Annotated in this window: 194 protein-coding genes, 1 tRNA gene, 2 pseudogenes and 1 riboswitch (1 of these 198 only partly in view); of the genes and pseudogenes, 101 read left to right on the top strand and 96 right to left on the bottom strand. The window is 72.0% G+C overall.

Annotated elements, in window-relative coordinates; translation table 11 throughout:
• The 9 genes from HQN59_RS01245 to HQN59_RS26480 all read right to left on the bottom strand — a co-directional run.
• A protein-coding gene (locus HQN59_RS01245) for a serine/threonine-protein kinase (protein ID WP_176065291.1) crosses the window boundary here: on the bottom strand, positions 1-1,796 show its 5' portion. Its footprint begins 94 nt before the window's first position; only the first 1,796 of its 1,890 coding nucleotides appear in the window; it begins with the start codon at positions 1,794-1,796; the stop codon falls past the left edge of the window.
• Between the two features lie 254 nt (positions 1,797-2,050).
• The gene (locus HQN59_RS01240) at positions 2,051-2,665 is read right to left on the bottom strand and encodes a MaoC/PaaZ C-terminal domain-containing protein (RefSeq protein ID WP_176065289.1); all 615 of its coding nucleotides are present in this window, start codon (positions 2,663-2,665) and stop codon (positions 2,051-2,053) included.
• An 85-nt stretch (positions 2,666-2,750) separates the two neighbouring features.
• A complete protein-coding gene (locus HQN59_RS01235) occupies positions 2,751-3,014 on the bottom strand; it encodes a hypothetical protein (protein WP_176065287.1) in 264 nt (87 codons plus the stop codon).
• A gap of 142 nt (positions 3,015-3,156) precedes the next feature.
• On the bottom strand, positions 3,157-3,666 hold the full coding sequence (locus HQN59_RS01230) for a pyridoxamine 5'-phosphate oxidase family protein (RefSeq protein WP_176065285.1): 510 nt from the start codon (positions 3,664-3,666) through the stop codon (positions 3,157-3,159).
• 111 nt (positions 3,667-3,777) lie between these two features.
• The gene (locus tag HQN59_RS01225) at positions 3,778-5,385 is read right to left on the bottom strand and encodes a UdgX family uracil-DNA binding protein (protein ID WP_176065283.1); all 1,608 of its coding nucleotides are present in this window, start codon (positions 5,383-5,385) and stop codon (positions 3,778-3,780) included.
• Positions 5,386-5,425: 40 nt separating this feature from the next.
• The gene (locus tag HQN59_RS01220) at positions 5,426-6,694 is read right to left on the bottom strand and encodes a putative DNA modification/repair radical SAM protein (RefSeq protein WP_176065282.1); all 1,269 of its coding nucleotides are present in this window, start codon (positions 6,692-6,694) and stop codon (positions 5,426-5,428) included.
• A 78-nt stretch (positions 6,695-6,772) separates the two neighbouring features.
• Positions 6,773-7,297 (bottom strand): hypothetical protein, encoded by a 525-nt coding sequence (locus HQN59_RS01215; protein ID WP_176065280.1) that lies wholly within the window; start codon positions 7,295-7,297, stop codon positions 6,773-6,775.
• Between the two features lie 111 nt (positions 7,298-7,408).
• On the bottom strand, positions 7,409-8,602 hold the full coding sequence (gene pncB, locus HQN59_RS01210; RefSeq protein ID WP_176065279.1) for a nicotinate phosphoribosyltransferase: 1,194 nt from the start codon (positions 8,600-8,602) through the stop codon (positions 7,409-7,411).
• 80 nt (positions 8,603-8,682) lie between these two features.
• Positions 8,683-9,081 (bottom strand): GFA family protein, encoded by a 399-nt coding sequence (locus HQN59_RS26480; protein WP_217703798.1) that lies wholly within the window; start codon positions 9,079-9,081, stop codon positions 8,683-8,685.
• Positions 9,082-9,194: 113 nt separating this feature from the next.
• Between HQN59_RS26480 and HQN59_RS01200 the strand changes: the two genes are divergently transcribed.
• Complete coding sequence (locus HQN59_RS01200; RefSeq protein WP_176065277.1) at positions 9,195-10,064, top strand: EamA family transporter; 870 nt, start codon at positions 9,195-9,197, stop codon at positions 10,062-10,064.
• Positions 10,065-10,101: 37 nt separating this feature from the next.
• Here the strand turns inward: HQN59_RS01200 and pcaG are convergent, their stop codons facing one another.
• From pcaG to HQN59_RS01165, 7 genes and pseudogenes are all read right to left on the bottom strand, one after another.
• Positions 10,102-10,737 carry a protocatechuate 3,4-dioxygenase subunit alpha gene (gene pcaG / locus HQN59_RS01195; RefSeq protein WP_176065275.1) on the bottom strand — a complete coding sequence of 212 codons (636 nt, stop codon included), beginning with the start codon at positions 10,735-10,737 and terminating at the stop codon, positions 10,102-10,104.
• A 101-nt stretch (positions 10,738-10,838) separates the two neighbouring features.
• Positions 10,839-11,564: pseudogene (gene pcaH / locus HQN59_RS01190) on the bottom strand (protocatechuate 3,4-dioxygenase subunit beta); the annotation flags it as partial.
• A 43-nt stretch (positions 11,565-11,607) separates the two neighbouring features.
• Complete coding sequence (locus HQN59_RS01185; RefSeq protein ID WP_176065270.1) at positions 11,608-14,715, bottom strand: efflux RND transporter permease subunit; 3,108 nt, start codon at positions 14,713-14,715, stop codon at positions 11,608-11,610.
• A 10-nt stretch (positions 14,716-14,725) separates the two neighbouring features.
• Positions 14,726-15,898 carry an efflux RND transporter periplasmic adaptor subunit gene (locus tag HQN59_RS01180; protein WP_176065268.1) on the bottom strand — a complete coding sequence of 391 codons (1,173 nt, stop codon included), beginning with the start codon at positions 15,896-15,898 and terminating at the stop codon, positions 14,726-14,728.
• Positions 15,895-17,499: an efflux transporter outer membrane subunit gene (locus HQN59_RS01175; RefSeq protein WP_176065266.1), complete on the bottom strand. Its 1,605-nt coding sequence runs from the start codon at positions 17,497-17,499 to the stop codon at positions 15,895-15,897. Before HQN59_RS01175 ends, HQN59_RS01180 begins: the two co-directional genes overlap by 4 nt.
• A 166-nt stretch (positions 17,500-17,665) precedes the next feature.
• Positions 17,666-18,778, bottom strand: a complete 1,113-nt coding sequence (locus tag HQN59_RS01170; protein ID WP_246294620.1) for an extracellular catalytic domain type 1 short-chain-length polyhydroxyalkanoate depolymerase — start codon at positions 18,776-18,778, stop codon at positions 17,666-17,668.
• Positions 18,779-18,863: 85 nt separating this feature from the next.
• Entirely contained in the window at positions 18,864-19,295 is a 432-nt protein-coding gene (locus HQN59_RS01165; protein ID WP_217703797.1) for a CopG family transcriptional regulator, read from the bottom strand.
• A 105-nt stretch (positions 19,296-19,400) separates the two neighbouring features.
• On the opposite strand from HQN59_RS01165, the gene HQN59_RS01160 reads away from it, so the two are divergent.
• On the top strand, positions 19,401-19,682 hold the full coding sequence (locus HQN59_RS01160; RefSeq protein ID WP_176065262.1) for a DUF427 domain-containing protein: 282 nt from the start codon (positions 19,401-19,403) through the stop codon (positions 19,680-19,682).
• A 63-nt stretch (positions 19,683-19,745) separates the two neighbouring features.
• On the opposite strand, the gene HQN59_RS01155 is transcribed toward HQN59_RS01160, so the two are convergent.
• Positions 19,746-20,876 carry a polyamine ABC transporter substrate-binding protein gene (locus tag HQN59_RS01155; protein WP_176065260.1) on the bottom strand — a complete coding sequence of 377 codons (1,131 nt, stop codon included), beginning with the start codon at positions 20,874-20,876 and terminating at the stop codon, positions 19,746-19,748.
• 144 nt (positions 20,877-21,020) lie between these two features.
• Between HQN59_RS01155 and HQN59_RS01150 the strand changes: the two genes are divergently transcribed.
• Positions 21,021-21,734, top strand: coding sequence for a hypothetical protein (locus HQN59_RS01150; RefSeq protein WP_342451087.1), 714 nt, complete (start codon positions 21,021-21,023; stop codon positions 21,732-21,734).
• Positions 21,735-21,760: 26 nt separating this feature from the next.
• Here HQN59_RS01150 and HQN59_RS01145 read toward each other — a convergent pair whose 3' ends face one another.
• Both HQN59_RS01145 and gstA read right to left on the bottom strand, forming a co-directional pair.
• Complete coding sequence (locus HQN59_RS01145) at positions 21,761-22,180, bottom strand: hypothetical protein (RefSeq protein WP_176065256.1); 420 nt, start codon at positions 22,178-22,180, stop codon at positions 21,761-21,763.
• A gap of 10 nt (positions 22,181-22,190) precedes the next feature.
• Positions 22,191-22,799 (bottom strand): glutathione transferase GstA, encoded by a 609-nt coding sequence (gene gstA, locus HQN59_RS01140; RefSeq protein ID WP_176065254.1) that lies wholly within the window; start codon positions 22,797-22,799, stop codon positions 22,191-22,193.
• A 139-nt stretch (positions 22,800-22,938) separates the two neighbouring features.
• On the opposite strand from gstA, the gene HQN59_RS01135 reads away from it, so the two are divergent.
• From HQN59_RS01135 to HQN59_RS01100, 8 genes are all read left to right on the top strand, one after another.
• On the top strand, positions 22,939-23,829 hold the full coding sequence (locus HQN59_RS01135) for a pirin family protein (RefSeq protein WP_176065252.1): 891 nt from the start codon (positions 22,939-22,941) through the stop codon (positions 23,827-23,829).
• Between the two features lie 127 nt (positions 23,830-23,956).
• Positions 23,957-24,325, top strand: coding sequence for a glutaredoxin (locus HQN59_RS01130; RefSeq protein ID WP_176065250.1), 369 nt, complete (start codon positions 23,957-23,959; stop codon positions 24,323-24,325).
• Between the two features lie 4 nt (positions 24,326-24,329).
• Positions 24,330-25,832: an alpha/beta fold hydrolase gene (locus HQN59_RS01125; RefSeq protein ID WP_342451086.1), complete on the top strand. Its 1,503-nt coding sequence runs from the start codon at positions 24,330-24,332 to the stop codon at positions 25,830-25,832.
• Complete coding sequence (locus HQN59_RS01120) at positions 25,829-26,599, top strand: ABC transporter ATP-binding protein (RefSeq protein WP_176065248.1); 771 nt, start codon at positions 25,829-25,831, stop codon at positions 26,597-26,599. Before HQN59_RS01125 ends, HQN59_RS01120 begins: the two co-directional genes overlap by 4 nt.
• Positions 26,586-27,806, top strand: coding sequence for an ABC transporter permease (locus HQN59_RS01115; protein WP_176065246.1), 1,221 nt, complete (start codon positions 26,586-26,588; stop codon positions 27,804-27,806). Before HQN59_RS01120 ends, HQN59_RS01115 begins: the two co-directional genes overlap by 14 nt.
• Before the next feature lie 153 nt (positions 27,807-27,959).
• Positions 27,960-29,918 (top strand): tRNA uridine-5-carboxymethylaminomethyl(34) synthesis enzyme MnmG, encoded by a 1,959-nt coding sequence (gene mnmG, locus HQN59_RS01110; RefSeq protein WP_176065245.1) that lies wholly within the window; start codon positions 27,960-27,962, stop codon positions 29,916-29,918.
• Positions 29,915-30,583: a 16S rRNA (guanine(527)-N(7))-methyltransferase RsmG gene (gene rsmG / locus HQN59_RS01105; RefSeq protein WP_176065243.1), complete on the top strand. Its 669-nt coding sequence runs from the start codon at positions 29,915-29,917 to the stop codon at positions 30,581-30,583. Before mnmG ends, rsmG begins: the two co-directional genes overlap by 4 nt.
• A 29-nt stretch (positions 30,584-30,612) precedes the next feature.
• The gene (locus HQN59_RS01100; RefSeq protein WP_176065241.1) at positions 30,613-31,404 is read left to right on the top strand and encodes a ParA family protein; all 792 of its coding nucleotides are present in this window, start codon (positions 30,613-30,615) and stop codon (positions 31,402-31,404) included.
• Between the two features lie 69 nt (positions 31,405-31,473).
• On the opposite strand, the gene argC is transcribed toward HQN59_RS01100, so the two are convergent.
• Positions 31,474-32,421, bottom strand: coding sequence for an N-acetyl-gamma-glutamyl-phosphate reductase (gene argC, locus HQN59_RS01095; protein ID WP_176065239.1), 948 nt, complete (start codon positions 32,419-32,421; stop codon positions 31,474-31,476).
• A gap of 113 nt (positions 32,422-32,534) precedes the next feature.
• On the opposite strand from argC, the gene HQN59_RS01090 reads away from it, so the two are divergent.
• The 5 genes from HQN59_RS01090 to HQN59_RS01070 all read left to right on the top strand — a co-directional run bounded on the left by HQN59_RS01090 (position 32,535) and on the right by HQN59_RS01070 (position 39,310).
• On the top strand, positions 32,535-33,449 hold the full coding sequence (locus tag HQN59_RS01090) for a ParB/RepB/Spo0J family partition protein (protein ID WP_176065238.1): 915 nt from the start codon (positions 32,535-32,537) through the stop codon (positions 33,447-33,449).
• 328 nt (positions 33,450-33,777) lie between these two features.
• Entirely contained in the window at positions 33,778-35,700 is a 1,923-nt protein-coding gene (locus tag HQN59_RS01085; RefSeq protein ID WP_176065236.1) for a PrkA family serine protein kinase, read from the top strand.
• Between the two features lie 85 nt (positions 35,701-35,785).
• Positions 35,786-37,066 carry a YeaH/YhbH family protein gene (locus HQN59_RS01080; RefSeq protein ID WP_217703796.1) on the top strand — a complete coding sequence of 427 codons (1,281 nt, stop codon included), beginning with the start codon at positions 35,786-35,788 and terminating at the stop codon, positions 37,064-37,066.
• Entirely contained in the window at positions 37,063-38,700 is a 1,638-nt protein-coding gene (locus tag HQN59_RS01075; protein ID WP_176065233.1) for a SpoVR family protein, read from the top strand. The genes HQN59_RS01080 and HQN59_RS01075 overlap by 4 nt, the downstream gene beginning before the upstream one ends.
• A gap of 34 nt (positions 38,701-38,734) precedes the next feature.
• Positions 38,735-39,310 carry a cob(I)yrinic acid a,c-diamide adenosyltransferase gene (locus tag HQN59_RS01070; RefSeq protein WP_176065231.1) on the top strand — a complete coding sequence of 192 codons (576 nt, stop codon included), beginning with the start codon at positions 38,735-38,737 and terminating at the stop codon, positions 39,308-39,310.
• A 60-nt stretch (positions 39,311-39,370) separates the two neighbouring features.
• On the opposite strand, the gene HQN59_RS01065 is transcribed toward HQN59_RS01070, so the two are convergent.
• Both HQN59_RS01065 and HQN59_RS01060 read right to left on the bottom strand, forming a co-directional pair.
• Complete coding sequence (locus HQN59_RS01065) at positions 39,371-40,066, bottom strand: dioxygenase family protein (protein WP_176065229.1); 696 nt, start codon at positions 40,064-40,066, stop codon at positions 39,371-39,373.
• Between the two features lie 78 nt (positions 40,067-40,144).
• A complete protein-coding gene (locus HQN59_RS01060; protein WP_176065227.1) occupies positions 40,145-41,260 on the bottom strand; it encodes a 3-deoxy-7-phosphoheptulonate synthase in 1,116 nt (371 codons plus the stop codon).
• A gap of 318 nt (positions 41,261-41,578) precedes the next feature.
• Between HQN59_RS01060 and HQN59_RS01055 the strand changes: the two genes are divergently transcribed.
• Complete coding sequence (locus HQN59_RS01055; protein ID WP_176065225.1) at positions 41,579-43,288, top strand: cation:proton antiporter domain-containing protein; 1,710 nt, start codon at positions 41,579-41,581, stop codon at positions 43,286-43,288.
• An 11-nt stretch (positions 43,289-43,299) separates the two neighbouring features.
• Here HQN59_RS01055 and tldD read toward each other — a convergent pair whose 3' ends face one another.
• Positions 43,300-44,775 carry a metalloprotease TldD gene (gene tldD, locus HQN59_RS01050; protein WP_176065223.1) on the bottom strand — a complete coding sequence of 492 codons (1,476 nt, stop codon included), beginning with the start codon at positions 44,773-44,775 and terminating at the stop codon, positions 43,300-43,302.
• A 189-nt stretch (positions 44,776-44,964) separates the two neighbouring features.
• On the opposite strand from tldD, the gene HQN59_RS01045 reads away from it, so the two are divergent.
• A complete protein-coding gene (locus HQN59_RS01045; RefSeq protein ID WP_176065221.1) occupies positions 44,965-45,279 on the top strand; it encodes a hypothetical protein in 315 nt (104 codons plus the stop codon).
• A gap of 13 nt (positions 45,280-45,292) precedes the next feature.
• On the opposite strand, the gene rsmI is transcribed toward HQN59_RS01045, so the two are convergent.
• Positions 45,293-46,219 carry a 16S rRNA (cytidine(1402)-2'-O)-methyltransferase gene (gene rsmI / locus HQN59_RS01040; RefSeq protein WP_176065219.1) on the bottom strand — a complete coding sequence of 309 codons (927 nt, stop codon included), beginning with the start codon at positions 46,217-46,219 and terminating at the stop codon, positions 45,293-45,295.
• A gap of 4 nt (positions 46,220-46,223) precedes the next feature.
• On the opposite strand from rsmI, the gene HQN59_RS01035 reads away from it, so the two are divergent.
• The 4 genes from HQN59_RS01035 (at position 46,224) to HQN59_RS01020 (ending at position 48,727) form a co-directional block, all read left to right on the top strand.
• Positions 46,224-46,598 carry a YraN family protein gene (locus HQN59_RS01035; protein WP_176065217.1) on the top strand — a complete coding sequence of 125 codons (375 nt, stop codon included), beginning with the start codon at positions 46,224-46,226 and terminating at the stop codon, positions 46,596-46,598.
• 79 nt (positions 46,599-46,677) lie between these two features.
• Entirely contained in the window at positions 46,678-47,274 is a 597-nt protein-coding gene (locus HQN59_RS01030; RefSeq protein ID WP_176065215.1) for a phosphoheptose isomerase, read from the top strand.
• A complete protein-coding gene (locus HQN59_RS01025) occupies positions 47,274-47,906 on the top strand; it encodes a BON domain-containing protein (protein WP_176065213.1) in 633 nt (210 codons plus the stop codon). The genes HQN59_RS01030 and HQN59_RS01025 overlap by 1 nt, the downstream gene beginning before the upstream one ends.
• 161 nt (positions 47,907-48,067) lie before the next feature.
• Positions 48,068-48,727: an Npun_F0296 family exosortase-dependent surface protein gene (locus tag HQN59_RS01020; protein ID WP_176065211.1), complete on the top strand. Its 660-nt coding sequence runs from the start codon at positions 48,068-48,070 to the stop codon at positions 48,725-48,727.
• Between the two features lie 63 nt (positions 48,728-48,790).
• Here the strand turns inward: HQN59_RS01020 and HQN59_RS01015 are convergent, their stop codons facing one another.
• From HQN59_RS01015 to HQN59_RS01005, 3 genes are all read right to left on the bottom strand, one after another.
• Entirely contained in the window at positions 48,791-49,690 is a 900-nt protein-coding gene (locus tag HQN59_RS01015; RefSeq protein WP_176065209.1) for an NAD(P)-dependent oxidoreductase, read from the bottom strand.
• Between the two features lie 64 nt (positions 49,691-49,754).
• Entirely contained in the window at positions 49,755-50,891 is a 1,137-nt protein-coding gene (locus tag HQN59_RS01010) for a PilT/PilU family type 4a pilus ATPase (RefSeq protein ID WP_176065207.1), read from the bottom strand.
• Between the two features lie 103 nt (positions 50,892-50,994).
• Complete coding sequence (locus HQN59_RS01005) at positions 50,995-52,038, bottom strand: type IV pilus twitching motility protein PilT (RefSeq protein ID WP_176065205.1); 1,044 nt, start codon at positions 52,036-52,038, stop codon at positions 50,995-50,997.
• 173 nt (positions 52,039-52,211) lie between these two features.
• Between HQN59_RS01005 and HQN59_RS01000 the strand changes: the two genes are divergently transcribed.
• The 3 genes from HQN59_RS01000 (at position 52,212) to HQN59_RS00990 (ending at position 55,254) form a co-directional block, all read left to right on the top strand.
• Positions 52,212-52,898, top strand: a complete 687-nt coding sequence (locus tag HQN59_RS01000) for a YggS family pyridoxal phosphate-dependent enzyme (RefSeq protein WP_176065203.1) — start codon at positions 52,212-52,214, stop codon at positions 52,896-52,898.
• 149 nt (positions 52,899-53,047) lie between these two features.
• Positions 53,048-53,857, top strand: coding sequence for a pyrroline-5-carboxylate reductase (gene proC / locus HQN59_RS00995; RefSeq protein WP_176065201.1), 810 nt, complete (start codon positions 53,048-53,050; stop codon positions 53,855-53,857).
• Between the two features lie 125 nt (positions 53,858-53,982).
• Positions 53,983-55,254 (top strand): Glu/Leu/Phe/Val family dehydrogenase, encoded by a 1,272-nt coding sequence (locus tag HQN59_RS00990; protein WP_176065199.1) that lies wholly within the window; start codon positions 53,983-53,985, stop codon positions 55,252-55,254.
• 81 nt (positions 55,255-55,335) lie between these two features.
• Here HQN59_RS00990 and ubiA read toward each other — a convergent pair whose 3' ends face one another.
• The 8 genes from ubiA to recG all read right to left on the bottom strand — a co-directional run bounded on the left by ubiA (position 55,336) and on the right by recG (position 67,152).
• Positions 55,336-56,202 (bottom strand): 4-hydroxybenzoate octaprenyltransferase, encoded by an 867-nt coding sequence (ubiA, locus tag HQN59_RS00985; RefSeq protein WP_176065197.1) that lies wholly within the window; start codon positions 56,200-56,202, stop codon positions 55,336-55,338.
• Positions 56,203-56,390: 188 nt separating this feature from the next.
• Complete coding sequence (locus tag HQN59_RS00980) at positions 56,391-58,103, bottom strand: amidohydrolase (RefSeq protein WP_176065195.1); 1,713 nt, start codon at positions 58,101-58,103, stop codon at positions 56,391-56,393.
• Positions 58,104-58,419: 316 nt separating this feature from the next.
• Complete coding sequence (locus HQN59_RS00975; RefSeq protein ID WP_176065193.1) at positions 58,420-60,060, bottom strand: peptide chain release factor 3; 1,641 nt, start codon at positions 60,058-60,060, stop codon at positions 58,420-58,422.
• Between the two features lie 67 nt (positions 60,061-60,127).
• Positions 60,128-61,237 (bottom strand): phospholipase A, encoded by a 1,110-nt coding sequence (locus HQN59_RS00970; RefSeq protein ID WP_176065191.1) that lies wholly within the window; start codon positions 61,235-61,237, stop codon positions 60,128-60,130.
• Positions 61,238-61,349: 112 nt separating this feature from the next.
• Entirely contained in the window at positions 61,350-62,273 is a 924-nt protein-coding gene (locus tag HQN59_RS00965; protein WP_176065189.1) for a hydrogen peroxide-inducible genes activator, read from the bottom strand.
• A 170-nt stretch (positions 62,274-62,443) separates the two neighbouring features.
• Positions 62,444-63,340 carry an amino acid ABC transporter substrate-binding protein gene (locus HQN59_RS00960; RefSeq protein ID WP_176065187.1) on the bottom strand — a complete coding sequence of 299 codons (897 nt, stop codon included), beginning with the start codon at positions 63,338-63,340 and terminating at the stop codon, positions 62,444-62,446.
• Positions 63,341-63,474: 134 nt separating this feature from the next.
• Positions 63,475-64,815, bottom strand: coding sequence for a Yip1 family protein (locus tag HQN59_RS00955; RefSeq protein ID WP_176065185.1), 1,341 nt, complete (start codon positions 64,813-64,815; stop codon positions 63,475-63,477).
• A 117-nt stretch (positions 64,816-64,932) separates the two neighbouring features.
• Positions 64,933-67,152 (bottom strand): ATP-dependent DNA helicase RecG, encoded by a 2,220-nt coding sequence (gene recG, locus HQN59_RS00950; RefSeq protein ID WP_176065183.1) that lies wholly within the window; start codon positions 67,150-67,152, stop codon positions 64,933-64,935.
• A gap of 16 nt (positions 67,153-67,168) precedes the next feature.
• Between recG and queA the strand changes: the two genes are divergently transcribed.
• The 5 genes from queA (at position 67,169) to HQN59_RS00925 (ending at position 72,558) form a co-directional block, all read left to right on the top strand.
• The gene (queA, locus tag HQN59_RS00945; protein WP_176065181.1) at positions 67,169-68,230 is read left to right on the top strand and encodes a tRNA preQ1(34) S-adenosylmethionine ribosyltransferase-isomerase QueA; all 1,062 of its coding nucleotides are present in this window, start codon (positions 67,169-67,171) and stop codon (positions 68,228-68,230) included.
• Positions 68,231-68,420: 190 nt separating this feature from the next.
• A complete protein-coding gene (locus tag HQN59_RS00940; protein ID WP_342451085.1) occupies positions 68,421-69,641 on the top strand; it encodes a PQQ-dependent sugar dehydrogenase in 1,221 nt (406 codons plus the stop codon).
• Between the two features lie 211 nt (positions 69,642-69,852).
• Complete coding sequence (gene tgt / locus HQN59_RS00935) at positions 69,853-70,980, top strand: tRNA guanosine(34) transglycosylase Tgt (RefSeq protein WP_176065179.1); 1,128 nt, start codon at positions 69,853-69,855, stop codon at positions 70,978-70,980.
• A gap of 192 nt (positions 70,981-71,172) precedes the next feature.
• Positions 71,173-71,589 carry a CBS domain-containing protein gene (locus tag HQN59_RS00930; protein WP_176065177.1) on the top strand — a complete coding sequence of 139 codons (417 nt, stop codon included), beginning with the start codon at positions 71,173-71,175 and terminating at the stop codon, positions 71,587-71,589.
• Positions 71,590-71,613: 24 nt separating this feature from the next.
• Positions 71,614-72,558: a YihY/virulence factor BrkB family protein gene (locus HQN59_RS00925; RefSeq protein WP_176065175.1), complete on the top strand. Its 945-nt coding sequence runs from the start codon at positions 71,614-71,616 to the stop codon at positions 72,556-72,558.
• Positions 72,559-72,629: 71 nt separating this feature from the next.
• Here HQN59_RS00925 and HQN59_RS00920 read toward each other — a convergent pair whose 3' ends face one another.
• The 3 genes from HQN59_RS00920 to HQN59_RS00910 are packed head-to-tail and all read right to left on the bottom strand — an operon-like array spanning position 72,630 to position 75,877.
• Complete coding sequence (locus HQN59_RS00920) at positions 72,630-74,537, bottom strand: MFS transporter (protein WP_176065173.1); 1,908 nt, start codon at positions 74,535-74,537, stop codon at positions 72,630-72,632.
• Positions 74,538-74,579: 42 nt separating this feature from the next.
• On the bottom strand, positions 74,580-75,425 hold the full coding sequence (locus tag HQN59_RS00915; protein ID WP_425342676.1) for a DUF2145 domain-containing protein: 846 nt from the start codon (positions 75,423-75,425) through the stop codon (positions 74,580-74,582).
• Positions 75,422-75,877, bottom strand: coding sequence for a hypothetical protein (locus HQN59_RS00910; protein ID WP_176065171.1), 456 nt, complete (start codon positions 75,875-75,877; stop codon positions 75,422-75,424). The genes HQN59_RS00915 and HQN59_RS00910 overlap by 4 nt, the downstream gene beginning before the upstream one ends.
• A 144-nt stretch (positions 75,878-76,021) precedes the next feature.
• On the opposite strand from HQN59_RS00910, the gene HQN59_RS00905 reads away from it, so the two are divergent.
• The gene (locus tag HQN59_RS00905) at positions 76,022-76,828 is read left to right on the top strand and encodes a helix-turn-helix domain-containing protein (RefSeq protein ID WP_176065169.1); all 807 of its coding nucleotides are present in this window, start codon (positions 76,022-76,024) and stop codon (positions 76,826-76,828) included.
• Between the two features lie 70 nt (positions 76,829-76,898).
• Here the strand turns inward: HQN59_RS00905 and HQN59_RS00900 are convergent, their stop codons facing one another.
• Together HQN59_RS00900 and HQN59_RS00895 are read right to left on the bottom strand one after the other, a co-directional pair.
• The gene (locus HQN59_RS00900; protein WP_176065167.1) at positions 76,899-77,744 is read right to left on the bottom strand and encodes a 23S rRNA (adenine(2030)-N(6))-methyltransferase RlmJ; all 846 of its coding nucleotides are present in this window, start codon (positions 77,742-77,744) and stop codon (positions 76,899-76,901) included.
• 2 nt (positions 77,745-77,746) lie between these two features.
• Positions 77,747-78,307, bottom strand: coding sequence for an MOSC domain-containing protein (locus tag HQN59_RS00895; RefSeq protein WP_176065165.1), 561 nt, complete (start codon positions 78,305-78,307; stop codon positions 77,747-77,749).
• Positions 78,308-78,607: 300 nt separating this feature from the next.
• On the opposite strand from HQN59_RS00895, the gene HQN59_RS00890 reads away from it, so the two are divergent.
• From HQN59_RS00890 to HQN59_RS00880, 3 genes are all read left to right on the top strand, one after another.
• A complete protein-coding gene (locus tag HQN59_RS00890) occupies positions 78,608-80,506 on the top strand; it encodes a phosphoenolpyruvate carboxykinase (GTP) (RefSeq protein ID WP_176065163.1) in 1,899 nt (632 codons plus the stop codon).
• 168 nt (positions 80,507-80,674) lie between these two features.
• A complete protein-coding gene (locus tag HQN59_RS00885; RefSeq protein WP_176065161.1) occupies positions 80,675-81,472 on the top strand; it encodes a UPF0149 family protein in 798 nt (265 codons plus the stop codon).
• A gap of 16 nt (positions 81,473-81,488) precedes the next feature.
• Positions 81,489-82,256, top strand: coding sequence for a metallophosphoesterase (locus tag HQN59_RS00880; protein WP_176065159.1), 768 nt, complete (start codon positions 81,489-81,491; stop codon positions 82,254-82,256).
• A 41-nt stretch (positions 82,257-82,297) separates the two neighbouring features.
• Here the strand turns inward: HQN59_RS00880 and HQN59_RS00875 are convergent, their stop codons facing one another.
• Positions 82,298-82,504: a hypothetical protein gene (locus HQN59_RS00875; protein ID WP_176065157.1), complete on the bottom strand. Its 207-nt coding sequence runs from the start codon at positions 82,502-82,504 to the stop codon at positions 82,298-82,300.
• Positions 82,505-82,733: 229 nt separating this feature from the next.
• Between HQN59_RS00875 and HQN59_RS00870 the strand changes: the two genes are divergently transcribed.
• Positions 82,734-84,062: an Hsp70 family protein gene (locus tag HQN59_RS00870; protein ID WP_176065155.1), complete on the top strand. Its 1,329-nt coding sequence runs from the start codon at positions 82,734-82,736 to the stop codon at positions 84,060-84,062.
• Positions 84,063-84,123: 61 nt separating this feature from the next.
• Here HQN59_RS00870 and HQN59_RS00865 read toward each other — a convergent pair whose 3' ends face one another.
• The 4 genes from HQN59_RS00865 to lplT are packed head-to-tail and all read right to left on the bottom strand — an operon-like array spanning position 84,124 to position 88,120.
• Positions 84,124-85,335, bottom strand: a complete 1,212-nt coding sequence (locus HQN59_RS00865; protein WP_176065153.1) for an amino acid aminotransferase — start codon at positions 85,333-85,335, stop codon at positions 84,124-84,126.
• Positions 85,336-85,348: 13 nt separating this feature from the next.
• The gene (locus HQN59_RS00860) at positions 85,349-85,846 is read right to left on the bottom strand and encodes a glutathione peroxidase (RefSeq protein WP_176065151.1); all 498 of its coding nucleotides are present in this window, start codon (positions 85,844-85,846) and stop codon (positions 85,349-85,351) included.
• A gap of 40 nt (positions 85,847-85,886) precedes the next feature.
• Complete coding sequence (locus HQN59_RS00855; protein WP_217703795.1) at positions 85,887-86,846, bottom strand: EamA family transporter; 960 nt, start codon at positions 86,844-86,846, stop codon at positions 85,887-85,889.
• On the bottom strand, positions 86,843-88,120 hold the full coding sequence (gene lplT / locus HQN59_RS00850; protein WP_176065149.1) for a lysophospholipid transporter LplT: 1,278 nt from the start codon (positions 88,118-88,120) through the stop codon (positions 86,843-86,845). The genes HQN59_RS00855 and lplT overlap by 4 nt, the downstream gene beginning before the upstream one ends.
• A gap of 172 nt (positions 88,121-88,292) precedes the next feature.
• Between lplT and alr the strand changes: the two genes are divergently transcribed.
• The 11 genes from alr (at position 88,293) to HQN59_RS00795 (ending at position 97,821) form a co-directional block, all read left to right on the top strand.
• The gene (gene alr, locus HQN59_RS00845) at positions 88,293-89,453 is read left to right on the top strand and encodes an alanine racemase (RefSeq protein ID WP_176065147.1); all 1,161 of its coding nucleotides are present in this window, start codon (positions 88,293-88,295) and stop codon (positions 89,451-89,453) included.
• Positions 89,454-89,463: 10 nt separating this feature from the next.
• Positions 89,464-89,877 (top strand): alternative ribosome rescue aminoacyl-tRNA hydrolase ArfB, encoded by a 414-nt coding sequence (arfB, locus tag HQN59_RS00840; RefSeq protein ID WP_176065145.1) that lies wholly within the window; start codon positions 89,464-89,466, stop codon positions 89,875-89,877.
• A 146-nt stretch (positions 89,878-90,023) separates the two neighbouring features.
• Positions 90,024-90,461, top strand: coding sequence for a DUF2141 domain-containing protein (locus tag HQN59_RS00835; protein ID WP_176065143.1), 438 nt, complete (start codon positions 90,024-90,026; stop codon positions 90,459-90,461).
• 12 nt (positions 90,462-90,473) lie between these two features.
• Positions 90,474-92,006: a carotenoid oxygenase family protein gene (locus HQN59_RS00830; protein ID WP_176065141.1), complete on the top strand. Its 1,533-nt coding sequence runs from the start codon at positions 90,474-90,476 to the stop codon at positions 92,004-92,006.
• Positions 92,007-92,125: 119 nt separating this feature from the next.
• Entirely contained in the window at positions 92,126-93,505 is a 1,380-nt protein-coding gene (gene radA / locus HQN59_RS00825; RefSeq protein WP_176065139.1) for a DNA repair protein RadA, read from the top strand.
• Between the two features lie 19 nt (positions 93,506-93,524).
• A complete protein-coding gene (locus tag HQN59_RS00820; RefSeq protein ID WP_176065137.1) occupies positions 93,525-93,914 on the top strand; it encodes a hypothetical protein in 390 nt (129 codons plus the stop codon).
• A 62-nt stretch (positions 93,915-93,976) separates the two neighbouring features.
• Entirely contained in the window at positions 93,977-94,900 is a 924-nt protein-coding gene (locus HQN59_RS00815; protein WP_176065135.1) for a branched-chain amino acid transaminase, read from the top strand.
• Between the two features lie 8 nt (positions 94,901-94,908).
• On the top strand, positions 94,909-95,112 hold the full coding sequence (locus HQN59_RS00810; protein ID WP_176065133.1) for a zinc-finger domain-containing protein: 204 nt from the start codon (positions 94,909-94,911) through the stop codon (positions 95,110-95,112).
• A gap of 104 nt (positions 95,113-95,216) precedes the next feature.
• Complete coding sequence (gene waaF, locus HQN59_RS00805; protein WP_176065130.1) at positions 95,217-96,257, top strand: lipopolysaccharide heptosyltransferase II; 1,041 nt, start codon at positions 95,217-95,219, stop codon at positions 96,255-96,257.
• Positions 96,250-97,236 (top strand): YheT family hydrolase, encoded by a 987-nt coding sequence (locus HQN59_RS00800; protein ID WP_176065128.1) that lies wholly within the window; start codon positions 96,250-96,252, stop codon positions 97,234-97,236. Before waaF ends, HQN59_RS00800 begins: the two co-directional genes overlap by 8 nt.
• A gap of 12 nt (positions 97,237-97,248) precedes the next feature.
• Positions 97,249-97,821, top strand: coding sequence for a DUF2946 family protein (locus tag HQN59_RS00795; protein ID WP_176065126.1), 573 nt, complete (start codon positions 97,249-97,251; stop codon positions 97,819-97,821).
• Positions 97,822-97,891: 70 nt separating this feature from the next.
• Here HQN59_RS00795 and HQN59_RS00790 read toward each other — a convergent pair whose 3' ends face one another.
• A complete protein-coding gene (locus HQN59_RS00790; protein WP_176065125.1) occupies positions 97,892-98,857 on the bottom strand; it encodes a c-type cytochrome in 966 nt (321 codons plus the stop codon).
• Positions 98,858-99,121: 264 nt separating this feature from the next.
• Here HQN59_RS00790 and HQN59_RS00785 point away from each other — a divergent pair.
• Positions 99,122-99,197 (top strand) — tRNA-Arg (locus HQN59_RS00785).
• A 128-nt stretch (positions 99,198-99,325) separates the two neighbouring features.
• Here the strand turns inward: HQN59_RS00785 and HQN59_RS00780 are convergent.
• Positions 99,326-100,030 carry a class I SAM-dependent methyltransferase gene (locus HQN59_RS00780; RefSeq protein ID WP_176065123.1) on the bottom strand — a complete coding sequence of 235 codons (705 nt, stop codon included), beginning with the start codon at positions 100,028-100,030 and terminating at the stop codon, positions 99,326-99,328.
• A 162-nt stretch (positions 100,031-100,192) separates the two neighbouring features.
• Here HQN59_RS00780 and HQN59_RS00775 point away from each other — a divergent pair, with 162 nt between their 5' ends.
• Positions 100,193-101,713: a CoA-acylating methylmalonate-semialdehyde dehydrogenase gene (locus HQN59_RS00775; protein ID WP_280926621.1), complete on the top strand. Its 1,521-nt coding sequence runs from the start codon at positions 100,193-100,195 to the stop codon at positions 101,711-101,713.
• Positions 101,714-101,783: 70 nt separating this feature from the next.
• Here the strand turns inward: HQN59_RS00775 and HQN59_RS00770 are convergent, their stop codons facing one another.
• The 4 genes from HQN59_RS00770 to HQN59_RS00755 form a co-directional block, all read right to left on the bottom strand.
• Positions 101,784-102,230 (bottom strand): hypothetical protein, encoded by a 447-nt coding sequence (locus tag HQN59_RS00770; protein WP_176065121.1) that lies wholly within the window; start codon positions 102,228-102,230, stop codon positions 101,784-101,786.
• 152 nt (positions 102,231-102,382) lie between these two features.
• On the bottom strand, positions 102,383-103,216 hold the full coding sequence (locus HQN59_RS00765) for an ABC transporter permease (protein WP_176065119.1): 834 nt from the start codon (positions 103,214-103,216) through the stop codon (positions 102,383-102,385).
• 98 nt (positions 103,217-103,314) lie between these two features.
• Positions 103,315-104,118, bottom strand: a complete 804-nt coding sequence (locus HQN59_RS00760) for an ABC transporter ATP-binding protein (RefSeq protein WP_176065117.1) — start codon at positions 104,116-104,118, stop codon at positions 103,315-103,317.
• 175 nt (positions 104,119-104,293) lie between these two features.
• Positions 104,294-105,331: an ABC transporter substrate-binding protein gene (locus HQN59_RS00755; protein ID WP_176065115.1), complete on the bottom strand. Its 1,038-nt coding sequence runs from the start codon at positions 105,329-105,331 to the stop codon at positions 104,294-104,296.
• Positions 105,332-105,576: 245 nt separating this feature from the next.
• On the opposite strand from HQN59_RS00755, the gene HQN59_RS00750 reads away from it, so the two are divergent.
• The 3 genes from HQN59_RS00750 to HQN59_RS00740 are packed head-to-tail and all read left to right on the top strand — an operon-like array spanning position 105,577 to position 108,984.
• The gene (locus HQN59_RS00750) at positions 105,577-107,076 is read left to right on the top strand and encodes a S1C family serine protease (protein WP_176065113.1); all 1,500 of its coding nucleotides are present in this window, start codon (positions 105,577-105,579) and stop codon (positions 107,074-107,076) included.
• Positions 107,064-108,185, top strand: a complete 1,122-nt coding sequence (locus HQN59_RS00745) for an FHA domain-containing protein (protein WP_176065111.1) — start codon at positions 107,064-107,066, stop codon at positions 108,183-108,185. Before HQN59_RS00750 ends, HQN59_RS00745 begins: the two co-directional genes overlap by 13 nt.
• Positions 108,178-108,984 (top strand): SDR family oxidoreductase, encoded by an 807-nt coding sequence (locus HQN59_RS00740; RefSeq protein ID WP_176065109.1) that lies wholly within the window; start codon positions 108,178-108,180, stop codon positions 108,982-108,984. Before HQN59_RS00745 ends, HQN59_RS00740 begins: the two co-directional genes overlap by 8 nt.
• A 6-nt stretch (positions 108,985-108,990) precedes the next feature.
• Here the strand turns inward: HQN59_RS00740 and HQN59_RS00735 are convergent, their stop codons facing one another.
• The 5 genes from HQN59_RS00735 to HQN59_RS00715 all read right to left on the bottom strand — a co-directional run bounded on the left by HQN59_RS00735 (position 108,991) and on the right by HQN59_RS00715 (position 119,078).
• Positions 108,991-114,594 carry a DUF7379 domain-containing protein gene (locus HQN59_RS00735; RefSeq protein WP_176065107.1) on the bottom strand — a complete coding sequence of 1,868 codons (5,604 nt, stop codon included), beginning with the start codon at positions 114,592-114,594 and terminating at the stop codon, positions 108,991-108,993.
• Positions 114,595-114,631: 37 nt separating this feature from the next.
• Positions 114,632-115,543 carry a caspase family protein gene (locus tag HQN59_RS00730; RefSeq protein ID WP_176065105.1) on the bottom strand — a complete coding sequence of 304 codons (912 nt, stop codon included), beginning with the start codon at positions 115,541-115,543 and terminating at the stop codon, positions 114,632-114,634.
• Positions 115,544-115,953: 410 nt separating this feature from the next.
• Positions 115,954-116,883 carry an SDR family oxidoreductase gene (locus tag HQN59_RS00725; RefSeq protein WP_176065103.1) on the bottom strand — a complete coding sequence of 310 codons (930 nt, stop codon included), beginning with the start codon at positions 116,881-116,883 and terminating at the stop codon, positions 115,954-115,956.
• Positions 116,884-117,113: 230 nt separating this feature from the next.
• A complete protein-coding gene (locus tag HQN59_RS00720) occupies positions 117,114-117,725 on the bottom strand; it encodes a hypothetical protein (protein WP_176065102.1) in 612 nt (203 codons plus the stop codon).
• 3 nt (positions 117,726-117,728) lie between these two features.
• The gene (locus HQN59_RS00715; protein WP_176065100.1) at positions 117,729-119,078 is read right to left on the bottom strand and encodes a septal ring lytic transglycosylase RlpA family protein; all 1,350 of its coding nucleotides are present in this window, start codon (positions 119,076-119,078) and stop codon (positions 117,729-117,731) included.
• A gap of 508 nt (positions 119,079-119,586) precedes the next feature.
• On the opposite strand from HQN59_RS00715, the gene HQN59_RS00710 reads away from it, so the two are divergent.
• From HQN59_RS00710 to HQN59_RS00695, 4 genes are all read left to right on the top strand, one after another.
• Positions 119,587-120,792 (top strand): glycosyltransferase, encoded by a 1,206-nt coding sequence (locus tag HQN59_RS00710; protein WP_176065099.1) that lies wholly within the window; start codon positions 119,587-119,589, stop codon positions 120,790-120,792.
• 227 nt (positions 120,793-121,019) lie between these two features.
• Positions 121,020-121,316, top strand: coding sequence for a hypothetical protein (locus tag HQN59_RS00705; protein WP_176065097.1), 297 nt, complete (start codon positions 121,020-121,022; stop codon positions 121,314-121,316).
• 120 nt (positions 121,317-121,436) lie between these two features.
• On the top strand, positions 121,437-121,775 hold the full coding sequence (locus HQN59_RS00700; RefSeq protein ID WP_176065095.1) for a hypothetical protein: 339 nt from the start codon (positions 121,437-121,439) through the stop codon (positions 121,773-121,775).
• A 135-nt stretch (positions 121,776-121,910) separates the two neighbouring features.
• Positions 121,911-122,102 (top strand): CsbD family protein, encoded by a 192-nt coding sequence (locus HQN59_RS00695; protein WP_176065093.1) that lies wholly within the window; start codon positions 121,911-121,913, stop codon positions 122,100-122,102.
• A 102-nt stretch (positions 122,103-122,204) separates the two neighbouring features.
• Here the strand turns inward: HQN59_RS00695 and HQN59_RS00690 are convergent, their stop codons facing one another.
• The 3 genes from HQN59_RS00690 to HQN59_RS00680 form a co-directional block, all read right to left on the bottom strand.
• Entirely contained in the window at positions 122,205-124,295 is a 2,091-nt protein-coding gene (locus HQN59_RS00690; RefSeq protein ID WP_176065091.1) for a UvrD-helicase domain-containing protein, read from the bottom strand.
• Positions 124,296-124,455: 160 nt separating this feature from the next.
• Positions 124,456-124,839, bottom strand: coding sequence for a hypothetical protein (locus HQN59_RS00685; RefSeq protein ID WP_176065089.1), 384 nt, complete (start codon positions 124,837-124,839; stop codon positions 124,456-124,458).
• 88 nt (positions 124,840-124,927) lie between these two features.
• Entirely contained in the window at positions 124,928-125,287 is a 360-nt protein-coding gene (locus HQN59_RS00680; protein ID WP_176065087.1) for a DUF1304 domain-containing protein, read from the bottom strand.
• 220 nt (positions 125,288-125,507) lie between these two features.
• Here HQN59_RS00680 and HQN59_RS00675 point away from each other — a divergent pair, with 220 nt between their 5' ends.
• Positions 125,508-126,011 carry a CreA family protein gene (locus tag HQN59_RS00675; RefSeq protein WP_176065085.1) on the top strand — a complete coding sequence of 168 codons (504 nt, stop codon included), beginning with the start codon at positions 125,508-125,510 and terminating at the stop codon, positions 126,009-126,011.
• Between the two features lie 39 nt (positions 126,012-126,050).
• Here HQN59_RS00675 and HQN59_RS00670 read toward each other — a convergent pair whose 3' ends face one another.
• Complete coding sequence (locus tag HQN59_RS00670) at positions 126,051-127,520, bottom strand: YbfB/YjiJ family MFS transporter (RefSeq protein ID WP_176066207.1); 1,470 nt, start codon at positions 127,518-127,520, stop codon at positions 126,051-126,053.
• 317 nt (positions 127,521-127,837) lie between these two features.
• Between HQN59_RS00670 and icmF the strand changes: the two genes are divergently transcribed.
• Complete coding sequence (icmF, locus tag HQN59_RS00665) at positions 127,838-131,122, top strand: fused isobutyryl-CoA mutase/GTPase IcmF (RefSeq protein WP_176065083.1); 3,285 nt, start codon at positions 127,838-127,840, stop codon at positions 131,120-131,122.
• Between the two features lie 151 nt (positions 131,123-131,273).
• Here icmF and HQN59_RS00660 read toward each other — a convergent pair whose 3' ends face one another.
• Together HQN59_RS00660 and HQN59_RS00655 are read right to left on the bottom strand one after the other, a co-directional pair.
• Positions 131,274-132,920, bottom strand: a complete 1,647-nt coding sequence (locus tag HQN59_RS00660) for an acyl-CoA dehydrogenase family protein (protein WP_176065081.1) — start codon at positions 132,918-132,920, stop codon at positions 131,274-131,276.
• Between the two features lie 109 nt (positions 132,921-133,029).
• On the bottom strand, positions 133,030-133,419 hold the full coding sequence (locus HQN59_RS00655) for a response regulator (RefSeq protein WP_176065079.1): 390 nt from the start codon (positions 133,417-133,419) through the stop codon (positions 133,030-133,032).
• A gap of 189 nt (positions 133,420-133,608) precedes the next feature.
• Between HQN59_RS00655 and HQN59_RS00650 the strand changes: the two genes are divergently transcribed.
• Positions 133,609-134,022: a PaaI family thioesterase gene (locus HQN59_RS00650; RefSeq protein ID WP_176065077.1), complete on the top strand. Its 414-nt coding sequence runs from the start codon at positions 133,609-133,611 to the stop codon at positions 134,020-134,022.
• 33 nt (positions 134,023-134,055) lie between these two features.
• Here HQN59_RS00650 and HQN59_RS00645 read toward each other — a convergent pair whose 3' ends face one another.
• Together HQN59_RS00645 and HQN59_RS00640 are read right to left on the bottom strand one after the other, a co-directional pair.
• Positions 134,056-136,302, bottom strand: a complete 2,247-nt coding sequence (locus tag HQN59_RS00645; RefSeq protein WP_176065075.1) for an EAL domain-containing protein — start codon at positions 136,300-136,302, stop codon at positions 134,056-134,058.
• A 95-nt stretch (positions 136,303-136,397) separates the two neighbouring features.
• Positions 136,398-136,862 carry a hypothetical protein gene (locus HQN59_RS00640; protein WP_176065073.1) on the bottom strand — a complete coding sequence of 155 codons (465 nt, stop codon included), beginning with the start codon at positions 136,860-136,862 and terminating at the stop codon, positions 136,398-136,400.
• 201 nt (positions 136,863-137,063) lie between these two features.
• On the opposite strand from HQN59_RS00640, the gene HQN59_RS00635 reads away from it, so the two are divergent.
• The gene (locus HQN59_RS00635) at positions 137,064-138,029 is read left to right on the top strand and encodes a tripartite tricarboxylate transporter substrate-binding protein (protein WP_176065071.1); all 966 of its coding nucleotides are present in this window, start codon (positions 137,064-137,066) and stop codon (positions 138,027-138,029) included.
• A 130-nt stretch (positions 138,030-138,159) separates the two neighbouring features.
• On the opposite strand, the gene HQN59_RS00630 is transcribed toward HQN59_RS00635, so the two are convergent.
• Positions 138,160-138,609 carry a hypothetical protein gene (locus HQN59_RS00630; protein ID WP_176065069.1) on the bottom strand — a complete coding sequence of 150 codons (450 nt, stop codon included), beginning with the start codon at positions 138,607-138,609 and terminating at the stop codon, positions 138,160-138,162.
• Positions 138,610-138,767: 158 nt separating this feature from the next.
• Between HQN59_RS00630 and pnuC the strand changes: the two genes are divergently transcribed.
• Positions 138,768-139,355: a nicotinamide riboside transporter PnuC gene (pnuC, locus tag HQN59_RS00625; protein WP_176065067.1), complete on the top strand. Its 588-nt coding sequence runs from the start codon at positions 138,768-138,770 to the stop codon at positions 139,353-139,355.
• Positions 139,356-139,379: 24 nt separating this feature from the next.
• Here the strand turns inward: pnuC and HQN59_RS00620 are convergent, their stop codons facing one another.
• Positions 139,380-141,554, bottom strand: a complete 2,175-nt coding sequence (locus HQN59_RS00620) for a primosomal protein N' (protein ID WP_176065065.1) — start codon at positions 141,552-141,554, stop codon at positions 139,380-139,382.
• Between the two features lie 226 nt (positions 141,555-141,780).
• Positions 141,781-142,875, bottom strand: coding sequence for a uroporphyrinogen decarboxylase (gene hemE / locus HQN59_RS00615; RefSeq protein WP_176065064.1), 1,095 nt, complete (start codon positions 142,873-142,875; stop codon positions 141,781-141,783).
• 68 nt (positions 142,876-142,943) lie between these two features.
• Between hemE and cysK the strand changes: the two genes are divergently transcribed.
• The 4 genes from cysK to creC all read left to right on the top strand — a co-directional run bounded on the left by cysK (position 142,944) and on the right by creC (position 146,435).
• Complete coding sequence (gene cysK / locus HQN59_RS00610; RefSeq protein ID WP_176065062.1) at positions 142,944-143,861, top strand: cysteine synthase A; 918 nt, start codon at positions 142,944-142,946, stop codon at positions 143,859-143,861.
• A 77-nt stretch (positions 143,862-143,938) separates the two neighbouring features.
• Positions 143,939-144,232: a hypothetical protein gene (locus HQN59_RS00605; protein ID WP_176065060.1), complete on the top strand. Its 294-nt coding sequence runs from the start codon at positions 143,939-143,941 to the stop codon at positions 144,230-144,232.
• On the top strand, positions 144,229-144,981 hold the full coding sequence (gene creB, locus HQN59_RS00600) for a two-component system response regulator CreB (RefSeq protein WP_176065058.1): 753 nt from the start codon (positions 144,229-144,231) through the stop codon (positions 144,979-144,981). Before HQN59_RS00605 ends, creB begins: the two co-directional genes overlap by 4 nt.
• The gene (gene creC / locus HQN59_RS00595; protein WP_176065056.1) at positions 144,978-146,435 is read left to right on the top strand and encodes a two-component system sensor histidine kinase CreC; all 1,458 of its coding nucleotides are present in this window, start codon (positions 144,978-144,980) and stop codon (positions 146,433-146,435) included. Before creB ends, creC begins: the two co-directional genes overlap by 4 nt.
• Positions 146,436-146,525: 90 nt before the next feature.
• Here creC and HQN59_RS00590 read toward each other — a convergent pair whose 3' ends face one another.
• Positions 146,526-146,939 carry a GreA/GreB family elongation factor gene (locus HQN59_RS00590; RefSeq protein ID WP_176065054.1) on the bottom strand — a complete coding sequence of 138 codons (414 nt, stop codon included), beginning with the start codon at positions 146,937-146,939 and terminating at the stop codon, positions 146,526-146,528.
• 617 nt (positions 146,940-147,556) lie between these two features.
• Between HQN59_RS00590 and HQN59_RS00585 the strand changes: the two genes are divergently transcribed.
• From HQN59_RS00585 to HQN59_RS00575, 3 genes are all read left to right on the top strand, one after another.
• Complete coding sequence (locus tag HQN59_RS00585) at positions 147,557-148,357, top strand: beta/gamma-crystallin (RefSeq protein WP_176065052.1); 801 nt, start codon at positions 147,557-147,559, stop codon at positions 148,355-148,357.
• A 78-nt stretch (positions 148,358-148,435) separates the two neighbouring features.
• A complete protein-coding gene (locus HQN59_RS00580) occupies positions 148,436-149,194 on the top strand; it encodes a hypothetical protein (RefSeq protein ID WP_176065050.1) in 759 nt (252 codons plus the stop codon).
• Between the two features lie 67 nt (positions 149,195-149,261).
• The gene (locus HQN59_RS00575; protein WP_176065048.1) at positions 149,262-150,236 is read left to right on the top strand and encodes an alpha/beta hydrolase; all 975 of its coding nucleotides are present in this window, start codon (positions 149,262-149,264) and stop codon (positions 150,234-150,236) included.
• 15 nt (positions 150,237-150,251) lie between these two features.
• Here HQN59_RS00575 and HQN59_RS00570 read toward each other — a convergent pair whose 3' ends face one another.
• The gene (locus HQN59_RS00570; RefSeq protein WP_176065046.1) at positions 150,252-151,571 is read right to left on the bottom strand and encodes a tetratricopeptide repeat protein; all 1,320 of its coding nucleotides are present in this window, start codon (positions 151,569-151,571) and stop codon (positions 150,252-150,254) included.
• A 142-nt stretch (positions 151,572-151,713) separates the two neighbouring features.
• On the opposite strand from HQN59_RS00570, the gene HQN59_RS00565 reads away from it, so the two are divergent.
• From HQN59_RS00565 to HQN59_RS00555, 3 genes are all read left to right on the top strand, one after another.
• Positions 151,714-152,475 (top strand): SAM-dependent methyltransferase, encoded by a 762-nt coding sequence (locus HQN59_RS00565; protein WP_176065044.1) that lies wholly within the window; start codon positions 151,714-151,716, stop codon positions 152,473-152,475.
• A 202-nt stretch (positions 152,476-152,677) separates the two neighbouring features.
• A complete protein-coding gene (locus tag HQN59_RS00560) occupies positions 152,678-155,833 on the top strand; it encodes an amidohydrolase family protein (RefSeq protein ID WP_176065042.1) in 3,156 nt (1,051 codons plus the stop codon).
• Positions 155,834-156,048: 215 nt separating this feature from the next.
• Positions 156,049-156,885, top strand: a complete 837-nt coding sequence (locus tag HQN59_RS00555; RefSeq protein WP_176065040.1) for a M90 family metallopeptidase — start codon at positions 156,049-156,051, stop codon at positions 156,883-156,885.
• Here the strand turns inward: HQN59_RS00555 and HQN59_RS00550 are convergent.
• The gene (locus HQN59_RS00550; RefSeq protein ID WP_176065038.1) at positions 156,858-157,784 is read right to left on the bottom strand and encodes an ROK family protein; all 927 of its coding nucleotides are present in this window, start codon (positions 157,782-157,784) and stop codon (positions 156,858-156,860) included. The genes HQN59_RS00555 and HQN59_RS00550 overlap by 28 nt on opposite strands.
• A gap of 233 nt (positions 157,785-158,017) precedes the next feature.
• Here HQN59_RS00550 and HQN59_RS00545 point away from each other — a divergent pair, with 233 nt between their 5' ends.
• Together HQN59_RS00545 and HQN59_RS00540 are read left to right on the top strand one after the other, a co-directional pair.
• Complete coding sequence (locus HQN59_RS00545) at positions 158,018-159,445, top strand: flagellin N-terminal helical domain-containing protein (RefSeq protein ID WP_176065036.1); 1,428 nt, start codon at positions 158,018-158,020, stop codon at positions 159,443-159,445.
• Positions 159,446-159,587: 142 nt separating this feature from the next.
• Complete coding sequence (locus HQN59_RS00540; RefSeq protein WP_176065034.1) at positions 159,588-160,565, top strand: Bug family tripartite tricarboxylate transporter substrate binding protein; 978 nt, start codon at positions 159,588-159,590, stop codon at positions 160,563-160,565.
• Positions 160,566-160,734: 169 nt separating this feature from the next.
• On the opposite strand, the gene HQN59_RS00535 is transcribed toward HQN59_RS00540, so the two are convergent.
• The gene (locus HQN59_RS00535; protein WP_176065032.1) at positions 160,735-161,712 is read right to left on the bottom strand and encodes a Bug family tripartite tricarboxylate transporter substrate binding protein; all 978 of its coding nucleotides are present in this window, start codon (positions 161,710-161,712) and stop codon (positions 160,735-160,737) included.
• A 314-nt stretch (positions 161,713-162,026) separates the two neighbouring features.
• On the opposite strand from HQN59_RS00535, the gene HQN59_RS00530 reads away from it, so the two are divergent.
• Positions 162,027-164,615, top strand: coding sequence for a PQQ-dependent sugar dehydrogenase (locus HQN59_RS00530; RefSeq protein ID WP_176065030.1), 2,589 nt, complete (start codon positions 162,027-162,029; stop codon positions 164,613-164,615).
• A gap of 13 nt (positions 164,616-164,628) precedes the next feature.
• Here HQN59_RS00530 and HQN59_RS00525 read toward each other — a convergent pair whose 3' ends face one another.
• The 3 genes from HQN59_RS00525 to HQN59_RS00515 form a co-directional block, all read right to left on the bottom strand.
• Positions 164,629-165,603, bottom strand: coding sequence for a tripartite tricarboxylate transporter substrate binding protein (locus HQN59_RS00525; protein WP_176065028.1), 975 nt, complete (start codon positions 165,601-165,603; stop codon positions 164,629-164,631).
• Between the two features lie 30 nt (positions 165,604-165,633).
• A complete protein-coding gene (locus HQN59_RS00520; RefSeq protein ID WP_176065026.1) occupies positions 165,634-166,491 on the bottom strand; it encodes a fumarylacetoacetate hydrolase family protein in 858 nt (285 codons plus the stop codon).
• 95 nt (positions 166,492-166,586) lie between these two features.
• Entirely contained in the window at positions 166,587-167,459 is an 873-nt protein-coding gene (locus HQN59_RS00515) for an N-formylglutamate amidohydrolase (protein ID WP_176065024.1), read from the bottom strand.
• 143 nt (positions 167,460-167,602) lie between these two features.
• Between HQN59_RS00515 and HQN59_RS00510 the strand changes: the two genes are divergently transcribed.
• The 6 genes from HQN59_RS00510 (at position 167,603) to HQN59_RS00480 (ending at position 174,973) form a co-directional block, all read left to right on the top strand.
• A complete protein-coding gene (locus tag HQN59_RS00510; protein WP_176065022.1) occupies positions 167,603-169,666 on the top strand; it encodes a VIT and vWA domain-containing protein in 2,064 nt (687 codons plus the stop codon).
• Positions 169,667-169,676: 10 nt separating this feature from the next.
• Positions 169,677-171,281, top strand: a complete 1,605-nt coding sequence (xrtQ, locus tag HQN59_RS25885; RefSeq protein ID WP_246294619.1) for an exosortase Q — start codon at positions 169,677-169,679, stop codon at positions 171,279-171,281.
• Positions 171,278-172,696 (top strand): transglycosylase domain-containing protein, encoded by a 1,419-nt coding sequence (locus tag HQN59_RS26715; protein WP_176065021.1) that lies wholly within the window; start codon positions 171,278-171,280, stop codon positions 172,694-172,696. The genes xrtQ and HQN59_RS26715 overlap by 4 nt, the downstream gene beginning before the upstream one ends.
• Before the next feature lie 106 nt (positions 172,697-172,802).
• Positions 172,803-173,435: a LemA family protein gene (locus tag HQN59_RS00490; RefSeq protein ID WP_176065019.1), complete on the top strand. Its 633-nt coding sequence runs from the start codon at positions 172,803-172,805 to the stop codon at positions 173,433-173,435.
• A 42-nt stretch (positions 173,436-173,477) separates the two neighbouring features.
• Positions 173,478-174,470 (top strand): TPM domain-containing protein, encoded by a 993-nt coding sequence (locus tag HQN59_RS00485; RefSeq protein WP_342451083.1) that lies wholly within the window; start codon positions 173,478-173,480, stop codon positions 174,468-174,470.
• Positions 174,470-174,973, top strand: a complete 504-nt coding sequence (locus HQN59_RS00480) for a TPM domain-containing protein (protein WP_176065015.1) — start codon at positions 174,470-174,472, stop codon at positions 174,971-174,973. The genes HQN59_RS00485 and HQN59_RS00480 overlap by 1 nt, the downstream gene beginning before the upstream one ends.
• 173 nt (positions 174,974-175,146) lie before the next feature.
• Here the strand turns inward: HQN59_RS00480 and glpD are convergent, their stop codons facing one another.
• On the bottom strand, positions 175,147-176,877 hold the full coding sequence (gene glpD, locus HQN59_RS00475) for a glycerol-3-phosphate dehydrogenase (protein ID WP_246294618.1): 1,731 nt from the start codon (positions 176,875-176,877) through the stop codon (positions 175,147-175,149).
• 125 nt (positions 176,878-177,002) lie between these two features.
• Between glpD and glpK the strand changes: the two genes are divergently transcribed.
• Positions 177,003-178,529, top strand: coding sequence for a glycerol kinase GlpK (gene glpK / locus HQN59_RS00470; RefSeq protein ID WP_176065013.1), 1,527 nt, complete (start codon positions 177,003-177,005; stop codon positions 178,527-178,529).
• Between the two features lie 181 nt (positions 178,530-178,710).
• Positions 178,711-179,127 carry a BLUF domain-containing protein gene (locus HQN59_RS00465; protein ID WP_176065011.1) on the top strand — a complete coding sequence of 139 codons (417 nt, stop codon included), beginning with the start codon at positions 178,711-178,713 and terminating at the stop codon, positions 179,125-179,127.
• On the opposite strand, the gene HQN59_RS26710 is transcribed toward HQN59_RS00465, so the two are convergent.
• Positions 179,121-179,939: a phosphatase PAP2 family protein gene (locus HQN59_RS26710; RefSeq protein ID WP_176065009.1), complete on the bottom strand. Its 819-nt coding sequence runs from the start codon at positions 179,937-179,939 to the stop codon at positions 179,121-179,123. The genes HQN59_RS00465 and HQN59_RS26710 overlap by 7 nt on opposite strands.
• 85 nt (positions 179,940-180,024) lie before the next feature.
• Positions 180,025-180,999: a diacylglycerol/lipid kinase family protein gene (locus tag HQN59_RS00455; protein WP_176065007.1), complete on the bottom strand. Its 975-nt coding sequence runs from the start codon at positions 180,997-180,999 to the stop codon at positions 180,025-180,027.
• A 325-nt stretch (positions 181,000-181,324) separates the two neighbouring features.
• On the opposite strand from HQN59_RS00455, the gene HQN59_RS00450 reads away from it, so the two are divergent.
• Together HQN59_RS00450 and HQN59_RS00445 are read left to right on the top strand one after the other, a co-directional pair.
• Positions 181,325-181,615: a YkvA family protein gene (locus HQN59_RS00450; protein WP_176065005.1), complete on the top strand. Its 291-nt coding sequence runs from the start codon at positions 181,325-181,327 to the stop codon at positions 181,613-181,615.
• A 148-nt stretch (positions 181,616-181,763) separates the two neighbouring features.
• Positions 181,764-182,123 (top strand): hypothetical protein, encoded by a 360-nt coding sequence (locus tag HQN59_RS00445; RefSeq protein ID WP_176065003.1) that lies wholly within the window; start codon positions 181,764-181,766, stop codon positions 182,121-182,123.
• Between the two features lie 90 nt (positions 182,124-182,213).
• Here the strand turns inward: HQN59_RS00445 and HQN59_RS00440 are convergent, their stop codons facing one another.
• Positions 182,214-183,173, bottom strand: a complete 960-nt coding sequence (locus tag HQN59_RS00440; RefSeq protein WP_176065001.1) for a DUF808 domain-containing protein — start codon at positions 183,171-183,173, stop codon at positions 182,214-182,216.
• Positions 183,174-183,342: 169 nt separating this feature from the next.
• Positions 183,343-184,254, bottom strand: coding sequence for an FkbM family methyltransferase (locus tag HQN59_RS00435; RefSeq protein ID WP_217703794.1), 912 nt, complete (start codon positions 184,252-184,254; stop codon positions 183,343-183,345).
• 163 nt (positions 184,255-184,417) lie between these two features.
• Between HQN59_RS00435 and HQN59_RS00430 the strand changes: the two genes are divergently transcribed.
• Complete coding sequence (locus HQN59_RS00430) at positions 184,418-185,563, top strand: NAD(P)/FAD-dependent oxidoreductase (RefSeq protein WP_217703793.1); 1,146 nt, start codon at positions 184,418-184,420, stop codon at positions 185,561-185,563.
• A 106-nt stretch (positions 185,564-185,669) separates the two neighbouring features.
• Here the strand turns inward: HQN59_RS00430 and HQN59_RS00425 are convergent, their stop codons facing one another.
• Complete coding sequence (locus tag HQN59_RS00425; RefSeq protein WP_176064995.1) at positions 185,670-187,454, bottom strand: ABC transporter ATP-binding protein; 1,785 nt, start codon at positions 187,452-187,454, stop codon at positions 185,670-185,672.
• Between the two features lie 80 nt (positions 187,455-187,534).
• Complete coding sequence (locus tag HQN59_RS00420; protein WP_176064994.1) at positions 187,535-187,753, bottom strand: hypothetical protein; 219 nt, start codon at positions 187,751-187,753, stop codon at positions 187,535-187,537.
• A 231-nt stretch (positions 187,754-187,984) separates the two neighbouring features.
• On the opposite strand from HQN59_RS00420, the gene ku reads away from it, so the two are divergent.
• From ku to HQN59_RS00395, 5 genes are all read left to right on the top strand, one after another.
• Positions 187,985-189,193, top strand: a complete 1,209-nt coding sequence (gene ku, locus HQN59_RS00415; protein WP_176064992.1) for a non-homologous end joining protein Ku — start codon at positions 187,985-187,987, stop codon at positions 189,191-189,193.
• A gap of 414 nt (positions 189,194-189,607) precedes the next feature.
• Positions 189,608-191,566, top strand: a complete 1,959-nt coding sequence (locus HQN59_RS00410; RefSeq protein WP_176064990.1) for a putative bifunctional diguanylate cyclase/phosphodiesterase — start codon at positions 189,608-189,610, stop codon at positions 191,564-191,566.
• Positions 191,563-192,204 carry a glutathione S-transferase family protein gene (locus HQN59_RS00405; RefSeq protein ID WP_176064988.1) on the top strand — a complete coding sequence of 214 codons (642 nt, stop codon included), beginning with the start codon at positions 191,563-191,565 and terminating at the stop codon, positions 192,202-192,204. The genes HQN59_RS00410 and HQN59_RS00405 overlap by 4 nt, the downstream gene beginning before the upstream one ends.
• Before the next feature lie 80 nt (positions 192,205-192,284).
• Positions 192,285-193,505 carry a helix-turn-helix domain-containing protein gene (locus HQN59_RS00400; RefSeq protein ID WP_176064987.1) on the top strand — a complete coding sequence of 407 codons (1,221 nt, stop codon included), beginning with the start codon at positions 192,285-192,287 and terminating at the stop codon, positions 193,503-193,505.
• A 45-nt stretch (positions 193,506-193,550) separates the two neighbouring features.
• Positions 193,551-194,243, top strand: a complete 693-nt coding sequence (locus HQN59_RS00395; protein WP_176064985.1) for a Vgb family protein — start codon at positions 193,551-193,553, stop codon at positions 194,241-194,243.
• A gap of 66 nt (positions 194,244-194,309) precedes the next feature.
• On the opposite strand, the gene HQN59_RS00390 is transcribed toward HQN59_RS00395, so the two are convergent.
• From HQN59_RS00390 to HQN59_RS00365, 6 genes and pseudogenes are all read right to left on the bottom strand, one after another.
• A complete protein-coding gene (locus tag HQN59_RS00390; protein WP_176064983.1) occupies positions 194,310-195,728 on the bottom strand; it encodes an amidase in 1,419 nt (472 codons plus the stop codon).
• Between the two features lie 13 nt (positions 195,729-195,741).
• Positions 195,742-197,250 (bottom strand): ABC transporter substrate-binding protein, encoded by a 1,509-nt coding sequence (locus tag HQN59_RS00385; protein WP_176064981.1) that lies wholly within the window; start codon positions 197,248-197,250, stop codon positions 195,742-195,744.
• Between the two features lie 44 nt (positions 197,251-197,294).
• Entirely contained in the window at positions 197,295-198,383 is a 1,089-nt protein-coding gene (locus HQN59_RS00380) for an oligopeptide/dipeptide ABC transporter ATP-binding protein (protein WP_217703817.1), read from the bottom strand.
• A gap of 116 nt (positions 198,384-198,499) precedes the next feature.
• A complete protein-coding gene (locus HQN59_RS00375; protein WP_176064978.1) occupies positions 198,500-199,639 on the bottom strand; it encodes an oligopeptide/dipeptide ABC transporter ATP-binding protein in 1,140 nt (379 codons plus the stop codon).
• Positions 199,636-200,493, bottom strand: a pseudogene (locus tag HQN59_RS00370) (ABC transporter permease); the annotation flags it as partial. The gene HQN59_RS00375 and the pseudogene HQN59_RS00370, both read right to left, overlap by 4 nt.
• A gap of 6 nt (positions 200,494-200,499) precedes the next feature.
• Complete coding sequence (locus HQN59_RS00365; RefSeq protein ID WP_176066203.1) at positions 200,500-201,462, bottom strand: ABC transporter permease subunit; 963 nt, start codon at positions 201,460-201,462, stop codon at positions 200,500-200,502.
• 122 nt (positions 201,463-201,584) lie between these two features.
• Between HQN59_RS00365 and HQN59_RS00360 the strand changes: the two genes are divergently transcribed.
• Complete coding sequence (locus tag HQN59_RS00360) at positions 201,585-203,081, top strand: aldehyde dehydrogenase family protein (protein ID WP_176064974.1); 1,497 nt, start codon at positions 201,585-201,587, stop codon at positions 203,079-203,081.
• A gap of 317 nt (positions 203,082-203,398) precedes the next feature.
• A complete protein-coding gene (locus HQN59_RS00355; protein ID WP_176064972.1) occupies positions 203,399-204,217 on the top strand; it encodes a helix-turn-helix domain-containing protein in 819 nt (272 codons plus the stop codon).
• Here the strand turns inward: HQN59_RS00355 and HQN59_RS00350 are convergent.
• Positions 204,214-204,579: a nuclear transport factor 2 family protein gene (locus HQN59_RS00350; RefSeq protein ID WP_176064970.1), complete on the bottom strand. Its 366-nt coding sequence runs from the start codon at positions 204,577-204,579 to the stop codon at positions 204,214-204,216. The two genes, HQN59_RS00355 and HQN59_RS00350, sit on opposite strands and share 4 nt — an antisense overlap.
• Before the next feature lie 148 nt (positions 204,580-204,727).
• On the opposite strand from HQN59_RS00350, the gene HQN59_RS00345 reads away from it, so the two are divergent.
• Both HQN59_RS00345 and HQN59_RS00340 read left to right on the top strand, forming a co-directional pair.
• Entirely contained in the window at positions 204,728-205,489 is a 762-nt protein-coding gene (locus HQN59_RS00345) for a glucose 1-dehydrogenase (RefSeq protein ID WP_176064968.1), read from the top strand.
• A gap of 59 nt (positions 205,490-205,548) precedes the next feature.
• Positions 205,549-206,283 carry a hypothetical protein gene (locus HQN59_RS00340; RefSeq protein WP_176064967.1) on the top strand — a complete coding sequence of 245 codons (735 nt, stop codon included), beginning with the start codon at positions 205,549-205,551 and terminating at the stop codon, positions 206,281-206,283.
• Between the two features lie 119 nt (positions 206,284-206,402).
• Here the strand turns inward: HQN59_RS00340 and glcF are convergent, their stop codons facing one another.
• The 7 genes from glcF to HQN59_RS00305 form a co-directional block, all read right to left on the bottom strand.
• Positions 206,403-207,659, bottom strand: coding sequence for a glycolate oxidase subunit GlcF (glcF, locus tag HQN59_RS00335; RefSeq protein ID WP_176064965.1), 1,257 nt, complete (start codon positions 207,657-207,659; stop codon positions 206,403-206,405).
• A 3-nt stretch (positions 207,660-207,662) separates the two neighbouring features.
• Positions 207,663-208,811: a glycolate oxidase subunit GlcE gene (gene glcE / locus HQN59_RS00330; protein ID WP_176064963.1), complete on the bottom strand. Its 1,149-nt coding sequence runs from the start codon at positions 208,809-208,811 to the stop codon at positions 207,663-207,665.
• A gap of 11 nt (positions 208,812-208,822) precedes the next feature.
• Entirely contained in the window at positions 208,823-210,310 is a 1,488-nt protein-coding gene (locus tag HQN59_RS00325) for an FAD-linked oxidase C-terminal domain-containing protein (RefSeq protein WP_176064961.1), read from the bottom strand.
• A 309-nt stretch (positions 210,311-210,619) separates the two neighbouring features.
• Positions 210,620-211,363: a PhaM family polyhydroxyalkanoate granule multifunctional regulatory protein gene (locus HQN59_RS00320; protein ID WP_176064959.1), complete on the bottom strand. Its 744-nt coding sequence runs from the start codon at positions 211,361-211,363 to the stop codon at positions 210,620-210,622.
• Positions 211,364-211,383: 20 nt separating this feature from the next.
• Entirely contained in the window at positions 211,384-212,370 is a 987-nt protein-coding gene (locus HQN59_RS00315) for a TraB/GumN family protein (protein ID WP_176064957.1), read from the bottom strand.
• 200 nt (positions 212,371-212,570) lie between these two features.
• Positions 212,571-213,062 carry a retropepsin-like aspartic protease family protein gene (locus HQN59_RS00310; protein ID WP_176064955.1) on the bottom strand — a complete coding sequence of 164 codons (492 nt, stop codon included), beginning with the start codon at positions 213,060-213,062 and terminating at the stop codon, positions 212,571-212,573.
• Positions 213,059-214,045 carry a fumarylacetoacetate hydrolase gene (locus HQN59_RS00305; protein ID WP_176064953.1) on the bottom strand — a complete coding sequence of 329 codons (987 nt, stop codon included), beginning with the start codon at positions 214,043-214,045 and terminating at the stop codon, positions 213,059-213,061. Before HQN59_RS00305 ends, HQN59_RS00310 begins: the two co-directional genes overlap by 4 nt.
• Positions 214,046-214,085: 40 nt before the next feature.
• On the opposite strand from HQN59_RS00305, the gene HQN59_RS00300 reads away from it, so the two are divergent.
• The 4 genes from HQN59_RS00300 (at position 214,086) to metH (ending at position 219,995) form a co-directional block, all read left to right on the top strand.
• Positions 214,086-215,369 carry a DUF3108 domain-containing protein gene (locus HQN59_RS00300; RefSeq protein WP_176064951.1) on the top strand — a complete coding sequence of 428 codons (1,284 nt, stop codon included), beginning with the start codon at positions 214,086-214,088 and terminating at the stop codon, positions 215,367-215,369.
• A 190-nt stretch (positions 215,370-215,559) separates the two neighbouring features.
• Positions 215,560-215,829 (top strand): BTH_I0359 family protein, encoded by a 270-nt coding sequence (locus HQN59_RS00295; RefSeq protein ID WP_176064950.1) that lies wholly within the window; start codon positions 215,560-215,562, stop codon positions 215,827-215,829.
• Positions 215,830-215,885: 56 nt separating this feature from the next.
• On the top strand, positions 215,886-216,959 hold the full coding sequence (locus tag HQN59_RS00290) for a homocysteine S-methyltransferase family protein (protein WP_176064947.1): 1,074 nt from the start codon (positions 215,886-215,888) through the stop codon (positions 216,957-216,959).
• Positions 216,960-217,067: 108 nt separating this feature from the next.
• Positions 217,068-217,175: riboswitch (S-adenosyl-L-homocysteine riboswitch) on the top strand.
• Positions 217,176-217,229: 54 nt separating this feature from the next.
• Positions 217,230-219,995, top strand: a complete 2,766-nt coding sequence (metH, locus tag HQN59_RS00285) for a methionine synthase (RefSeq protein ID WP_176064945.1) — start codon at positions 217,230-217,232, stop codon at positions 219,993-219,995.
• 35 nt (positions 219,996-220,030) lie between these two features.
• On the opposite strand, the gene HQN59_RS00280 is transcribed toward metH, so the two are convergent.
• Positions 220,031-221,554, bottom strand: coding sequence for a YifB family Mg chelatase-like AAA ATPase (locus HQN59_RS00280; protein ID WP_176064937.1), 1,524 nt, complete (start codon positions 221,552-221,554; stop codon positions 220,031-220,033).
• A 240-nt stretch (positions 221,555-221,794) separates the two neighbouring features.
• Between HQN59_RS00280 and HQN59_RS00275 the strand changes: the two genes are divergently transcribed.
• The 4 genes from HQN59_RS00275 (at position 221,795) to gshA (ending at position 226,095) form a co-directional block, all read left to right on the top strand.
• Positions 221,795-222,565 carry a TorF family putative porin gene (locus HQN59_RS00275; protein ID WP_176064935.1) on the top strand — a complete coding sequence of 257 codons (771 nt, stop codon included), beginning with the start codon at positions 221,795-221,797 and terminating at the stop codon, positions 222,563-222,565.
• 22 nt (positions 222,566-222,587) lie between these two features.
• Positions 222,588-222,926 (top strand): P-II family nitrogen regulator, encoded by a 339-nt coding sequence (locus HQN59_RS00270; protein ID WP_176064927.1) that lies wholly within the window; start codon positions 222,588-222,590, stop codon positions 222,924-222,926.
• Positions 222,927-222,946: 20 nt separating this feature from the next.
• Entirely contained in the window at positions 222,947-224,533 is a 1,587-nt protein-coding gene (locus HQN59_RS00265; RefSeq protein ID WP_176064926.1) for an ammonium transporter, read from the top strand.
• A gap of 266 nt (positions 224,534-224,799) precedes the next feature.
• On the top strand, positions 224,800-226,095 hold the full coding sequence (gshA, locus tag HQN59_RS00260; protein WP_176064924.1) for a glutamate--cysteine ligase: 1,296 nt from the start codon (positions 224,800-224,802) through the stop codon (positions 226,093-226,095).
• Positions 226,096-226,132 lie beyond the last annotated feature (37 nt).

Here is a 226,132-nt window from a genome sequence, read left to right as displayed (position 1 = left end):
CCGCTGGCGCCGAGCGTGGGAGCGGCGCCCGGGTCGGGTGCGGCGGCGTTGGCGACTGGCGGCGTCGCGTCGGTGGGCGCTGGCGTCAGGGGTGACGGCGCCGCGGCGGCAGGATTCGCGGCTGGCCCCGTGGGCGTGCCGGCCGTGCGGAGGTCGACCGCTGGTGCGGTGGCCGGGCGCGCCGGCTCGGCGCCGAGGCGCGCGGACGGATCGGCAATCGCCCTCGCCGTCGATGGCGTGCCGTTGCCGCCCTGCGGATCGGCGGCCGGCGTCGTGGCAGGAGCGCCGGGGAGCAGCACCGGTGCGGCGGTCGGCGCGTTCGCCGGGTCCGTCGACGTTGCCGGCGGCGCGACGCCCGCGCTACCCGGCAACGCCGACACGGCGGCGGCGCTGCTGGCTGCCGGCGCCGGCCTGCCGACCGCGACCATGCTCGCCGATGGGCCGGCCTGGGGCGCCGCGAGCGCCGGGGTGGTCGCGCCGATGCTCTGGGCGCGAGCGGCGTTCGGCGGCGGCTCGCCGGTCGCCAGGGCCGGCGGGCGGACCAGCACGACCGAGCCGACCACGATCAGCGCGGCGCCGATCGCGATCGCCGCGACCTTGGCGCGCGGCGGCGGGGCTTCCGGCGGGGTGACGGACTCCGGGGGAGCCGCCTCGACGGGGTCGAGCTCGGCCGGCCGGGTCGGCTTGGCCGGCGTCGGTGCGCCCGCGGGCGCCGAGCGCGTGGCGCCATGCGACGCGCCCGCCCGGCGCTCGACGGCCGCGGCGAGCGCCGCGCGGGCGGGGTCGAACGGCTCCAGCATCAGGTCGGCCGGCGCCGCCGCTTCGGGTGCGTGCAGCCCCCGGATCGCCTCGAGCCAGTCGACGGCGCGCTGCGGGCGCGCGTGCGGGTCGAGCGCGAGTGCGGCGTCGACCGCGCGCAGGAACGGCTCAGCGTATAGGCCCGCCGCGACGGCGGCGAGCGGCAGCAGAGTGTCGCGCTGCAGCCGCTCGGCGGCAGGTGGCGGCGGCGTGCCGGCGATCGCCAGATAGACGAGCGCGGCGACCGCGTACAGGTCGGCCGCGGCGCCGACCGCCTCGCGACCGCCGGTGCCGACCTGCTCGGGCGCGGCCCAGCGCGTGCCGGTCGCGTCGAGGGGCTGGCCCAGCGCGCTCTCGAGCGCCCGCGTCGCTGCCGCGAAGCCGCCGAGCACCGGGCCGGCCGGGCCGATTCGCACCGACTGCGGCTCGATCGCGTGATGGAAGCGCCCGGCCTCGTGCAGCACGGCCAGGCCGTCGAGCAGCGGCCGCAGCCAGCCCAGCAGCGCCGCTTCGGACGGCACCTCGCCGGCTTCGGCGAGCACGTCGCCGAGCGAAGGCACGGCGCTCGCCGGCAGCAACGCGTAGGCGCTGCCATGCTCGTCCCAGACACCGATGATGCGTTCGAGCGCGGGGTGGACGATGCGCGACAGCGCGCGCATCTCGCCGATGTAGGTATGCAGGCCGGCGTCGTAAGCCGCCTGCCGCTCGTCGGGCTCGGGTACCAGCGTCAGGCCGTCGTCGAGGCGACGCGCCAGGCCCGCCGGCGCGTATTCGGCGATGCGGAAGGCGCGGCCGGCGTCGTCGTCGACCCGGTAGACGATGCTCGACGCGTGGCGGGCGGCGACGCCGCGCACCGTGTGGCCGCGCAGCCGGGTGCCGGCCGGGAGCGCGAGATCGCCGGCCGCGGCGGCGGCCGGGCGGACCGGCGCGCCCACGCCGCTGCCGCCGCCGAGGGTGTCGGCCGCGGGCGCGGGAACGGCGGAGTCGGGTCGCGGCATCGGGCGTCCTGAAGGAGCGACGGCGGGCCAGCCGGCCGTTGCGACAGCAGAGCGGCGCGATTGTCGAATGCGCCCGTCGCTCCGTGGGGCCGCGGCGTTGCGTCTCGGACGCACGATTTCACGCGCCGTGCCGCTGCGTGATGCAGCCGGCGGGTCGTCGGTCACCCTTCGGCGGCCCTTCGCCGCCGGAGTGTCGGCATGGCGGCCACGGGTGCGCCGGCGGTGAGCCGCGCCCGCGCCGACGCGAGTCGGGTTCAGGTGCCGGTGCTGCCAGCGCGGGTGTCGGCGTCCGTCGTGCTCGCCGGGACGGCGCTGCCGGCCGATGCGTCGCCGCCCGATGCATCCGGTGCCTGACCGTCAGCGGAGGTCGTCGCATCGCCCAGCCGCGCCCGGCGCCGAAAGATGCCCCAGCCTTCCATCGTCAGCACCACGTCGCGGTGCTGGTTGAGCGCCTGCGTGGTCGAGCGCACGAGGCCGAGCTCGGGCTTGCTCGCCATCGGCCGCGCCTCCATCACCTCGACGCGGACGCTCAGCGTGTCGCCGGGGTAGACCGGCTTGACCCAGCGCAGCTTGTCGATGCCGGGCGATCCGAGGCTCGCCGAATCGAGCAGGTAGCCGTCGCAGAGGATGCGCATCGTCATCGCGCAGGTGTGCCAGCCGCTCGCCGCGAGACGGCCGAACAGCGAAGCGGCGGCGGCATCGTCGTCGAGGTGGAACGGCTGCGGATCGAAGTCGGCGGCGAACGCGAGCACCGCCTCGCGCGTGACCTCGAGCGAGCCGTACTCGCGCACCTGGCCGGGCGGGAAGTCCTCGAAGTAGTAGCGCGGCTCTCGGGCGGCCTTGGCAGCCGCGGCAGGTCGGTCGTTCATCGCCTCGTGCGGGTGGCGCGCCTGCAGCAGGCGCGGGTGTCCGCCGAGGATAGCCAACGCCGCGCGGGCGCGTGGCCGATGCCCGCTAGAGGCCCAGGAAGTGGCGCAGCAGACCGGGTGCGGCGATGTCGCGCGGCGTCACCGTGCGGCGCGTCGGCGCCGAACCGGCGGTCGCGAGGCGGTCCAGATCGAGATCGAGCTCGACCGCGTGCGGCGCACGCCCGAGCGGAGCGGCGTCGGCATGCAGAACGGGAGCCGCGACGCGGCCGATGCCGATGCGGGCCAGCGATCCGGCCAGCGAGGGGAGTTCTTCCCACTCGATCGCACCGGCGTCGGCGCGGGGCTGCACGCGCGCAGGGACGAGAGGAGACGGAGCGTGACGCATGGCAGGACGAGGGGCACCAACGATGCCGCCATGATCCGCCTCGCCGTCACGTCGCGAGGCGCCGAAAAGCGCGCCCTTGGCAGCGCAGTTCGTGCGCGCCCGCCGGTCAGCGCATCCGGATCTCGCCGTGCTCGCCCATGTTCGTCGGCGGATCGCCGGTGACCACGGCCTTGGCCATGTGCAGGAGCTGGACGAGCTTGCTTTCCTTCACGTCCCAGTAGTTGGCGTGGATGATCTCGACCTCGACCAGCGCGACGTCGGGATCGTCCGGACCGTTCGGGAACCACGCCTCGGTCATCTTGTTCCAGAGCTCGTGCTTCTTGGCGGCGTCCTCGCGCACGCGGGCGGTGCCCGAGACCGAGACGTAGCTGTCGGCACCCGGGTCGGCATAGATCACCGCGACCGTGGGATCGGCCTCGATGTCGTCGACCGGCCCGTTGCTGCGCGACATGAAGAACCACAGGCTCGCGTTCTCGTCGAGCGCCTTGTTCTGCGTCGTCATCGGGCGCGCATGCAGGTGACCGTTCGAGTGGCGCGTCGTGAACATCGCGAAGCGCATGTCCTTGATCAGCTTCCACAGCAGTTCTCGGGATTCGGGGCTGTTCACTTCCTGCATGGCGGCGGTCCTCGTTTGCGTTGACGGTCGGCCGGCTTCCCGGCTCTGCCGCCATTGCAGCAGCGCGGCCGGCGCGCCGCAGTCGGGGTGCGACGCCTTCGCCTGTAGGAGTCAGCCGGCCTCGGGCTCGAACAGCGGCCCGGCCTTGCGCAGGTCGTCGAGCCAGGCCGCGTACGCGGCCTCCTTGTCGGCCGGGTCCATGCGCAGCAGCGCCGACGGGTGCAGGGTGATCAGCACACGGCGGCCGTCGGCGCGCTCGAGCCACTGGCCGCGCAGACGCGTCACCGACACGGCCGCGCCCATGAGCTGGCGCGCCGCGGTGGCGCCGAGCGCGACGATGCCTTCGGGCTGCACGAGATCGATCTCGCTCTCGAGCCAGTGCAGGCAGGCGGCGGCCTCCTGCTGCGCCGGCGTCTTGTGGATGCGGCGCTTGCCGCGGAGCTCGAACTTGAAGTGCTTGACGGCGTTGGTCACGTAGACCGCGTCGCGCGAGAAGCCGAGTTCCGTGAGCGCGCGGCTCAGCAGCTGGCCCGCCGGACCGACGAACGGGCGTCCCTGCAGGTCTTCCTGGTCGCCCGGCTGCTCGCCGACGAACATCAGGCGTGCCCGTTGCGGCCCTTCGCCGGGCACCGATTGCGTCGCCAGGTCGCCGATCGGGCACTCGCGACAGCGGTTGGTGAGCGTGCGGATCGCCTCGAGGTTGGTCGGTGCCTCGCCGCCCGGCACCGGTTCGCGGCCGGGTGCCGGGTGCGGGGTGGTATCGCCGACCGCCGGGCGGCGCCGGGGCGCCGTGGGTTCGCTCTCGATCATCGTCATGCTCCGTTCGGCGGCGTGCGCCACCAGCGGCTCGATCAGCCGCGCTTCCGGCAGGTTGTGCCAGTAGCGCTTGGGCATTTCGCGCTGCATCTGCTCGACCTTGAGGCGCGCGGGGTTGAAGATGCTTCGGTAGTAGGTGAGCCAGAGCGCCTCGCCGGCATCGGCCGGGGGCGCGTCGCTGCGCTCGGCGCCCGGCTCGACGCGCAGCTGCGAACCGTCCCATGCGATGCAGCGCTCGGGCGTGAGAATGGCCCAGCGCATGTTCGCGAAGCGGCGCACGAAGAACGGCGCGATCGCCTCGACGATGTGGTGCTCGGGCTCGAACCAGGCGACGTGCAGCGGGGCGGCGCCCGCGCCGGCGGCGTTGCCGCTGCCGGCCTCGCGTCCTGCCGCGGCGGCCGGCGTGTCCGGCTCCGCCGCGTCGACCGCATCGATCGTCCGGAAGCGAACGAACGCCTTCATCTTGTGCAGGTCGCGCTGCACCGCGTGCGCCATCTGTTCGGCAGCGATCCAGTCGGCGTCGATCGGGTCGTCGCGCAGGCGCGGATCGGTCTGCAGACGCCAGAGCAGCCGGTACAGCAGACCGAAGCGACCCGCGTCGCGATGCAGCACCACGTGCTCGGCGAGGCTCATGAAGCGCGGCGGCACGAACACCGGGGGCGCGTCGCCGGCGCCCGGCGCGTCCGCGGGCGCCGCCTCGCCGCCCTCGAACAGCCCGGCCGAAGCCGCGTCGGCGGTATGCCATTCGACCTGCTCGGGCGGCACCTGCGCGGCCCAGAGCGCCCGGCAGGCGCGCCGGAAGCCGTCGAAATCGGTCGCCTGCGCGAGCGTGATCGAGCGGCGAGTGCCGGCTCCAGGCTGCTGCGCCGTCGCGTGCTCGCTCGACCCGGGCCCGGGGCTCATGCGCGCGAGCTTACGTCGATGGCGCCGACGGGGCGCACGCTCAGGCGTCGGCGAACAGCGACGCCTGCTGGGGCGGCGGCGCGATGCGCGCGGCAAGCCGCGCGTCGTCGAGCTCGCGGCCAGGTCGATGGTCGGCGACGACGACGAACGGCAGCACCTTCTTGAGCGGCACGTGCAGCCGCTCGAGGTCGGCGGCGCGCAGCGCGCGCACGCGGCGCGCACGCAGCAGGCGCTCGACCGCCTTGACGCCCAGCCCCGGCACCCGCAGCAGCAGCTCCTTCGGGGCTTGGTTCAGGTCGACCGGGAAACGCTCGCGGTGCGCGAGCGCCCAGGCGAGCTTGGGGTCGACCTCGAGCGCGAGCATGCCCGCTTCGCCCGGAACGATCTCCTCGTGGTCGAAACCGTAGAACCGCATCAGCCAGTCGGCCTGATAGAGCCGGTGCTCGCGCACCAGCGGCGGCGCCTTCAGCGGCAGCGCCCGCGACGCGTCGGGGATCGGGCTGAACGCCGAGTAGTAGACGCGGCGCAGGCGATACGAGCCGTAGAGCGTGGCGCTGGTGCCGAGGATGTCGCGATCGCTCGCCGCGTCGGCACCGACGATCATCTGCGTGCTCTGGCCCGCCGGCGCGAAGCGCGGCGGCCGCGCCCGCCTGGGCGGCATTGCGATCTGAGAGACCACCGGCTGCGGCCTGGCGGCGTCCTTGGCGGCGTCGATGTTGAGCCGCAGGTTGGCCATCGAGCGGCGGATCGAGCCGAAGTCCTTTTCGGGCGCCAGCGTCTCGAGCCCCTGCACCGTTGGAAGCTCGATGTTGATGCTCAGGCGATCGGCGTAGCGGCCGGCCCGCGCCAGCAGGTCGGGCGACGCTTCGGGAATCGTCTTCAGGTGGATGTAGCCGCGGAAGTCGTGCTCCTCGCGCAGCACGCGGGCGACCTCGACCACCTGCTCCATCGTGTAGTCGGCGCTCTGGATGATCCCCGAGCTGAGGAACAGGCCCTCGATGCAGTTGCGCCGGTAGAAATCGAGCGTGAGCGCGACCACCTCGTCGACCGTGAAGCGCGCGCGCGGCACGTTGCTCGTGACGCGGTTGACGCAGTACAGGCAGTCGTAGAGGCAGAAGTTGGTGAGCAGGATCTTCAGCAGCGAAATGCAGCGCCCATCGGGCGCGTAGCTGTGACAGATCCCCGAGCCTTCGGTCGAACCGATGCCTGCGCCGCCGACCGAGTCGCGCTTCGTGGTGCCGCTCGATGCGCACGAGGCGTCGTACTTGGCGGCGTCGGCGAGGATGGCGAGCTTGCGGTCGAGTTCCATGGCGGGCGGGTGGCTGTACGAATATACAGGTGACCACCCGCCGCGGGCGGCGTGGGGTTGCTCGGCCGTGACGCGGTGTCAGGACCGCTCGAAGGTCAGCGAGACGTCGTCGCTTCCCGGTGTCGCGGGAGCGTCGTTGCGGGTCGGCGGGCGCGCCTGGACCTCGTCGGGATCCATGTTGCCGCTGTTGTCGGTCGCTCCGGCCGTCCCGATCGAGCCGCTTCGGCCGGTGGCAGCGCCGTCGAGACCTGCCCCGCCGGGCGTGCTTGCGGCCACGGTCGCTCCGCCGACGGTGCTGCTGCCCGGCGTCTGGCCGGCGGCGGCGTTGCCGCCCTGCGTGCTGCCTGCGATCGTGCCGGGCGCGCTGGTGCCGGCGCGCTCGACGCCGACCGATGCGTGGCTGTCGTTGCCGCCGCTCAGCGTCGACCGACCGGCGTCGGCGCCCGACGAGCCGGACGGCAGGGCCGCGTCGTCGCCGAGGTGCTGTGCGTTCTCGCCGTAGCCGGCGCCGTAGTGGCCGGGTGCCTGGGTGGGCGAAAGCGTCGTCGGCTCGGCCGAGCTGGGCGACGTGGCCGCCGGGGTGCGGGTCGGATCCTGGTTCATGGGGCCTCCTGAGGGATGTGCCAGCGATGAACCCCAGGCTAGGCCGCGCGCATTGCCGTTGATGTCAGCGTGTGGCCCGCGCGCGTGTCGGAGGCGCGGCGGCGCGCGCTCCTACGTCGGAACGTTGAACACCTGGCGCAGGTACGCGAGGAAGGTCTCGTCGTCGCAGAGCAGCTTGCCGGGGCTGTCGGACAGCTTGGCCACCGGCTGGCGGTTCGCGTGCGTCAGCTTCATGACGATGTGCAGCGTCTTGAGCCCGGTGTCGTTGGTGAGGTTGGTGCCGATGCCGAAGCCGACCATCGTGCGGTCGGCGAAATGGCGGTAGAGGTCGAACGACTTCTCGAGGTCGAGGCCGTCCGAGAACGTGAGGCGCTTGGTCTTGGGGTCGACGCGCAGCCGCTCGTAGTGGGCGATCGCCTTCTCGCCCCACCAGAGCGGATCGCCCGAGTCGTGGCGCAGGCCGTCGAAAAGCTTGGCGAAGTAGAGGTCGAAGTCGGCGAGGAAGGCGTCCATGCCGACCACGTCGGTGAGGGCGACGCCGAGGTCGCCGCGGTACTCCTGCACCCAGTCCTCGAGCGCGGCGCGCTGGAAGTCGCGCAGCCTGACGCCGAGCGTCTGATAGGTCTGCAGGTACTCGTGCGCCATCGTGCCGATCGGCACCAGACCGAGGTCGCGCGCGTAGAGCACGTCCGAGGAGCCCTTGAAGAACTGCGGCACCTCGCGCTTCAAGGTCTCGAGCACCTCGCGGTGCCAGGCCTTCGAGAAGCGCCGGCGCACGCCGAAGTCGAAGAACTCGAACGGGTTCAGGCGTTTCGGCTCGCGCTCGAACTCGCGCAGCCGCTCGATCTTGGCGGCCAGGCGCCGGCGACCTTCGGCCCAGGCGGCGTCTTCGTCGAAGCGCCGGAAGTAGAGCTCGTTGACGATCGCGAGCACGTAGATCTCGAACGCCATCACGTGCACCTGCGGCCCGCTGGCGACGATCTCGAGGCCCTTGCCGTCGGGCGCGACGCGCGCCTGGATGAACTCGCGCTGGAACTGGAAGATGCGCAGGAAGTCGACGAAGTCCGAGCGGATGAAGCGCAGGCTGCCGATGTAGGCGAGCTCGTCGGGCCTGTAGCGCAGCGAGCACAAGTGGTCGAGCTCGCGGTCGACCTCGCTCACCAGCTCGGCGAGCGGGTACGCCGGCTGGTTGCGGCAGACGAAGGTGTACTCGGCCTGCGTCTGCGGGTGCCGATGCAGCATGGTCTGCCACATCGTGAACTTGTAGAGGTCCGTGTCGAGCAGACTGGTGATGACGGGTTGCATCGGCGCTTCGCTTGAAGTGGACCGCACGATAGCAGTCCGGCTCGCGCCGACCTCAACGCACGCGCGACCGGCGGGGTCGCTCAGCCGGGCGGCGCTTCGGGGTAGTGGGGGAGGCCGTCCGCGAGCTGCAGCCACGCCGGCTTGCTCGAGGTCCAGATGTGCTCGGTCGGCGTGAAGCGCTCGGGTTCGTCGAGGCTGGCGAGCGTGATGCCGATCCAGCCGCGCACGGCACGCTCGGAGAACAGCGTGCTGCCGCACAGCGTGCAGAAGCCGCGTGCCAGCTCCGGCGACGAGCGAGCCCATCCGATCGGCCCGCCGAGCTCGACCGCAGCGCGCGGCATCAGCACCCGGGCGTTGAAGGTCGCGCCGAGCGCCTTCTGGCAGGAGCGGCAGTGGCATACGCGCACGTTGATCGGCTCGCCGTGGGCGGTATAGCGGCACGCGCCGCACAGACACCCACCCGAGAAAGATGCAGTCACTGAGTCCTCCGTTCGCGTTCGTCGTGGCGAGAATCGCCGGCCGTCGTGTGGCGCCGGCTCGTCCCGGCACTCGCGACCCGACGTCCTTCGCATCTTCAGCCACACGATCGCACATGACACACCGCGCGCCGGTTCACTGGCTGCTGCCGCCGCTCGCGACGATCGCCGCGATGGCGTCGTTCCAGGTCGGCGCGGCGCTCGCCAAGATCCTGTTCCCGGTGGTCGGGCCGCAGGGCTCGGCGACGCTGCGGCTCGGCCTCGGTGCGCTCACGTTGCTGCTGCTGACGCGGCCCTGGCGCCGCTGGCCGAGAGGTGCGCCGCTGCTGCCGCTGGTGGGCCTCGGTTGCTCGATGGCGGGCGTCATCGTGATGTTCTATCTGGCGCTCGAACGTCTGCCGCTCGCGGTCGCGATGGCGCTGCAGTTCCTCGGCCCGCTCACGATCCCGGTCGCCGGTTCGCGCCGCTTCGGCGATCTCGTCTGGGCCGCGCTCGCGGCGGCCGGCGTCTGGCTGCTGGTGCGCGTCGACGCGAGCGCCGCGCGCGGCCTCGATCCGGTGGGCATCGCGTGGGCGCTCGGCGCGGCGGTGGCGTGGGGCAGCTACGTCCTGCTCGGACGCCGGGCCAGCGTCGCGTTCGGCCGCTCGACCGCGGCGCTCTCGCTCAGCGTGGCGGCGTTGCTCGTGCTGCCCGCCGGCGTCTATACCGCAGGATCCGCGCTGCTCGCGCCGGCCCTGCTGCCGCTCGCGCTGCTGATGGCGCTCTTCTCGTCGGCGATCCCGTTCTCGCTCGATTTCTGGGCCCTGCCGCGCATGCCCCCGCGCACCTTCGCCGTGCTGATGAGCCTCGAACCGGCGTTCGGCGTGCTCGCGGGCCTGGTGATCCTCGGCGAGGCGTTGAGCCTGGCGCAGCTCGGCGGCGTCGCCCTCGTCGTGTGCGCTGCCGCGGGCGCGGCGTGGTCGGCAGCGGGCGAACGACCCGGCTGACGCCACCCGCGTGGGTGCGCGGCCGCCGGGGCCGCCCTCAGACGTCGAAGAACACCGTTTCGCGTTCGCCCTGCAGGCGGATGTCGAAACGGTAGACCGCGGGCCCCTCACCGGGCTGGCGCTCGGCGACCAGCGTCGCGCGGCGCTCGACCCACTCGATGACGTTGAGCACCGCGTCCTTGCCGTTGGCCTCGGCCTCGTCGCTGAAGTAGAGCCGCGTGTTGAGGCCGATGTTGATGCCGCGCGCGACCACCCAGACGTTGATGTGCGGCGCCATGAAGCGGCCGTTGCGGCCCTCGACGATGCCCGGCTTGATGGTCTCGAACGTGTAGACGCCGCTCTCGAAGTCGGTGCAGGCGCGGCCCCAGCCGCGGAAGTGCGGGTCGATCTCCTTGCCCGGCTGGCGGTCGCCCGGGTGCGCGTACCTGCCCGCGGCATTGGCCTGCCAGATCTCGATCAGCGCGTCCTTGACGACGCTGCCGATGCCGTCGAACACGCGGCCCTCGATGCGGATGCGCTCGCCGAGCGTCTGCTCGTCGACCAGCACGTTGCCGAAGTTGTTCTCGAAGATGTCGAACCCGGCCTGCGAGGGCGCCAGGCCGATGTGGACGTAGGGCCCGGCGGTCTGCGACGCCGTCTCGCGGCGCACGTGGCTGTCGTGGGCGAGCTTCATCGGGCACCTCCCCGGGTCTCGGTCTGTGCCTTGGCGGCCTTGAGCACCGCGGCGCGCGCGTCGGCGACGGCGGCGAGCCGCTCGTCGGCCGGCGTCTGCTGCACCGCGTTCTCGAACAGCGTCGCGCGCTGCCCGCGCAGCACGATGTCGAAGCGGTAGGCGCGGCTGTCGAGCTGCACGAACGCACCGGTGTCCTGCAGCGCGATGAGGCTGCGCAACTGCTCCTCGCTCGGCGTGCCGCCGAGGATCGGACAGGTGGCGATCAGCGGGTCGCCCTCGAAGTACATCTGCGTGATGAGGCGCTGCACCCAGCCGTCGCCCGAGATCGCGTAGTGGATGTGCGCCGGGCGCCAGTCGTTGACGCGGTTGCGCCACGGGTACGGCCCCGGCTTGATCGTGCGATACGCGTAATAGCCGTTCTCGTCGGTCAGCATGCGCCCGCAGCCGCCGAAGTTGGGGTCGAGCGCGCCGATGTACATGTCCTTCTTGTGGCGGTAGCGCCCGCTCGCGTTGGCCTGCCAGACCTCGACGAGGGCGTTCCTGACCGGCTTGCCGAGCTGGTCGAGCACGTAGCCGTGCACGACGATGCGCTCGCCGACGGGCAGGCCGTCCTTGGCGGCGTTCATGATCAGGTCGTTGTCGAGCGGGCCGAGCTCCTCGGGACGGAACACCGGCGCCGTCACCTCCGAGAGCGACTGCTGGAGCGAGATCAGCGCGAGGCGAGGGCTGCGCATCACGCTGGTCTTGTAGTTCGGGGTGTACGCCGGCGGATGCGACGTGGTGTCGCGCATCAGGAATTCGGCGTCGGGGTAGGGGCTGCGGCCCATGCGGTCTCCTTGGGAGCGCCCCCGGCTGGGGACGCGGGCCATTCTAGGGATGCGCGCCTTCTGCCGCGGGGCCCGTCGGCGGCGCGGGCTTGCGCCGCAGCACCACCCGGCGCAGCCACTGCACCGCATCGTCGACGAAGGTGAAGATCACCGGGATGACCAGCAGGCTGAGGAAGGTCGACGTGACGAGGCCGCCGATCACGACGATCGCCATCGGCGCGCGAAAGCTCGGGTCGACCCCGATGCCGAGCGCGATCGGCAGCATGCCGGCACCCATCGCGATCGTGGTCATGATGATCGGCCGCGCGCGCTTGTGGCAGGCGTCGAGCAGCGCGTCGAAGCGCGCGAGGCCGTGGTCGCGGCGCGCCATGATCGCGTACTCGACCAGCAGGATCGAGTTCTTGGTCGCGATGCCCATCAGCATGATCAGACCGATCATCGACGGCATCGAGAGCGACTCGCCGGTGAGGAACAGCGCCAGGACCGCGCCCGGAACCGCGAGCAGCAGCGCGCCGAGGATGGTGACCGGCTGCACCCACGCGTGGAACAGCAGCACCAGCACGATGTAGATGCACGCCACGCCGGTGAGGATCGCGAGGCCGAAGCTCTCGGCGAGCTCGCGGAACGCCTCGGCGTCGCCGACCTCCTGCCGGATCACGCCCGGCGGCAGCTGCTGCAGGCTCGGCACCGCCTTGGCGGCCTTGCTGACGTCGCCCAGCGGCTGCCCGTTGAGCTCGATCTCGAAATTGACGTTGCGCAGGCGGTCGTAGCGGTCGATCTGCGCCGGGCCGCTCTCGATCGCGAGCGAGGCGACGTTGCCGAGCGGCACCGGGCCGCGCGCGCCCGGCACCGGCAGGCGGCTCAGCAGGTCGAGGTCGGTGCGCGCGTCGGCGGGCAGCCGCACGACGACCGGCACCTGGCGCTGGCTGAGGTTGAGCTTGGCGAGCGCCTGGTCGTAGTCGCCGGCGGTGGCGATGCGCAGCGTGTCGGCGATCGCCGCCGCCGTGACGCCGAGGTCGGCGGCGCGCGCCGAGTCGGGCCGCACGATCAGCTCGGGGCGCACCAGGCTCGCGGTCGAGGTGACGTTGCCGATGCCAGGGATCGTGCGCAGCTCGCGCTCGACTCGCGTCGCATGTGACGCCAGCACGTTGCCGTCCTCGCCCGCGAGCACCAGCACGTACTTCTCGTTCGACCCGCCGAAGCCGACCTTGACGCGCACGCCCGGGAGGTCGGCGAGCGCCTGCCGCAGGTCGGCCTCGATCGCCTGCTTGCTGACGCCGTGGCGCTCCTTGCGGTGCGTGAGGTTGAGCGTGAGCGTCGCCTGCCGCACTTCGGGCAGCCCCGCGCCCGAGAACGGGTCGGCGCCGGTGTTGCCGCCGCCGACCGCGGTGTAGATCAGCTTGACGTGCGGGTTCTTCTCGAGGATGGCGCGCGCCTGCTCGGCCGCCGCCAGGGTCTGCCGGAACGTGCTGCCGGGGGGCAGCGAAAGGCTCACCTGGGTCTGCGAGAGGTCGTCGGGCGGGATGAACGCGGCCGGGACCTTGCCCAGGATCACCGGCAACAGCGCGAGCACCGAGAACGCGAGCGTCACCAGCAGCGTGACCGCGCGATGCGTGAGGCACCAGCGCGCGAGCGCCATGTAGCGCGGCATCCAGCTCGGGTCGGCGTGCGCCTTCTTCGGCGGCTTGAGGATGTAGGCGGCCATCATCGGCGTCAGCATCCGCGCGACGACGAGCGAGAAGAACACCGCGATCGCCGCGGTCCAGCCGAACTGCACGAAGAAGCGGCCGGGAATGCCCGACATGAACGCGGTCGGCAGGAACACCGCGATCAGGGTGAACGAGGTCGCGATCACCGCCAGGCCGATCTCGTCGGCGGCCTCGCGAGCGGCGTCGAGCGGAGACTTCCCCATGCCGAGGTGCCGCATGATGTTCTCGATCTCGACGATCGCGTCGTCGACCAGGATGCCGACCACCAGCGAGAGCGACAGCAGCGTCACGACGTTGACCGAGAACCCCATCAGGTCCATGACCCAGAACGCCGGAATGATCGAGAGCGGCAGCGCGGTCGCGGCGACCAGCGTCGCGCGCCAGTCGCGCAGGAACAGCCACACCACCAGCACCGCGAGCACCGCACCTTCGTACAGCAGCGTCATCGAGCCGTCGTAGTTCTCCTGCACCGGGTCGACGAAGTTGAACGCCTCGGTGACGCTGATGTCGGGGTGCTCGGCCTTGAGCGTCTCGAGGCGCGCGCGCACGCCCGCCGCGACCTCGGTCTCGCCGGCGCCGCGCGAGCGCACGATCTCGAAGCCGACCACGGGCCTGCCGTTCAGCAGCGCGGCGCTGCGCTGCTCGGCGACGGTGTCGGTGACGGTCGCGACCTGATCGAGCCGGACGCGCCGGCCGTCGCTGAGGGCGACCTCCATGCGGCCGAGCTCGTCGGCCGTCTGCACGGTCGCGATGGTGCGCACCGACTGCTCGCTGCCGCCGACGTCGGCCCGTCCGCCCGACGCCTCCTGCTGCACGCTCCTCAGCTGGCGCGAGATGTCGGCAGCGGTCGCGTTGAGGGCGAGCAGCTTGGCGGGGTCGAGTTCGACCCGCACCTCTCGCGTCGCCCCGCCGACCCGTGCGACGGCGCCGACGCCGCGCACCGACAGCATCGCCTTGGTCACCTGGTTGTCGACGAACCACGAGAGCGCCTCGTCGTCCATGCGGCTCGACGCCACCGTGTAGGTGAGGATCGGCGAGCCGGCGAGCTCCTTCTTGGTGATCACCGGGTCGCGCAGGTCGCCCGGCAGGTCGGAGCGCACCCGCTGCACCGCGTCGCGCACGTCGTCGAGCGCTTCCTGCACGGGCTTTTCGAGCACGAACTCGGTCGTGATCGTCGCGGCGCCGTCCTGCACCTTGGTGTAGATGTGCTTGACGCCCTGCAGCGTCGCGATCGAGTTCTCGATCTTGCGGGCGACCTCGGTCTCGAGCTGCGCCGGCGCGGCCCCCGGCAGCAGCGCCGAGACCGTGACCATCGGCAGGTCGATATCGGGGAAGTTCTGGATCTTCATCGCCCGGAAGCTGAAGAGGCCGAGCACCGTCAGCATCACGAACAGCAGCATCGACGGCACCGGGTACCGGATCGACCACGCGGAAACGTTCATCGCGATGTCCTCAGCGGGTGCCAGCCGCGTTCGCGGGCGCGACGGTGCCGGGGCGTGGCGCGGCGCGCGGGGTGGCGGCGCCGGAGGCTGCGGCGGCCGGCCGATCGACCACGCGGACCAGGTCGCCGTCGCCCAGGAACCCGACGCCCGACTCGACGACGCGCACGTTCGGGTCGAGCCCGATCACCTCGATGCGGTCGCCCGCCCGCCGGCCGACCTCGACCTTGGTCTGGCGCACCTTCGATTCGGCGTCGACGCGCCAGACGTAGCTGAAGCCCTCGCGCATCTGCACCGCGCTCTGCGGCAGCGTGAGTGCGTTCGAGCTGCCGACCTCGAACTCGCCGCGCGCGAACATGCCGGCGCGCGCGCTGCCCGGGGCCGGCAGGTCGACGTAGACGAGGCCGTTGCGGGTCTGCGGATCGACCGTGGGCGCGACCACGCGCACGGTGCCCGGGATCGGCGTGCCGCCGGCTGGCGTGATGCTGGCGCGGGTGCCCGGCCTCAGCGTCGCGAGGTCGCTCGCCGGCACCTCGGCGCGCCACTCGAGGCGGCCCTTGCGGATCAGGCGGAACAGCTCCTGGCCGGCCGGCAGCACCGCGCCGACGGTCGCGCTGCGCGCCGAGATGACGCCGTTGTCCGGCGCCAGGACGCGGGTCTGGCCGAGCCGCAGCTGCTGCGCGCGCGCGGCCGCGCGCTGCGCCTCGAGGCGCGCCTTGGCGGTGCGCTCGGCCGTGAGGTACTGGTTGATCACCGACTCGCTGAGCGCGCCGGTCGACTGCAGGCCGCGTGCGCGCTCGGCGTTGGCGGCGGCGTCGGCCGCGGTCGCTTCGGCCTCCACGACGGCGGCGCGGATCTGCGCCACCTGCGCCAGCGTGGTGTCGGCGGCGAAGGTCGCGAGCACCTGCCCCTTCTTGACGACGTCGCCGACGTTGACGTGCACTTCCGCGAGGCGCAGGCCGTTGGCCTCGGTGCCGACGCTGGCCTCCTGCCAGGCCGCGATGTTGCCGTTGGCGGGGATGCGGCGCGCCAGCACGGTGGGCTGCGGCTGGATCAGCGTCACGCTGAGAGCGGGCCGCGGCGCGGCCGCCCGCTTCGGCTCGGCGGCCTGGTTCACCAGCGGCAGCAGCGCGGCGGTGCCGGTCAGCAGCAGCGCGGCGATGCCCGCGCGTCGGCGATCGATCATGGTTGCTCCGGAGAGACGGCAGGGCGCGCGAGCGGCGTCGCGGCGTCGCGGGCGGCGGCATGCGCGGCGGCGTCGCCGAGCCGCGGCGCCTCGGCCGTCCAGCCGCCGCCGAGCGCGCGGTAGAGGGTGATCCAGGCGGCCACGCGCTCGCGGTCGAGCTCGATCAGCGCGTTCTGCGCGGTGAGCGCATTGCGGCGCGCGTCCTCCAGCTCGAAGAGCGAGCCGAAGCCGCTGCGGTAGCGCGCCTCGACCGCGCGAAACGATGCGGCGAAGCCCTCGACCGCGGCGGCCGCCGCAGTGCGCCGCTCGGCGCTCGCCTGCAGCGTGACGAGTGCCGTCTCGGCCTCGCGGATCGCGCGCCGCAGCGTCGCGGCGTAGCTGGCGGTCGCCTCCGCGTAGCGGGCGCGCGCGTCCTCGACGTTGGCGCGCCGGACGCCGGCGTCGAACACCGGGACGCTGACCGACACCGGGCCGAGGGTCCAGGTCGTGCCCGTCACCTCGATGCCGGCGCCGCGCAGCTGGCTCGCGCCGATGCTGCCGGCAAGGCCGAAGCGCGGGTAGCGCAGCGCGTCGGCGCGTCCCACGTCTGCAGCCGCCGCGACCACGTTCTGCGCCGCAGCGAAGACGTCCGGGCGCTGCGCGAGCGCGGTTGCCGGCACGCTCGGCACGTCGAGCGCGGCGGGCGCCGGCAGGCGCGCGGTCGCGCCGGCGAGCTGGTCGCGCAGCTGGGGCTCGGGCAGCGCGGTGAGTTCGACCAGTGCCTTCACGAGCGAATCGCAGCGCTGGCGTTGCTGCGTCGCGTTGCTGCTCGCCTGCGCGGCACCGGCGCGCGCGAGCGCCTCGTTCGCACGCGACTCGAAGCCGGCGTCGGTGCTGAGGCGCGTCAGGCGCGCCGTCTCTGCGCGCGACTGCGCGTCGATGCGGGTCTGCTCGAGCTGGGCCTCGCAGGCGCGCAGCGAAACGTAGGTGTTGGCGGTCTCGGCGGCGACCGCGACCCGGGCGTCGTGCCAGGCCGCTTCTGACGCGGCCAGACGCGCGTCGGCGGCGCTGCGGCCGGCGCGCCCGGCACCGAACACGTCGAGTTCCCAACTCGCCTGCAGGCCGACGGTCGCGCTGGTGCCGAGCGGCAGCGTCAGATCCTGGCGGCCGCGCAGCAGGCTGGCGGTCGCGTCGGCGCTCGGCAGCAGCGCCGCGCCGGCGGCGACCCGGGCTGCGCGTGCCTGCGCGATGCGTGCCTCGGCCGTGGCGAGGCTTGGGCTCGCGCGGTCGGCGGCGCCGAGCAGCGCCGACAGCGCCGGGTCGTCGAACTGCTGCCACCAGCGCGCGAGCGCGCCGACATCGCCGCCGTGCGGCAGCGCGGTCTGCCAGCTCCCGGCGATCGACGCACGGGAAGCCGCGGCGAGGTCCGCCTGCGGCTCCGGCGCGCTGGCGCAGGCGGCGAGCGCGAGCGCGCCCGCCGCGGCGAGCGTGGTGCCGAGCGGTGTTCGACGCCGGCGGTGCGTGCCGGCGCGCGATGGGCCGCTGGCCGGCCGCTCGGGCGGGCGCGCCTTGGCGGCCGCGGCGCTCGAGGCGGCGCCGAGTCGGGGAAGGGACGAGGTCATGGGGTGGCCGTGCGGGAGCGACGTCTCGCGTGCGCGGCAGTTCATCGAAAGTCTACGAGGCGGCGCCCGCCCTTTCGTGACAGGCGCCTGGCGCTGCGCCGACACCGTGGTCGCGCAGCGCCCGGCGTCGGGCCCGACCGAGGAGGTGCGCCCGCGGCCCGGGCTTTCAAGCCGTGAGGCGGCGCCGATGCTCGTCGAAGAAGCGGAAGAACTCGCGCGATGCATCGGGGCCGCGCGGGTCGGTGAACGAGCCGTCGGCGCTGCCGCCCGCCCACGCGTGGCCGGCGCCATGCACCACCCACAGCTCGGCGCGCGAAGCCGTCTCGCCGGCGCGCCGGTACACCGTCCGGGTGAAGCGGCGGCGGGCTCCCGGGCCTGCCGAACCGGCTTCGCTGCGTGCCGCGACGCCGTCGCGAGCGGCGACCGGGCCGAGCAGTGCATCGATCACGCGGTCGGCGTTCACCGGGTGCACCGTGCGGTCGCGGTCGCCGTGGAAAACGATCAGCGGGGCGGCGCCGCCTTCGGCTGCCGCACGCATGGCTCCGCCTTCAGGGGCGCCTTGGCTCATCGCGGCGAACGCCGACGCGACGTCGTGCGCGGCGCCGGGCGGCAGGCCCGAATGGACGCCGGCCGCCGCGAAGACGTCGGGGTACTCGCGGGCGAGGATCGCCGCCATGGCGCCGCCGGCCGACAGCCCGGCGACGTAGACGCGCGACGGGTCGACCGGTTCGGCGCCGATCACCTGATGCGTCATGCCGGCGAGCAGGTCGGGCTCGCCGCGGCCGCGCTGCTGGTCGCCCGGAGCGAACCAGTTCCAGCACTTCGACGCGTTCGAGCGCGGCGCCTGCTCCGGGTAGAGCACGAGAAAGCCGCGCTCGGCGGCGAGCGCGTTCATGCGCGTGCCGGCGGCGAAGTCGTCCGGGTCCTGCTTGCAGCCGTGCAGCATGACGACGAGCGGCGCCGGCCCGACGAGGCCGGCCGGCCGGAACAGCTTGTAGCTGCGCGTGCCGCTGCGGCCTGCGTACGAGCCTCGTTCGAAGGTGCCGGCCGGCGCGCTCGCCGGCTCCGGGGTGACCGTCGGCGGCGCCTCGTGAATGCCCGGGAAGCCGTGCGCGGCGGCGCGCGCGCGCACGTCGGGCGAAGCAGCGGTCCTGCGGCGCCCGCTGTCGCGGTGCGCCGCGCTGCCGAGCGCGTCCTGGATCGTGCGCACCGCGTCGGCGAGGTGGGCACCCCGGGTGAGGCGCGTCGCGCCCAGCATCTTCTTGAGCAAGTGGTTCAAGCGGTCTTTCGGAGTGACGGGGTGGGCTCGGTGCAAGGGGCTAGGGTAAACCCTTGTTGTGACGGCTGCAGCGGACGGCTGCGCGTCAGCGCATGCGGTCCGCGAGCGCGGCGCGCACGGCAGCACTCGCCTGCAGCGACCCCAGCACCGCGATCGACGCGATGGTCGCGCGCGCGAGTTCAGGGCTCACGTCGTCGGCGATGCTGGCGAGGCCGAGCACGCGCACGTCGAGGTGCTCGCCGGCGCGTTGCAGCGCCTCGAGGTCGGCGCGCGTGAAGCGCTGGATGCCGAGCGTGAGCGTCTGCCGAGCCACGGTCTGCCGCACGGCCTCGCCGTGGTGCTGCAGCTGCTGGCGGATCGCGGTGCGGATGAAGTCGGTGCGGTTGGCGTAGAAGCCTTCGCGCACCAAGAGGTCGATCTGGCCGAGGTCGACGAAGCCGAGATTGATCGTGATCTTCTCGCTGTCGGGCGCGGGTGTCGGCTTGATCTCGACGGCATGGCGGGCTGGGCGGGGCATGGCTGCATCGTACTGCACCATCCACTTGGATGGTAAATAACCCTCCCGACAAGTCGACGAGGCCTCGCTAGCATCGGCCGATCTCAACTGTTCCCCGGAGGCCCGATGAAGGCGATCTGGAATGGCACCGTGGTCGCCGAGAGCGACGACACGGTGGTCGTCGAAGGCAATCACTACTTTCCCGACGCGAGCCTGCGGCGCGAGTACGTGACGTTCAGCAACCACCGCTCGAGCTGCCCGTGGAAGGGCCAGGCCCACTACTACAGTCTCATGGTCGACGGCGACCTCAACCAGAACGCCGTCTGGTACTACCCGGAGCCGAGCGAAGCGGCCAAGGAGATCAAGGGCCGCGTCGCGTTCTGGAAGGGCGTGCAGGTCACCGAATGACGAAGGGCCGCGTGACGCGGCCCTTGCTTGGCGGCGAATGCCGGGTGCAGGCCCGGCGCTGGCCTACTTTCCGGCCTTGAAGTTCGTGAAGATGCGGGTCTGCACCCGGCGGATCGCCTGCGGCACGGCGTCCGGCGGCGTCATGCGCGCCTTGTCCTCGGCCGACAGGAAGATCGTCTTGTTCTGCGCCACGTCCTTGCTGACGAACTTCAGCGAGGCGGCGTTCGGGTTGGCATAGAAGACCTTGTTGGTCAGCGACGCCGCGACCTCGGGACGCAGGATGTAGTTGATGAAGAGGTGCGCGTTCTCGACATTCTTGGCGTCCTTCGGAATCGCCATGGTGTCGAAGAACAGCGTCGCACCGCCCTTCGGGATCAGCGCCTCGATGGCCGCCGGCTGCTTCGGCGCGGCCTGCAGCGCGCGCGCGCGGGCGATGTTGATGTCGCCCGAAAAGCCCATCACCGCGCAGAGCTGGCCCCCGGCAAGGTCGTTGATGTAGCCCGACGACGAGAAGCGCGTCACGTAGGGGCGCACCTGCTGCAGCATCTTCGCGGCGGCGTCGTAGTCGCCCGCGTTCTGGCTGTACGGGGGCTTGCCGACGTACATCATCGCGACCGGCAGCACCTCGGATGCCGAGTCGAGGAAGTTGACGCCGCAGGTCTTGAGCCGGCTCGCGTATTTCGGGTCGAAGATCAGGCTCCACGCGTTGTCGGGCATCGGCAGCGCGGGCGCCGCGGCGAGCGCGGCCTTCACCTTCGGCACGTTGATGCCGACCGTCACGTAGCCCCACATCCAGTCGACGAGGTACTGGTTGCCCGGATCCACGGTCGCCAGCTGCTTGAGCAGCGTCGGGTCGAGGTTGCCCCAGTTGGTGAGCTTGGAGCGGTCGAGCTTCTGCAGGAGGCCCGCCTCGATCTGCTGCTTGGCGAAGTGCGCACCGGGAACGACGATGTCGTAGCCGGTCTGCCCCGCGACCAGCTTGGCGTGCAGGATCTCGTTGGTGTCGTAGTTGTCGTAGTTGACCTTGACGCCGGTTTCCTTCTCGAAATTCCGGATCGTGTCTTCGGCGATGTAGTCGGACCAGTTGTAGACGTTCAGCACCTTCGGCTCGGCCGCGCTCGCGGCGCCCGTGGCGAGCGCGGCAGCAACGACGGCGGCAGAGGCGACCACGACGGTCCTGAGGATCGAAGGCATCTCGGCGGTCTCCAGGCAGGCAAAGCCGGCTATCGTAGCGGCGCGTTCGCAGCGACCGGCCGCCGCGGGATTTCGCTGCGACGCATGCCGGTGCGGCGTTCCGCCACGTGGCGCAACCCTCTCGTTCCAAGTCCCATGCACGCCGTGCAGATCACCGTCGTCCACCGGCGCCGCCTTCGCGAGGTGTACCGCTCGGCGGGCTGGCCGAGCCAGGACGGCGTCGAGATCGAGCTGCTCGCCGCGGGCCTGCTGGCGCGCGAGCGCGGGCCGCTCGGCCACGAGACGCTGCGCGTCACCGACGCCGGCATCGCGGTGCTCGCCGAGACGCTGCAGAAGAACCGTGCCGCGCGCAGCCCGCACGAGGATCTCGTCGAGGCGGTCGCCGAGGCGATGACGCGCGCCGGCCGGCTCGCGTGGCGGGGCCTCGCGGTGCGCGCCAAGGTCGCGACCGGCTGGGCGATGGCGATGCCCGACGTCTTTTCGATCCGCCACACCAGCGTCGAGGCGTACGTCGAACCCGTCGTCCACGAGATCAAGGTGCAGCGCGGCGACCTGCTCGCCGACCTGCGACGGCCGACCAAGCGCGAGGCCTATCTGCAGATCGGCGGCGAGTGCTGGTACGTGATCCGCCGCGGCATCGCGGAGCCCGACGAGGTGCCGCCGGAGTGCGGCGTGATGGTTGCCGACGTGGCCGGACACGACGCGCTGCCGGTGCGGCTCGAGGTCGCGCGCGCCGCGCCGAAGCGGCCGATGCGCGTCGCGTTCCCGACCTGGATGGCGCTGGCTCGTGCGACGCCGATCGCCGGCTGGCGGCTCGACGATGCGCAGCCGGGGCTGGCGCCCATCGACACTTCCTGACGCGGAGCGCAGCCCGCCGACCGGCCTCAGCGCCCGCGGCGCCGCGCCCCCAGCCGCACCTCGTATCGCACGCCCTTCTCGAGGTCGGCGAACCCGAGCGTCGTGCCGTCCCACCGGTAGGGCGCGCTGAACGCGTCGACCTGCGTCATGCCCTGGGTCAGCGTGAGGTCGAGCTCGTCGGGGGCGAACTGGATGCGGTAGACGAAGTCGTACACCTCGACTCGCACCCGCCCGGCGTCGACCTCGACCGCGGCGTCGCTGCATTGCAGCGCGTCGCCGCGCGCCGGGGCCGGCCCGGCGCTGCAGAAGCGCGCGGCGTAGGCGCCGTCGGCAGGCATATTGGTCCGACCTTTCGCCACGGTGTCGGCAGCGCCGCCGCTGCTCGCGGCGTGTCCCACGGCGCTGCCGAGCAGCGCGGCGAGCGCGATCGCGGAGCGGAGGCGCACGACGCGCGGCTTACTTGAGGAAGCCTTCGGTGGTGAGCGCCGCCTTCACCGACGGGCGCTCGGCAACGCGATCGCGGAACGCGCGCAGGTTGGCGAAGCCGCTGATGTCGATGTTCTTGGCCACCGCCCAGCCGGAGACGACGAAGAGGTACGCGTCGGCGACGCTGAAGCGTTCGGCTAGCAGGTAGAGGCGCCCTTCGAGCTCGCGGTCGACGTAGCCCAGGCGCTTGAGAAGGCGCTCCTGTGCGGTCGCCTTGGTGGCCTCGGGCGTGGCCGGGTTGAAGAGCGGCGAGAAGGTCTTGTGCAGCTCGCTCGACACGAAGCTGAGCCACTGCTGCAGCCGATAGCGCTCGAACTCGCCGTTCGGCGGCGCCAGTCGACGGTCGGGTACCTGGTCGGCGATGTACTGCATGATCGCCGCCACTTCGGTGAGCTTGCGGCCGTCGTCGAGCTCGAGCAGCGGCACGTAGCCGTTCGGGTTGATCGTGTAGTAGTCGGTGCCGTCGGCGAGCTGGTGCGTCTTGGTGCTGGCCAGCACCGGCTCGAACGGAAGGCCCGCCTCGTGCAGGACGATGTGCACGGACTGCGAGCACGCGCCGGGGCTGTAGTAGAGCTTCATCGGATCTCCTCGGGTGAATGGATCCCGTGATTAGAACGCGCCGGCCGGCGCGGCCGGTGCGCGGCGCCGCCGGCACCCGCCAAGGCGGCGGCTTGGGATCGACGCCGCGGCCCCCATCTTCGCGCGAAGGAGTCCTGCCATGCCCGATGCCACCCTCGCCCCTGTCACCCGCTCGCGCCGTGTCGAGCAGCTCGTCCGCGGGCAGCCGACGTCCGACGGCGCCGGCGTCAAGCTGACGCGCGTGCTGACGCAACCGCTGCAGCGTCGCCTCGACCCGTTCCTGATGCTCGACGCGTTCGGCAGCGATGCCGCAACCGACTACATCGGCGGCTTTCCGGATCACCCGCATCGCGGCTTCGAAACCGTGACGATCATGCTCGAGGGCCGCATGCGGCATCACGACAGCGTCGGCAATGTCGGCCTGCTCGAGCCGGGCAGCGTGCAGTGGATGACCGCGGGCCGCGGCATCGTCCACTCGGAGATGCCCGAGCAGGAGTCCGGCCGCATGGCGGGCTTCCAGCTGTGGGTCAACCTCGCCGCGCGCGACAAGATGACGGCGCCGCAGTACCGCGACGTGCCGCCTGCGGGCGTGCCGAAGGTCGAGCTCGACGGCGGCATCGAGGTGCGCGTGATTGCCGGCCGCTTCGGCGGCGTCGCCGGCGCGGTCGAGCGGCCGACGACCGAGCCGCTCGTCCTTGACGTCACGCTGCCGGCGGGTCAGGCGCTCGACGTGCCGCTGCCGGCCGGCCACAACGCGTTCGCGTACGTGTTCGGCGCGGCGGTCGACATCGGCCGCGATGCGGCGCCGACACGGGTGGAGCGCGAGCGGATGGCGATCCTCGCCAACGACGGCGCCGACGGCGTGCGGCTGCGCGCGGCCGCCGGCGACGAGCCGGGCCGCGTACTGCTGGTCGCCGGCAAGCCGCTCGGTGAGCCGATCGCCCAGCTCGGCCCGTTCGTGATGAACACGCAGGCCGAACTGCGCCAGGCGGTGCACGACTTCCAGAGCGGCGTCCTGGCGACGTCCTGAGCGTGCCCGGAGGGCGGTGCGGCGTCCGCACCCCGCACGCCCTTCTCGTGCTGGCGAGCGCCGCGGCTGCTGGTGTATGGTCGCTGCGGCTGTCCGACCCTGGACGCGGCCCATAACCGGAGCTCAGATGCCGCGCACGATCCTCGACGAAAGCCGCCTGCACCCGGCGATCCGCGACAGCGTCGCCAACCACCACGCCGACATAGTGCACAACGTGCAGGCGGCGGCCGCGTCGAACCCGGTGCTGGTCGTCGGCATGGCGCAGAACCCGGTGGTCAAGAAGGCGCGCCGCATCCTCGACGGTGCGGGCGTGTCGTACCAGTACCTCGAGTTCGGCAGCTACCTCGGCCAGTGGCGGCGCCGCAATGCGCTGAAGATGTGGACCGGCTGGCCTACCTTCCCGATGGTGTTCGTGAAGGGCGTGCTGATCGGCGGCGCGGCCGAGCTCGACGCGCTGGTACAGAGCGGCGAGCTCAACCGCACGCTCGGCGAATAGCCGGGTGCGACGCGGCGTGGCGCGGCACGGCACGATGCTGCGGCGCAGCCTGGTCGCCGCGCTGCTCGTCGCGGGTTTGGCACCTTCGCTTGCCATCGAGTCGGAGGGCGCCCTGCAGCCCTGCCGCGTCGGGGGTGTCGTTCACGAGCTGCGTTGCGGCACGCTGACGCGGCCGCTCGACCCGGCGAATCTGAGCGGCGCCACGATCGAGATCGGTTACGTGGTCGCGCCCGCGGTTGCGCGCCAGAAGCTCGCCGACCCGGTGTTCGTGCTGGCCGGCGGCCCCGGGCAGAGCGCGGTGTCGGTCGCACCGACCATGCTCGCGCTGCTCTCGCGCACCCGCAACCGGCGCGACATCGTGTTCGTCGACCAGCGCGGCACCGGCCGCTCGGCGCCGCTCGACTGCGAGGATCCGACGCAGGAAACGCTCGCCGAGCAGTCGGAGCCCGACCGCCAGCTGCAGCAGGTGCTCGCCTGCAAGGCGCGGCTGCTGAAGCGCCGGTACCTGCCGAACGAGGCGGCACTCGGCTTCTTCACCACCGCGGTTGCCGTGCAGGACCTCGACGCCGTGCGCCAGGCGCTCGGCGCGCCGCGCGTCAACCTGGTCGGCGCGTCGTATGGAACGCGGGTCGCGCTCGAGTACGCACGCCAGTTCCCGACGAGCTTGCGCCGCGCGGTGCTCGACGGCGTCGCGCCGCCCGACATGGCGCTGCCGGCGAGCTACTCGACCGACGGGCAGGCGGCGTTCGACGCCCTCCTCGCTGCGTGTGCCGACGAGCCGACTTGCGCCACGGCCTACCCCACGCTGCGCGCCGACTGGCGCACCCTGCTCGGCAGCCTGCCCAGGAAGGTCAGCGCCGCGCACCCGCTTACCGGCGCGGTCGAAACGTTCACGCTCACGCGCGCGATGGTGCTGGCAGCGGTGCGCGCACCGCTCTACGTGCCGTCGCTCGCAGCCGGCTTGCCGGCGGCCATCGCCGACGCCGCGCAGGGCCGCTACGAGGGCCTGTTCGGGCTGCAGGCGATGCTGCAGGCGCGCCCGGCCAACCGTGTCGCGCTCGGCATGCATCTCTCGGTGGTCTGCGCCGAGGACCTGCCGCGCCTCACGCAGTCGAGCGACCGCCCGGGTGCCGAGTTCGGCCGCGACGACGCGCGCCTCTATGCCCGCCTGTGCTCGGTGTGGCCTCGTGGTGCGGTGCCGAAAGGCTTCGATGCGATCTCCCGCACCCGCGCGCCGATGCTGCTGCTGAGCGGCGGGCTCGACCCGGCGACGCCGCCGCGCCACGGTGCGCGTGTCGCGGCGCTGCTCGGTGGCAAGGCGCGCCACGTGGTGGTCCCGAATGCCGGCCACGGGGTGATGGCGGTCGGCTGCATGCGCGACGTCGTGCAGCGGTTCATCGACGCCGTCGACGACGCGGCGGCGCTCGCGGTCGACGCCGACTGCGCGGCGGCCATCCCGCGCCCGCCGGCGTTCCGTCCGCTGCGCAGCGGAGCGGCTCCGGGATGATCGAGGTCCAGCGGCTCGCCAAGTCGTTCGCCGCGAGCGGGCGCTGGTGGCAGCCTGCGGCCCGGCCGGTGCGCGCCGTCGCCGACATCGGCTTCACCGCGCATGCCGGACAGATCACCGGTCTGCTCGGCGCGAATGGCGCCGGCAAGACGACGACCGTTCGCATCCTCGCCGGCCTCGTGACGCCCGACTCGGGCCGCCTGCTCGTCGACGGCATCGACGTGGTCGCCGACCCGCGCGCCGTGCTGGCGCGCGTCGGCGTGCTCTCCGACTCGCGCGGGCTCTACCCGCGCCTGACGGCGCGCGAGAACATCGTCTATCACGCGCACCTGCACGGCATGAGACGCGACGCGGCGAACGCGCGCGCCGAGCTGCTCGCGGACCGCTTCGAGCTGACGCGGGTGCTCGACCGCGCGACGGCGGGCTTCAGCCAGGGCGAGCGGATGAAGACCGCGCTCGCCCGCGCGTTGGTTCACGACCCGCCGAACCTCGTGCTCGACGAGCCGACCAACGGCCTCGACGTGCTCGCGACACGAAGCTTGCGCGAGACGCTGCGCTGGTTGCGCAGCCCGGACGGGGGCGCCAAGTGCATCGTGGTGTCGACGCACATCATGCAGGAGGTCGAGCGGCTCTGCGATCAGGTGGTGGTGGTCGCGGCCGGCTGCACCGTCGCCTCCGGGAGCGTCGACGAGCTGCTGCGTCGCGCCGGCCAGACCGACTTCGAGGAGGCTTTCGTGAAGCTCGCGTTCCCCCATGCCCGCCGCTGATCCGGCGTCGAACTCCATCGAAGCGGTGCCCCGCGTCGGCCGTTGGCGGACCGCGTGGGTGGTGTTCGCAAAGGAGATCGTCGACGCCCTGCGCGACCGCCGCACCTTGCTGACGGTGCTGCTCTCGACGGTGCTGATGGGGCCGCTGGTGCTGCTCGCGACGTCCGCGTTGGTCAGCTCCCTCGAAGGCGCGGCCGAGCGGCGCGAGGTCTTCGTCGCCGGCATCGAGCACGCGCCGACGCTGCGCAACTACCTCGAACGCCAGACCTACGCCGTGAAGCCGCCCCCTGCCGACTACGAGCGCCAGCTGCGCGACGCCAGCTTCGGCGCGCCGGTGGTCGTGGTGCCCGAAGGCTTCGAGGCGGCACTCGCCCGCGGCGAGGCGCCGGTGGTCGAGGTCGTCTCCGACAGCTCGAACCGGCGCTCGAGCGCGGCGAGCGGCCGCGTCGAAGCCCTGCTTGCCGGCTTCGCGCGCGAGCGTGCGTCGATCGCCGTCGCCCTGCGCGGCGTCGCCCTGCAGCTGCTCGAGCCGGTGCGCGTCGAGCCACACGACCTCGCGAGCGCGTCGAGCCGCGGCGCACAGTTCACGATGCTGCTGCCCTTCTTCGTGATCGTCGCGGTGCTCTACGGCGCGATGACCGCGGCGATCGACACCACCGCCGGCGAGCGCGAGCGCGGCTCGCTCGAGCCGCTGCTGACCAACCCCGGCGCGCGCGGTGCGCTCGTCGTCGGCAAGTGGGCCGCGGTCGCCACGGTCAGCCTGTTGATCGCGGTGCTCAGCTGCCTCAGCTTCGTGCCCGGGCAGGCGCTGTTGCGCAGCGAGACGCTCGCCGCGCTGTTCCGCTACGACTGGCGCGAGGCGCTGGCTTTCGTCGGCATCCTGCTGCCGCTGATCGGCGCGCTGTCGGCGCTGCTGATGGCGGTCGCCATCCGCTGTCGCACGGTGAAGGAAGCACAGGCCAGCGCGACCGTGGTGCTGCTCGTCGTGCAGCTGCTGCCGCTGGTCAGCGTGTTCGAGCTCGGCGCCGACGAGCCGTGGCACCTCGCGGTGCCCGCGCTCGCCCAAAGCGTTCTGATGAACCGGGTGCTGCGCGGCGAGGCGATCGACCCGATGCAGCTCGCGCTGCCGGTCGGCGTCGCCGTCGTGGTCGGCGCGGCGTCGATCGCGTACGTCGCCCGGGCCTTGCGGCGGGCCGCGCTCGACTGAGCGTTCGTGCGCGGCGGCGAGTCCGCTGCCCGGGTGGGGGCGGCGTGGCGTCGCCCTCGTGCGGAGCGCACGCACGGTGCGGCGCCCAAGCCCTTGTGCGCCTCCGGCAGCGCCCTGCTCCCTACAATCGCCTGCTCAAAAAAGAGGCGCCGCATGTTGTTCCCCAAGCGTTTTCAAGTGATCGTCGTCGGCGGCGGGCATGCCGGCACGGAGGCGGCGCTCGCCGCCGCGCGCATGGGCGTGTCGACCCTTTTGCTCACCCACAACTTCGAGACGCTCGGCCAGATGAGCTGCAACCCGTCGATCGGCGGGATCGGCAAGGGCCATCTGGTCAAGGAGATCGACGCGCTCGGCGGCGCGATGGCGCAGGCCGCCGACGAGGCCGGCATCCACTTCCGGATCCTCAACCGCTCGAAGGGGCCGGCGGTGCGCGCGACGCGTGCCCAGGCCGACCGCATCCTCTACAAGGCGGCGATCCGGCGCCGCCTCGAGAATCAGCCCAACCTGCTGCTGTTCCAGGGCGCGTGCGACGACCTCATGGTCAACGGCGACCGCGTCACCGGCGTCGTGACACAGATGGGCATCCGCTTCGAGGCCGACGCGGTGGTGCTGACTGCCGGCACCTTCCTCGACGGCAGGATTCACGTGGGACTCGATAGCCACGCCGGCGGCCGTGCCGGAGACCCGCCCGCCGCGATGCTGTCGGCCCGCCTCAAGGAGCTGAAGCTCCCGCAGGGACGCCTGAAGACCGGCACGCCGCCGCGCATCGACGGCCGGACGATCGACTGGAGCCGGCTCGTCGAGCAGCCGGGCGACGGCGTCGGCCCGGAAGCGATAGGCCCGGTGCCGGTGTTCAGTTTCCTCGGCCGCGCGGGCGATCACCCGCGCCAGATCTCGTGCTGGATCACCGAAACCAACGAGCGCACCCACGAGATCATCCGCTCAGGATTCGACCGCAGCCCGATGTTCACCGGGCGAATCGACGGCGTGGGGCCGCGCTACTGCCCGAGCATCGAGGACAAGGTCAACCGATTTGCCGACAAGACCTCGCACCAGATCTTTCTCGAGCCGGAGGGCTTGTCGACACACGAGGTCTATCCGAACGGCATCTCGACGTCGCTGCCTTTCGACGTTCAGCTCGCGGCGGTGCATTCGATCGCCGGGCTCGAGAACGCTCACGTGTTGCGACCCGGTTACGCCATCGAGTACGACTACTTCGACCCGCGCGGGCTGCGGGCCAGCTTCGAGACGCGCGCGATCGAGGGGCTCTTCTTCGCCGGCCAGATCAACGGCACGACCGGCTACGAAGAGGCGGCGGCGCAGGGGCTCTTTGCCGGGATCAACGCCGCCCGCAAGGTCCGAGGCTGCGACGCCTGGGTGCCACGCCGCGACGAGGCGTACCTCGGCGTGCTGGTCGATGACCTGGTGTCGAAGGGGGTGAGCGAGCCGTACCGGATGTTCACGAGTCGCGCCGAGCACCGGCTGCAGCTGCGCGAGGACAACGCCGATGCACGGCTGACGGCGATCGGGCGCGAGCTCGGTCTGGTCGACGACCGTCGTTGGGAGCAGTTCATCCGCAAGGCCGACGCTGTTTCACGTGAAACAGCGCGCGCACTGACGACGCGGGTACGTCTCGCCGAGGCGGATTCGTCGCAGACGCACACAATTGCCGAGTTGATTCGCCGACCTGAGTTCGATTTCGATCGTGCCGTGGCTGCCGGTGTGCCGCTCACGGGCCAGTCGCCTGTTTCACGTGAAACGTTGCGCGGCGAGTTCGGGGTCGAGCTTGCCGACGCGGTGATCGAGCAGGTGGAAACCAGCCTGACTTACGCCGGGTATATCGAGAAGCAGGCCGAGGAGATTGCACGCGCCGCGCGGGCGGAAGACACGCTGCTGCCCGAATCGCTCGACTATGGCGCTGTCCGTGCGCTCTCCTTCGAGGTGCGGCAGATCCTGTCCCGGACGCGGCCGCGTACGCTCGGCCAGGCAGCACGGCTGTCGGGCATCACGCCAGCAGCGTTGTCGCTGCTGCGCGTCCACCTCAAGAAGCTGGCACGCGCCCGCGGCGCTGCCGCTGACGCCGAAGCCGACGCACCCGAGAGCACTGCTTGAGCGCGCACGCCGCGCTTGCAGCGCAGCTGGCGCAGGGCTGCCGTGAGCTCGAGCTCGACGTTTCCGCGGCCGATCAGGGGCGGCTGCTCGGCTACTTGGACCTGCTGGCCCGCTGGAACGCGACGTACAACCTGACGGCGGTTCGCGAGCCCGCCGCCATGCTGGCCCAGCACCTGCTCGACTGCCTGGCCGTGATCGCCCCGTTGCGGCGCTGGCGCAGTGAGCATCTCGTCACGCGACTGCTCGACGTCGGAAGCGGCGCTGGGTTGCCGGGTTGCGTCATCGCGCTGCTCGAACCCGATGTCGAGGTGACCTGCGTCGACAGTGTCGGCAAAAAGGCGGCATTCATTCGCCACGCCGCAGGGCACCTGCAGCTGCACAACCTGCGCGCCGAGCACGCGCGTGTCGAGACGCTGCGCGGAGGCTGGGACGTGATCGCCTCGCGCGCATTCGCCGATCTCGCCCTCTCCGTGTCGCTCACTCGTTCGCTCCTGAACTCTGGCGGCGCCTGGCTGGCGATGAAGGCCAAGTTGCCGAACGACGAGCTCACCCAGCTACCGGCGTGGGCTGACGCGTTTCACGTGGAACAATTGCGCGTTCCTCAGCTTGCTGCCGAGCGTTGCTTGGTATGGCTACGGGACATCGAGCGGCCAAGCCGCGGCTAAGCAGACACACACAGCACCAACCGAGCCGCATGGGATCGATCTTCTGTGTCGCCAACCAGAAAGGCGGCGTGGGCAAGACCACCACCACCGTGAACCTGGCGGCCGGATTGGCAAAGGTCGGCAAGCGAGTGCTGCTCGTCGACCTCGATCCGCAAGGCAACGCGACCATGGGATCGGGCGTCGACAAACGGACCCTCGAGACGACCGTCTACGACGTGCTGCTCGAATCGGCGACGGTCGTCGAAGCACGTACGCACAGCCCGCAGGGCGGGTACGACGTCGTTGGCGCGAACCGTGAGCTCGCCGGGGCCGAGGTCGAGCTGGTGCAGCTCGAACGGCGAGACAAGCGGCTGCGGACCGCGCTCCACGCCGTCCGCGCCGACTACGATTTCGTTCTCGTCGACTGCCCGCCGAGCCTCAGCCTGCTGACCCTGAACGGGCTTGCCGGCGCGCATGGCGTCGTGGTGCCGATGCAGTGCGAGTACTTCGCGCTCGAGGGTCTGAGCGACCTCGTCAACACCATCAAGCAGGTGCACGCGAACCTCAACCCCGATCTGCTGATCATCGGCATCTTGCGGGTGATGTTCGATGCGCGCATCACGCTGCAGCAGCAGGTGAGCGAGCAGCTCAAGGCGCACTTCGGCGACAAGGTTTTCGACACCGTGATCCCGCGCAACGTGCGCCTGGCGGAGGCGCCGAGCTACGGCGTCCCGGGGGTGGTGTTCGACCCGGCGTCGAAGGGTGCGCAGGCGTTCGTCGAGTTCGCGCGCGAGATGGTCGAGCGGCTCGACCGCATGCCGGCCAGGGCGCGCGCCGCCTGAGGCGCACCGCCCCCACAAAGCCGCAGGGGCGGTGTTTCGTGGCGGCCGGTCAGCCGGCGCGTGCGACGATCAGACCAGCCCGGCGGTTTCCTCGAGACCCAGGTGCACGTTCATCGACTGCACGGCGGCACCGCTCGCGCCCTTGCCGAGGTTGTCGAGCCGTGACATCAGCAGCGCCTGCGTCTCGGTCGCGAACACGAACAGGTCCGCGCGGTTGGTGTCGTTGGCCGCCTGCACATTGAAGTGGCCCTGCGCCAGCGTCGCGGCGTCGCGCAGCGGCATCACGCGGATGAACGGCTCGCCGGCGTAGCGCTCGTCCAGCGCCCGCTGCAGGTCGTTGGCGCTCGCGCCGCGCCCGCTGTTCAGCTGCGACAGGTGCAGCGGCACCGTGACCGAGAGGCCTTTCAGGAACGGCCCGACGATCGGCAGGAACACCGGATCGAGCGCCATCCGCGTGTGCGCCTTCATCTCGGGCAGATGCTTGTGCGAGAGCCCGAGCCCGTACGGGCGTGGCGCCAGCAGAGCCGGGTCGCCGCTCTCGTACTGCTCGATCATCTTCTTGCCGCCGCCCGAGTAGCCGGTGATCGATGTCGCCGAGATCGGCATGTCCGGGGCGATCAGCCCGGCGTCGACCAGCGGCCGCACCAGCAGGATGAACGCGGTCGAGTGGCAGCCCGGGTTCGAGATGCGCTTGGAGCGGCGAATCTTCTCGCGCTGCTCGGGGGCGAGCTCGGGCAGGCCGAACACCCAGTCGCTCGACGTGCGGTGCGCCGTGCTCGCGTCGATCAGGCAGGTGTTCGGGTTGGTGACCAGCGCCGCCGCCTCGCGTGCCGCGACGTCCGGCAGGCACAGGAACGCCACGTCGGCGGCGTTCAGCAGGCGCGCGCGTTCGGCGTTGTCCTTGCGGCGCTCGGGATCGATGCGCAGCACCTCGACGTCGTTGCGACGCGCAAGGTACTCGTTGATCCGCAAGCCGGTAGTGCCTTCCTGGCCGTCGACGTAGACGTGATAGGTCATGCTGTCCTCGCTGAGCCGCACAGCATACGGCAGCGCGCACGAGGCGTGCGGCGTGGCTGGATCCGGCCTCACCGTCGGGTCGCGTTGGGTGGCCGATCCCGCACAATGAAACGATGGTGACGAAGAAACAGAAGGGGCTCGGCCTCGGCCTCGAGGCGCTGCTCGGCCCCCGCGTGAAGGAAGCTGCCGAGGCTGCTCCTTCCGACGGTGAGCCGCACACGCTGGCGCTCGACCAGCTGCAGCCCGGCAAGTACCAGCCGCGCACGCGCATGGACGAGGGCGCGCTCTACGAGCTCGCGGAGAGCATCAAGGCGCAGGGTGTGATGCAGCCGGTGCTCGTGCGGCCGGTCGGTGGCGGTGCCGGCAGCACCCGGTACGAGATCATCGCGGGCGAGCGGCGCGTACGCGCTGCCCGGCTCGCCGGACTCGACCAGGTGCCGGTGCTGGTCCGCCAGGTTCCCGACGAGGCCGCCGCCGCGATGGCGCTGATCGAGAACATCCAGCGCGAGGGGCTCAACCCGCTCGAGGAGGCGCAAGGCCTCAAGCGCCTGACCGAGGAGTTCGGCATGACGCACGAGTCGGCCGCGCAGGCGGTCGGCCGCTCGCGTAGTGCCGCCAGCAACCTGCTGCGCCTGCTGAACCTCGTCGAGCCGGTGCAGCAGATGCTGATGGCAGGCGACCTCGAGATGGGGCACGCGCGCGCGCTGCTGCCGCTTCAAGGCGCCGAGCAGATCCAGGCCGCCAACGAGATCGTCGCCAAGAAGCTGAGCGTGCGCGATGCCGAGCGGCTGGTCGCACGCCACGGCGTGCCGAGCGGGCGGCAGGCGCCGCTGCTGCGCCAGCGCCGCGACAAGGGCCGCGAGCTGCTGCGCATCGAGCAGCAGCTGTCGGACACGCTCGCCGCGGCGGTCGACATCCGCATCAAGAAGCGCGGTGCGCGCGGCGAGAACGGCGAGGTGGCGATCGCGTTCGGCTCGCTCGACGAACTGAACGGGCTGCTCAGCCGACTCGGGCTACCCCCGGGTTGACGCCCGCGGCACTGCGTGAAGGATTGCAAACGCCTCGGCCCGGCAGGAACTTTCTCACGCGTGTCGCGCTCTGTGAAAGTGCGGGCGCCGGTCGGTTGTTGCGGCACGGAGCTTGCTAAATCATGATGTGTCCAGCGAAGGGCCGCTCCCGACATCCAGGCGGTCTTGCTTTCGCGGCATCGAACAGGATCATGTGAACGACGTTTCGATCGAACAGCGCTGATCCCAGGAAAGCTCTGATGGCGCCCGCCGGGCTCCATCAGAACTTCCCCGGAATTGGACGCGGCAGCTGCCGCGGCCAAGCCTCCTCGACGCACAGGAGATCAGCATGGATGTCATCAGCAATTTCGCCGCTCGCTTCGAGCGAAGCCGCGAAGAAGAGCTGTCGATCGAAGACTACCTGGCCGAGTGCAAGCGCAACCCGCTCGCCTATGCCACCGCCGCCGAACGCATGCTCAAGGCGATCGGCGAGCCGACGATGGTCGACACGCGCAACGACCCGCGCATGTCGCGGCTGTTCGCGAACAAGGTCATCAAGATCTACCCCGCGTTCGCCGAGTTCTACGGCATGGAAGACGCGATCGAGCAGGTCGTCAGCTACTTCCGCCACGCCGCCCAGGGGCTTGAGGAGAAGAAGCAGATCCTGTATCTGCTCGGGCCCGTGGGTGGCGGCAAGAGCTCGATCGCCGAGCGCCTGAAGCAGCTGATGGAGCAGGTGCCGTTCTACGCGATCAAGGGCTCGCCCGTGAACGAGTCGCCGCTCGGCCTCTTCGACCCCGCCGAGGACGGCCCGCTGCTCGAGAGCGAGTACGGCATCCCGCGGCGCTACCTGAACCGCATCCTCAGCCCCTGGGCCGTGAAGCGTCTCGACGAGTTCGGCGGCGACATCCGCAAGTTCAAGATCGTCAAGCGGCACCCCAGCGTGCTCAAGCAGATCGGTGTGGCCAAGACCGAGCCGGGCGACGAGAACAACCAGGACATCTCGGCGCTCGTCGGCAAGGTCGACATCAGGAAGCTCGAGACCTACGCGCAGGACGACCCCGACGCGTACAGCTTCTCCGGGGGCCTGTGCCTCGCGAACCAGGGCCTCCTGGAGTTCGTCGAGATGTTCAAGGCGCCGATCAAGGTGCTGCACCCGCTGCTGACCGCGACCCAGGAAGGCAACTTCAAGGGCACCGAGGGCTTCGGCGCGATCCCGTTCGACGGCATCGTGCTGGCGCACTCGAACGAGAGCGAGTGGAAGAGCTTTCGCAACAACAAGAACAACGAGGCATTCCTCGACCGCATCTACATCGTGAAGGTGCCGTACTGCCTGCGTGTCTCGGAAGAGATCAAGATCTACGAGAAGCTGCTGCGCAACTCGTCGCTGGCCGAGGCACCGTGCGCGCCCGGCACGCTGAAGATGATGAGCCAGTTCGCGATGCTCACGCGCCTGAAGGAGCCCGAGAACAGCTCGCTCTACTCGAAGATGCTGATCTACGACGGCGAGAACCTCAAGGACACCGACCCGCGCGCGAAGAGCTACCAGGAATATCGCGACTACGCCGGCGTCGACGAGGGCATGAGCGGGATCTCGACGCGCTTCGCGTTCAAGATCCTCTCGAAGGTCTTCAACTTCGACCCGGCCGAAGTCGCCGCCAACCCGGTGCACCTGATGTACGTGCTCGAGCAGCAGATCGAGCGCGAGCAGTTTCCGAGCGAGCTCGAGCAGAAGTACCTCGGCTTCATCAAGGAGCATCTGTCGGCGCGCTACGCCGAGTTCATCGGCAAGGAGATCCAGACCGCCTATCTCGAGAGCTACAGCGAGTACGGGCAGAACATCTTCGATCGCTACGTCACGTATGCGGACTACTGGATCCAGGACCAGGAGTACCGCGACACCGACACCGGCGAGGTGTTCGACCGCGCCCAGCTCAATGCCGAGCTCGAGAAGATCGAAAAGCCTGCCGGCATCTCGAACCCGAAGGACTTCCGCAACGAGATCGTCAACTTCGTGCTGCGCGCGCGTGCCAACAACGCCGGCAAGAACCCGGCGTGGACGAGCTACGAGAAGCTGCGCACGGTGATCGAGAAGAAGATGTTCTCGAACACCGAGGAGCTTCTGCCGGTGATCAGCTTCAACGCCAAGGCGAGCGCCGACGAGGCCAAGAAGCACGAGAACTTCGTCAACCGCATGGTCCAGAAGGGCTACACGCCCAAGCAGGTGCGCCTGCTCTGCGAGTGGTACCTGCGGGTGCGCAAGAGCTCTTGATGGACAGCGTGCCGCCACGCATGTCGCCTTCGCCGCTCCACAGCGGGCGCGTCCGCGGCAGAGCCGGCGGCACCGAGGACGCCTGATGCTGCAGCAGATCATCGATCGCCGGCTCGCCGGCAAGAACAAGTCGATCGGCAACCGCGAGCGGTTCCTGCGTCGCTACCAGGATCAGCTGCGCGACGCGGTTCGGCGTGCGGTCGACAACCGCGGCATCCGCGACATGGAGCGTGGCGAGGACATCACGATCCCCAAGCGCGACATCAGCGAGCCGGTGTTCGGGCATGGTGCCGGCGGCGCGCGCGAAATGGTCCATCCAGGCAATCAGGAGTACGTGCGCGGCGATCGCATCGAGCGGCCCAAGGGCGGGGGCGGGCGCGGCAGCGGCCAGGGTCAGGGCGGCCAGGCGGCCGAAGGCGAGGACGACTTCGTCTTCCACCTGACCAAGGAAGAGTTCATGCAGATCTTCTTCGACGACCTCGCGTTGCCGCGGATGATCCGCACGCAGCTCGTCGAGACGCCCGAGTACAAGTCGCATCGCGCGGGATATTCGAACGCCGGCACGCCGAGCAACCTGTCGGTGCTGCGTTCGATGCGCGGCGCGATCGGGCGCCGCGTCGCGATCGGAGCCGGCTCGCGTGCCGAGCTCGCGGAGCTCGAGGCGCAGCTCGAGGCCTGGGGCGACGACCGCGGCGATGCGGCGCGCGAGTTCGAGCGCAAGGTGATCGAGACGCGCGTGGCGGAGCTGCGGGCGCGCCTCAAGCGCATCCCGTACCTCGACCCGATCGATCTGCGCTACCGCAATCGCGTGCGTCTGCCGGTGCCGACCGCCAAGGCGGTGATGTTCTGTCTGATGGACGTGTCGGGATCGATGGACGAGGCCCGCAAGGAGCTCGCCAAGCGCTTCTTCATCCTGCTCTACCTCTTCCTCACGCGGCACTACGAGAAGATCGACCTGGTCTTCATTCGCCATCACACGCAGGCGCAGGAAGTCGACGAGGAGAGCTTCTTCCGCGCCCGCGAGACCGGCGGCACGGTGGTCTCGAGCGCGCTCGTGCTGATGGACGAGATCATCGAGCAGCGCTATTCGTCGAGCGACTGGAACATCTACGCGGCGCAGGCCAGCGACGGCGACAACTGGCACCACGACAGCGGACGCTGCCGCGAGATCCTCACGGAGACCCTGCTGCCGAAGTGCCGCTACTTCGCCTACGTGCAGGTTGCCGAGGAAGAGCAGAACCTCTGGGAAGAGTACGCGCGGCTGCGCGAGCTCAACACGCATTTCGCGATGCGCAAGGTGACCGACGCGTCGCAGATCTACCCGGTGTTCCGCGATCTCTTCAAGACCGAGGGGGCCCACGCATGAGTCACATCGTCGAAGGCGTCACGCAGGATGCCGCAGCCCACGAGGTGCGCGAGCCGATCCGCTCGCCCGCACGCCGCATCCGCCCGGAGCGCGAGCTGCTGCAGCATCCGCTGCCGCCCGGCCCGCGGCCGGACAAGCCCTTGCCCGACCCGAGCGACTGGACCTTCGACCTCATCGAGGAGTACCACGAGGTCATCCGCGCGACCGCGCAGCGGTTCGGCCTCGACACCTATGCCAACCAGCTCGAGGTGATCACCGCCGAGCAGATGATGGACGCCTACGCGTCGGTCGGCATGCCGGTGAACTACCGTCACTGGAGCTACGGCAAGGAGTTCATCGCCAACGAGCGGCAGTACCGGCGCGGCCAGATGGGCCTCGCGTACGAGATCGTCATCAACTCCGACCCCTGCATCAGCTACCTGATGGAGGAGAACACGACCGCGATGCAGGCGCTCGTGATCGCGCACGCGGCGTACGGACACAACAGCTTCTTCAAGGGCAACTACCTGTTCCGGCTCTGGACCGACGCGTCGTCGATCATCGACTACCTGGTCTACGCCCGGAACTACGTCGCCGAGTGCGAAGAGAAGCACGGCATGCAGGCGGTCGAGGAGGTGCTCGACAGCTGCCACGCGCTGCAGAACTACGGCGTCGACCGCTACCACCGGCCGAGCAAGATCTCGCTTGCCGAGGAGCTCGCGCGCCAGGCCGAGCGCCACGAGTACGCGCAGCGCCAGGTCAACGACATCTGGCGCACGCTGCCGCGGCGTGCCGATCGCGCGGAGGAAGCGACGGAGAGCAAGCGTTTCCCGGCCGAGCCGCAGGAGAACCTGCTGTACTTCATCGAGAAGAACGCGCCGCTGCTCGAGCCCTGGCAGCGCGAGATCGTGCGGATCGTCCGCAAGGTTGCGCAGTACTTCTACCCGCAGCGCCAGACCAAGGTCATGAACGAGGGCTGGGCGACGTTCTGGCACCACCACCTGCTCAACACGCTCTACGACGACGGCTACCTCACGGACGGCGTGATGATCGAGTGGCTGAAGTCGCACACGAACGTGATCTACCAGCCGCCGGTCGGGCACCGCGCCTACGGCGGCATCAACCCCTATGCGCTCGGCTTCGCGATGTACACCGACATCAAGCGGATCTGCGAGAACCCGACCGACGAGGACCGCGAGTGGTTCCCCAACCTCGCCGGAACGCCGTGGCTGCCGGCGCTGCATCACGCGATGCGCAACTTCAAGGACGAGAGCTTCATCGGCCAGTACCTCTCGCCCAAGGTCATCCGCGACCTGCGCCTTTTCGCGATCGTCGACGACGAGCACGTCGACCACCTGCAGGTGTCGGCGATCCACGACGATGCCGGCTACCGGCACGTGCGCGAGGCGATGTCGAAGCAGTACGACCTCGGCACCCGCGAACCCGACATCCAGGTCTGGAACGTCAACCGGCGCGGCGATCGGTCGCTCACGCTCCGCCACACGCGCCACAGCAACCGCCCCCTCAACGACAGCGCACACGAGGTGCTCAAGCACGTCGCGCGGCTGTGGGGTTTCGGCGTCAACCTCGAGAGTGTCGACGGTTACGGCGACATCGCCGCGCGCTGGTCGCTGCACGCGCCGGAGTCGCGCTGAAGCGAGCCGCGTGCGGCGCTAGCATCGCCGCACGATGGCGAACCGACTGACGCAGATCGCGACCCGTACCGGCGACGACGGCACCACCGGCCTCGGCGACGGCACTCGGCTCGCCAAGAGCCACCCGCGCGTTGCCGCCATGGGCGACGTCGACGAGCTGAACTCGCAGCTCGGCGTGCTCCTCGCCGAGCCGCTGCCCGACGACGTACGCAGCCTCCTGGTCACGGTTCAGCACGAGCTCTTCAACCTCGGCGGCGAGTTGTCGATTCCGGGGTTCGAGCTGCTGAAGCCGGACGCGGTGCGCGCGCTCGACGCGGCGCTCGCGCGCTACAACGCCGACCTGCCGCGCCTGAAGGAGTTCATCCTGCCCGCCGGCACGCGCAGCGCGGCGCTCGCCCACGTGGCGCGCAGCGTCGCGCGCCGCGCCGAGCGCGCCGTGGTGGCACTCGCCGAGGACGGTGGCGTGCGGTCCGAGCCGCTGCAGTACCTCAACCGGCTGAGCGATCTGCTGTTCGTCCTCGCGCGCGTGCTCAATCGCGCCAACCTCGACGGGCTCGGCGGCGACGACGTCTACTGGAACAGCGAGCGGCTGGCGCGCGACGCGCCGTAGCTTCGCACCTGCGCGCGCCCGGAGGCGGCGAACCTTGGGCGGCGGTTCGCGCGTGCGAGCTCAGCCGACGACCAGCGCCTGCTCGACGACCCAGCGCACGCCCGAGCCGGCTGGCGCCGCGCGCAGCGCCATGGCGACGCGTGCCTGCGCCTCGGGCGGCAGGCTGCGCCAGAGGCCGTCGCGCGCGTTGCCCGGCTCGCCGGCGACGAACAGCTGCGAGGTCAGCTCGCCGAACGACGGGTGGCGCACCTTGACGTGGATGTGCGGCGTGCGGCCGGGATACGCCACCGGCCGGATCGTGCGAAAGCGCACCGCGCCGCGGGCGTCGCTGCGACTCTCGCCGAAGCCCTGAAAGCCGGCATCGACGCGAGCGCCGGCGCCGTGCGGGTGGCGGTAGCTCGCGAAGACGTCGCACTGCCAGATCTCGACCGTCGCGCCGTCGATCGTGCGACCGTCGGCGTCGCTGACGACGCCGAGCAGGTCGAGATGTTCGCCGAGCGCACGTTGGGCGCTGCCGTTTCCGCTGCGCACCGTGGTGAGGTCGGCATCGACGTCGAGGGTGCGCGCGCGCCACGACGCCGGCGGGTAGAACGGACCTTCGGTGATCGGCGGCAGCCCACCGCGCGCCGTCGCGAACGCGGGCACGCCGAGCACGGCGGCGCCGAGCGCCGCGTGCAGCACGCGCCGCCGCGTTCCGTCGGGCGCGGCGTCGGCGCGGCCGCGGTCATCCTCGACCGGGAGCGGCGTTGCCTTCATGGCGGTTCTCCTTGCGAGCGCGCTGGCGCGATGCGTCAGGCTACGCCTTAGCGCACCAGCGCATGGGATGCTCGGCTTTCAGCCGCGCCGCGCGCGCACCGCATCGCTCAGCTCGCGCAGCATGGTGACCGAGTCGTCCCAGCCGATGCACGCGTCGGTGATGCTCTGGCCGTAGACGAGCTGCGCCGGGTCGTCCTTGCCGGCGCTGAACTTCTGCGCGCCGGCGACCAGGTGGCTCTCGACCATCACGCCGAACACGCTGCGTTGACCGGCGCGCAGCTGCACCGCGACGTCGCGTGCGACCTCGACCTGGCGCGCGTACTGCTTGCTGCTGTTGGCATGGCTGCAGTCGACCATCAGCGCGCAGTCGAGCTGTGCGGCGTCGAGCTCGCGGCAGGCGGCGGCGACGCTCGTCTCGTCGTAGTTCGGCGCCTTGCCGCCGCGCAGGATGACGTGGCAGTCCGTGTTGCCGCGCGTTTCGACGATCGCGACCTGCCCGTTCTTGTGCACCGACAGGAAGTGGTGCGGCCGCGCCGCCGCCTGGATCGCGTCGATCGCGATCTTGATGTTGCCGTCGGTGCCGTTCTTGAAGCCGATCGGCGCCGAGAGGCCCGAGGCGAGCTCGCGGTGCACCTGGCTCTCGGTGGTGCGCGCGCCGATCGCACCCCAGGCGATCAGGTCGCCGAGGTACTGCGGCGAGATGACGTCGAGGAACTCGCTGCCGGCGGGCATGCCGAGCCGGTTGATCTCGAGCAGCAGCTGGCGGCCGATACGCAGGCCCTCGTCGATGCGATACGTCTCGTCGAGGTACGGATCGTTGATGAGGCCCTTCCAGCCGACCGTGGTGCGCGGCTTCTCGAAGTAGACTCGCATCACGATCTCGAGCGTGTCGGCGTACCGGTCGCGCTCGGCCTTGAGGCGCTTGGCGTAGTCGACCGCGGCGACCGGATCGTGGATCGAGCATGGCCCCATGATCACGAGCAGGCGGTCGTCCTGCTTCTGCATGATGCGGCGGATCGCCCCACGGGTCGCCTCGATCTGCTGCTCGACCGGCGTGCCGGCGATCGGGAAGAAGCGGATCAGGTGCTCCGGCGGGGGCAGCGGCTTGACGTCGACGATGCGCTGGTCGTCGGTCTGGCTGGTGCGTTCGCTGTTCGCGATCCACTCGCGGCTCGCTGCGCTGCTGGAGGTCATGATCCGGCTTCCCATGGTTCGTTGGCGCTTTTTCTCGAGCGCATAAACGAAAACCGCCGGGGGGTGCCCGGCGGTTTTCGGAGATCGTGCTTGCAGTTGCTAGCGCTGGGCCTCTCCGACCGCCGGGCGGTACGAGAACGCAAAATAGGCAAAAGGCCAGGCGCGCGTGAGCATCGGCGGAATGTAGCACGGTCGTCGACGGCTCCGATTCGGTGCCGGCCCCTACCCCCCGAGGACCTGCTGAAGATGTCGAGACTCGCTGCGCCGCGGGCGCGAGGCGCGCGCCGCGCCGGAACGCACGTGCGGAGGGGCTGAACCTTGCCCCACGCGGTCAGCCTCATCAGCACCCTCGCCGCCGGCTTCGGGCTCGCGCTCGTGTTCGGCTTCATCGCCGCGCGCTGCAAGCTGCCGGCGCTCATCGGCTACCTGGTCGCCGGCATCGTGATCGGCCCGGCGACGCCGGGCTTCGTCGCCGACGCCGAGATCGCCGCGCAGCTCGCCGAGATCGGCGTGATGCTGCTGATGTTCGGCGTCGGCCTGCACTTCTCGCTGGCCGACCTGCTGGCGGTGCGCAAGGTCGCGCTCCCGGGCGCGGTGGTGCAGATGGCGGTGGCGACCGCGCTCGGCTGCGCGGCCGCGATGCTGTGGGGCTGGTCGTTCGGCGCCGGGCTGGTGTTCGGACTTGCGCTCTCGGTCGCGAGCACCGTGGTGCTGCTCAAGGCGCTCGAAAGCCGCGGCCGGCTCGATTCGGGCGACGGCCGCATCGCGATCGGCTGGCTCGTCGTCGAGGACCTCGCGATGGTGGTGGTGCTCGTCGTCCTGCCGCCGCTCGCCGGCGCGCTCGGTGGGCAGGTCGCCCCGACGACGCAGAGCCTCTGGTGGACGCTCGGCCGCACGGTGCTCGAGGTCGGCGCGTTCGTCGCCCTGATGCTGGTGGTCGGCCGCCGGCTTTTCCCATGGGTGCTGTGGCAGGTCACCAAGACCGGCTCGCGCGAGCTCTTCACGCTGGCGGTGATCGTCGCCGCGGTGTCGATCGCCTACGGCTCGTCGCTGCTGTTCGGCGTGTCGTTCGCGCTCGGCGCGTTCTTCGCGGGCATGGTGCTGCGCGAATCGCAGTTCAGCCATCGCGCCGCCGAGGAGACGCTGCCGCTGCGCGACGCGTTCGCGGTGCTGTTCTTCGTGTCCGTCGGCATGCTGTTCGATCCCACGGTGCTCGTCGAGCACCCGCTGCGCGTGCTCGAAGTCGTGCTGATCATCGTGTTTGGCAAGTCGGTCGCCGCGGCGGCGCTGGTGCTCTCGTTCGGCTATCCGCTGCGCACCGCGCTCACGGTGTCGGCCGGGCTCGGCCAGATCGGCGAGTTCTCGTTCATCCTTGCCGCGCTCGGCGTCGCGCTCGGCCTGCTGCCGGTGGAGGGCCAGAGCCTGATCGTCGCCGGCGCGCTGATCTCGATCGCGCTGAACCCCCTCTTCTTCGAGCTCTCCGCGCCGCTCGGCCGCCTGCTCGCCGGCGTCACGCGGTGGGCCGGCCTGCGGACGCTCGCGAGCGATCCGCTCGCCGAGCTGCCGATGTCGACCGAGGCGAAGTTCCTTTCGCGCCAGGTCGTGCTGGTCGGCTATGGCCGCGTCGGTCGGTCGATCGCGAGCGCGCTCAGGCAGGCCGGCGTGCCGTTCGTCGTCGCCGACGAGAACCGCGAGGCGGTCGAGCAGCTGCGTGCCGGCGGCACCCCCGCGGTGTTCGGCAACGCCACCGACCCGGCGGTGCTGATCCAGGCGCACATCGCGCACGCCCACATGCTGGTGATCGCGACGCCCGAGACGATCGAGGTGCGTCGGATGGCCGAGATCGCGCGCACGCTGAACCCGGCGATCCGCATCGCGGTGCGCAGCCACAACGTCGACGAGGCGCGCCTGCTCGAGGCCGAGGGCACGGCGCGGGTGTTCGTCGGCGAGACCGAGCTCGCCAACGCGATGGTCGAGCACGTGCTGGGCGCCGTCGCGGCGCCGCGCGCAGCGCCGTCGCGCGCCTGAGCGCGCCGCGCCTAGGCGGTGCCGCCGACCGTGAGCCGGTCGATGCGCAGCGTCGGCTGACCGACGCCGACCGGCACGCTCTGGCCTTCCTTGCCGCAGACGCCGACGCCGGTGTCGAGGCGCATGTCGGTGCCGATCATGCTGACGCGCGTCAGCGCGTCGGGGCCGTTGCCGATGATGGTCGCGCCCTTGACCGGGTACTGGACCTTGCCGTTCTCGACCCAGAACGCCTCGGATGCCGAGAACACGAACTTGCCGCTCGTGATGTCGACCTGGCCGCCGCCGAAGTTGGTGGCGTAGAGGCCCCGCTTGAGGCTGCGCACGATCTCTTCGGGATCCTTGTCGCCGCCGAGCATGTAGGTGTTGGTCATGCGCGGCATCGGCACCGCGGCGTAGCTCTCGCGGCGGCCGTTGCCGGTCGGTGCGACGCCCATCAGGCGCGCGTTCATCGAATCCTGGATGTAGCCCTTGAGGATGCCGTCCTCGATCAGGATGTTGCGCTGGCTCGCGTTGCCTTCGTCGTCGATGTTGAGCGAGCCGCGGCGCTCGGGCAGCGTGCCGTCGTCGAGCACCGTGACGCCCGGTGCGGCGACGCGCTCGCCGATCTTGCCGCTGAACGCGCTCGAGCCCTTGCGGTTGAAGTCGCCTTCGAGGCCGTGGCCGATCGCCTCGTGCAGCAGCACGCCGGGCCAGCCCGGGCCGAGCACGACGCTCATCAGGCCCGCCTTGGCGGGGCGTGATTCGAGGTTGGTGAGCGCGGCGCTGACCGCCTGGTCGACGTAGCTCGCGATCGCAGCGTCGTCGAACAGCGCGAGGCCGAAACGGCCGCCGCCGCCGCCGTTGCCGGACTCGCGGCGCACCACGCCACCCACGGTCTGCTCGGCGATCACCGTCACTGAAAGGCGCACCAGCGGCCGCACGTCGGCGGCAATGGTGCCGTCCGCGCGCGCGACCAGCACCACGTCGTACTCGCTCGCGAGGCCGGCCATCACCTGCTTGACGCGCGGATCCTTGGCGCGCGCGAGGCGCTCGACCTTGCCGAGCAGCTCGACCTTGGCGGCGCTGTCGAGGGTGCCGATCGGGTCGGTCGCGGCGTACAGCACGCGGCTGCGCGCCGTGGTCACCGTCGGCGCGACCCGCACGCGCCGGCTCTGCCCCGCCGCAGCGATCGTGCGCACGGTCTGCGCAGCGTCCATCAACGCCGCTTCCGAAATGTCGTCCGAGTACGCGAACGCAGTCTTCTCGCCGGCGACGGCACGGATGCCGAAGCCCTGGTCGATGCCGAAGCTGCCGCTCTTGACGATGCCTTCCTCGAGGCTCCAGCCCTCGCTGCGGGTGGCCTGGAAGTAGATGTCGGCGTCGTCGATCTGGTGCGTCGCGACGGCCCCGAGCGCGCGCGTCAGCGCCGCCTCGTTGAGGCCGAACGGCTCGAGCAGCAGCGTGCGCGCGACGGCGAGGCGTTCGATCGTGGGTTCGCGGGAAATCATGCGCGTTCCTTGCTCGGTAAGGCGGTCGATTGTAGAAGTCGCCCCTCGCTGGCCGGCGCGCCTGGCGAATGCCCTTTCACACGTCTTTACGGCGGGTTTACCCGGCGCGTGTCGGTCGTCTCGGCCGGCCGATCGTTGTACGGGGGCGACTCGACAATCGCCTCGTCCCATCACCAGAAGGAGAACACCATGCTGAACATCAAGACTCTAGCTGCCGCCATCGCCCTCACCGGTGCGTCGATCGGCGCCATCGCGCAGCCCACTCCGGGCATCGATGCCCGCCAGTCGGTGCAGGAGCGCCGCATCGACCACGCCGCGTCGAGCGGCCGGCTCACGCCCCGCGAGCAGCGCGCCCTCGACCGCAAGCAGGCCGAGATCCGGCGCTACGAGCGGCGCGCGAAGGCCGACGGCGTCGTGACCCCGCAGGAACGCCAGACGCTGCGCCGCATGCAGCGCGAGGCCGACGTCATGATCCGCACGGCCGAGCGCAACGGCCGCCGCTGATCGGTCGGACCACTCAGGGCTCGCCGGCTTCGGCCGCGCCGGCGTCGACGCCCTGTTTCAGCGCCAGCGCGCGCGTGTAGAGCGCGTTGCGCGGCGCTCCGGTCAGCTCGGCCGCGAGGCCGACCGCCTGCTTGAGCGGCAGCTCGCGAAGCAGCGCGCGCAGCACGCGGTCGTGCGTCGCTGTGGCGTCGTCGGTTGCCTGCGCCTGAGAGTGGACGACGACCACGAACTCGCCGCGTGCGCGGTTCGGGTCGGCGCCGAGCCAGGCCGGGAAGTCGGCCGCACGCAGCGTCTCGACGCTCTCGAACTGCTTGGTCAGCTCGCGCGCGACGCTGACGCTGCGCTCGGGGCACACCTGCGCCAGCAACGCGGCGAGCGACACGATGCGGTGCGGGGCCTCGAACACGATCTGCGCCGCGCTCGCTGCGGCGAGCTGCCTGGCCGCCTGCGCACGCGCGGGGCCGCGGGCCGGCAGGAAGCCGACGAACGCGAACTGCTCGGCGCCCGGATCGCCGGCGACGCTGAGCGCCGCGAGCGCGCTGCTCGCTCCGGGAATCGGGATCGCTCGCTGACCGGCGCTGCGGACCGTGCGCACGAGTTCGGCGCCGGGGTCCGAGACGCCCGGCGTTCCCGCATCGCTCACGTAGGCGACGCGTTCGCCGCGCGCGAGCCGCTCGAGCACCTGCCCGGCCGCTTGTCGCTCGTTGTGCTCGTGCAGCGCGACGAGAGGTTTGTCGATGCCGAACTGGCGCAGCAGCGGCGCGCTGTGGCGGGTGTCCTCGCAGGCGATCGCGTCGACCAGGGCGAGCACGTGGATCGCGCGCAGCGTCAGGTCGGCGAGATTGCCGATCGGCGTCGCGACGACGTAGAGGGCGCCTCGCGGATACTGCTGGCCGCCCGCCGCCTCGGCAGCAGCCTGCAACACCAGCGAAGCCTTCATCGTTATGGCGACCCGTTCGACCAAGGAGGTGGGCGACGCCGCCGAAGCGGCGGCCCTCGCGCACCTGCAGGCGCACGGCCTGGCCCTGGTGCGGCGCAATTATCGGGTCGCACGCGGGCCGTCCGCCCCCGGCGGCGAGGTCGACCTGATCGTGCGCGACCGCGACGGCACGCTCGTCTTCGTCGAGGTGCGGGCCCGCGCGGCGGCGAGCCACGGCGGCGCGGCGGCCAGCGTGCTGCCGGCCAAGCAGCGGCGCGTCGTCTACGCGGCGCGTCACTTCCTGACCGGCCTCGCGAAGCTGCCGCCCTGCCGCTTCGACGTGATCGCCGTCGAGGGCGAGCGCATCACCTGGCTGCGCGGAGCGTTCGACGCCGGTTGACAACCGGGCGCCGATGCCTTCCCTCCGGCGCAAAGCCCGCCGTTCGAGCCGGCAGGACCGGGTCGATATGATCGGCCGCATGCTCGAACAACGCATCCAGCAGCAGTTCTTCGACAGCGCCGACCTCAAGTACGCCGCTGCCGAACTGCTGAGCAAGCCGATCGCCGATGCGGTCAGCGCGCTGGTCGGCTGCATCACCGGCGGCGGCAAGGTGCTGAGCTGCGGCAATGGCGGCTCGGCCGGCGACGCCCAGCATTTCGCCGCCGAGTTCGTCGGCCGCTTCGAACGCGAGCGCCCCGGCCTCGCCGCGATCGCGCTGACCACCGACGCGTCGATCCTCACAGCGGTCGGCAACGACTACAGCTTCGAGGTGGTGTTCGCCAAGCAGGTGCAGGCGCTCGGCGCGCCGGGCGACGTGCTGCTCGCGATCACCACGAGCGGCAACTCGGCGAACGTGCTGGCGGCGGTCGACGCCGCGCGCCAGAAGGACATGACCGTGATCGCGCTGACCGGCAATACCGGCGGCAAGCTGCGCGAGCGGCTGGTCGACACCGACGTGATGATCTGCGTCCCGCACGATCGCACCGCGCGCATCCAGGAGGTTCACCTCCTGGTGCTGCACTGCCTGTGCGATGCGGTCGACCTGCAACTGCTCGGCGAACCGGAGAGCACGTGATGGCGACCTGCCGCATTCCCCGCCAGGCGAGCACGCTGCTCGCCGCCCTCGTCGTCACCACCGGCTTCAGCGGCTGTGCGCCGCTCCTCTTCGGCGGCGCGGTGGTCGGCGGCGCGATGGTCGCGACCGACCGCCGCACCTCCGGCACCCAGATCGACGACCAGGTGCTCGAGGTGAAGATCGGCTCGCGCCTCGACGACACGTTCGGCGAGCGCGCGCGCATCAACGTGACGAGCTTCAACCGTCGCGTGCTGCTCACCGGCGAGATCGCGAGCGAAGCCGACAAGGCGACCGCGACCTCGATTGCCGAGCGTGTCGACAACGTGCAGGGCGTCGTCAACGAACTGCAGGTCGGCGAGCTGCGCTCGCTGCCGCGCCGCTCGGGCGACATCCTGGTCGAGGCCAAGGTGAAGGCCAGCCTGGTCGACGCCCAGGACATCTTCGCCAACTCGGTGAAGGTGGTCGCGCACCAGGGCGTGATCTACCTGATGGGGCGTGTCAGCGAGCGCGAGGCGCACCGCGCGACCGAGATCGCGCGCGGCGTCAGCGGCGTCGGCAAGGTGGTGCGCGTGTTCGAGGTCATGAGCGACGCGGACCTCGAAAAGATCCGCACCCGCACGCCGGCTCCCTAGGCGTGGCCGCCGTAGCGTTGCGCCGGCGCCGCGACCGCGCGAGTTCTGCCCGGCGCCCGCGCACACGATCGGCCGATTTCTAGGATGATTCGGCTCCCGTCGGCGCCGCAGCGCCAGCCGTGCCGTGGCTGACGGCTGCAGCACACATCAGGAGTCGCCTCGTGAACGTGAAAGCCACCTTCGTCGCCGTCTCGGGCCTCCTCGCTTGTGGTCTTGCCGTTGCCGGCACCATCCAGGTCGGCGGCATGGCCGCGGGCGCCAACGGGCAGATCTCGAGCAAGGCGGGCGTCTGCACGGTCGACTTCAACGCCGCGAGCGCGCTCAACCTCTGCGGCGCGACCTACAGCGAGAGCGGAGGCCTGCCGCTCAATGCCGCGCACTTCCGCACCGGCAACTCGTCGGTCGCCGTCTCGCCGGCCGGCGACACCACGACCTACCTCGCCGTCGGGCCCTCGCATGGCACGCCGGTCACGGTCACCCTCGCCAACCCGGCCAACTACTTCGGCTTCTACGCCGGCTCGCTCGACGACTACAACACGGTGCAGTTCTTCCTGAACGGCGTGCTGGTCGACTCGTTCAACGGCACCGACATCAACAGCGTGGTGTTCCCGAACAGCTCGGCGAACGGGCTGGTCTCGGCTTTCGTCGACTACTTCCCGGGCTCGCTTTACACCAGCATCGTCTACGCAAGCACCGGCAACGCGTTCGAGACGGACAACCATGCGTTCGGTCTGGCCACGCCCGCGGGCGTGCCGGAGCCGACGTCGACCGCGCTGCTCGGCCTGGGCCTCTTGCTGCTCGCGCGCCGGCGTCGCGCCTGAAGGCCGGCGTCTTCGTCGAGAAGGCCGCCGCGGGCGGCCTCTGTCGTCGATGCGACGCCCGAGTCAGTCGGCGCGCAGCCGCTTGATCAGGCTCGAGGTGTCGAGGCGGTTGTCGCCGTGCGCCTGCAGGTCGGCGTAGAACTGGTCGACGAGGGCGGCGACCGGCAGCTGGGCGCCGTTGCGGCGCGCCTCGTCGAGCACCAGGCCGAGGTCCTTGCGCATCCAGTCGACCGCGAAGCCGAAGTCGAACTTGCCCGCGATCATGGTCGGGCCGCGGTTGTCCATCTGCCAGCTCTGCGCGGCGCCCTTGCCGATGACGCCGAGCACGGCGGTCATGTCGAGACCGGCGCGCTCGCCGAACGCGATCGCTTCCGACAGGCCCTGCACGAGCCCCGCGATCGCGATCTGGTTGACCATCTTGGCGAGCTGGCCGGCGCCCGACTCGCCGAGCCGCGCGATCGAGCGCGCGAACGCCAGCATCACCGGGCGCACGCGTTCGAAGGCGTCGGCGTCGCCGCCGCACATGACGGTGAGCACGCCGTTGATGGCGCCGAGGTTGCCGCCCGATACCGGGGCGTCGACGAACGCGAGACCCTGCGCGCGCGCCGCCGCGCTCAGCTCGCGGGCGACGTCGGCCGACGCGGTGGTGTGGTCGACGAACACGGCGCCCGGCTGCATGCCGGCGAACGCGCCGTCGTCGCCGAGCACGACCGAGCGCAGGTCGGCGTCGTTGCCGACGCACGCGAACACGATGTCGGCGCCTTCCGCCGCCTCGCGCGGCGTCGGCGCGCTGCGGCCGCCGTACTCGCCGGCCCAGGCGTCGGCCTTCGCGCCGGTGCGGTTGTAGACCGTGACCTGATGGCCGGCGCGCGCGAGATGGCCCGCCATCGGGTAGCCCATGACGCCGAGGCCGAGGAACGCGACGCGCTGCGCCGGAATGGGGTCGTAGGTCCGTTCAGCCATGACTTGATTCTCCAAAAACATGACGGCCTCGAAGAGGCCGTCTTGAACTCAGCGAAGCGTCCAATTAGATGATGTGCATGTGCTCGGTGCCGGCACTGAGGTCGGCGCTGCGCGCGCGACGGCTGTGCAGCTTGATCTGCAGGCGCAGGTCGTTCACCGAGTCGGCGTTGCGCAGCGCGTCCTCGAAGGTGATGGTCTCGGCCTCGTACAGGTCGAACAACGCCTGGTCGAAGGTCTGCATGCCGAGTTCGCGCGAGCGCTTCATGATCTCCTTGATCTCGGCGACGTCGCCCTTGAAGATCAGGTCCGAGACCAGCGGCGTGTTGAGCAGGATCTCGACCGCGGCGACACGGCCCTTGCCTTCCTGGCGCGGCAGCAGCCGCTGCGACACCAGCGCCTTCAGGTTGAGCGACAGGTCCATCAGGAGCTGCGCGCGGCGCTCTTCGGGAAAGAAGTTGATGACGCGGTCGAGTGCCTGGTTGGCGCTGTTGGCGTGCAGCGTCGCCATGCACAGGTGACCGGTCTCGGCGAACGCGACCGCGTGCTCCATGGTCTCGCGGTCCCGGATCTCGCCCATCAGGATCACGTCCGGTGCCTGACGCAGCGTGTTCTTGAGCGCGATGCCCCAGTCGTCGGTATCGATGCCGACCTCGCGCTGCGTGACGATGCAGTTCTTGTGCTGGTGCACGAACTCGACCGGATCCTCGATAGTGATGATGTGACCGTACGAGTTCTCGTTGCGGTGGTCGACCATCGCGGCGAGCGAGGTGCTCTTGCCGGAGCCGGTGGCGCCGACGAAGATCACGAGGCCGCGCTTGGTCATCGCGACCTCCTTGAGCACCGGCGGCAGGGTGAGCGAATCGATGCTCGGGATCTGCTGCGGGATGGTCCGCATCACCAGGCCGACGTTGCCCTGCTGCACGAACGCATTGACGCGAAAGCGACCGAGGCCCACCGGCGCGACCGCGAAGTTGCACTCCTTGGTGCGCTCGAACTCGGCGGCCTGCTTGTCGTTCATGATCGACCGCGTCAGGGCCAGCGTGTGCTGGCCGGTGAGCGGCTGCGGCGACACCTTCGTCACCTTGCCGTCGACCTTGATCGCCGGCGGAAAGTCGGCCGTGAGGAACAGGTCCGAGCCGTTGCGCGACACCATGAGGCGCAGCAGGTCGGTTACGAACTTGGAGGCTTGATCGCGTTCCATGGAGGCTCAGTGTTCGTTGCGCGGGCGCTCGGCGCTGTTGTCTGGAAGTCGGCCCTCTTGCCCAAGCCCGCGCTTGCAAGCGCGGTCCCGGAGTCGTCCCGACTCACCCCGGGAAGTTCTCGGGGAACTTGGCCTTGGCGCGGGCTTCGGAGGCCGTGACGATGTTACGGCGCACGAGGTCCGCGAGGTTCTGGTCGAGCGTCTGCATGCCGACGTTGTTGCCGGTCTGGATCGCCGAGTACATCTGGGCGACCTTGTTCTCGCGGATCAGGTTCCGGATCGCCGCGTTGCCGAGCATGATCTCGTGCGCGGCGACGCGGCCGGAGCCGTCCTTGGTCTTCATGAGGGTCTGCGAGATCACGCCGATCAGCGACTCCGACAGCATCGAGCGGACCATTTCCTTCTCGGCGGCCGGGAACACGTCGACGATGCGGTCGACCGTCTTGGCGGCGCTCGAGGTGTGCAGCGTGCCGAATACCAGGTGGCCGGTCTCGGCGGCGGTGAGCGCCAGGCGGATCGTCTCGAGGTCGCGCATCTCGCCGACCAGGATGCAGTCCGGGTCCTCGCGCAGCGCCGAGCGCAGCGCGTTCGCGAAGCTGAGCGTATGCGGGCCGACCTCGCGCTGGTTGACGAGGCTCTTCTTCGACTCGTGCACGAACTCGATCGGGTCCTCGACCGTCAGGATGTGGCCGAACTCGTTCTCGTTGAGGTGGTTCACCATCGCGGCCAGCGTGGTCGACTTGCCCGAGCCGGTCGGGCCGGTCACCAGCACCATGCCGCGCGGCTTGAGCGCCAGCTCGGCGAACACGGGCGGGCAGTTCAGTTGCTCGAGCGTGAGGATCTTCGACGGAATCGTCCGGAACACGGCGCCGGCGCCGCGGTTCTGGTTGAACGCGTTGACGCGGAAGCGCGCCAGACCCTGGATCTCGAACGAGAAGTCGCACTCCAGCGTCTCCTCGTACGCCTTGCGCTGCGAATCGTTCATGATGTCGTAGACCATGTCGTGCACGTGCTTGTGCTCGAGCGGGTCGACATTGATCCGGCGCACGTCGCCATGGACCCGGATCATCGGCGGCAGGCCGGCCGAGAGGTGCAGGTCGGATGCCTTGTTCTTGACGGAGAACGCAAGCAGTTGGGTGATGTCCATGGGCCTCGAGCGGTGGGGCGGCAGATGAGAGTCGGCACGGAGCGGGTCCGTGAGCCGTGGCCAGGCGCAATGCCACGCGCACCGTGGCAGGCGGTCGCCGGCCCGGGGTGGCCGGCGGCTGTCGACGCGCGCGGTTCGAGAGGGTGCCCGGCGCTGTCGGACGCAGTGGCGCAATGATCGCAGCAAACCTCGAAAGCGTGCGAGGGCGCATCGCACGCGCGTGCGCGGCAGCCGGAAGGCCCGTGCAAAGCGTCACGCTGCTCGCGGTGAGCAAGTTCTTTCCTGCAACGAGCGTCCGCGAGGCGGTCGCCGCGGGGCAGACGCGCTTCGGCGAGAACCTCGTGCAGGAGGGCGTCGACAAGATCGAGACGCTCGCCGACCTCCGCGAGCGCCTCGAGTGGCACCTGATCGGACCGCTGCAGAGCAACAAGACGCGCATCGTGGCGGAGCGCTTCGACTGGGTCCACAGCGTCGACCGGCTCAAGATTGCCGAGCGGCTGTCGGCGCAGCGGCCGGCGGGTCTGGCGCCGCTTTCGGTGTGCCTCCAGGTCAACATCAGCGGCGAGGCGACGAAGAGCGGCGTCGCGCCCGAGGAGGTGGAGGCGCTCGCCGCCGCGGTCGCGGGGCTGCCGGCGCTGCGTCTGCGCGGCCTCATGGCGATCCCGGAGCCGTCGACGGAGGTCGCGGCGCAGCGCGCGCCGCATCGCGCCTTGCGCAAGCTTTTCGATGCGCTCCGGGCGCGCGGCCACGGGCTCGACACCCTGTCGATCGGCATGAGCGACGATCTCGAGGCGGCGATCGCCGAGGGTGCGACCATCGTGCGCGTCGGCTCGGCCATTTTCGGAACGCGCGCCCGCTGATCGAGCGGAGCCGGGGTCCGGCTCCGCGGCATCGAGGGCAGCGCTCTCCTGCGCCGTCGCTGAAGTAGAGGCGTGCCCTGAAGACGGTGCGCTGCGAAGGGTGCCGGCTGAAGCGGCGCGACGCAACGGGGGCTCCTTACACTGCCGCGATGGACAGCATCGCATTCATCGGCGGCGGCAACATGGCCAGCGCGCTCATCGGCGGCCTCGTCGAGCGCAGCGAGGGCCACGCGCCCGGGATCGTCGTCGTCGACCCCGATCCAGGCCAGCGCGAGCGCCTGGCGGCACGCTTCGGCGTGCGCACGCTCGGCGCCGCCGACGCGTCGCTGGCCGGCGCCGGGCTCGTCGTGTGGGCCGTCAAGCCGCAGTACTTCAAGGCCGCCGCCGCGCCGTGCGCGTCGCACGTCGCCGCCGCGCTCCACCTCAGCGTGATGGCGGGCATCCGCAGCGAGGCGATCGCGCGTGCGCTCGACAACGAGCGCGTGGTGCGGGCGATGCCGAACACGCCGGCGCTGATCGGGCGCGGCATCGCCGGGCTCTACGCGCGCCCCGAGGTCGGCGCGGACGAGCGGGCACGCGTCGAGGCGCTGCTCGCGCCGACCGGCGAGGTGCTGTGGGTCGACGCCGAGGTGCAGCTCGACGCGGTCACCGCGCTCTCCGGCTCGGGTCCCGCCTACGTGTTCTACGTCGCCGAGGCGATGGCCGACGCCGCGACCGCAATGGGGCTCAGCGCCGAGCAGGGCCGGCGCCTCGCGCTCGCCACGTGTGCCGGCGCGGCGTCCCTCGCGCAAGGTTCCAGCGAGCCGCTCGGCCGGTTGCGCGAGCAGGTCACCTCCAAGGGCGGCACCACCGCCGCGGCGCTGGCGACACTCGACGCGCACGGCGTGCGCGCGGCGTTCGGCGCGGCGCTCGAGGCGGCGCGGCGGCGTGCCGCCGAGCTGGGCGACGAGTTCGGCTGACCCGAGCCTCGCGCGCGGCGCTGCCGCGGTCCGGCACGCGGGGCAGGGATGTCACGAAGCGGGGCTGCGCTTGCCCCTACAGTCTCGCTGGGCGCCATGCGAGCGCCCCTTCTTCGGAGCCCTGAATGAGTTACCTGTCCTACCTGACGCCCACCCTGACGAGCCCCTGGCACACCTATCTGTCGCAAGTCGACCGCGTGCTGCCCTATCTGGGGCCGCTCGCGCGCTGGGCCGAGACGCTCAAGCGCCCCAAGCGCGCGCTGATCGTCGACGTGCCGATCGAGATGGACGATGGCAGCGTGGCCCACTTCGAGGGCTACCGGGTGCAGCACAACCTCTCGCGTGGGCCCGGCAAGGGCGGCATCCGCTTCCACCCCGACGTGACGCTGGAAGAGGTGATGGCGCTTTCCGCGTGGATGACGATCAAGTGCGCCGCCGTCAACCTGCCGTACGGCGGCGCCAAGGGCGGCATCCGCGTCGATCCCAAGAAGCTGTCCGAGAAGGAGCTCGAGCGCATGACGCGGCGCTACACGAGCGAGATCGGCATCATCATCGGCCCGCAGCGCGACATCCCGGCGCCCGACGTGAACACCAACGGCCAGATCATGGCCTGGATGATGGACACGTACTCGATGAACACCGGCATGACAGCGACCGGCGTCGTCACCGGCAAGCCCCTGCACCTGGGCGGCTCGCTGGGCCGCGTCAAGGCCACCGGGCGCGGCGTGTTCGTCACCGGCCGCGAGGCCGCGACCCGCATCGGCCTGCCGCTCGAAGGTGCGCGCATCGCGGTGCAGGGCATGGGCAACGTCGGCGGCTCGGCCGCCGAGCTGTTCGTGCAGGCCGGCGCCAGGCTGGTCGCGGTGCAGGACCACAGCGCGACCCTGGTCAACCCCGGCGGCTTCGACCTCGCCAAGGCGAACGAGGTGCTGCGCCGCGACGGCGGCATCGCCAACTACGCCGACGCCGAGCGCGTCGACCGCGAGGCGTTCTGGGACGTCGAGTGCGACATCCTGATCCCGGCCGCGCTCGAAGGCCAGATCACGCCCGAGCGCGCGCAGCGCATCAAGGCGAAGCTGGTGCTCGAAGGCGCGAATGGTCCGACCCTTCCGCAGGCCGACGACGTGCTCGCCGACCGCAACGTGCTGGTGGTGCCCGACGTCATCTGCAACGCCGGCGGCGTGACGGTCAGCTACTTCGAGTGGGTGCAGGACTTCTCGAGCTTCTTCTGGAGCGAGGACGAGATCAACGCGCGCCTCGACCGCATCATGGTCGACGCGCTGCGCAAGATCTGGGACACCGCCGACCACTACAAGATCAGCCTGCGGACCGCGACCTACGCGGTCGCCTGCGAGCGCATCCTGATGGCGCGCGAGGAGCGCGGCCTCTATCCCTGAGCAGAGGTTCCCGACCGCGAGGGCTGCGCCGCTCGGACACCCAGGCGCTCGCGCGAACCGTCGCGCAGCGCCTCTTTCATGTCAGATCAGCCCGGCGACCACGCCGGCGAACACCGCGAAGCCGACCCAGTGGTTGAGTCGGAAGGCGCGAAAGCAGCCTTCGCGCGAGCGGTCGCGGATCAGCGTGTAGTGCCAGGCCGCGATCCCCGCGGCGGTGGCGATGCCGAGGTAGAACGCGGCGCCGAGTTCGAGCCGGGCGCCGATCGCGGCCCAGCTCGCCAGGTACACGGCATAGAACGCCATCACGCCGATCACGTCGAAGCGGCCGAGCGTGATGGCGGACGTCTTGATGCCGATCCTGAGGTCGTCGTCGCGGTCGACCATGGCGTACTCGGTGTCGTAGGCGAGCACCCAGAACAGGTTGCCGGCGAGCAGCGCCCAGGCGATCGCCGGCACCTGGCCGAGCACCGCGGCGAACGCCATCGGAATGCCGAAGCTGAAGGCGACCCCGAGCACCGCCTGCGGCATCGACAGCACGCGCTTACTGAATGGATAGACCAATGTCACGGCCAGCGCCGCGACGCTCCAGGCGACCGCCGCCGGCGTGGTGGTCAGCACCAGTGCGAACGCGACGAGCGCGAGCGCGGCGCCCAGCATGAGCGCCTCGCGCACGCTGACGCGGCCGCTCGTCACCGGCCGGTTGGCGGTGCGCTTGACGTGGCGGTCGAAGTCGCGGTCGGCGACGTCGTTGACCGCGCAGCCGGCGCTGCGCATCAGGAAGGTGCCGAGCGTGAACACCACGAGCAGGTGCCAGCCCGGAAAGCCCCGCGCCGCGATCCATAGCGCGGCGAGCGTCGGCCAGAGCAGCAGCCAGGTGCCCGCCGGACGATCCCAGCGGATGAGGTCGAGGTAGAGCGAAAGGCGGGAGGGCGCGGGCAGCGTGGCCATGCCGCGATTGTCGGGGGTGGCCGGACTGCGACCTCGCGCAGCGGAGCGCCGCGCGACGAGCGCGGCCGCGGCGGCGCGGCATCGACGGCTGCCGGCGCGGGCCGCACCCGCGGTTCAGCTGGCGGGGCCGCGCGCGGCGCTGGCGGACTGCCGCAGCCCCGCTGCCAGGCACCCTGCGGGGTGCGCGTTCAGAACCCGTACATCCGCACGTCGCCGCTGTTGTGCACCACCTTGCCGCCGACGATCGTCAGCACCGAGCGCAGCTTCTTCAGCGACTCGTCCGGAACGCGGAAGTAGTCGTCGTTCAGCACCACCAGGTCGGCGAGCTTGCCGCCCTCGATCGAGCCGATCTTGTCCTCTTCCTTGCTGAACCAGCCGTTCGCCGCGGTGTAGAGGCGGATCGCCTCCTGGCGGGTCAGCGTCTGGCCGGCGTTGATCAGCTCGCCCGAGCTGTTCTTCCCGGTTGTCATGTAGTACAGCATCAGCCACGGGTTGAGCGCCGAGATCTGCGCCGAGTCCGAGCCGGCGCCGACCTTGATGCCGCTGTCGAGGATCATCCGGTACGGCGGCCCAGCCGCGGCCGGCGTACCGGCGAGGTAGCGGAAGCCGTGCAGCGCCAGCCCGGCGCCCATCGCCTTCAGGCGCTGCACGTTCTGCGGCGTGATCGTCATCGCGTGCGCCAGCGACCAGTGCAGCGGCGCGATCGGCACCTGCGCGTTGAGCTGTTCCCAGGCGGTGATGGCCGCGTTGTCCTCGGCCGACGACAGCGTGTGCTGCTGATAGATCCAGCCGCGCTGGGCGGCCTTGCGCACCGCCGCGGGGTAGTTGGCCGGCAGCACCACCTGCCCGAACAGCGGCCAGTTGGTGATGAACTCGCCAAGCCCGGCGGTCTTCAGCCAGTCGTTGCCGAACTCGCGGAACGCGTTCTCGACGCGGCGCGACAGGATCGGGATGGCGAGCGAGTTGTCCATGCTGAGGAAGAACACGCGCACCCGCACCTTCATCTGCCCGTTGCGATGCAGCTCGAGGATCGGGTCGTACGCGGTGTACGGGTCCCAGCTCGCGGCGCCGTCGAAGGTGAACTCGTCCTCGTGGTTCGGCGAGCCGGGGATCAGGAAGCCCCCCATGTCGAAGTTGGACGTGACGCCGAGCGCGGCGGCGTACGCCATGGCGTCGAGCGTGCCGCGCTTCTTGTCGTCGAACGTCTGCACGGAGCGCAGCGCGTTCAGTGCCGCCACCGTCGGGGCGTTGGCGGCGATCGAGCCGTCGGCGCCGACCGCGATGCCGCGGCTTGTGAAGAACGCACGTCCGGCCGAGTTGGTGACCGACGGGCCGGTGAACGCCACCTGCAGGTAGACCGGGTTCGACGGCGCGATCGCGTCGAGCTCGGCGAGCGTCGGCAGCCGCTTCTCGACGAACTGCGCCGGGTTGAAGCCGCCGATCGAGGTGATGAACGCGCCAGCCGGCGCGTTGCGGATGCGCATGCGGTAGGTCGACGCAATGTCGGCGAATGTGCGCGCGGTCTCGATCGGCGTGTGATAGCCGGGCCGGATGCCGAGCAGCACGATGTGGTTGTGGTTGTCGACCAGGCCCGGCAGCACGGTGCGACCCCCGAGGTCGACCACCTGCTGGCAGTGCTCGCCGAACGCGAACGACGCGCGTCCGACCGCCGCGAATCGGTCGTCGTGGATCGTCAGCGTCGAGACGACGCGATTCGACGCGTCCATCGTGTGGATGCGCCCGTTGATCAGCGTGATGTCGCGACCGTGCGGGCAGTCGTTGTCGCGGTCGCGATCCCGATCGGCGTCGTTCGCCGAGACGGCGGCACCGGCCAGCAGCAGCGTCGCGGCGGCGAGGCCCCGCAACCAGGCGCCGGGAGCGCCGTACCAGAGGCTCTTCATGGTTGTCTCCTTGTGGGGGTCGGCCGCTCTGCGTCGGCCCGCAACAAGGATAGGAACCGGCTGCCAAGGCCGGAAGTGACGAATTTCGATGCTCGTCATCGACGCCGTGAATCCGGCGTGCGGGAATCCACCGAGCCGCAAGCGTGGCGCGACGCCTCGGCCGCTTCCGGAGGGCCGGCTGGCTCGGTTCCCCACAGGGCGTCAGCGCTGCGTCGCTTGCGGGACGGTGGTCGTTCAGCCGGTCCGCCGTCGGACCGGGATCAGGGCACGCCGAGCTCGCGCCGACGGGTCGCCCCGACACCGATCGGCCGCGCAGTCAGCCTTCGAGCTGGCGCTGGAACACCAGCCCGGCGTGCTCGCGCAACGCATGGAAGCGGATCTGCGGCCAGTTCGACTCGATCGCGCGCAGCTCGGGCGCGTACTCGACCAGCACCGTCGGCGCGTCGACCGCGTCGTAGGCGACCCGGTGCGCGTTGGCGTCGATGAAGCGCTGCAATTCCTTCTGACCGCCCGCTTCGGGCGGGCAGGTGACCCAGCGGGCGACCTGGAAACGGCTCGGCATGATGCGCGCCTTCACGCCGTACTCGTGCTCGAGGCGGTGCGCGACCACCTCGAATTGCAGCTGGCCGACCGCGCCGAGCAGCAGCAGCGAGCCGGCGAGGGGACGGAACACCTGGATCGCGCCCTCCTCGCCGAGCTGGGTGAGGCCGGCGCGCAGCTGCTTGGTGCGCAGCGGATCGGCGACTTCGACGCTCCTGAACATCTCGGGCGCGAAGAACGGCAGCCCGGTGAACTGCAGCGGCTCGCCTTCGGTGAGGGTGTCGCCGAGCTGCAGCACGCCGTGGTTCGGAATGCCGATGATGTCGCCGGCGAATGCCTCGTCGAGCAGCTCGCGCCGCTGGCTGAGGAAGCTCACGACGCTGTTCGGGCGCAGTTCCTTGCCGGAGCGCACGACCTTGAGCCGCATGCCGCGCTCGAAGTGACCCGACGCCACGCGCAGGAACGCGATGCGGTCGCGGTGCGCCGGGTCCATGTTGGCCTGGATCTTGAACACCACGCCGCTGAACTTCGGTTCCGAGGGCAGCACCTCGCGCTGGATCGCGACCCGCTTGTCGGGCGGCGGCGCGAGGTCGACGAGGGCGTCGAGCACCTCGCGCACGCCGAAGTTGTTGACCGCCGACCCGAAGAACATCGGTGTCTGCCGGCCCGCGAGGAACGCCGCCTCGTCGAACGGCGGCGCCGCGTCGGTGAGCAGCTCGATCTCGCCGGCAGCCTGTTCGTACGGCGCGCCGAAGCGCTCGGCATAAGCCGGGTTGTCGAGCCCGGCGAGGATCTCGTCGTCGTCCTCGTTGCGGTCGGCGCCCGGCTTGAACACGCGCATCTGCTGCGCGCGCAGGTCCATCACGCCATGGAACGTCTTGCCCATGCCGACCGGCCAGGTGAACGGCACGACTTCCATGCCGAGTTCGCGCTCGATCTCGTCCATCAGCGCGAGCGGCTCCTGCACCTCGCGGTCCATCTTGTTGACGAAGGTCAGGATCGGCGTGTTGCGGGCGCGGCAGACCTGCAGCAGCCGGCGGGTCTGCGGCTCGACGCCGTTGGCGGCGTCGATCACCATCAGCGCGGCGTCGACGGCGGTCAGCACGCGATACGTGTCTTCCGAGAAGTCCTGGTGGCCTGGCGTGTCGAGCAGGTTGATGACGCAGTCGCGGTACTCCATCTGCATCACCGAACTGGCGACCGAGATGCCGCGCTGCTTCTCGATCTCCATCCAGTCGGAGGTCGCGTGGCGCGACGCCTTGCGCGCCTTCACCGAGCCCGCGATCTGGATCGCGCCCGAGAACAGCAGCAGCTTCTCGGTCAGCGTGGTCTTGCCGGCGTCGGGGTGCGAAATGATCGCGAAGGTGCGGCGGCGCCGAACTTCGCGTTCGATCGCCGGCGGGGTGAGGTCGGACATGCGGTCGCGGCCGAGCGGCCGGCGGGGGAAACCCGCAATTATCGGGGCGCGCTGCCGGGCGAGGCGCCTACCAGCCGAACAGCGTCACGCCGAACCCGATCGAACTCTGGCGGAAGTTGTAGTCGATCAGCGTCTCGCCGTAGCCGCTGAACGCCTGCAGGTACCAGCGCAGGCCCTTCGGGTCCTTGCGGTTCACGGGCATCGTGGCGTCGAGCTGCAGCGAGCCGTGCCGGGTGTCGAAGTTGGTGCGCCAGAGCGCGCTCAGCGTGTACGCACCGGGTGTCCACACGCCGAGCAGCTCGGTGCGGCCGCGGAAGTGCGTGAGGTCGGGGTTGTCGTCCTGGTCGTCGCTCTCGTGGATGCGCACGTGGTGGCGCGCGGTGATCGCGAACGGGCCGTTCTCGACCGCCGCCATCGCGTACCAGCGGTTCCAGCTGCGCGAGAACGGCAGCGCCTGGCCGTTCGAGTGGTGCGCGAGGCCGAGGCCGACGAGGCGGGTGCGCCAGCCGAACGGCAGCGACTGCGAGAACGGCACCACGTAGACGAGCTCGGGCTCGTGCTCGGTCACGCGGAACGGCCGCGAGATGCCCCCGCTGTAGATCTGCCAGAGCGACTGCTGGGTGTAGGCGAACCAGAGGTCGGCGTCCGGCAGAAGCAGGCCTTCGGCGAGCTTGGTGCGCAGCGAGATCTGCAGCTTGGCCTCGACGCTGCGGTAGTGCGGCAGGGTGCCCGAGTGGTCGGGTGCCGGCGAGCGCGGGTGACGGTTGACGCGCGTCGTCGCGTGCAGCGGGAAGAAGTAGTTCGGGCGGTAGCCGCTGAAGTTGAAGGTGCCGCGCTTCCTCTCGGGGGTGAGCTCCCAGAGGGCGTCGAGGTAGCTGCCGGAGTCGTCGACCGACCCGGTGACCGCCGCCTGCGGCGCCGCGGCGGGGGCGGCCGCCGCGGCCTGCGCCTCGGGCGCGGTCGGCGCGCCGGCGGGCGCACCCTTGACCTGCGCCGCCACCGCCCGGTCGAAGCAGGCGAGCCGCTCGGCGTCGACGCGCAGCGGCGCGCATGCCTCGATCGCCCCCGGCAGGCGGGCGGCGGGCTCGGCCGGTTGGGCGCTTGCGGACGCCGCGGCGGCCGCGGCGAGCAAGGCCGCGACAGCGGGAGCGGACGGGAACGGGAGGCGAAGCGACATGGAAACGACGACCGGGCGACGGCCGGGATGACGAGGCCGGCAGGTCCGGGGCCGGCGAGTGTGCCATCGGGGCACGCCGCACCGCGTCGCCGCGGCCGCAGGCAAGCCGCGGCTACGGCGTCAGCCGGTGGACGCCGTCGAGCCTGCAGGCGTAGATGACGTTGCGCAGCGCCGCGATCGCCTCGTAGCGCGTGAAGCTGCGGCGCCAGACCAGCACCACGCGACGCGTCGGCGCCGGATCGGCGAATGGCACGTACGCGATGTGCGGCTGCGGCTCGTCGGTCACCGACAGGCGCGGCACCACCGTGACGCCCATGCCGGCCGAAACCATGTACTTGATCGTCTCGAGCGACGAGCCCTCGAAGGTCTTGCCGATGCCCTCGGCGTTGCCGGAAAACGGCGCGTACTCGGGGCAGACCTCGAGCACGTGGTCGCGGAAGCAATGGCCGGTGCCGAGCAACAGCATCTTCTCCTGGCGCAACTCGTCGGCGCTGATCGAGGCGCGGCTGGCGAGCGGGTGCGCCTTCGGTAGCGCGACCACGAACGGTTCGTCGTAGAGCTTGGCGATCGCCAGGCCGCTGTCGGGGAACGGCTCGGCCATGATCGCGCAGTCGAGCTCGCCGGCGCGCAGCATCTCGAGCAGCTTGACGGTGAAGTTCTCCTGCAGCATCAGCGGCATTTGCGGCACCCGCTCGATCGCCTCGCGCACGAGCTCGGGCAGCAGGTAGGGGCCGATCGTGTAGATGACGCCGAGGCGGAGCGGGCCGGCCACCGGGTCGTGGCGGCGCTTGGCGGTCTCGCGGATCGAGTTCACCTGGTCGAGCACCGCCTGCGCCTGGCGCACGATCTCCTCGCCGATCGGGGTGACGCTCACGTCGCTGGTGCCGCGCTCGAAGATGCGCACCTCGAGCTCGTCCTCGAGCTTCTTGATCGAGATGCTGAGGGTCGGCTGCGACACCGAGCACGACTCGGCCGCGCGCCCGAAGTGACGCTCGCGCGCGACGGCGACCACGTAACGGAGTTCGGTGAGCGTCATGGCATGCGTCGGAAGGCCGGCGCGGAAAGTATGTCAGGGCTTGTGGCACGCGACGAGCCCGGATGCGGCAGCGCGCCGCCGGGCGTCGGAGCGCCCGGGCCGCCCGCGATCGCACGCGCCCATGAAAAAAGGCCGGCACGCGGCCGGCCTTTCGCGACGCGCGGTGCGCGTCAGGTCGCCGGCTTGTCGCTCAGCGCCTTCATGTTGTCCATCAGCTCCTTGCTCATCGGCACCTGCAGGTTGATGCCCTTGGGCGGGATCGGCGACTGGAACCACTTCTTGTAGAGCGCCTCGAATTCGCCGCTCTTCATGAGACCCGCGAGCGTGTCGTCGACGAGCTTCTTGAACGCCGGATCGTCGCGCCGCAGCATGATCGCGTACGGCTCGACCTGGATCGCCTCGCCGACCACCGCGAGCTCGGCCGGGTTCTGCGCCGCGGCCCGCAGGCCGTACAGCAGGATGTCGTCCATGCCGAACGCGACCGCACGACCGGTCTGCACCATCAGCGCGGCCTCGGCGTGATCCTTGGCGCTCAGCAGGTCCATGTTGAGCTTGCGCTCCTCGTTGAGCGTGCGAAGGATGCGGTAGTTGGTGGTGCCGGTGGTCGACACCACCTGCTTGCCGGCCAGGTCGGCGATCGACTTGACCTGGGTGCCGGTCTTCACCAGGAAGCGCGTGCCGGTATAGAAGTAGTTGGTCGCGAACGCGACCTGCTTGCCGCGCTCGCTGTTGTTGGTGGTCGAGCCGCACTCGATGTCGATGGTCCCGTTCTGCAGCAGCGGAATCCGGTTCTGCGAGGTCACCGCCTGCAGGTTCACCTTGAGGTCGTTGCGGCCGGTCGCGCGCTTGACCTGGTCGACGATCTTCATGCAGATCTCGTGCGCGAAGCCGACCGGCTGCGCCTTGTCGTCGAGGTACGAGAACGGGATCGACGACTCGCGGTAGGCAAGCGTCATCGCGCCGCTCTGCTTGACCTTGTCGAGCGTCGACGTGGGTGTCTGCGCCATCGAGAGCAGCGGCGCCGCGAGCGCGAGCAGCAGGAACGAGCGCGGGACGAGACGGATCATGAGCGGCCTTTCCGGGGCGAGCTGGCGAGCAGCGGTGCGCAAGGATATCGCGCGGCCTTCACCCCGCACGCGGTTCCGGATCGGCGGCGGGGCGGTGTCTTCACCGGCACCGCGGCGCGTTTTCGCGCCGCTTTTCAGCGCGTCGGCGCGCGCTGCAGCGCCTCGAGCCGTGCCACGTCGAGTGCCGCGTAGAGGCCCTTGAGGAACGGCATCGGCACCCGCTCTCCCTGCACCTCGACCATCACGCCGTTGGCGAGGATCACCGTGAAGGTCGCGCGCGCGCCGTCCGCAGTCGAAACCTCGCGGATCGCGCGCTGGCCGTCGTTGTAGCTGGCCTCGCTCTGCGTCGCCGATCGGCTGTGCAGTTCGACGTGCGGGCGCGTGCGCATCTCGGGCTGCAGCACGGCGCCGCCGAGGTCCGCGACGGCAACGCTGACGCGCCGCTCGCCCGACGCGTAGCGTGCCTTCGCCCACGCCAGCAGCGTGTCGCCGGGCCGCGCGTCGCGCGCGGCGATGGACTCGCGGCGCCAGTCGCGCAGGGTCTCGGGCAACGCGGCGCGCAGGTCCGCTGCAGGGAGCGGGCGACCGCCGGGTGCGACGCGGACGCTCGCGGCGACCGGGTTCGACGCCGCGGCGCGCGCGGCCGATGCGGGCGCTGCAGGGCTCGCCGACGCGGCCGCTGGTCCGGCCGCCGATGCCGAGGCGGGCGGCGCTGCACCGGCGCCACTGACCGGCTCCGGCCCGGACCCCGCCGAAGCGGCCGCGGCGCCGTCGCCCGCGCGCGCGGCATCGCCCGCCGCCGCGGCGATGCGCCGGCTCGTCGCCTCCATCTGTTCGGCGATCGCCGCCACGGTGGTGCGGTCGAACCCGAGCGGCTCCGGCGCACGCTGGGCGCTCGCCCAGCGCGGGCCGGGACTCGCCGGGACGGAGCGTTCGAGCAGTGCGCCGACCGCGAGCGCGATCAGCCCGCTCGCCACCGTCACGGCCGACGTGTAGGCGAGCGCGTTCGGGCGCGGCGTCTTCAGCAGCGGCGCGAGGCCGGTGTGGAAGAGGTACACCGCCCAGGCTGCGCCGAGCAGTGCGAGCGCGGGCAGCGGGGTCGCGAGCAGCACGCAGCCCAGCGCCACGGCCGTCGCCGTGTAGCCGACGAGGTCGAGCGTCGCCTTGAGGTTGCGGCGCGTGCCGAACAGCGGCGCGAGCGCGTCGACGAGCAGCGTGAGCGCGCCGACCGCGAGCAGCGCGCCGCCGTACGTGACCGCCGGCCAGAGCAGTGCGCGACCGAGCCAGGCGGCGTCGGGGGCGTCGGGCCGGGCTCCGCCGAGCACCGAGCGGCGCATGAACACCGCGAGCGCGGGCAGCAGCATGACGAGCGCGAGGTGGCCGGCGACGCGTCGGGCGCGCGGCTCGGCCGTGATCGCGAGCCAGGTTCGCCGCGGCTTCAGCAGGATCGCTGCGGCGCGACCGAACAGTGACATCCGAGTGCTTCCTCCCAGGTTCGTCGTGCGCGGCAGCGCGTCGCCGTGGCGGGCGATGTTAGCGACGGGCGACGCACCGGTCGCGCGAGCGAGCCGGCCGGTGTGCGCGAGGGCGCGTCAGGCCTTGCGGTACTCGGCGCGATCACCGAGCCAGCGCGCCACGTGGCGCGCGGCGGCGGCCGGGTCGCGGGCAAGGAGCGTCTCGGCGGCGCCGCGCGCCTGCTCGACGAGTTCGCTGTCGGCGTGCAGGTCCGCAAAGCGCAGGAGCGCGGCGCCCGACTGACGCGCACCGAGAAACTCGCCGGGCCCGCGAATCTCGAGGTCGCGCCGCGAGATCTCGAAGCCGTCGGCGGTCTCGAGCATCGCCTTGAGGCGCGCCTTCGCGGTGATCGAGAGCGGGCTGCCGTAGAGCAGCACGCAAACGCTCGCGACCGAGCCGCGCCCGACGCGGCCGCGCAGCTGGTGCAGCTGCGACAGGCCGAAGCGCTCGGCGTGCTCGATCACCATCAGCGAGGCATTGGCGACGTCGACGCCGACCTCGACCACGGTCGTCGCGACCAGCACCGCGACGTGGCCGGCCGCGAACGCGGCCATCGTCGCCGCCTTCTCGGCCGCCGGCATGCGGCCGTGCAGCAGCCCGACGGGCTGGCCGGGCAGCGCCGCCGACAGGCGCCGATGCGTGCGGGTGACGTTCTCGAGTTCGCGCGCGGCCGCCGACGCGGTGCCGCGCGCGGCGTTGCGGGCGCCCGGCCGTGCGGCGCGAGCGCCGGCGCCGGGCCCCTCGCCGGTCGAGTCGGCGCCATCCTCCGTCTCGTCGTCGATCACCGGGCAGACCCAGTACGCCTGCCGCCCGCGCGCGATCTCGTCGCGGATGCGCGCGATCACCTCGTCGCGACGGGCGTCGGCGAACAGCTTGGTGACGATCGGCATGCGGCCGGGCGGCAGCTCGTCGATGGTGCTGACGTCGAGGTCGGCGAACAGCGTCATCGCGAGCGTTCGCGGGATCGGCGTTGCGCTCATCATCAGCGTGTGCGGCTCGAGCGCCGCGCCGCCGTGGGCGCTCGACGCCTGGGCGACCAGCTTCGCCCGCAACGCGAGACGCTGCTCGACGCCGAAGCGGTGCTGCTCGTCGATGATCGCGAGGCCGAGCCGCGCGAAGCGCACCTGCTCTTCGATCACGGCGTGGGTGCCGACCACGAGCATCGCCTCGCCCGACGCGACCTGCTCGAGCATCCGGTCGCGCGCCTTGCCCTTGCGGCTGCCGGTCAGCCAGGCAACGCCGACGCCGAGGGGCGCGAGCCAGCCGACCAGCTTGCGCAGGTGCTGCTCGGCGAGGATCTCGGTCGGCGCCATCAGCGCGCACTGCCAGCCCGCCTCGATCGCGCGCCCGGCGGCGAGCGCCGCGACCACCGTCTTGCCGGAGCCGACGTCGCCCTGCAGCAGGCGGTGCATCGGCTGCTCGCGCGCGAGGTCGGCGTCGATCTCGGCGACGACGCGCTGCTGCGCCCTCGTGAGGCCGAACGGCAACGCGGCCAGCAGCGCGTCGCGCAGCGCGCCGACGCGCGCGGCGAAGCGCGGCGCGCGCTGGCGCTCGCGCTCGCGCTTGGCCTCGAGCTGCGCGATCTGCTGCGCCAGCAGCTCGTCGAACTTGAGGCGTTGCCACGCGGGGTGGCTGCGATCCTCGATGGCGTCGAGGTCGTCGTCGGGGCCGGGCGCGTGCAGCACCGCGAGCGCGGCGCGCAGCGGCATGGTGCCAGCAGGCAGCAGGTCGCCCGGCACGTGCTCGGCCAGGTCGGCGCGCGGCAGCGCACCGGCGACGGCCTTGCGCAGGTACGCCTGCGGCAGCTGCGCGCTGGTGGGATAGACCGGCGTCAGCGTGCGCGGCAGCGGGGTGCCGGCGTCGACCGCGCGGAACGTCGGGTGGACCATCTCGATGCCCAGGAGGCCCGCGCGCACCTCGCCGCGCACCCGCACGCGGTGCCCGACCGCGAGCGTCTTCTGGTGCGACGGGTAGAAGTGCAGGAAGCGCAGCACCAGGTCGTCGCTGCCGTCGCCGATCTTGACGACGAGCTGGCGCCGCGACCGGAACTCGACGCGGCAGTCGGTGACCACGCCCTCGACCTGTGCGGTGGCGCCGTCGCGCAGGCTCGCGATCGGCACGACCCGCGTCTCGTCGTCATAGCGCAGCGGCACGTGCAGCGCGAGGTCGATGTCGCGCACGAGGCCGAGCTTCTCGAGCGCCTGCTGCGGGCCGCTCTTGGCCGCCCTGGTCGGCGGGGCCGGCGCCGCTGGCTCGCGCGACGCCGCGGCGGCGGACGCGGGCGGCGGGGTGCTCATGGGACAATTTTGGCCGATGAGCGAGCCCCTGACGCTGAGCGACTTCGACTTCGACCTGCCGCCCGAGCTCATCGCGCAGCAACCTGCCGCCGAGCGCACCGCCTCGCGTCTGCTCGACGGCCGCGGCGCCGAGCCGGTCGATCGTCGCTTCCGCGACCTGCCCGGCCTGCTGCGCACCGGCGACCTGCTCGTCGTCAACGACACTCGGGTGATCAAGGCGCGCCTGCATGGCACCAAGGCGACCGGCGGGGCGGTCGAGGCGCTGGTCGAGCGCGTGCTGCCCGGCAACGACGTCCTGGCTCACGTGCGGGCCAGCAAGATGCCCAAGCCCGGCGGTCGCATCCGCTTCGCCGACGCGTTCGACGCCGACGTGATCGGGCGCGACGGCCCCGGCGACGCGCTGGTGCGGCTGCACTTTCCCGACGATCCGTTCGCCCTGCTCGAGCGCCACGGCGCGGTGCCGCTGCCGCCGTACATCGCGCACGACGCCGGCGCCGACGACGAGCGGCGCTACCAGACCGTGTTTGCGGCGCGCGCCGGTGCCGTCGCGGCGCCGACTGCCGCCCTGCACTTCGACGCCGCCCTGCTCGACGCGCTCGCCGCGCAAGGCGTCGACCGAGCCAGCGTGACGCTGCATGTCGGCGCCGGCACCTTCCAGCCGGTGCGCGACGACATCGCGTCGCACACCATGCACAGCGAGTGGTTCGAGGTGCCGCCCGCGACCGTCGCCGCCATCGAGGCGACGCGGCAGCGCGGCGGCCGCGTCGTCGCGGTCGGCACGACCACCCTGCGCGCGCTCGAATCGGCGGCGCGCGACGCCGCACCCGGCGAAACGCTGCGCGCCGGCAGCGCCGAGACCGACATCTTCATCAAGCCGGGCTTCGCGTTCCGCGTCGTCGACGTGCTGATCACGAACTTCCACCTGCCCAGGAGCACGCTGATGATGCTGGTCAGCGCGTTCGCCGGGCACGCGCGCATCCGCGCGCTCTACGCGCACGCGATCCGCGAGCGCTACCGCTTCTTCAGCTACGGCGACGCGATGCTGCTCGAGCGAACCCCCGCGGCTGCCGGTGGCTGACGTGCAGAGGCAAGTCGGGCCGCGGCGGCGGAGAGCGCCAGGCGTTACCGCCGACAGCGCCGCGCCGGCTCGGGATCGCCGCCCGGCGGTGTCCGGTGAGCCGACCAGCCGCGCAGCGAACGCGAGACGGACGTCGGGACGCTTCGCCGGCGCGCTTCTCGTCTGCCTGGCCGCCGCTGCGAGCGCCAGCGTGCATGCCGCCGAGCCCGCGCGTCCGGTGCCGCAGCGGGCGGCTGCAGCGGGCTCCGCCGCCGTCGAACCGGCCGGAGCAGCCTCGGCCCGCTCCGCCGCGGCGAGCGCCGCCGCCACCTGCGCCGGCTTTGCGCGGGTCGACCTCGCGTCGCCGCCCGGCACCTGCGTGGCGCTCGTCGCCGGCGCGGCCGACGGCCTGCGCATGCCGCGTCGCATGCTCGAGGTGGCGCCGAACCGCTTCTGGGTGGTCGACATGGGGAGCTGGGAGCCGAACCAGGGGCGCCTGATCGAACTGCGCGTCGGGCAGGTGGGCGACGCCGGCCCGCGCGCGCAGACGCGGGTGCTGCTCGATCGGCTCGACCGGCCGTTCGGCATGGTCGGCGCGCCCGATGGCCGGATCTACGTCGCCGAGGCGAGCCGCGTCTGGCGCCTCGCGCCGGGTGCGCCGCTGCGGCCCGACGCGGTGATCGACGGCCTGCCGGCCGACGGCGCGCATCCGCTCAAGGAGATCGTGTTCGGCGGGCCGGGCCGGCTCTTCATCGGCGTCGGCTCGGCGACCGACGCGTGTCGCGATGCCGCCGGGCGCCAGACGCTGCCCTGCCCCGAAATGAGCGGCGAACGGCCGCGCGCTGCGGTTTACGAGGCGCTGCTCGCCGGACCGCGGCAGACGCTGCACTCGCTGCGGCCGTTCGCGACGGGCCTGCGCAACTCGCTCGCGCTCGCCTGGCTGCCGCAGACACGAACGCTGCTGCAGGGCGAGAATTCGATCGACTACCCCGACGCCGGCGCGCCGCCCGAGGAGCTGAACCTGCTGCGCGACGGCGCGGACTACGGCTGGCCGGCGTGCGTGGGCGCACGGCGGCCGGCACGCGGCTACGCCGACCCGCCGTGCGCGCGCACGACCGCGCCGCTCAAGCTCTGGCCGGCGCACGCGGCGCCGCTGCACGCGCTCGCGCTGCCGACCGAGCATCGCAGCCCGTTCGCGGGCCAGTTGCTGGTGGCCTGGCACGGTCACCGCGCCGCCGGGCACCGCGTGGTCGGTTTCCCGCTCGACGCCGACGGCGTGCCGAGCGGCGCCCCGATCGAGTGGCTGCGCGAGCGCCCCCGCAGCCGCGGCGGCGCGTTCGCGCCGGCCGGCGTCGCCGTCGCCATGAGCGGTGCCCTGCTGGTCGCCGACGACCGGAATCGGCGGATCCTGATGCTGGTGCGCGAGCGCTGAGGGCGCCACACCGGGGACGCAGGCATCGCCCGCAGATCCAGCGCACAGTGCCGCAGCGGCGGCAGCCGTTGCCTCGTCGACCCGCACCCGCGGCGGGCTGCCAGAGCGATGCCCACGCCTGGCTGACTCGACGCTGCGGGCCGAGCCGCACCGGGGTTCGTCCACTCCGGCGCTGCCGCGTTCGCCGCAATTCGGCTGAGACAATCGCTCAATGCTCACCTTCGAATTGCTCGCGACCGACGGGCTCGCCCGCCGCGGCCGCCTGCAGCTGAACCACGGCAGCGTCGAGACGCCGGCCTTCATGCCGGTCGGCACCTACGGCACCGTCAAGGGCGTGATGCCCGATGCGCTCGTCGAGATGGGTGCGCAGATCATCCTGGGCAACACCTTCCACCTGTGGCTGCGCCCCGGGCTCGACGTGCTGCGCCAGTTTGGCGGACTGCACCGGTTCGAGAACTGGCAGCGTCCGATCCTCACCGACAGCGGCGGCTTCCAGGTCTGGTCGCTGGGCGCGAGCGCCAAGGTCACCGAGCAGGGCGTGCATTTCGCCTCGCCGGTGAACGGCGACAAGCTGCTGCTCACGCCTGAAGTCAGCATGCAGATCCAGGCCGTGCTGAACAGCGACGTGGTCATGCAGTTCGACGAGTGCACCGCGTACGAGGTCGACGGCCGCGTGACCGGCGAAGAGGCCGCGCGACGCTCGATGCAGCTCAGCCTTCGCTGGGCCGTGCGCTGCCGGGACGAGTTCGCGCGCCTCGAGAACCCGAACGCGCTGTTCGGCATCGTGCAGGGCGGCATGTACGAGAACCTGCGCGCTGAGTCGGTCGACGCGCTCGCCGAGCTCGACCTGCCCGGTTACGCGATCGGGGGCGTCAGCGTCGGCGAGCCGAAGGCCGAGATGGAGCGCATCGTCGCGCACACGCCGCAGCGCCTGCCGGCCGGAAAGCCCCGCTATCTGATGGGCGTCGGCACTCCGGAGGACCTGGTCTACGGCGTCGCCCATGGCGTCGACCTGTTCGACTGCGTGATGCCGACCCGCAATGCGAGGAACGGCCACCTCTTCACGCGCTTCGGGGATCTGCGCATCCGCAACGCGCGCTACAAGACCGACGAGCGCCCGCTCGACTCGACCTGCGCCTGCACCACCTGCCGCGGGTTCTCGCGGGCCTACCTGCACCACCTGGACCGCTGCGGCGAGATGCTCGGCGCGATGCTGGCGAGCGTGCACAACCTGCACTACTACCTGAACCTGATGCGCGAGGTGCGCGACGCGCTCGACGCCGGCGAGTTCGCGACATACCGCGAGCGCTTCGCCGCCGATCGGGCACGCGGCGTGTAGGGGGCGGGCGTCGGACGCGGCTGACCGCGCCGGGTGTCGCGTTCCGACGGTCGTCGCGGTGTTCGCCTGCTGACCGCATCTGCCGAGGCGACTAACCTCGCGCCGATGCGGTCGAACCCAGGCCGCGCGCCGTCGAGCCGCTCACCCGAGCCGGCCGCAGCACGGCCAAGCGGCCGCACACCGGAGATCGCGATGACCCAGATCCGAGACATCATGACGCGCGGCGTCGCCGTGGTTCAGCGCGACGCCACCCTGCAGGAGGCCGCGCAGATGATGCGCGACCTCGACATCGGCGCGTTGCCGGTCGGCGACGGCCCGGCGCTCGCCGGCATGGTGACCGACCGCGACATCGCGGTGCGCGGCGTCGCCGACGGGATGGTTCCGCAGGAGGCGCTGGTCGCCGACGTGATGACGCCCGACGTGCAGTGGTGCAGCGAGGACGACAGCGTCGAGGACGTGATGGCGCAGATGGGCGACGAGCAGGTGCGGCGCCTCCCGGTGCTGAGCGCGTCGCGCGAGATCGTCGGCATCGTTGCGCTCGGCGACCTGGCGACGCGGCAATCCCGGCATGTCGACGATGCGCTGCGGGAGATCTCGCAACCCGACTGAGCCGGGTCGCACCCGGCACGGCCGATGACGGTCCGCTCGTTCCTGCTGCGTCGCGTGATCGGGCGCTCGGCGCAGCACGTGCTGCGCCACCCCGCCGCGTTCGCGCTGCAGACGCTCAAGGGCTTTCGCGCCAACCAGGGCCTGCTGCTCGCCGGAGCGGTCGCGTACTACGCGCTGCTCTCGATCGTGCCGCTGCTGATCCTGTCGGTGATCGCGCTCTCGAACTGGATCGACCAGACCGAGTTGCTGCAGACGATCGGGCGCTACCTCGAATGGCTGGTGCCCGGCCAGTCGCGCGCGATCGTCGCCGAGCTTTCGCACTTCATGGACAACCGGGGGAGCGTCGGCTGGCTGCTGCTCGGCACCATGATCTTCTTCAGCTCGCTCGCGTTCACCGTGCTGGAGAACGCGATGTCGGTGATCTTCATCCACCGCGTCGCGGTGCGGCGGCGCCGCTTCGTGTTCTCGGCGCTGCTGCCGTACTGCTACATCCTCTCGCTCGGCGTCGGCCTGCTGCTGGTGACGCTGGTCGCCGGCAGCCTGCAGGCGATCGGCGAGGAGCACATCGAGTTCCTCGGCCGCGAGTGGTCGCTCGGCGGGCTCTCGGGCGCGCTGCTCTACCTGCTCGGATTCGCGGGCGAGGTGTTCGTCGTCACCTCGGTGTACCTGGTGATGCCGGTCGGCCGCCTGCACTGGCGCCACGCGCTGATCGGCGGGGTCACCGCCGCGCTGCTGTGGGAGCTGACGCGTCATGTACTGGTCTGGTATTTCGCGACGCTCTCGCAGGTGAACGTGGTCTACGGGTCGCTCACCACCGCGATCGTCGTGCTGCTCAGCCTCGAGCTCGCGGCAGCGCTGCTGCTGTTCGGCGCGCAGGTGATCTCGGAGTACGAACGCATCGACCACGGCCAGCCGATCGAGGAGACGCCCCAGGACTTCCGCACCGAGGCGGCGCCGCGCGAGCTTTGACGCGACGCGCGGCAGGCGAGGCGGCTGCGGCCTTGGCTCGCGGCGCGCCGAGCGTTCGCGGCGGTGCGCTTTCAGGACGCCAGCAGGGTGGCCACCCGCTCGCGCAGCGCGCCGGGCGACGTCTCGTGCGGCGCGAGCGGTGCGCCCGCGACGAGGCCGATCCGGCTGAACATGCCGCGGCGCAGCGGCTGGCTCATCGCCTTGCCGCCCGCGCGCGAGAAGAACGAGCCCCAGAGGTTCTGCAGCGCGAGCGGAATCACCGGCACCGGGTGCGTCTCCAGCAGCTTCATCACGCCGCCCTTGAACTCGCCGAGCGCGCCGTCGCGGGTGATCGCGCCTTCCGGAAAGATGCAGACGAGCTCGCCGTCGGCGAGCGCGGCACGCGCCCGTTCGAAGGCCTGCGCATAGATCGCCGGGTCCTCGCGCTGCGGCGCGATCGGGATCGCCTTGGCGAGGCGGAAGAACCAGCCGAGCAGCGGCGCCCGGAAGATGCGGTGGTCCATGATGAAGCGGATCGGCCGCGGGCTCGCCGCCATCAGGAGCACAGGGTCGGCGAAGCTGACGTGGTTGCAGACCAGGATCGCCGGCCCGCTGACCGGAATGTTCGCGTCGCCGCGGACCCGGAACCGATACACCACGCGAGTCGCGACGAACGCGACGAAGCGCAGCAGGTACTCGGGCACCAGCAAGAAGATGTAGCCGGCGACCACCGCGTTGAGCAGGCCCGTCACCAGGAAGACCTGAGGAATGGTCAGACCAAAGCCGAGCAGCACGCCGACGCCGAGCGAGCTGAGGATGAGGAACAGCGCGTTGAGGATGTTGTTGGCCGCGATCACGCGCGCCCGGTGGCTCGGCGCCGAGCGCATCTGGATCAGCGCATACATCGGCACGCTGTAGAGGCCGGCAAACAGCGAGAGCAGCGCCAGGTCGACCATCACGCGCCAGTGCGCCGGCCGGGCGACGAAGTCGGCGACGCCGAGGCTCGCCGCCGGCGCGAGCCCGCGCGCGGCGAAGTACAGGTCGATCGAGAACACGCTCATGCCGATCGCGCCGAGCGGCACCAGGCCGATCTCCACGTGGCGCCGCGACAGCACCTCGCAAAGCAGCGAGCCGACGCCGATGCCGACCGAGAACACCACCAGCAGCAGCGAGGCGACGCGCTCGTCGCCGTGCAGCACCTCCTTGGCGAACGCCGGAAACTGCGACAGGAACACCGCGCCGAAGAACCACATCCACGAGATGCCGAGCAGCGAGCGGAACACCACCACGTTGGCGTGCGCGAGCTTGAGGTTGGCCCAGGTCTCGCTCACCGGGTTCCAGTTGATGCGCAGCCGCGGGTCCGCGGGGGGCGACGCGGGGATCGCGTGCGCGGTGAGGCGCCCGACCACGGCGAGCGCGACGCAGGCCAGCGCCGCGTAGCGGGCGCCGGTGCCGGGAATCGCGATCAACAGGCCCCCGGCGACGCTGCCGAGCAGGATCGCGACGAAGGTGCCCATCTCGACCATGCCGTTGCCGCCGGTCAGCTCGCGCTCGCTGAGGTGCTGCGGCAGGTAGGCGAACTTCACCGGGCCGAACAGCGTCGAGTGCACGCCCATCAGGAACACGCAGGCCAGCAGCACGGGCACGTTGGCGGCGACGAAGCCCCAGCCGGCGAACGCCATGATCGCGATCTCCAGCGACTTCACGAGGCGGATCAGCCGCGCCTTGTCGAACTTGTCGGCGAGCTGCCCGCTGGTCGCCGAGAACAGCAGGAAGGGCAGGATAAAGAGCGCGCCGATCACGAGGCCGGCGAGCGTCGGCGGCAGCAGGTCGGATTGCAGGTGATAGGTCACCAGCACCGTCAGTGCGAACTTGAACAGGTTGTCGTTGCCGGCGCCGAGGAACTGGGTCCAGAAGAACGGCGCGAAGCGGCGCTGGCCGAGCAGGGAGAACTGGTTCGGGTGCTCGGCGTCGGGGGTGCTGGAACGGGTCGGGTCCAAGGCGGCTCCTGCGAGCGTGCGAAATCTGTTGACCGAGCAAATCTACCGGATGATCTGGGCGGGATCGCCGAGCCGGCTGCGCAGCAGCCAGGCGAACACCGAGTCGACGGTCGCAGTCTCGATGCGGTCGCCGAAGCGCTTCTCGCCCGGGTGGTCGTCGAACGCGATGTTGGCCGTCGTCAGGCGCGCGCCGAGCCGCTTGAATGCCGAGAGGTGCAGGGTGGTCGGCTGGTAGTCCTTGAGCCGCAGCCAGGCCTGCGCGCGCTGCCGCGTCGTCGCGTCGGCGTCCTCGGCCAGCGCGAGCGTCTCGAGGGCCCACTGGTTCGACTGCTGGTATCGGACCGACCACGGATACGCCAGCATGCTGTAGGCCGGCTCGTCGAGCTGCGCCACCCGGGCGTTGTCGCGCAGCAGCGGCAGCAGCCGCGCCTGCAGCTCGGGCGCCAGCACGACCATCGCGCCCTCGTCGCGGTAGAGGTCGTCGAGGAAGAACTCGCCGAGGCCCTGACGGTAGATCGAGGCGCGCGCGGTGCCGCATTGGTTGAGCTTGTGCACGACGCGCCAGCGCGCCGCGGCGCCGCTGCCGTCGCGATACGCGAGGCCGAGGTGCGAGTAACGCAAGCCGTACTCGTCGAGGTTCTGGCCGGCGCGCGCGAGCACCACCACCTGCGCGCCCGATCGATCGAGCTGGTCGGCGGCGCGCCGCGCGAGGTCGAGCGAGCGCCCCATGGCGAGCGCGTCGGGCCGCTTGCCGTCGCAGTTGCGGCCGGCGTGCGCGTTCGCTCCGGCGAGGGCCAGCGCGGCGGTCAGCATCGCGCCGAGCAGGCGCCGGGTCAGGGCACGGCGCCGGCTGGCCCACGCGGCCGGTCCAATCGTTGCCGCGCTCATCGGGTGACCCGTTCGTCGTAGAGCAGCGCGCTGCCGATCTCGTTGGGGACGAAGGCGACCGCTTCGCTCGCCGCCGACAGCACCCAGCCGGTGCTGACCGCGGTCACCGTGACGAGGGTGCCGGCTGCCACCGACGCGCCGCCGACGGCCTGCAAGCCGACCCGCACGCTCGTCCGCGCGCCGGTCGACGCCCGCTCGAGCAGCCAGACCGCGCCGTCGCCGCTGGCTACGACCGAGACGACGACCAGCGTCGCGCCTGCCGACAGCACGGCGCCGGTCGCCGCGACGGACGCGCCCACCGGCACCGCCGAGAGCCGGCTTGCGTCGGAGATCGCCGACTGCGCGTTCGCCTGCGCCAGCCCGACGGCGAGGCAGGCCGCGGCCGCGCTGCGGTACAGGACGGATCGCGGGAAGCAGGGCGCGGCGAGGCGGTTCGGTCTGGCGTCGATCAAGGTCGGTCTCCGGTGTTGCGATGCGGCGCCATCATCGGCACGCGTCGCGTGGCGCGCCAGCGCGGCGGCGCGCGTCGCGGCTACCGGCACGGCCGGTATCGCGCGGCGATACCGCTTTGCGATACTCGGCCGCCGTCGCCGCCCATGAGCACCACCCAAGACCTCGTCACGGCCCTCAAGGCCGAGCTGCGCTCGGCCGACGTCACCTACGCCGAGCTCGCGCGCAGCCTCGGCCTGTCGGAGTCGAGCATCAAGCGGATCTTCGCGAAGGGCGACATGCCGCTGTCGCGCATCGACGAGGTGCTGCGGGTGCTCCACATGGACTTCGCCGAGCTGGCTCGCAAGGTGGTCGATGCGCAGCCCGCGCGCCGCGAGCTGAGCGCCGAGCAGGAGGCTGCGGTCGTCGCCGATCGCAAGCTGCTGCTGATGGCGATCTGCTGCCTGAGCCAGTGGACCTTCGAGCAGATCACGGACGCCTACGCGATCGGCGACGCCGAGTGCGTGAAGTACCTGGTCCAGCTCGACCGGCTCGGCATCATCGAGCTGCGGCCGCTCAACCGCTACCGGCTAAAGGTCGCGAAAGGTTTCCGCTGGCGGCCGCACGGCCCGGTGATGGCGTACTTCCGACGCCACGTCGTCGACGACTACTACAGCGGCGGCTTCGACGGCGACGGCGAGCTGCTGATGCTCGTGCACGGCGACATCGGCAAGAGCCTGGCCGCGACCTTCGTCGAGCGGCTGCAGCGTATCGGTCAGGACTTCGCGCAGCAGCACCTCGCCGACCAGAAGCTGCCCGCCGAGCAGCGCCGCGCCTACACGCTGGTGGTCGGCATGCGCTCGTGGCTGTTCGCCGCGTTCCGCGACCTGAAGCGCATCGACGATGCCGCCCCGGGGGCGACCGCCGGTGCGTCGGCCGGCGCGGTGCGAACCGTGCGCGTCGCGAAGCGCTGAACGGGTCGCGTGCGGCGGCGGCGACCGCCGCGACGGCACGACCGGCATCGCCGTGGCGCCTGGCCACAAGTCAGTCGGCGCGCTGCTCGAGCAGGTAGTTCGCGCCGTCGAACTGTCCGAGCACGTCGGCGAGGTACGGCAGCACCTCGAGCAACTGGGCGTGCAGGGTGTACGGCGGGTTGATCACGAAGACGCCGCTGCCGGCGAGCCCGAAGCCCTGCGCGTCGGGGCGCTGCACCGTGAGGCGCGCATGCAGCCAGCTCGTCTGGCTGGCGAGCGCCTCGAGGCGCTTGGGCAGCTGCGCCGATTCGAGCTTGGTGACCTGCGGATACCAGAGCAGGTAGGTGCCGTCGGCGAAGCGGGCGAGGCCCTCGCGCAGCGCGGCGATCGCGCGCGGGTAGTCGCCGGTGCCCTCGTAGCTCGGGTCCATCAGCACCACCGCGCGCCGCGTCGACGGCGGCAGCTGCGCCCTGAGCGCGTCGAAGCCGTCGCTGTCGTGGATCTCGGTACCCCTTCGTCCGGCCATCGCCGACGCGAGGATGCGGTGATCGGTCGGGTGCAGCTCGTAGAGCCGCAGCTGGTCGACGGGACGCAGCAGCAGCTGCGCGATCGCCGGCGAGCCGGGGTACTGCGCCAGCTTGCCGTCGGGATTGAAGACGCGCACCTGCTCGACGTAGTCGGCCACCAGCGGCGGCAGGTCCTTGCGCGACCAGAGCCGGCCGATGCCTTCCTCGTACTCGCCCTTCTTCTGCGCGTAGCGCCCTTCGAGCGAATAGCCGCCCGCGCCGGCATGCGTGTCGACCACGCGGTACGGCTTGGGCTTGAGGTTCATGTGGCGCAGCACCGCCGTGAAGACGGTGTGCTTGAGCACGTCGGCGTGGTTGCCGGCGTGGAAGCCGTGACGATAGGCGAGCATCGTCAGGTCGCCGCGGCGCGTTCCATGCGCTCGCGGAAGAGCTCGAGGATGCCGACGTCGCGCGGGCCGGGTTCCAGCTCGAAGCGTTGCCCGGGGCCGATCGAACCCGGCACGCGCACCGAGAGGAAGAAGCCGCACCAGCCGCTCGACGCCATCAGCTTGGCGGCGTGCGGGAACCCGAGCGCCTCGTTGAGCCCGGGCGACGGCATCCCGGGTTCGCTGACGGCGAGCGCGCAATCGGGAAAGCGCAGCACGTCGCCGATCCAGACCTGACTCTCGACCAGGCCCGCGAGGGTGAGGTTCTCGCCGAGGGCTCCCCACGGCAGCGTCGCGCCCCAATCGGCGACCAGCGCCTGGGCACGCACGGTCTGCCAGAACCCGTAATGCTCGCTCGGGTACGCGTAGAGCGCGCGACGCAGGCCGTACGCCGCCGCGTCGGCGCGCTCTTCGCCGTCGAGGCCGTAGAGGGTAAGGCCTTGCGCGCCATCGACCGCCGTCCTCGCGACGCCGGTGCGCGGCACGTCACTGCGCGCCGTGTTGAGGCTGACGAGCGTGCGCGTCATCGGCCGGGTGGGTGCGTGGGCATCGCCGGATTATCCGGGCGAAGCACGGCCCTGCCGCGAGCGGCACGAGCCGACGAGCGGTCACATGGGGTCATACCCAATATGCATAACGCGCCGAAACGGGGCTAATCGGTGCCCGGTAAACTCCCGCGACCCGTCATGGGGCGGCTCGACGCGCTCGATCAGCCGTCGTCGCCCTTCGGATCCACAGCGCCCTCCGCCACCCGCGCGACGCTGGGCCGACCGCGCGGGCCGTCTCTCGCCCCCTCCCTGACCGCGATTCGCGCCGACTGGATTCCCATGAACCGTCCCCTGCTCGAAGGGCTTACCTTGAACATTCCCGCGAACGTTCGCCACCGCAGACTGATCGACTGGGTCGCCCAGATGGCGGCGCTCACCGAGGCGCGTGACGTCTACTGGTGCGACGGCAGCGAGGCCGAGTACGACCGCCTGTGCGCGCAGCTCGTCGCTGCCGGCACCTTCAAGAAGCTCAATCCGGAGCTCCGCCCGAACAGCTACCTCGCGTGCTCGAGCCCGAGCGACGTCGCCCGCGTCGAGGACCGCACCTTCATCTGCACCGAGCGTCAGGAAGACGCCGGCCCGACCAACAACTGGACCGACCCGGCCAAGATGCGCGCGCTGCTGCAGCACGGCCTGCCGGACGGCACGCCCGGGCTGTTCCAGGGCTGCATGCGCGGCCGCACGATGTACGTCGTGCCGTTCTCGATGGGCCCGCTCGGCTCGGACATCGCGCACATCGGCGTCGAGCTCAGCGACAGCCCGTACGTCGCGGTCAACATGAGGCTGATGACGCGCATGGGCCGCGGCGTGCTCGACGTGCTCGGCACCGACGGCCACTTCGTGCCGTGCATGCACACGGTCGGCATGCCGCTCGAGCCGGGTCAGGCCGACGTCGCCTGGCCGTGCAACGACATCAAGTACATCGTCCACTACCCCGAGACGCAGGAAATCTGGAGCTACGGCTCGGGTTACGGCGGCAACGCGCTGCTCGGGAAGAAGTGCTTCGCGCTGCGCATCGCGTCGTACATGGGTCGCGCCGCGGCGACCGGCGGGGAGCCGGGCTGGCTCGCCGAGCACATGCTGATCCTCGGCGTGACCTCGCCCGAGGGCAGGAAGTACCACGTCGCGGCCGCGTTCCCGAGCGCGTGCGGCAAGACCAACTTTGCGATGCTGATCCCGCCGGAGTCGCTGTCGGGCTGGAAGGTCACGACGGTCGGCGACGACATCGCCTGGGTCAAGCCGAAGGCCGACGGGCGCCTCTACGCGATCAACCCCGAGGGCGGCTACTTCGGCGTCGCCCCGGGCACCAACGACAAGACCAACCACAACTGCATGGCGAGCCTCAAGCGCGACGCCATCTTCACGAACGTCGCGCTGACCGACGACGGCGACGTGTGGTGGGAGGGCATGACCGACACCCCGCCGGCGCACCTGATCGACTGGCAAGGCAAGGACTGGACGCCCGAGATCGCCAAGGCCACCGGCGCCAAGGCCGCGCACCCGAACGCGCGCTTTACGGTCGCCGCGACCAACAACCCGGTGCTCGACCCGCAGTGGGACTCGCCGGCCGGCGTGCCGATCGACGCGTTCATCTTCGGCGGCCGCCGCTCGAACACGGTGCCGCTGGTCACCGAGTCGCGCAACTGGACCGAAGGCGTCTACATGGCCGCCACGATGGGCTCGGAGACCACCGCCGCCGCCGCCGGCGCGCAGGGCGTCGTGCGCCGCGACCCGTTCGCCATGCTGCCGTTCATCGGCTACAACATGAGCGACTACTTCCAGCATTGGCTCGACCTCGGCCTGCACCTCGAGATGCACGGTGCCAAGCTGCCGAAGATCTTCTGCGTGAACTGGTTCCGCAAGGGCGACGACGGCAAGTTCATCTGGCCGGGCTACGGCGAGAACATGCGCGTGCTCGAGTGGATGATCGGTCGCATCGAGGGCACGGCCGAAGGCACGCTCAACGCCTTCGGCACCACGCCGCGTTATGAAGACCTCGACTGGGCCGGGCTCGACCTGAACCGCGAGCAGTTCGATCGCCTGACGAACGTCGATGCCCGGGAATGGCGCGCCGAGCTGCACCTGCACTCGGAGCTGTTCCACCAGCTCGCGTACCACCTGCCGGCCGAGATGCTCAAGACCAAGGAGCTGATCGAGGGCCGTCTCGAGGCGCAGTAAAAGGCGTCGCGCCGGTGGCCTTCGGGCCACGGCGCTGCCCCGCGGCCGCGCGGCGAGTTCTCGCCGGCGCGGCCTTTCTTCTTCCCGCGCCCGCTCGCCCACCGCCACGTGTGGATGCGCAAGCGCATGATGGCGCCGCGTTCGCCGCTCGCGCCTTCTGCTCAAGCCATGCCGACCTCCCGAACCCCCAGCGCGGCCACCGCGCGTGACCTCAGCGACGCCGAGTTCGAGGAGCTCGACCGCCTGCTCGAGATGACGCCCGAGCCGCTCGAGCCGCTCGACGCGGTGATGCTCGACGGCTATTTGTGCGGCGTGCTCGTGCAGCCGGTGCTGATCGACAGCGACGACTGGCTGCCGGGCGTGTTCGACTTCGACGGTCGCCCGCTGCCGGAGCCCGGCGCCGGGCCGGTGACGCGCGGCGGCAGCCGCGCCTGGCTCGAGCGCGTACGCGGCCTCGTCGAGCGCCGCCACGCCGCGCTGAACCGCGAGCTCGCCGAGAACGGCTGGTTCGACCCGCTGATCCTCGAGCTCGACGAAGCGAGCGCGGCGTCGGAGTCCGACGCGGCCAAGCGCGAGCAGCTCGGCATCGACGCCGTTTCGGAGCCGCTGCTGCCGTGGGTCGCGGGATTCCAGCACGCCGCCATCACCTTCCCGGCGCTCGCCGAGATGGCGGACGACTCCGTGCAGCTCGCGCTCGCCCGGCTCTATCGACACCTGCCGGCAGAGACCGACGACGAGCGCGCCGTGGTCGAGACCCTGCGCAAGGAAAGCCCGCTCGACTCTCTCGATGCCGCGATCGAGGAGCTCGTCGCGAGCGTCGCCGACCTCTACGACCTGACCACCGACCAGCGCTACAAGGTCGAGACCGTCAAGCGCGAGGCACCCAAGGTCGGCCGCAACGACCCGTGCTGGTGCGGCAGCGGCAAGAAGTTCAAGCTCTGCCACGGCGGCAGCGCGGGCGCCTGATCGACCCGCTCGCGCGATGCGGCTGCAGCTGATCTCGGACCTGCACCTCGAGACCGAGCGCTACGACCCGGAACCGGCACCCGGCGCCGAGCTGCTCGTCGTCGCCGGCGACGTCGACAGCGGCTGGGGCGGCCTCGAGCGCTTCCGCGGTTGGCCGCAGCCGGTGCTGTTCGTCGCCGGCAACCACGAGTTCGACGGGCGCGACCTCGCGACCGCGTGGCCGGCGCTGCGCGAGCGCTGCGCGGCACTCGGGATCACCGTGCTCGAGTGCGAGAGCGTCATCCGCAGCGGCGTCGACGGGCGCCGCATCCGCTTCGTCGGCACCACGCGCTGGTCCGACTTCGACGCACTCGGCACCGCCGGCCGAAGCCGCGCGATGCGCGCCGCCGGCTACTTCCTGCGCCTCATGGGCGCATCACGCAACGGCGCCCCGCTCGATGCCGAGCGCATGCGCGACGAGGCGCTGGCGTGCCGCGCGTGGCTCGCGTCGGAACTCGCGCGGCGCGGCGACTGGGACGCGACGGTCGTCGTGACCCACTTCGCGCCGTCGCTGCGCAGCGCCGATCCGCGCTACGGCGTGCAGAGCGGCACCGCGAGCTTCTGCAACGCCGACGACGATCTGCTCGCGCACGCCAATCTCTGGCTGCACGGCCACCTGCACTGCGCGCACGACTACCAGGTGCCGCACGCCGGCGGCGCGACGCGGGTGGTCTGCAACTCGCGCGGCCACGCGCACAAGGGCGAGGCCGAAGGGTTCAGGCCGCAGCTGCTGATCGAGGTCTGACCACCGACGCGGCGTGCGGGCCACGCGGCACTGCCCGAGGTTCAGAGCCGCGAGCGTCCCTCGAGGCGGCGTTGCAGCGCCGACTGCAGCGGTGCGGGTTCGGCGACGTCGAGCGGCGTCTCGTCGATGGTGGTGATCGCGTCGAGACCGAACGCGGTGCCCATGTCGCCGAAGTCGGTCGCACCGAGCGGCTTGGCGCGGCGCGGGCGGATGCCGACGAGGCGGGCGATGGCGGGGAGCAGTCTCATGCGGAGCCTTGCGGCCGATGGAACATCGGTCGCGGCAGTGTGCATCGCGGCGGCCCGGCGTGCGCGCGTTGTCAACCTCGACGCGCGCTGCACTTCACGCCTGTGCGTTCCGCGCAACAACCGCTGACGCCTCCGAGCGACGCCTGGGCGCCTTCGCGACCGTTCGTCGCCACCCCCCGCTGCGTAGAATCGCGCCGCTTCGCGGCCACGGCCGTGCAGCGGACCCGCGATGTACTGCGCGATCGACTTCGGCACGTCGAACTCGGCGATCGCCATTCCGGACCCCGCTTCTCCCGGCGCCATGCGCCTGGTGGAGCTCGAGCCGGGCCAGACCACCATTCCGACCGCCGTCTTCTACGGCACCGAGGGTGCCGGCGCCCCCCAGGTCGCGTTCGGCCGCGCCGCGCTCGCCGCCTACGTCGAAGGCAGCGAAGGCCGCCTGATGCGCTCGATGAAGAGCATCCTCGGCAGCGACCTGGTCGAGCGAACCACCGAGATCGGCGGCGGGCGCGGCGTGCGCTACCTCGACGTCATCGCCGGCTACCTGCGCCACCTGCGCACGCGGGCGGAAGCGGCGGCCGGCGCGCGCATCGCGCAGGCGGTGCTGGGGCGCCCGGTGTTCTTCGTCGACGACGACGCGGCGCGCGACGCCGCCGCCGAGCGCGCGTTGCGCGAGGCGGCGGCACTCGCCGGCTTCCGGCACGTCGAGTTTCAGTTCGAGCCGATCGCCGCCGCCCTCGATCACGAGCGGGGCACCGAACGCGACGAGTGCGTGCTGGTCGCCGACATCGGCGGCGGCACGTCCGACTTCGCGTTGGTGCGCGTCGGCCCGAGCCGCCGCGACGCGCTCGACCGCCGTCGCGACATCCTGGCGAGCCACGGCGTGCACGTCGCCGGCACCGACTTCGACCGGAGGGTCGAGCTCGGCGCGATCCTGCCGCTGCTCGGCTATCGCGCGTACGGCCCCGCGACCGCGTCGGCGCCCGCGCGCGAGGTGCCGAGCGCGGTGTACTTCGACCTCGCCACCTGGCACCTCATCAACACCGTCTACGCGCCGCAGCGCGTCGCCGAGCTGCGCGCCATGCGCCCGTTCTACGCCGACCCGGCGCAGCACCGGCGCCTGATGACCGTGGTCGACGAGCGCCTCGGGCACGACCTCGCCGCGCGCGCGGAGGCCGCCAAGATCGCGGTCTCGGAGCATGGCGGTGCGCACATCGACCTCGGACTCGTCGAGCGCCGACTGGCGGCGGACGTCGACCAAGCCGCCGCGCTCGGCTGGCTGGAAGGCGACCTCGCGCGGATCGTCGACGCCGCGCGACAGACCGTCGCCGACGCCGGGCTGGCGCCGGGCGACGTCGACACCGTGTACCTCACCGGCGGGTCGACCGGCCTCGGCGTGCTCGCCGAACGCATCGGCGCCGCCTTCCCTGCGGCACGCACGCGGCGGGGCGAGCGCTTCGCGAGCGTGGCGAGCGGGCTCGCCCTGCACGCCGAACGCCGCTTCGGGACGCCGGCAGTCCGGGCGTCGGACCGCCTGCACCCGGGTAGCCGGCGCTGACGCCCCGAAGCTCCTCGACGACGAGGCGAGACGGCGACGGCGGCGCAGGGCCCGAGCCGCGTCAGCGCATCACCGCCGCGAGCGCGTTCGCCGCCGCTTCGACGTTCGACGTGTTGAGGCCCGCCACGCAGATGCGCCCCGAACGCACCATGTAGAGGCCGTGTTCCTCGCGCAGGCGATCGACCTGCGCGGCACCGAGGCCCGTGTAGCTGAACATGCCGCGCTGGGTCAGGAAGTAGTCGAGATCGCGGCCCGGCAGCTGCGCGCTCAGCACGCGATGCAGCGCCTGCCGCATCGCGCGGATGCGCTCGCGCATGCCGCCGAGCTCGTCTTCCCAGCGCGCGCGCAGCTCGGGCTCGTCGAGGATGACGGCGACGATCTGGCCGCCGTGGATCGGCGGGCTCGAGTAGATGCGGCGCACCGCGAACTTGAGCTGGCCGAGCACGCGGTCGGCCTCGGCCGCGTCGGCGCAGGCGACGCTGAGCGCGCCGCAGCGTTCGCCGTAGAGGCTCATGCTCTTGGAGAACGAGTTGGCGACGAAGAACGCGACCGGCTTGCCGTCGGGCCGGCGCGCGCCGGCGAGCGCACGCACCGCGTAGGCGTCTTCCTCGATGCCGTCGCCGAAGCCCTGGTAGGCGAGGTCGAGATAGGGCAGCAGGTCGCGCTCGGCGATGAGCGGAATCAGGCGGTCCCACTGCTCGCGCGTGAGGTCGACGCCGGTGGGGTTGTGGCAGCAGGCGTGCAGCAGCACCACGCTCCGCGGCGGCAGCTCGCGCACGGTGTCGAGCATGGCGTCGAAGCGCACCCCGCCGGTCGCCGGGTCGTAGTACGGGTAGGTGTTCACGTTGAGGCCGGCGCCCTCGAACATCGAGCGATGGTTGTCCCACGTGGGGTCGCTCACCCAGACTGCGCTCCCGGGCAGCCAGCGCGCGATGAAGTCCGCACCGACCTTGAGGCCGCCGCTCGAGCCGATCGACTGGATCGTCGCGATGCGTCCGCTCGTCACCGCCGGATGCTCGGCGCCGAACAGCAGGCGCTGCACCGCGCGGCGCATGTTGGCCGCGCCTTCCATCGGCAGGTACGGCTTGGGCGTGTCGCGGCTCGCGACCGCGTGCTCGGCGCGGCGTACCGACTCGAGCACCGGGATGCGGCCGGCATCGTCAAAGTAGATACCGATGCTGAGGTTGATCTTGTTCGGGCGCGGATCCTTCTGGAAGTCGTCGTTCAGGCTGAGGATGGGATCGCCGGCGTAGGTCTCGACGGATTCGAACATGGGGTGGGGTCCTTCAGGCCGCGAGCGCGGCTTCGATGTCGGCGGCGATCGACGCCGGCGCGTCGTTGGGCGCGTAGCGCCGGATCACGCGGCCGTCCTTGCCGACCAGGAACTTGGTGAAGTTCCACTTGATGGCCTTGGTGCCGAGAATTCCCGGCGCCTCGGCGGTGAGCCACTTCCAGAGCGGGTGGGCGCTCGCGCCGTTCACGTCGACCTTGGCCATCATCGGGAACGAGACGCCGTAGTTGAGCTGGCAGAAGCTCGCGATCTCGGCGTTGCTGCCGGGGTCCTGCGCCCCGAACTGGTTGCTCGGAAAGCCGACGACGACGAGGCCGCGCTCGCGGTAGTCGTTCCAGAGCTTCTCGAGGCCCGCGAACTGCGGCGTGAAGCCGCACGCGCTCGCGGTGTTGACGATCAGCAGCACCTTGCCGCGATGCTCGGCGAGCGGGTGCGGCCGGCCGTCGATCGACAGCGCCTCGAAGGCGTAGACGTTCTCTGCGGAAGCGGCCATGGCGGGTCTCGTGGAAGCGAGGCGATGGTAGAGGATCGTCTCAGCCCGCTTGAGCCTCCTGGGCCGGGCTGGTTGCCGCGAGCAGCGCGGCGAGCACGATCAGCGCGCCGCCGGCGCCGAGCTGCAGGCTCCACGCCGAGGCGCCGAGCAGCGCCGACGAGATCGACGCGAACAGCACCTCGGTGAGCATCACGACGGCGGTCAGGTACGCCGGCAGGCGCGCCGCGCCGTACTGCAGCGCCAGGTTGCTGGCGAGAAAGCCGACCGTGAGCGCGAGCACCATCGCGGCCGCGTCGGCGCCGACCGCGTGCAAGCGCACGGACGGGTCGTCGATCGCAAGGAGCCCGGCGAGCAGCCCGGGCACCAGCGCCGCGCCGGCGAACATCGCGAGCGCGCGCGCCTCGGCAGGCTGCGCCGCCTCGCGCCGCAGCATCACGTTGTTGAGCGCGAAGGTGAAGCCGCCGAGCACGCCGAGCCAGTCGCCGAGCGAGCGCGGCCACGGCAGCGCGAATCCGGCGCCGGTCTGCTCGGGCCACAGCACGATCGCCGCACCGGCCAGCGCGAGCGCGACGCGCAGCGCGGCCGCGGCGTCGAGGCGCTCGTGCAGCACCAGCCGGGCGAGCAGGACGCTCCAGACCGGCATCAGATAAAAGAGCAGGACGACGCGGACGACGTCGCCGATGACGACGCCCCAGTTGAACGCCGCGTTGGTGGTGCCGGCGGCGAGCAGCAGCAGCCAGAGCGCGCGCGAGCCGAGAAGCCGGCCGAGTGCGGCGGGGCGCCAGGCCGCGATGACGGCCGACGCGAGCACGAACACGATCGCGGTGGTCCAGAGCGGGTGCACGCCGTGCGCTTCGAGAAAGCGCAGCGGCCACCACGAGGTGCCCCACACGAACGCGTTGAAGAGCAGCGCGAGCACCGGGCCGGCGCGTTGCACCGGCGCAGGCGCGAACGGAGCGGCCGGCGCGCGTGGCGCCGCGACGTCGCGATCGGCGCTCAATGCTTGTCGAGGCGCGCGATCGACAGCAGGTGCATCACCTCGTCGCGATGGCGCACGCAGTTGTTCGCGTGCCAGCGGCGGATCAGCCACATCGTGCCGCCCACCAGCAGGCCGAACACCGCGATCGCGGTGAACGTCGAGACGTTGAAGCGCGTCATGCCGGTATAGAACGCGCCGAGGCCCAGGATGCAGGCCTGCTCGTTGAAGTTCTGCACGGCGATCGAGCGGCCGGCGCCCATCAGGTTGGCGCCGCGGTGCTGCAGCAGCGCGTTCATCGGCACCACCAGGTAGCCGCCGATCGCGCCGAGCAGCACCAGGAACGGCGCCGCGATCCAGACATTGGTGATCAGGTTGAGGCCGATCACCAGCACGCCCATCAGGATGCCGAGCGGGATCACGCCGGTGGCCTGATCGAGCCGCATGCGCATCGACGCGATCACGGCGCCGGCGGCGGTGCCGACCGCGACCACGCCGACCAGCGACGACGCCTGCGTGGTCGTGTATTCCAGCGCCGCGGCAGCCCAGGCGAAGACGATGACGCGCAGGTTGCCCGAGACGCCCCAGAACAGCGTCGTGGTCGCCAGCGAGATCTGGCCGAGCTTGTCGTTCCAGAGCCGCGCGTTGCAGCTCGAGAAGTCGCGGATCAGGCCGCTCACCGAATGCGACAGCGGCTGCAGCGGCGCCTCGGTGCGCGGAATGCGCAGGTTGAAGATCGCCGCGATCACGTACAGCACGACGATCACCGCGACCGCCGCCTCGGGCGCCGAGCCGATCGAGGTGTCCATCATCGGCATGTCGATCGCGAGCAGCCGCTGTGACACCGCCGGCCCGAGCAGCTGCCCGCCGAGCAGCACGCCGAGGATGATCGACAGGATCGTGAGACCCTCGATCCAGCCGTTCGCTTTCACGAGCTGCGAGTTCGGCAGCAGCTCGGTGAGGATGCCGTACTTGGCCGGCGAATACGCCGCCGCGCCGAGCCCGACGATCGCGTACGCGAACAGCGGGTTCGCGCCGAACAGCATCAGGAGGCACCCGATCACCTTGATGGTGTTCGAGATCAGCATGACCCGGCCCTTGGGCACCGCGTCGGCGAACGCGCCGACGAACGGCGCGAGGATCACGTAGAACAACGCGAACAGCGGCGTCAGCGCGGGAATGTGCCAGTCCGGAGCGCCGGACGTCCGCAGCAGTTCGATGGCACCGACCAGCAACGCGTTATCAGCCAGCGAGCTGAAGAACTGCGCCGACATGATGGTGAAGAAACCTTTTTTCATTCGCGCTGCGGCACCGACGGGCCTCGCGTGTCGGTGACGCGCCCCTCGTGCGGCGGCGGTTATAGCACGCGGTTTTTCGATATCCGACCGTCCGGTAGGCTGAGCCGAGGCACCTGACACGCGACTGGCAGAATCGTTCCATGCAGCCGAGCCGAGCCCTCGCGAGGCGCCGATGACACGCCCGATCGAAGCGCTGATCCATACGGACGCGCTGCAGAACAACCTCGCGCGAGCGCGCGCGGCCGCGTCCGGGGCTCGGGTGTGGGCGGTGGTGAAGGCGAACGCCTATGGCCACGGCATCGCCGCGGTGTACGACGCGTTGAAGGCGGCCGACGGCTTCGCGCTGCTCGACGTCGCCGAGGCCGAGCAGGTCCGCGCGCTCGGCTGGCGCGGGCCGATCCTGCTGCTCGAAGGCTGTTTCGACGCGCGCGACCTCGACGCCTGCTCGCGGCTCGACGTCTGGCACGTGGTGCATCGGCGCGAGCAGATCGAGTGGCTCGCGGCGCACAAGACGCACGTGCCGCATCACGTGTTCCTCAAGCTGAACAGCGGCATGAACCGGCTCGGCTTCGCGCCGGCCGCCTACCGCGCGGCGTGGCTGCGCCTCGACGCGCTGCCGCAGGTCGACCGCATCGGCCTCGTCACCCACCTCGCGGACGCCGACGCGGCGGTCGATGCCGGCTCCGACGGCGCTTCGGAGGACCCGCATGCGCTGCCGCCGAGCGTCGCCCGCCAGGTCGAACGCTTCGAGGCGGCGACCGCCGAGCTGCCGGGCGAGCGCTCGCTCGCCAACAGCGCGGCAACGCTGCGCTTCGCCGCCAGCCACCCGGCGGTGCGCGGCGACTGGGTGCGGCCGGGGATCATGCTTTACGGGTCGTCGCCCGATCACCCGGCGCACGGCAGCGCCGCCTGGGGGCTCGAGCCGGCGATGAGCCTGCGCTCGCAGCTGATCGCGTGCCAGGACGTCGCTGCCGGCGAGGCGGTCGGCTACGGCAGCACCTTCCGCAGCGAGCGCCCGATGCGGATCGGCGTGGTCGCCTGCGGCTACGCCGACGGCTACCCGCGCGTCGCACCGGGCGGCAACGGCGCGGCGACGCCGGTGCTCGTCGACGGCGTGCGCACCCGCCTCGTCGGCCGCGTCTCGATGGACATGCTCGCGGTCGACCTGGGTCCGGTGCCCGGCGCGCACGTCGGCAGCGAGGTCACGCTGTGGGGCCGCGCGACGAGCGGCGCGGTGCTGCCGATCGACGAGGTTGCCGCGGCCGCCGGGACGCTCGGCTACGAGCTGATGTGCGCACGCGCGCCGCGGGTGCCGACGCGCGTGGTGCCCTGAGGGCCGCGCGATGGCGGATCTGCCGCGCCGCTTCGCGATCGGCGACGACGAGGTCGAGATCAGCGCGATCCGCGCTCAAGGCGCCGGCGGGCAGAACGTCAACAAGGTGTCCAGCGCGGTCCACCTGCGCTTCGACGTGCGCGCCTCGTCGTTGCCCGATGAGGTGAAGGCGCGCCTGCTGGCCACCCGAGACCAGCGCATCACCGACGAGGGTGTCGTCGTCATCAAGGCGCAGCAGTACCGCAGCCAGGAGCAGAACCGGCGCGCCGCGCTCGACCGCCTGCACGATCTGATCGAGCGCGTCGCCGACCCGGCACCGCCGCGCAAGCCGACCCGGCCCACGCGCGCGTCGCAGGTACGCCGCGTCGACCAGAAGACCGCGCGCGGCGCGGTGAAGGCGCAGCGCGCGAAGGTCGTCGCGTAGCGGCACGCGACCCCCGCGCGTGAGCGCCGCCGTTCACGCCGCCGTCACGCCACTCGCGCCGTCCTCGCGCAGTCCGTCGCACGACGGTGGGAGCCGCCGCCCGCGATCCCTAGCCTGCAGGCGTCGTCACTTCCTGGAGGAACGCCATGCAGGCACGCTCACTCACCCTCGCGACGGCGCTCGGCGCCGCGCTCTCCGCCGCCACCTTGTTCAGCGCAGCGCCCGCCGGAGCCGCCGACTGCGCACAGGTGGAAGTGCGCAACGTCCGCCCGCAGCAGGGCACGCTGATGATCGCGGCCTATGCCGACGCCGCGAGCTTCGACAAGAAGCCGGCCGCCTCGCTCGCGCTGCCCGCCGGCGACGCCACGCAGACGTTTCCGCTCTGCGGCCTCACCGGCGCCGAGGTCGCGCTCACGCTCTATCAGGACCTCAACGGCAACGGCAAGCTCGACCGCAGCCTGTTCGGCATGCCGAGCGAACCGTGGGGCGCCTCCGGCAAGCCCGCCGCGATGTCGGCGCCGACCTGGGACACGACGCACGTGCCCCTCGACGCCAGCCCGATCGTCGTCAACCTGTCGAAGTGAACGGAGGCCGCCATGAATCGTCGTGATCTGATTCGCGCGCTGGCCGCGCTCGGCGCCGGCTCGGCCCTGCCGGCGTTCGCGCTCGACGCCGCTCCCGCCGGCAGCGGGGCCGCCGCTGCCGCGTTCGACCGCGCTGTCGCCGAGATGCGCTGGCTCGGCGCCCTCAAGGGCGTGAGCGCCGGCACCGACACCTTGCGCTGCGACCGCCTCGCGGTCAGCGGGCGCTGGCCGGCCGGGCTGCGCGGCCGCTTCTACCGCAACGGGCCGGCGCTGTTCGAGCGCGGTGGCCAGCGCTACCGCCACTGGTTCGACGGTGACGGCATGGTGCAGCGCTTCGAGTTCGGCCCGAACGGCGTCTCGCACCTGGGCCGGATGGTCCGCACGCCCAAGCTCGCGAACGAGCGCGAGGCCGGGCGCTTTCTCGTCAATGCGCTTGGCACCCGCATCGACGACGAGGCGCCGGTGCAGGGTCCCGACTCGTTCAACACCGCCAACACCAACGCGATCGAGCACGCAGGCCGCGTGCTCGCGATGTGGGAAGGCGGCTCGGCGTTCGCGCTCGATCCGGCCGACCTCTCGACGCGTGGCGCCGTCACCTGGCAGCCCGGCCTCGAGCAGGCGCCGTTCTCCGCCCACCCCAAGCTCGACCCGCAGGGCAATCTCTGGAACATCGGCACCACGCAGGACAAGGTGGTGGTCTGGCACGTCGACCCGGCCGGCAAGCTGGCGCGGGTGCAGATCGGCGAGTCGCCCTACCCCGGCGGAATGGCGCACGACGTCGCGATCACCGAGCGCTACATCGTGCTGCCGCTGCCGCCGGTGCGCCTCAACTTCGGGCGCGCGGGCCGTGGCCGCGAGCCCGAGCAGGCGATGGACTTCGCGCCCGACCAGCCCCTGCGCATCCTGGTGATGAGGAAGGACGACGTCGCCGAGCGCCGCGTGTTCGAGCTGCCGGCGCAGTTCGTGTTCCACGTCGGCAACGCCCACGAGCGCAGCGACGGGACGATCGTGCTCAGCTTCGTGGGCGCGCCCGACGCGACCTTCCTGACCCGCGACGCCATCGCGCTGATGCGCGGCGAGGGCGGCATGTCGACGCACACCCGCACGCAGGTCGCGACGCTCGACATGGCGAGCGGCCGGGCCCGCGTCGACGCGCTCGCCGGCGCGGTCGAGTTCCCGCGCATCGACCCGCGCCGCATCGGCCTGCCGGCGCGTCACCTCGTCACCGCCGTCAACTGGAAGAGCTTCCCGGGGCGCGGGCGCACGCTGTTCCACGGCATCCAGGTACAGGACCTCGCGAGCGGCCGGGTCGACCGCTTCGACTACGGCGCCGACGCGGTCGTCGAGGAGCACATCGTGGTGCCGAAGCCCGGCTCGACCCGCGAGCTCGACGCCTGGCTCGTCGGCACCACATTCGATGCGCGCCGGCAGGCGACGCAGGTCAACGTGCTCGACGCGCGCCGCGTCGCCGACGGGCCGATCGCCCAGGCCACGCTGCCGTACGCGCTGCCGCTCGGGTTCCACGGCAACTTCAGCGCCGCGTGAAGGGCGGGCGCGCGGGGTGGCCGTTCGCCCCGCGCGCGCCCGCTCGCCCTTCGAGGCACGCCTCCGTGCGCGAACCGCGCGCCGGCGAGCGCCGCGGTCGGCGCCGCTACAGTCGCGCGATGGCAAAGGAAAAGTCGGTCTACACCTGCACCGAGTGCGGCGGCACCAGTCCGCGCTGGCTCGGCAAGTGCCCGAACTGCGGGGCCTGGAACACGCTGGTCGAGACGGTCGCCGAAGGCGCCGCGAAGAACCGCTACCAGGCCGGCGTGGTGCGCGGCCTGCACGCGCCGCAGGCGGTGGCGACGCTGTCCGAGATCGAGGCCGCCGACGTCGAGCGTCAGCCGACCGGCCTCGACGAGCTCGACCGCGTGCTCGGCGGCGGCCTCGTGGCCGGCGGCGTGGTGCTGATCGGCGGCGACCCGGGAATCGGCAAGTCGACGCTGCTGCTGCAGGCGCTCGACGCGCTCGCGCGCACGGCCAAGGTGCTGTACGTCACCGGCGAGGAGAGCGGGGCGCAGGTCGCGCTGCGCTCGCGCCGGCTCGGCCTCGCGGCGAGCAGCGTTCGCGTGATGGCCGAGATCCAGCTCGAGAAGATCGCCGCCGCGCTCGACGCCGAGCAGCCGGCGGTCTGCGTGATCGACTCGATCCAGACGCTCTACAGCGACGAGCTGACCTCGGCGCCCGGCTCGGTGGCGCAGGTGCGCGAGTGCGCGGCGCAGCTGACCCGCATCGCCAAGAGCAGCGGCACGACGATCGTGCTGGTCGGCCACGTCACGAAGGACGGCGCGCTCGCCGGGCCGCGCGTGCTCGAGCACATCGTCGACACGGTGCTCTATTTCGAGGGCGACACGCACTCGAGCTTCCGGCTCATCCGCGCGATCAAGAACCGCTTCGGCGCGGTCAACGAGATCGGGGTCTTCGCGATGACCGACAAGGGGCTCAAGGGCGTCGCCAACCCGAGCGCGATCTTCCTGTCGACGCACGGCGACCCGGTCGCCGGCTCGTGCGTGCTCGTCACGCTCGAGGGCTCGCGGCCGCTGCTCGTCGAGATCCAGGCGCTCGTCGATTCGGGCGGGCCGAGCCCGCGCCGCCTCTCGGTCGGCATCGAGCGCGACCGCCTCGCGATGATGCTGGCGGTGCTGCATCGGCACGCCGGCATCGCCATGAGCGACCAGGACGTCTTCGTCAACGCGGTCGGCGGCGTCCGCATCAGCGAGCCGGCGGCGGACCTCGCGGTGATGCTGGCGATCCAGTCGAGCCTGCGCGGGCGTGCCCTGCCGCGCGGCTTCATCGCCTTCGGCGAGGTCGGGCTCGCCGGCGAGGTGCGCCCCGCGCCGCGCGGTCAGGAGCGCCTGAGGGAAGCCGCCAAGCTCGGCTTCAGCGTCGCCATCGTGCCCAAGGCCAACGCGCCGCGCGGCAATGCCCGCCCGATCGAGGGCCTCACCATCCACGCGGTCGATCGAATCGAGCAGGCGATCGAGCTCGCCCGCACCCTTTAGTCACTCGACCCGCAGACTCATGAATCCGATCGTCGGCTGGATCCTGGCGGTGCTGATCGTCATCACGAGCTGGCAGGCCTACGGCTGGAGCGGCGTCGCCCTCGCGGTCACGCTGATCGTGTTCTGGCTCCTGCTGCAGTTCAACCGCACCGTGCGCGTGATGAAGAACGCCGCCGGTGCGCCGGTCGGCAGCGTGCCGAGCGCGGTCGAGCTCAACGCCAAGCTCAAGAAGGGCATGCTGCTGATGCAGGTGATCGGCATGACGCGCAGCCTCGGCCGCAAGGTCAGCGAAGCGCCCGACGTGGACGTGTTCGCCTGGGCCGACAACGGCGGATCCGAGGTCGTCGTCACGTTCGAGGGCGGCCGTGCCCGGCGCTGGACCCTGACCCGCCCCGACACCCCCGAATAGAATCGGCGATCCGCCCGTGACTGCCTGCCGGCAGCCGGGCGCCGGTTTTCGAGGAGAGTGCGATGTCGATGGCCGATCGCGACGGCAAGATCTGGATGGACGGCAAGCTGGTCGAATGGCGCGACGCCACGATCCACGTGCTGTCGCACACGCTGCACTACGGCTGTGGGGTGTTCGAGGGCGTGCGCGCCTACAACACGGTCGACGGCACCGCGATCTTCCGGCTCTACGAGCACACGCAGCGCCTCTTCAACAGCGCCAAGATCCTGCGCATGAAGATCCCGTTCGGGTTCGACGAGATCGTCCAGGCGCAGCGCGACGTGGTGCGGGCCAACAACCTCGAGTCGTGCTATCTCAGGCCACTGGTCTGGATCGGCTCCGAGAAGCTCGGCGTCTCGCCCAAGGGCAACACGATCCACGTGATGGTCGCGGCCTGGCCGTGGGGTGCCTACCTCGGCGAGGAGGGCATGCGGCGCGGCATCCGCGTGAAGACCTCGAGCTACACGCGGCACCACGTGAACATCACGATGACGCAGGCCAAGGCGGTGTCGAACTACAGCAATTCGATCCTCGCCAACATGGAAGCCACCGACGACGGCTACGACGAGGCACTGCTGCTCGACGCCGCCGGCTTCGTGAGCGAAGGCGCCGGCGAGAACGTCTTCATGATCAAGAAGGGCGTCGTCTACACGCCCGACCTCTCGGCCGGCGCGCTCGACGGCATCACGCGCAGCACCATCCTCGCGATCTGCAGCGACCTCGGCCTCAAGCTCGTCGAGAAGCGCATCACCCGCGACGAGCTCTACATTTCCGACGAGGTGTTCTTCACCGGCACCGCCGCCGAAGTCACGCCGATCCGCGAGCTCGACCGCCTGCAGATCGGCGCCGGCGAGCGCGGGCCGATCACCGAAAAGATCCAGGCGGCGTTCTTCGACATCGTGAACGGCCGCAATCCGAAGTACGCCGAATGGCTGACCAAGGTCTGAGTCCCGCCATGCGCAAGCCGCCCGCCAAGGTCGAGGTCACCGCCAAGGACGTCCTGAGCACCGGCGTCGTGTTCTGCCCGAACCCCAAGATGCCGGTGTGGAGCCACCATCCGCGCGTCTTCATCGACGTCGTCACGGCCGGCGAAGGCGCCTGCCCGTACTGCAGCACCGTCTACGCGCTGAAGCCGGGCGAGGTCGTCCACTCGCACTGAACCCGGCCGGCGTGGCTGCAGCCGCGGGCCCTGACGCAGTGCCCGCCGCGACGCCCGTTCGCGCGACGCTCGTCGTCGCACCGCAGTGGATCGGCGACGCCGTCATGTCGCAGCCGCTCGTCGCCATCCTCGCGGCACGCGGCGAGCGCGTCACCGTCGCCGCGCTGCCGTGGGTCGCCCCGGTCTATCGCGCGATGCCCGAAGTTGCCGAGGTGGTCGAGATGGCGCTCGGCCACGGACGCCTCGACCTCGCCGAGCGGCGCCGCATCGCGGCCGGCTGGCGCGGCCGCTTCGACGTCGCCTACGTGCTGCCGAACTCGCTGAAGGCGGCGCTCATCCCCTGGCTCGCACGCGTGCCGCTGCGCATCGGCTACCTCGGCGAAAGCCGGCACGTGCTGCTCAACCGGCGCCTGCCGAACCCGCCGGGCCGGCCGCCGATGGTCGCGTTCTATCGCGCCCTCGCTGCGCTCGGTGCGCCGGCCGCTGCCGGCAGCGGCGCTCGCGCGGCGTCGGCGTCGAGGGACGACGACGCGCATGCGGTGGCGACCGGGCACGCGCCCCGCCTGCACGTCGACCGCGACCGCGCCGCCGCGCTGCTCGACGTCCACGAGCTGCAGGCGGCCGGGTACTGGGCGTTCGCCCCCGGCGCCGAGTACGGCTCCGCCAAGCGCTGGCCGGCCGAGCACTATGCCGAGCTCGCGCGGAGCCTGCACGCCCGCAGCGGCGCACCGGTCGTGCTGCTCGGCTCGCGCCAGGAGCGCGAACTGTGCGAGGCGCTCGCCGCCGGCGCTCCGGGCGCATGCCGCGTGCTCGCGGGCGTCACGTCGCTCGACGATTCGATCGCGCTGATCGCCGCTGCCCGCGGCGTCGCCAGCAACGACTCCGGGCTGATGCACGTGGCGGCCGCGTTCGGCATTCCGCAGGTCGCGATGTTCGGCTCGACGAGCCCGCTGCACACCCCGCCGCTCAACCCCCACGCGCGCGTGCTGTGGCTCAAGGACGAGCTGCAGCTCGACTGCGCGCCCTGCTTCGACCGCGAGTGCCGCTTCGGACACACCCGCTGCCTCGTCGGCATCGAACCGGCGCGGGTCGAGCGCGCGCTCGGCGAGGCGCTGGCCGGCGTCCGGCGAGGCTCGCATGGATGACTACCGCTCGCCCGCCTGGCTGATCGGGGGGCACTTCCAGACGATCTGGCCCGCCCTGTTCGCGAGGCGTCACGAAGGCGTGCCGCCCACGTTCCGGCGCGAACGCTGGAGCACGCCGGATGGCGACTTCATCGACGTCGATCGGGCATCGGCGGCCCTCGCCGCGCCCGGTGCGGGCTCCGACCGGCCCCTGCTCGTCCTCTTCCACGGCCTCGAGGGCTCCTCGTCGAGCCACTACGCGCAGGCGTTCGCGGCGCGCGCCCGTGCGCTCGGCTGGCACTTCGCGGTGCCGCACTTTCGCGGCTGCTCGGGCGAGATCAACCTGGCGCCGCGCGCCTATCACTCGGGCGACTACGAGGAGGTCGGCTGGATCCTCGACCGCTTCCGGCGCGAGCACCCGGGCCCGCTTGTCGCGGCGGGCGTCTCGCTCGGCGGCAACGCGCTGCTGCGCTGGGCCGAGGAGGCGGGCGACGCGGCGGCGCGCCGCGTCGCGGCCGTCGCCGCGGTGTCGGCGCCGCTCGACCTCGCCGCCGGCGGTGCGGCGATCGGGCGCGGCTTCGGTCGGCAGGTCTACACGCGCATGTTCCTGCGCACGATGAAGCCGAAGGCGCTCGCCAAGCTCGCCCAGCACCCCGGCCTCTTCGACCCGGAGTCGCTGCTGCGCGCGCGCACGCTCTACGAGTTCGACGACGTGTTCACCGCGCCGCTGCACGGCTTTCGCGACACCCACGACTACTGGTCGCGCGCCTCGGCCAAGCCGCACCTGGCGCGGATCCGCGTGCCGACGCTGGTGCTGAATGCCCGCAACGACCCGTTCGTGCCGGCCGCCTCGCTGCCGCGCCCCGGCGAGGCAGGCCGCTTCGTCACCCTCTGGCAACCGGCGCACGGCGGCCATGTCGGCTTTCCACTCGGGCGCTGGCCCGGGCACGTGCACACGCTGCCGGAGAAGGTGACAGACTGGCTCGCCCGCCATCTCTGAGAGGAGCCCGCCGTGGACGAGATCGTCGAAGCCGCGCTGCGCAAGTGGCCCAACGTGCCGCACTGCTACGGATGGCTCGGGCTCGACGCGCGCGGCGACTGGTACCTGCGCGACGAGGCGGCGCAGGCGGCGGGCGCGTTCCCCGCGGTCAAGGGCAGCCGCATCGAGCACCCGGGGCTGCGTGCCTTCATCGAGCGCAACTATGCGAGCGACGACGCGGGCGCGTGGTTCTTCCAGAACGGCCCGCAGCGGGTCTACGTCGAACTCGAGGCGGCGCCCTACGTCTGGCGCCTCGTCGACACGCGCGGTGCCGCGGCGAACGACGGTGCCGCGGTCGATCCCTCGCGCGTCGTCAGTCACACCGGGCGCGCCGCGCAGGTCGCGAGCTGCTGGGTCGACGAGGCGGGCCGGCTCTTTCTCGACACCGACATCGGCGTCGGCGTGGTCCACACGCTCGACATGCATGCGGCAGCCGACGTGGTGGAGCGCGGCGCGTGGCTGCCCGAGGAGTGCCGGCTCGCGGAGCTGGCGCAGCGCTTCGGCTATCGGTTGAGGCCGGGCTCCGAGGGAGCGGCTGGCTCCTGAGGCTCGGCAGGTTCGCGAGCGGGGCGCGGGCTGCGGCGGGTCTCCCGACCGGCCGCAGCCTCGAAGGCGTCTACTTCGACGCGCTGACCATGTAGGTGACCACCGTGCGGATGTCCGCATCGCTGGCGGTCGAACCGCCGCGCGGCGGCATCGCACCCTTGCCGGTGATGGCGTGCGTGGTCAGGGTGTCGATGCCTTGTGCGATGCGCGGCGCCCAGGCCGCCTTGTCGCCCAGCTTGGGCGCGCCCGCCACGCCGGCGCCGTGGCAGACCGCGCACGACTGCGCGTAGAGCGGCGGCGGGTTGGCCGCGGGGGTCGCGACCGCCGGTTGGGTGGCCGCCGCGGTCGGCCCGGAGGTCGACGCGGTCATCGACCCGCCGGCGGGCGGCGACAGCTCGGACGGCTGGCGGCCGGCGTTGGCGTCAACACCGGGGCTGGGTGCGACGGTCGCGGTCGAGAGCGCGGTCGTGGTCGTCGGCGCGCCGGCAGCGGCGGCGGTGTCGGCCGGGTTCACCGGCGCCGGCGGCTTCGGCTCGGGGAACGACGCGCCCGACTGGTTGGTCATGTAGACCACCGCGCGAGCCACCTCGAACTCGTTGAAATCGCCGCCGGCCTGCGGGGGCATCGCGCCCTTGCCGTGGACGGCCGACTTGATCAGCGACTCGAGGCCGGTCTTGATGCGGTCGGCCCAGGCCGCCGCGTCGCCGAACTTCGGTGCGCCGAGCGAGCCCGGGGTGTGGCACGCGCTGCACTGCGCGGTGAACACTTCCTGACCGTTCTTGAGCGACGCGACGTCGGTGGCGTCCTTCACCTCGACATGGCCGACCGGACGCAGACGCTCCGACACGGCTTGCGGGGTGAGCACGTTGCTGCCGGCACCCGGCTTGATCTGGGCCTGCACGAACAGCGCGAGCAGCACGATGGTGGTGATCGGGATCACGAAGGCCCAGATCACGGCCAGGATGAGCTGCTTGGGGGTCTTGATGGGCCCCTCGTGGGGCTCGTCGATCTCGATCGGTTCGTGGGCGTCGGTCATCAGGAGCCTCGACTTGTTCAATGACGCAGAAGTGACGCTGGGCGCCCGGCCGAACGACTTTGCGTAGGACCCGCGAGTATAAAGGGGCGTGCCTCGGCGTCGCTCCGGGCTCCGGCCGCTGCACTCGGCGTGCCGTGAGCGCCAATTGGCAGGCAACGGGCGCGCCAGTCGACGCCGCGCCGAACCCCCCGCCGCTGCCGCGCCACCCCGGAGTTGCCCGCATCCGACCCGGTGCGCCCCCGCGCACGTAGAATCGGCCGCTCGGCGCCCGTAGCTCAATGGATAGAGTACTGCCCTCCGAAGGCAGGGGTTGCAGGTTCGATACCTGCCGGGCGCGCCAGCTTTCCTCGCTGTCCGGTTCACCCGGGCGGATGCGCAGGCGCCCACACGGCTCCGCGCCGCTTGTCCGCGCGACGCCGCGCCGCCAGCGGCGTCGCTTGCCCGGCTCGCGGCAGCGCAGCAGACCGGTCAAGCCCTCGTCGCCGCTCCGTACACGAAATAGCGCTCGGTGCTCCGCATGTCCGGTTGCCAGCCGAGCGACTCGAGGCGACGGTTCAGTTCCTCGGGTCCCCGGAAGATCTTGACGATGCGAAAGCTCCGGCCGTCGTTGAGGCGTCGCTCCTGGATGCCGTCTGCATCGGGCGCATGGTGGTTGCTCGCGGTCGAGGTCGGGTCGGGCAGCGAGTCGATCAGGTAGGCGCGGCCGCCCGGCTTCAGGGCGGCGGCGACGCGCTCCCAGAACGCAGTGAACCGGTCCTCGGGCACGTGGCTGAGCCAGAACGAGAAGAACACCGCGTCGTAGGTTGCGGCCGGCGTCCAGTCGAACAGATCCGCGATCTCGTAGCGGGGTAGCGCCAGGCCCGCACGAGCGATGCGCTCGCGGTTCAGGTCGAGCGTCTCGGGCGAGGCGTCGATGCACGTGAGCTGGCGCGCGCTGCGCGCCAGGCGCTGGGTCCACCAGCCGGTGCCGCACGCGACCTCGAGCACGTCGCCGGTCAGCGCGGCGGCGCCGAGCGCCGCCTCGACGCTCGCCACCTCGGTGTTCCAGCGCCGGGTCGGCTCGGCGCCGCGGTCGTAGCGGCCGGTGCGCTGCCACCACTCGTCGTACTCGGCGGCGCGGGCGCGGTAGTACGCCATCTGCTCCTCGAGCAGCGCGGGACGCGGTTCGGTCATCGTGTACCTCCAGTCGAGCGCGCCGGCATTCGCCGGGCGAGGCGGCAGGATAGGCGTCTGTTCGAGCATTCGTCGCGAATACGGGCGCACCGGTCGAAGCGGGCGACGTCGCCCGCGCACCCGCCTAGACTGACACCTTCCGCGCGACAACCAGGAGCCAGCATGGGCGCCCCCGAAGCATTCACGACCATGGACGACATCGGCCACTACATCGGCGGCCGGACGGTGGCGCCGTCCGGTGGGCGGCGCCAGCCGGTGTGGAACCCGGCGACGGGCGCGGTCGCGCGCCACGTCTCGCTCGGCAACGCGTCCGACGTGGCACTCGCCGTCGACGCGGCACGGGCCGCGCTGCCGGCCTGGGCCGACACGCCGCCGCTGCGCCGCGCGCGCGTGATGAACGCGTTCCTGCAGCTCCTGAACCAGCACAAGGACGCGCTCGCCGCCATCATCACGGCCGAGCACGGCAAGGTGTTCAGCGACGCGCAGGGCGAGGTGATGCGCGGGATCGACATCGTCGAGTTCGCGTGCGGCATTCCGCAGCTGCTCAAGGGCGACTACACCGATCAGGTCTCGACCGGCATCGACAACTGGACGATGCGCCAGCCGCTGGGCATCGTCGCCGGGGTCACGCCGTTCAACTTCCCGGTGATGGTCCCGATGTGGATGTTCCCGGTGGCGATCGCGTGCGGCAACTGCTTCATCCTCAAGCCCAGCGAGCGTGACCCGTCGCCGTCGCTGCTGATGGCCGACCTGCTGAAGCAGGCCGGGCTGCCGGACGGCGTGTTCAACGTCGTGCAGGGCGACAAGGTGGTGGTCGACGCGCTGCTCGCGCACCCGGACGTGAAGGCGCTGTCGTTCGTCGGGTCGACGCCGATCGCCCAGCACGTCTACGAGACCGGCGCACGCCACGGCAAGCGCGTGCAGGCGCTCGGCGGCGCCAAGAACCACATGGTCGTGATGCCGGACGCCAACCTCGAGCAGGCGGTCGACGCGCTGGTCGGCGCCGCCTACGGCTCTGCCGGCGAGCGCTGCATGGCGGTCTCGGTCGCGGTGCTGGTGGGCGACATCGCCGACCGCATCGTGCCGCTGCTCGCGGAGCGCGCGGTCGGTCTCGTCGTCAAGAACGGCATGGAGCGCGATGCCGAGATGGGCCCGCTGGTATCGAAGGAGGCCAGGGACCGCGTCGAGTCGTACATCGAGTCGGGTGTCGCCGAGGGCGCGACGCTGGTCGCGGACGGGCGGGGCCTCTCCGTGCCCGGCCACGAGCAGGGCTTCTTCACCGGCGGCACGCTGTTCGACAACGTGACGCCGCAGATGAAGATCTACCGCGAGGAGATCTTCGGCCCGGTGCTGTCGTGCGTGCGCGTCGCGGACTTCAACGCCGCGCTCGACCTCGTCAACGCGCACGAGTTCGGCAACGGCGTCGCCTGCTTCACGAGCGACGGCAACGTGGCGCGCGAGTTCGCACGACGTGTCGAGATCGGCATGGTCGGCATCAACGTGCCGATTCCGGTGCCGATGGCGTGGCACGGATTCGGCGGCTGGAAGCGCAGCATCTTCGGAGACCTCCACACCTACGGCGAGGAAGGCGTCCGCTTCTACACGCGGCAGAAGTCGGTGATGCAGCGCTGGCCCGCGAGCACGCCGAAGGGTGCCGAGTTCGTGATGCCGACTTCGAAGTAGCCGACTCGCACGACCGCGCGGCCGGAAGGCCGCGTTGTGATCGGCGTGGCCCGCGGTACGGCTGGCTCGACTAGCGCGCCGGCTTCGCCGCCGCCGGCCAGCTCCAGTTGACGGTCTGCAGCTTGTTGCCGACCGTCACCGTCTTCTGCTGCGTCTGCCCGCCGGCGCTGGCGTCGAGCGTGTAGCGCCCGACTGGCAGCTTGACCAGCACCCACGGGCCGGCGTTCGCGATCGAGAGCACTTCGCCCCCGTTGCCGCGGATCGCCAAGCGATCGGCGACCGTGAACGCGCCGGTCGCCTCGCTAAACACCACCTTGAGCGTGAAGCCGGGCTCGAGCCGCGCGATGGCGTCGCGGGTCTCCGTGCCGCCGCCGCCGTTCACGTATTCGATGTTGCCGGCGCGCTGCACGGTGGGCGGCGGCGGTGCGCCGGGGTCGGACGCAGGCTGCGCCCGGGCCGCGAGCGCGGACGCGGCGAGGAGCGCGGCGACGAGAAGCTGGGGTGCGAGCGGTCGCATGGTTCGTCTCCTGGGCGAAGACTGCGAACCTATCGCGCGACCGGCGAAGCGACGATGAGCCAAGTGCGCATGAGCGCGTCGGACGAGGCCGACCGGGGCACCGACGGCTTGCCGTCAGTGGCTCGGCACCTCCGCAGCGCGGCTCCCGGCCGCTACAGCTTCTCGGTCTCGCCCGCCGCCGGCTGCCACTTCATTAGGCGGCGTTCGAGCCTGCCGACGGCGGCGTCGAGGATCAGCGCGAACAGCGTCAGCACCAGGATGCCGGCCATCACCGTGTTGATGTCGAACGCACCCTCGGCCTGCAGGATCAGGTAGCCCACCCCCCGCGACGAGCCGAGGTATTCGCCGACCACCGCGCCGACGAACGCCAAGCCGACGCTGGTGTGCAGCGAACTGAACACCCAGCTCGTCGCGCTCGGCAGGTAGACGCTGCGCAGCAGCTGGCGCCGCGACGCGCCGAGCATGCGCGCGTTGGCGAGCACCACCGGACTCACTTCCTTCACGCCCTGGTAGACGTTGAAGAACACGATGAAGAAGACGAGCGTGACGCCGAGCGCGACCTTGCTCGCGATACCGAGGCCGAACCACACCGCGAAAATCGGCGCGAGGATCACCCGCGGCATGCTGTTGAGCGCCTTGATGTAGGGATCGGTGATCGCCGCGGCGATCGGGCTCAGCGCGAGCCAGAGGCCGAAGCCGAGGCCGAGCACGGTGCCGATCGCGAACGCGAGCGCGGTCTCGATCAGCGTGACCGCGAGGTGCTCGTAGATGTCGCGGCCGGTGAAGAACCAGGCGACGATGCGCTCGAAGATCTTCAGCGGCTCGCCGAAGAAGAACGCCGCCTGGCGGTCGTTCTCGAACATGAGCGGCGGGATCAGCCCGGGCGTCGTCAGCAGGTGCCACAGCACGAACACGGCGATGAGCAGGCCGACCTGCCAGATGCGCAGGTTGCGCGGGCCGGGGCGAAGCGTGCGCCAGAGGGACATGATGGTCTCGTGAGCTCGAGTGCGGGAAGGATGGTCAGACCGTTCGAAGGCGGAACCTGGCGGGCGGCGCGGCGCTCGGCTCGAAGCCGCGCGGCTCGTCAGGCGGCCAGTTGCTGCCGATAGCCCTTGAGCACCTCGTCGCGCATGACGCCCCAGATCGCGCGATGCAGCTCGACGAAGCGCGGCGTCGCGCGCACCTCGGCGACGTCGCGCGGCCGTTCGATGTCGATGGTGAACTCGCCGATCGGGTGCGAGCCCGGTCCGGCCGCGAGGCAGACCACGCGGTCCGAGAGCGCGATCGCTTCGTCGAGGTCATGGGTGATGAAGAGCACCGCCTTCTTCTTCTCGGCCCACAGCGCGAGCACCTCGTTCTCCATCAGCTGGCGCGTCTGGATGTCGAGCGCCGAGAACGGCTCGTCCATCAGGATGATGTCGGGGTCGAGCACCAGCGTCTGCGCGAGGCTCACGCGCTTGCGCATGCCGCCCGACAGCTGGTGCGGGTAGCGGTCGCCGAAGGCGCCGAGGCCGACCCGGCGCAGCCAGTCGAGCGCGCGCGCCTTCGCGTCGGTTGCGCCGCGGAACTCGAGCCCCGCCATCACGTTCTCGAGTGCGGTGCGCCACGGCATCAGGCTCTCGCTCTGGAACATGTAGCCGGCGCGCCGGTTGATGCCGGCGAGCGGCTCGCCGAACACCTCGATGCGCCCGGTGCTCGGCGCGAGCAGGCCGGCCGCGACGTTGAGCAGCGTGCTCTTGCCGCAGCCGGTCGGCCCGACCACCGAGACGAACTCGCCGGCGCCGACGCGCAGGTCGACGTCCTGCACGGCCGTGTAGCGCTGGCCGGGCGCGTCCTTCGAGACGAAGGTGCAGGTGACGCCGTCGAGCAGGAGGGCGGGGGCGGTCATGGGTCGAGTTGCCACGGACTATGAATCTCCACCGTGGCAGCGGAGGGGTGTGAACGTGCGTGCGGCGCGAGAGCAGGCGCCTCTCTGAGGCACTCGCGCCCGGCCCTGGCGCTTGCAGGCGCCAGGGCGTGAGTCCGGCGAACGGACGTCCGCGGGGACGTCCGTACGTCCGGACTCACCCCTTCGGGTACTTCGCATTCGCGCGCTTGACGAAGTCGTTGGTGTAGATCGCGGCGAGGTCGATCTTGGCGGCGGCGATCTCGGGGTCGATGCTGGCGAGCGCGCGGCGCGCCGTTTCGCCGCCGGCTTCGGGGATCATGCCGTCGGGCGACAGCGCGCCCTTGGCGGCGAGGAAGGCGTCGACGTAGACCGCACGGTCGCCGAGCAGGTAGCTCTCGGGCACCGCCTTGATGATGTCGCTCGCGCCGGCGCGCTGGATCCACCTGTCGGCACGCACGATCGCGTTGGCGAGCGCCTGCGCGGTGGCCGGGTTGCGCTCGATGAAGCTCTGCTGGGTGTACAGGCACGCCGCCGGCATCGGCCCGCCGAACACCTTGTCGGCCTCGGCGACGATGCGGGTATCGGAGACGACCTTGAGGTCGCCCGAGCGCAGCAGCAGCGTGATCACCGGGTCGAGGTTGCTCATGGCGTCGATCTGGCCGGCGCGCATCGCGGCCACCGCGCCCGGACCCGCGCCGACGCCGATGATCGAAACCTCGTTCGGCTTGATGCCCGCCTTGGCGAGCACGAAGTTGGCGACGATGTTGGTCGACGAGCCCGGCGCGGTGACGCCGATCTTCTTGCCGCGCAGGTCGGCCACCGACTTGAAGTTCGGCATCGTCTTCGGGTTGACGCCGAGCACGATCTGCGGCGCGCGGCCCTGCAGCACGAACGCGCGCAGGCGCTGGCCCTTCACCTGCATGTTGATCGTGTGTTCGAACGCGCCCGAGACCACGTCGGCGCTGCCGCCGACCAGCGCCTGCAGCGCACGCGAGCCGCCGGCGAAGTCGGCGATCGTGACGTCGAGGCCCTCGTCCTTGAAGAAGCCCTGCGTCTCGGCGATGGTGAGCGGCAGGTAATAGAGCAGGTTCTTGCCGCCCACCGCGAGCGTGAGCTTGGGCTTTTCGAGGGCCTGCGCGCTGCCGCGCAGCGGCCAGGCGGCGAGCGCGCTGCCGGCGAGCGACGCGGTGAGCAGGTGACGGCGGTTCAGCATGAGGGATCTCCGTGGGTTCGCGCAGGGCGGGCTTCGGCGCCGGCGGCCGCCGGAGCGAACCGCGCCGAGCGGCAACGGTGCGCCGCGCGTGGCGCGCCGATTCTTCCATGCAGGGCCGGGCGTCCCGGGCGGCGAGGGTCCGGGCAAACCCCGATCCGCACGCCGCGGGCGCGACCCGCCACCGGGTCCGAGGCCGAGCCCCCGCATACGGGTCGTCCCGGAGGCGACCCGTAGAATCCCTCGCGATGAAATTGCGTTGCTGGCGAAGCGCCGGATTCGCCGCGCTCGCGTTCGCTCTGAGCGCCGCCCTGGCAGCGCCCAATCCGCCGGCCGGTGACCGCGCCGGCGCGGTGGGTGCCTTGCCCCTCCCCGACGCCGCGGCACCACCGCTCGTCGCTCCTTCGCCGCTCACGCCGGCACCGCTCGGCCCGCGTGTCGCGCCGCCGGGCGCCGGTGCGGGCGCGCCGCCGCCGCAGGTTCCTGGCGCCGTCGTCCCGACGCCGCAGGTCCCGGGAACGCCGCCGCAGCTCTCGCTGTCGGCGCGCAAGATCTACGAGCAGTCGCGCTCGCGCCTGGTGCAGATCCGCACCCTGCTCAAGGGCCGGGCGAGCCAGACCTCGGTCGGTTCGGGCTTCTTCGTGACTCCCGAAGGTCACATCGTTTCCAACTTCCACGTCGTCGCCGACGCCGCCCTCAAGCCCGAGCGCCACGACCTCGTCTACGTGACCGCCGACGGCCGCGAGGCGCCGGTGCAGATCCTGCAGATCGACGTGCTGCACGACCTGGCGTTGCTGAAGGCGGCCGACCCGCAGCCGCGCAGTTTCGAATCGCTCGAGTTCCGGCCCGAGGCCGAGGCGCTGGCGCAGGGCGAGCGCATCTACTCGCTCGGCAACCCGCTGGACGTCGGCTTCGCGTTCACGCAAGGCACCTACAACGGCATGGTGCGGCGGAGCTTCTACCCGCAGATCTTCTTCGGCGGCGCTCTCAGCGCCGGCATGAGCGGCGGCCCGGCGCTCGACGAGGAAGGCCGCGTCGTCGGCATCAACGTCGCGCGCCGCGGCGACGGCGAGCAGGTCAGCTTCCTGGTGCCCGCGACGTTCGCGAGCCAGCTGCTCGCGCGCGGCCGCAACGTCCCGCCGATCGCGACGCCGGCTTACCCGGTCGTCGCGGCGCAGCTGCGCGCGCATCAGGACGCGCTCACCGAGCGCTTCATTCGCCAGGGCTGGAAGAGCGCGACCCATCCGCGCCTGCAGGTGCCGGTGCCCCCCGACGTCTTCATGCGCTGCTGGGGCACCAGCGAGGTCTCGAAGACCGGCGGCCTCGATTTCGAGCGCTCCGACTGCGCGATGGAGTCGCGCATCTTCGCGGGCGAGCTGACCACCGGCGTGATCGAGCTGCGCCACGAGACCTACGACGGCTCGCGGCTGGGCACCCTGCGCTTCACCGCCCGCTACTCGGCGAGCTTTCGCAACGAGCTGTTCGTGCGTCCGGGCGTGACCCAGCACCAGACCAAGCCGACGTGTCACGAGGACTACGTCGACCGTGAAGGGCTGACGCTGCGCGCCGTGGTGTGCCTGCGCGCCTACAAGAAGCTGCCGCAGCTGTTCGACGTCGCGGTGCTGGTCGCGACGCTCGACCAGCCGCAGTCGGCGGTGCTCGGCCGCTTCGACGCGCAGGGCGTGACCTTCGAGAACGCGCAGCGTCTGGCACGCCACTACATCGGGGCGTATCGATGGAACCGCTGAACCGCTCCGCGTCGCCGGAGGCGCCGATCGACCTCGGCACCGCGAGCGTTCCGGGCGACGCCGGCGCGCCGGCGCTCGACCCGGCCACGCCGGCGCACGCGGCGACGCCCACCCTCCCCGCCCTCGTCGAGGCGCTCGACCGCGACGGCCAGGTGCGCCAAGCCTGGCACGTCACGCGCTGGCCGCTCGCCATCGGGCGCGCACTCGACAACGACGTCGTCCTCACCGACCCGCACGTCGCCGCGCACCACGTCGCGCTCGACGCGCGCCGCGGCACGCTGGTCGTCGACGCCGGCGAAACGCGCAACGGGGTCGTGGTCGGCGATCGCCGGGTGCGGGGCGGCGAACGCGCCGAGCTCGCGGCCCCCACGGCGGACGTCGAGCTCACGGTCGGCCGCACCCACCTGCGCCTGCGTCTGCCGGGCACCGCACTCGCGCCCGAGCAGCTGATTTCGCTGGTGGCCGCGCGCGAGCCGCGCCGCCTCACCTCGGTGCTGCTCGCCCTGCTGCTGCTCGGCGGCGTCGGCTTCGGCACCTGGCTCGCGAGCGACCCGGTCGGCTTCGAACGCGCGCTCGGCAACACGCTGATCACCAGCCTCGGCGGCGCGGCGATCTGGTGCGCCGCTTGGGCGCTGCTTTCCAAGACCATCACGCGGCAGAGCCATCTCGGCTGGCACGTGCGGGTGTTCCTGATCGCGAGTCTCGCGTTCATGGTGGCCAGCGTGCTGCCGCCGCTGGTCGCGTTCGCCTTCTCGTGGCCGGCGGTCAGCAACTACGATTTCGTCCTGGTCTATCTGATCGGTGCGACCGCGGTCTACTTCCACCTGCTGGCGATCGAGCCGGCGCGCGCCCGCGTCATGCGCGGCGTCGCCATCACCGGCGCGCTGGTCGGGATCGGCCTGGCGATCTGGTCGAATCTGCAGCGCACCGATCGCGCCGGCGACGAGCTCTACATGAACCATCTGTTCCCGCCTTCGTTCCGCGTCGCGCCCGCGCATTCGGTCGATGCCTTCATCGACGGCATGAGGCCGCTGCAGGGCGACCTCGAGCGGCGTGCCGCCGAGCCCGTCGGCGCCGGCGATCCCGAGCCGGCGAACGACGATGAATGACGCCACGGCTGCCGCGGGCGTGCAGCCCCCCGGCACGGTGCTCGTCACCGGCGGCTCGCGCGGCATCGGTGCCGCGACCTGCCTCCTGCTGGGGCGGCGCGGTCACGCGGTCGCGGTGAACTACGCGAGCGATCGCGCCGCCGCCGATCGCATCGTCGACGAGATCCGCGCCGCCGGCGGCGTGGCGCTCGCGCTGCAGGGCGACGTCGCTCGCGAAGCCGACGTGATGCGGCTCTTCGAGGCGATCGACCGCGAGCTGCCGCCGCTCGTCGGCCTGGTCAACAACGCCGGCGTGATCGACCAGCCGTGCCGCGTCGATGCGATGGACGTCGCCCGCATCGAGCGCATGTTCGCGATCAACGTGGTCGGCAGCTTCGTCTGCGCACGCGAGGCGGTGCGCCGCATGTCGACGCGCGACGCCGAGCAGCGCTGGCGCGCGGCCGGCGGGGCGCGCGGCGGGGCGATCGTCAACCTGTCGTCGGCGGCCGCCCACCTCGGCGGTTCCGGGCAGTACGTCGACTACGCGGCCGCCAAGGGCGCGATCGAGACGTTCACGATCGGCCTGGCCAAGGAAGTCGCCGCCGAAGGCATCCGCGTCAACGCGGTCCGCCCGGGGATCATCGAGACCGACATTCATGCGTCGGGCGGCGTTCCGGACCGGCCGCGCCAGATGGTGCCGATGATCCCGATGCAGCGCACCGGCAGCGCCGACGAGGTCGCCGAGGCGATCGTCTGGCTGCTCTCGGACGCGGCGAGCTACACCACCGCGGCCTTCCTCGACGTCAGCGGCGGCCGCTGAGCCGCCTCACGCGCTCGCCAGCTCCCTCAGCAGCGCGAGCAACGCGTGTGCGGCGCGCCGCTCGGGCGTTCCGGCGCGGTGCAGCAGGCGGTAGGGCTTCAAGGTGAACTGCGCCTCCGAGTAGACCGAGTCCCATTTCACGGGTTCGGCAACGCGCGCCTTCAGCTCGCGAAAGCGCTCGCTTACCGCCGGCAGCACGCCGGCCAGGTTGCCGGCGTCCATCGCGTTCAGCACCACGAGCTCGGTCTGGCCGACCACCGACCAGAAGTCGGGCGCGCTCGCCGCCGCCTGCTTGAGCGACTCGCCGACCGCCCGGGCACGTGCCGCATCGACCCGCGGGCCTGCGACCGCGGCCGCGGTGGGGTCGAGGCGGCGCTGCAGGAACGCCGCGCGCAACTGGCAGCTGATGCCGTTCTTGAGCGGATAGAACAGGTTCGGCGCGGCTTCGTCGCGTGCCAGCGCGGCGCCGCGCTCGTAGTGCTCGACCGCTTTCGCGAGCGCGGCGGCGGCGGCGTCGCGCCGCCGCGCCTGCCACTCGAGCATGGTCAGGCGCTTGTACGCCGAGCCGAGCAGCGAGGCGCGCTCGAACGTCGGTCGGAGCTGCACCAACTTCTCGAGCAGCTCGAGTCCTTCGTCGATGGCCACCCGGGCGGCGGCGCGGTCGGCGAGCTTGGCGCCGTGCCGCACCAGGTGGTTGCCGAGCTGCTCGGCTGCCTTGAACGACGCGCCGCCGTCGGCCGCGGTGAGCGCGCGCCGCCGCCAGCCGATCGCCGCCTCGACGTCGTTGACGGCCTCGTAGGCATTGCCGAACGCCTCGGCGACCGCACCCTCGTCGCCCCAGCGCGCGCCGAACCGCGATTCGAGGTAGCGCACGTCCTCGCGCGGGCCCGCGAGCGCGTCGCCGCCGTCCGCGCCGGCGCTGCGACAGGTGGTGGCGATGTTGTCGAGCGCCAGCTCGAGCAGTGACGGTGCCGCGATGCCCGCAAAACGGTCGGTGAGCGATGCCGTTTGCGCCTGCGCGTCGCCAACCTGGCGCCGCCAGTGCCAGTCGGGGTCGCCATAGCACTGGTACGCGGCCCAGGTGTTGCCCTGCGGGTTGGCCGCCCATGCGGCCTGGCGCGCGCGCGCCACCGCGTCGATGAAGCGGGCGCCGCCGAGCAGCGCGCCGTAGAACGCGGTCGCGAACTCCTCGGCGGGGCCGTCCTCGACCGCCCAGCCGGCGGCGACGACGCAGCGCACGCCGCCGCGGATCAGCTCGTCGGCGATGTTCGCAGCGAACTCGGCGCGGTCGTAGGGCTGCAGCACCCCCGCGCTGTCGCGGCCGGCGAGATGGCAGCAGTTGAGGAACACCAGCTCCGGCGTCACCCGCATCGCGCGCACCTCGTTGGCGCCCAGGTAGGTGTCGGCGCCCGACAGGACGACGCCGCCGCTGCGGTGCGGCGCACCGTGGCCGGCGATGTGGATCACCCGGTACGGGCGCTCGAAGAGCGCGTTGATGATCGTCTGCGCGTCGTCGTTGTCGACCAGCAGGCGCAGCTTGTCGGGTGCGACGCCGACGTCGCGCGCGGCGAGGCGCCGGCCGACCGCCTGCGCCTCGCTGCGCGCGCCCGGCAGCGGCGGATAGCTGCACTTGGGCTCGCCGATCACGAGCACGCTGTCGTCGGCGCTCGCGTCGTGCACCTGGGCGCGAAAGTTCTCGACGCGCAGGCGCCGGATCAGCTTGCTGCGGATCGCCCACGGGCGCTTGTCGGCGGCCTGCGGATCGGGGTTGGTGTCGAGCAGCTCCCAGGGGATTCCGGCGGTGCCCTCGTCGAGCTCGATCACCATCTCGGTGGTGCCCCCGAGAAAGACCTCCATCTCGACCGGAACCAGCAGGTTGAACAGGGTGCGGCCGATCAGCGGGTCGCGATTGGCGTCGTTGGACGCCTTCAGCACCAGCTCCTTCAGCAGCGAGCCCTGCGCGTGCTGTGCGCGCACCTCGGCGCGCGCGCGCCGGGTGTCGAGGGTGAACGCGATGCAGCGCTCTCCGGGCGAGGTGCTGACGGTGCGCGCGCTGATCAGGTCGTACGCAGTGCCGCGATAGTTCGAGTCGAGCGAGCGCAGCAGCGCGCCGGTGCCCGAGACGATCGGCCCGGCGAGCTTCAGCCGGTTCGGTGTCGCGACCTCCTGCAGCTGCACCGCGCGCCAGGCGTCGGTGGCGCGCTCGAGGTACAGCTCGACCAGCGTGAGCTGGCGCAGCGTCGGCCAGCCGACCTCGCGCAGGCGTTCGTTGGCGTCGATGCCGCCCTGCACGACGAGCTGGGCCGCGCTGCCGGGGCTGATGCCGGTGCCGCCGCTGCCGATCAGCGTCGCCGCCATCTCGAAGTCGGTTGCGCCGCCGCCGCTCAGCTCGGCTACGCGCTGTGCGTAGGCGAGCACCGCCTGGCGCACCGTGAACGTGAGGTCGGCCGCGCGCAGCTTGCCTTCCTCGCCGAGGCCGACCACCACGGCGGCCTCGGGCCGAGCCATGTCGAACACGTTGGCCGGGTCCTCGCGGCGGTTGCCGAAGACCTGGTACTCGCCGGGCGCGTCGGGATAGAGGCCCGTCGCGAGCGAGCGGCTCATGGTGCGGGCGACGAGCCGGTCGACCACCGCCTCGGTGCCGGTGAGCTTCATCGCGCGGTAGTGCCCGAGCAGCAGCGGCTGGCGGATGAACTTGAGGTCGGCGTTGAGCACCGCGACCTGCAGCGCCGGGGTGCGTGTCGCCGCCTGCCAGATCGCGAACACGTCCGCGTGACGCGAGGGTGGCGCCGACGGCTGCACGCTGCGCGAAGGGCGGCTGCGGATCCAGCCGGCCGCGCCCGGAGCCGCGCCGGGCGGCGTTGCGGCGCCCGACGGCGCGCCCGGGCTGCCCGCAGGTCCGCTTCCACGCAGCGCCGGCGGCGGCACGCCGCGCGCGAGGCCGCGGCGATCGAACGGCTCGAGCGCGCTGGTCGTGCCGGTCTGCAGCAGCTCGACGTACGCCGCGAACGCGTCGGCCGCGCTCGGCAGGTCGCCGTGCGTCGCGGCGACGCGCCAGGTGCGAACGCCCGGCAGGCACGCGCTCGCGTGGGTGACGCGGCCGTCGCCGATGTCGGCGGCGCCCAGGTACTCGAGGCCGTCGATGCCGAGGCTGATGCCGGCCGGCGTGAACGGCGCCTGCCCGACCACGAGCAGAAGCTTCTCGGCGTCGGCGCCGAGCGCGAGCGCCTGGCCGTCGAGGCGGCGCCGCAGCGCCACCGCCTGGTCGAGCACGCCTTGCGGCGGCGCGCCCCAGCGGTAGATCGTGCGCTGCGGGCCCTCGTCATGCCAGAGGCTGCGCTCCACCAGCCGCGCGACGTCGTCGTCCGCGAGCTGCTGCCAGGTGGCGGCGCGGTCGAGCTGCAGCGTCGGGTCGAGCAGGTCGGCCTGCAACTGGATGAAGCCAGGCATCGCCGCCATCAGCTCGCGTGCGCCGGCATCGTCGAAGATCGACCCGAACGCGACCAGCGCGTTGCCGAAGGTGTCGTCACCCGAAAGCGTCTGCATCGGCGACCACGACCCGGCGTTCGGCGTGCCGAGCATGAGCACGCGGGCGCCGGGCCGCGCGAGCAGGCGTTGCCAGGTCGCGGGGCGCTCGAGCTGCACCGCGCGCGCGACCAGGCCGCCCATCGAATGGGCGACGAGACGCACCGGCTGTTGCGATTCGTGGCGAGCCGTCAGCGCGGCCTCGATCGCGTCGGCGAGGCGGCGCGCCTCGTCCTCGATCGGACGGCGCCAGTCGAACGCGAACGGGATCACCTCGTGGCTGTCGGCAAGGCGCTCGATCAGGTCGCCGTAAACGCCGTCGATCGGCCCGTCCGGCTCGACCGACGCGGCGGTGGCCGGGTCCCACGCCAGCCGCTCGAGGCCGTTGACGAAGCGCGCGCCGAGCCAGAGCCGGTGCCCGTCGACCTTGAGGTTGGAGCCCAGGATGCCGGGCAGCACGAACACGGCCGGGCGCTCGGCAGCGCGCTCCGGGCTCGCGCCGCGCGAGCGCGCCACCGCGCGTGCCGCCCGCGTGCCGCTCGCATCGCGCCCGGCCCACGAGAGCGGCCCGATCGCGCGGAAGTCGTCGGGCAGGTCGTCGGCGAGCGCCGCTGCGAGCGCGCGCACGGTGCGCTCGTTGGCGAAGTAGTTGAAGTGGGTGACCTTGCCGCCACGGTCGAGCAGGAAGGTCGCGCCCGACGACTCGGCGGCACCGGCGCTGCCGGCGCGCGGCGCGCCGCCGTACATCGAGCGCGTCTGCACCACGAGGTCGTTGTCGGTCCAGTAGAACGCGTCGGCGAGCAGCGTCTTCACCCACGAGCCGACGGAGTCGCCCTCGAGGTCGCCGGCGACCACGCGCAGATCGCCCGCGATCGGCTGCGGCGGCGCGCCGTTCAGCCACTCGAGCACCGGGCTCCCGGGCATCATGGCCTCGAGCCCCGGCAGCTCGTCGGGCCTGGCGCGGCGCTGCGCCACCTCGTGCAGGAAGTCGACGAGCTCGGGCGCGACGGGCACGCTCGCGAGCTCGAGGCACCACTTGAGAACGGAGACGTAGGCATCGAGCCGCTTCGACGCGAGCAGCGTGCCGCGCGCCGGGCAGGCGACGCGCACGATGCGCTCGACGCGCAGCCCCTTGCCCTGCGCCTCGTCGACCAGCGCGCGCAGCTCGTCGCGGTGCTTCTCGAAGCCCGGGCCGGCGAACAGCGCGTCGAGCTCCGTCGGGGCGATGCCGGCACAGGCGCGCGCCAGCGCTTCGGCGACGAGGCCGCCGCGCGAATGCGTCACCAGGTGCACGCGCGCACCCGGCGGCAGCGCGCGCGCCAGCGTCAGCGCGTTGGCGATCGGGCTCTCGCCCATCGTCGGGTGGTCGAGCGCGTAGACGCGGCCGGCGTAGCGCGCGAAAAGGTCGCGCACCACCGAGCCGTGGTGGACCCAGAGCTTGCCGAAGGTGCTCGCGGTGTCGACGAAGGTGCCGTGGACCAGCACCAGCAGCGGCCCGCCGTCGGGGGCCGATGGCACCTTGTCGCGGCGCGCGCTGCTGCCCTTGAGCTTGCCGGGCAGGTCCGTCGTCAGCTGGTAGACGCCGGCGTCGACCGCACCGTCGACGCGCTTCGTGACCGCCGCCGAGACCAGGTCGACCGCCGTGCCCTGCAGCGGCCCGGTGACCACCTGGAACAGGCCGAGCGCGGCCTGGCCCATCCAGCCCCGCGTCGCACCGCGCGTCGCCGCCGCCTCGAGGCCGGGCCAGCCCAGCTGCACCGGCACCGCGACGTCGCCGCTGCCGGCGCTCGCGCTGCGCGTCGCCGCGCCCTGCTGGGCGCGCAGCAGGTCGCGCGCGTCGAGCGGGTTCAGCACCAGCGTCGGCCCGTTGGCGATGCCGAGCACGACGACGTCGCGGTCGGGCCGCGCGGTGACCGTCACCACGCCGCCGGCGTCGCGCGCGGTGCCGACGCGCACCGAGGCGACGACGGTCGCCGGCGGTGCGTCGGCGCTGCCGCCGCGCGTGGCGGCGGCGCTCGCGGCAGTGGCGCCGGGCTCGGGCTGTCCGGGAACCCGGAACGTGATCTCGGCGGGATGCGCGGCCATGCTCAGAGCGCGCTCCGGGGTGCGGCCTCGGCGCACGTCATACGGTGAACGGCGCCTGCGCCAGGAACGCCGCGGCGTCGCCGAGCGCGAACAGGTTCGGCGACTGCGTCGGCGGCAGGCGCGAGCGGATGCGCGCGTGCAAGCTCGCGTAGTTGCCCTTGAAGCGGCCCTGCTCCCAGACGGCGAGCAGCTGTTCGGTGAACGCGCCGTTGTGCTCGCCGTCCATCGAGGTCTGGTTGTCCTGGCAGCCCGAGATCAGCACCACCGCCGGCGCGAACTGCTTGACGATGGCGCCGAGACGGTTGCTCACCGCCACCTGGGCGAGCGCGCTGTCCGGGTCGACCGGACGGTCGCCGGCGGCCTTGGCGACGTCGAGCTGAAGCCCGTCGTAGAACGCCTGGTGGTCGCGATAGGTGCGCATCGCGACCGCCGGCGGCATCAGCTTCGGGCGCTGCGACGGCTCGGTCTTCACGGGCATCATCGCGTTGCGCGTGACGGTGCCGCTGTGACAGCTGTCCGAAAGCACCAGCACCCGCACGCCCGCCTTGAAGCGGCTGAGCTCGAGGTAGAGCTCGTCGTCGATCAGCTGGCCGTCGAACAGGCACCAGGTCTCGTCCTTCTTGTCGACCTCCTCGCCCGAGACGTCGGGGATCTGCCCGCCGTGCCCCGAGTACGTCAAGAAGAAGAAGTCGCCGGCGCCGAGCGTGCTGCTCGCGGCACGCATCGCCTTCAGCACCGCGTCGCGCGTCGCGCGCCGGGTCAGCAGCGTGGTCGCCTTCATGCCTTTCGACGTGGCGATCGCCGCCATGTCGTTGGCGTCGAACTCGCATGCGGCGAGCGGTCCGCTCCAGCCGGCGTACGCCGCCGGACTCACGGCGTTCAGGCCGATGTGCAGCGAGAGCGCCTGCGGGCGCGCCGCCTTCTTCGCGGGCAATGCCTTGGTGGCCATGGGTTCCTCCGTATGCCGAGCGACGTGGCACGCGACCGTGTGCGTCGAGCCGCACGCGCCGATGGGGAGTCGGCGCGAGGGCAAGGCTGGTGGCGTCGGCTTCGCGCGGCGGCGCCCCGTCGTGCGGCCCGCACCCCGGGCTCCAGACACCGGCGCGCCTGCCGCGCCGCATCGTGACCAAGTCGGCGCGAAAAGTACATCCGCGTGCACCCCCGAGGAACCCCTCTTCGAGTGGATGGGGCAGGGTCGCCGTCGCCGGGTCAGGCGGGTCGCGCCCGCCGGCGCCGTTTCAGCGCCGGGGCGCGTCAGCCCGCACCATGCAGCAAAGCGCGGATTCGGGCCCGGCACGGGGCGGCCGGCACCGCGGGAGCCGCAGGTGCCGACCGCAGCCGCGGCCTGCCGCGTCGGCCTCAGCGCACGTTGGCGGCCTTCGCCTCGCTGGTGCTGGCGGCGTTCTCGTTGCCGCGCCCGTGGATCCGGCCCGCCGGCACCGGCTGGTGCAGCGAGCCGTCGCGCGTGCGCGGCGGCTCGTCGCGCTGCTGGCGGCCGATCTGCATGCGCGCCATGACGTCCGCGAGGCCCGGCATCACCTTGAACAACATGGTGTTGATCTTGGCCATCAGGCCGACCTGGACGTCGCGCACCGGCTCGGTCGCCGCCTGGAGGATCGCGCTCGCGACCTTCTCGGGCTCGATCATCGGCGTCGGCAGCTTGGGTTCCTGGCTCAGGTAGTTGGCGGCGCGTTCGGGGAACGGCGTGTCGACGGCAGTCGGCTGGATCAGCGTCACCGACACCGGCGCGCCGTCGGCCTCGAGCTCGACGCGCAGTGCGTCGGTGAAGCCCTTGACCGCGTGCTTGCTCGCCGAGTACATGCCCTGCAGCGGCACCACCGCGTCCGACACCTCGCTGCCGACGTTGATCAGCGCGCCGCCGTTCATTCGCAGGTGCGGCAGCGCGGCGAGGGAGCCGTTCACCACGCCCCAGAAATTGGTCTTGAACAGCCGGTGATGGTCTTCCTCGCTGACCTCGTGCAGGCGCCCGTAGATCGACACGCCGGCATCGTTGATCCAGGTGTCGATGCGCCCGAACCGTGCAAGCGCGGCGGCGGCGGCCTGTTCGACCTGCGCGCGCTCGCCGACGTCGCACTCGACCGCGATCGCCTCGCCGCCGCTCTCGGCGATCTGCGCGACCAGGTTGTCGAGCGTCTCCTTGCTACGCGCCACCGCGACGACCTTGGCGCGCTGGCGTGCGGCCATGAGGGCAGTGGCGAGGCCGATGCCGCTCGACGCACCGGTGATCACGACGACCTGCTGATCCAACGGCTTCAAGGTGACTTTCATGGACTGACCTCGATCGGAGAGGGCGCGGCATTGGCGCGGCGCGGGGGTTGACGGGAGCCGTCGCGCGGCAAATCGCGTACCTTGCAGTGCGCCTGGATGGCGGCCCGGACGACGGGCTCTCCGCGGCCGCCGGCGGCGAAGGGTTGCGGTTCGCGCGAGGCTTGCATGGGAGACAGGGTCGCTGACCCTGGACGTCCGGTGCAGGTCGCGGGCGCTGGCCGCCCGCGCGGTCACAAGCCGCGGCTGTCGATCCAGGTCACGGGCGCGCCGGCGCCGCGCACGCTGTCGACCATCTGCCCGGTACCCCCGGCGCCGCCGGGCGCTCCGTCCCAGAGGCACACGAAGCGCAGGCGCTCGATGCCGGCGTGCAGCGCGGTTCGCAGCAGCCACGCGTTGCAGCGCTCGAACGGGTTCTCTTCGGGTGCGAGCGCGCCGAGTTCGCACGGCGCCTCGAATGGCGGTGCCGCGAGGTGCGGCTGCACGGACTCGAAGCGGCGCCGCCACGCCTCGCCGTCGGCCGACGGCAGCACCGACCGCTCGATGAACTCGGGCACCGCGAACGGCAGCAGCAGATAAAGGCGCACGCCGCGCGCGATGCACGCTTCGGCGAACAGCAGGTCGGCGCCGGCCGCGCCCTGTGTGAGTCCGACGTCGGCGGGCCCGGCGCCGAGCGCGGCGAGCGCCGCGTCGATGCGTTCGGCGGCGCCGGCGACGTGTGCCGGCGGGAACCGCGGAACGGCACGATCAGGCGCATCGACCATGTGGCCGCTGAACAGAAGCAGCTGGCGCGGCGCCGCCGCGCCGGCGAACGCTGCCGCGAGTCCGGGCGACAGCGGGGCCATCGCCTAGCGGCGGTCGACGATCAGCGGCGTCAGGCGCAGCACGGCGCGTGCGCGCTCGGCCGCCTCGAGGGCGAGCCGGCGGCTCGGGAACGGCCCCGCCTGCAGCTTGAAGAGCGACTCGTCGAAGACGGCGAGCAGCGGTGCGAGCCAGGCCGCCTTGAGGTCGAGCGCACGCTGCAGTGCCTCGGCGCCGCGGCGCTGTCCGAAGGTGCCGAGCTCGACCCAGAAGCCGCGGCCGGCGCGCGTGCCGGCGGTGGCGGTGGCGCCGGTGGCGATGGGCTCGCGGGCGGCGGCCGCTTCGCCGGAGGGTTGCATGTCGGCAGCGGCGACGCGGACCGCGGCGGCGTCGCGTGGCGGCGTCGGGGCAATGGGCTCCTGTGCCGCGACTGCCGTCGCCGCGGGGTTGGGGCCTGCCGCAGGCGCCGGGTTGGTCGCGGCCATCGCGACCTGCGTCGCACCGCCGGCCGCGTTCGCGGTGGTCCCCGCTTCGCTCCCGGCGCCTGCCACCTGGAGGCGCGCGTCGATGGAGGCGGTCTGGGCCAGGTGCGAGGCTCCGGGCCCGGCCGGCCGGTGCGCACGCACGGCGGCGCTGCGCGCAGCGGCGTGGCGGGTGCGATCCCGCTGGGGCGTCGCGGCCGGCTCGGTCGTTGCGTCGGTGCGCTCGCCATCGTCGCCGAAGCCGGCGAGCAGGCGCTCGGTCGCGAGCACGGCAAAGTCTTCCGGACTGTTGCCGTCGCCGGTGGCAGCGTCCGCGTCGGCGCTGGCTTCGCGCCACGCGCCATTGCGGATCTCGTCGAACGTGATGCCCTCGATCTGTACCGACGCGACGCCGCGCAGGTCCAGGCGCGCCGCCGCGCTGTAGCTGAGGTCGAGGATGCGGCCGCCGTGGAAAGGGCCGCGGTCGTTCACGCGCACGATGATGGTGCGGCCGTTCGCCGGGTTGCGAACCCGCACGTAGCTCGGGATCGGCAGCGTCGGGTGCGCCGCAGTGAGCGCGTGCATGTTGTAGAGCTCCCCGCTCGCCGTGCGCCGGCCGTGGAACTGCGCGCCGTACCAGGACGCGAGACCGCGCTGGCTGAAGCGGCTGCGCGGCGCCTGGGTGCGGGGCGGCTCGGCGACGCCGTCGACGGACGTCGCCGCGGCCGGCTTGGCTGCGCGCCCGGTATCGGGTGCCGGCGCCGCCGGCGCGGTACCCGGCGGCGGTCCGAAGCCGACCGGATCGACCTCGCCGGAGCCCGCCCCCGAGGGCGGGCTGATGTCGACGCCGGCCCGGGCGAGCGGCGCCGCCAGACAGGCGGCCAGCGACAGGAAAAGAGCAGCAGGGGTCGGCAGGCGCCGGGGCTTGGACGACATCGGCGCGAACCATAACCGATGAGAGGGATGGTTTGACACCGCCGGTGCGTTTTCAGCCACGAATTCGGTGCCTCGGCAAGGTCACCTGGCCGGTTTTGGCTTGCTGTTGTGCGCGAGCCACGGCTCGGGCGCGGCACGCCGATTGCTGCCACGGCGTGGCGGCATCCGTTGGCCGCGCGCTCCTCAACGCTCGCCGTGTCCACGTGCACGGCTCTTCAGCGGAACTCGCCGTGATCGCCGAACGAGACATCCAGCCGCCCTCGCATCGCAGGCCCTGCCGGGCCGCGCCGGTGCGCATCGGCGTCTCGCAGCGAGCGGTCGGCCCCGGCATCGCACGCGCCCCGCGTGCGACGGCCTCCTTGCCCTTTGCCTTCTTGCCACGACCCGCCGCGCCGTCCTGCACGGCTGGTGCGGTCGCGGCCGGCACTGCGCGCACCTGCCTCCTTCCCTCGTCACCCCCCGAGCGCCTCCGTCGCGACCCTTCACGTCACCTTCACCAGGAACTCCGATGACGCACCTGATCGTCTTTTCCCACCTGCGCTGGAACTTCGTCTTCCAGCGTCCGCAACACCTGCTGTCGCGTCTAGCGAAGCACTATCACGTGGTGGTGATGGAGGAGCCGTTGCGGAGCGAAGGTCCCGCACACCTCGAGCAGAGCTCGCCGGCCGAGAACATCGACGTGCTGCGCCCCCACACGCCGGTCGACGCCCCGGGGTTCCACGACGACCAGCTCGCGACGCTGAAGACGCTGCTCGCCGACTACCTGGAGCAGAACGAGATCGACGACTACGCGGTCTGGTTCTACACGCCGATGGCGCTGCCGCTGCTCGCCGACCTGACGCCGCGCGCGGTGATCTACGACTGCATGGACGAGCTCTCCGCGTTCAAAAACGCGCCGCGCCAGATGCGTCAGCGCGAAGCCGCGCTGCTGCGCGGCGCGCAGCTGGTGCTGACCGGCGGCCACAGCCTCTACGAAGCCAAGAAGGGCCTCAACGACAACGTGCTCTGCCTGCCGAGCGCCGTCGACGCGCAGCACTACGCGCACGCCAACGCCGTCGCGCGCGCCGAGCCGATGGCGCGCGCCGAAGCGCTGCAGGGGGCGATCCCGCAGCCGCGCCTGGGCTTCTTCGGCGTGATCGACGAGCGGCTCGACCTCGACCTCGTGGCCGCGGTCGCCGACGCCGATCCGAACTGGCAGGTCGTGATGGTCGGTCCGGTCGTCAAGATCGACCCGGCGTCGCTGCCGCAGCGAGCCAACCTGCACTACCTCGGTCAGCAGTCGTACGACGTGCTGCCGCAGCTGGTCGCCGGCTGGGACGTGTGCCTGATGCCGTTCGCCCTCAACGAGTCGACGCGCTTCATCAGCCCGACCAAGACCCTCGAGTACATGGCGGCCGACCGCCCGGTCGTCAGCACGCCGATCCACGACGTCAAGGTGATGTTCGGCGACGTCGTTGCGGTGTGCGAGAGCACTGACGCGTTCATCGCCTCCTGCCGCAAGGCGCTCGCGGCGACGCCGGCCGAGCGCAGCGAACGCAGCGCGGCGATGGCCGCGAGCGTCGCCCGCTACTCGTGGGACGGCACCGCCGAGACGATCCGCCGCGCGATCGACGAGGCGCTGCAGGATGCGGCGACGTCGCGCATCGCCCAGAGCGCCGAGGACCTGGCGACGGTCGGCTCGACGACCAAGCTGGCGGCCGTCGCCGCGGGCTGAGCGGGCAGGCGGGCGTCGCCCGCGGTCGAGCAGCCTGCACCCGCGGGCGACCGCCGGCCGCCGGCCGCCGGCGCGCCGGGGCTCGCGCCGTCGCGTCGCACCAGATGCCGGCTTCGGTGGTCACGTGTGTGGGGAGGGGCCTTCGCGCCTCGCAGCGCAGCTGACGGCGCGCGCCGGCCGAAAATCGGAGCCGCGCCCGCCGTGTCGTGGCGGTGCTACCTGTCGCCATGGATCCGATCGACCTTCTTCAATGGCCGGCCATGCTGGTCACGGTGCTCGCCGCGTATCTGGTGGCGTCGAGCGAGGAGCGGCGCCGACGCCAGGGGTTCTGGGTGTTCCTGCTCAGCAATGTGCTCTGGATCGTCTGGGGTTGGCACACGAGTGCGCACGCGCTCATCGTGCTGCAGCTGGCGCTGGCGGTCATGAACATCCGGGGCGCCCGCAAGGCACGGCGCAAGGCACGGGCCGGCGAGGCTGCCGCACGCGCGTCCGCCGGAGCCGAGCCGGTCGCATCGGAGACATAAGTCACGCCGGACCGGCGAGACGACGCGCGGAGGGGCTGTTGTCCGACAACGATGTACCGGTCGCTGTGGCGCAATCCAGATGCCGTGCACTGCCGCGCCGGCGCCAGCCCGAGCGACGCCGTGTCTTCTTCTTCCGCGCCTCCGCCCCGACCTTTCGAAGCGGTTCGGGCCGTCCTCGAAGCCAAGGGCTTCGAGCTCGACGACTTCGAACTGAAGGAGGACGTCGTCTCGCCGTCGGACGATTGGATCGACGGCCGCGTGCTGCGCATCCGCTGCATCTCGACCGGCGAGGAGCGCATCTACGCCACCGGCGAGGCCTCGGCGTGGCTCGGCGTGTTCCTGATGGATCTGGGGCGCGGCCACTACGCCGCCGCGCTGCGCATCGACTCCGACGCCCCCGAGCTCGACCCGAGCCTGCGCATCGACGACGTCGACGACCTGCGGCCGGCGCTCGCCTGACGCACGGCCGTCGCTTGTCCTACCTGCGCTGGCGCCCGCCGCCGACAGATGCGTCGAGCCGACGGTGAAAAGATGCGCTCATCGGTTCGGCGCGTCCTCGCGCCGGGCCGATGACCTCAACAGAAGGAGTCGAAGATGAACGATGACCAAGTCAAGGGACGTGTCGATCAGGCCAAGGGCGCGGTGAAGGAAGCGGCCGGCAAGGTGGTCGGCAACCCCAACCTGGAAGCCGAAGGCAAGGTCGACAAGGCCACCGGCAAGACGCAGGCGACCTACGGCGACGTCAAGGAAGACGTCAAGGACGCGGTCAACGGCCGCCGCCCGTAAGCTGCACCGAGGCGCCGGCCGGTCCGGCGCTCGCCAACTTGCGAATGCCGCTCCCCGTTGCCGGGGCGCGGCATTCGCACGTTTGAAGGCGCCGCCCGGCGATCAAGACCACAGCGCCCGTGCCTGCGCCGCGAGGTCGATTGCCGGACCGGCGCTGTGCACCGGCACGAGCGTGGCCTCGGGCCGCGTCGGCGTCACGTGCTCGAACAGCGCCTGCATCGCCGGCGAGACGAAGCGGCTGAGCCCGCCGTAGACGTGGCGGTCGCCTTGCGCAGCCTGGTTGTGCACGTAGAAGCGCTGCGGAACCATCAGATGCAGGCGGTCGCGCGCGCGCGTCATCGCCACGTAGAGCAGGCGCCGCTCCTCGTCGATGTCGGCGGGGTTGCCGGTCGCCATGTCGGACGGCAGGCAGCCGTCGACCACGTTGAGCACGGTCACGGAGCGCCATTCCTGGCCCTTGGCCGAGTGGATCGTCGAGAGGATGAGGTAATCGTCGTCGCGGCTCGGCACGCCCGCCTCTTCGCTGGTCGCCGACGGCGGGTCCAGCGCGAGGTCGGTGAGGAACTGCCGGCGCGAGAGCGTGCCGCGCGCCATGCGCGCGAGCTGCGCCAGGTCTGCGCTGCGCTGCTCGACGTCGTCGTGAAGACGCGCGAGCTGCGGCAGCAGCCAGCGGTTCACCGCCCCGAGCTCGTCGGGCCAGCCGTGCGCGCCGTCGCGCAGCGCATCGAAGAGGGCCACGAACTCGCGCCACGCCGCGCTCGCCGGGCGCGGCGGCGTGAAGGCGCGAATCACCGCGGCGGGGTCGCCCGCGCCGTCGATCGCGTCGAAGAGCCGGCGCGTCGATGTCGCGCCAATGCCGTCGACGCGCTGCGCGATGCGCAGGCCCGCGCTCTTGCAGCGCGGGTTCTCGGCCCAGCGCAGCAGCGCGAGCGCGTCCTTGATGTGGGCGGCGTCCAGGAAGCGCAGGCCGCCGTACTTCACGAACGGAATGTCGCGCCGCGCCAGCTCGAGCTCGAGCGGCGCGCTGTGGTGACTGGTGCGGAACAGCACCGCCTGGGCCTTCAGCGCGCTACCGGCCTCGCGCTGGCGCAGCACCTCGTCGGCGACCCAGCGTGCCTGCGCGCCTTCGTCGTCGACCCAGACCAGGCTCGGCTTCGTCGCCGATGCGCGATCGGTCCACAGGCGCTTGGCGTGCTGCGCCGGTGCGGCATCGATCAGCGCGTTGGCGGCGTCCAGGATCGGCGCCGTCGACCGATAGTTGCGCTCGAGCGCGACGATGCGCGCCGGCGGCTCGAACTGTGCCGGGAAGTCGAGGATGTTGCGCACCTCGGCGGCCCGGAACGAGTAGATCGACTGGGCGTCGTCGCCGACCACCGTGACGCCGCGTCCGTCGGGCTTGAGCCGCGCGAGAATGCCGGCCTGCAGCCGGTTGGTGTCCTGGTACTCGTCGACCAGCACGTGGTCGAAGCGCGCGCCGATCTCGGCAGCGAGCGTGGCGTCGCCGAGCATCTGCCACGGCAGGAGCAGGAGGTCGTCGTAGTCGAGCACGTGCTGGCGCTGCTTCTCGGCCACGTAGGCGGCGAACAGGCGCTTGAGCTCGTCGTGCCAGCGCGCGCACCACGGGAAGTGAGACTCCAGCGCCGCGTGCAACCCGAGTCGGCTGTTGACCGCGCGCGAGTAGATCGCCATGCAGGTCGCCTTGGCCGGAAAGCGCGTCGCCGACTCGGCCAGGCCGAGCTCGCTGCGCACCACGTTCATCAGGTCCTCGGAGTCGCTGCGATCGTCGATCGTGAACGTCTCCGGGAGGCCGACCCGCGCCGCGTACTCGCGCAGCAGGCGAGCGCCGACGCCGTGGAAGGTGCCGCACCAGCGCAGCGACGGCGCTTTTTGAGTCGGCGCCATGCCGATCGCGCGGTGCAGCGCGGCACCGACGCGGCGCTCCATCTCGAGCGCGGCGCGCCGCGAGAAGGTCAGCAGCAGCACGCGTTGCGGATCGGCGCCGTCGAGCACCAGCCGAGCCACGCGCGCGGCGAGCGTCGCCGTCTTGCCCGATCCGGCTCCGGCCAGCACCAGCAGCGGGCTGGCCGGCAGGGCGCCGCCGTGCATCACCGCGGCGCGCTGGGCGTCGTTCAGCGTCGCGAAGGGGTCACGACGCGCCGGGGGGCGGTTTTCAGGGGCACAGACGGGGGTCACGGGCGGGCTCGGTCAGCGAGCCCGACTGTAAATCCATCCAGTTGCCGAATGTGTGGCGGGCGTCTGACGCCACACGTTCAAAGGCACGCTGCGGTGCGTTGCCGATGCGGGCCGCTCCTTTCCCGGCTTGCGCGGGATCCGGCGTGCACCGGCTTCCGGGTCAGGCGTCGTTGTCGAACACGCCGCCGTGGCGCGTCATCTTCATCGCGCCGGCGGCCTGCAGCACGCGCTCGGCTTCCTCGGCGCGGCCCTCCGACTCGACACCGACCGAGACGCCGACGCCTTCCTCGCGGATCACGTCGGCGTAGGTCTCGGCCTCGTTGGGCGCCGGCGGGGTCTCGAGCAGCCCGTCGAGCAGCGCGAGGAAATTGGAGAAGAAGCCGCCGCTCGCGTACTCGTCGAACTCGAGGCCGGCGGCGTTGCGCGGCGGGCGGCCTCGCTGGTGCAGGTGGACGCCCTCGCGGCGAAAGCCCGCTTCCACGAGGCGCTCGGCAGCGGCCTCAGCCGCGGTGCGGTCGGGAAAGCGGGCGAGGATGGTTTGCATGCGCGACTCCGGTGGCTCTGTCGCCTGCAGCGCGGCAACGACCGTGCCCGTGGAAGGACCACGCGCCGCCCCGGCGCAGCCGCGGGCGTCAGCGCGCCGCGAGCACCAGCACGATCGCGACCGCCGCCGGCAGCGCCTGCACGAGCAGGATCTTGCGACTTGCCGTGAAGCCGCCGAACACGCCGGCGACGAACACGCAGGCCAGGAAGAACAGCTTGATGTCGTGCCCCGGCGCGCCGAGCCACAAGCCCCAGACCAGTCCGGCGGCGAGAAAGCCGTTGTACAGCCCCTGGTTGGCGGCCAGCACCTTCGAGAGCTTGGCCTTCTCGACGCTGTTCCCGAACGCGCGCCGGGTGCGCGGCGTCTCCCACAGGAACATCTCGAGGACGAGGAAGTACACGTGCAGCAGCGCGACCAGCGCGACCACGACGTCGGCAGCAGTCTTCATCGAGGGCTCCGGAATCGGCGGCGTCATCGTAGGCCGTGACCCCGGGCCTCGTTACCCTCGGAAACACCGGGCTATAGCCGAGCCGGGACCCACGCCCTCAGCGCTCCCGACTGCCTGCGGGCGCCCGATCGATCGGGCCCAGCCCGGCAGGCGCCGGTTCGCGGCGGATCACGGTCGCACCCGCCGGGTCTCTCGGCCGCCACTCGTCCGCGCGACTAACATGGCCGCGTGCCGATCACCGGCGGGGGACAAGTCGTTGAAGAAGCTGTTGACAGCTGCCGCCCTGGCATTGGTGGCGGCGGGCGCGGCCGCCGAGCCGATCGGCGAGGTGGACACCGTGTTCAAGCTGATCGGGCCCGACCACAAGATCGTGGTCGACGCCTACGACGACCCCAAGGTCGGCGGCGTCACCTGCTACGTGTCGCGCGCCAAGACCGGCGGCATCAAGGGCGCCGTCGGCCTTGCCGAGGACAAGGCGGAGGCATCGATCGCGTGCCGGCAGACCGGGCCGATCACGTTCGCCAAGCCGCTCGCCGCGCAGGAAGAGGTGCTCACCGAGCGCATCTCGCTGGTCTTCAAGAAGCTGCGCGTGGTGCGCATGGTCGACAGGCGCCGCAACACGCTGGTCTATCTGACCTACTCCGACCGCGTGATCGAAGGCTCGCCGCAGAACAGCGTGACCGCGGTGCCGGTCGACCGCGGAACCCCGATCCCGGTGCGCTGACGGAGGCTGCGGGCTGACCGCGGGCGACCCGGCGACCTTTCACGCGGTGCCGCGCCGGCTCGTGCCGGCCTCTACCTGCGCCTGCGGGAACCAGCGCGCGCTCGCCAGGTAGAGCGCCGCCCCCACGACGAGCGCAGCCATCGCGGCCGCGAGCGCCCGCGCGAACCCCTGGTCCGCCGACGCGCTGTGGCGCACCAGCCAGGCCGCAAGCGGCGGTCCGAGGATCTGTCCGACGCCGTAGAGGGCGGTCAGAAGCCCCATCGCGGCCGACGCGTCGACCGGCTCGAGGCGACGCGCCTCCTGCATGGCGAAGAAGCTGATCGCGGTGAACGGCACGCCGAGCAGCACGCTGCCCGCCGCGAAGCCGAGCGGCGTCGGCCACCAGACGGTGAACCCGACCGCCGCGGCCTGGATCACGTAGCAGGCCGCGAGCCGCAGGCGCAGGTGACCGGGGCCGCGCAGACGCGTCGAGAGCAGCGGCCCGACGATGACGCCGGCGCCGAACATCGGCCAGAACAGGTCGAGCCAGCGCGAGCCCGGCATCGCCGCGCGTGCGATCACCGGCAGGAAGGTCGCGGTGATGATGTAGCCGAAGCCGGCGATGCCGTAGGCGACGGCGAGCAGCGTCATCTCGGTGCCGTCCCGCTTCGCGCGGCTGGCGGGCGCAGGCGGTGGGGAGCCCGCCGCGCTGGCAGACGCGACGGCGGCGGGGGTCGCAGCGCCGTCGCCGCCAGGGTGGTCGACGCAAGTCGCGTCCGGGGTGGCGCCGGTCGAGCGGTGGCGCGACGGGCTCGCAGTGGCCCCCGCCTCGCCGCGCCCGGGCTCGGCACGGGCCGCCTGCCCCGGGCTCGGCGAACCATCGGCACCCGCGACGCGCCACACCGTGGCCGCGAGCACCGCCGCGACGACGCCGAACAGGAGCCAGCCCGCGGCGGCGCGCCACTCCCATGCCACCAGCACGCTCGCGAGCAGGCCGCTCACCAGGATGCCGGCTCCCGGGCCGCAGTAGATCGTCGCGCCGAGCGAGGCGGCCTGGCGCGCGGCGAGCTGCGCGAGGCACCAGCCCGAGGTGAAGACGAACACGAACGCGCTCGCGACCCCGGCGCCGAAGCGCAGCGCCGCCCAGCTCGCCGGCAGCGGCAGCGCCATGCCGAGCGTCAGCAGCACCGTCGCGGCGAGGCCGCCGCGGATCCATCTCCGAGCGCTGACCGGCGCCCACGCCAGGCGCCGCCACAGCCACGGCTGCACGGTGCAGAGCAGCGCGCCGACCAGGTAGCCCAGGTAGTTCGCGCTTGCGAGCCAGCTCGCCGACGCGAGGTCGATCGCCCCGTCGTGCAGCATCATCGGCAGCAGCGGGGTGAACGCGAAGCGCCCGATTCCCATCGCGACCGCGAGCGCCACCAGGCCCGCCAGCACCACGGTAGCGGTGCGAGGCGCGCGCGGGTCGGACTCGCGCGCCCGAGGCAGCCGGTCGCCCGCTGCGTGCGGCGATGCGTCGACGCGCGTCATCGTGGCGCGGCCCGATCGGTCGGGAACCCGCCCGGCGAGGTGGGCGGTCTCGGGTGGCGTCGACAAGGGAGCGCGGAGCGTCGCTGCATTCTGGAGGCGGCGCACCGGCGGCGCGGGCGCGGTTCAGCGTAGCAGAGTGCGCCCCGCGACTCGCCGGAGGAGCGACGGGCCGTCCGTGCGCCGGCGACTCGCCTGCCGAGCCGGCCGGGCGTCGGCAGGCGCACCGCGCGCGCACCCCGGCGCGCGCGGGCGCCGGATTCCCCCGGTGGCGCCGAGTCATGCATTCGGCCTAGAGTGGCCCGGCAACGGAGAACCGCATGACCGATCTCGCCGCCGAGTTCAAGGCGCTCGCCGACTATCGCCCGGCGCACAAGGTGCGTTTCGTGACCGCAGCCGCGCTGTTCGACGGCCACGACGCCGCGATCAACATCATGCGGCGCCTCCTGATGAGCATGGGCGCCGAGGTGATCCACCTCGGCCACAACCGGTCGGTCGACGACGTCGTGACGGCCGCGCTGCAGGAAGACGCGCACGGCATCGCGATCAGCTCGTACCAGGGCGGCCACGTCGAGTACTTCAAGTACATGGTCGACGCCTTGCGCGAGCGCGGCGCCGGCCACGTGCAGGTGTTCGGCGGCGGCGGCGGCGTGATCGTGCCGAGCGAGATCCGCGAGCTGCAGGGCTACGGCGTGAGCCGGCTCTACAGTCCCGAGGACGGCCAGCGGATGGGCCTGGCCGGAATGGTCGGCGAGATGCTGATGCGCTGCGATCGCGACCTCTCCGACCTCGCGCCGGGCTCGCTCGACGCGATCCGGGGCGGCAGCGAAGCCGCGTGGCGCGCGCTCGCCCAGCTCGTCACGGCGCTCGAGAACCGGCGCGCCGACGCCGGCCTGCGCGACGGCCTGCGAGCGGCCGCGCGCGAGACCACGGTGCCGGTGCTCGGCATCACCGGCACGGGTGGCGCCGGCAAGTCGAGCCTGACGGACGAGCTGATCCGGCGTCTGCGCCTCGACCAGGGCGACGCGCTGCGCATCGCGCTGATCTCGATCGACCCGTCGCGGCGCAAGAGCGGCGGCGCGCTGCTCGGCGACCGCATCCGGATGAACGCGATCGGGCCGTGGCAGGACGGGCCGCGTGTCTTCATGCGCTCGATGGCGACGCGCGACACCGGCAGCGAGGTGAGCGCGGCGCTGCCCGACGTGATCGCGGCGGCCAAGGTCGCCGGCTTCGACCTCGTGATCGTCGAGACCTCGGGCATCGGCCAGGGCGACGCTGCGATCGTGCCGCTCGTGGACGTGCCGCTCTACGTGATGACGCCCGAGTTCGGCGCGGCGAGCCAGCTCGAGAAGATCGACATGCTCGACTTCGCCGAGTTCGTCGCGATCAACAAGTTCGATCGGCGCGGTGCGCTCGACGCGCTGCGCGACGTCGCCAAGCAGATGCAGCGCAACCGCAACGCGTTCGGCGCGCGCGTCGAGTCGATGCCGGTGTTCGGCACCATCGCGAGCCGCTTCAACGACGATGGCGTGACCGCGCTGTACCAGGCACTGAAGGCGCGGCTGGCGGAGGCGGGCCTGCGGGTCACCGAGGGCCAGCTGCCGAAGGTCGACACCCGCCACAGCACCCACGAGGCGCCGATCGTGCCGCCGGCCCGCGTGCGCTACCTCGCCGACATCGCCGACGCCGTGCGCGGCTACAAGCGCCAGGTCGGCGTGCAGGCGACGCTCGCACGCGAGATCCAGCAGCTCGAGGCGGCGGCACGGATGCTCGGCGCAGCGGGCGGGCAGGACGACGACCGCCTGCATGCCCTCGCCGCCGAGCGCGCCGCTCGGCTCGACCCGCGCGCCCGCGAACTTCTCGAACGCTGGCCCGAGACGCAGGCCGCGTACGCGGGCGACGAATACGTCGTCACGGTGCGTGGGCGCGAGATCCGCACCGCGCTCACCCACACCACGCTCTCGGGCAACCGGATCCGCAAGGTCGCGCTGCCGCGCTACGAGGACCACGGCGAGCTGCTGCGCTGGCTGATGCTCGAGAACGTGCCGGGCGCGTTCCCGTACAGCGCCGGCACCTTCGCGTTCAAGCGCGAGAACGAGGACCCGACGCGCATGTTCGCGGGCGAGGGCGACGCCTTCCGCACCAACGCGCGCTTCAAGCTGCTGTCTGCCGGCATGCCCGCCAAGCGCCTGTCGACCGCGTTCGACTCGGTGACGCTGTACGGCAACGACCCGGACCGGCGGCCCGACATCTACGGCAAGGTCGGCAACTCGGGCGTCTCGATCGCGACGCTCGACGACATGAAGGTGCTGTATTCGGGGTTCGATCTCACCGACCCCGCGACGTCGGTGTCGATGACGATCAACGGGCCGGCGCCGACCATCCTGGCGATGTTCCTCGATACGGCGATCGACCAGAAGCTCGATGCGTTCGTCGGCAAGCACGGCCGCCCGCCGAGCGACGCCGAGGCCGCGGCGGTCCGCGCGCGCGTGCTGCGCGAGGTGCGCGGCACCGTGCAGGCCGACATCCTGAAGGAAGACCAGGGCCAGAACACCTGCATCTTCTCGACCGAGTTCTCGCTCAAGGTTATGGGCGACATCGCGGCGTGGTTCGTCGAGCACGAGGTGCGCAACTTCTATTCGGTGTCGATCTCGGGCTACCACATCGCCGAGGCGGGCGCGAACCCGATCAGCCAGCTCGCGTTCACGCTCGCCAACGGCTTCACCTTCGTCGAGGCGTACCTCGCGCGCGGCATGCACGTGGACGACTTCGCGCCCAACCTCAGCTTCTTCTTCAGCAACGGCATGGACCCCGAGTACACCGTGCTCGGGCGCGTCGCGCGGCGCATCTGGGCAGTCGCGATGCGCGACCGCTACGGCGCCAACGAGCGCAGCCAGAAGCTCAAATACCACGTGCAGACCAGCGGGCGCTCGCTGCACGCGCAGGAGATCCAGTTCAACGACATCCGCACCACGCTGCAGGCGCTGATCGCCGTCTACGACAACTGCAATTCGCTGCACACCAACGCGTACGACGAGGCGATCACCACCCCGACAGCCGAGAGCGTGCGCCGCGCGATGGCGATCCAGCTCGTCATCAATCGCGAATGGGGTCTCGCCAAGAACGAGAACCCGAACCAGGGCGCGTTCGTGATCGACGAGCTGACCGAGCTCGTGGAGGAGGCGGTGCTCGCCGAGTTCGAGCGCATCAGCGAACGCGGCGGCGTGCTCGGCGCCATGGAGACCGGCTACCAGCGCAGCCGCATCCAGGAAGAGTCGATGCACTACGAGACGCTCAAGCACACCGGCGAGTACCCGATCGTCGGCGTCAACACCTTCCGCAACCCGGCCGGCGACCCGGTGCCCGAGACGATCGAGCTCGCACGCTCGACCGAGGCCGAGAAGCAGTCGCAACTCGCGCGGCTGGCGGAGTTCCACGCCCGCCACGCCGAGGACGCGCCGGCGATGCTGCGCCGCCTGCAGCAGGCTGCGATCGCAGGCGCCAACGTGTTCGACGTGCTGATGGACGCCGTGCGCGTGTGCTCGCTCGGTCAGATCACCCACGCGCTGTTCGAAGTGGGCGGGCAGTACCGGCGGAACATGTAGGCCGGCTACCCGGGGATTGGTCTGACCAGCAGGGAAGAGCTTCGACCGTGGATGAGAATGTGGTCGGACCACTCTTCGGGGGCCGCAAGCCGCAAGCCGCAAGCCGCAAGCCGCTCGAGCTAGGCGCGGCCGGTGGGGCCGCCGCGCCGGCTCAGGCGGGGAATGCCCGCTCGAGGATCGCCTCGACGTCGATCCCGCTCGTGTCGAGCGCCCCGACGACCCGCCCCGCACTCGCGGCGCCGAAGCGCGTCGCGACGAATGCGTCGGCGACCGCCGCGGGCGCGGTGGCGCGCAGCAGCCCCGCCTGCGCGAGCAGCACGAGGCGCTGCGCGAGCTCGCGACCGCGCGCCTCGAGCGCCTCGGGGGCGAGCGTCAGCAGCGTGCCGAGGGCGCGCGCTTCGGTGGCCAGCAGCGCGTCGTCGCCTGCTGCCGCGCCGAGCTCGTCGAGCAGCGCGTGCGCGGCCGCCGGATCGCGGCCGATCGCGCGCAGCACGTCGAGGCACATCACGTTGCCGGAGCCTTCCCAGATCGAGTTGACCGGCGCCTCGCGATACAGGCGCCCCATCACGCCGTCGTCGATGTAGCCGTTGCCGCCGAACACTTCCATCGCCTCGCCGGTCAGCTCGACCGCGCGCTTGCAGACCCAGAACTTGGCCGCCGGGGTGAGCACCCGCTTCCAGGCGTGCTGCGCCGGGTCGTCGCCGTGCTCGAACGCGCGCGCGAGGCGCATCGCGAGGGCGAGCGCGGCCTCGCTCTCGAGCGCGAGGTCGACCAGCACGCTGCGCATCAGCGGCTGCATCGCGAGCGTGCGGCCGAACGCGACCCGATGGCGCGCGTAGTGCAGCGCCTGCACCAGCGCCTGGCGGATCAGCGCCGCGCTGCCGAGCACGCAATTGAGCCGGGTGTGCGTCGCCATCTCGATGATGGTGGGGATGCCGCGGCCTTCGTCGCCGAGCAGCACGCCCCAGGCCTCGTCGAACTCGACCTCGCTGCTCGAGTTGGAGCGGTTGCCGACCTTGTGCTTGAGGCGCTGCACCCGCACCGCGTTGCGGCTGCCGTCCGGCTGCCAGCGCGGCACCCAGAAGCACGAGTGCCCGGCCTCGGTGCGCGCGACCACCAGGTGGGCGTCGCTCATCGGTGCCGAAAAGAACCACTTGTGGCCGGTGATTGCGTACTCGGCGCCGCGCCCGCCGGCGCCGAGCGGCAGCGCGCGGGTGGTGTTGCTGCGCACGTCCGAGCCGCCCTGCTTCTCGGTCATGCCCATGCCGACCCAGATCGATGCCTTGTCGGCGAGGGGCACGTCGCGCGCGTCGTAGGCGCTCGAGAAGAGCTTGTCCTGCAGCGCCTCGCGCAGCGCGGGCTCCTTCTGCAGCACCGGGATGCTGGCGAGCGTCATCGTCGCCGGGCAGAGCGTGCCGGCCTCGACCTGCCCGTGCAGGTAGAAGCCGGCCGCGAAGGCGGTCCAGCGCCCGGCGCGCGCGTCGCTGAACGGCAGCGAGACCAGCCCTTCGGCGCGGTAGCGCGCGAGCAGCAGATGCCAGCTCGGGTGGAACTCGACCTCGTCGATGCGGCGCCCGCGCGCGTCGAAGCCGTGCAGCTCGGGGGCGTGACGGTTGCAGGCGTCGGCGAGGTCGATCGCTTCGCTGCTCCCGGCCCAGGCGCCGTAGGCGCTCGCGGGTGACTCGTACCAGGGCGCCGCGGCGCGCACCGCCTCTTGCAGGGCGGGGTCGACGGCATACAGGTTGGCGTCGCGCAGCTCGTCGACGACGTTGCTGATGGCGTGGCTGGATCGGCTCATGCCGTGCTCCGGGCGGGAACGGAACGGGCGATTCTGCGCGCCGGCGCTGCCGAGGCGACAGCGTCAGGCTCGGCGCCAGGGCGCGGCGGGCGGGCGCGCCGACGGCGCTTCAGGCGTGGGCGTGACTCGCCGCGAGGCGGTTGCAGTACGCCAGCATTTCCTCGATCTCGTTCGACTTGTCGAATACCTTGTCGGCGCCCAGCTCGATGCACTTGGCGCGGATGTCGGGCGTCGCGTGGTTGCTGAAGACCATCTTGCGGGTCGCGCGGCCGAGCGAGGCGATGCCCTTGAGCACGCCCAGACCCGAGCCGGCCTTCAGGAAGATGTCGACGATGACCAGGTCGACCGGCTGCTCGGCGGCGAGCACGCAGTGCACGGCGGTCTGCTCGTCCTCGGCCACGCCGACGATCTCCAGGGGGACGTTCTCTTCGAGAGTCGCGATGAGGTTCTCGCGAATCACGGAACTGTCCTCGACCACGAACGTCTTCAGCTTCTCCATCTCGGCCCCGGCAATGTCGGCCGGTGCAGAGCTGCACCGCCAGGGCACCATTGTCGCGTGCCCCTCGAAGCGCCCTGGTAAGCGATGCCGGAACGCGCCAAAAGACGGCGCCTCCCCCGCCCGTCGGACATGTCCGACGGCGCGGGAACGCGGCAGACTGCATGGTCGTCAAACCGCAAGGAGTCGCCCATGCTGCGTCCGGAAGTCACGATCGAGCGGCTGCACGCCGGCCAGGAAGGCAAGCTCCCGGGGCACTACGGCCTGCGCGTCACGGCAGTGGCGCAAGGCCGGGTCGACGCCGAGCTCGAGATCCAGCCGTGGATGCACGCCCCGAACGGCTTTCTCCACGCGGCGACGGTGATCCTGCTCGCCGACACGGCCGCCGGCTATGCGAGCTTCGCCCATCTGCCCGACGGCGCGAAGGGCTTCACGACCATCGAGCTCAAGAGCAACTTCCTCGGTACCGCCAAGGAGGGGACGATCCGCACCGAGTGCGTCGCCGAGCACCTGGGCCGCAACACGCAGGTCTGGTCGGCGAGCGTGTTCGGGCCGGAGGGGCGCCGCATGGCGCTGTTTCGCTGCACGCAGATGGTGCTGTGGTGAGGCCGGCGTCGTCGCGCCCGGTCGCGCCGGCGGTCAGTCGAGCCCGGCGCTGACGGTGGTCGCGGCGGCGCCGCTCGTGCGTTCGCGGCCCTTGCCCTCGACCACGTCGGCGTCCAGCCCCGACGGCAGGCTCACGAGGCGCGGCCGTTCGATGCCGTAGCCCTGCGCGTAGTCGATGCCGAGCGCCTGCACGGCGTCACGGATGGCGTCGGTCTCGACCCATTCGGCGATCGTCGGAATGCCGAGCGCGCGGCCGATCGCATGGATCGCGCCGACCATCGCACGGTCGACGGGGTCGCTCACGATGTCGCGCACGAACGCGCCGTCGAGCTTGAGAAAGTCGACCGGCAGGTTCTTGAGGTACGAGAACGAGCTGAGGCCGGAGCCGAAATCGTCGAGCGCGAAGCGGCAGCCGAGCGCCTTCAGCGCGCGGATGAACGCCGACGCCTGCAGGAAGTTGCCGATCGCGGCGGTCTCGGTCACTTCGAAACAGAGCCCGCGCGGGTCGATGCCCGACGCACGCACGGTCTCGCACGCATGGTGCAGGAACGCCTCGTCGGCGAGCGACGCCCCCGAGATGTTGATCGCGACGATGTGCTCGGCGTCCGCGCGCAGGCGTCCGGTGCGCACGTGCTCGCAGGCGGTCTGCAGCACCCAGCGGTCGATCCGGCTCGGCATCATCTGGTAGCGCTCGCCGGCGGCGATCACGTTGGCGGTCGGCACCGGCGTGCCGTCCTCGGCGTACATGCGCAGCAGCAGCTCCTGGTAGCTGCGCACCGCCAGCCGTTCGTGGAGCGGGCGCGCGGTCTGCACCGCGAGTGCCATGCGCCCGGAGGCGAGGGCAGCGAGGATGCGCTCGCCCCAGCCGAGATCCTCGCGCCGGCGCGCGAGCTCGGCGTCGCTCGACTGGAACACGCGGACCCGGTTGCGGCCGGCCTCCTTGGCGGCGTAGCAGGCGATGTCGGCGGCCGACATGAGGTCCGCCACACCGCACGCGTCGGCGCCTACCTCGACGAGGCCGATGCTGACGCCGAGCTCGAACACGCGCTCGCGCCACAGGAACCGGTGGTTGGCGACGCAGCCGAGCAGCTTGTCGGCAACGCCGCGGCCGTCGTCGAGCGGGCAGTCGACGAGCAGCACGCCGAATTCGTCGCCGCCGAGCCGCGCCAGGGTGTCGCCGGCGCGCAGGTGGCTGCGCAGCGCCGTGCCGATCTGGCGCAGCAGCTCGTCGCCTGCACGATGGCCACAGGTGTCGTTGACGACCTTGAACTGGTCGAGGTCGAGGAACATCAGCGAGTGCCGCCGGCCGGCCGTCTTCGACGCCGCGAGTGCAGTCTGCAGGCGCCGCTGGAACTCGGGGCGGTTGGCGAGGCCGGTGAGGTCGTCGTGGGCGGCGCGCCAGGCCAGGTCCTGCGTCAGCGCGCGCGAGCGATCGGTGCCCACCTTGACCAGCAGCCCGAGGCACAGCAGGCCGCCCAGCGTGAGGCCGATCACCGCGAGGATCACGACGCGGCGCTGCTCGGCGGCGAGCGCCTCGACCGGGGCGAGCGGCACCTGCACCTCGAGCGCGCCGAGCAGCTGGTGCTGGCTCCACTGCTTGCCGGGCGCCACGCCGGCGGCGACGCGGGACGCGCGGGTGGTGTCGAGCCGCTCGATCGCGTTGTGGCACTGCACGCACGACGCCGACGAGGCCGGGTCGGCGCGCAGGAAGCGCAGCGTGCGCTCGCCGTCGACCTGCTCGATGCGCCACGCCGACTGCCAGGCGATCGGGCCCGTCGGCGCGGCCCGGTCCTGCGCCTCGAGGCGGGCCCACGCCCAGCGCTGGAAGTCGTCGCGCAGCTCCTGGCCGGCGCCGAGGTTCCACTTGCTCAGGGGCCGATAGCGGTAGAGACCGCCGCTCTCGGTGCTCGCGCGCTCGCCCACGAGCTTCAGGAACTGCGCCGGCAAGGGCACGTTGCCGCGCTCGGCGAGGTAGTTCGCCGAGGCGCTGCCGGTACCGTCGCGGTCGAGCTTGCTCACCGCGTGGTCGGCGTACGCGGAGCGCGCCGCGGTGGCGTGGCGCGCCACCACCTCGGCGAGGTTGAGCGCCTTGTATTCGATGAGGCGCAGCTGGCTGTCGTTGACGAAGTACCACGTCACCGCACCGATCGACAGCAGCAGCACCAGCGCGGCCCAGAACAGGTTGCGCTGGCGCACGCCGGCGATGTCGCCCGCGAGGTCGGTGCCGGCGTGGCCGGCAGCGGGCGCGCCGAGGTCGGCCGATCGACGGCTTGGATTCATGCGTCGTCATCGGCGCGCTGGGCGGGCACTTGATGGCGCTCGGCGCGCCGTCGGTGACCCTTCTCACGCCCGCGGAGGGTCGGTCGAGCGGTCCTCTATTTCGGCGCCGCGCCCAGCTCGCGGTCCACCTCCTCGGCAATGCCGCGATCGACCGCCTGCGCCGCGCAGCGGGCGTTCACCTCGCCGACTTGCGCGTTGACGGCGTCCTGCTCCTTGCCGATCGCCGCGATCTCGCGGTTGATCACGTCGCTGCCCTCGTTGAGCGCCGCGATCGCGCGGTTGTACGCCGCCGCGTCGCCGTTCGCGTTCCTGCCGAGCGGCGACTTCAGGAACGCCTCGCTCCTGGCCTGCTGGGCCACGACCGCGTCGTTGTGACGCTGCACGCGCTCGCCGAGCCGTACCTTGCGCGCCTCGACGTCGGCTTGCGCAAGCCGACAGGCGCGGTACTCCTCCTTGCTGGCAAGGCGCGGCGCCGGTGCGCCCTGCGCCAGCAGAGCGGCGTGCGGAGCGGAGCACAGGGCGGCAACGACAAAGCGGCGGCTGATCAAGTCGAACGGCATGTCGGTCTCCTCGGCTGCGATGTGCGCCGGCCGATGATGCCGTTCCGTCGCCGCCGCGTGAACGCCGCCTCGCCAAGGTAGGGGAAGCATCCGGTGCACCTGGCGCGGGCTTCGACGCGGGTGGCCGTGGGGCGCCGCGCGGCCGATCGCAGCGCCTAGACTCGCCCAGCGCCGCCCGCCTCGGGCAGAAGGAGAACCGCCATGAAACGTCGCGACCTGCTCGTCGCCTCGCCCGTGCTGCTGCTCGGGGGCCTTGCCGCCCCGGCCGCGGCGCAGCCGCTCGAGGGCACGCTGCGCCTCGTCGTCGGCTACCCGCCGGGCGGTGCGTCGGACCGCGCCGCCCGGCTGGTCGCGCAGGCGCTGCAGGCCAAGCACGGCATCAACGTGATCGTCGAGAACAAGCCCGGCGCCGGCGGACGCCTGGCCGCCCAGCAGCTGCGCCTCGCGGGGCCGAACGACAACGTGCTGATGCTCGGCAACCCGGCGGTGATCACGATCGCGCCGCTGGTCTTCAAGGACAACGGCTACGACGTCGACACCGACTTCGTTCCGGTGTCGCAGGTGACGTCGTACGAGTTCGCCGTCGCGGTCGGCGCCCAGGTCCCGGTGCGCGAAGTGACGCACCTGCTCGCCTGGCTCAAGGCGAACCCCGAGAAGGCGTTCTTCGGCGTGCCGGCGACCGGCAGCCTGCCGCATTTCTTCGCGCTGATGCTCGCCGACCGCGCCGGTCTGAAGGCCGACGTGGTCGGCTACAAGGGCTCGGCGCCGCTCTCGACCGAGCTGATCGGTGGCCAGATTCCGGTGGCCATCGACACCCTCGACGCGGTGCTCGCGCTGCACCAAGCGGGCAAGGCGAAGATCCTGGCGGTCTCGGGGCGCGCCCGCACGCCGTTCGACACCCACATCCCGACGCTGAGGGAGTCCGGCATCGATCTCGTCGGCACCGGCTGGAACGCGTTCTTCGCACCCAGGGCGATGCCGGCCGACAAGGTGAAGGCGCTCGCCCGCGCGATCCACGGCGTGATGAGCGATGCGCAGGTGCAGCAGCGCTTCGTCGCCGCCAGCATGGAGCCGACCGCGCGCACCCAGGCCGAAACCGCGACGATGCTGAAGGCCTACAAGGCGCAGTGGGCACCGGTGGTCCAGCGCAGCGGCTATCAGCCGTAACGACGCCTCGAAGGCCGGCGCTGAGCCGGCTCGGCCCGGGGCTGCGATGTCGAGAGCGCGCGAGCGCGCGGGGCGGCGCTCGGCGGAAGCGCCCGCGCGCGGGCGTACGCCCTGCGCGCGGCGCGAACGATCACTCGGCGCAGTCGGTCCGCGTCGTCGCCGTGATGCGGATCAGCTCGTTGCCGCCGCCGCCCCACGGGTTGCCGCCGGTGAACGTGAGGCAGCCTTCGCCCTTGTAGAACACCTCGATGCGGCGCACGTCGTTGCCGTAATAGAACGGGATCCAGCGCTTGCCGGTCTCGTGCGTGTTGACGCTGTCGGGTCCGCCGATCAGCGACAGCACCTCGTTCTGCTCCATGCCGATGCTCAGCTTCGAGAACCTGCTGCCAGGCGCGATGGTGCCGACGATCTCGCCCTCGAAGCGGCCGTCACGCGACTTGACGACCCGGGTGTCGCCGGCGGGCGCCGCGGCTGCCGGCTTCGCGGCGGCGGCCGGCGCATTGCGGTCGGCGCCGGTGCTCGCACAGCCGGCAGCGCCCAGCAGGCCGGCGGCAATGACGATCGAAAGCTTGGCTCGCATGAGAAACCTCGTTGTGGTGGGGCGGCGAGTCTGCCATCGGGGTCGCCGCCGGCGCATCCCCCGAGGGTGCGACCCGGAGGCGGCGTGAACGGCTGTCGACAGACGGTGCGGCCGGTGGCCGACGCGCGGGTCGACGCCGCCGTGCGCGGCCCTTGCCGATGAACGGCATCGAGGTCGCCGCCAATATGGCGGCGCTGGCGTCGATCCTGCTCGCGGGCCGCAACAACGTGAACACGTGGTGGACCGGCATGCTGGCGTGCACGCTGTTCGGCTTCGTGTTCCACGCGTCGCGCCTCTACGCCGGCATGGCGCTGCAGGTGTTCCTGGTCGTCACCAGCGCGCTCGGCTGGTGGAGCTGGCTGGGCGGCGCGAAGCGGGCGCCGCTGGCGGTCGCGCACGTGGCGCCCGTCCGGGTCGCGGCGATCTTCGGCGCCGCCGCGGCCGGCGCGGCGCTCTACGGCCACGGTCTCGCGCTGCGCACCGACGCCGCCGCGCCGTATGTCGACGCCGTGATCCTCGCGTTCAGCGTCACGGCACAGCTGCTGATGATGCGGCGCAAGGTCGAGGCGTGGCCGTTCTGGCTGCTCGTCAACAGCGTCGCGGTGCCGCTGTACGCGTCGCGCGGGCTCTGGCTCACCGCTGCACTGTTCGGCGTGTTCTGGGTCAATGCGCTCGTGTCGTGGCGGCACTGGCACCGGCTGGCGCGCGGTCCGGTCGCGCCCGGAGCCACGCGCCCGGGGTGGTGACGGCAGCGCTCGCCCGCCGCCCGCTCAGATCAGCAGCGGATCGACGTCGACGGCCCAGCGGATGACGCGCTCGTCGGCGCTGCTGCGCGTGCGACGCAGCTCGTGCAGCGACGGCAGCCAGCGCGCGAGGAAGCGCTGCAGCGCGATGCGGGACGTCGATTCCACCAGCATCTGCATGCGTTCGACGTCGGCGACGCGGGCGACGCTGGTCGGCACCGGCGGGTACACCGTCACGTGCTCGGCGCCTTCGAGATCGCTCGCCTGCTCGGCGGCGGCGGCGAGGAAGCCGCGCGCCGCTTCCGGCGTTTTCGCATCGGCCCGCAGCAGCGCGAGGTGCGCATACGGCGGCAGTCCGGCCATGCGGCGCTCCTCGAGCTGGCTGGTCGCGAAGGCGTCGAAGTCGTGCGCCGCGAGTGCGCGATAGAGCGGATGCTGCGGGTGCCACGTCTGCACCCACATCTCACTGCGCCGCGCCTGGGCGGCATCGCGCCCGGCGCGGCCCGCCGCCTGCATCAGCACCGAGAACAGGCGCTCGGGTGCGCGGAAGTCGCTGCTGAACAGCGACGTGTCGGGGTTCACCGCCGCGACCAGCGTGATGCGGCGGAAGTCGTGCCCCTTGGTGATCATCTGGGTGCCGACCAGCACGTCGACGTCGCCGGCGTGGACGGCACCGAGGCGTGCCTCGAGTTCGCCCTTCCGGCGCGTGCTGTCGGCATCGATGCGGGCGATGCGCACCGGCGCCGCTCCATCGACCTGCAGCAGCGCGCCGAGCTGCTCCTCGAGGCGCTCGGTACCGCGACCGATCGGCGCGATGTCGAGGTTGCCGCAGTCGGGACACGCGCGCGGCACCCGCTCGGTGGCGCCGCAATGGTGGCAGCGCAGCGTGCGGTCGATCTTGTGGAACACGCGCCAGGCGCTGCAGTGCGGGCAGTCGCTCTTCCAGCCGCACTCGGTGCAGTGCAGCACCGGTGCGTAGCCGCGCCGGTTGAGGAAGACGAGGCTCTGCTCGCCGCGCGCGACGCGGTCCTGGATCGCCGCGACGAGCGGCGGGGCGAGTCCGCCGTTGCCGCTGCCGGCGCGCGGCTGCCGGCTCATGTCGATGAGGCGCACCGCGGGCAGTACCGCGCCGCCGACGCGGTCGACCAGGCTGAGCCGGGTGTAGTGGCCGCCGTTCGCGCGTTGCCAGCTCTCGAGCGACGGCGTCGCCGAACCGAGGATCACCGGCACGCGCTCCTGGCGGCCGCGATAGACCGCGAGGTCGCGTGCCGAGTAGCGCGCACCCTCCTGCTGCTTGTACGAGGGGTCGTGTTCCTCGTCGACGACGATGAGGCCGAGCCGCGGCAGCGACGCGAACACCGCCAGGCGCGTCCCGAGCACCAGGTCGGCCACCCCTAAGTGCGCGGCCAGCCAGTTCTGCAGCCGCTGCGCCGGCGTCAGCGCACTGTGCAGCGAGACGATGCGCCGGCCGGCGAAGCGCTCGGCGAAGCGCGCCTCGAGCTGCGGCGTGAGGTTGATCTCCGGCACCAGCACCAGCGCCTGCCGGCCGGCCGCCAGCGCATCGGCGGCGGCCCGGAGGTAGACCTCGGTCTTGCCGCTGCCCGTGACGCCGTAGAGCAGCACCGTCGCCGGGTCGGCGCCGTCGCCGATGCGCGCGAAGTCCTCGAGCGCGCCCTGCTGCTCGGCGGTGAGGGTCGGCAGCACCGGCTCGGCCGTGGCGGGCGGCGCGCTGGCGAGACGGCTGCGGAGCTTGCGCACCCGATTCGCGATCTGGGAGTCGTCGAGCTTGCGCAGCTCGGGCGGCAACACCGCGAGCGCGACCTCGCCGCGTCCGCGCTGGTAATACGCGGCGGTGAAATCGACGAGCCCGCACCACGCGGGTGCGAGCGGCGGCAGCGCCTCGAGCACCGCCGTGACGGCGCGCAGCTCGAACGTCGCGTCGGTGGGCGCAGGTTCGCCCGGCCAGACGACGCCGGTGACCTCACGTCGTCCGAGCGGGACGCGGACCAGCGTTCCGATGGCGAGTGGGCGCTCACAAAGGTAATCGAGTGGCTCGCCCACGCCGCTGTGTTGCGGCGTCTCGACGGCGATCCGGACCCGAACGGATCGGTTGCCCGTGCTCGTCGTCACCACCCCCGAGCTTGAGAGATCGCGTTCACGTTCCCGGCTAAGTTCATGATTCTGAACATTTTTGCAAGTCATCCACGCGGCTTGTGGATAACTTTGTTGAGAAGTCGCCCGCACCGCCGCTAAATCGAGGCTGCACGGGACTTTCCAGTTCCGTGCCCGCTTTCGCAGCATCGAAGCTGCTCTAATGAAATCAACGACTTAGCGAAACAGCTCAGACCGCGAGGGAACGCGCGCTGCTGCAATGCGCAAAAAAGCCGGGGAACGCGTTTTGGGGATAAGTCAATCCCTGAGTGCTCACTTACCCATCGTTCGTGGTCTCGCCGAAACGCCCGGATCGTCGTGCACGCGAGAGCTCGTGCACCGCCTCGACGAGCACGTGCACCGACTCGGGCGGCGTGTGCTGGCTGATGCCGTGGCCCAGGTTGAACACATGTCCGCGAGCCGGCCCGAGGCTCTGCAACGTGGCCTCGACCTCGGCCCTGATCTGCGGCGGGTGGGCGAACAGCACGTTCGGGTCGAGGTTGCCCTGCAACGCCACACCCTCGCCGAGGCGCGCGCGAGCGCGGCCGAGGTTGACGGTCCAGTCGAGGCCGACGACGTCGGCGCCGCTCGCGCCGATCGCCTCGAGCCACATGCCCCCGCCTTTGGTGAACACGATGTGCGGGACGCGCCGGCCGTCGGCCTCGCGCGTCAGCTGGCGCAGCACGCGCTCGGTGTAGGCCAGGCTGAACGCCTGGAACGCGCCGTCGGCGAGCACGCCGCCCCAGCTGTCGAAGATCATCACCGCCTGCGCGCCGGCCGCGATCTGCAGGTTGAGGTACTGCGCCACCGCGTCGGCGTTGATCGCGAGGATGCGGTGCATCAGATCGGGCCGCCGGTACAGCATCGTCTTGACGAGACGGTAGTCGTCGGACCCGGCGCCCTCGACCATGTAGCAGGCCAGCGTCCACGGGCTGCCCGAAAAGCCGATCAGCGGCACCCGGCCGGCGAGCGCGCGGCGGATCGAGGTGACCGCGTCGAACACGTAGCGCAGGCGCTCCATGTCGGGCACGGCGAGCGCGGCGACGGCGGCTTCGTCGCGGATCGGCCGCTCGAAGCGCGGGCCCTCGCCGATCGCGAAGCCGAGGCCGAGCCCCATCGCGTCGGGCACCGTGAGGATGTCGCTGAACAGGATCGCGGCGTCGAGCCGATAGCGCTCGAGGGGCTGCAGGGTGACTTCGGTCGCGAGCTCGGGGTTGGTCGCCAACGCCATGAAGCTGCCGGCCCGGGCGCGCGTCGCGCGATATTCGGGCAGGTAGCGGCCGGCCTGCCGCATCAGCCAGACCGGCGTGTAGTCGGTCGGCTGCGACAGGCACGCGCGCAGGAAAGTGTCGTTCTGGAGCGCTGCAAACATCCGCGGATTCTCGCAGTGCGCCTCGGGGCCGGCCGATAATCCCTCGCGCTCGGCAACCGGGGACCACGATGCTTGCGAACGACGTCCTGCACACGATCGGCAACACGCCGCACATCCGCATCAACCGGCTGTTCGGCTCCACCCACAGCGTCTACGTCAAGAGCGAGCGCGCCAACCCGGGCGGCTCGATCAAGGACCGCATCGCGATCGCCATGGTCGAGGCGGCCGAGTCGAGCGGCGCCTTGAAGCCCGGCAGCACCATCGTCGAGCCGACCTCCGGTAACACCGGCGTCGGACTTGCCATGGTGGCGGCCGTCAAGGGCTACAAGCTGATCCTGGTCATGCCCGACAGCATGAGCGTCGAGCGGCGCCGCCTGATGCTCGCGTACGGCGCGACCTTCGAGCTGACGCCGCGCGAGAAGGGCATGAACGGCTCGATCGCACGCGCGAAGGAGATCGTCGCGTCGACGCCCGGCGCGTGGATGCCGCAGCAGTTCGACAACCCGGCCAACGTCGAGATCCACGCGCGCACCACGGCGCAGGAGATCGCCGCCGACTTCCCGAGCGGCATCGACGTGCTGATCACCGGCGTCGGCACCGGCGGCCACATCAGCGGCTGCGCCCAGGTGCTCAAGAAGATGTGGCCCAAGCTCAAGGTCTACGCGGTGGAGCCGGCGCTCTCGCCGGTGATCAGCGGCGGTCAGCCCGGGCCGCACCCGATCCAGGGCATCGGCGCCGGATTCATCCCGAAGAACCTGCAGGTCGACCTGCTCGACGGCGTGATCCAGGTCGATGCCGAGGCGGCGCGCGAGATGGCACGCCGCTCCGCGCGCGAGGAAGGGCTGCTCGTCGGCATCTCGTCGGGCGCCGCGCTCGCCGCCATCGCCCAGAAGCTGCCGGAGATCACGCCCGGCTCGACCGTGCTCGGCTTCAACTACGACACCGGCGAGCGCTACCTCTCGATCGAAGGCTTCCTGCCGACGTGACCCATCGGGCGGCTCGGCGGCGCCTGGCCGACGGCGCCCGCTGCTTGCGCACGTCGGCCGCACGACAGGGGCACTGCATGACCGCCAGCTCTTCTGCCGATGCGCGGTTCGGCGGCTCGATTGCCGAGGTCTACGCGCGCCACCTCGTGCCGGCGCGCAGCCGCGCCGCGTCGGCCGACGCAGCGGCGCTCGCGTACTGCCGGGGCACGCCGCTGCGCGACGAGATCGAAGCGCGCGCCCGGCGAACTCGATGCCGTGACCGACGCCTGCGCCGGCGAGATCGCCATGCCCTGCGGCGCCAGGTCGATCGACGCGGCGACCCAGGCGATCGTCGTCGCCGTCGCGCGCTGAAGCTGCCCGCCGCACGATGAAGCCGCGCGTGCTGATCGTCGAGGACGAGCCCGGCATTGCCGACACGCTGCAGTACGCGCTGCGCACCGACGGCTTCGAGCCGGCGTGGTGCGCGACCGGCGAGGCCGCCCTGCAGTCCGTCGCCGCGAACCCGCCGGCGCTCGTGATCCTCGACGTCGGTCTGCCGGACGCGAGCGGCTTCGAGGTCTTCAAGCGGCTGCGGGCGCTCGCCGAGCACCTGCCGGTGATCTTCCTCACCGCCCGCAGCGACGAGATCGACCGCGTGGTCGGGCTCGAGCTCGGCGCCGACGACTACGTCGCCAAGCCGTTCTCGCCGCGCGAGCTGGTCGCGCGGGTGCGCTCGATCCTGCGGCGCAGCGGCGGCCGCCCGGAGACGCCGGTCGCCGTCCCCGTGCCCGTGCCACCGGCGCCGCGATCGCCTCCGCTCGCCGTCGACGAGGGTCGCATGCAGGTGCGCTACTACGGGCGACTGCTCGAGCTGTCGCGGTACGAGTTCGGCTTGCTGAAGACGCTGGCGAGCCGGCCCGGGCACGTGTTCACGCGCGAGGCGCTGCTCGACCGGGTGTGGGGCGACGCCAGCGACAGCATGGACCGCACCGTCGACGCCCACGTGAAGACGGTGCGCGCCAAGCTGAAGGCGGTCGCGCCGCGGCTCGACCCGATCCGCACCCTGCGCGGCAGCGGCTACGCGCTGGCCGAGGACCTGCCCGCCGACCCCGGCGAGATCACGGACCGGCGGATGGCTTGACCAAGCGCACCCGCATCTTCATCGGCATCCTGGTCGCGTATGCGGCCGGCGTCGCCTTCCTGATGTACCGCCAGCTCGGCGACATCGACCCGCGCTACCGCGAGTCGGCCGAGGAGTCGCTGGTCGAGACCGCGCAGTTGCTTGCCGCGCTGGTCGAGCACGCGTCGCCCGACGGCGCGCTGCACGCCGACACGCTCGGCCCGGTGTTCCGCACCGCGTATTCGCGCCGCTTCAACGCCCTGATCTACGGCGTCGAGAAGACCCGGATCGAAGTGCGCGCGACGGTGGTCGATCGCGCCGGCCGCGTCGTCTTCGACTCGCGTGGCGCCGCGCTCGGTGCCGATCACTCGCGCTGGCGCGACGTCTCGCTCGCGCTGCGCGGTGACTACGGCGCGCGCACCACCACCGACATCGAGGGCGATCCAAGCACCGCCGTGATGTACGTCGCGGTGCCGGTGCACGACACGTCGGCCGCCGGCGGCGGCGCGATCATCGGCGCAGTCAGCGTCGGCAAGCCCGTGCAGAGCTTCGGCCAGTTCGTCGAGGCCGCGCGCAGGAAGACGCTGCAGCTCGGCGCGACCTCGGTGATCGCGGTGCTGCTGCTGGTCGTCATCCTGTCGGTGTGGCTGGTCAGACCATTCGGCCTGATCGCCGACTACGTGGCCTACGTGCGCAGCCAGCGCTCGTTCAGCCTGCCGCGCCTCGGCCGGCGTGCGCTCGGCGTGCTCGGCGCCGCATACGACGAGATGCGCGACGCCCTCGCCGGCCGCAACTACGTCGCCGACTACGTGCAGACGCTGACCCACGAGGTGAAGGGCCCGCTGTCGGCGATCCGCGGCGCCGCCGAGCTGCTGCAGGAGCCGATGCCCGATGCCGACCGCGCCCGCTTCGCCGCCAACATCGCCCGCGAGACCGCGCGCATCCAGGCGCTCGTCGACCGGATGATGGAGCTCACGATGCTCGAGTCGCGCCGCAGCCTCGACGCCGCGGCGCCGGTCGCGCTGCGGCCGCTGGTCGACGAGCTCGCGGCAGGCTTCGCCGCGGCGGCGCGCGCGCGCGGCGTCACGCTCGTCGTCACGCCCGGTGCGGCCGAGCCGGTGGTCGATGGCGACGCCTTCCTGTTGCAGCGCGCGATCGCCAACCTGATCGACAACGCGCTCGACTTCTCGCCATCGGGCAGCACGGTCACGATCGAGGTCGTCGGGGGGCGACGCTCGTGCGACGTCGTCGTGCGCGACGCCGGACCGGGCATCCCGGAGTACGCCGAGGGCAAGGTGTTCGAGAAGTTCTATTCGCTGGCCCGGCCCGCGACCGCGAAGAAGAGCACGGGGCTCGGCCTCTCGTTCGTGCGGGAGATCGCCGAGCTGCACCACGGCCGCATCACGCTCAAGAACGCGCCGGGCGGCGGCGCGGTCGCGACGCTGTCGCTGCCGCTCGGCAGCGACCTGGACTGACCTTTCACGCGCACGGCCGCAGCGCGGCGACGACGCGCAGCAGCCTCGTGAATGCCGTCCCGCGTCGCCCACCCGCGGCCGCGGCGCGACTCACATCGCGTAGTGGCCCATCGCCTCGGGCTGGAACGCGATCGCGACCACCTCGGCCGACGCCTCGCTGCCGGTGGGGCTGCGCCAGCGTGCGACCGCGCCGACGCGCTGGCCGAGCAGCGCCGCGCCGATCGGCGAGAGCACCGACACATGCCCGGCGTCGGCGTCCGCATGGCCGGGATAGCAGAGCGTCAGCTCGCGCTCCGCGCCACCGATGCGGACGACGACACGCGAATGCATCGTGACGACGTCGGGCGCGACCTGATGCGACTGCACCGTCGCGGCGTCGTCGAGCACCGCAAGGATCGCCTCGAACTGCGATGCGGCGGCATCCACGCCCGAGCGGCGGATGAAGTTGGTGATGCGGGTGTGATCGAGCAGCGTGAGCGTGCGCTCGGTGTTCGGCACTTCCATGAGGTCTCCTCGTTGCGGCTGTCGTGCAGCCCAGGGCTTCCGGCGCGAAAGGAGGCCCGGCGATCGGAGTTGCGCGAAGGGTGGTCGGTGATCGCCGGGCTCAGGAATGCGCGGCGATCGCCCCCGGCAGTCGCCACCAGACGCGACCGCGTGCATCGCCCTGCGCGCAGCAGGTGATGGCGGTCGCGCGCGCCTTCGCGAATCGCGAGGGCGCACGGGCGGCGTGGAGTGGACGGGCGTTCACGCGGGCATCTTAGTCAGCGTCCGGCGTACGCGACCGAAGTCCCTGCGCGCCGGTGCGGAACGCGGCAGAGCCTTGCCGTGTATGCCAGCGGCCAAGCGATCCGGCCCTTGCGACACGCTGCATGGCGACCGGGTCGTTGCAAGGGCAACGGGCAGCGTCACCGGATGCGGCACGTGCGTGTAAGACCATCACCCGCGATCGTTGGCCGGCCATCCGGCAGGCCGACGCGGCGTTGTTCCCGTCGAAGCTTCTTCACCGTCCGCTAGCCTTTCTTTACCCCTGCACGGAGCTTCCGGCGTCGGCGCACTGACGGTTTTCGCGTTGAATGGAAGTCCCTTCCGCAGGGTTTCCAGACACGACAAAAGGAGCCTCGATGCTGACCCCCGCACTCAAACCGCTCGTTGCCGCTGCCGCCCTGGCGGCCTGCGCCCACGCCTCGGCGCAGATCACGTTCTACGAGAAGGAAGGCTTCCGCGGCGACGCGTTCACCACCTCGCGCGAGGTCCGCGACCTCACCCGCGAGAACTTCAACGACAAGGCCTCGTCGGCGGTCGTCGATCGCGGGCGCTGGGAGGTCTGCGAGGACGCGCGCTTCGGCGGACGTTGCGCGGTGCTGCGACGCGGCAGCTACGACTCGATGCGCGACCTCGGCCTGCACAACCAGATCTCGTCGGTGCGCCCGGTCAGCGACAACCGTCGCTACGACAACGAGGCGCCGGCGCCGCTCGCGTCGCCCAACTACGAGTACCGGCGCCGCCCCAACGAGCGCACGTACGAAGCGCAGGTGACGTCCGCCCGCGCCGTCGTCGGCCCGCCCGAGCAGCGCTGCTGGGTCGAGCGCCAGCCCGGTGAGCGGCCCGACCTCAACGTCGGCGGCGGCGTGATCGGCGGCGTGCTCGGCGGCATCCTCGGTCACCAGATCGGCGGTGGTGGCGGCAAGACCGCGGCCACGATCGGGGGTGCGCTCGGCGGCGCGGCGCTTGGCGCCAACGTCGACCGCATCCGCGACCGCGACTCCGGCCGCGAGGTGCGGCGCTGCGAATCATCGGCGCGCGGCAACCCCGAGTACTGGGACGTCACCTACAACTACAAGGGTGTCGAACACCGCGTGCAGATGGCGTCGCCGCCGGGCCGCACGATCGCGGTGAACGCGCGCGGCGAGCCGCGCGAGTAAGCCGCTGCGGCACCTGGCGGGCGGACCATGCGCGCCGCCCGCGCTGCGGCCGGATCTGCGGCACACGCGGGAGCCGGCGTGACCGGCCGCGCGCCGAGGCGCGCGCTCGCGGTGCTGTTCGTGGCCTTTCTCGCGTCGACCGTCCTCGGCGCGGCGGCGACCGCCGGGCCCGCCGAGCCCGCTGCGCCCGACGCGTCGACGGCGTCACGCCCATGGGCCGGCACCCCGCCGGCTGCGCACCGCTCCGCGAGCATGCCGGCCAGCAGACCGGCGGGTGCGTCGGAGCCCGCCGGCTTGGCGCCCGAGCCGGTCGCTGCGCCGCACTCCGCCGCTGCCGATCCGCCGAAGTCCGCCGGCACGGGTGCCGCCGCTTCGGCCGCGCCCGCGAGCGAAGCCTGCCGGGCGGCGCTCGCGGCCTTGGAGGCCGAAGAGGCCCGCGTGGCCGGCGCTCCTGCCGGCGACGCCGAGCGGCGCCGGCGCGTCGGGCGCCTCGAGCCCTGGCGTGCGGCGGCGGCGCGAGCCTGTCTCGGGCGCGAAGTAGGGCCGCTCGCGATCCCTCCACCGGCGCAGCGGACGCAGGTCGCGCCGACGCCGGTGCCGCGCGCCGGCGATGCGCTGTCGGCGCTGCCGCGCTCCGCGGGCGCCCCTCCGGCGCCGCTGCCGCCTCGCGCCGACCCTGCGCCTCGTCCCGTTCCCGCACCGCCGGTCAGCGTGGGCGCCTGCGACGTCACCGGCTGCTGGACGAGCGATGGCTCGCGGCTGCAACGCGCCGGGCCCAACCTCGTCGGGCCGCGCGGCTTCTGCAGCGCGGCCGGCGGCCAGCTGATCTGCCCGTGACGCGCTCCGCACGGTCAAGGCCGTGTCGGCATTGAACTTTCCCGCCGCGCCGCCATCCTGGGAAAGGATGAGCCCTATCGACCTGAACCGACGCGCAATCGACGCTGCGGGCACCGCGAGCGCGCGCACTCCCGATTCCGCGGCCCGCCGGCGACGCGCCCGCCTCTGGCGGCGCAGCATCGCCACCGGCCTGGCCGCGGGTTCGCTGCTCGCCGGCTGCACCGGCCTCGAGACCCAGCAGCGCAAGTGGATCTTCCAGCCGCGTCCGGCGACTGCCGAGATGTCGCTCGAGGAGATCGCGTCCTTTGCGAGTTCGCAAGGCATGGAGTCGGTGTGGATCGAGCATCGTTCGGCGATCAGCCGGCGTCCGATCCGACTGCACGCGCTCTGGGCCCCGCACGAGGGAAATGCCGACGCGCCGGTGCTGCTCTACCTGCACGGGGCGCGGCGCGACGTCGGCTCCAACACGTGGGCGATCCGCAACATGCAGGCGCTCGGCTTCTCGGTCCTCGCGGTTGACTACCGCGGCTTCGGCAACAGCACCAACGAACTGCCGTCAGAGCTGGGCGCGATCGAGGACGCGCGCGCGGCCTGGGACTGGCTCGCCGCACGCTACCCGGAACGCCCGCGCTACGTGTTCGGCTACTCGCTGGGCGGCGCGGTCGCGGTGCAGCTCGCCGCCGAGCTCGCCGAGCAGCCGGCCGCGCGCCAGCCGCGCGGCGTGATCCTGGAGGCGACCTTCACCTCGATTCGCGACATGTTCCAAACCCTGCGCTGGGGCTGGCTGCCGATCTCGGCGCTGATCACCGAGCGCTTCGACTCGCTCGACGCGATCCAGCGCGTCACCGCGCCGCTGCTGGTGGTGCACGGCAGCGACGACGACTTCGTGCCGGCGCGCTTCGGTCAGGCGCTGTACGAGCGGGCGCGCGCCGCGCGCAAGCAGTTCGTGCTGGTCGAGGGCGGAACCCACTACAGCACCAACTGGCGCGGCGCCGAGCAGTACCGCGTCGCGCTCAAGCAGATGTTCGGGGTCGGCGGCTGAGCCGGCGCGACGCGGTCACGCGCCGGCCGGTCGGCCGAGATAGACGTAGATCCCCGGCACCGGCGCGCGCTGCTCCTCGCGGATCGGCGCGTGCTCGACGCGCTCGACCACCAGGCCGTGCCGCTCGGCGAGCTGTCGCAGGTAGCCCTCGGCGTGCGCGTGGCGCAGGCTCGGCTGCAGCGTGAAGCCCGCGGCCGGCTCCGGTGTCGCGAGTTCGGCCGAGAAGGCGAACACGCCGCCCGGCTGGAGCACGCGGTCGACGCCGGCGAACAGCGCCGTCAGCTCGCCGAGATAGGGCACCACGTCGGCCGCGAGGACGAGGTCGTGGCGCGACGGCGTGCTGCCGAGCAGTTCGACCCCGTCGGCGAGCGTGACCGCGTCGTAGGCGCCCCGCGCACGCGCCGCCTCGACCATGCGCGGTGCGACGTCGACGCCCTCGAGGCGAACGACGAACGGCCGCACCAGCGGCCCGCAGAGGCCGGTGCCGCACCCGAGGTCGAGCGCCGACGCGAAGCGACGCCCGCCGCGCAACGCCTCGAGACCGGCGACCAGCACCGCATGGGCACGGTAGTTCAGCACCCCGACAAGGTGCTGCTCGAAGGTCGGCGCATAGTCGTCGAACAGCACCGCCGCGTAGCGGGTGAGCGCGGCGGCGGGCGCCGTGCCGCGGGTCACCGAGGCGAGGTAGTAGCCGTTCAGCTCCGGGTCGGCGCCGTGCCCGATGGCCTGACGGTATGCCTCGGCGGCTTCGTCGAGGCGATGCATCTCGCGCAGGATGCCGCCGCGGTTCGACCATGCCTGGGCGAGCGTCGGGTCGAGCGCCAGCGCGCGCTCGTACGAACCCAGCGCGTCGGCGTGGCGCTCAAGGAACTGCAGCGCCTGGCCGTGGCGGAACCAGCCGGCCGCATGCTCCGGCTGCAGCGCGAGCAGCGCATCAAACGCCGCGAGCGCGTCGGCCGGGCGTTCGAGCGCGAGCAGCGCGATGCCGCGATGCAGCCAGTTGGCCGGGCGACGTGCGTCGGTCGCGAGCACGCGTTCGTGGCACGCCAGCGCGTCGGCATGGCGGCCGAGCGCGCCGAGCGCGACCCCGCGGTACGACCAGGCGTCGAGGTCGTCGGGCTCCTCGGCGAGCGCCTGCTCGAGCGGCGCCAGCGCCGCCTCGAACCGGCCGAGCTCGACCCGCGTCGCGCCGAGGTTCGCGAGCGTCGAGGGGCGCCCGGGCAGCACGGCCAGCGAGGCTGCGAACGCCGCTTCGGCGGCGTCGAAGCGGCGCGCCTCGAAGTGGGCGACGCCCTCGAAGAAGCGGGCGCGGGCGGTCTCGAGATCGGCGGTCATGCGGGCGATTCTGCGGTGACGCCGACGAGGCGGCGCGCGGGCCCGCGACGGGTCGGCTGCGGATGCCGATAGGATGCGACCCCACGATGACGCGCCGACCGCCCCGCTTCGCAGCCGCTTGCACCCGGAACGGGTCGCGCCCATGACCGACGACGCGTTCTGGCAGTCGCTGGTCGACGCGGCGAGCGCGCCGTATCGCCGGGCCGATGGCCACGCGCACCGCTTTGCGCGCGCCAAGCTCGGCAACGACCGCATGTTCCGCCACGTGCTGCAGCACGGGCTCGTTCCACCCGGCGCCGCGGTGCTCGACCTCGGCTGCGGGCAGGGGCTGTTCGCGAGCGTGCTGCACGCCGCGCTCGAGGCCGCGCGCGAGGGACGCTGGCCGGCGCACTGGGCGCCGCCGCCGATGGGCGCGCACGTCACCGGCGTCGACCCGCTGGCGCACGACATCGCTCGGGCGCAGCTGGCGGTGCCGAACGGCGCCACCTTCATCCATGGCGACATGCGGCGCATCGAGCCGCCGCCCTGCGACGTCGCGCTCTTCTTCGACACGTTGCACTACATCTCGCGCGCCGAGCAGGATGCCGTGCTCGCCAGGGTGCGCGCAGCGCTGCGTCCTGGCGGCACCCTGCTGCTCCGGGTCGGGGACGCCTCGGCGCCGCTGCGCTTCGCGTACGGCCTCTGGATCGACCGTTTCACGATGCTGCTGCACGGCGGCGGCTTCGGCCGGCTCACCGGGCGCACCCGCGAGGGCTGGTGCGCGACGCTCGAGCTGCTCGGCTTCGAAGTGGCGACGCTGCCGATGAACGGCCGCAAGCCGTTCGCGAACCTCCTCATCGTCGCAAGGCTCCCGGTGACGGTGCGGCCGCAAACCTCGCGCGTCGAGGCGGTGACCGCCTCCTGAGCGGCGGACACGGGCTCGCGCACGCCGACAGGGCGCCTACAACCGGACGTCGCCCTGAACAAGGGCACGTAAACCATGATGCGCACGGGGTTGGGGCGTGACTTACTGCACGTTCCAGCCACTCACCACGCTTGACTTCGCCGTCCGTGGCCGCCGGCAGAACCCTGCCGAGGTCGCGCCCGACGCGGCCGGCGAACGCAAGATGCGCACTTCCGTCCCCTCGAAGGCCAGCCGCGCAGTCCGCCCGGCCGCCACACTGCCGCCCCGCAAGCTGCTCACCGCCGCGGTCGCGGCCGCGCTGCTCGTCGCCTGTGGCGGCAGCGACAAGGACGACGGCGACGCCGACCGGCTCGGCGAGCTGCACGGCTCGACCCGCACCGTCAGCGTCGACTTCACCGAAGGCACCAACATGGCGCCGACGCCGTCGCCCGACGGCACGCGCATCGCGTTCACCGCGCAGGGCGCGCTCTGGGTCATCCCCTCCGCCGGCGGCACGGCCAAGCGCCTGACGCGCTTCGACATCGAGCCGACCCACCCGGTCTGGTCGCCCGACGGCAAGCTGATCGCGTTCCAGAACTACACGCGCGACGGCAACTGGCACATCTGGTCCATCGAACCCGACGGCGCCAACGCCAAGGAGCTCACCACGGGCTTCTTCGACGACCGCGAGCCGGCGTGGACGCCCGACGGCACCGCGCTCGTCTTCGCGTCCGATCGCAGCGACGACGGCCAGTACAAGATCTGGCGCTACACGCTCGCGACCGGCACCTACACGCAGCTCACCCGCGGCGCGGGCGCCGAAAGCAACCCGGTGGTCTCGCCCGACGGCCGCCAGATCGCCTTCGTCGAGGCTGCGCAGGCGGCGCCGCTGCCGGTGCTGCCGGCCCGCGTGTTCACCGCGCCGGTCGACGGCAGCGCGGCGCCGACGCTGGTCGCGCCCGGCTCGATGCCGGCCTACGGCGCGAACGGCGGCCTCGTCTACCAGTCGACCAGCACCACGCTCAACATCGGTGGCCGCGACGCGGTCACCGGCGAGGACCTGTTCCCGTTCCCGGTGCGCCCGATGGCGAACGGGCGCCTGCTGTACGCCGCCGACGGCAAGCTGCGCACGCGCGACGCGGCCGGCGCGGGTCTCGCCGAAGTGCCGTTCAAGGCGACGCTCGAGGTGCGCCGCCCGGTGCAGACGAAGTCGAAGGACCGCCATTTCAACGAGCTCGGCCAGCGCACCGCCAAGGGCATCAGCGCCCCGGCGATCTCGCCCGACGGCCAGAGCATCGCGTTCGTCGCGCTCAACGACGTGTGGGTGATGCGGATCGGCCAGACGCCGGTGCGCCTGACCAACGACACCGACCGCGACGGCAACGTGCAGTGGACCGCCGACGGCGCCGCGGTGTACTTCTCGACCGAGCGCGGCAACGGCGGCGCGCTCGCGATCGACCAGGTCACCGTCGCGACCAAGGCGCGGCGGCGCCTCGCGGCGATCCCGGGCAAGTCGATGGTGTCGCCCAAGATGTCGCCGAACGGCGACCGCATCGCGTACACCGCGCTGTCGGGCCAGCTCGAGGTGTGGAACGTCGCCAGCAACTCGGCGAGCCTGGTGATGCCGCAGGTCAGCACGCAGCTCAGCACGCCGCAATGGACCCCCGACGGCAGCCGCATCATGCTGGTCGACAACCAGCGCATCAACAACCGTTTCCGCGAGGGCTACAACAAGCTGCGCGTGATCGACGTGGCGGCCAAGACCGACCGCTTCTACCCGGTGGCCGAGGCGCCGCGCCAGGTGTCCGACCGCGAGGAAGGCGCCGCCGTGCTGTCGCCCGACGGCAAGACGGTCGCGCTGATCATCGACTCGGTGCTCAACGTGATGCCGGTCAACGCCGACGGCTCGCCGGCGGGCGCGGCGCGCGCGATCACCACCGAGGTCGCCGACCTGCCGTCGTGGGCGGGCGACTCGAACACCATCCTCTACAAGTCGGCCGACCGCATCAAGACGATCCAGTCCGACGGCTCGAACGCGCGCGAGATCGCGATCAACGTGCCGTGGACGCAGGCCGTCGGCCCGGCGACGACGATCGTGCACGCGGGCGCGCTGTGGGACGGCGTCAACCAGGCCCTGCGCAGCAACGTCGACATCGTGATCAGCGGCAACCGCATCACCGCGATCCGCCCGCACCAGGCCGACGCGCAGAGCACCGCGACGCGCTTCGTCGATGCATCGGGCCTCACGGTGATCCCGGGCCTCTGGGATCCGCACATCCACCCGCTGACGCTCTACCAGGGCGGTCAGTACGGGCAGATCGCGGCGCTGATGCTGTCGTACGGCATCACGTCGACGCAGTCGGTCGCGGGACCGCTGCACCAGAGCGTCGAGATGCGCGAGTCGATCGAAGCCGGCAACCTGCTCGGCCCCCGGCTCTTCATCTGCCCGCCGCTCTGGGAAGGCAATCGCCAGTTCTACAGCTTCGCGCGCACCCTGCGCACGCCGCAGATCGCCGACATGGAGATCGCCAAGGCGACCCGCATGGATGTCGACTTCCTGAAGTCGTACGTGCGGGCGCCGATCCCGATCATGCAGAAGATCGCGCAGGCCGCGCTCGACAACGGCATCCAGAGCGGCACCCACATGCTGTCGCCGGGCGCGGCAACCGGCCTCGGTGGCACCACGCACCTGTCGGCGACGCAGCGCATGGGCTACGGCTGGTCGAAGTCCGCCAACCTCATCACGTACCAGGACGCCTACGACCTGCACGCGAAGGCGGCCTTCTACAACATCGACACGATCTTTTCGTCGACCGCGCTGGTCGGCGCCGATCCGTCGATGACGAACGACGACCGCTTCCGCTATCTGGTGCCGCCCAACTTCGTCGCCGGGCTGCAGTCGACGCCGGCGCCGAGCACGGCCACGCTGGCGGGCATCCGCCGCGACGCCGAGCAATCCGCGAAGGTGCAGCGCGCCGGCGGCCTGCTCGCGCTCGGCACCGACTCGCCGCTGGTCACGCCGGGCATTTCGCTGCACACCAACGTGCGCGCCGGCGCCATGGTGTATTCGAACCACCAGGCACTGCAGAACGTGACGATCAACGCCGCCAAGGTCGCGCTGGTCGACAAGGACCTCGGCTCGATCGAGGTCGGCAAGCTCGCCGACCTGGTGGCGGTGCGCGGCAACCCGCTCACCGACATCAAGGCAGCGGCGGCGGTCGAGGTCGTGGTCAAGAACGGCATCACCTACACGCTGCCGCAGATCCTGGCGCCGTTCCGCACGCCGCAGGCGCTCGCCGAGCGCAAGAAGGCGCTCGAGTCCTATGCGCGGATGTGCCACGCCAAGGGCGAGTGCGAGGTGCTGGGGCACGCGCACTGAGGCGGCGAAGCGCCGCGCACGGGCGCCCTCCGATGCCCATGCGCGATCGGAGGCCGGCGCAGGCGGTCCTGCCGCCGTCCAGCGCCATCGGCGGCGCCCACCGGCGGCGTCTCCGTGCGCCTGCGGCCGAGCGCCGGCGACCGTTCGGCCTACCGGAACGGCGGTGCGGGTAAGCGCCCTCTTGAGAAGCGCCCGGCTCGCCTCAGCTGGCGTCGATGGATGCCGGGTTCGCGGGCACGTGGCTGCCCTTGCTCGTGGTGCTCGGCGGGCTCGCGCTCGCCGCGGCGGTGATCAAGGGCCAGCCGTGGTGGGCCGAGCGTCGGCGCTCGCGCCAGGGCGCCCGGCCGTTCCCGCTCGCGTGGCGGCGCATCCTGCGACGACGGGTGCCGCTCGCGGCGCGGCTGCCGGCAGCGCTGCAGCTGCGGCTCAAGCGCCAGATCCAGATCTTCCTGGCCGACAAGACCTTCATCGGCTGCCAGGGCCAGTCGATCAGCGACGACGTGCGCGTCACCATCGCCGCGCTCGCCTGCCTGCCGCTGCTCGGGCAGGTCGGCACCGAGTGCTACCCGCGGCTGCGCCAGGTGCTGGTCTATCCGTCGGCGTTCGTCGTCGAACGCGAGCACCCCGACGCGGCCGGGCTGGTGCAGCAGCACCGCCGCGCGCTCGCCGGCGAGTCGTGGGGACAGGGACAGGTCATCCTCGCGTGGGACGAGGTGGTGCGTGGCGCGGCCGATCCGGCCGACGGGCGCAACGTCGTGCTGCACGAGTTCGCGCACCAGATCGACCAGGACTCGGGCGCCGCCGACGGCCGGCCGTGGCAACCCGGTGCGGCGGCGCGGCGACGCTGGGCCAGCGTGATGGGCGACGCGCTGGATCGGTTGCGCTGCGAGCCGTCGGCCTTGATCGACGCCTACGGCGCCAGCGAGCCGGCCGAGTTCTTCGCGGTCGTCACCGAGGTGTTCTTCGAGCGACCCACCGAGCTCGCCACCGAGGCGCCGGCGGTCTACGCCGAGCTCGCGGGGTTCTACCGGCTCGACCCCGCGTCGTGGTGAGCATCGGCCGGCCACAGCCAGGCCGCACCGCGCACCCCTGACGAGTCGCCGTGGCGGTTCTTGGCGATCCGCGTCGCCACGCGGTCCGAGAACACGTGCCGACCGAGCCGCGCCGGCAACTCGGCGTAGAGGCTGTCGAGATTGGAAAGGCCGCCGCCGAGCACGACCACGTCCGGGTCGACGACGTTGATCACGCCCCCGAGCGCGCCGGCGAGACGCTCGTGGAAGCGTTCCAGCGTCGCCCGCGCCGCGGCGTCGCCGGCGGCGGCCTGAGCGGCGATCGCCGCGGCGTCCAGGTGCTCGCCCGTGCGGCGCGCGTGGTCGGTCGCGAGCCCCGGTCCCGAGACGTAGGTCTCGATGCAGCGCACGCGGCCGCACCAGCACGTGGTGTCCGGCAGGCCCGCTTCGACCCGCGCCGGCATCTCGTTGTGGCCCCACTCGCCGGCGATCGCGTCGGCGCCGGTCCACGGCGTGCCGTCGACGACGAGGCCGCCGCCGACGCCGGTCCCGAGGATGACGCCGAAGACCACGCGCGCGCCGGCCGCGGCGCCATCGCTCGCCTCCGACAGCGCGAAGCAGTTGGCGTCGTTCTCGACGCGCACCGGTCGCGCCAGCATGCGCGCCAGGTCGTCGCCGAGGGCGCGATCGTTGAGGTGCGTCGAGTTGGCGTTCTTCACGCGCCCGGTCACGCGAGAGAGCGCGCCGGGGATGCCCACGCCGACGCTGCCGCGCGAGCCGAGCTCGCGCTCGATGGCGCCGACGAGGGCGGCGATCGTGCGCAGCGTCGCGGCATAGTCGCCTGCGGGCGTCGCGACGCGCCGGCGCCACAGCGTCTCGCCGGCGCCGCCGAGCGCGATCGCTTCGATCTTGGTGCCGCCGAGGTCGACGCCGATGCGCATGCGGGCTCCATCGCGCAGCGAGCCTGCGCGTCGACCGCATTGTCGGCAGCGCTGCACGCTGCCGCGCGTGGCGAGCCGCGCGCCGCATGCGACGCCTCACGCGCGACGGCGCCAGCGGCGCGGTGGGACGACGCGCTCGCGCCGCGCTCAGGTTCCCGCCGGCGCAGCCGATAAGGCGGCGACGCCGCTTCGGCCCGCGTCGTTCCCGAGCGCTTCCGTCCCGATCCCGTCCAATGCCGTCGATCCTCAACGCCAACCCGGCCTCGCTGGGCGCGCGTCTTTCCACCGAGCGCACCCAGGCGACGCTCGCCGCCTCGATCGAGCGGCTCTCGACGGGCTTGCGCATCAACGGTGCCAAGGACGACGCGGCCGGACTCGCGATCGCCGAGCGGCTGACTGCGCAGGCACGCGGCATCGGCCAGGCGGCGCGCAACGCCAACGACGCGATCTCGCTGCTGCAGACCGCCGACGGCGCGCTCGCGTCGGTGAGCGGCAATCTGCAGCGCGTGCGCGAGCTCGCGGTGCAGGCCGCCAACGGCACCCACTCGAGCACCGACCGCGCCGCGCTGCAGCGCGAGGTCGCCGAGCTCGTCGGCGAGATCGACCGGGTCGCCACGCAGACCACCTTCAACGGCACGCGCATTCTCGACGGCAGCTTCGCGGGGCAGAGCTTCCAGATCGGCGCCAACGCGAAGGAGACGATCGCGGTGCAGGGCCTCGCGAATCTGCGTGCCGGCGCGCTCGGCACCTACGAGGGCCTCGCGCTGAAGAACCAGGCCGTGGGGCCGGCCGGCAACCCGGCCCAGTCGCTCTACGTCTACGCGGAGAACGTCCTGTTGCACGCCGGGCCGCGGGAGTACGACGCCAAGGCCGTCGCAGCCAGCGTCAACACGCTGGGGGTGCGCGGTCTGGCGGTGACGGCGAACGCGACCACGGTGGCGGCGGGCGTTTCGAGCAGCGGTGCGTCGGCCGCCGGCACGGCCACGTTCACGATCAACGGGGTGCCCATTGCGCTCGCCGGCAGCGCTGACGCTGCCGGACTCTCCGCCAACCGGAGCGGCGCGGTCGCGGCGATCAACGCCGCGAGCACCGCGACCGGCGTGACCGCGAGCGACACCGGAAGCGGCATCAGCCTGAGCGCCGCCGACGGCCGCAACATCGTCACCGGCTACGTGCCGGGCAGCTTCACCGGATCGAGCGTCGCCGACTTCGGCCTCGCGGCGACCGGCAGCACTGCCGGGACCATCAACATCGACTACGAAGCGCCGACCGCCAGCCCGGGGTGGCTCGGCGTGCTGCACCTCGGCGGCGGGGTGTGGATGATCCCGATGACGTCGAGCACCGGAACGCCGCTGTCGAAGGTCGACGTCTCGACCGTCGACGGTGCCAACGATGCGCTCGCGAGCATCGACCGTGCGCTCAGGAAGGTCGACGCCAGCCGAGCCGCGCTCGGTGCCGCCCAGAACCGCTTCGAGTCGACCGTCCGCAGCCTCGGCACCGCCGAGCAGAACCTCGTCGCGTCGCGCGGCCGGGTGCAGGACGCCGATTTCGCGCTGGAGACGGCGAACCTCTCGCGCGCGCAGGTGCTGCAGGCTGCCGGCACGGCGATGCTCACCCAGGCCAACCAGCTGCCCCAGCAGGTGCTGCAGCTGCTGCGCTGAGCGCGCGCGAGGCGCACCGAGCCGAGCGGGCTTGGGGGCTGCGAGCTGTCTCGACGATCCGACGGAAGGCCGCGCGCGGTCCGCTCTGCCGCTGGGCGGCGCGTCTAAGATGCGCGCCTTTCATCCGCACCCGAGGCTCTCCATGAGGTTCTGTCCCGCGCGCCGGCGCACCCTGCTCGCTGCCGCATCGACGCTCGCCGCCGCTTTTCCGGCGCTGGCACAGACCTGGCCGGCCAAGCCGATCCGCTGGGTGGTGGCGTATCCGGCGGGCGGCGGCTCCGACTTCCTGGCGCGCCAGCTCGCGCCGGCGATGGGCCGCCAGCTCGGTCAGACCATCGTCATCGACAACCGGCCCGGGGCGGCGGGGATCATCGGCACCGACAACGCCGCCAAGGCGGCGCCGGACGGCTACACCATCGTCACCGGCGACAACGGCGCGATGGTGTTCCACAGCGCCATGTACAAGAAGCTGCCATACGACCCGGCCGACTTCGTGCCGGTGGGCTTCATGGCGCGCTTCCCGCTCATCGTGGCCGTCAACCCGCAGAGCGGCTTCACCAGCATCCGCCAGCTGCTCGACGAGGTCGGCCGCAACCCCGGCAAGTACAGCTACGCGTCGCCGGGCATCGGCAGCCCGCACCACCTCGCGATGGAGCTGCTCAAGGACCGCACCAAGAGCTTCGTCGTCCACGTCCCGTACCGCGGCACCGCGCCGGCGGTGCAGGACGTGATCGGCGGCCAGGTGCCGATGATCGTGCTCGACACCGCTGCCGGGCTGCCGCAGATCCGCGGCGGGCGCGTGAAGGCGCTCGCCGTGATGTCGAAGCAGCGCATCGCCGCGCTGCCGGACGTGCCGACGCTGCACGAGGTCGGCATCACCGACTTCGACGTCACCGCCTGGCAGGCGCTTTTCGTGCCGAAGGGCACGCCGGCCGAGGTCGTGACGCGTCTCACCGCCGAGCTGAACCGCGCGATCAACGCGCCCGACGTGAAGCCCAAGCTCGAGGACTTCGGTCTCGAGGTCACGCCGTCGGACGGCCCTGCGCTGGCCGCGTTCCTGCAGCGCGAGAACGCGTTCTGGCACCGTCTGATCAAGGAGCGCGGCCTCTCGGCCGAGTGATCGCGCGCCCCGCCTGAACACGAAGCGCCGCCGGGCCGGTGGCGCCGCGCGCTCGCAGCGCAGTGCCGGCCGCCGACGCGGGCTCGGCCGGCCGGCAGGCCCTGGGCGTGTCGTCGTCGACGACACGCCCCGAACCGCGCCGGCGCGATGCGGTTCCCTCGCGGCTGTCTTATTCGAGGCTGATGTTCTTGCGCCGCACCAGCTCGGCGTAGGTGCGCGACTTCGCCTCGGCCTGACGCTCGATCTCGGGCGCGGCCCAGGTGAGCGTCTCGAACGCGAAGGTGTCGAAGCGGGCGCGCACGTCGGGCTCGGCGAGCGCCTTCTGCACGTCGGCGTTGATCCTGTCGCGGGTCGCCGCCGGAATCCCGCGCGGCGCGACCAGCACCACGAACGAGTTGACGTCGAGCCCGGCCGGGCCGCCGGCTTCCGACACCGTCGGCACGTCCGGCATCTGCGGGATGCGGCGTGGCGCCGCGACCGCGATGTAGCGCAGCTTTCCCGCCTTGTAGGCGCCCTGGCTCGACGGGATGCTCGCGAAGCTCCACGCCACGTCGCCGGCGCCGACGGACGTGTAGAGCTGCGAAACCTCGCGATACGGCACGTGCTGCATGTCGATGCTGCTGGCCATCTCGAGCTGCTCGGCGCCCAGGTGCCCCGGGCTGCCGACGCCCCAGGAGCCGTACGTGATCTTGCCGGGCTCGGACTTCGCGGCCGCGATCAGGTCGCGCATCGACTTCCACGGAGACGTCGTCGCGACCGCCACCATGAACGGCGTGCGGAACAGCGCCGCCACCGGCTCGAACGTCTGCAGGGTCTGGAACCCTCGCGATTTGTAAAGGTGCGGCAGCGCCGCGAGGTGCTCGCTGTCCAGCTGCAGCAGCGTGTAGCCGTCGGGCGCGGCGCGGCGCGCCGCGTCGATGGCGATGAAGCCGCCGCCGCCCGGGCGGTTCTCGACGATCACGCGCTGGTTCCAGGTGCGCCCGAGCTTGTCGGCGACCAGGCGCAGCACCGCATCGGGTCCGCTGCCCGGCGCGAACGCGGTGAACAGCGTCACCGGCTTGGTCGGGAACGGGTCGGCGGCGCTCGCGCCGCTCACCGCGAGCGCGGCGGCAGCCGCCGCGACGAGGCGCTTGATGTCGAATCGCATGGGATGTCTCCTCGGGGGCTGGCGCCCCGGCGGTTGGCGGTGGCGCAGAGGATACGGCGCGCGCCGAGAGTGCTCGCGCGGCCGGTGCCATGAGCGGTCCGCCTCAGCCGGGTACGCAGCTCTGGGTCGGTTGGCCTCGCGCGCAACACCTGGGCACCGCTCTTGCCGCGGCACACCGCCGCCGGGTTGCCGGCCGGCGCGGTGCTGTCTAGGCTCCGGCTCTCGGCGTGACGAGGGCGTCACGCCAGCCTTCATGCGCGCTGCGGCCGCGGCACTGCGGCCCTCCTGTCATCCCCTCTCCCGGAGCCTCGACCATGACGATCACCCGCCCGCCGCGTCGCGCCGCTCTCGTCCTCGCGGCCCTGCTGCTCGCCATCTGCGGCTCGCTGCTCGCGCGCTCCGCCCGTGCTCAAACGACCCTCCGCCTCGTTCCCGTGCTGCAGGGGCTCGCGAGCCCGGTGCTCGTGACGAACGCCCGCGACGGCAGCAACCGGCTCTTCGTCGTCGAGCTCGGCGGCCGCATCCGCGTGATGGCCCCGGGTGCGTCCGCAACGACGCTGTTCCTCGATATCGCGGGCAAGGTCGTCGCGGGTGGCGAGCAGGGCCTTCTCGGCCTTGCCTTCCACCCGCAGTTCGCGAGCAACGGGCGCTTCTTCGTGAACTACACGCGTGCCGGCGACGGCGCGACGGTGATCGCCGAGTACCGGGTCGGTGCGGATCCCGCCGCGACCGCGGCGACCGAGCAGGTGATCCTGACCATCGCGCAGCCGTTCTCAAACCACAACGGCGGGATGATCGCGTTCGGACCCGATGGCCTGCTCTACATCGCGACCGGTGACGGCGGCTCGGCCAACGACCCGGGCAACCGCGCGCAGAACGTCAACGAGCTGCTCGGCAAGATCCTCCGCATCGATGTCGACCGGCCCGAGGGCGGTCTGCGCTACTCGTCGCCGCCGAGCAACCCGTACGCCGGCGCGACGCCGGGGCGTGACGAGATCTACGCCGTCGGCCTGCGCAACCCGTTCCGCTTCTCGTTCGACCGGCTCACCGGCGAGCTCTGGGCCGGCGACGTCGGCCAGGGCGCGCTGGAGGAGATCGACGTCGTCACGCTCGGCGGCAACTACGGCTGGCGCGTGTTCGAGGGCACCGCCTGCACCAATCTCGGCCCGGCATCGTGCGTCGCGGCCAACTACGTGCCGCCGGTCGCGCAATACGACCATTCCGGCGGGCGGTGCTCGGTCACCGGCGGCTATCGCTACCGCGGCGGCGCGGGCACCTTCCCGGCCGGCACCTATATATTCGGCGACTACTGCACCGGCGAGATCTTCGCGCTGCAGAACGGCGTCGCCGGTCGCCTGCTCGACACCTCGCTCAACATCTCGTCGTTCGGCGAGGACGAAGCCGGCGAGATCTACGTCGTCGGCCTCGGCGGCACCGTGCAGCGGCTCGCGGGGCCGCCGCCGCCGGTCGCCAACAACATCGCGGCGGCGAGCGCTGGTGCGGTGGCCTCGGCCTCGAGCACGTACGACGAGCGCTTTCCCGTCGCCGCGATCAACAACGGCGATCGCACGGGGGCCGGCTGGATCGCGGGGGGCGGCTGGAACGACGCGACGTCGGACGTGTTCCCGGACTGGGTGCAGGTCACGTTCCCGAGCACCAAGCTGGTCGATCGCGTCGTCGTCTACACGCTGCAGGACGATTACGCCAGTCCGGTCGAACCGACCGACGCCATGACGTTCAGCGCGTACGGCATCACCGACTTCCGGGTCGAGGGCTGGAGCGGCTCGGCGTGGGTGGAACTGGCCACCGTGGCCGGGAATAACCGGATCAAGCGGAGCGTGGAATTCCAGGGTTACGCGACGGATCGCATTCGCGTCGTGGTCACACGCGCACTGCAGGGCTACGCGCGCATCGTCGAGGTGGAAGCATTCGGCGCCGACGCGACGGGTGCAGCGACCAACGTGGCCTTCGCTGGATCGGGCGCCACGGCGTCGGCGTCGAGCACGTACGACGCGCGCTTTCCGGTCAGCGCGGTGAACAACGGCGATCGCACCGGTTCCGGCTGGATCGCGGGGGGCGGCTGGAACGACGCGACATCGGGCGCCTTCCCGGACTCGGTCCAAGTCATCTTCAACGGCCAGAAGTCGATCGATCGCGTGGTCGTCTACACGCTCCAGGACGATTACGCGAATCCGGTGGAGCCCAGCGACGCCACGACGTTCACCGCCTACGGTGTCACCGACTTCACGATCGAGGGCTGGAACGGAACCGCGTGGGTCACGCTGGCGAGCGTGAACCGCAACAACCTCGTCAAGCGAACCGTCACGTTCCCTGCGTTCACGACCGACCGGGTCCGCGTCAACGTCACGGGAGCGCTCGCCGACTACTCGCGCATCGTCGAGATCGAAGCCTACGGCGCGGCGAGTGCGGCAGCGTTCAACGTCGCGGCCGCCAGCCAGGGTGCCACCGCGTCGGCGTCGAGCACCTACAGCAGCGCCTTTCCGGTCGCCGCCGTCAACGACGGCGATCGCGTCGGCGCGACCTGGGGCTTCGGCGGCGGCTGGAACGACGCGACGGCGGACGCCTTCCCCGATTCGGTCGAGATCGCGTTCGGCGCCACGCGCACGATCGAGCGGGTCGTCGTGGTGACCCTGCAGGACGACTGGACCCGCGCGGGCGAACCCGGCGACAGCCTCACCTTCAGCCAGTACGGCGTCACCGACTTCAGCGTGCAGGGCTGGAACGGCGCGGCGTGGGTGACGCTCGGCAGCGTCGCCGGCAACAACCTCGTCAAGCGGAGCGTGACGTTCGCGCCGTTCACGACCGACCGCGTGCGGGTCGTCGTGACGAACGCGCCGTTCTCGTACGCGCGGATCGTCGAGATCGAGGCCTGGGGCCGCTGAGACGCCCGGAGCGCTACTCGACCTTGCCGACCGTGCGCACCGCCTTCGTCATCTCGGCGGCGTCGGCGTCCCAGTAGGTCTGGAACTCGGGCGCGTCCAGGTACTCGATCGGGCTGCCCGCCTTGCCGATGACCTGGCGCACGGTCGGATCGGCCGCGACCTTGGCCGATGCCGCGCGCAGCTTCCTGATCACGTCCTCGGGCGTGCCTGCCGGAACGAAAAGGGCAGACCATTGCGCGAAGCGCACCGGGTGGCCGAGCTGCTTGAGGCTGGGCACCTCGGGCAGCGACGCCAGCGGGTGGTCGCCCCAGTGCGCGAGCGCGCGCAGCTTGCCGGCCTGGATCTGCTGCGCAACCGTGGACGGGCCGCTCGCGATCGCGTCGACCTGCCCGGCGAGCAACGCGACGATCGCCGGGCCGGCGCCGGTGTACGGGATGTGCGTCATGCGAAAGCCCGCCGACGCCTTGAGCATCTCCATCGGCACGTGCATGGTGCCGTAGTTGCCCGAGCTGCCGTAGTTGTAGGTGCCGGGCTTCTTCTTGGCGTCGGCGACGAACTCGGCGAACGTCTTCCACGGCGCGTCGGCACGCACCACGAGCACCGTCGGGTCGGCGGTGAAGCGCGCGATCGGGCGGAACTGCTTCAGCTCGAAGGCGGGCTTCCTGCCCAGGATCTTGTCGGCCTCGGGGAGGATCGAGATCGACGAGAGGCTGAGCAGCACCGTGTAGCCGTCGGCCGGCGCCCGCGCCGCGACGCCGATGCCGAGCGCGCCGCCCGCGCCGGCGCGGTTCTCGACGATGACGGTCTGCTTGAGCTCGCGCGAGAGCGCCTCCGCGACCGGCCGCGCCACGGTGTCGGCGACGCCGCCCGGCGGGAACGGCACGATCATCGTGATCGGGTGGTCGGGATAGCTCGACTGCGCAAAGGTGGGCGCCGCGAGCAGCGCGGCGAGCGAGGCGAAGGTCAGCGCGGCGGCGCGGCGGTGCATGCGGGTCTCCTGCGTACGGTTCGACCGTGGTCAGACGAAACGATTCTCGAGGGTGCCGAGGCCGTCGATCTCGATCCGCACCACGTCCCCCGGCTGCAGGAACTTCGGCGGCTTGAAACCCATGCCGACGCCGGCGGGCGTGCCGGTCGCGATGAGGTCGCCGGGGTAGAGCGTGATGCCGCGCGAGCAGGTCTCGATCAGCGTCGGAATGTCGAAGATGAGGTCGGTGGTCGACGCGTCCTGGCGCAGCTCGCCGTTGACCCAGCAGCGCACCCGGGTGCGGGCGCCGTCGAAGCTGTCGGCGGTCGCGATCCACGGGCCCATCGGGCAGAACGTGTCGAACGACTTGCCGAGGTCCCACTGCTGGTGGCGCATCTGCACGTCGCGCGCGGTGACATCGTTGACGATGGTGTAGCCCCAGACGTGGCCCATCGCGTCCGCGCGCGCGATGTTGCGGCCGCCGCGGCCGATGACGACCGCGAGCTCGGCCTCGTAGTCGACCTCGCGGGTCACGTCGAGCGGCAGCCGCACCTCGTCGTGCGGTCCGACCACGCAGTCGGGCACCTTGGTGAAGACGATCGGCCAGGCCGGCTCGTCGCCCGCGCTCTTGAACACCGAGCCCGAAAGCTCGCGGGCGTGCGCGTGGTAGTTGCGGCCGACGCAGAACACGTTGCGGCGGGGCCGGGGGATCGGCGCGACGAGGCGCACGTCGGCCAATGCGATCGGCGCGCCGGCCGCGGCCGGCAGATCGCCGCCCGCCTCGATGAGCGCGAGCGCGCCGCGTGCGGCGTCTTCGGGTGCCAACGCGAGCGGCGTGACCGATGCGCCGTCGTCCGCGACGGTGCCGACCTGCAGCCGGCCGTTGATTTCGAAGGTGGCGATGCGCACGAGCGCTCTCCTGGAACACGGAATCGGGCGCCGATGCTAGTCGGCGCCGCGTTCGAGGGTGGCTGGCGTTTGCCCTCGCGCGGACCCTCAGCCGATCAGCGGCGCACGCGCGGGCCGAGCTCGTCGACCAGGGTGTCGATCAGCGTCATCAGGTTCTTCTGGAGCGTGGCGAAGCCGGCGTGCTTGGCGCGTGCCCGCTCGTCCATGTAGAGCCGCTTGTTGATCTCGAGCTGCAGGCTCATGCGCCCGCGCGCCGGATCGGAGTACGCGCGCACCAGCTCAACGCCCTTGTAGGGGTCGTTGACGCGCACGTCGTAGCCCATGCCCGCGAGGATGCTGCGCACGAGCTCGGTGAAGCCGGCGTCGCAGGTCGTGCCGTCGCGGTCGCCGACCACGAAGTCGGCGCGCGAACTGCCCTGGCCGCCCTCGCCCTGCGGTCCGGCGACCGCGTTCATCGAGTGACAGTTGATGTGCCAGCTCGCGCCGAAGCGCGCATGCGTCGCCTCGATGCGGTCGATCAGCGCCTGGTGGTACGGCGCGTGAAAGCGCTCGATCCGGCGCTGCACCTCGTCCACCGAGAGCTTGCGGTCGTAGATCGGCCGCCCGTCGTCGAGCGTGCGCCAGAGCAGCGCCTTGCCGAGCGCGGCCTTGCCGCTCGGCACGTACTCGTAAGGCCAGCGGCCGCCCTCGATCAGCTCGAGGTCGATGTCGCCGCGATGCCGGTTGGCGTCGACGTAGGTGCGCGGGAACTGCGCCGCGATCAGCGGCACGCCACGTTCGCTGGCGGGCCGGTAGAGCTCGTCGATGAATGCATCCTCGTCCTCGCGCAGGTCGAACTCGCTGAGCACCGAGCCGAAGTCGACCGGGAACACGCAGCCCGAGTGCGGCGAGTCGAGCACCAGCGGCACCACCGGTTCGGCAGGGCCGTGGATCAGCAGCGCGGCGGGGTCGGGGCGTTCGGCAGGCATGCGCCGCATTCTGCGACAGCGGCTTCACCGTCGCTTCACCTGGCCTTCACGAAGCGCATGCGGACCTTCGAAATGGCTTCGCAGCACGCCGCGATCGTTCTCCCCGTGCCGCCGAGGGGCGGCGTTCAACGAGGAGAACCGTCATGTTGTCGTTCATCCGGGAGGTGCGTCCTCTCAGCGACGCCGGCCGCGTCGCCTGGCTGGTGGTGGTCGCGCTGCTCGCCGCCGCGCTGGTCGTCGCCTGGGCGCCGGCCCAGGCCTACGACGCCGACGCGCCGAAGGCCGAGAGCCCGTACTTCGCGGTCAACAGCAGCGACCCGTCGACCGACCGCCTGCCGCTGAAATCGACGCGCGTCGACGTGCGGATCGCCGGCGTGATCGCCGACGTCACGGTGACCCAGCACTACCGCAACGAGGGTCAGCGCCCGATCGAGGCCCGCTACGTGTTCCCGGGCTCGACCGCGGCCGCGGTGTACGCGATGAACGTGCGCCTCGGCGATCGCCTGCTGACCGCGCAGATCCGCGAGAAGCAGCAGGCGCGCATCGATTACGAGACGGCGAAGAAGGAAGGCAGGACCAGCGCCCTGCTGGAGCAGCAGCGCCCCAACGTGTTCGAGATGAACGTCGCCAACATCCTGCCCGGCGACGACGTGGCCGTGGAACTGCGCTACACCGAGCTCCTGACGCCGCAGGACGCGCGCTACGAGTTCGTGTTCCCGACCGTCGTCGGCCCGCGCTACAACGCGCCCGCCGGTGCCGCGGCGCGCGAGAAATGGGTCGCAACGCCCTACCTGAAGGACGCGAGCGCCAGCACGATGGCGTTCGACCTCAAGGTGGCGATCGACACGCCGCTCGCGGTGAAGGATCTGCGTTCGAGCAGCCACCGGGTCGAGCTCGGCGGCATCGACACCGAGCACGCGACCGCGGCGCTGAAGGCGGCTGCACCGGGCGCGCCGATCCACCACGACCGCGACTTCATCCTCTCTTGGCGGCTCGCCGGCGACGCCATCGAGACCGGCCTGCTGCTGTTCCGCGGCGAGACCGAGAACTTCTTCCTCGCGATGGTCGAGCCGCCGAAAGCGGTCGCGCCGACCGCCATCAGCCCGCGCGACTACGTGTTCGTGGTCGACATCTCCGGCTCGATGCACGGCTACCCGCTCGATACCGCCAAGGTGCTGCTCGACAAGCTGATCGGCTCGCTGCGCCCGAGCGACACCTTCAACGTGCTGCTGTTCTCGGGCTCGGCGCGGGCCTTGGCGCCGCAGTCGGTACCGGCGACGCGCGCCAACATCGACCGCGCGCTCCTGGAGCTGAACCAGACGATGGGTTCCGGCGGGACGGAGCTGGTGCCGGCGCTCAAGCGCGTCTACGCGCTGCCGAAGGCCGCCGACGTGTCGCGCAGCATCGTCGTCGTGACCGACGGCTACGTGACGGTCGAATCGGAGGCGTTCCAGCTCATCCGCGCCAACCTCGGCAAGGCGAACCTGTTCGCGTTCGGCATCGGCAGCAGCGTCAACCGGCACCTCATCGAAGGCATGGCGCGCGCCGGGCGCGGCGAGGCGTTCGTCGTCACCAAGCCGGCCGCGGCCGCCGCACAGGCCGAGCGCCTGCGCCGCATGATCGACAGCCCGCTGCTGACGCAGGTGAGCGCGCGCTTGGAAGGCCTCGACGCCTACGACGTCGAGCCGGCGCAGCTGCCCGACGTGCTCGGCGGCCGCCCGGTGGTGGTGTTCGGCAAGTGGCGCGGCGACGCCAGCCAGGTCGCGAGCGCCAAGCTGGTGGTCGAGGGGCGTGCCGCGACCGGCGCCTTCCATGCGGAGGCGAGCGCCCGCGGTCGCGAGAGCGCGAATGCGTCGGCGCTGCGCTATCTCTGGGCGCGCGAACGCATCGGCGCTTTCGCCGACCAGGAGGCGCTCGACGGCGGCAACGCCCAGAAGGCGGCGATCACCCGCCTCGGGCTCTCGTACAACCTGCTCACCGCCTACACCAGCTTCATCGCGGTCGACCGCATCGTCCGCAACCCCAACCCGGCGCTCGCGCCGACGGTCGACCAGGCGTCGCCGCTGCCGCAGGGCGTCAGCGAACTCGCGATCGGCGCCGAGGTACCCGGCACGCCCGAGCCGGCGTTCTGGCTGGCGCTAGCGGTGGCGGGCGTGGTGCTCGGCGGCGCCGTGTGGCAGGGCCGCGATCGACGCGAAGGCGTCTGAGGCTGCCGCCATGAACGCCGTGATCGAATCGGTCGCCGGTGCCCGGTCCGTTGCCTCGCGGGGCGACCGCCCGCCGGGCGCCGAGGCCGCTCGCGTGTCGACGCGTCGCCTCGGCGAGGGGTCGCGCGCTGACGGCGGCGTCTTCCGGGCGCCTGCCCTTGGCGAACGCCTCGCCGAGTCGCTCGGCAGCCTGCCGCCGCTCGCCTGGCTTGCCGCCTTCGCGCTCGCCCTTTGGCCGCGCTGGACCTGGGCCGCCGCGCGGCTCGCGGACGGTTCGGATGACCCGCTCGGCGTCGCGGCGCTTGCCGTGCTGCTGGTCGCGGTCGTCCGGCTGGCACCGCGCCTGCGCCGAGAGCCCTCGCGAGGCTGGCTCGGCGCCGCGACGGCACTCGCCGCCGCGTCGACCGTCGCCGGCGGGTTCGCCCTGCCGGCGCTCGTCGCGGCGCTGCTCGGCGCGCTCGCGCTCGGTGCGGCGCTGCGCGCGTTCACGCCGGCGGCCGAGCCGATGCTGCCGCTCGCCGGCCTCGCGCTGCTCGCCTTGCCGCTGATCTCGTCGCTGCAGTTCTACGCGGGCTTTCCGCTCCGCATCGTCACCGCCGAGGTCAGCACCTGGCTGCTCGCCGCGGCGGGCTTCGCCGCCGAACGCAGCGGCGCCGCGATGGGGGTCGACGGTCGCCTCGTCATCGTCGACGCGCCCTGCTCGGGCGTGCAGATGGTGTGGACCGGCTACTTCTGCGCCTGCACGGTCGGCTGGCTCTGCCGCCTCACCGAGCGCTCGTTCGTGCGCCGCCTGGCGTCGGTCGGCGCGCTGGTCCTCGCGGGCAACGTGATCCGCAACAGCGTGCTGGTCGCGGTCGAGGCGAGCGGCCGGGCGGCACCGGCGTGGCTGCACGACGCGGTCGGCGTCGCGGTGCTCGCCGTGGTGTGCGCCGCGGTGGTCGCGATCGTGCGCCGGGGCGTTCGCGCTCCGGCGGGTGGCGCTGCGGCGCGGGCGTCGGGGCAAGCGGATGCGGCCCGCGGCGCGCCGGCGGCGTGGGCTCCAGAAGTCGTCGGCAGGGGATCCGGTCGAACCGGGTCGCGGACATCCTGCGTCTGGCGTCCCGCGCTTGCCGGGCTGCTCGCCGCCTGCGCACTGCTGCCAGTCGCCCTGCCGACCCGGGCGACCGGCGCGCCCGCCACCCGCATGGCGCCGGTCGAGCCGCCGCGCGAGTGGCAGGGGCGGCCGCTCCGCCCGCTCGCGCTCGGCGCGGTCGAGGCGCGCTTCGCGGCGCAGTTCCCGGGGCGCATCGAGCGCCTGACCGACGGGCGCGACGTCGTGGTCTGGCGCCAGGTGGCGACGCCGACGCGCATGCTGCACCCGGCGGCGGACTGCTACCGCGGCCTCGGCTACCGGATCGCCGACGCTCGCCTCGAGCGCGACGCCGACGGAGCCCTCTGGCGCTGCTTCGTCGCGACCCGCGACGGGCGCCGCGTGCGCGTCTGCGAGCGCATCGTCGATGCGGCGGGTGACGCCTTCACCGACGCGTCGGCCTGGTTCTGGGCCGCCAGTCTCGGCCGCTCGGCGGGGCCGTGGCAGGCGGTCACGATCGCGACCCCGCTGGGAAGCGAGCCGTGAGCGCGTCGAGCGACCCGCTGCGGCGCCACCCTGAGCGGGCGCGGGCGCAGGCCGTCGACTCCGGCCCGGGCGCCGAGACGTCACCAGCGGCCGGCCCGCGCCGCTGGCTGCCGACGCTCGCCCGCGCCGCCGTGCTGACGCTCTTGCTGCTCCTTGCCGGCGCGCTGCTGCTCGGCGCGACCGCGCTCGCGCTGCTGCGTGCCCAGCCGGGTGAGTGGGCGCTGCGTGTCGGGAATGCACGCTGGGGCGCGACGCTCAGCGCCCCGGCACTGATCCGCGTCGCGACGCATCCGCTCGGCCTGCGCGTGCTCGCCGGCCGACGCATCGCGATGCGTGCCGGCACGCTGGCGATCGACGCCGCGCCGGGCAGCGCCGGAGCGACCGCGCTGGTCGTCACCTGCGCGCCCTGCGTGATCGATTCGCGCGTGCTCGCGGCGCGGCCGATCCGCGTTGCCCGCGTCGTCGCCACGCTGCAGCGCCGCGGCAAGGACGACCTGCACGGCACGCTGCGGGTCGACCGCGTGCCGCTCGACTGGCGCCTGCGCCTCGACCGGCAGGGTGCCGACCTTGAACTGCGTGCGCACGACGTGCCGATGGCCGATGTCGTCGCCGCGTTCGGCGACGCGCTCGGCGACCTGCGGCACGCCCGCATCGCCGGCCGCGCCGGGGTCGAGATCCGCGTCGCGCTGCCCAGCGGCCGCTTCGCCATCGAGCCGCGCCTCGAAGGTCTCGGCGTCGCCGGGCTCGGCGCTGAGGCGCTGCTCGGTGCCGCGCCGGCGCCGGCCTGCGGTCGGCCGGCCGCGCGTGCGCTGCGCCCGACGAGCTGGGTGGCGCGCGCGGTGCTCGCCGCCGAGGACCAGCGCTTCCACGAGCACCCCGGGTACGACCTCGACGAGATGAGCGCGGCCTGGTCAGGCGTCGCCGAGCCCGACGAGCGCCGGCGCGGCGCCAGCACGATCACCCAGCAGCTCGCCAAGCTGCTCTACACCGGCGACGACCGCACCATGGCGCGCAAGCTGCGGGAGCTGCTGCACGCCTCCGACCTGGAACGCGCGCTCGGCAAGGCGCGCATCCTCGAGCTCTATCTCGCGATCGCGCCGTGGGGCGACCGCCAGTGCGGCGCCGAGGCGGCGGCGTGGCACTACTTCGGCCGCCCGGCGGCGGCGCTCGACGCCGCGGAGGCGGTGTGGCTGGCGAGCCTGCTGCGCAACCCGGAGCGCGAGCTCGTGCGCTGGAGCGGCGCCGCGCCGCCGACCACCCGCCTCGCGGCCATCGCGCACGGCATGCGCCCGCTCGGCCGCGCCGCGCGGGCCCGCCTCGCCGGCGAGGCGGCGCGCTTCGTGCCGCCGCCGGTGGTGCTCGCGCGCCGGGGCGATCCCGACCCGCCGAGCGTGCGAGCCGCGATGAGCCGATAGGCGGCGCTCCGACGCGCCGACGTGGCCGCGTCCGACGCGCGCGCCGAGCGCCCGCCGTGGCGCGCCGGGTACCATTGCGCCGCCCGAGCACCAGGAGAGCGAGCGCATGCGCCAGCCACGTCCAGCATCGATTCCGGCGCGCCTGTCGGGCGCGGCGATCGCGATCGCCGCCCTCGTCGCGCTGCCCGGCTGCGGCTACAACGAGTTCCAGTCGCTCGACGAGCAGGTGACGGCGGCGTGGTCGGAGGTGCTGAACCAGTACCAGCGGCGCGCCGACCTGATCCCGAACCTGGTCGCCACCGTCAAGGGCGAGGCCAACTTCGAGCAGGAGACGCTGACCCGCGTGATCGAGGCGCGCTCGCGCGCGACGAGCATCCAGGCCACGCCCGAGCTGGTCAACGACCCGCAGGCATTCCAGCGCTTCCAGGAGGCGCAGGGCCAGCTCACCGGCGCGCTGAGCCGGCTGATGGTCGTCGCCGAGCAGTACCCGCAGCTGCGCGCCAACCAGGCGTTCCAGGACCTGCGCGTGCAGCTCGAAGGCACCGAGAACCGCATCACGGTCGCGCGCAACCGCTACGTCCAGACGGTCGCCGCGTACAACGTCAAGGTGCGCAGCGTGCCGACCAACTTCACGGCCATGGTGTTCGGCTACAAGACCAAGCCGAACTTCACGGTCGCCAACGAGGCGCAGATCTCGGCGCCGCCGCCGGTCAGCTTCGACAAGCCGGCGTCGCGCTGAGGCAGGGCCGAGTCACGGGGCGCTGACCCGATGGGCGCCCGCTTGCCGATCTCTCGCTCCGCCGCCGCAGCGGTGCCGCCCCGGGCGCCGCACGGCGTGCTGGGCTGGGGCAGGCTGCTCCAGGCGTGGCTGGTCGCCGTGCTGGTGCTCACCGGCCCGCTCGCCGCCGCGCAAGGCGTGCTCCCGGTGCCGGCGATCGAGGGCCGGCGCGTGATCGACCAGACCGCGACGCTGAACCCGGCGCAGGTCGAGGCGCTCGCCGCCAAGCTGCAGGCGATCGAGGAGCGCCACGGCTCGCAGGTGATGGTGCTGATCGTGCCGACCACGCAGCCGGAGGACATCGCCGCCTACGCGCAGCGCGTCGGCGACACCTGGAAGATCGGGCGCCGAGAGGTCGGCGACGGCGTGCTGATCGTGGTGGCCAAGAACGACCGCCGCATCTCGATCCAGGTCGCCAAGGCGCTCGAAGGGGCGATCCCCGACGTGGTCGCCGGCCGGATCATCCGCGACGCGGTCACGCCGGCGTTCCGCGCCAACGACTACGCCGGTGGCCTGAACAGCGCGGTCGAGCGCATCGCCGAGCGCATCGCGGGCGAAAACCTGCCGGCGCCGAGCGAGCGCGACGGCCTCGGCCGGCCGAGCAGCGGCTTCGACTTCGGCGACCTCGGGCTGCTGCTGCTGATCGGCGTGCCGATCGTCGGCGGCGTGCTGCGCAGCGTCGCGGGTCGCAAGGCCGGCTCGGTGCTGACCGCCGGCGCGGTCGGCGGCCTCGGCTGGTGGCTGACCGCGAGCGCGGTGATCGGCGTCGTTGCCGGGCTGCTCGCGCTGGTGCTGGTCGGACTGATGGGGGGCGGTGGAGGCGGCTTCGGCGGCGGGCGCCGGCGTGGCGGCTTCGGCGGACCGATCATCTGGGGCGGTGGCCTCGGCGGTGGCGGGTTCGGCGGTGGCGGCGGCTTCGGTGGCGGTGGCGGTGGCGGCTTCAGCTCGGGCGGCGGCGGCGACTTCGGCGGCGGCGGCGCGTCGGGGAGCTGGTGATGCACTGGATCACGCGGCTCCTCAGGCACCGGCTGGTCGACGAGCGCGACGCCGCGCGTCTGATCCCCGAAGCGGCGCGCGCCCGTATCGAGGCGGCGGTCGCGGCGAGCGAACGGCACCACACGGGCGAGATCCGCGTCTGCATCGAGGCCGGGCTGCCGTGGAGCTACATCCGCCGCGATGCGACGCCGCGCGAGCGTGCGGTCACGCTGTTCGGCAAGCTCAAGGTCTGGGACACCGAGGCCAACAACGGCGTGCTGATCTACGTGCTGCTCGCCGAGCACGCGTTCGAGATCGTCGCGGACCGTGGTCTGCACCAGCGCGTCGAGCCGGCACGCTGGGACGAGATCGCCGGCGCGATGCGCGAGGCGTTCCGGCAGGGCGATTTCGAGGCCGGCCTGCTGCGCGCCGTGTCGGCGGTCGACGCCCTGCTGGTCGAGCACTTCCCGCGCGGCGCGGCGGACGATCGCAACGAGCTGCCGGACGCCCCGCTGATGCTCTGACGCGGCGAGCGCCGGCCGCTGCTTTGCTCGAACGGCGGCAAGGCGCTGCGGGCCACCCGCGCGTGGCGTCGAGGGTGGCGTTCGCGGGAAAGCTGGGCCACGATCCGCGGCCGCGTTGAGCCGAGGGTGCGAGGCCGCCCACGGCCGCCGGTCGCCGCGTGCGCGGCCGCTGCTCAGCGCTCGACCGTGGCGGCTTCGGCGGCAGGTTGCGCGCGCCGCGCCTCGAACCAGCCCGCGATCGCCGACCTTCCAGCCGCGTCGAGATGCAGCCCGAGCTTGCTGCGGCGCCACAGCGCGTCGTCGCTGCTGCGCGCCCACTCGTCGCGCCACAGGTACTCCAGCTCGGCGGCGTAGACGCCGGGCGCGATCTCATGGCCGAGCGGGCCGGCAAGCACCCGCTCGACGCGCGTCCCGTAGGCGCGCGCCCAGCGCCGCAGAACGCCGGCCGGAACCCTGGGGTGCTCGCGCACGAGCGCGTCGACGAAGCGCTCGAACAGGTCGGCGCCGGGCTGCGTCGCCGGCGTGGCGGTGGCGTGCGGCGCACCGGCCACCGGCGCGCTCGTGCCGGCCGATGCCGCGGCGGCGTCGGGCGCAACGCCGCCGCCCGTCGCCCCGGTCGCGCGTGGTGTCGCGCCGCCGCTGCCGCTCGCGTGGCGCTCGAGCCAAGCCGCGAGATCGCCGCCCGGCAGCGGCGCCGTGTGCGTCCATGCGCCACCGGCCTTCGCCAGCCCGAGCGTCGGTGCAAGGCGGTCACCCGCTTCCTCGGCGAGCTTGCGGAAGGTGGTGATCTTGCCGCCCCACACCGAAAGCAGCGGCGCGCCGCGGGTGTCGAGCTCGAGCCGGTAGTCGCGCGTCACCGCGGCCGGATTGCCGTTCTCGTCGTCGAGCAGCGGACGCACGCCCGAATAGGTCCAGACCACCTCGGCGGGCGTGACCGGCCGGGCGAAGTAGCGGCTCGCCTGCTCGCACAGGTACTCGATCTCGCCGGCGTCGATCTGCGCGGCGCCGATCGCGCCGTGGTGCTCGACGTCGGTGGTGCCGATCAGCGTGAAGTCGCGCTCGTACGGGATCGCGAAGATGATCCGCCCGTCGGGGTTCTGGAAAATGTACGCGTGGTCGTGCTCGAAGCGCTTGCGCACCACGATGTGGCTGCCCTTGACGAGGCGCAGCGTCGCGGCGCGCGGCACGTGCGCGTGCTCGGCCAGGAACTGCGCTGCCCATGGCCCCGCGGCGTTGACGAGGGCGCGGGCGGTGACGCTGCGCCGCGCGCCGCGGTCGCTCTCGAGCGTCAGCCGCCAGCGCCCGGGCTCGCGCCGGGCGTCGACGCAGCGCCAGCGGGTCAGGATCTCGGCGCCCCTCTCGGCGGCGTCGATGGCGCACAGCACCACCAGGCGAGCGTCGTCGACCCAGCCGTCCGAATAGACGAAGCCGGTGCGAAAGCGCGCAGCGAGCGGCGCGCCCGCCGGGTGCGTCTTGAGGTCGACGCGCCGCGAGCCCTCGAGCATCTCGCGCGGCGCCAGGTGGTCGTAGAGGAAGAGGCCGATGCGGATCATCCACGCCGGCCGCATGGCGCGGTCGTGCGGCATCACGAAGCGCAGCGGCCACATGATGTGCGGCGCGCCCTTGAGCAGCACCTCGCGCTCGCCGAGCGCCTTGCGGACCAGCGCGAACTCGCGGTGCTCGAGGTAGCGCAGCCCGCCGTGGATCAGCTTGGTCGACGCCGACGAGGTGTGCGCGGCGAGATCGTCCTTCTCGGCGAGCAGCACGCGCACGCCGCGCCCGGCGAGGTCGCGCGCGATGCCGCAGCCGTTGATGCCGCCGCCGACGATGGCGACGTCGACGTCGGGCGGAGCGGCCGAGCCGTCGGGGCGGGAAGTCGGCGAAGCCGTTCGATGAGGGTCCAAGCTGCGTCCTGGCAGGCGAATGTGATGCGGTTCGGATCGCAAACCGTTTCGACAGGCTGCCGGGGCCAGGCTTCGGCGGTGCGGCGCTTATTCTTGCATCGGCGCCGTTTGCGCCGGAGGACGGGATGAGCGCGTCGAAGTCGTATCTGCTGGCCCTGGACCAGGGCACGTCGAGCTCGCGCAGCATCGTGTTCGATCGCGATGGCAACGTGGTCGCGGTCGCCCAGCGCGAGTTGCGCCAGATCTATCCGCAGCCGGGCTGGGTCGAGCACGACCCGCGCGAGATCTGGGCCGACCAGCTCGCCACCGCGCGCGAGGCGCTGGCGCGCGCCGGCCTGCAGGCGAGCGACCTCGCCGGGATCGGCATCACCAACCAGCGCGAGACCACGCTGGTCTGGGACCGCGCGACCGGCGAGCCGGTCGCGAACGCGATCGTCTGGCAGGACCGCCGCACCGCGCCGATGTGCGAGCGCCTGCGCGAACGCGGCCTCGAACCGATGTTCCGCGCCCGGACCGGGCTCGTCCTCGACGCCTACTTCTCGGGCACCAAGCTGGCGTGGCTGCTCGACCGGGTGCCCGGCGCACGGGAACGTGCGGCCGTCGGCGAACTGGCGTTCGGCACCATCGACAGCTGGCTGATCTGGCAGCTCACCGGCGGTGCCGACCGGGCGACCCGCGCGAAGGCGGTGCACGCGACCGACGTCAGCAACGCGTCGCGCACGCTGCTGTTCGACGTTCACGCGAACCGCTGGCACGACGAGCTGCTCGGCGCGCTCGACGTGCCGCGCGCGCTGCTGCCGCAGGTGCATCGGTCGAGCCACGTGTTCGGCGAGACGACGCCCGACCTGCTTGGCGCGCCGGTGCCGATCGGCGGCGTCGCCGGCGACCAGCAGAGCGCGCTGTTCGGGCAGGCCTGCTTCGGCCCCGGCCAGGTCAAGAACACCTACGGCACCGGCTGCTTCATGCTCATGAACACGGGCGCACGCTTCGAGACGTCGACGCACGGGCTCATCACGACGAGCGCCGCGCAGACCGGCGCCGAGCCACAGTACGCGCGCGAGGGCAGCGTGTTCGTCGGCGGCGCGGTGGTGCAGTGGCTGCGCGACGGCCTGCAGGCGATCCGCTCGAGCACCGAGGTCGAGGCGCTCGCCGCGAGCGTCCCCGACAGCGGCGGCGTGCTGTTCGTGCCGGCGTTCACCGGTCTCGGCGCCCCGTACTGGAAGCCCGATGCGCGCGGCGCGATCGTCGGCCTCAGCCGAGGAACGACGATCGCGCACATCGCGCGGGCCGCGCTCGAGAGCATCGCGTTCCAGAGCGCCGCGCTGCTCGACGCGATGCGGCGCGACGCCGGCCCGGATGGCGCGTCGAGCGTCGCCGAGCTGCGCGTGGACGGCGGCGCGTCGGTCAACGACCTCTTGATGCAGTTCCAGGCCGATCTGCTCGGCATCCCGGTGCTGCGTCCGCGCGTCACCGAGACCACCGCGCTCGGCGCGGCCTACCTCGCCGGCCTGGCCTGCGGCGTCTACGCCAGCACCGACGAGCTCGCCGCGCAGTGGCGGGTCGAACGCCGATTCGTGCCGACGATGTCGCGCAGCGAAGCGAGCGAGCGCATGGCGCGCTGGGAGCACGCAGTGGCGCAGGCGACGGCGTAGCGATCGTCGCATCCGCCGGGGTCGGCGCGCCAGGCGAGCCCCGCGTCGGCCGCCGGGACTGGCGGCCCGGCCCCGGCGCGCGTCGGCGAGCGACGAGTTTCGTCCGCGCCACGCCATCACCGCACTGTTCGCGCAGCGGCACGGCCCGCTACGATGGCGCAGCCCTTCGCCGCTCTTCGCGATGCCCTCGCTCCGCCAGCTCTTCTACGTCAGCCGACCCACGCCGTTGTGCGGCGCTGCGACGATCCAGGACATCCTGCAGATCTCGCGCCGCAACAACCGGCAGCGCGACATCACCGGCTGCCTGCTCTACTCCGGCGACCACTTCGCGCAGGTGCTCGAAGGCCGCAGCGACGTCGTCGAGCCGCTGCTCGATCGAATCGCCGTCGATCCGCGCCACCACGAGGTGCGCGTGCTGCGTTCGATGCCGTGCAGCGCGCGGCGCTACGGCGACTGGTCGATGGGCTACGTGCACGACGGCGGCCTTGCCGAGGCACTGCACGCGCTGTCCAGTGGGCCCGCCGACCCTGCCGACGCGGCGCGCATCGACGCCCTGCTCGACAGGATGCGGACCGACCCGGTGATGGGCGGCTACTGATCGCGTGCCGCGCGCCGCTCGTGGCGCGTGCGGATCACCTCGGCAGCGCCGACGCAGACCGCGAGCCAGGCGGCGCCGAGCGCGAAGCCGGCGAGCACGTCGCTGGCGTAGTGCACCTGCAGGAAAACGCGGCTGCAGCCGATCGTGAAGGCGAGCGCGGTCGCCGCCAGCACGATCGGCAGGTGCCACGCCGGTCGGGTCCAGCGCAGCCCGAGGTAGGCCAGCATCCCGCAGATCACGACGGCGCCCGACGAATGGCCGCTCGGAAAGCTCCAGCCGGTCGCGCCGAGCAGGTCGTGCTCGCGCTCGGGTCGTGCGCGTTCGAAGATCGCCTTCAGCAGCCGGGTCAGGACGCCGTTGCCGGCGAACGCGACGGCCCACGTCCACGCCAGCAGGCGCTCGCGGCGCCACGCCAGCCAGAGCGTGCCGGCGATGCCGATCGACCACTGCGTCAGGCTGTTCGCGACCAGCGTGAAGACGGCGAAGCCGCGCAGCACCGCGATCGGCACGTGCGTGCGGATCGCGGCGGTGAGCGCCTGGTCGAGCGCGGCGACCCGGCCGCCGTCGACGATCGCCGCCGGCAGGCTGGCGAACACGACGCCAGCGCCCAGGATCGCGACGAAGCCGAGCGCCAGCGTCGCGAGCAGCGCGCGCGTCGCCGCGTGCTCGGGCAGACGCCGCCGCCGAATCACCAGGTGCTGCAGGGCGAGCCAGCCGACCCCGGTCGCGGTGACGAGCGCGACCAGGAGGGCGCCGAACACCGCGACCGCGTGCGCGCCGATGCGAGCGGCCAGATCGACGTCGACGCTCACGCGGTGCTTCCGGCCCCGGCGGGCGGCATCACAGCCGGGCAGCGCGACGCGCCGGCCCGACCCGGCGCGTCGGCACGCGCCGCGCTCACACGCCGCGCTCGGGCTGGGCGTCGCGCGGCTCGAGCAGCAGCAGCGGCTCGGGCGCGACACGGAAGCGGATCGGCGCCGTCATCCAGTCGACCTCGCCGTCCATCGCCACCTTGAAGCGTCGCCCCGGCCGGCGCGCGCTCCGCACCGTGAGGTCGTCGAGCGCGAAGTGATCCACCGCCGGCGCCTCGGCGAGCTTGCGGAACGCGCCGCGCAGCACGACGCCGAGAAGCGCCAGCAGCGGCAACGGCCGCACCAGCACCACCGCGAGCTTGCCGTCCTCGACCGCGTCGGCTTCACGCAAGCCCACGCGCTCGAGCTGGAGCCGGTTGTTGCCGACGAACAGCGTGAGCGCACTTACCGCCCGCGTGCCGCCGGCGTGCTCGAGGAGCAGACGCAGCGGACGAAAGCCGCGCGACAGCGTCACGAGCACCGCCCAGGCCGCGACCAGCCGGCTGCGGCCGAAGCGGCGCTTCTGCTCCTCGCGGTCCTCGAGCGACTGCGGGTAGAGCCCGAGGCTCGCGTTGACCAGGAACACGCGGTCGTTGATCAGCCCGACCTGCACCGGGCGCACGCGCGCGTCGAGCAGGGCGCGCGCGGCGACTGCGGCGTCGGCCGAGATGCCGTGGGTGCGGCCGAAGTAGTTGAAGGTGCCGCGCGGAATCACGCCGAACGCGCAGCCGCTGCCGAGCGTGGCATGGGCGACCGCGTTGAGGGTGCCGTCGCCGCCCGCGGCGACCACGATGCCGCCGGCAGCCTGGGCGTCGGCGACCGCGCGTGCGGCGATCGCATCGAGCTCGGCCGGATCCTCGACCCGGCGCACCTCGTGCCGGCGACCGGCCTCGCGCAGCACCCCTTCGATGGCGGCGCAGGTCTCGTCGGCAGCGCTGTGCCCGGACCCGGCGTTCAGCACGATGAAGAGCGGCGCAGCGGCCAGCGATGCAGGGTTCGGTTGGGGGGCAGCGCTCGGCATCGTGCGCGACTGTAAGCGGGCGGCGTTGCAAGCGTCGGGCGTGCGCCGGCGCTCGCCGCATTCCAAGCGGCGTTCGCGGCCGCCCGACGGCGAGGCATTCGAAACCGGCGACCCGGCGCGCCCGTCGTGGCGACACACGCGGCGCGCGCGTGGGGCGGACGCGTCGGCAGCGTGCCGTCGTGCGACACCCTCGCATGCCGAGGTCCTGCAGCGCGCGGCCATGCGGCCCCGAGCCGCTCGCGACGAAAGCCGTCGCAGCGCCTGCCTTGCCTTCGGCAACGCGGCCCCCATCTGCGAGCACTCGACCTGCCGAGGAGGCGCCGCCATGTGGAAACGTCTGACCCTGCTCTGGGCCCTCGCCCGGGGCGACGCGCGTCGGCTCTGGTTCGCGCTGCGCCACCCCGCGGCCCCGCGCTGGCTCAAGGCCGGCGCCGCGCTGATCGTGCTCTACGTGCTGTCGCCGATCGACCTCGTGCCCGACGCGCTGCCGATCGTCGGGGTGGTCGACGACCTGGTGCTGGTGCCGCTCGCGATCCGCTGGCTGCTCGACCGCCTGCCGCCCGATCTGGCGGCGGCGGTCGAGCGCCGCGCCGGCCCGCGCATGCGGGCGCGCTGACGCGCGGCTCGGGCGGCGCAACGCTGGCTTGCCGTTCGACGATCTTCTTTACACGGCGTTGACGCGGCGACGGTACGGCGGACCCGGCGGGCGCGTTCAATGGCGACATGCGTTGCGGCTGTCGCGGCGCGCCACCCAGGAGATCGACATGAACTCAATCAAGCTGGCCATCGCGGGCGTTGCACTCGCCGGCGTCTTCGGCGCCGCCTCCGCCGAGGCGCGCGGCCGCGACGACGTTCAGTTCTCGGTGACGATCGGCAACGCCGCGCCGGCGTACGTCGTCGCCCCCGCGGCGCCGGTCTACGTGCGCTCGTACGAGCGCGGCTACGTCGCCCCGCGCTACGTTCCCGGCCATCGCTACGTGCAGCGTCCGACGCGCTGGGATCGCGACGGCGACGGCATCCCGAACCGCTTCGACCGGGTCTACAACCCGCGCTGGGACCGTGACGGCGACGGCGTTCCGAACCGGTTCGACCGCCGCGACGACCGCTGGCACGGCCGCCGCTGACGGCGCGGGCGGCGGCTGGCAGGCGCCGCCTGCGCAGCGGCTTTGCGCGGAGCGGCGGTGCGGGCGTCGCGCCCGACGCCTGCGCCGGCTTCAGCCGTGCGTCGCGGCGTCGGCTGCGGCGCGCCGGGCGCCGAACAGGCGCTTGCCGAGCGTGACCATGCCCAGCACCAACGCACCGGCGGCGATGCCGACGCCGAGGTTGACGAGCATCGGCGTCAGTGCCCCGGCGAGCGCGCCGATGCCGGGCCAGTCGCCGGCGCGCGTCTCGGCCGACGCGATCATGCGGTGCAGCACCGGCACGCCGTGCGTCAGGATGCCGCCCCCGACCAGGAACATCGCGGCGGTGCCGATGACTGACAACGTCTTCATCAGCCAGGGCGCGGCCTTCAGGATCGCGCCGCCGACTGCTCGAGCCGCGGGGCCGGCACGCCGGCTCAGCCAGAGCCCGAGGTCGTCGATCTTCACGATGCCGGCGACCACACCGTAGACGCCGATCGTCATCGCGATCGCGATGCCGACCAGCACGGTGACCTGCGTCGCGAAGGCCGCGCCGGCGACGGTGCCGAGCGTGATCGCGATGATCTCGGCCGAGAGCACGAAGTCGGTGCGGACCGCGCCCTTGACCTTGGCGCGCTCGAACGCCACCACGTCGACCGCCGGATCGGCAAGCGCGCGCACCACCTCCGCGTGCCGCCCGGCGTCTTCGTCGCGCCCGTGCAGGAAGCGGTGCGCGAGCTTCTCGAAGCCTTCGTAGCAGAGGAAAGCGCCGCCGACCATCAGCAGCGGCGTGACGAGCCACGGCGCGAACGCGCTGATCAGCAGCGCCACCGGGACCAGGATCGCCTTGTTGAGCGCCGAGCCCTTGGCGACGGCCCACACCACCGGCAACTCGCGGTCGACCCGAACGCCGGTCACCTGCTCGGCGTTCAGCGCAAGGTCGTCGCCGAGCACGCCGGCGGTCTTCTTGGCCGCGACCTTGGTGAGCACCGCGACGTCGTCGAGAACCGACGCGATGTCGTCGATGAGGGCGATCAGGCTGCTGCCGGCCATGCGAGCGTCTGGGAAACCAAGGTCGGCGGATCGTAGCGGGGCCGAGTCGGGCGTGCGGCAGCGGCCGTGCGCGCGTCCGACGATCGCGTCGGCGCGGCGGCGTCGCCGGCGACGGCAGCCGACAGCCGATCCGGTCGCGCGTGCCGAATCGGACGCGGCGGCGATGGCCTTAGTTCAGGCTCGCGGCCAGCGCCGCCGCGGCGCGCTCGAACGCCGCCTGCCGCGCGGGGTGCACGAGCGCGAAATTGAGGAACCGCCAGGTGGGGTCGCCCTCGATGCGCCGCACCGGCTGCGCACCCCGGTCGGTGAGCCAGTAGTAGCGGTAGCCGAGCGGGTCGAAGCGCTCGTGCAGGCGCGCCTCGGTCATGCCGTGAAGCACCTCGCAGATGATCGTCGGCAGGTTGCGTTCGAGGGTGCGCTCGCCCCCGGCGAACACTTCCGGCTCGGTGCTCTCGGTGTCGACCTTCATCAGGTCGACGCTCTGGATGCGCTGCTCGGCGCAGATTTCGTCGAGCGTCACCGCGGCGACCGTCACCGGTTCCGCCGCAGGCCGGAAGCCGTGCAGCGTCGACGCTTCGGTCGGCATCTCGCCGGCCGGCACGTAGAGCGTGATCGTGCCGGCGTGCGACGTGACGGCGCAGTCGTGCACGCGCACGCGGTCGAGGCGATTGAGGCTCAGGTTCTCGCGCAAACGTGCCGCGATGCGCGGCACCGGCTCGAACGCGTGCACATGGGGAACGCCGTTGACGCCCGCGATCAGGCTGTAGACGCCGGTGTTGGCACCGATGTCGAGGAAGGTGCGCGCGCCCGGGACGAGCCGCGCGAAGAGGGCGAGTGCCTCGCCGCCGTGGCTTGCCGCGGCGCTGTCCCGCAGGCTCACCGTGGTGGGGTCGGTGACCATCGTGAAGCGCCGGCCGGGGAGGGAATCGACCGCCACGAGGCCCGAGAACCAGGTGCGGTTCAGCAGCGCCGCCGGCATGCCGGCGACCCAGCGCCGCGGCAGCGCACCGGCAAGGGTCTTGAGCGGCCCGGCGAGGCCGGTGGCCCGCATCAGATCGAGTCCCATTGCGATCGGCTTCATCGGCGTTCCCCCCGCAGTCGCTTGGAGCGGCGCAACCGGGCCGAATCTGCGCGGATTCGCGATACTGCGCAACCCCGTCCGCTCCGCCCCGGCCTGCGTTCGCGTGGCCTTCGCGCGCGCGTTCCACCGCCTTGGCTACGCTCCCTGCCCGCCCGCGCCCCCGTTGAGCCCCGCGACCTTCGTCATCATCGGCAGCGGCATCGCCGCCGCCTCGCTCGGTTACTTCCTCGCGCCGCATGCGCGGGTCGTGCTGCTCGAGCGCGAGGAGCAGCCCGGCTACCACTCGACCGGGCGTTCGGCGGCGCTCTTCATGGAGAGCTACGGGCCGCCGCAGGTGCGCGCGCTGACGATGGCGAGCCGGGCGTTCCTCGAACGCCCACCGGCCGGGTTTGCCGAGCACCCGATCCTCACGCCGCGCGGCGCGCTGATGGTCGCGGAGCCGGGACAGGACGCGCTGCTCGACGCGCATTGGGGCGTGATGCAGACGGTGTCTCCGACGGGCCGCCTGCTCGACGCAGTCGGGACGCGTGCGCTGGTGCCGGTGCTGCGCCCCGAGCGCGTGCTCGGCGGCGTGTACGAGCCGGACGCGATGGACATCGACGTGCATGCCTTGCACCAGGGCTACCTGCGCGGCATCCGCGCGTCGGGCGGCGAGCTCGTCTGCGGCGCCGAGGTGGTCGCGATCGAGCGCGCGGGTGCTGGGCGCGAGCGCTGGCGTGTCAGCGCTGCGAGCGGCACACGCGTCGATGCCGATGTCGTGGTGAATGCCGCCGGCGCGTGGGCCGACGTGGTCGGCCGCATGGCCGGTGCGCGGCCGCTCGGCGTGGTTGCGAAGCGCCGCGCCGCGTTCGTGTTCGCGCCGCCCGAGGGCATCGACAGCAGCGCCTGGCCGCTGTTCGGCGGCGTCGACCACACCTGGTACGTGAAGCCCGACGCCGGGCAACTGCTCGGGTCGCCGGCCAACGAGGACCCGGTCGAGCCGCAGGACGTGCAGCCCGACGAGCTCGACATCGCGCTGGGTGTCGACCGCATCCAGGCGATGACGACGCTCGAGGTGCCCCGCGTGATCCGCCGCTGGGCCGGGCTGCGCTCGTTCGTCGCCGACGGCGACCTGGTCGGCGGGTTCGATCCCGAGCTCGACGGCTTCTTCTGGGTCGTCGGCCAGGGCGGCTACGGCATCCAGACCTCGGCCGCGATGGGCGAGGCGTGCGCCGCGCTGCTTCGCGGTGCACCGCTGCCGGCGCACGTCGCGCGCTTCGGGGTCGGTGCGGCGACGCTGTCGCCGGCGCGGCTTGCGACGCCGGGCTGACGCGACGCGAGCGGCTGCAGTCTCGCCGACCGCCGACTCCGGTCGATCGACGAGGCGACCGGGTGGAGTCGTGCACCACGCGCCTTTCGGCGCGCGCCGCGGACCGTCAGCCGTTGCCGTTCGCGTCGGTGGGAGACGCCGCGCTCACGATCGGCCGCTCGCCCACCTGCTGCCGCCACATCGCGTAGTAGAGACCTTTCGCCTCGAGCAGCGCGGCGTGGCCGCCCTGCTCGACGATGCGGCCCTTCTCGAGCACGACGATGGTCTCGGCGTGGCGGATCGTCGACAGGCGGTGCGCGATCAGGATGGTGATCTGGTTGGCGCGCGCCGACACCGAGCGCATGGTCTCGGCGATGCGTTCCTCGGTGATCGAGTCGAGCGCCGAGGTGGCCTCGTCGAAGATCAGGAGGCGCGGCTGGCGCAGCAGGGCGCGCGCGATCGAGAGGCGCTGGCGCTCGCCGCCCGAGAGCTTGATGCCGCGTTCGCCGATCACCGTGTCGAGGCCCGCGGGCGAGCGCGCGAGGAGCGCTCCGCAGGCCGCCTGCTCGAGCGACACCAGCAGCTCGGCGTCGCTCGCATCGGCCTTCGCGAAGCGCAGGTTGTCGCGGATCGTGCCCGCGAAGAGGTGCGTCTCCTGAGTGACGAACCCGATCTGCCTGCGCACCGGGTTGACGCGCAGCTGCCGCGTCGGCACGTCGTTGTAGAGCACCTCCCCTGAACGCGGCGTGTAGAGCCCGACCAGCAGCTTCACGAGGGTCGACTTGCCCGACCCGGACGGCCCCACGAACGCCAGCGTGTCGCCGAGGCGTGCCTCGAAGCTGACGCCATTGAGGGCATCTTCGCTCGCGCCCTTGTGCCGGAACGTCACGTCCGCGAAGCGCACGCTGTGCAAGGCGCCGATCTCGACCGGCGCGGCTGGGCGGCGCTCCACCGGCCGTGCCATCAGCGCCGCGAAGTTGGCGAACGACGCCTCGGTCTCGCGGTACGCCAGGATGAAGTTTCCGAGCTCCTGCAGCGGCGCGAAGATCGCGACCGAGATGAACTGCATCGCGACGAGCTCGCCCGGGCTCAGGATGTCGCGGAAGATCAGCCAGAGCAGCGCGAACAGGATCGAGAGCCTGAGCAGGCTGAGCGTCGTGCCCTGCAGGAACGACAGCAGCCGGATCCGCTTCACCTTCTGCATCTCGAGGGCGAAGATCTTCAGCGTCTGCGCCTGCAGCCGGCGGATCTCGACGAAGGTGAGGCCGAGGCTCCTGACCAGCTCGACGTTGCGGAACGACTCGCTGATGAATCCCGAACTGCGGTTGGTCTCGCGCACGATCGAGCGCTGCTGGGTCTTGATCTCGCGGCTCAGCAGCCCGGTGAGGCTGCCGAGAACCAGCACGCCGACGAAGAACACGGGCACCAGGGCCCAGTGCTTCGTCAGTGCGTACCAGGCGAGAAAGGCGATGCCGACCCCTGCGGCGAACGCCGTGTTGATGAAGGTGTTGATGAAGCGCTCGCTGTCGGCGCGCACCTTCTGCAGCATCGAGAGGACCTCGCCACTGTTGAGGTCCTCGAACTCCTGGAATCTGAGGCGTAGCGTCTGCCGCAGCCCGTCGTTGAAGATGCGCGTGCCGAAGCGCTGCACGATGAGACGCGTGACGTATTCCTGCAGCGCCTTGGCAGGGCGCGACGCCACAGCGACCAGTACCGCAAGGCCCAGGAGGCGCAGCACGCCGGCCACGCGAGCGTCGTCGGCGAGTTCGCCCCCGCGGATCGCGTAACGGTCGATGAGGGTCCCGAAGATGATCGGGTCGACGAGGGCGAGCACCTGGCTCGCCGCGGCCAGCAGCAGGGCGAGGCCGGCAAGCGCCCGATGCGGGCGCAGGTAGCTCCAAAGGGCGCGCATCGCGCCGAGACTAGCGGCTGCGCGTCACGTGCAGCCGGGGCCGCGGCAGGCAGCGCACCCGGCGCGGCCGCGGCTCGCCGTCAGTGCAGCAGTTCGGGGACGCGCTCGGACCCGGCCGGGTCCAGCTCGACGACCAGCGTGGCGGCGCCCGTGCTGCGGCACGCAAGGCCGCCTCGCGAAAGCGCCGCGCTGCCCTGCGAGCGCGATGCCGGCGCTTCGAGCGCCTCTGCATCGGCGTCGAGCAGCTCCATCCCGAAGCGGTCGATCCAGTCGGCGATGTCGATCAGGGAAGAAGCCATTTGCGCACGCTACCGTGGGGTGTTGCAAACCGCCATCGTTCGAAGAGGGGACGGACCGCAGCAGTCGAGTACTTCACACAAGGCGATGCGCTCTGCGGCCTTTTCGCATCGCGGCATCGTCGGGCAACCCGGATACCCGCGAACGATTCGCGCGAAGAAATGGCGCGGCTCCTACGGACCGTGTCGTCCACGTCCGACGCCAGCGGCGGGCGATGCGGCTACCTTCGCGCCATGCCCGTGCGCTCCATCGCGTCGCTGTCGCTCAGCTTCGGACTCGTCGCGATTCCGGTGAAGGTCTATTCGGCGACCGAGAGTTCCGCGGCGGTCCGGTTCAAGCTGATGGGGCGCGGGGGCACGCGCCTGCGTCAGCAGTACGTCGCGGCCGAGGAACCCGACGACGAGCCCGACGCAAGCGAGAGCGACCGCGGCGAGGCGATCCCTGCGCAGGCCGCGCCGGAGATTCGAAGCACAGTCGCTGCACTGGCGCCGCCGACCCTGGCGAACCGCGCCATACCCGCTGCAGCGCCGGCGTCGCGCTCGCAGCCGGCCGAGCGTGCGGCGAGCGCGCCCGCCGGCGCGGCGGGTCACTCGCCGAGCGCGCAACCGATGGCGCTGCTGCCGGAGCCGCCAGCGGCGCCGGTCGTGATCGAGCGCGCCGACATGCTCAAGGGCTACGAGTACCAGAAGGGCCGGTTCGTGCTGTTCACGCCGGCCGAGCTGAAGGCGCTGGCCGACGCGTCGCGGCAGACCATCGACATCGTGTCGTTCGTTCCCGAGCGCGCGGTCGACCCGATCTACTACGACAAGGCTTACGTGCTGGCGCCCGAGAAGGCCGGCCGCAAGCCCTACACGCTGCTGCTGCGCGCGATGCAGTCGACCGGGCGGTCGGCGCTCGCGCGCTGGGCGTGGCGCGCGAAGGAATACGTGGTGCAGATCCGCGCCACCGAAGGCGGGCTCGTGCTGCAGCAGCTGCTCTATGCCGACGAGGTGCGCGCGCTCGGCCAGTTCGGCATCGAGCTCGCCGAGGTCGGTGCCGGCGAACTCGCGCTCGCCGAGCGGCTGATCGAGCAGATCGCGGAAGAGCGCTACGACCCGACGCGCTTCGTCGACGAGGAGAAGCAGCGCATCCTCGCGGCCGTCGAACGCAAGCTCGCGGGCGACGCGGTCAGTCAGGCACCGGCCCCGAGCCCGCCCGGGCAGGTGATCGACCTCATGGCGGCGCTGCGTGCAAGTCTTGCGGCAAGTGCGGAGACCACCGCGCCGGCACCGGCTCGGTCGTCCCGCAAGACGGCGGCTGCCCCGGCGACACGGCGTCGCGCCGTGGACGGCGAACCTGCCGACATCCGCAGCGCGCTCGCCGAGCGCCGGCCCGCGCGCCGCGCCGCGGCGCCGCCCGCCGCTCCCGCGAAGGCCGCACCGCGCAAGGCGCGCGTGCGTTGAGCCGCGGACGCAGGAGCCGGCGATCGCTCGCTCCTCGTGTCAAGGCCCGTCGGGGCGCCGCGCCGGCACCCCGCGACAGGGGACCCGGCCGCGCACCGCTTCCCTCGCGATCGCCCGCCCGCACGCGAGGAGGAGGGACGCGCCTCCGGCCCCGGGCTCCGTAACATCAGGCAACAACCATCCGTCCGGCAAACCGCGCCACCCGGCGCGCCGGCGCCGAGCGGAGCGGCTGCCGGAGCTCGTGATGCGTTCCACTTCCGCCTGCGCGACGCCGAGACCCTGCCGGGGCGTGCGTCTGCTCATCGCCTCAGCGCCCGCCGTGCCTCGATCCGCTCCGCTCGCCGCGCCCTCGCCACTCCGGCCACAGCCATCGACACGGGCGGTATCTGCCGTCCGGCCGTGCGCCTGCGGTCGATGAGCGGGGCTCGCGTCCTCGCGCGGCTGCGCGACGCGATCGTGCCGCCGGGCGACGTCAAGCAGGCGGTGCGCATCCGCCGCTTCCTGCTCGCCTCGGGGATCTACGCGACGTGCGTGCCGCTGCTGGTGCTCGGGCACGCGCTCGGGCTCGGCCCCGCCGAGGGAGTGCTCGGCGTCATGGCGTTGATGCTCGCCATCAACCTCGGGCTCTACGCCGCGTTCCGCGCGCGCCTGAACCTGCGCTTCGCCGACCCGAGTCTCACCGCGGTTCAGACCGTCGCCGCGATCGTCGCGGTGATGGCGGTGGTCTACGTGGCCGACGGCGAGCGCGCCCTTGCCCTCGTGCTCTGCCCGGTGGTGCTGATGTTCGGCGCGTTCCGCTTCGACACCCGCGACTTCCTCAAGGCGACCTGGCTGGTGCTCGTCGGCTACGCCCTCGTCATCGCGCTGCTGCGCGCGTTCAAGCCCGAGGTGACGGTGCTCGGTGCCGAGCTTTACCGCTGGCTCGTGCTCGCGGTCGTGCTGCCGTGCTTCGCGCTGATCGCGGGCAAGGTCAGCGAGCTGCGCCGCAACCTGAAGAAGACCAACGTCGAACTCGGCCAGGCGCTCGAGACGATCCAGCAGATGGCGAGCCACGACACGCTCACCGGTCTGCCCAACCGGGCGCTCTTCAACGGTTCGCTGCAGCACGCGATCCGCCGCGCCGACCGCCACGGCATCGTGCTCGCGCTGTTCTTCATGGACCTCGATCGCTTCAAGCACATCAACGACACGTTGGGCCATCACGTCGGCGATCTCGCGCTGAAGGAGGCGGCGCGGCGCCTGGGCACCTGCATCAGAGGCAGCGACATGGCGGCGCGGCTCGGCGGCGACGAGTTCGTGCTGCTGGTCGAAGGCTTCAGCGATCCGGCCGCGCTGGTCGAGATCGCCGAGCGCGTGCTCGGCGTCATGAATGAGCCGATGACGATCGACCGCCACGAGCTCAACGTGTCCAGCAGCATCGGCATCTGCATGTATCCGGCCGACGCGCAGGACGCGCAGTCGCTGCTGGCGAACGCCGACATCGCGATGTACGCGGCCAAGCGCGAAGGCCGCAACGGCTACCACTTCTATTCGCCGCGCATCAACCCGCATTCGGCGCAGAAGCTCGCGCTCGAGGCCGACCTGCGGCGGGCCCTCGGGCGCGATCAGTTCGAGCTGTACTACCAGCCGCGCGTGCGTGTCGACACCGGCCGGGTCACCGGCGTCGAGGCGCTGCTGCGCTGGCGCCACGCCGATTCGGGTCTGCTGCTGCCGGAGCGCTTCATGGCACTGGCCGAGGAAACCGGGCTGATCGTGCCGATCGGGCTTTGGGCGCTGCGCAGCGCGTGCCTGAGCGCGCAGGCGTGGCTGCAGCGCGGCATCGTGTTGCCCGTGGCGGTGAACCTGTCGGCGCGCCAGTTCCATCACGGGCGCCTGTTGGCCGAAGTGGCCGAGATCCTGCGCACCAGCGGGCTGCCGCCGCGGCTGCTCGAGCTCGAGCTCACCGAGACGGTGGTGCTGCAGAACCCCGAAGCCGGCATCGGGATCATGCAGGGGCTCCTCGACATGGGAGTGAGGCTCACCATCGACGATTTCGGCGTCGGCCCGTCGTCGCTGACCCACCTCAAGCGCTTGCCGATCGCCAACCTCAAGCTCGACGGCGATTTCGTGCGTGCCCTGCCCGACCAGCGGGCGGACGTCGCGGTGGCGCGCGCGGCGATCGCGATGGCGCACACGCTCGGCATCAACGTGGTCGCCGAAGGCGTCGAGACCGACCGCCAGCTCGAGCTGCTGCGCATCGAGGGCTGCGACGAGTTCCAGGGCCACCTCTGCCAGCCGGCGCTCGGCCAGGCGCAACTGCTGCGCTTCGTCGAGTCGCGCCTCACCGCACCGCCGGTCGAAGCGCGGGCGCACGCGTCGGCGCCGACCGCATGATCGAACTGCACTACTACCCCGGCAACGCCAGCCTCGCGCCGCACATGGTCCTCGAGGAGATCGGCGCGCCGTATGGCCTGCGGCTCGTCGATCGCGACCGGCAGATGCACAAGTCGCCGGCGTACCTGGCGCTCAATCCGAACGGCCTGATCCCGGTGCTGCACGACGGCGACCTCGTGCTCTACGAATCGGCCGCGATCTGCCTGCACCTGGCCGACACCCACCCCGCCGCCGGGCTGCTGCCGCCGCTCGGCAGCGCGGCGCGCGCGCACGCCTACAAGTGGCTGGCGTGGCTCACCAACACGCTGCAGTCGACCCTGCTGGCCTACTTCTATCCCGAGCGCTGGGCCGCCGACGCCGACGCCATCGCGCAGGTGAAGGCGCACGCCGAGGCGAGGGTCGGCACCCTGCTCGATCAGCTCGAGGCCGAACTCGCGCGTCGCGACGGCCCGTGGCTGCTCGGCGAGGCGTACGCCGTCGTCGATCCCTACGCGCTGATGCTCTGCCGCTGGACGCGTGGCTTCGGACGGCCCGCACGCGACCTGCGCCGTCTCGGCGCGTATCTGCAGCGCGTGATCGCGCGGCCGGCGGTGCAGCGCGCGATCGAGCAGGAAGGCTTGACCGGCGCCTTCGTCTGAGCCGGGGCCAGGGTCGAGACCCACCGCGGTAGTCGCCCGGCCCGCACCTGCGGACCGCCGTGCGACGTTAGCCTCGCGCGATGGACTCGTTGATCGCCGCTTCGGCGCGCGCGCTCTCGGCCGGCGATCCGCTCGGCGCGCTCAAGCGCGTCGCGCTGCGCGACGACCCGCCGGCACTCGCCCTGCGCGGGATCGCGATGGCGCAGCTCGGCGAGCTCGCGCGCGCCCGCGAGCTGCTGCGCGAGGCGGCGCGCGGGTTCGGCGCGCACGAGGCGCTGGCGCGCGCGCGCTGCGTGGTCGCGCAGGCCGAGGTGGCGCTCGCGCTGCGCGATCTCGGCGCTGCGGCGCGCGGTCTCACCGCGGCGGCCGCGGTGCTCGCGGCGCACGGCGACCTTGCCAACGCCGCGCACGCGCAGCTGATCGACATCCGTCGGCTGGTCCTCGTCGGAAGCCTCGAGGCCGCCGCGGCGGCGCTGGCTTCGATCGAGACCGGGCGACTGCCGCCCGCGCTCGCGGCGCTCGCCACGTTGCTCGCTGCCGAGCTCGCGTCTCGCGGCCTGCGCGTGGAAGCCGCGCGCGATGCCCTGGCGCGCGCCGAGCAGGCGGCCCGGCGCGCCAACGTGCCGGCGCTCTCCGCCGAGGTCGCCGACGCCGCGGCAGCGCTCGCGCGGCCCGCCGCCGTCCGCATCGTGCGCGGCGTCCCCGAGCCCGTCGACCTGGCGGCGGTCGCTGCGCTGCGCGCCGGCGACGCGTTCGTCGTCGATGCGTGCCGGCGTGGCCTCCACGTCCGCGATCAGGGGCTCACGCTGGCGCGGCGGCCGATCCTGTTCGTCCTGCTGCGAACGCTGGCCGAAGCGTGGCCGGACGACGTCGACCGCGAAGCCCTGATCGCGCGCGCCTTCCGCACGCGGCAGCCCGACGAGACGCATCGCGCGCGTCTGCGCGTCGAGATCGGACGGCTGCGCGCACTCGCGGCACCCTTCGCCCGCATCGTTGCGACGCCGCGCGGCTTTGGCCTGCAGCCGCTCGGCGCGCGCGAGGTGGTGGTGCTGGCGCCGCCGATCGACGATGAGCCCGGGGCGCTGCTCGCGCTGCTCGCGGACGGCGCGGCGTGGTCGACGTCGGCGCTCGCGCTCGCGGTCGGCGCGAGCCAGCGCCAGGTGCAGCGCGAGCTCGCCGAGCTCGAGGCGACGGGTCGCGTGCGGGCGCTGGGGCGCGGGCGCGCGCAGCGCTGGCTCGCCGCGCCGCTGGCCGGTTTCACGACGATCTTGTTACTCCCCGCCGCGCCGGGCCCTGGCTAGATTGACCGAACGGCACCGATTCCGGCGCCGATCGAAGGAGTTCCGATGACCACTTCCACCCTTTCCCGCCAGGAGCCGGCGGCGCGCCCCGCCGAGATCGTGCGCGAGTACGGCCCGTTTCCCGGTGCCGAGCGCATCCACGGCGTCAGCCACGACGGCCGACGTGTCTGGGCTGCCACCGGCGAACGCCTGATCGCGTTCGATCCGGCGACCGGCGACGCGGCGCAGAGCGTCGACTGCGCGTGCGATGCCGGCACCGCGTTCGACGGCACCCACCTCTACCAGATTGCCGAGTCGCGCATCGACAAGATCGACCCGACCTCGGGCCGCGTCGTCGCCTCGATTCCGGCGCCCGGAGCCGGCGGCGACTCCGGGCTCGCCTGGGCCGACGGGAGCCTCTGGGTCGGCCAGTACCGCGATCGGCGCATCCATCGCATCGACCCCGAGACCGGCAAGGTCCTGCGCACCATCGAATCGAACCGCTTCGTCACCGGCGTGACCTGGGTCGACGGCGAGCTCTGGCACGGCACGTGGGAGGGCGACGCCAGCGAGCTGCGGCGCGTCGACGCCGCGAGCGGGGCCGTGCTCGACCGTCTCGCGATGCCGGCCGGCACCGGCGTCAGCGGACTCGAGTCGGACGGCAACGGCCTCTTCTACTGCGGCGGCGGGTCGAGCGGCACCGTGCGCGCGGTGCGGCGGCCGACGCGAAAGGTCGCGGCCGCAGTCGACGCGGACTGAGACGGCGACGTCCTCGCGAGGCAGGCGGATCGCCGCCTGTTCGCGCGGCGGGCTCGCAGCGCCCGGCTACGGCTTCGCCGCACCCGGCTCCGGCCACATCGGCTCGCCGCCCGACAGCTCCTCCCAGAGCTTGGCCATGCGCAGCACGCCGATGTCGTCGTGGCGGCGGCCGGCGATCTGCAGGCCGATCGGCAGGCCCTCGCGCGTGAAGCCGGCGTTCACGCTGATCGCCGGCTGCTCGCTCATGTTGAACGGCAGCGTGAACGCGATGTGCTCGAACGGCTGCGTCGGGTCGTCGAGCGGCGACGCCGACTCGGCGGCGAACGCGGCGATCGGCGCGGTCGGCGACAGGACCGCGTCGTACGGTTGGCAGGCCGCGACCGCGGCATCGCGCATCGCGGCCATCTGGCTGAAGCCGCGGAACACGCGCTCGCCCGAGAGGCCCTCGCCGCCGCGCGCCCACTCGGCGATGTACGGCAGCACCTTGGCCTGGCGTTCGGGCGGCAGCGCCTTGAAGTCGAGCCAGGCGCGCATGCGCCAGAAGTCGTCCATGCCGTCGATCATCGCGCGCGTCATGAAAGGTCCGACCCTTTCGACGTTGGCGCCGGCGGCTTCGAGGCCGCGTGCGGCGGCTTCGATGGTGGCCGCGATCTCGGGGTCGACCGGGAGGCCCCAGCCGGCGTCCATCTGCAGGCCGAGCTTGAGGCCGCGCGCGTCGCGCTCGAGCGCGAGCCAGTCGATCGACTGCGGCGGCAGGCTCGATGCGTCGCGCCAGTCGGGGCGGCTCAGCACGCCCATCATCAGCGCGGCGTCGGTCACGTTGCGCGTCATCGGGCCGGCGACTCTCCCGGCGTACGGCGGGTCGATCGGCACCCGGCCGAGGCTGGGCTTGAGGCCGACGATGCCGCACCAGCCGGCCGGCAGGCGGATCGAGCCGCCGATGTCGGTGCCCACGTGAAGCGGCGCGTAGCGCCCGGCGCAGGCCGCCGCCGCGCCGGCGCTGCTGCCGCCCGGGTTCCTGCGCGTGTCCCACGGGTTGCGGGCGAGCGGGTGAAAGCTCGACAGGCCTGAAGAGAGCATGCCCCAGTCGGGCATCGTCGTCTTGCAGAGGATCACCGCACCCGCTTCGCGCAGGCGCGCCGCGGGCGGTGCATCGCGCGCTGCCGGCGTCAGCTGCGTCGCCGCGGTGCCGAGCGGCACCGGCACGCCGGCAGTCGCGACGTTCTCCTTGATCGTCACCGGCACGCCGTCGAGCGCGCCCGGCTGCTCGCCCGACTTCGCGCCGCGCCAGCGCGACTCGGACGCGCGTGCCGCCGCCATGGCGGCCTCGGCATCGAGCGCATAGGTGGCGTGCAGCAGCGGCTCGAGCGCCTCGATGCGGGCGAGCGACGCCCGCGTCACCTCGACCGGCGACAGCGCGCGCGTCGCGTAGCCACGCAGCAACTCGGCCGCGCTCAGCGCACAAAGGTCCTCGGCCACGCTCATGGCTGCACGCGGCCTATTGCCAGCTCAGTGCCGCGAGGTCGTTCGCGTAGACCGGCGAGCTGCTCCAGACGCCCTTCAGGCGCTTGTTCGAGATCGCGAACTGCGGCAGCTGGAACAGGAACGCGTTGACCGAGTCGTTGGCCAGGTGGCGCTGGATGTCGCCGAGCAGTTTGGTCCGACCTTTCTGGTCGGTGGTGCTGTTGTACTGGGCGAGCAGGTCGCGGAACGCCTTCGAGTCGTAGCCGTAGTAGTAGCTCGGGTCGCCGTACTTGTCGAAGTCGAGCGGCTCGACGTGGCTGATGACGGTGAGGTCGAAGTTGCCCTTGAATGTGCCCGAGAGCCACTGCGCCCATTCGACGTTCTCGATCTTCGCGTTGATGCCCACCTTCGCGAGCTGCGCCGCGATGATCTCGCCGCCCTTCCTCGCGTACTGCGGCGGCGGCAGGGTCAGCGTCACGTTGAGCGGCGTCGCGACGCCTGCTTCCTTGAGCAGCGCACGCGCGCGCTCCGGGTTGTAGGGGTTGACGTTGGTCAGATCGATGTAGCCGGCGTCGCTCGGCACCAGATGGCTGCCGATCGGAACGCCGTGACCTTCGAGCGCGCCGTCGATGATCGCCTTGCGGTCGATCGCGGCGGCAACCGCGCGTCGCACCCGCACGTCGTCGAACGGCTTCTTCTTGTTGTTGATGGTGAGGATGGTCTTGCCCTCGGTGCCGCCGATCGCGACCGTGAAGCGCGGGTCGTTCTGGAACTGCTTGAGGCTTTCCGCGGCCTGCAGGCGCGGGATCGCGTCGACGTCGCCGGCGAGCAGCGCGGCGACCTGCGCCGCCGGGTCGCTGATGAAGCGGAACGTCACGCGCTTCATCTTCACGGACGCGGCGTCGCGCCACGCGTCGTTCTTCACGAGCGTGAGCGACGAGCCCTTGGCCCAGTTCTCGAACTTGAACGGCCCGGTGCCGATCGGTCGCGTGGCCGTCGTCGCCGCGCTCTTCGGGTCGAGGATGACGGCGGTGTTCTCGCCCATCCGGAACAGGAAGTTGCCGTCGGCCTGGTTCAGCACCACGATCACCGTCGACGGGTCGGGCGTGTCGATGCGGCTGATGTTGTCGAACACCGCCTTCTTGGCCTTGTTGGTCGAGCCGGCGGCCTTGGCGCGCTCGAAGGTGAAGCGCACGTCGCTGGCGTCGAACGCCTCGCCGTCGTGGAACTTCACGTTCTTGCGCAGCCGGAACGTGTAGAGCTTGCCGTCCGGGTCGATGGTCCAGCTCTCGGCCAGCAGCGGCGTGATCCGGCCGTCCATGTTGATCTTCACCAGACCTTCGAGGACGTTGTAGTGGACGATCTCGCCGATCGCCGCGGCCGGTGCCATCGTCGGGTCGAGCCCGGGCGCGGGCTCGAGCACCATGCCGAGGACGACGCTGTCCTTGCGCGTCTGGGCCTCGGCGGGGGCGGCGGCGAGCAGCGCCGCGCTGCCGAGAAAGGCCGCGAGCGCGGCCACGGTGGTCCTGAAGATCGTCGTCATCAATCGCACTCCTGGGCTGGCAGCCGGTCGGCCACGCCGCGATGCTAAGTGAGCGAGCGCGGCGGCGCGTCGCCGCGTGCCACCGCATCGGCATAGTGGCAGGCGGCGCGGTGGGGGGTGATCGGGGCTTGTGCGCTTGCGTGCGTGACGCCGCCGCCGGCAACCGCAACGGCTGCCGCGGAATCGGGGTACGCCGCCCCGACCGGCGCGAGCGCCGGATCGTCGGCGACGCAACGCGGCTGCGCGTGCGGGCAGCGCGTCGCGTAGGCACAGCCGGCTGCCGCCGGCGCGCGGTCGGCGGCGACTTCGGGCGCGCGCGCCGTCTGTGCCGCGCGCTCGCCGAAGGCGCCGCCGCGCTGCGCCGGCTCGGCCGACGGCGCCGCCTCGATAAACGCCCGCGTGTACGGGTGCGCCGGCGCGCGGAACAGCGCATCGGCCGGACCTTCCTCGACGATGCGGCCGGCAAACATCACGGCGACGTGTCCGCACACGTGGTCGACCACCGCGAGGTCGTGGCTGATGAAGAGGTAGGTGACGCCGAAGTCGCGCTGCAGGTCGAGCAGCAGGTTGAGCACCTGCGCCTGGACCGAGACGTCGAGGGCGCTCACCGGTTCGTCGGCGACGATGAGGCGCGGTCGCGTGATGAGGGCGCGTGCGATCGCGATGCGCTGGCGCTGCCCGCCCGAAAACTCGTGCGGGTACTTGGCCGCGTCGCTGGCGCGCAGGCCGACGGCGTCGAGCGCCTCGGCGACGCGTGCGGCCGGCGCGCTCTCGGCGATCGCGGCGAGCGGCTCGGCGACGATGCGGCCGACGCGCTGGCGCGGGTCGAGCGAGCCGTACGGGTCCTGGAACACCATCTGGAAATCGCGCCGCGCCCGCCGCAGCGCGCCGGGGCCGAGCGCGTTCAGGTCGCGACCGAGCACGGCGACGCGTCCCGAGGTCGGCCGCTCGAGTGCCATGACGATGCGCGCGAAGGTCGACTTGCCCGAGCCCGACTCGCCGACCAGGCCGACGCTGCGGCCGGCGTGCATCGCGAGGCTGACGCCGCGCAGTGCATGGACCGCCGGCGCCGGCGCGAACAGGCGCTCGCGCGGCAGCGTGTAGCGCTTGACGACGCGGTCGACGGCGAGCAGCGGCGCCTCGCGCCCGCTGCTGGCCGCATCCGCACCGGCGACCCGGGCGGTGCTCGCCGGCGCACGGTCCGCCCCGCGCGCCGTCGCGTCAGCCGCGCTGCGGACGGTGTCGTCCGTCACGGGGCGCCTCCCGGGCCTGGGTGAGCGACGCCGTCGCGCCGCGACAGCGAAGTGCTCGCGGCCGGCGGCAGCCCGGCGCCCACGGACGGCGCCATGTCGCGCGCGCCGGAGCCGGCCGCGGTCTCGACCCCCGGCGCGTGCGGCGGCTCGCCGGCGTCGATCGCCTCGAGCCGGATGCAGCGCGCCGCGTGCGCGTCGCCCACCTTCACCAGCGTCGGCAGCGCCGCACTGCAGGCGTCGACCACCCACCCGCAGCGATCGGCGAACGGGCAGCCTGGCGGCACGTCGGCCAGTTCGGGGACGCGCCCGGGGATCGTCGCGAGGCGGCTGCCACGCGCCTGGCCGAGCCGCGGCCGCGCCGCGAAGAGGCCGCGCGTGTACGGGTGCTCGGGACGAGCGAACAGCGCCGCCGCCGGCGCCGACTCGACCACGCTGCCGCCGTACATGACCAGGATGCGCGACACCGTGCGCGCCATCACGCCCAGGTCGTGGCTGATCAGCAGCAGCGCCATCCGCTCTTCGGCGACGAGCTCGGCGACGAGGTCGAGGATCTCGCGCTGGATCGTCACGTCGAGCGCGGTGGTCGGCTCGTCGGCGATCAGCAGGGCGGGCCGGCACGCCAGCGCCATCGCGATCGTCACGCGCTGGCGCTGGCCGCCCGAGAGCTGGTGCGGGTAGGCGTCGAGGCGCGCCGCCGCATTCGGCATGTGCACGCGCTCGAGCAGCCGCAATGCCTCGGCGCGCGCCGCCGACCGGCCGAGCCGACGATGCACCCGCAGCGGCTCGGCGATCTGGTCGCCGACCGTGTGCACCGGGTTGAGCGCGGTCATCGGCTCCTGGAACACCATCGCCATGCGGTCGCCGCGCAGCGCCGCGAGGCTGCGCTCGTCGCGACCGACGAGCTCGTCGCCCATGAAGCGAATGCTGCCGGCCACTGCCGCGCGTTCCGGCAGCAGCCCCATCAGCGCGAGCGCGGTCATCGACTTGCCGCAGCCGCTCTCGCCGATCAGGCCGACCGTCTCGCCGGCCGCGATGTCGAACGACACCCCGCGCAGCGCGTCGGCGCGGCCGCGCGACGTGGCGAGGCCGACCCGCAGGTCGCGCACCGAGAGCAGCGGGGTCTCGCCGGGGTTCACCGCGAGCGCGCCAGCTTGGGGTCGAACAGGTCGCGCAGCCCGTCGCCCATCAGGTTGAGGCCGAGCACCGCGAGCACGGTCGCGAGCCCGGGCCAGATCGGCAGCAGCCACGAGCGGTACATCTGCGCCTGTGCCTCGTTCAGCATGCGGCCCCAGCTCGGCGTCGGCGGCTGGGTGCCGAGACCGAGGTAGCTGAGCGCCGCCTCGGCGAGGATCGCGGTCGCGAACTGGATCGTCGCCTGCACGATGAGGATCGACGCGATGTTCGGCAGCACGTGCTCGAGCGTGATGCGCAGCGCGCCCTTGCCGCAGGCGCGCGCCGCCAGCACGAACTCGCGCGCCCACACCGCGTTGGCCGCGGCGCGGGTCACGCGCGCGAACACCGGGACGTTGAAGATGCCGATCGCGACCACCGAGGTGACGAGCCCGGGCCCGTAAATCGCGGTCAGCATGATCGCGGTCAGCAGCGCCGGAAAGGCGAACGTGAAGTCCGCGAAACGCATCACGAGCTCGTCGACCCACCCTTTTCTCGCCGCGGCGACGAGGCCGAGCAGCACGCCGAACGCGATGCCGATGCCGACCGCGACCACGCCGACCGCGATCGAGTTGCGCGCGCCGGCGATCAGCATCGACGCGACGTCGCGGCCGAGGCTGTCGGTGCCGAGCCAGTGCGCGGCGTTCGGCGGCGCGAGGCGGTTCGGGATGTCGAGGTCGGTCGGGCTGTACGGCGTCCAGAAGAACGAGAGCAGGGCCGTGCCGAGCAGCAGCGCCACCAGCACCGCACCGACCGCGAAGCTCGGGTGCGCGAACGCGCGCCGCCAGGCACCGGGGCGCGCCGCTGCGGCACGGCAAGCGCGGCCTCAGGCATGCCCGATCTTGAGGCGCGGATCGATCACGACGGTGAGCACGTCGACCACGAGGTTGATCACGATCACCGCCGCGGCGAACAGGATCACGATGTCCTGCACCAGCACCACGTCGCGGTTGGCGATGGCCTGGAACACCAGCCGGCCGAGCCCGGGCAGGCTGAACACGTTCTCGACGATGATGGTTCCGGTCAGCAGGTTGGCGAACTGCAGCCCCATCACGGTGAGCACCGGCACGAAGGCGTTGCGCAACACGTGACGCCACAGCACGGCGCGCCGGCCCAGCCCCTTGGCGCGCGCGGTGCGCACGAAGTCCTCGCGCAGCACGTCGAGCACCGCCGAGCGCGTGATGCGGGCGAGGATCGCCGCCTGCACCACCGCCAGCGCGGTCGCCGGCAGCAGCAAGGCCTTGAGCGCCGGCCCGACGCCGCCGCCGTCGTCCGCGCTCCAACCCGGGAACCCCCCGGCGGCGAACCACTGCAGCTTCACCGAGAAGACGAGGATCAGCAGGATCGCGAACCAGAAGTTCGGCACCGCGAGGCCGAGCTGGCTCGCCGCCATCACGCCGACGTCGCCGGGGCGGTTGTGGTTCGACGCCGCATAGAGGCCGAGGGCGAGCGCCGCGACCGTGGTGAACGCCATCGCGAGCAGGGCCAGCGGCAGCGTCACGGCGAGCCGCTCGACGATCAGCTCGGCGATCGGCACGCCGTACGACGAGCTGATGCCGAGGTCGCCGGTCGCGAGCCCGCCGAGCCAGCCGAGGTAGCGCTCGACCGGCGGCCGGTCGAGGCCGAGGCGCTCGCGCAGCGCCTGCATCGCCTCCGGCGTCGCGGTCTCGCCGAGCATCACGTCGGCGGCGCTGCCGGGCAGTACGCCGAGCACGAGGAACACCACGATCGACGCGGCCGCGAGCGTCAGCACGAAGGTGAACAGCCGCTTGACGAGGAAGATGCCGATGGTGGGCTCGCTGAAGCTGAAAGGCGCCGGCGCTGCTCGGCGCCGCGGTGGCGGCGCTCGGCGCCGCAGGGCGTGCCTATGATGACCGATAGCGGCCGGGGCGCCGCGAGCAGGAGCACGACATGGAAGGAGCGCGCAGCGCCGAAGGGGCCACGGGCCGGGACATCGAGATCGGCTTCCCCACGGATCAGGTGCTGATCGGCGGGGCGTGGAGCGCCCCCGACGGCGGCGCCACGCTCGACCTCGAGAACCCGTCCGAGGGCAGCCGGCTCGCGCCGATCGCACGCGGCGGCGCCGCCGACATCAGCCGCGCCGTCAACGCCGCCGAACACGCGCTGGCCGGCGCCTGGGGCGCGCTCGACGCCACCGAGCGCGGCCGGCTGCTCGCGGCGCTCGGGCAGAAGGTGCTCGAGAACGCCGATCGCCTTGCCGAGCTCGAGGCGCTCGACGTCGGCAAGCCCCTGGTGCAGGGCCGCGCCGACGCGATCGCGCTGGCGCGGTACCTGGAGTTCTACGCGGGCGCCGCCGACAAGGTGCATGGCGAGACGCTGCCGTTCCGCAGCGGCTACACCGCGCTCACGCTGCGCGAGCCGCACGGGGTGACCGGCCACATCGTGCCTTGGAACTACCCGATGCAGATCGTCGGGCGCAGCGTCGGCGCGGCGCTCGCGATGGGCAACGCCTGCGTGCTCAAGCCGGCCGAGGAGGCGTGCCTCACGGTGCTCGCGTTCGCGCGGCTGGCCGCTGAAGCCGGGCTGCCGCCGGGGGCGCTCAACGTCGTGCCGGGGCTCGGCGAGGAAGCGGGCGCCGCGCTCGCCGGTCACCCCCGCGTCAACCACCTGTCGTTCACCGGGTCGGTGGCCACCGGGGCACTGGTGCAGGCCGCTGCCGCCGCCAACGCGGTGCCGGTGACGCTCGAACTCGGCGGCAAGAGCCCGCAGATCGTGTTCGCCGACGCCGACGTCGAGGCGGCGCTGCCCTTCCTCGTCAACGCCGGCATCCAGAACGCCGGCCAAACCTGCTCGGCGGCATCGCGCATCCTCATCGAGCGGCCGGTCTACGCCGCGGTGCGCGACGCGATGGCGGCGCGCTACCGAGCGCTGCGGGTCGGGCGCGCGCTCGACGCCGGCGTCGACGTCGGCCCCGTGATCTCGCGGCGCCAGCGCGACCAGATCGAGACGCACCTCGCGAGCGCCCGCGACCGCGGCGTGCGCATCGCCGCCGCCGCGCCGCTCGACGCCGGCCTGCCGCGTGGCGGCCACTACGTGGCGCCGACGCTGTTCGACGAGGTCGACGCCGACGACGCGCTCGCGCAGCAGGAGATCTTCGGCCCGGTGCAGGTGCTGATCCCGTTCGACGGCGAAGCCGATGCGCTGCGCATCGCGAACGGAACCGCGTATGGCCTGGTCGCCGGCGTCTGGACCCGCGACGGCGCACGCCAGCTGCGCATGGCGCGGGCGCTGAAGTGCGGACAGGTCTTCGTCAACAACTACGGCGCTGCGGGCGGCGTCGAGCTGCCGTTCGGCGGCGTCAAGCACTCGGGCCACGGCCGCGAGAAGGGCTTCGAGGCGCTCTACGGGTTCTCGGTGCTCAAGACGGTGGCGATCCGGCACGGGTGAACGGCGGCAGCGGCCGCGGCTGCCCGGCGGCGAGTCCCCCGCCCCGAGCCAGCACTTCCAGGACCTTGACGTCGCCGTTCGCTGCAGCGGCATTCGGCAGGCGGCCGTTGCCGGCCCGCAGTCACAGCCTCAGCCTTCGAGCGCGCGCGGCGCAGGCTGGGCCGTCGGCGCGGAGCGGCTGGTGCGTTGGCGAGGGTCCGGACCCGCAACGCCGCGCCGCGGCCGGGGCGTCGGGCGAGCGGCCCGGCACGACGTCTCGCGCCCGCCATGACCTCCGAGGTCATCGCCGCCACGCAGCCGCGCGTTATCTTCGCCGGATGATTCCGTCCGCTACCGCTCCCGTCGGCACCCAGCTGCGCCAGTGGCGCGTGCGGCGCCAGCTCAGCCAGCTCGAGCTCGCGCTGCAGGCCGACGTGTCGACGCGCCACCTCAGCTATCTCGAGACCGGCCGCTCGATGCCGAGCCGCGAGATGATCCTGCGCCTGGCCAACCGGCTCGACGTGCCGCTGCGCGAGCGCAACCGCCTGCTCACGTCGGCCGGGTTCGCGCCGATGTACGGTGCGCGGTCGCTCGACAGCCCGGCGCTGGCGGCGGCGCGGCAGGTCATCGAGCGCCTGCTCGACGCGCACGAGCCCTACCCCGCGCTGGCGGTCGACCGCGAGTGGAACGTCGTGATGCAGAACCGCGCGGTCGGGCTGCTGCTCGGCGGCGTCGCGCCCGAGCTGCTGCAGCCGCCGGTGAACGCGCTGCGGCTGAGCCTTCACCCGGACGGCCTCGCGCCGCGCATCGTCAACCTCGGCGCCTGGCGCGCCCACGTGCTGGCGCGCCTCGCGCAGCAGGCGACCGCGAGCGCCGACCCCGTGCTGCATGCGCTGCGCGAGGAGCTCGCCGCGTATCCGGGCCCCGACGAGCCGCTGCACGCGCCGGGCGGCGAGCCGCCGATCGTCGTGCCGCTGGTGCTCGACACCAGTGGCGGGCGCCTCTCGTTCATCAGCACCACCACCGTGTTCGGAACGCCGGTCGACGTGACGCTCGCCGAGCTCGCGCTCGAGACCTTCTTCCCGGCCGACGCTGAGACCGCCGCGGCGCTGCGCCGCGCGTTCGACGCCGCGGCGCAGGCCGGGCAAGACGCTTAGGCGGCGGCCGGCACCTTGTCGAGGAAGCCGACGACGCGCCGGATGCGCCCGTCCTTCAGCTCGAGCACGTCGCTGCCTTCGATCGGCGCCTCGACGCCGTCGGGTCCGAGCGACCAGCCGAAGCGCACGTGGTCGCCGTGCCCGTCGGGCGTGCCGCGCAGCGTGAAGCGAAAGCCCGGAAAGCGCGCCTGCACGCCGCCGATCAGTGCGTCGATCTGCGCGGCGCCGCGCGCCGCGGCCAGCGGGTCGACGTAGCTCGCGTCGTCGCTCCACGCGTCGCGCAACAGCGCGGCCCGGGCATCGGGCGTGGTCTCGTTCCAGGTGCGCAGGTAGGTCGAGGCGATGGCGTTGGGGTCGGTCATGGTGTGATCCTCGTGAATGCGCCGACGAAGCGCGGCGGAGAAGAGCTTCCGACATGCGCTGCACGAGCGCGATGACGTCGCAGGTCATGTCGGGCCTCCGGAGCGGACCCGATGGGTGCGCGCGCCCCGCGGCGCTCACAATGCGTCGATGAGACTCGAGCACAAGATCGCGATCGTCACCGGCGCCGGTTCCGGGTTCGGCGCCGGTATCGCCGCCAGGTTCGTCGCCGAAGGAGCCCGCGTGCTGGTCGTCGATCGCGATGCCGCGGCGGCCGAGCGCGTCGCCGGCGAGCTCGGCGAGCGCGCGCGTGCGGTGCGTGCCGACGTCGCGGTCCGCGCCGACGTCGACGCGATGATCGAGGCGGCCTACGACGCGTTCGGCGGCCTCACGACGATCGTCAACAACGCCGGCGTCGGCCACGTGCCGCAGCCGCTCGAAGGCCTCGCCGAGGACGCGTTCGACCGCATCGTCGCCGTCAACATGAAGGCGATCTACCTGGTCGCGCAGGCGGCGGTGCCGCGCTTCAAGGCGGCGCGCGAGCGCGGCGAGGTGGGAGCCAGCTTCCTCAACGTCGCCAGCACCGGCGGCGTGAGTCCGCGCCCGCGCCTCACCTGGTACAACGCCAGCAAGGGCTGGGTGATCACCGCGACGCGTGCGATGGCGGTCGAACTCGCGCCGTTCGGCATCCGCGTGAATGCGCTCAACCCGGTGGCCGGCGAGACGCCGCTCCTCAAGACCTTCATGGGCGAGGACACGCCGGAGGTCCGTGCGAAGTTCCTCTCGACAATCCCGCTCGGCCGCTTCTCGACCCCCGAGGACATGGGCCACGCGGCGTGCTTCCTGTGCAGCGACGAGGCCTCGATGATCACCGGCGTCGCGCTCGAGGTCGACGGCGGGCGTTGCATCTGAAGGTGATCGCGGCGCTGCCACGGCCAGCCGCGCGCGGGGCGAGCTCGACGCACGGGCGCGTGATCGCTCTGGCGACGGTCCTCGTCGCCGCCATGCCGAATGGTCGTGCCAATGCCGCCGAGCTCGTCATCCGCGCGGCCACGATCCCGCCCCTGCCGACGCGAGCGACGTCGCTTGCCGGTTTCATGCCGCCGGGCTGGGTGGTCAAGGCCCGCGCAGACGGCGACCTGAACGGCGACGGTCGGCCCGATCACGCGTTCGTGCTGCACCAGACCGACCCACGCCACGTGCTCGACAACCGCGGCAACCTCGGCAGCGAACGCCTCGACACGAACCCGCGCGTGCTCGCCGTCGCGTTCGCGCAGCCGGACGGCGGACTGGCGCTCGCGCTGCAGAACGCGACGCTGATTCCGCGCCACGACTCGCCGACCATGGACGATCCGTTTGCCGGCATCACGGTCAGGCGCGGGGCGCTGCAGGTCGCGCTGCATTTCTGGGCCAGCGCGGGGAGCTGGGAGACGTCGGAGGTGCGGTTCACGTTTCGCCTGCAGCAAGGCTGCTTCCGACTCATCGGCTACGACCGCAGCAGCACGCACCGCGGCAGCGGCGAAACCACCGAGACCAGCGCCAACCTCTCGACACGGCGGGTCGAGACCCGCAGCGGCAACATCGCGAGCGACAAGCCAGTTCGGCTCAGGCCCGGCGTGCTGGCGCCGGGCACGCCGCCCTGCATCGACGAGGTGGGCGACGGCGCCTCGTTCGAGGTCGAGGCGCTCGGCCGCAGCCGGCGCTGACGCCAGCTCCGCGGGCGGCGGTCCGGCCGGCCGGCGCGAAACCAAGTGGACGCGATGCGGGGCAGAGCGTTGCGCGTCAGCCCGCGGCGCCGAGCGTCCGACGCAAGGACGCGGCGCCGTCAGCCGGCGCCGACCAGCGCCTCGTCGACCAGCTCGACCCAGTGCCGCACCGGCGTCGCGGTGCCGCTCTGCAGGTGCTGGATGCAGCCGACGTTGGCCGATGCGATAACCTGCGGATCGGCGGCACCGAGGTTGGCGAGCTTGCGGTCGCGCAGCGTCGTCGCCATCTCGGGGTGCAGCACCGAGTAGGTGCCGGCCGAGCCGCAGCAGAGGTGTGCCTCGTGCGGCGCGAGGCGCACGTCGAAGCCGAGCGCCGTCAAGCCGCTTTCGACGACGCCGCGCACCCGCTGGCCGTGCTGCAGCGTGCACGGCGGGTGGAACGCAATCCGGCGTGGTGCCGGGGTCCGCAGTTTCGGCGCGAGCGTTGGCACCAGGTCCGGGAGCAGCTCGCCGAGGTCGCGCGCGAGCCCGGCGATGCGCGCGGCGCGTGCCGCGTAGGCCGGCTCGTCGGCGAGCAGCCGCCCGTAGTCCTTGACCGTGACGCCGCAGCCGGACGCGTTGATCACCACCGCCTCGATCGGCTGCCCGGCGGCCTCGGCGCGTTCGATCGCGCGCGACCACGCGTCGACGTTGCGTCGCACGTGCTCGAGCGCACCGTGGTGGTCGTTGAGGTGCAGGCGGATCGCACCGCAGCAGCCGGCGTCGGGCGCGACCAGCGTCTGGATGCCGGCGGCGTCGAGCACGCGCGCGGTCGCCGCGTTGATGTTCGGCAGCATCGACGGCTGCACGCAGCCGGCGAGCATCAGCACCTTGCGCGCGTGCTCGGTTCGCGGCCACGCGTGCGCGCGCCGCTCCGTCGGCGCCGGCACCTTGTTGCGCAGCGCCTTCGGCAAGAGGCCGCGCACGCGCTGGCCGACCTTCATCGCGGGGTCGAAGAGGGGCGACGTCAGGCCTTCCTTCAGGGTCCAGCGCAGCGCCTGCTCGCCGGCCGGGCGCGGCACCTTGGCGTCGACGATGCGGCGCCCGATCTCGACCAGGTTGCCGTACTGCACGCCCGACGGGCAGGTGGTCTCGCAGTTGAGGCAGGTCAGGCAGCGGTCGAGGTGGATCTGCGTCGCGCGCGTCGGCTCCTTGCCTTCGAGCACCTGCTTCATCAGGTAGATGCGGCCGCGCGGGCCGTCGAGCTCGTCGCCGAGGACCTGGTAGGTCGGGCACGTCGCGGTGCAGAACCCGCAGTGCACGCACTTGCGCAGGATCGCCTCGGCTTCGTCGCCCTCCGGGGTGCCCTTGAATTCGGGCGCGAGTTCGGTCTGCATGCGTCAGAGGCCCGGGTAGAGGCGCCCCGGGTTGAGGATTCGTTTCGGGTCGAACGCGTCTTTCAGACGCTCGTGGATGCGCTGCAGGGGCGGCGCGAGCGGCGTGAACACGCCCGCCGACTTGTCGCGCGCGCGGAAGATCGTCGCGTGTCCGCCGGCGGCCGCCGCCGCGGCGCGCACCTGCGCGGCGGGCAGCGCGGTGACGAGCCAGCGCTGCGCCCCGTGCCACTCGATCAGCTCGTCGCCCGCGAGGCCGAGCGGCGGCGCGGTCTGCGGCAGCGAGACCCGCCAGAGCGCGGCGTCCTGATGCGCGACCGCGTCGTGCGCGGCTGCGAAGTACTCGTCGGTCTGATCGCGCAGGCCGGTCCAGAAGCGCTCGGCGGCAGCCGGCTCGATGACGTCGCCGCCGAGCGTGCGGGTCGCCGCGGCCACCGCCGCCGCCGCACCGGCGAGCCGCACGACGAGGCTGCCGTTCCACCATGCGCTCGCGTTCAGCGGCAGCGGCTGGCCGCCCCAGCGGTTGAGCCGCGTCAGCGCGTCGGTGACGTTGAGGTCGAAGCGCAGCGTCGCCGTGGCGGCGGGGCGCGGCAGCACCTTCAGCGACACGTCGACGATCGCGCCGAGGAGGCCCAGCGAGCCGGCGACGAGCCGCGACACGTCGTAGCCGGCGACGTTCTTGATCACCTGCCCGCCGAAGCTCAGCAGCTCGCCGCGGCCGCTCAGCAGCGTGACGCCGAGCACGTGGTCGCGCACGGCGCCCGCCGACGCGCGCGCCGGACCGGAGAGGCCGGCCGCGACCATGCCGCCGACGGTCGACCCGAGGGCGAAGCGCGGTGGTTCGAAGGCGAGGTGCTGGTCGTGCGCCGCGAGCACCGCCTCGAGGTCCGCCACCCGCATCGCCGCGCCGGCGACCACCACCAGCTCGGTCGGTTCGTGCACGTGGCTCGAGGGCCAGCTGCGCGTGTCGAGCACGTCGCCGACCGGCGCTTCGCCGTAGAAGTCCTTGCTGCCGCCGCCGCGCATCCGCAACGGGCGACCGCTCGCGTGCGCGGCGCGCACCTGCTCGATCGCGTCGGCGAGCGCGCCGGTGCTGCGCGGCTCGAGCGGCGCGGCCGGCTGCACGCCGCCGAGGCTGGCGAGGGTCGCGTCCATGCCTCGGCGACCTAGAAGCGGGGGATGTCCGGGAACGCCAGCATGCCACGCGAGACGTGCATCTTCCCGTACTCGGCGCAGCGCACCAGCGACGGGATCACCTTGCCGGGGTTGAGCAGCCGCTTCGGGTCGAACGCGTGCTTGAGCGCCAGCATCTGCTCGCGCTCGGCGGGCGAGAACTGCACGCACATCGACGCCAGCTTCTCGACACCGACGCCGTGCTCGCCGGTCACCGTGCCGCCCATTTCAACGCTGGTCTCGAGGATGTCGGCACCGAACAGCTCGGCGCGGTGCAGCTGGTCGGGGTCGTTGGCGTCGAACAGGATCAAGGGGTGCAGGTTGCCGTCGCCGGCGTGGAACACGTTGGCGCAGCGCAGCCCGTAGGTCTGCTCCATTCGGGCGATCGCGAGCAGCATGTCGGCGAGGCGCCGGCGCGGGATCGTCGAGTCCATGCACATGTAGTCGGGGCTGATGCGGCCGCTCGCCGGGAACGCGTTCTTGCGACCGCTCCAGAACTTGAGGCGCTGCGCCTCGCTGGTGCTGACGTCGAGCCGGGTTGCGCCGCTCGCCCGCATCACCGCCTCGATGCGGCCGATCTCCTCCTCGACCTCCTCGGGCGTGCCGTCGCTCTCGCAGAGCAGGATCGCCGCGGCCTCGAGGTCGTAGCCGGCGTGCACGAAGTCCTCGACCGCGGCCGTCATCGGCTTGTCCATCATCTCGAGCCCGGCGGGGATGATGCCGGCGGCGATGACGTTGGCGACCGCGTCGCCGGCCTTGCGCACGTCGTCGAAGCTCGCCATCACGCAACGCGCGAGCTGCGGCTTGGGCAGCAGGCGCACCGTGACCTCGATCGCGACGGCGAGCATGCCTTCGCTGCCGACCAGCACCGTCATCAGGTCGAGGCCTGCGACGTCGAGCGCGTCGCTGCCGAACTCGACCGCGTCCCCCTCGGCCGTGAAGCCGCGCACCTTCAGCACGTTGTGCAGGGTGAGACCGTACTTGAGGCAGTGCACGCCACCCGAGTTCTCGGCGACGTTGCCGCCGATCGAGCACGCGATCTGGCTGCTCGGGTCGGGCGCGTAGTAGAGGCCGTACGCCGCCGCGGCTTCGCTGACCGCGAGGTTGCGGACGCCGCACTGCACGGTCGCGGTGCGCGCCAGCGGATCGATCGAGACGATGCGGTTGAACTTGGCGAGCGACAGCGTCACGCCCAGCGTGTGCGGCAGCGCCCCGCCCGAAAGGCCAGTGCCCGAGCCTCGCGCGACCACCGGCACGTCGAGCCGATGGCACACGCGCAGGACCGCGGCGACCTCGCCTTCGGTCGACGGCAGCACGACCACGAGCGGCTGCTCGCGATACGCGGTGAGGCCGTCGCATTCGTAGGGCACCGTGTCCTCGCGGCGCCAGAGCAGCGCGTGCGCCGGCAGCACGTCGCGCAGCGCCGCGACCACCTCGGCCTGGCGCCGGTTGCGGTCGGGTGCGGTCGCGGCAGCAGGCATGGCGGCGAATGTAGCGCGCGGCGTGCGGCGACGACGACGCCAGCGCGGATGCCCGGGAAAGCCCGATCCGGCGCGGGGTTGCCCGCGGCGAATGCCCGGGCACGCCGTCGATCGTCGATGCCGGCTCGCCGCCGCGCGCGCCCTGGGGGGGAGCGACCTGCCGGCGTGGTCGCATGGCTGACCGCCGGTGCGACCGCACGTGCCCGGATGGCCGGGTCCCCGGCCGCGACGACCCGTCCCCAGTGCGGTGGCGGACGAGCGAGCCGACTCGCGCCGCGGGTTCGTGCGCCCTCGGCGCCGCCGTGGCCTCTACGCGGCGCGCTTGGCGGGGCTGCGCTTCTTCGCCGCGGCTCGCTTCTTGGCGGGCGCCTTGCGCGCCGGTGCCGCCTCGAGTGCGGCGGTGGCAGGCGTGTCCGGCGTGAAGCGCTTGAAGGTCTCGCCGGCCGCCTCGATCGAGCGCTGCATCATGTCGCCGGCGGCCCCGGCGGCGCCTTCCTGCAGCGCGGTGTTGGCGAGCTGGGCGAACTGGCCGGTGAGCGCGCTCCACCACTGCATCGGGTCGATCGCCGAGCGCGGCGCCTCGCCGCCCGCTCCGGTGTCGCTCGCGCTGCCGGCATCTCTGGCGGCGGCGCCGTTGCCGCCGGCGATAGAGGGTTCGCCGTTCGTGCCGGAAGTCGCAGCTGCCGCATCGCGGGCCGGCTCCGCTGGACGGCCGTCGCCGGCCGCCGCCGTGCTGCCGCCTTCGGCGCCGCTCATCCGGGCGGTGAGCGACTCGCGCAGGTCGCTCATGCGCACGTTCATCGTCTTCAGCGTCGACAGCGTCATGCGCTGCACCTCGAGCGCCTGGATCGTCGCGGCGAGCATGCGGGCGTTCTGCTCGAGCCAGAACTGGATCGTGCGCAGCTCGCCGATGCGTTTTTCGATCTCCTCGGGGTTCAGGGTCGGTGCGACCCACTGCCCGATGCCGGGCAACGCGCTGCCGGCGTTCTTCACGAGGTTCTGCATGAAGTCGAAGCCGGGGACGAACTTGCCGAAGTCCGGGGTGTCTGCCATGCGGGTCTCCTTGGATGTGCTCAGGGGGCGAGGGGAACGCGCTCGACGCGGTAGCCGCGCGTGGCGAGCAGCGCCGGCAGGCCGTTCGAACCGGTCATGTGCAACGCGCCCACCGCGGCGAACACGCGCTGCCCGCCGGCGTGGGCGCGGTCGATGGCCGCGGCGATCGCCGGGTTGCGCTCGTCGAGCAGCCGCTTGATGAGGAGGCGCTCCGCCGGCGTCTCGACGCACTCGCACCAGCGCTCGTAGCTCGAGAGCGTCTCGAGGTCGCCGCTGGCCCACGCGCGGGCCAGCCGCATCAGGACTTCCCGGGCACGCGGCGATTCGACGTCGGCAAGCCCGTCGCGGACGACTTCGATCGTTTCGGCCGGCGTCGCCATCTGCAGCGCCTCGATCTGCATGGCGGGCGTCTCGAGCGAGCGCACCGGCATGGCGGCGCCACGTGCCAGCATCGCCAGCATCATCTCCACGCCGTACGCGGGCTCGAGCCCGTCGCGGCGCGCCACCAGCGCGCCCAGCGACGCGACCTGCAGCTCGGGCGTCAGCGGCTCGAACTCCGCCGGATCGCCGCACTCGGCCTCGATGCGGGCGCGCAGGCGCGCCGCGAGCTCGGGCGGCAGCTCGGTGCGGCGTGCGCTGCGCAACGCGTCGACGAGCGCCTGCTGCACGGCCGGGTCGAGGATGTCGAGCTCGAGGGCGACGCTGTCGGCCGCGCCGAGCGCCTCGCGCACGCGCGGTCCCGGGAACATCCATTCGAGGCGCGCCGCGTGGATCGTGCCGTAGAGGTACGAGGTGCGGCCGTCCTTCACGACCCGCCACAGGAAGCCGCGGTCGCTCGCGGCGGCCATGCCGGCCTGCACCTGCTCGGCGCTCGGTGGTGCCGCCGGCGGCGGGCAGTCGGCGGGCGGCGCCGCCTGGGCGCTGCAGGCGATCGCGCCGGCGGCCACGACAAGCGCGCATCGCAGCCGTTGCAACGCGGCGCGGGCGCGAGGGGCGATCGGAATCATCGGCGTAGCTTACGTTGCCGGCCGGGTGGCAGCTCGCCCGGTGCCGCGGTCGGGGCCTGCGCCGGTCGGCGAGTGCCGGCTGCGCGCCTGCGCCCGTGCGCAGCGGGTCGACGGCCACGACCCGGTTGCGCGACGAGTTCGGCCTCAGGGCTGGCCGGCCGGCCGGCTGCCGGCGCGCCGCCGGGTGCCGCCGGCGGCCTTCAGCGCTCCGGCCGCAGGTCGATGCGCAGCACGCCGTCGAACTGCTCGAGACGCAACCGGCCCAGCACGTCCATGCCGAGCAGCGGCTCCTCGCCAAGTCCATCGAGCGCGACCGCTTGGCGCCTGCGCGCCTGAACACCGCCGTTCAGCGTGATGTCGACCCGCACCAGGCGACCCGTCACCACCCCGCCGGCGGTGTTCGAGCGCACCTCGCCTTCGCTCGCGAGGTCGAGCTCGCGCGCCAGCGACGCCGGAATCGCGGTGCGACTCGCGCCGGTGTCGACCAGGAACACGACGCGCCGCCCGTTCAGGGTGCCCGGCCAGTAGTAGTGGCCGTCGCGCGCGCGCTCGAGGTTCACGATGTCGCCGACGACGGTCAGCCGGGCCTCCTGCTCGCGCCGCCCCTGCCACTGCACGCCGAGGAAGACCAGTGCGCCGAGCACCAGCCAGAAGGTGACGATCTTGAAGCTGCGCGGCAGGTCGCCGCTCATCGCGCGATGGCGCCGAACACGCTCGAGCCGTCGGCGGCGCGGACCTCGATGCGCAGCGAGCCGGGTGCACCGGCCGCGAACGAAAGCGCGCGCAGCGCGGGCTCGTCGACCGACGCGCCGGGCTCGTCTGTCGCGGAGCCCTGCGCCCCTGGCGCCTCCGGCGGTTCGCGCGACGCCTCACGTGCCGGCGCGACGACATCCCTGAAGGCGCTGCCGACGATGGTGCCGGCAGCGATCGCACGGCGCGCGGCGAGCGCCGCGAGCAGGCTGCCGAAGTCGAGCGGCAGGTCGACCGGCACGTCGGCGGCGCGCGTGCCGCCGCGTTGCACGGCGAGCGCGCGGGCGAGGCGGCCATGCTGCCAGTCGGCGCCGAACTCGTCGGGCGTCACCACGACCGGGCCGCAGCGCGCCAGTGGCGCAGCATCGAGGCCGATCTCGCCGTCGACGGCATCGACACCGCCCAGCGTGACGTCGGCGCCGAGCATCAGCAGGCGCACCCCTTCGAGGGTCGCTCCCGCGGGGGTTCCAGGGGCGATGTCGCCGGTGATGACCGCGAGCCACGGCACGACCGCGAAGCTGGCTTCGGCTTCGGCATCGCTCGTCGATGCATCGGCTTCGCCGCCGTCGGGGTTCGCCGCGGCCGCGGCGGCCGCCCACGCCTCGCCCGGCCCCACGAGGCCGCTGCCGTCGCGCGTCGTCAACTGCCAGCGCCCGCGGGCAACCGGCCCCGCGTGCACCCGCCCGAAGGCGCGCGGCAACGGCGCCATGCAGCGCGCCGGGTCGAACGCGAACGCGTGGCGCGCCTTGCCGCAATCGAGCGCCTGCGCCATCGCCTCGAGTTGCGGCGACACGAAGTTCCAGTCGTCAAGCACCTGCTGCAAACGTGTCGCGGTGCCGCTGGCATAGTGCGCGGTCGCCAGGTCGCGCGACACGACGACCAGCTGGCCGTCGCGCGAGCCGTCCCGGTACGTGGCAAGTTTCATCGGTCCTCGTGGCTGCTCACAAGAAAACGATTGTCGATGCTTGCCGCTTCCCTCTTTCCGCGCGCCCGCCGCCGCCGGGTCCGCGCGCTCGCCGCGCCGGCCCCGGGCCGCGCTGCTGCTGCACGGTCTGCTGCTCGGCGGTGCGGGCGCGCTCGAGCCCGAATCGCGCGGGGTGAGGAACGCGGCGCCGCTGACGGTGCGCAGCGTCCCGGCGATCGCCGCCCAGGTGGTTGCCGACGCCGGCGCGAGCGCCGGTGATCGCGCGCCGACCGTCGCGCCACCCGGTGTCGAGGCAGCGGCGCCGACGCGCGACGTCGCACGCGCGGCGGCGCTGACGCGAGACAGCCAGGCGGTGGCGCACCGCTCGCCGGTGCGATCGGCGCCGCGCGAGGCGTCGCCGTCGCCGCCTGCCGCCGACTCATCGCTGCCTTCCAGCGCTGCGGCAACCGTCATCACCGAAGCCGCCTCCGCGGACGCCTTCGGCGCCGACGGTGTGCTCGCGCCGTCGACCCGCCTCGTCGCCGCGGCGAGTACCGAGCCTACCCCCGAGCGCCGTCACGACGACCGCGACGATGCCGCCGACGTGCACGAAGGGTTCGACCAGTCGCCCACGCGGGTCGCCGCCGCGGCGGCCCGCGAACGCAGCGGCGCGCCCGATGCCGACGACGAGCCGGTGCCGACCTATGCGACCCGCTTCGCCCCGTCGATGACGCTGCGCTACGGTGTGCGGCGCGGCTTCCTCCAGGGAACCGGAGAGGTGCACTGGGAGCACACCGGCGCGACGTACGCGCTGCGCCTCGCGGCGAGCGTCGCCGGCCTCACGCTGATCGAGCAGACCAGCCGCGGCCGGATCGATGCGGCCGGGATCGCGCCCGAGCGCTTCACCGATCGGCGCATCAAGCGGTCGCTGCAGGCCGCCAACTTCCAGCGCGACGCCGGCGTCGTGACGTTCTCGGGCAAGCCCGACGCGGTTCCGCTGCGGCCCGGTACGCAGGACCGGTTGAGCTGGATGTTGCAGCTGCCGGCGATCCTCGATGCACGCCCGGAGCTGTCGACGCCGGGGCGCACGGTGTCGATTCCGGTGGTCGGGGCGCGCAGCGATGCGGGCGTCTGGGTGTTCCGCTCCGTCGGCCCCGAGACGGTCGAGACCGGCGACGGCGCCAAGGTGCGCGCGACCAAGCTCGTCCGCGAGCCGCGCGATCCGTACGACACCGCGGTCGAGGTGTGGGTCGACCCGGCGCGTCATCACCTGCCGGTGCAGGCCAAGCAGCGCTCGGGCAAGGACCAGTTCGACCTTCTGCTCGAATCTCTGACGCCCGGTTGAGCCTTCGGCTGACGCCCGTTGCGCGTTGCGGGCGCGACCCTTGCCGGACCACCTTGCGCATCCTGCCGATCGCGACCGATCGATGCGATGCGTGCGCGCCGACCCGGGCGCACGCGTTCCGGAGCCGACTGCACCGCCGGCCCTTGCAATCGAGGCGAGCCGTCCCTAGGTAGGCTGCGAGGAGTCCACCATGCACATGCTCTACAACTCGGACAGTTTCACCGTCGTCCAGATCGACCTGCCGCCTGAAGCGAGCGCCGCGCCCGATGCGGACAGCCGTGGCGGCTACGAGATCGTCGACAAGTTCGCCCGCAAGGAGATCTTCATCCACGGCGTGCTCGCGCAGAGCTTCAAGTCGGGCGTCGAGGCGCTCATCCGCAGCGAGCCGTCCGAGGACGAGATCGACGACTTCATCGAGGGATTCACCTCCCTGCTGCAGCAGCCCCTGGTGCTGCACTGAGCCGGCCGGTGCCGCACCGGTCGACCCACCCGCTCGGGCCTGCAACAATCGGCGCGATGAACGCTCCGCTGCCTGCCATCGCCACCCACTACACGCGCGGCGGGCGCCTCGCCGAGATCATGCGCGAGCGCATCGTCATCCTCGACGGCGCGATGGGCACCATGATCCAGCGCGAGAAGCTCGGCGAGGGTGACTTTCGCGGCGAGCGCTTCCGCGACCATCCGACCAGCCTCAAGGGCAACAACGACCTGCTGCAACTCACGCGGCCGGACGTGATCCGCTCGATCCACGAGCAGTACCTGGCCGCCGGCGCCGACATCGTCGAGACCAACACGTTCAGCTCGACGTCGATCGCGCAGGACGACTACGGCCTCGGTGCGGTCGCCCGCGAGCTCAACGTCGCGGGCGCGCGCCTCGCCCGCGAGGCGGCCGACGCGGCGAGCACGCCCGACAAGCCCCGCTTCGTCGCCGGCGCGCTCGGGCCGACGCCCAAGACCGCGAGCATCAGCCCCGACGTCAACGATCCGGCCAGGCGTAACGTCACCTTCGACGAACTGAAGACCGCCTATCGCGAGCAGGCCGAGGGGCTGCTCGAGGGCGGCTGCGACCTTTTCCTGATCGAGACGATCTTCGACACGCTGAACGCCAAGGCGGCCATCTTCGCGCTCGACGAGCTGATGGAGGACACCGGCGAGCGGCTGCCCGTGATCGTGTCGGGCACCGTGACCGACGCGTCGGGCCGCATCCTCTCGGGGCAGACGGTGACCGCGTTCTGGCACAGCGTGCGCCATGCGCGCCCGCTCGCGGTCGGCCTCAACTGCGCGCTCGGCGCGGCGCTGATGCGGCCGTACGTCGAGGAGCTCGCGCGCGTCGCGGGCGACACCGCGGTGAGCTGCTACCCGAACGCCGGGCTGCCCAACCCGATGAGCGAGACCGGCTTCGACGAGACGCCCGAGGTCACGTCGAGCCTGCTCGAGGATTTCGCGAAGTCGGGCTTCATCGACATTGCCGGTGGCTGCTGCGGCACCACGCCCGAGCACATCGCGGCCATCGCGAACCGCGTCGGCCGCTATCAGCCGCGCTGCGTACGCCACGGCCTGTTCGCCGGGCTCGAGCTCGAAGCAGCCTGAGGCTTCGTCGCTGAGCGGCGCGTCGCTCGCGACGCGTCCGTGGAGTCCGACCCTTCAGGCAGCGCCGCCGTGCGCGGGGTGGCTTGCACGGCCAACTACAATCGTGCGTTGCTCGAGGAGCGTTGCGACAGCCCCGGACCCGCGTGTCCGCCCCGGCTGCCAGGCTCGGGCACGGCCGGCGTCACGCGCCGCCGCCTGCAACGGCGCTCACCGGTCGTTCGACGCACCCGGTGACCGTGCCGGGCGTCGATCCCTGTCGATGACGCCGCGATGAGTTCTTCCGTTCCTTCCGCTTCCCCTGCCGCCGCGGTGCCGCCGATGCGCCTTTCCGGCCTCGAGCCGGTCCTCATCGGCGCCGGATCCCTCTTCGTCAACATCGGCGAGCGCACCAACGTCACCGGCTCCAAGGCGTTCGCGCGCCTCATCCTGAACGGCGAATTCGAAGCGGCGCTCGGCGTCGCGCGCCAGCAGGTCGAGAACGGCGCGCAGGTCATCGACATCAACATGGACGAGGCCATGCTGGATTCGAAGGCCGCCATGGTGCGGTTCCTCAACCTGATCGCCGGCGAGCCCGAGATCGCGCGCGTGCCGATCATGGTCGACAGCTCGAAGTGGGAGGTGATCGAGGCCGGCCTCAAGTGCATCCAGGGCAAGGGCATCGTCAACTCGATCTCGCTCAAGGAGGGCGAGGCCGCATTCCGCCAGCAGGCCAAGCTGGTGCGTCGTTACGGTGCCGCGGCCGTGGTGATGGCGTTCGACGAGCAGGGCCAGGCCGACACGTTCAGGCGCAAGACCGAGATCTGCGCGCGCGCGTACCGCATCCTGGTCGACGAGGTCGGCTTCCCGCCCGAGGACATCATCTTCGACCCCAACATCTTCGCGATCGCGACCGGCATCGAGGAGCACGACAACTACGCGGTCGACTTCATCGAGGCGACGCGCTGGATCAAGCAGAACCTGCCCGGCGCGAAAGTGTCGGGGGGTGTCTCGAACGTGAGCTTCTCGTTCCGCGGCAACGACCCGGTGCGCGAGGCGATCCACACGGTGTTCCTGTACCACGCGATCGCGGCCGGCATGGACATGGGGATCGTCAACGCCGGGATGGTCGGCGTGTACGACGACCTCGACCCCGAGCTGCGCGAGCGCGTCGAGGACGTCGTGCTGAACCGGAGAAGCGATGCCGGCGAGCGCCTCGTCGAGATCGCCGAGAACGCCAAGGGCGCGGCTCGCGACGAGTCGACGCGCCTCGCGTGGCGCGGCACGCCCGAGCACCCGAAGACGGTCGACGAGAAGCTGAGCCACGCGCTGGTCCACGGCATCACCGACTTCATCGTCGACGACACCGAGGAGGCCTGGCAACGCATCAAGGCGCAAGGCGGGCGCCCGCTGCACGTGATCGAAGGCCCGCTGATGGCCGGCATGAACGTCGTCGGCGATCTGTTCGGGCAAGGGAAGATGTTCCTGCCGCAGGTGGTGAAGTCGGCGCGCGTGATGAAGCAGGCGGTCGCCCACCTGCTGCCCTACATCGAGGCGGAGAAGCAGGCCCTCGTCGATGCGGGCGGCGAGGCCAAGCCGAAGGGCAAGATCGTCATCGCCACCGTGAAGGGCGACGTCCACGACATCGGCAAGAACATCGTCACGGTGGTCCTGCAGTGCAACAACTTCGAGGTCGTCAACATGGGCGTGATGGTCGCGTGCCAGGACATCCTCGCGAAGGCCAAGGCCGAGGGTGCCGACATCGTCGGCCTGTCGGGCCTGATCACGCCGAGCCTCGAGGAGATGCAGCACGTCGCTTCCGAGATGCAGCGCGACGAGTACTTTCGCGAGCGCCGGCTTCCGCTGCTGATCGGCGGAGCGACGACGAGCCGCGTCCATACCGCCGTGAAGATCGCGCCGCACTACGAGGGCCCGGTGGTCTACGTGCCCGACGCGAGCCGTTCGGTCGGCGTCTGCAGCGACCTGCTGAGCCCGGAGCGCTCGGACGCCGCGATCGCCGAGATCGCCGCCGACTACGAGCGCGTGCGCACCCAGCACGCGTCGAAGAAGGCGACGCCGCTCGTCACGCTGGCCGAGGCGCGCGCCAACAAGACGAAGATCGACTGGTCGAGCTACCAGGCGCCGCAGCCGAAGTTCATCGGCCGGCGCGTGCTGAAGAACCAGGACCTTGCCGAGATCGCCGCGGCAATCGACTGGGGTCCGTTCTTCCAGACCTGGGACCTCGCCGGACCGTACCCCGCGATCCTCGACGATGCGGTGGTGGGCGAAGCCGCGCGCAAGCTGCTCGCCGACGGCCAGCAGATGCTCAGGCGCGCGATCGACGGCCGCTGGCTCGGCGCCAGCGGCGTGCTTGCGCTGTACCCGGCCAACAGCGTCGGCGACGACGACATCGAGATCTACGCCGACGAATCGCGCCGCGAGGTGCTGATGACGTGGCGCAACCTGCGCATGCAGAGCGTGCGCCCGGTGGTCGATGGCGTGATGCGGCCGAACCGGTGTCTTGCGGACTTCGTCGCGCCGAAGGCGTCGGGCGTCCCGGACCACATCGGCCTCTTCGCGGTGACCGCCGGCCTCGGCATCGAGAAGAAGGAGCGCCAGTTCGCCGCCGAGCTCGACGACTACAGCTCGATCATGCTGAAGGCGATCGCCGACCGGCTCGCCGAGGCGTTCGCCGAACGCCTGCACCAGCGCGTGCGCACCGACTTCTGGGGCTACGCGCCCGACGAGGCGCTCTCGGTCGACGACCTCGTCGCCGAGAAGTACCGCGGCATCCGCCCGGCGCCGGGTTACCCGGCGTGCCCGGACCACCGCGTCAAGAGCGACCTGTTCCGCGTGCTCGGCGCCGACGAGATCTGCATGCAGCTCACCGAGAGCCTGGCGATGCTGCCGGCGGCGAGCGTCAGCGGCTTCTACATCGCGCACCCCGAGTCGGCGTACTTCAACGTCGGCAAGATCGGCCGCGATCAGGTCGAGGACTGGGCCGCGCGGAGCGGCATCGCCGTGGCCGACGCGGAGCGCGGGCTGGCGTCGCTGCTCTAGCCCCGTCTTCTACAGCCGGCGCGGCAGCGACCAGCTCAGCCGGTCGTCAGCACGCGCCGGTACTGGATCGCCTCGGCGACGTGCGGAGTAGCGATCGCGGGCGCTTCGGCCAGGTCGGCGATCGTTCGCGCCAGCCGGAGCACGCGATGAAAGCTGCGCGCCGACCAGCCGAGGCGCAGCGTGACTGCCTGCAGGAACGCCGACGCCGCGGCATCCAGCGCGGCGTGCCGGTCGAGCGCGTCGCCGGCGAGCTCCGTGTTGACGCAGCCCTGGCGCTGCAAGGCACGCGAGCGCGCCGCCACCACCCGTGCGGCGACGACCGCGGTGGACTCGCCCCGCGGCGCCGCGGCGAGCGCGTCCGGCGGCACCGCCGGCACTTCGACCTGTGCGTCGATGCGGTCGAGCAGCGGGCCGCTGAGCCGGCTCTGGTAGCGCGCGATCGCCTCGGGCGTGCAGCGGCAGGCGCGTTGCGGGTGGCCGAGCATCCCGCACGGGCACGGGTTCATCGCGGCGACGAGCTGAAAGCGCGCCGGGAACTCGGCGCGCCGCGCCGCGCGCGAGACGACGATGCGGCCGGTCTCGAGCGGCTCGCGCAGCGCTTCCAGGGCCGCACGCGGGAACTCGGGCAGTTCGTCGAGGAACAGCACGCCGTGGTGAGCGAGCGAGATCTCGCCGGGCTGTGGTGGCGAGCCGCCGCCGACCAGCGCCACCGGCGAGGCGGTGTGGTGCGGCGCGCGCAGCACGCGCTCGGCCCAGCGCTCGGGCGCGAAGCCGCCGGTGAGGCTGGCGATGGCGGCCGACTCGAGTGCCTCGTCGGTGTCGAGCGGCGGCAGCAGGCCGACGAAGCGCTGCGCCAGCATCGACTTGCCAGTGCCCGGGGGCCCGACCATCAGGACGCTGTGCCCGCCGGCCGCGGCGATCTCCAGCACCCGCTTGGCGCCGGCCTGTCCCTTGACCTCGCGCAGGTCGGGGCGTGCCGCGGTGACCGCCGGCGGCGCGGGCACCGGCACGGGCAGCTCGCAGGCTGCCGCCGACTCGCCGGCGACGAAGGCGCGGACCACGTCGGCCAGATGCTCGGCGGCGCGCAACGCGAGGCCCGGAACCAGCGCCGCCTCCTGGGCGCTCGCCGTCGGCAGCACGAGCACGCGTGTCGACGCGGCCGAGCGCTGGAGCGCCAGCCCCATCGCGAGCGCGCCCCGTACCGGGCGCACGTCGCCCGCCAGCGAGAGCTCGCCGGCGAACTCGAAACCGGCGAGCCGGTCCGCGTCGATCTGCCCGGCTGCCGCGAGGATGCCGAGCGCGATCGGCAGGTCGAAGCGCCCGGAGTCCTTCGGCAGGTCCGCCGGTGCCAGGTTGACGGTGATCCGCTTGTTGTTCGGAAAGTCGAGGCCGCTGTTCTGGATCGCCGAGCGCACCCGCTCGCGCGCCTCCTTCACCTCGAGGTCGGCGAGCCCCACCAGCGTAAAGCTCGGCAATCCGTTGGCGAGATGGACCTCCACGCGCACCTCGGGAGCACTGAGCGCGTCGATCGAGCGGCTGTGGACGATGGCCAGTGACATCACGGGGCGCAGGTGCTGCGCAGCAGGATAGGGCGACGCCACGGCGGCAACCGTCGGTGACGGGTGCACCAGAACGGGTTGATTGGGGGTGGCGCATGCACCTTTCGGGTGCTTGCTGCGCCAGCCGCCGGGTTCCGGCGCGGCTGCGCTGCGCGCGGCGAGGGCACGGATGCCTCGACACCGCTTGGCACAGAAGCTGCGAAATGGGCTCGATCCCCTCTCAAGCCTGGAGTTGACCCGATGAAGACGCTCGCCTTCGCCCTTGCCGCCGTTTCCGCTGCCGCGATGCCCACGCTGTCGGCCGCACAGGAGACCAACCCCCTGTCGTTCAACGTCAGCGTGACCAGCGACTACCGCTTCCGCGGCATCTCGCAGAGCCGCTTCCGTCCTGCCGTGCAGGGCGGCGTCGACTACGCGCTGCCGAACGGCTTCTACGTCGGCGCCTGGGCGTCGACGATCCGCTGGATCAAGGACGCCGGCGAGATCAACGACATCAACACGCGCCGCTCGCCGGTCGAGCTCGACCTCTACGGCGGCTACAAGGGCCAGATCACGAGCGACTTCGGCTACGACGTCGGCGTGCTGCAGTACCTCTACCCGCGCAACGCGCTCACCCGCATCCCCAACACCTACAGCCCGAACACGTTCGAGCTGTACGGCGCGCTCAGCTTTGGCCCGGCGACCCTCAAGTACTCGCACGCGCTGACGCGCCTGTTCGGCACCGCCGACAGCAAGCACAGCGGCTACCTCGACCTCACCGCCAACTTCGACGTCGGCGGCGGCGTCACGCTCACCCCGCACGTCGGCCACCAGCGGGTGCGCAACAACAGCGACTTCTCGTACACCGACTACTCGCTGACGGTCGCCAAGGAGTTCTACGGCTTCACGTTCAGCCTCGCCGCCGTCGGCACCGACACCAAGAAGATCGCCGGCGCCCACGCGTATGCGTCGCCGGCGGGCAACGACCTCGGCCGCTTCGGCGCCGTGGTCGCGGTCAAGAAGACATTCTGATTTCGACCGGGGAGGTACAGCCATGAAGATGGTCACTGCAATCGTCAAGCCGTTCAAGCTCGACGAGGTTCGCGAGGCGCTGAGCGCGATCGGCGTGCAGGGAGTGACGGTGACGGAGGTCAAGGGCTTCGGCCGTCAGAAGGGCCACACCGAGCTCTACCGCGGCGCCGAGTACGTCGTCGACTTCCTGCCCAAGGTGAAGATCGAAGCCGCGGTGGACGACGCCATCGTCGACCGCGTCATCGAGGCCGTCGAGGCGGCCGCCCGCACCGGGAAGATCGGCGACGGGAAGATCTTCGTGTCGGCGCTCGAGCAGGTCGTGCGCATCCGCACCGGCGAAACCGGCAAGGACGCCCTCTGAACGCCATGCAGACAACAACCATGAAGAAACTCATCCTGGCCGGCGCGTTCCTCGCGGCGGCACTCGGCTTCGACGGCGCCGCGCTGGCGCAGCCCGCCGCGTCCGAGCCGGCGTCGACCGCGAGCGCGGTGGCGACCGACGTCGGCTCGGCCGCGTCGAGCGCCGCGTCGGCGGTGGCCGCGGCGGCGTCGGCCGCCTCGGCCGCGCTGGCCGGCCCGGGCACCAGCGGCGCGACCGCCGGCGCCACCGGGGCCCAGCCGGCCGCGTCGGCCGCCGCGCCGACGCCGAACAAGGGCGACGTCGCCTGGATCATCGTCGCGACGCTGCTCGTCATCATGATGTCGATCCCCGGCCTGGCGCTGTTCTACGGCGGCCTGGTGCGCAGCAAGAACATGCTGTCGGTGCTGATGCAGGTGTTCGTGACCTTCTCGCTGATCGTCGTGGTCTGGTGCGTGTACGGCTACAGCCTCGCGTTCACCGAGGGCAACGCCTTCTTCGGCGGCTTCGACCGGCTGTTCATGAAAGGCCTGTTCAACCCGGCCGACGGCACCTATGCGATGGGCGCGACCTTCAGCAAGGGAGTGGTGCTGCCCGAGCTGCTGTTCATGGCGTTCCAGGCCACCTTCGCGGCGATCACCTGCTGCCTGATCGTCGGCGCGTTCGCCGAGCGCATGAAATTCTCGGCCGTGCTGCTGTTCATGGTGCTCTGGTTCACCTTCAGCTATGCGCCGATCGCGCACATGGTCTGGTACTGGATGGGCCCTGACGCGTACACCACGGCGGCCGTCGCCGACGAGATGAACAGCAAGGCCGGCTTCATCTGGCAGATGGGCGCGCTCGACTTCGCGGGCGGCACGGTGGTCCACATCAACGCTGCGGTCGCCGGCCTGGTCGGCGCCTACATGGTCGGCAAGCGGATCGGCTACGGGCGCGAGGCGTTCACGCCGCACTCCCTGACGCTGACGATGGTGGGTGCCGCGCTGCTGTGGGTCGGCTGGTTCGGCTTCAACGCCGGCTCGGCGCTCGAGGCGAGCAGCGGCGCCGTGCTGGCGTTCATCAACACGCTGTCGGCCACTGCCGCGGCGGTGCTGGCGTGGTGCTTGGGCGAGGCGATGCTCAAGGGCAAGGCGTCGATGCTCGGCGCCGCGTCGGGCGCGGTGGCCGGCCTGGTCGCGATCACCCCGGCTTGCGGCAACGTCGGCTTCATGGGCGCGATCGTCATCGGCTTCATCGCCGGCTTCGCCTGCCTGTGGGGCGTGCGTGGTCTCAAGCGCCTGCTGGGGGCGGACGACTCGCTCGACGTGTTCGGCATCCACGGCGTCGGCGGCATCGTCGGTGCGCTGCTGACCGGCGTCTTCAACAACCAGGCGCTCGGCGGCCCCGGCCTCGTGGGCGACTGGGTCACCGGCACGGTGAGCTCGACGCCGATCCTGGCCCAGGTCTGGATCCAGCTGAAAGCGGTTCTGCTGACGGTGGTCTGGTCGGCGGTGGTCTCGCTGATCGCCTACAAGATCGTCGACGTCGTGATCGGCCTGCGCGTGAGCGAGGAAGACGAGCGCGAGGGTCTGGACATCAGCTCGCACGGCGAGACGGCGTACCACAACTGACGCCGCCCCTCGCGGGCGCCGGAGCGGCGCTCGCCGCATGGAAGGGCCTCTTCGGAGGCCCTTTCTTCGTTCCGGCCGGCGCCGGGCGGCGTAGCCGGCGCGGCACCCGACCCGCACCGGATGCGGTCAGACGTCGCGGGAGGGGCGGGGCGGCGCCTGCGGCGGCGGCGGGCTGCAACCTCGCCTTGTCGCGCCGGGCCCGGCACCTCATATGCCTAGAATCGTCCCCGCTCGCACCTCGGCAGGCTCCGAGGCTGCCCACCGTCATGGTTCCTCATCTCATCACTGCGCTGACCGGCCCGATCAACGAGCTCGAGCAGCGCATTCTCGAGTCGCTGCCGGCGATCGAACGCTGGTTCCGCCTCGAGTGGATGGAACACACGCCGCCGTTCTACACGTCGGTCGACCTGCGAAACGCCGGTTTCAAGCTTGCCCCGGTCGACACCAACCTGTTCCCGGGGGGATTCAACAATCTCACCCCGGAAATGCTGCCGCTGGCGGTGCAGGCGGCGATGGCGGCGATCGAGAAGATCTGTCCGGAAGCCAAGAACCTGCTGCTGATCCCGGAAAGCCACACCCGCAATTCGTTCTACCTGCTGAACGTCGCCCGGCTCGTCGAGATCTTCCACCAGGCGGGTCTCAACGTCCGCCTCGGCTCGCTCGACCCGGCGGTGACCGCGCCGACGCCGATCGCGCTGCCCGACGGCAGCAGCCTGACCATCGAGCCGCTGGTGCGCACGCGCGGCCGGATCGGCCTCAAGGGCTTCGACCCCTGCACCATCCTGCTCAACAACGACCTCTCCGCGGGCCTGCCGGAGGTGCTGAGCGACGTGCACCAGCAATACCTGCTGCCGCCGCTGCACGCCGGCTGGGCGGTGCGCCGCAAGACGAAGCACTTCGCGGCCTACGAGGAGCTCGCGAAGAAGTTTGCCAAGCTCCTCGGCATGGACCCGTGGCTGATCAACCCGCTGTTCGCGCACTGCGGCGAGGTCAACTTCACCGAGGGCGCGGGCGCCGACTGCCTGGCCAGCAACGCCGAGACGCTGCTGGCCAAAATCCGCCGCAAGTACAAGGAATACGGCATTCAGGAAAAGCCGTTCCTCATCGTCAAGGCCGACGCCGGGACCTACGGCATGGGCATCATGACGGTGCGCGACCCGAAGGAGCTCGCCGACCTGAGCCGTCGCACGCGCAACAAGATGAGCGTGATCAAGGACGGCCAGGAGGTGAGCGAGGTCATCCTCCAGGAGGGCGTGCCGACCTACGAGCGCATCAACGAGGCCGCTGCCGAGCCCGTGGTCTACATGATCGACCGCTACGTGGTCGGCGGCTTCTACCGCGTGAATGCCGAGCGCGGTGTCGACGAGAACCTCAACGCGCCCGGGGCGAGCTTCGTTCCGCTCGCGTTCGCCGGCAGCAACCAGCTTCCCAAGCCCGGCGCCAAGCCGGGTGCCAGCGCGCCGAACCGGTTCTACATGTACGGCGTGATCGCGCGCCTCGCCATGGTGGCTGCCAGCTACGAGCTGGAGGCGACCGACCCCGACGCCGAGGTCTACGAGTGAAGGCGATCGCTGCCGTCTGCCCGGCGGCGGCGACAGG

It is taken from the genome of Rhizobacter koreensis, from assembly GCF_013366375.1.
GTDB classification, from domain to species: domain Bacteria; phylum Pseudomonadota; class Gammaproteobacteria; order Burkholderiales; family Burkholderiaceae_C; genus Schlegelella_A; species Schlegelella_A koreensis.
The sequence above is the reverse complement of the archived record's forward strand: the minus strand, read 5'-3'. Positions and strand labels throughout refer to the sequence as shown.

What these genes read in the sequence shown, in the direction of transcription:
- HQN59_RS01240 (WP_176065289.1), bottom strand. Translation starts at nt 2,665, where the DNA reads ATGAACGACCGACCTGCCGCGGCTGCCAAGGCCGCCCGAGAGCCGCGC.
- HQN59_RS01230 (WP_176065285.1), bottom strand. Translation starts at nt 3,666, where the DNA reads ATGCAGGAAGTGAACAGCCCCGAATCCCGAGAACTGCTGTGGAAGCTG.
- HQN59_RS01225 (WP_176065283.1), bottom strand. Translation starts at nt 5,385, where the DNA reads ATGAGCCCCGGGCCCGGGTCGAGCGAGCACGCGACGGCGCAGCAGCCT.
- HQN59_RS01220 (WP_176065282.1), bottom strand. Translation starts at nt 6,694, where the DNA reads ATGGAACTCGACCGCAAGCTCGCCATCCTCGCCGACGCCGCCAAGTAC.
- HQN59_RS01215 (WP_176065280.1), bottom strand. Translation starts at nt 7,297, where the DNA reads ATGAACCAGGATCCGACCCGCACCCCGGCGGCCACGTCGCCCAGCTCG.
- pncB (WP_176065279.1), bottom strand. Translation starts at nt 8,602, where the DNA reads ATGCAACCCGTCATCACCAGTCTGCTCGACACGGACCTCTACAAGTTC.
- HQN59_RS01200 (WP_176065277.1), top strand. Translation starts at nt 9,195, where the DNA reads ATGACACACCGCGCGCCGGTTCACTGGCTGCTGCCGCCGCTCGCGACG.
- pcaG (WP_176065275.1), bottom strand. Translation starts at nt 10,737, where the DNA reads ATGAAGCTCGCCCACGACAGCCACGTGCGCCGCGAGACGGCGTCGCAG.
- HQN59_RS01185 (WP_176065270.1), bottom strand. Translation starts at nt 14,715, where the DNA reads ATGAACGTTTCCGCGTGGTCGATCCGGTACCCGGTGCCGTCGATGCTG.
- HQN59_RS01180 (WP_176065268.1), bottom strand. Translation starts at nt 15,898, where the DNA reads ATGATCGATCGCCGACGCGCGGGCATCGCCGCGCTGCTGCTGACCGGC.
- HQN59_RS01175 (WP_176065266.1), bottom strand. Translation starts at nt 17,499, where the DNA reads ATGACCTCGTCCCTTCCCCGACTCGGCGCCGCCTCGAGCGCCGCGGCC.
- HQN59_RS01165 (WP_217703797.1), bottom strand. Translation starts at nt 19,295, where the DNA reads ATGCCCCGCCCAGCCCGCCATGCCGTCGAGATCAAGCCGACACCCGCG.
- HQN59_RS01160 (WP_176065262.1), top strand. Translation starts at nt 19,401, where the DNA reads ATGAAGGCGATCTGGAATGGCACCGTGGTCGCCGAGAGCGACGACACG.
- HQN59_RS01155 (WP_176065260.1), bottom strand. Translation starts at nt 20,876, where the DNA reads ATGCCTTCGATCCTCAGGACCGTCGTGGTCGCCTCTGCCGCCGTCGTT.
- gstA (WP_176065254.1), bottom strand. Translation starts at nt 22,799, where the DNA reads ATGAAGCTCTACTACAGCCCCGGCGCGTGCTCGCAGTCCGTGCACATC.
- HQN59_RS01135 (WP_176065252.1), top strand. Translation starts at nt 22,939, where the DNA reads ATGCCCGATGCCACCCTCGCCCCTGTCACCCGCTCGCGCCGTGTCGAG.
- HQN59_RS01130 (WP_176065250.1), top strand. Translation starts at nt 23,957, where the DNA reads ATGCCGCGCACGATCCTCGACGAAAGCCGCCTGCACCCGGCGATCCGC.
- HQN59_RS01120 (WP_176065248.1), top strand. Translation starts at nt 25,829, where the DNA reads ATGATCGAGGTCCAGCGGCTCGCCAAGTCGTTCGCCGCGAGCGGGCGC.
- HQN59_RS01115 (WP_176065246.1), top strand. Translation starts at nt 26,586, where the DNA reads ATGCCCGCCGCTGATCCGGCGTCGAACTCCATCGAAGCGGTGCCCCGC.
- mnmG (WP_176065245.1), top strand. Translation starts at nt 27,960, where the DNA reads ATGTTGTTCCCCAAGCGTTTTCAAGTGATCGTCGTCGGCGGCGGGCAT.
- HQN59_RS01100 (WP_176065241.1), top strand. Translation starts at nt 30,613, where the DNA reads ATGGGATCGATCTTCTGTGTCGCCAACCAGAAAGGCGGCGTGGGCAAG.
- argC (WP_176065239.1), bottom strand. Translation starts at nt 32,421, where the DNA reads ATGACCTATCACGTCTACGTCGACGGCCAGGAAGGCACTACCGGCTTG.
- HQN59_RS01090 (WP_176065238.1), top strand. Translation starts at nt 32,535, where the DNA reads ATGGTGACGAAGAAACAGAAGGGGCTCGGCCTCGGCCTCGAGGCGCTG.
- HQN59_RS01085 (WP_176065236.1), top strand. Translation starts at nt 33,778, where the DNA reads ATGGATGTCATCAGCAATTTCGCCGCTCGCTTCGAGCGAAGCCGCGAA.
- HQN59_RS01080 (WP_217703796.1), top strand. Translation starts at nt 35,786, where the DNA reads ATGCTGCAGCAGATCATCGATCGCCGGCTCGCCGGCAAGAACAAGTCG.
- HQN59_RS01075 (WP_176065233.1), top strand. Translation starts at nt 37,063, where the DNA reads ATGAGTCACATCGTCGAAGGCGTCACGCAGGATGCCGCAGCCCACGAG.
- HQN59_RS01070 (WP_176065231.1), top strand. Translation starts at nt 38,735, where the DNA reads ATGGCGAACCGACTGACGCAGATCGCGACCCGTACCGGCGACGACGGC.
- HQN59_RS01065 (WP_176065229.1), bottom strand. Translation starts at nt 40,066, where the DNA reads ATGAAGGCAACGCCGCTCCCGGTCGAGGATGACCGCGGCCGCGCCGAC.
- HQN59_RS01060 (WP_176065227.1), bottom strand. Translation starts at nt 41,260, where the DNA reads ATGACCTCCAGCAGCGCAGCGAGCCGCGAGTGGATCGCGAACAGCGAA.
- tldD (WP_176065223.1), bottom strand. Translation starts at nt 44,775, where the DNA reads ATGATTTCCCGCGAACCCACGATCGAACGCCTCGCCGTCGCGCGCACG.
- HQN59_RS01045 (WP_176065221.1), top strand. Translation starts at nt 44,965, where the DNA reads ATGCTGAACATCAAGACTCTAGCTGCCGCCATCGCCCTCACCGGTGCG.
- rsmI (WP_176065219.1), bottom strand. Translation starts at nt 46,219, where the DNA reads ATGAAGGCTTCGCTGGTGTTGCAGGCTGCTGCCGAGGCGGCGGGCGGC.
- HQN59_RS01035 (WP_176065217.1), top strand. Translation starts at nt 46,224, where the DNA reads ATGGCGACCCGTTCGACCAAGGAGGTGGGCGACGCCGCCGAAGCGGCG.
- HQN59_RS01030 (WP_176065215.1), top strand. Translation starts at nt 46,678, where the DNA reads ATGCTCGAACAACGCATCCAGCAGCAGTTCTTCGACAGCGCCGACCTC.
- HQN59_RS01025 (WP_176065213.1), top strand. Translation starts at nt 47,274, where the DNA reads ATGGCGACCTGCCGCATTCCCCGCCAGGCGAGCACGCTGCTCGCCGCC.
- HQN59_RS01015 (WP_176065209.1), bottom strand. Translation starts at nt 49,690, where the DNA reads ATGGCTGAACGGACCTACGACCCCATTCCGGCGCAGCGCGTCGCGTTC.
- HQN59_RS01010 (WP_176065207.1), bottom strand. Translation starts at nt 50,891, where the DNA reads ATGGAACGCGATCAAGCCTCCAAGTTCGTAACCGACCTGCTGCGCCTC.
- HQN59_RS01005 (WP_176065205.1), bottom strand. Translation starts at nt 52,038, where the DNA reads ATGGACATCACCCAACTGCTTGCGTTCTCCGTCAAGAACAAGGCATCC.
- HQN59_RS01000 (WP_176065203.1), top strand. Translation starts at nt 52,212, where the DNA reads ATGATCGCAGCAAACCTCGAAAGCGTGCGAGGGCGCATCGCACGCGCG.
- proC (WP_176065201.1), top strand. Translation starts at nt 53,048, where the DNA reads ATGGACAGCATCGCATTCATCGGCGGCGGCAACATGGCCAGCGCGCTC.
- HQN59_RS00990 (WP_176065199.1), top strand. Translation starts at nt 53,983, where the DNA reads ATGAGTTACCTGTCCTACCTGACGCCCACCCTGACGAGCCCCTGGCAC.
- ubiA (WP_176065197.1), bottom strand. Translation starts at nt 56,202, where the DNA reads ATGGCCACGCTGCCCGCGCCCTCCCGCCTTTCGCTCTACCTCGACCTC.
- HQN59_RS00980 (WP_176065195.1), bottom strand. Translation starts at nt 58,103, where the DNA reads ATGAAGAGCCTCTGGTACGGCGCTCCCGGCGCCTGGTTGCGGGGCCTC.
- HQN59_RS00975 (WP_176065193.1), bottom strand. Translation starts at nt 60,060, where the DNA reads ATGTCCGACCTCACCCCGCCGGCGATCGAACGCGAAGTTCGGCGCCGC.
- HQN59_RS00970 (WP_176065191.1), bottom strand. Translation starts at nt 61,237, where the DNA reads ATGTCGCTTCGCCTCCCGTTCCCGTCCGCTCCCGCTGTCGCGGCCTTG.
- HQN59_RS00965 (WP_176065189.1), bottom strand. Translation starts at nt 62,273, where the DNA reads ATGACGCTCACCGAACTCCGTTACGTGGTCGCCGTCGCGCGCGAGCGT.
- HQN59_RS00960 (WP_176065187.1), bottom strand. Translation starts at nt 63,340, where the DNA reads ATGATCCGTCTCGTCCCGCGCTCGTTCCTGCTGCTCGCGCTCGCGGCG.
- HQN59_RS00955 (WP_176065185.1), bottom strand. Translation starts at nt 64,815, where the DNA reads ATGTCACTGTTCGGTCGCGCCGCAGCGATCCTGCTGAAGCCGCGGCGA.
- recG (WP_176065183.1), bottom strand. Translation starts at nt 67,152, where the DNA reads ATGAGCACCCCGCCGCCCGCGTCCGCCGCCGCGGCGTCGCGCGAGCCA.
- queA (WP_176065181.1), top strand. Translation starts at nt 67,169, where the DNA reads ATGAGCGAGCCCCTGACGCTGAGCGACTTCGACTTCGACCTGCCGCCC.
- tgt (WP_176065179.1), top strand. Translation starts at nt 69,853, where the DNA reads ATGCTCACCTTCGAATTGCTCGCGACCGACGGGCTCGCCCGCCGCGGC.
- HQN59_RS00930 (WP_176065177.1), top strand. Translation starts at nt 71,173, where the DNA reads ATGACCCAGATCCGAGACATCATGACGCGCGGCGTCGCCGTGGTTCAG.
- HQN59_RS00925 (WP_176065175.1), top strand. Translation starts at nt 71,614, where the DNA reads ATGACGGTCCGCTCGTTCCTGCTGCGTCGCGTGATCGGGCGCTCGGCG.
- HQN59_RS00915 (WP_425342676.1), bottom strand. Translation starts at nt 75,425, where the DNA reads ATGAGCGCGGCAACGATTGGACCGGCCGCGTGGGCCAGCCGGCGCCGT.
- HQN59_RS00905 (WP_176065169.1), top strand. Translation starts at nt 76,022, where the DNA reads ATGAGCACCACCCAAGACCTCGTCACGGCCCTCAAGGCCGAGCTGCGC.
- HQN59_RS00900 (WP_176065167.1), bottom strand. Translation starts at nt 77,744, where the DNA reads ATGCTCGCCTATCGTCACGGCTTCCACGCCGGCAACCACGCCGACGTG.
- HQN59_RS00895 (WP_176065165.1), bottom strand. Translation starts at nt 78,307, where the DNA reads ATGACGCGCACGCTCGTCAGCCTCAACACGGCGCGCAGTGACGTGCCG.
- HQN59_RS00890 (WP_176065163.1), top strand. Translation starts at nt 78,608, where the DNA reads ATGAACCGTCCCCTGCTCGAAGGGCTTACCTTGAACATTCCCGCGAAC.
- HQN59_RS00885 (WP_176065161.1), top strand. Translation starts at nt 80,675, where the DNA reads ATGCCGACCTCCCGAACCCCCAGCGCGGCCACCGCGCGTGACCTCAGC.
- HQN59_RS00880 (WP_176065159.1), top strand. Translation starts at nt 81,489, where the DNA reads ATGCGGCTGCAGCTGATCTCGGACCTGCACCTCGAGACCGAGCGCTAC.
- HQN59_RS00875 (WP_176065157.1), bottom strand. Translation starts at nt 82,504, where the DNA reads ATGAGACTGCTCCCCGCCATCGCCCGCCTCGTCGGCATCCGCCCGCGC.
- HQN59_RS00870 (WP_176065155.1), top strand. Translation starts at nt 82,734, where the DNA reads ATGTACTGCGCGATCGACTTCGGCACGTCGAACTCGGCGATCGCCATT.
- HQN59_RS00865 (WP_176065153.1), bottom strand. Translation starts at nt 85,335, where the DNA reads ATGTTCGAATCCGTCGAGACCTACGCCGGCGATCCCATCCTCAGCCTG.
- HQN59_RS00860 (WP_176065151.1), bottom strand. Translation starts at nt 85,846, where the DNA reads ATGGCCGCTTCCGCAGAGAACGTCTACGCCTTCGAGGCGCTGTCGATC.
- lplT (WP_176065149.1), bottom strand. Translation starts at nt 88,120, where the DNA reads ATGAAAAAAGGTTTCTTCACCATCATGTCGGCGCAGTTCTTCAGCTCG.
- alr (WP_176065147.1), top strand. Translation starts at nt 88,293, where the DNA reads ATGACACGCCCGATCGAAGCGCTGATCCATACGGACGCGCTGCAGAAC.
- arfB (WP_176065145.1), top strand. Translation starts at nt 89,464, where the DNA reads ATGGCGGATCTGCCGCGCCGCTTCGCGATCGGCGACGACGAGGTCGAG.
- HQN59_RS00835 (WP_176065143.1), top strand. Translation starts at nt 90,024, where the DNA reads ATGCAGGCACGCTCACTCACCCTCGCGACGGCGCTCGGCGCCGCGCTC.
- HQN59_RS00830 (WP_176065141.1), top strand. Translation starts at nt 90,474, where the DNA reads ATGAATCGTCGTGATCTGATTCGCGCGCTGGCCGCGCTCGGCGCCGGC.
- radA (WP_176065139.1), top strand. Translation starts at nt 92,126, where the DNA reads ATGGCAAAGGAAAAGTCGGTCTACACCTGCACCGAGTGCGGCGGCACC.
- HQN59_RS00820 (WP_176065137.1), top strand. Translation starts at nt 93,525, where the DNA reads ATGAATCCGATCGTCGGCTGGATCCTGGCGGTGCTGATCGTCATCACG.
- HQN59_RS00815 (WP_176065135.1), top strand. Translation starts at nt 93,977, where the DNA reads ATGTCGATGGCCGATCGCGACGGCAAGATCTGGATGGACGGCAAGCTG.
- HQN59_RS00810 (WP_176065133.1), top strand. Translation starts at nt 94,909, where the DNA reads ATGCGCAAGCCGCCCGCCAAGGTCGAGGTCACCGCCAAGGACGTCCTG.
- waaF (WP_176065130.1), top strand. Translation starts at nt 95,217, where the DNA reads ATGTCGCAGCCGCTCGTCGCCATCCTCGCGGCACGCGGCGAGCGCGTC.
- HQN59_RS00800 (WP_176065128.1), top strand. Translation starts at nt 96,250, where the DNA reads ATGGATGACTACCGCTCGCCCGCCTGGCTGATCGGGGGGCACTTCCAG.
- HQN59_RS00790 (WP_176065125.1), bottom strand. Translation starts at nt 98,857, where the DNA reads ATGACCGACGCCCACGAACCGATCGAGATCGACGAGCCCCACGAGGGG.
- HQN59_RS00780 (WP_176065123.1), bottom strand. Translation starts at nt 100,030, where the DNA reads ATGACCGAACCGCGTCCCGCGCTGCTCGAGGAGCAGATGGCGTACTAC.
- HQN59_RS00775 (WP_280926621.1), top strand. Translation starts at nt 100,193, where the DNA reads ATGGGCGCCCCCGAAGCATTCACGACCATGGACGACATCGGCCACTAC.
- HQN59_RS00770 (WP_176065121.1), bottom strand. Translation starts at nt 102,230, where the DNA reads ATGCGACCGCTCGCACCCCAGCTTCTCGTCGCCGCGCTCCTCGCCGCG.
- HQN59_RS00765 (WP_176065119.1), bottom strand. Translation starts at nt 103,216, where the DNA reads ATGTCCCTCTGGCGCACGCTTCGCCCCGGCCCGCGCAACCTGCGCATC.
- HQN59_RS00760 (WP_176065117.1), bottom strand. Translation starts at nt 104,118, where the DNA reads ATGACCGCCCCCGCCCTCCTGCTCGACGGCGTCACCTGCACCTTCGTC.
- HQN59_RS00755 (WP_176065115.1), bottom strand. Translation starts at nt 105,331, where the DNA reads ATGCTGAACCGCCGTCACCTGCTCACCGCGTCGCTCGCCGGCAGCGCG.
- HQN59_RS00750 (WP_176065113.1), top strand. Translation starts at nt 105,577, where the DNA reads ATGAAATTGCGTTGCTGGCGAAGCGCCGGATTCGCCGCGCTCGCGTTC.
- HQN59_RS00745 (WP_176065111.1), top strand. Translation starts at nt 107,064, where the DNA reads ATGGAACCGCTGAACCGCTCCGCGTCGCCGGAGGCGCCGATCGACCTC.
- HQN59_RS00740 (WP_176065109.1), top strand. Translation starts at nt 108,178, where the DNA reads ATGAATGACGCCACGGCTGCCGCGGGCGTGCAGCCCCCCGGCACGGTG.
- HQN59_RS00735 (WP_176065107.1), bottom strand. Translation starts at nt 114,594, where the DNA reads ATGGCCGCGCATCCCGCCGAGATCACGTTCCGGGTTCCCGGACAGCCC.
- HQN59_RS00730 (WP_176065105.1), bottom strand. Translation starts at nt 115,543, where the DNA reads ATGGCCACCAAGGCATTGCCCGCGAAGAAGGCGGCGCGCCCGCAGGCG.
- HQN59_RS00725 (WP_176065103.1), bottom strand. Translation starts at nt 116,883, where the DNA reads ATGAAAGTCACCTTGAAGCCGTTGGATCAGCAGGTCGTCGTGATCACC.
- HQN59_RS00720 (WP_176065102.1), bottom strand. Translation starts at nt 117,725, where the DNA reads ATGGCCCCGCTGTCGCCCGGACTCGCGGCAGCGTTCGCCGGCGCGGCG.
- HQN59_RS00715 (WP_176065100.1), bottom strand. Translation starts at nt 119,078, where the DNA reads ATGTCGTCCAAGCCCCGGCGCCTGCCGACCCCTGCTGCTCTTTTCCTG.
- HQN59_RS00710 (WP_176065099.1), top strand. Translation starts at nt 119,587, where the DNA reads ATGACGCACCTGATCGTCTTTTCCCACCTGCGCTGGAACTTCGTCTTC.
- HQN59_RS00705 (WP_176065097.1), top strand. Translation starts at nt 121,020, where the DNA reads ATGGATCCGATCGACCTTCTTCAATGGCCGGCCATGCTGGTCACGGTG.
- HQN59_RS00695 (WP_176065093.1), top strand. Translation starts at nt 121,911, where the DNA reads ATGAACGATGACCAAGTCAAGGGACGTGTCGATCAGGCCAAGGGCGCG.
- HQN59_RS00685 (WP_176065089.1), bottom strand. Translation starts at nt 124,839, where the DNA reads ATGCAAACCATCCTCGCCCGCTTTCCCGACCGCACCGCGGCTGAGGCC.
- HQN59_RS00680 (WP_176065087.1), bottom strand. Translation starts at nt 125,287, where the DNA reads ATGAAGACTGCTGCCGACGTCGTGGTCGCGCTGGTCGCGCTGCTGCAC.
- HQN59_RS00675 (WP_176065085.1), top strand. Translation starts at nt 125,508, where the DNA reads ATGGCCGCGTGCCGATCACCGGCGGGGGACAAGTCGTTGAAGAAGCTG.
- HQN59_RS00670 (WP_176066207.1), bottom strand. Translation starts at nt 127,520, where the DNA reads ATGACGCGCGTCGACGCATCGCCGCACGCAGCGGGCGACCGGCTGCCT.
- icmF (WP_176065083.1), top strand. Translation starts at nt 127,838, where the DNA reads ATGACCGATCTCGCCGCCGAGTTCAAGGCGCTCGCCGACTATCGCCCG.
- HQN59_RS00660 (WP_176065081.1), bottom strand. Translation starts at nt 132,920, where the DNA reads ATGAGCCGATCCAGCCACGCCATCAGCAACGTCGTCGACGAGCTGCGC.
- HQN59_RS00655 (WP_176065079.1), bottom strand. Translation starts at nt 133,419, where the DNA reads ATGGAGAAGCTGAAGACGTTCGTGGTCGAGGACAGTTCCGTGATTCGC.
- HQN59_RS00650 (WP_176065077.1), top strand. Translation starts at nt 133,609, where the DNA reads ATGCTGCGTCCGGAAGTCACGATCGAGCGGCTGCACGCCGGCCAGGAA.
- HQN59_RS00645 (WP_176065075.1), bottom strand. Translation starts at nt 136,302, where the DNA reads ATGAATCCAAGCCGTCGATCGGCCGACCTCGGCGCGCCCGCTGCCGGC.
- HQN59_RS00640 (WP_176065073.1), bottom strand. Translation starts at nt 136,862, where the DNA reads ATGCCGTTCGACTTGATCAGCCGCCGCTTTGTCGTTGCCGCCCTGTGC.
- HQN59_RS00635 (WP_176065071.1), top strand. Translation starts at nt 137,064, where the DNA reads ATGAAACGTCGCGACCTGCTCGTCGCCTCGCCCGTGCTGCTGCTCGGG.
- HQN59_RS00630 (WP_176065069.1), bottom strand. Translation starts at nt 138,609, where the DNA reads ATGCGAGCCAAGCTTTCGATCGTCATTGCCGCCGGCCTGCTGGGCGCT.
- pnuC (WP_176065067.1), top strand. Translation starts at nt 138,768, where the DNA reads ATGAACGGCATCGAGGTCGCCGCCAATATGGCGGCGCTGGCGTCGATC.
- HQN59_RS00620 (WP_176065065.1), bottom strand. Translation starts at nt 141,554, where the DNA reads ATGACTTGCAAAAATGTTCAGAATCATGAACTTAGCCGGGAACGTGAA.
- hemE (WP_176065064.1), bottom strand. Translation starts at nt 142,875, where the DNA reads ATGTTTGCAGCGCTCCAGAACGACACTTTCCTGCGCGCGTGCCTGTCG.
- cysK (WP_176065062.1), top strand. Translation starts at nt 142,944, where the DNA reads ATGCTTGCGAACGACGTCCTGCACACGATCGGCAACACGCCGCACATC.
- HQN59_RS00605 (WP_176065060.1), top strand. Translation starts at nt 143,939, where the DNA reads ATGACCGCCAGCTCTTCTGCCGATGCGCGGTTCGGCGGCTCGATTGCC.
- creB (WP_176065058.1), top strand. Translation starts at nt 144,229, where the DNA reads ATGAAGCCGCGCGTGCTGATCGTCGAGGACGAGCCCGGCATTGCCGAC.
- HQN59_RS00590 (WP_176065054.1), bottom strand. Translation starts at nt 146,939, where the DNA reads ATGGAAGTGCCGAACACCGAGCGCACGCTCACGCTGCTCGATCACACC.
- HQN59_RS00585 (WP_176065052.1), top strand. Translation starts at nt 147,557, where the DNA reads ATGCTGACCCCCGCACTCAAACCGCTCGTTGCCGCTGCCGCCCTGGCG.
- HQN59_RS00575 (WP_176065048.1), top strand. Translation starts at nt 149,262, where the DNA reads ATGAGCCCTATCGACCTGAACCGACGCGCAATCGACGCTGCGGGCACC.
- HQN59_RS00570 (WP_176065046.1), bottom strand. Translation starts at nt 151,571, where the DNA reads ATGACCGCCGATCTCGAGACCGCCCGCGCCCGCTTCTTCGAGGGCGTC.
- HQN59_RS00565 (WP_176065044.1), top strand. Translation starts at nt 151,714, where the DNA reads ATGACCGACGACGCGTTCTGGCAGTCGCTGGTCGACGCGGCGAGCGCG.
- HQN59_RS00560 (WP_176065042.1), top strand. Translation starts at nt 152,678, where the DNA reads ATGCGCACTTCCGTCCCCTCGAAGGCCAGCCGCGCAGTCCGCCCGGCC.
- HQN59_RS00555 (WP_176065040.1), top strand. Translation starts at nt 156,049, where the DNA reads ATGGATGCCGGGTTCGCGGGCACGTGGCTGCCCTTGCTCGTGGTGCTC.
- HQN59_RS00550 (WP_176065038.1), bottom strand. Translation starts at nt 157,784, where the DNA reads ATGCGCATCGGCGTCGACCTCGGCGGCACCAAGATCGAAGCGATCGCG.
- HQN59_RS00545 (WP_176065036.1), top strand. Translation starts at nt 158,018, where the DNA reads ATGCCGTCGATCCTCAACGCCAACCCGGCCTCGCTGGGCGCGCGTCTT.
- HQN59_RS00540 (WP_176065034.1), top strand. Translation starts at nt 159,588, where the DNA reads ATGAGGTTCTGTCCCGCGCGCCGGCGCACCCTGCTCGCTGCCGCATCG.
- HQN59_RS00535 (WP_176065032.1), bottom strand. Translation starts at nt 161,712, where the DNA reads ATGCGATTCGACATCAAGCGCCTCGTCGCGGCGGCTGCCGCCGCGCTC.
- HQN59_RS00530 (WP_176065030.1), top strand. Translation starts at nt 162,027, where the DNA reads ATGACGATCACCCGCCCGCCGCGTCGCGCCGCTCTCGTCCTCGCGGCC.
- HQN59_RS00525 (WP_176065028.1), bottom strand. Translation starts at nt 165,603, where the DNA reads ATGCACCGCCGCGCCGCCGCGCTGACCTTCGCCTCGCTCGCCGCGCTG.
- HQN59_RS00515 (WP_176065024.1), bottom strand. Translation starts at nt 167,459, where the DNA reads ATGCCTGCCGAACGCCCCGACCCCGCCGCGCTGCTGATCCACGGCCCT.
- HQN59_RS00510 (WP_176065022.1), top strand. Translation starts at nt 167,603, where the DNA reads ATGTTGTCGTTCATCCGGGAGGTGCGTCCTCTCAGCGACGCCGGCCGC.
- xrtQ (WP_246294619.1), top strand. Translation starts at nt 169,677, where the DNA reads ATGAACGCCGTGATCGAATCGGTCGCCGGTGCCCGGTCCGTTGCCTCG.
- HQN59_RS00490 (WP_176065019.1), top strand. Translation starts at nt 172,803, where the DNA reads ATGCGCCAGCCACGTCCAGCATCGATTCCGGCGCGCCTGTCGGGCGCG.
- HQN59_RS00480 (WP_176065015.1), top strand. Translation starts at nt 174,470, where the DNA reads ATGCACTGGATCACGCGGCTCCTCAGGCACCGGCTGGTCGACGAGCGC.
- glpK (WP_176065013.1), top strand. Translation starts at nt 177,003, where the DNA reads ATGAGCGCGTCGAAGTCGTATCTGCTGGCCCTGGACCAGGGCACGTCG.
- HQN59_RS00465 (WP_176065011.1), top strand. Translation starts at nt 178,711, where the DNA reads ATGCCCTCGCTCCGCCAGCTCTTCTACGTCAGCCGACCCACGCCGTTG.
- HQN59_RS00455 (WP_176065007.1), bottom strand. Translation starts at nt 180,999, where the DNA reads ATGCCGAGCGCTGCCCCCCAACCGAACCCTGCATCGCTGGCCGCTGCG.
- HQN59_RS00450 (WP_176065005.1), top strand. Translation starts at nt 181,325, where the DNA reads ATGTGGAAACGTCTGACCCTGCTCTGGGCCCTCGCCCGGGGCGACGCG.
- HQN59_RS00445 (WP_176065003.1), top strand. Translation starts at nt 181,764, where the DNA reads ATGAACTCAATCAAGCTGGCCATCGCGGGCGTTGCACTCGCCGGCGTC.
- HQN59_RS00440 (WP_176065001.1), bottom strand. Translation starts at nt 183,173, where the DNA reads ATGGCCGGCAGCAGCCTGATCGCCCTCATCGACGACATCGCGTCGGTT.
- HQN59_RS00435 (WP_217703794.1), bottom strand. Translation starts at nt 184,254, where the DNA reads ATGAAGCCGATCGCAATGGGACTCGATCTGATGCGGGCCACCGGCCTC.
- HQN59_RS00425 (WP_176064995.1), bottom strand. Translation starts at nt 187,454, where the DNA reads ATGCGCGCCCTTTGGAGCTACCTGCGCCCGCATCGGGCGCTTGCCGGC.
- HQN59_RS00420 (WP_176064994.1), bottom strand. Translation starts at nt 187,753, where the DNA reads ATGGCTTCTTCCCTGATCGACATCGCCGACTGGATCGACCGCTTCGGG.
- ku (WP_176064992.1), top strand. Translation starts at nt 187,985, where the DNA reads ATGCCCGTGCGCTCCATCGCGTCGCTGTCGCTCAGCTTCGGACTCGTC.
- HQN59_RS00410 (WP_176064990.1), top strand. Translation starts at nt 189,608, where the DNA reads ATGAGCGGGGCTCGCGTCCTCGCGCGGCTGCGCGACGCGATCGTGCCG.
- HQN59_RS00405 (WP_176064988.1), top strand. Translation starts at nt 191,563, where the DNA reads ATGATCGAACTGCACTACTACCCCGGCAACGCCAGCCTCGCGCCGCAC.
- HQN59_RS00400 (WP_176064987.1), top strand. Translation starts at nt 192,285, where the DNA reads ATGGACTCGTTGATCGCCGCTTCGGCGCGCGCGCTCTCGGCCGGCGAT.
- HQN59_RS00395 (WP_176064985.1), top strand. Translation starts at nt 193,551, where the DNA reads ATGACCACTTCCACCCTTTCCCGCCAGGAGCCGGCGGCGCGCCCCGCC.
- HQN59_RS00390 (WP_176064983.1), bottom strand. Translation starts at nt 195,728, where the DNA reads ATGAGCGTGGCCGAGGACCTTTGTGCGCTGAGCGCGGCCGAGTTGCTG.
- HQN59_RS00385 (WP_176064981.1), bottom strand. Translation starts at nt 197,250, where the DNA reads ATGACGACGATCTTCAGGACCACCGTGGCCGCGCTCGCGGCCTTTCTC.
- HQN59_RS00360 (WP_176064974.1), top strand. Translation starts at nt 201,585, where the DNA reads ATGGAAGGAGCGCGCAGCGCCGAAGGGGCCACGGGCCGGGACATCGAG.
- HQN59_RS00355 (WP_176064972.1), top strand. Translation starts at nt 203,399, where the DNA reads ATGATTCCGTCCGCTACCGCTCCCGTCGGCACCCAGCTGCGCCAGTGG.
- HQN59_RS00350 (WP_176064970.1), bottom strand. Translation starts at nt 204,579, where the DNA reads ATGACCGACCCCAACGCCATCGCCTCGACCTACCTGCGCACCTGGAAC.
- HQN59_RS00345 (WP_176064968.1), top strand. Translation starts at nt 204,728, where the DNA reads ATGAGACTCGAGCACAAGATCGCGATCGTCACCGGCGCCGGTTCCGGG.
- glcF (WP_176064965.1), bottom strand. Translation starts at nt 207,659, where the DNA reads ATGCAGACCGAACTCGCGCCCGAATTCAAGGGCACCCCGGAGGGCGAC.
- glcE (WP_176064963.1), bottom strand. Translation starts at nt 208,811, where the DNA reads ATGGACGCGACCCTCGCCAGCCTCGGCGGCGTGCAGCCGGCCGCGCCG.
- HQN59_RS00325 (WP_176064961.1), bottom strand. Translation starts at nt 210,310, where the DNA reads ATGCCTGCTGCCGCGACCGCACCCGACCGCAACCGGCGCCAGGCCGAG.
- HQN59_RS00320 (WP_176064959.1), bottom strand. Translation starts at nt 211,363, where the DNA reads ATGGCAGACACCCCGGACTTCGGCAAGTTCGTCCCCGGCTTCGACTTC.
- HQN59_RS00315 (WP_176064957.1), bottom strand. Translation starts at nt 212,370, where the DNA reads ATGATTCCGATCGCCCCTCGCGCCCGCGCCGCGTTGCAACGGCTGCGA.
- HQN59_RS00310 (WP_176064955.1), bottom strand. Translation starts at nt 213,062, where the DNA reads ATGAGCGGCGACCTGCCGCGCAGCTTCAAGATCGTCACCTTCTGGCTG.
- HQN59_RS00305 (WP_176064953.1), bottom strand. Translation starts at nt 214,045, where the DNA reads ATGAAACTTGCCACGTACCGGGACGGCTCGCGCGACGGCCAGCTGGTC.
- HQN59_RS00295 (WP_176064950.1), top strand. Translation starts at nt 215,560, where the DNA reads ATGCACATGCTCTACAACTCGGACAGTTTCACCGTCGTCCAGATCGAC.
- HQN59_RS00290 (WP_176064947.1), top strand. Translation starts at nt 215,886, where the DNA reads ATGAACGCTCCGCTGCCTGCCATCGCCACCCACTACACGCGCGGCGGG.
- metH (WP_176064945.1), top strand. Translation starts at nt 217,230, where the DNA reads ATGAGTTCTTCCGTTCCTTCCGCTTCCCCTGCCGCCGCGGTGCCGCCG.
- HQN59_RS00280 (WP_176064937.1), bottom strand. Translation starts at nt 221,554, where the DNA reads ATGTCACTGGCCATCGTCCACAGCCGCTCGATCGACGCGCTCAGTGCT.
- HQN59_RS00275 (WP_176064935.1), top strand. Translation starts at nt 221,795, where the DNA reads ATGAAGACGCTCGCCTTCGCCCTTGCCGCCGTTTCCGCTGCCGCGATG.
- HQN59_RS00270 (WP_176064927.1), top strand. Translation starts at nt 222,588, where the DNA reads ATGAAGATGGTCACTGCAATCGTCAAGCCGTTCAAGCTCGACGAGGTT.
- HQN59_RS00265 (WP_176064926.1), top strand. Translation starts at nt 222,947, where the DNA reads ATGAAGAAACTCATCCTGGCCGGCGCGTTCCTCGCGGCGGCACTCGGC.
- gshA (WP_176064924.1), top strand. Translation starts at nt 224,800, where the DNA reads ATGGTTCCTCATCTCATCACTGCGCTGACCGGCCCGATCAACGAGCTC.